The sequence below is a fragment of the Pseudomonas sp. H9 genome (assembly GCF_004353925.1).
Lineage (GTDB): Bacteria > Pseudomonadota > Gammaproteobacteria > Pseudomonadales > Pseudomonadaceae > Aquipseudomonas.
The window spans coordinates 1-168,361 of sequence record NZ_SMOK01000008.1; the positions used below are offsets into that span (position 1 = coordinate 1).

A 168,361-nucleotide genomic window follows, 5' to 3' on the forward strand; every position below is an offset into this window, starting at 1 on the left:
CGGTGGGAGCGGGCTTGCCCCGCGAAGCGATTTAGCCTGCAAAACCCAATCGCGGGGCAAGCCCGCTCCCACGGTTAGGGCCGGATGCAGGAGCGAGCGGTTTTGGTTCCTTTTGCCAAGACAAAAGAGACCCGCCGTAAGGGCGGAAGAGGCCAGCCCAGCCACCACAGCAACTGGATAAGCCCACAACACAACACAACATACCACTGTCATCTTCACGTCATGGTTCCAATGCAAGATCACCGCCACGGATGAATCTGCAAGGAACACACGATGAAAGGCGACACCTCCCTGTTTGCGGCGATTGACCTGGGATCTAATGCGTTTCGCATGATGATCGGCCAACCAGTCAAACGGAACCGCCAATGGGTAGTCGAGGAAGTCAAATCCTTACGCGAACCCGTGCGACTTGCAGAAGGCCTACACGGTGGTGCCCTTGATGAACTGGCGCTGGACCGAGGCTGGCAAGCACTGGCCCGCTTCGGCAAAAAACTGCGCGGCTTCGAGCCCGGCCGCGTCCGCGCAGTCGCCACCAGTGCCGTGCGTGAAGCGGCCAACGCCAGACTGTTTCTGAACGATGCCCAGCGCCACCTGGGCTTTCCCATCGAGATCATCTCCGGCGAAGAAGAAGCCAAGCTGGTCTACACCGGTGTCAGCCATCGCATCCCGGCCAGCGACACCATGCGCCTGGTGGTGGACATCGGCGGCGGCTCCACCGAACTGATCCTTGGCCGCGGTGAACAAGCCCTGCTGACCGAAAGCCTCACCATTGGCAGCGGCACCTGGAGCACCCGCTTTTTCCCCGGTGGCCGGGTCTGCGCCCAAGCCCTGCTGGACGCTGAACGCACCGCCACCTTGCAATTCGAGAAAGTCGCCCGCCGCTACCGCCATTTAGGCTGGCAGCAAGCTATCGGCTCTTCCGGTACCGCACGCATGCTGGCCAAAGTGCTCAGGGCCAACGCCTTGAACGACTGCGGCGAAGGCGGCATCACCTACCGCGGCCTGTTGCGCCTGTCTGTGCGCCTGCAAGAGGCCGGTCACGTTGACTACGCCCGCCTGACGGGGCTGCAACCTCATCGCCACAGCGTTTTACCCGCTGGCCTGGCCATTACGCTGGCAGCCTTCAAAGCGTTTGGCGTTACCGAGATGATGCCGTCGGAGCCAGGTTTACGGTTTGGGGTGTTGCATGACTTGATGCTCAAGCGTTGATCCCTATGAGCACTTATCAAAGTCAACGCAAACAAACATAAAAGCCAATATAAATTACGCATTGCGCAAACGTAAAAGCCATTAATATTTACATGCGCAATAAACACCCTTAGGATCGACGCAATAATAGCCACAAAAAGCGCCGAGCCTGTCATGCAATCCCAAACCCAGCACCTCTCCCCGCAGCACCTTGAGCAACACCTGCTCAAGGTCTCGATCCTGGTCACCGCCTTGATGGCCGCCAGCGGCATTGGCTTTGGCCTGTATTGCCGCTCGCAGTCGATTGTGTTCGACGGCCTGTTCAACGCCATCGACTCCAGCATGGCGTTCCTCTCCTTGCTGGTTGCACGCTTGCTGGCCAAAGGCGTGGGCCGACGCTTCCAGACCGGCTACTGGCATATCGAACCCTTGGTACTGACCCTGAACGGCAGTGTGTTGTTGATGCTCTGTGTGTACGCCTTTGCCAATGCCGTCAGCGCGTTGATGCATGGCGGTCATGAACTGGTGTTCGACAGTGCGATAGCCTACTCGGCGGTCACTGCGGCCATCTGCGCCGTGATGCATCGCTATACCTTGCGGGGCAACCGCACCGTGAATTCCGAGCTGCTCGCCCTGGACGTGGAGAGTTGGTGGATGTCGTTCTCCATCACCGCATCGCTGCTGGCTGCCTTCCTGATCGGCTACGCCTTGCAAGGCAGCGACTACGCCTACCTCACGCCCTACATCGACCCCGGTATTCTCGCCGTGCTATCAGTCGCCCTGATCCCCGGCCCCGCCAAAGCAGTTATCAAGGCCTTGGCACAGGTGTTGAAGATCACCCCCAGTGAACTGGATCAGCAGGTCAGCGCCTTGATGGCGCGCATGAGCCAACGCTACGGCTTCGAAGCCTTCACCCATTCAGTGGTGCAAATTGGCCGTGGGCTGTTCGTCGAGATCCATATTCAGATTCCCGAACGCATGAACAGCTGGACGGTCACTGAGCTGGATGAAGTACGCCATGAGATCGCCGGCGGCATCGGTCGCGAAGGGCCTGATCGCTGGATCACTATCGGCTTCACCCGCGATAGCCGCTGGCTGTAATTCCTTTCCTACACCGTTGCAGCGGCGCGCAGGGCAACGAATTGCATCATCCACTGCGCGATCAATGCACCGTCGTGACCACTGGCCAGGCTCGCCTGAGCGCTTTCATACAACGTGGGCTCATGCTGGTCGCGACGCAGGGTCATCAGCGTGCCGGCGTAGTCCTCGACAAACTCCGGATGGCCCTGAAAGCACAACACTTGATCGCCCAGGCAATACGCCGCCAGCGGGCAGAATGCACTGCTGGCCAGCAGCTGTGCGCCTGGCGGCAATTGGCTCACCTGGTCCTGATGCGACACCAGCAGACGGAAAGTATCCACGCCTGGGGTCATCCACGGTTGCGGTGCAGTCAGCGTATAGCGATGCACACCCAGCCCCCATCCTTGTGGCGCGCGCCCACAACGGCCACCGAGCAATAACGCCAACAATTGGTGACCGAAACAAATGCCCAGCAACGTGTCACCGGCCTGGTAACGCGCCAACAGGTAGGTACGTAACTGCACGATCCAGGGGGCGTCACCGAAGGCATCGGCTTTGCTGCCGGTGACCAGGTAGGCATCAAACTGTTGTGCAGGGGCCGGATAGTGGCCCTCCACGACGTTGAAGACTTCAAAGCGGGCAGGCACTGGTTGATGCTCGAAGAGTCGCTTGAACATCTCGCCGTAGCCATCAAAGTCGGCTACCAGCTCGGGGCGCAAATGGTCGGTTTCGAGAATGCAGATCGAGAGCATAGAGACAGAAACTCCTCATGCCAGGAAAGATGGTTTATGGAGAGATTGGGGTTGATGTGGGAGCGGGCTTGATGTGGGAGCGGGCTTGCCCCGCGATACGGTGTGACAGACAAACCGCAATCGCGGGGCAAGCCCGCTCCTACCTGGGAAAGTTACAAGTCGAGCACCAGCCTTGCGCTTTTGCCTCGGGAAACACACACCATCATGACGTTGTTGCAAGCCTGTTCAGACGCGGTGAGCAGCATGTCGCGATGGTCAACCTCACCTTCCAGCACCCGTGTCTCGCACATACCGCACACACCCTGCTCGCAGGACGACGGTACAGCGACGCCGTTGGCGCGCAGTGCATTCATGATCGAGCAGTCTGGCGCTACCGACACCTCCCGGCCACTGCGGGCCAGCACCACGGTAAGCTCCCCGGCTTCGCTATTCACCGGGATAGGCGCCGCACTGAAGCGTTCCAAATGTAGCCGTGCCCCCAGCTCCTGCGCCTGAAACACCTCGGTCAAAGCGTCAAGCAACACGCCCGGGCCGCAGCTGTAGGTCTCGGCACCCGCCGCTGCCCGCTCGGCGATGCGTTGCAGATCGAGCAGGCCGAACTCATCGGCCGGCAGGATCTGCACGTGTTCGCCGGCATACGGCAGCAGCTGTTCGAGAAACGCCATGGAACGCCGCGACCGACCGCCATACACCAGATGCCAGGGCTTCCCGGCGCGCTGCGCCGCCAGGATCATCGGCAGGATCGGGGTAATGCCGATCCCCCCGGCGACAAACTGGTAAGCGGCCGCTTGCGCCAACGGGAAGGCATTGCGCGGTGTGCTGATACGGATCGACAGGCCCACGCGCAGGCTGTCGTGCACTTCCCGTGAACCACCACGGCCCTTGTCTTCGCGCAATACCGCAATTCGCAGGGACTGGGTATCCTGGGGATCGCTACACAAGGAATACTGACGCACCGTGCCCGAAGGCAAGTGCACATCGATATGTGCACCCGCCTCCCAGGTCGGCAACGGTTGCCCGTCGTCGGCTCGCAGTTCCAGCGACATCACGCCCTCAGCCTCCAGGCGCATGGCGCTGATCAGCACGCTGCGTTGTTCTACCCCGCAGCTCATGCCGGGCTCCGTTGCCCGACCGGGCCTTGCGTACCTTCAGGAACGGCCAGGTCCATGAAGGCGCGGAAGGCGCGGCGGTAGTTCAAGGTGAACAGGTCAGCCGGCACCGAGTGCTCGACAAAGATGCCGTCCCAGTCGATTTCACGCGGGAAGATCCCGGCGGCAATCGGCATGTCTTCCAGGTACACCATTTCTTCGATGCGCAAGTTTTCCGCAAGGTCAGCGCCCTTGAACTCGCGATGGTTGGCCACACCCCAGAAGATCTTCACATCGTCATAGGCCACCGGCGAAGGGAAGCCGGCCACAATACGCTTGCCCAGGCGCTCATAGTCGTAGGTAATGCTGGAGAAGCCCGGCGCAGCGCAGTGGTAGTACATCAGGCAATCGCCATCGTTGGCCCACTCGCCTTCACCGGCATGCAGCGGGCGCTGCATGATGATGTCCAGGCCTTCACGGCTGACTTTGAGTGGCTCGACCACGTGCGGTGTCGGGCCCATCGACACTTCATGCACGAACGGAAAATGCGCCACGTCACGGAAGTTTTCCACCGCCACCGCGACACCGGTAGGTGACAGCAATGGTTCGGCCGCCAGCCATTCGAACTCCAGGCCTTGCCATTGCACCGGGTCGTACATCGGCTGGATCGGGTCTTCCAGGGCAGTCCAGATATGGGCAAAGCGCTCGACTACAGGATAAGTCTTGATCGACGCCTGGGGCGGAATCTTGCACTGGTCTTCCAACGATGGAATATGGCTGCACTTGCCGTCTTCGGCAGCGAAGCGCCAGCCGTGGTACGGGCAGGCGATGCTTTCACCATGAACCTTGCCCAGGGCAAAGTCCGCACCCCGGTGCGGGCAGCGCGCATCCTGCACGACTGCCTGGCCGGACTCGGTGCGGTACACCACCAGACGCTGGCCGAGCAGGGTTGCCGATTGCGGGGTTGCCAGGTCGACACTGCGTGCCACCGGGAACCATTGGCGACGCATGGCCGCTTCGGCACGTTCACGTTGAGTCATTTTGTTGGTCATTATTATGTCCTCACCAAAGCCGTTAACTTAAATACCCACCACCAGCGCACCACCATTGACGGCCAGCACCTGGCCGCTGATGAAGGCCGCTTCGTCGCTGGCCAGAAAGGCCACCGATGCCGCAATTTCTTCCGGGTGCACCAAACGCCCCAAGGGGATGTTGGCTTTCTCGCCCTCGACGTATTCCTCCGGCACCATGCGGGTGAGAATCGCGCCTGGGGTAATGGCGTTGACCAGAATCCCTTCGCCGACAAACTCCTTGGCCAAGGTTTTCATCAACCCCAACTGCGCAGTTTTCGACACCATGTAGGCATAGGAATGGCCGTCGGGCACCTGGCCCCACTGCGAGTTGATAAAGATCACCCGCGGCGCTTTGCTCTTGCGCAGCGCGGGCAGCGCCGCGCGGGTCAGGTACAGCGGCGCATGCACATTGATCGCCAGCAACTGGTTGAAGTTGTCGTCGTCGGTGGCTTCCAGGCCGGTCAGCGAGTAGATCATCCCGGCGTTGTGCACCAGGATGTCGAGCTGGCCCAGTTGCGCCACGGCCTGACTAATCAGCGACTCGGCCGCCGCCTTCTGGGTGATGTCCGCCGCCAGGGCAATGGCCTTGCCACCGGCTTCGCAGATGTCCGCTGCGGTGGCACGGGCAACGTCTTCGTCGATGTCATTGACCACCACCGTGGCCCCACGCGCAGCCAGCAACCGGGCATGGGCGCGACCGGCACCGCGACCGGCGCCGGTGATCAAGGCCACGCGGCCGGTAAATTTCTGCGCCGCGTCGGCCAGGTCGAGTACCGCCTGCGGCGCTTGTTTGGCGTGTTCAGCAGAAACACTCATGATCGTGCTCCCCTTCAAACGCCGACTTTGTGCGGTTCGGTGACGTACAGCATGTTGCCTTGCGGGTCGAACATCGGACGGTAGCGGTAGTGCGTGCCGTTGGGGTGCTGCCATTCGATGGGCTTGTCGGTGACCCACTGCACTTTGCCGTCGAGGTAGGCGATGGCCTCGTCCAGGTTCTCGACTTCAAAGGCAAAAGAATCGAAGCCCGGCGCATCTTCGAGGTTGACCGCAGTGCGGCGCTCGACCTGGCCCTGGTGCTCGGTGTGGAAGATGTACAGGGTCAGGTTGCCGCAATCGATGGCGGCCCAACGCTCTTGCGCCACATAGGGCAGGAAGAAGCCCAGGCCGAGGATGCCGTGATAGAAATCCACCAGTTCCTGCACGTTGTTGGTGAGGATGTCCGTGTTGTCGACGCGTTTGAGTTTCAGCATGACGAGCTCCTGATTCGGGTTTGGATGGGTTGCTTCATTGCGCCTTGAGGTGGGCGCAGGGGCCACCGGCCAAGGCGTTGAGGGTGCCGGCCGCAACGTCGATCGAGACGGTGACCAGGGTTTGATACTGATCGGCCTGCACGGCCGGATCCGGGTGACAGCACAGCGCGCCGGTACTGCCCAGGTGGCTGTTCATGGCCGTGAACAACTGCTCGACACTCAGGCCGCTGCGTTTGCCCAGGCGACGCTTGAGCACCTGATGGCGCACCAGGGTGTCGGGGTAAACGCCCCACTCGGTGTCGCCCTGAGCGGCTTTAGGGTCGAGAAAATGATTGGTGTGCAACAGCAGGCCGTATTCGTCGGGGAACACAAAGGCCGGGCCTTCGGGGTAGATCTCCACCGAAACCGCAGCCGCCTCCCCCGCCTCCCCCGCCTTCGAGGCCAGCACGGTGAGCGAGGTGGACGCCGAAAAGTCGGCAGCCGCCAGCAACTGCAAGGCGTCATTGAAGTCAGCTGTGCTGTCGAGCAACCAGCGCGAAGCCACATGCACTGGCACACCGATGCGTGCACCATCGCTGAGGTGATGAAGGATGTTGAAATGCACACCGAGGCCATGTTTGTTCACGCCGATCTTGCCGACGATGCCAAACTCGGTGACGGTGGTGGTGACACGGCCATCGCCATGGGGGATTTCCCACACCAGCCACTGACCCGCGAACTGCGAATACCAGTCCCAGGTTTGCAAGGTCACCGGTGCGGCGGCAGCCGGATCGACATAAGCAATCGTCGAACACTCACCGCGCAGGTTGTCACCGCCGGTGTTGCGCTGGCGGCTCAGGTACGCCAGCACTTCGGTACGGGCGTTGATCGCGCCGATCTCACGCACGTCCACCCCGCTACCTTCGGCCATACCGCAGATTTCTTCGTGCAGCGGCGGTGCAAAGGCGGCGATCTGCTGCAGGGCTTCATCACCCAGCGCCAGCAGGTCGACGGCAGTGCCCGCAGTGCGTTCGAACAGGCCACGATAGGCCTCTACCGAAGCACGAATGTGTGCGCTGTGGCACTCGCCGAACTCCCGGCCACGACCAAAGGGATCAGTCAGGGTCGAGCGAAATTGATAGCTCATCGTTGTTGCTCCAAGTGTGGCGCCACATGCCGGGCGACTTCATCCAAACGGGCGAACCAAACATCGCCGTCGCTCACCAGGCGTTCGACAAAACGCTCCAGTTGCGCAAAGCGCGCGGCGCGGCCAATGACTTCCGGGTGCATGGTGAAACTGGTATGGCGACCATCGCGACGGGCGGACTCGTACTCGGCCAGCCACACCTCGCTGAGGGTGCGTGGGTGAGTGAAGTTGCCGCCGTTGTCGATGCTCCAGCCGAACATCGGCCAGTCATCCAGTGACCAGTGCACCGGCAGCTCAATGATCGAACGGCCGTTGAAGGTCTCGACGTACGGACGGTCATCACCCATGCAGCTGGAGTCGTAGGTAAAGCCGTTGTCGATCACCAGGTCGAAGGTTTCCGGGGTCAGTTCCCAGGATGAAGAGCGGTAACCGGCAGGTTTCGGCGCACCGGCACGGGCCAGCGCTTCCAGGCCCAGGTGCATTTCATCCACTTGCTGCTGGGCTGAAGCCTTGTCGCTGCGCAGGTGCATATGGCCGTGATGACCGACTTCATGGCCGTCTTTAAGCAGTGTCTCGATCAGTCCCGGGTGCTGCTGAGCGGTGTAGCCCGGCACGAAAAACGACGCCTTGATCTGGTGCCGTGCCAGCATTTCAAGAATCCGTGGCACGCCGCGGGTCACGCTGAAACGGCCTTCGGACAAACTGGTCAGGCGCTTGGCAAAGGTCGGGCTGTCACCGAGAAAGCCGGCTTCAGCGTCGACGTCGAAGGTCAGCGAAACCGCTACTGGGCTGTTTTTTGGCCAAGCGATGCCGTATGAGCTGGAATGACTCATGGGAGGGTCCTTCTATATAAAGTGAGGTCGTGCGTTGTCGGGTTTACAACGTCGATCAGGTGTACTGACTGCCGAGTGCCAGAGGCTCGGCGCGGTCCTGGTGCTGGCGCCAGCGGTACATCAGCTGGGAGATGGCCAGCACCGCAATCGCGATGCCCACTTCCTTGTATCCGCCGTAGCCGGTGACCGACGCGCTGGTGATACCCACCAGCAGAATCAGGCCATCGAACAGCGCCAGAGCGGCCGCGATACCGATCCATTTACGTGACAGGCGGATGGGCCGTGCGGCGTGCGGGCGGTGCTTGCGCAGCATGACGAAGCCGCTGACCGCCAGCATGTGGGCGATGACGTAGCCAACGTTGCCCGCCACGATCACTGCCAGCGCGTTGCCAACAAACAGCACCAAGGCGATGTTGACGGCCAGTTGCAAGGTCACTGCCCGGGCCGGCACGCCGCGCTTGTTGAGCACCCCGAACTGGCGCACGGTCAGCCCGTCCCTGGCACTCTGATACAGCGCACGCGCAGCATCGGCGGTGCCCATGATCGCCAGCACCATGACCCCGGCGATCAGCAACACGGTGATCACTGCTGCTCCGCCGCCTAGCAATACATTCGCAGCGGTTTGCAGGAAGCCATTGGGTTGGTCGATCAGGGTTTGCTCACCCAGCAGGCCGACCAGGCCCAGCGGTGCCAGGGTGAACACCAGCAGCAGGATCAACGCCGAGACGCGTAGCGCCTTGCGGGTATCGCTGACAGTGTTGCGGTATTCAGGAATAAAGGACGCAGCAGCCTCGACCGAATACGCCGACCAGGCCATCACAAACAACCAGGCCAGGGCATTGCGCAGCCCTTCGGCCCCACTGCCCAGGTGCCAACTGAACGACGCACTGCTCCATTGCGCAGCGAAGAACGAAGCGCTGCCGAAGATCACCACGGGGATCATCAACAGCACGCCGGCCAGGGTAATCAGGATCATGGTGAAACGCAGTTCGATCATGCTCAGAGCCCAGGAAACCAGGGCTACACCGAGGGCAATCAGTTGCGGCAGGTCGAGCTGCAGCAGGCCCAGATCGAGGGTGAATCGCGCTTCGGGCCAGAATTGCTCGGTGAGAATCTGCGAGATCGCCAGGCCCCAGATGGCCGGCGCGGTGGCCCAGGCAAACCAGTAGGCGTAGGTGGCCAGCGGGCCCAGCGATGGAAAACGCTGGCTCCAGGCTTCGTTGGCGTAGAGGGCAATGCCGCCCGACTTGTGGCTGAACATCGCGCCCATTTCCGAGTACACCCAGTTGTGCAGCGCGGCGACGACGGCGATCAGCACCCACAGGGCCATGGCGGCCCAGGCACCGATCGCACCGATGGAGTAGCCCAGGCCGACAAACAGTGCGGCGGGCAAGCTGAGGGTAATGGCGACACCATCCCACCAGCGAATGGATTTCTCGAACTCAACCTGCGGCTCACCGCCAGTAGGGCACTGTTGCATGGCAAACACCTCATCCGCTTTATTTTTATAACTGCTTGCGACGAGTCAATATTAACCACGAACATTGCGCAAAATCATCATTTTTTTACAATTAAAATTGTATTGCGCATACTTAAAGCGAATTAAATACGCAATAACGCAATTGAAACCGCGCACAGTAGAGGCTTTTGCGTAGGAAAAACGCATCAGAATCGCGGGTTTGCGCAGCGCACGGTAAAGCCTGACGCGCCTGGGCTGGGCGTCAAAGACATGGTTGTTAATTGATTGCTGGGAGAGGGGTGGCTTTGCGGGCTGTGAGCTTATCCATTTGGTGTGGTGGCTCCACTGGCCCCTTCCGCCCTTACGGCGGGTCCCTTTTGTCTTGGCAAAAGGAACCAAAACCGTTCGCTCCTGCATCCGGCCCTACGCTGCGCTTCGGGTTCCCTCCTTCCGGCATTGCTCCCGCGAGGACCGCGCTAACGGGCCATCCATGGCCCGAAGCGCTTGACGGGCTCCTGCCCGTCACCTCACTACGCAATACCTCCACTCGGCCTTCTGAAGTCGCAGACTGCGGCGTCAGAACTAGCGCGTACGCAGAAGCTTGTAGCTTGTAGCTTGTAGCTTGTAGCTATCGAAGATACTCCCGCCCAGACGCCGCCCGTAACTTGGCGACTTCAGGAGGCCGAGTGGAGGTGACTGGAGGGCTTATCTCGGTGGGAGCGGGCTTGCCCCGCGAAGCGATTTAGCCTGCAAAACCCAATCGCGGGGCAAGCCCGCTCCCACGGTTAGGGCCGGATGCAGGAGCCAGCGGTTTTGGTTCCTTTTGCCAAGACAAAAGGAACCCGCCGTAAGGGCGGAAGGGGCCAGTGGAGCCACCACACCAAATGGATAAGCTCACATCACTAAAGCCCGAATGCGGTGTGTCAGGCACATTGCATCGCGGGGCAAGCCCGCTCCCACAGCAAGCCCGCTCCTACCAGCGACCGTTAGAGGTCGATCTCGCCACCGGGGATGGTGAAACGGATCTTGTGGACTTTGACTTCCTGCATCATGCGTACTTCCTCGGTACCCGGCAGCGAACGAATACGCTGCTTCAAGCGCCACAGGCTGTCGTTGTCGCTGCACAGCACCTGCACGCAGATATCGGCGGTGCCCATGGTGGTCGACAGGTAACTGACTTCAGGCCAGCGCCCAAGTGTATCGACCACCCGCTCATGATCCTGCGGGTTGACGTTGACGAACATCAACGCAAGCTTGGCCTCACCGAGCTTGGCCGGGTTAGTGAACGCCAGGATCTGCAGAATGCCTTGGTCCTGCAGGCGCTTGACCCGGGTACGGACCGTGGCTTCCGGAACCGACAGGTTGCGAGCCACTTCGCGAAACGCGCGACGACCGTCTTCTTGCAGCTCGCGGACAATGTCCATGTCCAGAGGGTCGAGGGAGGTAATTGGCATAGGGATTCTCGATGGCAGTGCCCGACGGGAAACTTCGCCGCGCAAAAAACCAAGGCTAACAGATAAGCGTCAGCGCAAAAATACCGCCCTTACCCTCTCCTCGATGGCCTGTAGCGGGATCTACCGAGGCAGCCCACTCCCCAGTTTTTCCCGGCTCTGGTGCAGCATGTCCTGGATTTCCTGAGTGGCATCGCGTGTACGCCGGGCCAGTTGTTTGACCTCGTCGGCAACCACCGAGAACCCCCTGCCCTGTTCACCGGCCCGTGCAGCTTCGATTGCAGCATTCAAGGCCAACAGGTTGGTCTGGTCGGCAATGCTTTTGATCACCCCGACCAGTTGAGCGATCTGCCCGTAGGTGGCCTGGATCGATGCCTGTTCACGCGCACGCGCCGCTTCAGCATTTTTTTCATCGGCAATGCAGCGTACAGCGCCAACAATGCGCAACAACCGTCCTTGCTTATCGCGCAAACAACGGGTGCGCTCCCGAAACCAGAGCATGCCGTGCATTTTGTGTTGCATGCGATACTCCACCACATACCCGGCGTGTGGGTCAGTGCTGGTAACCAGTGCATTGAATGACTGCATCACCCGCGGCATATCCTGCGGGTGAGTGACCCGTGTATAGCTGTCCCAGCCATCGGTAAACTCTGTGCGGCTGTAGCCCAACAAACTGCAGAACGGGTCGCTCCAGCGCATCTGATTGCGCGGATGGCGCGGGTCGCCATTGACCACTTCCAGTTCCCAGGTGCCTTCCGTCAGGGTCAGCAGCAGCGTCTGCCACACCTGCTTTTCCAGCTGCCAGGCAGCCAGCAACCGACCAACCTCATCGTCTGTTTGCTGCACCTTGCGTTCAAGCCCCATCACTACGACTCCCATTGGTTACTCGGATGCCCGGAATACCGAAACACCCCGGGCTGGCTGAGCCAAAAACAAGGCACAAGAAAGTACGCACGGCGCGCGTTAGCTGCGTCATGGGGGGTGTTCCTTTTCGCGAGAGGTTTTAGTCAGTCAGGGTGCTTTATGAGCCGCGCAGGTTTGGCTGGCGTTGCGGTCTTGCACTCGCCGTAGCCAGAACAGCGCTTGCGAAATGGCCAGCACCGCGACGGCGATCAGCACTTCCTTGAGGCCGCCGTACCCGGTAATCGCCGCGCTGGTCATACCCACCAGCAGAATCAAGCCATCGAACAGCGCCAGGGCAACGGCAATGCCGACCCAGCGTCGAGACAGGCGAATCGGCCGTGCAGCGTCCGGGCGATCGCGCCGCAGCACCACATAACCAGACACGGCCAGCAAATGCGCAAGGATGTAGCCCACGTTGCCTGCCACGATCACCGCCAATGGGTTGCCCACCAGCAGCACCAGCAACACGTTGATCAGCAATTGCACGGTGACCGCTCGCGCCGGAACACCTGCACGGTTGAGGGTGCCGAACTGGCGCACGGTCAAACCATCCCGCGAACTCTGGTACAGCGCCCTGCCCGCGTCCGCTGTGCCCATCACCGAGAGCACCAGAATGCCGGCGATCAGCACCAGGGTAATCAGCGCCGCACCGCCACCAAACAACACCTGCGCACCGGCCTGGAGAAAGCCGTAAGGTTTGTCGATCAGCACCTGCTCACCCAGCAGGCCAGCCAGCCCCAGCGGTGTCAGGGTGAACACCAACAGCAGAATCAGTGCCGCAATGCGCAACGCTTTACGGGTGTCGCTGACGGTGTCACGAAATTCGGGGATGAACGAGGCCGAGGCCTCTACCGCGTAAGCTGACCAGGCCATGATGAACAGCCACGCCAGTACGGTGCGCACACCGGTGATGCCCTCGCCGGTACGCCAGGTGAAACTGCTGGTAGACCAGGCCTCGGCGCTGAAGAAACTGGTGCCAAAGATCAGCACGGGAATCATCAGCAGCACCCCGGCCACGGTGAGGATCACCATGGTGAAACGCAGCTGGATCATGCTCAACGCCCAGGACAGCAGCGCCACGCCCAAGGCAATGAACTGGGGCAAGCCCAGCGAAACAAAGCCCAGATCGTAACTGAAGGTGACATCCGGCCAGAACTGCTCGGAAAGAATCTGTGCCACGGCCAGCCCCCAGATGGCCGGCGCCGTCGCCCAGGCAAACCAGTAGGCATAGGTGGCCAGTGGGCCGAAGCTGGGCACGCGCTTGCTCCAGGCCTCGTTGGCGTAAAGGGCGATACCGCCGGACTTCTCGGCGAACATCGCGCCCATCTCCGAGTACAGCCAGTTATGCAAGACCGCCACCCCGGCAATCACGCCCCATAAGACGATTGCGGCCCAGGCGCCAATCGCGCCAATCGAGTACCCGAGCCCTACAAACAAGGCCGCCGGCAAGCTCAGGGTGATTGCCACCCCGTCCCACCAGCGAATCGTTTTTGCCAGCACGGCATGTGGCTGTGCGCCTGTGGAAACCTGGTCCATCTTCATCGCCCTCGTGTTGTGTTTTTTATAGGCAGGAATGAGCAAATCCTAAGACAGATTTTTGCGCATGTGTAGCTATTTTATTTTTTTAACGTTGCATTGCGCAGAATCTGTCAAATTTATATGCTGAATCAGCAGCGTAACGCCAGCACATTCTGCGCAAAACAAAAAACACAGGAACCTTCTATGTCCTTGCAACTGCATGATTGGATCGCCCGCGCCGACGCGCTCAACCCCGAGACACGCGCCTTTATCAACGGTGAGTACTGCGCTGCGTGCTCCGGCGCCAGCACCGAACGCATCAGTCCGATCGACGGGCGCCTGCTTGGGCTCATCGCCCAATGCGATGCACAAGATGCGCAAATCGCCGTCAACGCTGCACGCCAGGCGTTCGACTCAGGTGTCTGGTCGCGTCGCGCGCCGGTGGAACGCAAACGCGTCATGCTCAAATTCGCCGAGCTGATCGAGCGCGATATCGAGCATCTGGCGCTGCTGGAAACCCTCGACATGGGCAAGCCGATCAGCGACTCGCTGACGGTCGATGTGCCCGGCGCCGCGCGGGCAATTCGTTGGAATGGCGAGGCCATCGACAAGATCTACGATGAGGTGGCCAATACCGCACACGACGAACTTGGCCTGATTACCCGCGAACCGATTGGCGTGGTTGCCGCCATCGTGCCGTGGAATTTTCCGCTGATCATGACCTGCTGGAAGCTCGGCCCTGCCCTGGCGGCCGGCAACTCGGTAATCCTCAAGCCTTCCGACAAATCGCCGCTGACCGCCATCCGCCTGGCAAAGTTGGCGCTGGACGCTGGCATCCCTGCCGGGGTGTTCAACGTATTGCCGGGGCGTGGCCAGGTCGTCGGTAAAGCCCTGGCCACCCACATGGACATCGATGCCCTGGTGTTCACTGGCTCCACCGGCGTGGCCAAGCAACTGATGATTTTTGCTGGCGAATCGAACATGAAACGGGTCTGGCTGGAAGCCGGCGGCAAAAGCCCTAACATCGTTTTTGCCGACGCTCCTGACCTGCAGGCAGCCGCCGAGGCCGCGGCCAGCGCGATTGCCTTCAACCAGGGCGAAGTTTGTACCGCAGGTTCACGCCTACTGGTGGAGGAATCGATCAAAGAGCGCTTTACCGCCATGGTCGTTACTGCCCTGGACAACTGGAAGCCCGGCCATCCGTTGGACCCAGCCACCAAGGTCGGCGCCCTGGTCGACACCCAACACCTGCGCAGCGTGCTCAAGTACATCCAGATCGGCGAAGAAGAAGGTGCAACCCGCGCCTGCGGTGGCCGTCAGGTACTGGAAGAAACCGGTGGCAACTACCTGGAGCCAACGGTGTTCACCGACGTCACCAACGACATGCGTATCGCCCAGGAAGAAATTTTTGGCCCTGTGCTGGCGGTGATCAGCTTCAAGGACTGCGAAGACGCGATCCGCATCGCCAATGACACCCCCTATGGCCTGGCCGCCGGTGTCTGGACGGCAGACCTCAGCAAAGCGCACCGCACGGCCAAGGCCCTGCGTGCGGGCAGTGTCTGGGTCAATCAGTACGACGGTGGCGACATGACCGCGCCGTTCGGCGGCTTCAAACAGTCGGGCAATGGCCGTGACAAGTCACTGCATGCGTTCGACAAATACACCGAACTCAAAGCCACCTGGATCAAACTCTGAGAGCCCTGTGATGCTGATAAAAGACATTGCTGACTTCGTCTACAACGCGCCTGCCGAGCGCTACCTGCCCCGGCCTGAACGCCTGATCAGCGGCCACCCCGAGCAATCGGCACACAATCAATTCTGCAGTGCCAACGGCCAGTTCAATGCCGGTGTCTGGGAGAGCGAACCCGGTCGCTGGCAGGTGGTGTACACCGAAGATGAATACTGCGAAATCCTCAGTGGCCAGTCACTGATCCACGACCAGAATGGCCACGTGAAAGTGGTGCAGGCCGGTGACCGCTTCGTCATCCCCGCCGGATTCACCGGCATCTGGGAAGTGGTGACCACCTGCAAGAAGGTCTACGTCACCTTCCAGGCCTGAATCAGGCCTGCTGTTGAACTGGGCTCTTTGTGGGAGCGGGCTTGCCCCGCGATGACGATGTAACTGGCACACCGCAATCGCGGGGCAAGCCCGCTCCCACAGGTAGGGCTGCCCCGCTATCAGCTGCTGAGCTGCTGCAACAACACTTCCAGCGGATGACGCAAGGTCCGATCAGCCTGGCGCTTGACCTGGCTGCGGCACGAATAGCCAGTCGCCAGCGCTTCGCCTTCTTTGTCCAGCTTGGTCGCCCAGGACTGTTCGAAGATGGTCTTCGAGGTTTCCTGATTACGAGCCTCGTGACCATAAGTACCGGACATTCCGCAGCAACCGGTGGCTTCGGTGGAGAGTTTCAGGCCCAGGCGGGCAAACACCTGCTCCCACTGTCGCGTACTGGCCGGCACGTTGGTTTTCTCGGTGCAGTGCGCCATCAAGCGGTAGGTGGTGGTTGTCCGGGTTGGCTGCTCGGGCAGCACATCCATCAGCCACTCCTGCGGCAACAGCACTTTCGGGCATGCCCCCAGACCTGGAACCTTCTGGTACTCCTGGCGATAAACCAGGGTCATGGCCGGGTCCAGGCCCACCAGCGGCACACCGCACTCCGCCAAAGCACTGAGCTCACGGGCATTGCGAATCGCCGCCTTGTTGAAGGCACCGAGGAAGCCTTGAACGTGCAATGGCTTGCCGTTTGCACTGTACGGCGCCAGATAAATACGATGCCCCAGGCGATACGCAAGGTCGATGAAAGCCGCCAGCACCGGGGTTTCGAAGTAGCGGGTGAAGGCATCCTGAACCAGCACGATGCTGCGCTCGCGCTGGGCCGGGGTCAGTTCGCGCAGGGCCGGGATGCTGGCCACACGCACGTTGCAACGCGTCAGGGTAGCCTGGAAGTTGTAGCGACTGATCAGCGGGCTGTCGAGCATACCGACATGGCGCTCAAGCAGGTTGCTTACCCACTTCGAGCCCATCACCGCGTTGTACAGGCCGGGAGCATAAGCCAGGTACGGAATAGTGAACTCCAGCGAGCCGATCAGGTAGTCGCGCAGCGGCCGCTGATAACGCCCGTGGTACAGCTCCAGAAAACGCGAGCGGAACTCCGGTACGTTGACCTTGATCGGGCACTGGCCCGCGCACGACTTACAGGCCAGGCAGCCGGCCATGGCGTCGTACACCTCGTGGGAGAAGTCTGCCTCACCCTTGTTGCGTGCCAGGTTGTTACGCAGACGTGCCGGCAGACCTTTGAGCCAGTTGAGCTTGCCTTGGGCAGTCGCCAGCACGTCGATGTTGGCAGCGCCTTGCAAGCGCAGCCATTCGCGGATCAGCGACGCACGGCCTTTGGGTGAATGTTGACGTTCGCGGGTGGCTTTCCACGACGGGCACATGGCGTCGTTGGGGTCGTAGTTGTAGCAGGCACCGTTGCCGTTACAGTGCACGGCGCTGCCGAAGCTTTGCCACACGCGCTCGTCGATCTGGCGGTCGAAGTCGCCGCGCATCGGTGCCTCGTTGACCTTGATCAGGCCCTGGGCGCTGTCCGGCGGGGTGCAGATTTTGCCGGGGTTGAGCTGGTTGTGCGGGTCGAACGCGCCTTTGAGCGCCTGCAGCGACGGGTACAATTCACCGAAGTATTCCGGCACGTATTCCGAACGCAGGCCTTTGCCATGTTCACCCCAGAGCAGGCCGCCATAGCGCAGGGTCAGGGCGGCCACGGCATCGGAAATCGGTTTGACCAGCGCGGCCTGGGCCGGGTCTTTCATGTCCAGCGCCGGGCGAACGTGGAGTACGCCGGCATCGACGTGGCCGAACATGCCGTAGGCCAGGCCATAGCCATCGAGTAAGGCTCTGAAGTCGGCAATGTAGTCCGCCAGTTGTTCCGGTGGCACGGCGGTGTCTTCAACGAACGGCTGCGGGCGCACTTCGCCCTCGACGTTGCCGAGCAGGCCCACCGAACGCTTACGCATGGTGTAGACCCGGGTCACCGCCTCGGCACCTTCGGCCAGGGTGTGGCCCAGGCGCTCGACGCCTTTGTCGGCCTGCAGGTGAGCGACAAAGGCCTGCACCCGCGCATTCACTTCAGCCGGGTCATCACCACAGAACTCAACGAGGTTGATACCCAAGGTCGGGCGCTCGGCATCCGCCGGGAAATACTCGGCGACGCTGTGCCAGACAATGTCTTTCATCGCCAGCATCAACACTTTGGAGTCGACAGTTTCAATCGACAGCGGCTTGTGCGCCATCAGCGCATTGGCGTCGCGCAGGGCATCCATGAAGCTGGTGTAGCGCACGTTGACCAGCACCGCGTATTTAGGGATCGGCAGCACATTGAGCTTGGCCTCGACCACATACCCCAGCGAACCCTCGGCACCGCACAGCACACTGTTGAGGTTGAAGCGGCCCTGCTCATCGCGCAGGTGCGCCAGGTCGTAACCGGTCAGGCAACGGTTGAGCTTGGGAAAGGTCTGCTCGATCAGCTCGGCCTGGGTTTCCTGGATCTGCCGAGCGGTGCGGTACACCTCACCGGCACGACCCGGCTCGGCGCAGGCCTGCTCCAGTTCATCGTCGCTCAACGGTCGGGTGTGCAAGCGCTGCCCCCCGAGCAATACGCTGTGCAGTTCAAGCACGTGGTCGCGGGTTTTACCGTAGGTGCAGCTGCCCTGGCCGCTGGCGTCGGTGTTGATCATGCCGCCGACGGTGGCGCGGTTGGAGGTCGACAGCTCTGGCGCGAAGAACAAGCCATGGGGCTTGAGCGCGGCATTGAGCTGGTCTTTGACCACACCGGCCTGAACCCGCACCCAACGCTCTTCGACGTTGATTTCAAGGATGCTGTTCATGTGCCGCGACAGGTCAACGACGATGCCGTCGGTCAGCGACTGGCCATTGGTGCCGGTGCCACCGCCGCGTGGCGTGAGTTTGACCGCTTTGAAGCGCGGCTCGGCCATCAGCGTCGCAATGCACGCGACGTCGTCGGCATCCTGGGGGAACACCGCCGCCTGCGGCAGGCGCTGGTAGATGGAGTTGTCGGTGGCCAGCACCGTGCGGGTGGCGTAGTCGGCACTGAGCTGGCCACGGAAACCGGCAGCGCGCAGGGCATCGAGGAAATCAGGGTACAGCGTGGCCGGTGCAGTGCCGGTCAATCGGGCGATCATCGGGGGATGGCCTCATTTATGTCAGGCTAATCATGAATACGTGCTGAAACGGTATGGTCAGTACACGGTCAGGTAGTGGATGATGCCAATGATCCCGCAGCCTTGAGCCAGGCACAAACGGATTATCCCGCAGCCTTTGATGACTTTTACGAATGAATTACCGCAACCTCACCCCGTCCATGTCCTTGCTGCTGGCATTTGAAGCCGCCGCACGCCATGAAAGCTACACCCGCGCCGCCGTGGAACTGGCCCTGACCCAAAGCGCCGTCAGCCGTCAGGTGCAGGCGCTGGAGCAGCAATTGGGGGTGACTTTATTCCGCCGCGAAGGCCGCACCGTCAAGCTCACCGAAGTTGGTCGCCTGTATCAACGCGAAATCAGCGAAGCCCTGGGCCGCGTGCGCAGCGCCACCCTGCACGCTATTGCCCATCAGGCCGGCGGCGGCAGTTTGCGCTTGGCCACCCTGCCAACCTTTGGTTCGAAATGGTTGTTGCCACGCCTGCATGAGTTCTACCGCAGCCATCCTGAAGTGCTGGTGCACATCAATTCACGGATTGAACCGGTCGACTTCGACACCAGCGGCATAGACGCCGCGATTGTCGTTGCCACCCATGAGTTGCCGGGGCTGATCTGCCATCGTCTGCACGCGGAAGAATTGATGGTGATTCTGTCACCGACACTGGCGGCCACCCTGCCCGCCTGGGACGCCAAAGCCATCAGCCAGCAAGTGCTCCTGAGTGTCGCCAACAACGCCAATGCCTGGGGTGAATGGTTCACCCACCACGGCCTCGCGCATCAGGCAATGCGCCTGGGGCCGAGTTTCGAATTGACCTCGCACCTGATCCAAGCCGTGCGTGCCGACATCGGCATTGGCCTGGTGCCACGCATTCTGATCAGTGATGAGTTGGCCAGCGGCGAGCTGAGCAGCCCTACCTCGCCCTTTGCCAGCGTCCGCAGTTACTACCTGGTGTACCCACCGCGAAATCAGGCGCTGCCTGCGCTGCAGGCGTTTCGCAGTTGGCTGCTGGACAAGGCCGGAATGGAGCTTAAAGGTTGAGCGCGACGCGGTAACGTCGCGCTCGTGCTCACTCAATGCGGTGCGCGCGGGATGGTTTTCAGCAGGTCTTCCGGGCTGATGTGCCCCACCACCGGTTGGCTACCCGGTTGCGGCAGGTCGAAGATGTGGCCCTTCATCTTGCCGATGATGTGCATCTCGCACGGCTTGCAGTCGAACTTCAGGGTCAGCACTTCATCACCGTGAATCAACTGCATCGGCGCCACCTTGGTACGCACACCGGTGACGCCCTTGGCCTGTTTCGGGCACAGGTTGAAGGAGAACCGCAGGCAGTGCTTGGTGATCATCACCGGCACCTCGCCTTTCTCTTCATGGGCTTCGAACGCTGCGTCGATCAGTTTCACGCCATGACGGTGATAGAAATCACGCGCCTTCTGGTTGTAGACGTTGGCCAGGAACGACAGGTGCGACTCCGGGTACACCGGCGGTGGGTTGCTTTCAGCCTTGCGGCTGCCCCGTGGGTGAGCCTCGACGCGGGCGGCGGTGAGGGCTTCGATCACTTCACGGCGCAGTGCCTTGAGCTGTGAGTTGGGAATGAAGTACGCCTGCGGTGCATCCAGCTTGATGTCGATGGCGTGATATTGCGTGGTGCCCAGTTGGCCGAGCAGATCCTGCAGTTGTTCCAGCGCCTGCTCTGGCTTATTGGCCACACCGAACGGACCGTCGAGGCTGACACTGGCACTGACGCCCTCTTCACTGGTGGCGGTCAGTTGCAGGCGCTCTTCACGCAGGCAGGCCGACCACTTCAGGCCAATGCGGCGCTCGGCGGAAGTCTTCTGCAGCGCTTGCTGCCAGTTGTGGTCGAGGTTCCGGCTCAGCGGGTGGTTAGGCCGTAGCTGATGCAGCCCTTTTGGCATCTCGTTCGGCTCGACGCGATAGCGGTAGCGCTTTTCGCCCTCTTCATCGAACTCGCCCTTAGGCTCGGCGATGTTGGCGCGAAAGCCGACGACTTCGCGCTTGACCAGCACATTGAGGCCGTCGCCGTTGGACAGTGGCTCATGGGTGACAACTTGCAGGTCGCGCTTGCCAACTTTCTCCACCACGCCCACCGCCAGGCCGGTGAAAGTCGGCGAGTCGAAGGCGCCGATATCGATTTTGCGTTCGCTGACGAAGTAATCGGTGCTGCCGCGGTGGAAGGTTTTGTCCGGGTCCGGCACGAAGAAGTGTGCAGTACGGCCGCTGGAGGCGCGGGCCAGGTCAGGACGGTCTTCAAGGACTTCGTCCAGGCGCTGGCGGTAATAGGCGGTGATGTTCTTCACATAGCCCATGTCCTTGTAGCGCCCTTCGATTTTGAACGAGCGCACACCGGCTTCGACCAGGGCGCGGATGTTGGCGCTCTGGTTGTTGTCTTTCATCGACAGCAGGTGTTTTTCGTAGGCGATCACCCCACCCTTTTCATCTTTGAGGGTGTACGGCAGGCGGCAAGCCTGGGAGCAGTCACCGCGGTTGGCACTGCGGCCAGTCTGGGCGTGGGAAATGTTGCACTGGCCGGAGAACGCCACGCACAACGCACCATGAATGAAGAACTCGATGGCGGCGTCGGTTTCATCGGCGATGGCGCGGATTTCCTTGAGGTTCAGCTCACGCGCCAACACCAGCTGCGAGAAACCGGCCTGATCGAGGAACTTGGCCCGCGCCAGGGTGCGGATGTCAGTTTGGGTACTGGCATGCAGCTCGATTGGCGGGATATCCAGCTCCATCACGCCCAGATCCTGGACGATCAGCGCGTCGACACCGGCGTCGTACAGCTGGTGGATCAGCTTGCGCGCTGGCTCCAGCTCGTTGTCGTGCAGGATGGTGTTGATGGTGGTGAACACCCGGGCATGGTAGCGACGGGCAAACTCCACCAACTGAGCGATATCGCTCACCTCGTTGCAGGCGTTGTGGCGGGCGCCAAAGCTTGGGCCACCGATATAGACGGCGTCGGCGCCATGCAGAATGGCCTCGCGGGCGATGGCAACATCGCGGGCAGGGCTGAGCAGTTCCAGGTGATGCTTGGGTAAGGACATGTTTTTTTAGTCAGGCTTGTCACGATCAAGGCGCGCATTGTAGCGCGAAACGCGTGACGAGCACCCCCGCCCTGCCCGATGGCGGCACCTCACCTGTAGGAGCGGCGGTGCGGCGACCCGACTTGCCCCGCGATGCGATGTGACAGACAGATCGCTATCGCGGGGCAAGCCCGCTCCCACCGTACCTCAGGCTTTGGCGGCCATTGCGGTGACTTCGACACGCATGCCTTCAACCGCCAGCGAGGCCACGCCAACCGCAGCGCGTACAGGCCAGGGTTTGCTGAAGAAACGCTGGTAAACCTCGTTGAAGGCAGCGCGGTCGGCCATGTCAGTGAGGTAAATGGTCAGGTGCAGCACCCGATCCATCGAGCTGCCGGCGCGCTCCAGTGCAACCTTCAGCGCTTGCAGGGTGCATTCGCTCTGCACGGTGATGTCGCCCAGCTCCAGGCTGCCATCGGCACGGGTAGGAATCTGGGTAGAGACCAGCACGCCGCCGAAGCCGGCGACATCGCTGGAGATGGACTCCGGGTCAGGATCTGGGATGTAGGTAATGTCGTGGTTGGCCATGAAAAATGTCCTGCTGAATGGAAAAACACTATGATGCCTGAGTGGCCGCAACAGTAACCGGCTGTTTTAAAAACAAATTATGTGATTTGGCTCTTCCCAGGCGGCAGAAAAGTTGGTAAATTTCCGCACATTCCTGCAACGGCAGTGAATAACCTCTCTTCAAACGAGTGTTCAGCACTCGTCGCAGTAGCTACAGGGGCGTCGCCAAGCGGTAAGGCAGCAGGTTTTGATCCTGCCATGCGTTGGTTCGAATCCAGCCGCCCCTGCCATTTTTCTTCTTCTCATCCAAGTTCAGTTCACGACAGTATCGTCGCAAGCACTCGCGCACCTCACACATCTTGCTCGGCCTATAACAGGCAGGGTTGGCGCTGTGTCGCGCCAACCCTGACCGCTATTTACTTCGCTACCAGTGGCGGCGTACGCGGTGGCACCAAGCGCTTGGAGCCGGTCGATTCGAACGCCGACGCCAGACGCAGCAGCGACGAGTCGTCATAGGCGCGACCAGCAAAGGTCAAGCCGACCGGCATGCCAATATCGGCCATCACACCCATCGGCACGGTGACTGTGGGCACACCCAGATGACGAATGGCCAGGTTGCCATTGGCCACCCACACACCGTTGCTCCAGGCGATATCCGCCGACGCCGGGTCGACATCCGCATTGGCCGGTGCAACGTCAGCGACGGTCGGGAACAGCACGGCATCCAGCCCCAGGCCATCCATCCACTCTTCCAGGTCGATACGCCGGGTTTTCTCCAGGCCACGCAGACCGTCTGGCACAGTACTGATCTGATCCCATGGAGTGATGCCACGTTCGGCCATGCGCACGTATTCGTCCATGCCCGCAGCCAGATCCCCTTCCCGGTTTGGCAGCGTGCCAGGGTCGTGAGGGAAAATCTTCGGCCCGTCGACATCGACCAGGCGGTTCAGTTTGGGGTCGCCGTTGGCCTGAAGGAAGTCATCGAAGGCCCAGGCAGTCAGGTCCCACAACTCGTGGTGCAGGAACTCTTTGGAGATCAGGCCACGGTTGAACACGGTTGGCGCACCAGGGCGATCACCTTCGCAGTTGGAAACCAGCGGGAAGTCCACATCGATAACTTCTGCGCCAGCAGCTTCCAGTGCTTTGCGAGCTGCTTCCCACAGGGCAATCACCGTCGGCCGGGTGTTGATGCGCTGGCCGGTCGGGCCGCCGATTCCCGGCGCTTCGCTAGTGCCTGCCTCGGGGTCAGCATTGATGTACATGCGCGGAATACCCAGGCGCTTGCCTGCCAGCGCTTCGGCGCTGACCGCCAGTTCCAGATACGATGCCGGGCGTACCGAGGCAACGCTCGGGATCGGTACCCAAGGTTGCATCCGCCACAGATCGCCACGGGTATCAGGGTCTTCGGCGACCACTACATCGAGCACTTCAAGCAGGTCGGCCATGGTCCGGGCGAAGGGCACGACCACGTCCATGGTCGGCGTCAGCGGCCAGTTGCCACGCACCGAGATCACTCCACGCGACGGCGTGTAGGCACACAGGCCATTGTTCGACGCAGGTCCGCGCCCGCTCGACCAGGTTTCTTCGGCCAGACCGAACGCCGAGAAGCTGGCGGCAGTGGCAGTGCCTGCACCATTGGAAGAACCCGAGGCAAACGGCGCAGTGAGGTACTCGGCGTTATACGGGCTCTCAGCCCGACCATACACCCCACGCTGCATGCCACCGTTGGCCATTGGTGGCATGTTGGTTTTACCCAGGCAGATCGCACCGGCAGCACGCAAGCGCTCGATGGTGAAGGCATCACGGTAGGCAACCAGCTCGGCAAACGCCGGGCTGCCGGAGGCGGCGGTGAGCCCCTTGACCAGGTAGCTGTCCTTGGCCGTGTAAGGAATGCCATCCAGCGGGCCCAGGGTTTCGCCCTTCGCCCGACGGGCATCGGAGGCTTGGGCCTCGGCCAGCGCCTCGGGATTGCGCACCACTACTGCATTGAGCGCGGTGGCTGTGGCCGGGCCGTCATAGGCATCAATGCGCGCCAGGTAAGCTTGCACCAGCTCGACCGCCGTGGTCTGGCCAGACTCAAGCGCCGCCCGCAACTGGGCAATGGAAACTTCGGTGACTTCGATCATGCGCTCACCACCGACGGCTGAAGGTTGATGCGGGGCATACTCAGAACAGGCACATCACATCGCTTAAAACGGGTTTTCATATCGAGTCTCATTGCACGCTATTACGCGAAACCGCGCATTGGCCACCATGAAACCCTGACACTGCGTTGAAAGCAACTGCACCGGGGACAACAGCGCTGTGCAGTGCTGCAAGTAGGAGCGGGCTTGCCCCGCGATACGGTGTGGCTGACAGATCGCAATCGTGGGGCAAGCCCGCTCCTACCGGACGGTTACCCTCCTGAGCCACAACGGACAGCCCCCACCCAGCATGCACCTCGCCCCGCCATCCCGGTTCTGCGCATTTTGTTCGGCCGATAAAGCCAAGGAGTTCTATCTGGCCTGGAAACACCGCGACGGTTTGATCTTGCACCTGAGCGAGCATCATGGCGATGCCACGCTGGGTTCGACGGTGTTTGCCCGGATCGAGGACATCATCGCCCTGCAGAACGAACTGGTCGCCAAACGCTATGGCTATTCGCGGCCAGAAGCCGTCAGCGTTGGCTGGGGATTGCAGATGGAGATCGCTGACCCGTTCGGCAACCGACTGCGTTTTTGTCAGCAGATCGAAGGCTGAGTTTCCGGAGCCAGAATAGACAAGGCCCCGTCCATTGCTGGGCGGGGCCTTGTTTTACCTACTGCCTAAGGGTGAATCATCGGTACCCGCCCCGCGATTGGCGGTGGTCGTGGTACGCATCGAGGTCAGCAGGCAAATCGTGTTGAATTCATACTGCGCCGAGGTATCAGGCAGGTCAATGCCGTTCCTATACCGTTGGTCAGTACGTGTATTTCAGGCTGGCCATGAAATTGCGCGGCGCGCCGTACACGCTCCAGCTGTCGGCAAAGCTGTAGTACTCCCGGTCGAACAGGTTGTTGACGTTCAACGAAGCACTCAGGTGCTCATCGATCTGGTAACGCGCCATCAGGTTGGTCAGCGCATAGCTGCCCTGGGTGTGGGTGTGCAGGTCCTGACCGGTCTTGCTTTGCCAGTTCACCCCGCCACCGACGGTGAGCCGATCCCAGGCGCCAGGCAGGCGGTAGCTGGTGAAGGTCTTCAGACCATGACGCGGTATCTGCGTCACGATGCGGTTGTCGTCACTGTCGGTACTGACGCTGTAGGCATAGCCAGCCGACGCCTGCCAGCCTTCACTCAACTCACCGCTGAGTTCCATTTCAACGCCTTTGGTGGTGGTGCCTTGCTCAGCCTTGTAATAGTTGTCCTGCACATAGACGGCCAGGTTGTCCTGATCGAGCTTGAACAGTGCCAGGCTGGCATTGAGCCGGTCTTCATTGAAGCTGCCCTTGACCCCCACTTCGTAGCCGGTACCTTCCTGTGGATCCAGCGGTTTGCCGTTGACGTCCTCGATCCCGTAATACTGTGGGTTGAAGATTTTCGTGTAGCTGGCATAGGCCGACCACTGATCGGTCAGGTCGTAGACCAGGCCGGTATACGGCAGGAATACACCGTTGCGGGTTTCTTCATCTTTGCTGTCACTGGCTGGGTCGGCGTAGGTGCGTACATCGTTGGTACGCTTCCAGTCAGTCACTCGCCCACCGACAATCAGGTGAGTGGCGTCGGTCAGGTTAAAGCGCCCGGTCATGTAGGCGGCGTACTGCTTCTCTTCGATGTAGGTTTTGCCAATCGGCGTGGTATCAGGCCGAGGGCCGCTGCCATCCCAGGTAAAGATGTTGTCGATGGTGCCGTCATAGCCGGTCCAGGGGCCGAACCAGCCACCATGGTTGGGGGTGTTCTCGCGGTAGCGCGACAACGTCAGGCCGGTGATCAGCTCATGCTCGCGACCGAACAGGCTGAACGGCCCGGTCAGGTAAGCATCGACGTTGTCCTGGCGCGGTTTGCCTGACCAGCGGTTGGGATACAGGAAAGCGCCGCTACCGGTTTCGCGGTCGATAGAGCCGTTCATGTAGTTGATCAGTTCGTCGAATTCGTTCTGCGAATGGCCGACTTCCAGCTTGGCGCTCCAACCGTTGTCGAACTGCTGCTCGATCGAAGCGAACAGGTTGGTCAGCGCCCGGTCGTTATAGGCCCACTCCGGCGCACTGTTGGCTGAACGGCTGAAATCGGTACGGCTGCCGTCACTGAAAAAAGTCTGGAAACCGGTGCGCAGCGGGCGTTCGACGTTGTTCTTCACGTAGCTGAAACCCAAAGTCAGCAAGGTCGACTCGCTCAGATCGAACTCACTGATGCCGTATACCAATTGCCCTTCGCTTTTCAGATGATCGATCCAAGAGGCCTGATCCTTGTAATCGAGCACCAAGCGGCCGCGCACATTACCACTCTCGGTCAAGCGCCCGGAGACATCCATACCCACGCCATAGCGATCCCAGCTACCGGCCTCGGAGGTGAAGCTCAGCTGCGGTTCATCAGTCGGACGCTTACGAATCAAGTTGACGGTGGCCGACGGGGTGCCAGAGCCACTGATCAAGCCTGTTGCCCCGCGTACGACTTCGACCCGGTCATACATGGCCGTGTTCTGCGTGGTCACGTCCAGGCGTGAGGCGGTGGGTACGCCGTCGATCTCGAAGTTGTTGATCTGAAAGCCGCGCGACCAGTAGGTGTCATTCTCTGCACCAACGCCGACCCGGGTCACAGTAATTCCCGTGGTGGCTTCCATCACTTCTGTCAGGTCGTTCAGCTTCTGGTCATCCAGCCGCTGGCGGGTGATCACACTCAGCGATTGCGGGGTTTCTTTGGGGGTGAGGTTGAGGCGCGTCGAACTGCTTGACGAATAGGTGGTGTACAACCCGGTGCCTTCGGTGGTCGAACCCGGCGCCTTGCCGGAGATGCTGATCGCGCCCAGCTCCATTGCCTGGCCGTCGCCACTGACCAACAGCGAGTAGCTGCCATCCACATTGCGCACCGCCACCAGGCCATTGCCACCGAGCAACAGAGCGAATCCCTGATCGACACTGTAGTTGCCGACCAGGCCTGGGCTCTGACGGCCCGCCGTAAGGCTGCTGTCAAACGACAACACCACGCCCGCGTCACCGGCAAAGCGGCTGAGCACTTCACCCAACGCCCCGGCTGCGATCTCGTAATGGCGCTGCTGTTCGGCAGCACTCGCCTGCCCGCTGCTGCTAAGCAAGGGCTGGAGCATACCGCCATACGCCAGAAGCGCAGCGCCAAGCAACGCCACGACCAATGGCTTTTTCACGAATGCCTGTTGCGGCCGGGTGGCCGGGGGATGAGTGACGCGGGACATGCTGACTCCTGTTTCGAACTATGAACGAGAATTAATCTTGTTCATGGGAGTCGTACCAACTGTGTGAAATCGACAATGCCCGTGCAATTTTTTTCATGTCCCTCAAGCGCGAGGCATCACACGTGTCCAGAAGCGTGTGTGCTGGCGGATGTCGACGGGCACAGCACGGGCGATAGCCGCAAGTGCCTGATCAGTGTTATCCAGCGGGAAGCTGCCCGAAAGTTGCAGGTGCGCCACCTCTTCAGCACAGCCCAGATAGCCCGGTCGATAGCGGCCCAACTCTGCCAACAGACGATCCAGGCGCCAACCGTCAATCAGCAGGTGCCCCTTGACCCATTCACCCTCACCGCTCTGCAACGCACGCCGCGCAACGATGCCCGCGCTGTCGAAACGCACGCCTTGCCCGGCTTCGATGCGCTGCGCTGGATGAGCATTGTGGATACTGACCGCCACGGCATGTTCAAGCACCGCCAGATCCGTACTGCCCTCGTATTGGCGCACAATGAACCGGGTACCCAAGGCCTGCATCTGGCCTTGGGCACTGACCACATAGAAGGGTCGGGCATCCTTGGCGGTTTCGATCAGCACTTCGCCCAGGAGCAGTACAACGCGGCGCGCCTGGGCATCAAACTGCACATCGACGGCACTTGAGGTATTGAGGGTCAATTGACTGCCATCGGCCAAATTCAGGGTTCGCCGTTGACCGCGCTCGGTACGGACATCGGCCAGCCACACCGGCGCCTGCCGATAGCCACTTAATCCCAGCGCGCTTACCCCCAGGCCCAGCAGCAGGCAGCGCAGCAATGTGCGCCGATCAAGCGGCATACGTGTGGCACGGGCCAATACCTTGCCGGCCATCGCACCATCGACGCCGGCCAGTTGTGCCTGCAACAGCTCCACCCGCTGCCAGGCCCAGGCATTGACTTCGCTGCGTTGCTTCCAGTGCTGCCACTGCTGTTGCAGTTGCGCGCTATGACTTGGCTGCCGGGCATACCAGTCGGCCGCTTCACTCAAAGCCTGACGCTGCTCGGCACTGATCACAAGCCATGCTCCAGCGCATACAACAAGCAGTGCTCGGTGGCCCGAGCGACGTACTTGGTCACCGAACTGACCGACACCCCCAGCTCGCTGGCGATGGACTTGTAATCCATACCTTGCAGCTGCGACAGCAAAAACGCGCGTTTGGTGCGGGCACCCAAGCCATCGAGCATGGCATCGATGGCCTGCAGCGCCTGTATCAGCATCAACTGATCTTCCGGCGAAGGCACCAAGGCTTCCGGCTGCTCGGCCAGCGTCTGCAAATAGGCCTGCTCCACCGCACGCCGGCGAAAGCTGTCGACCATAACGCGGCGGGCCACCGTGACCAGAAAATGCCTCGGTTCCTGCAGTGGCGCCTGCAGGCGTTGAGCGCGATCGGCCACCAGCAGGCGAACAAACGTGTCCTGCGCCAAATCTGCCGCCTGCTGAGAGCAGCCCAGGCGCGAACGCAGCCAGCCCACCAACCAACGATGATGGTCACTGTACAAGGCGCCAATGGTTAACCTCGGCAAAGGGGCAGCACTGGGAGCGGACATAGCAATAAATACGCGACTGAGAATTAATCGCAATTTAAACGAGCCATGCGTCAACAGCAATCATCGCACTGCAAATCTTGCACAAATCGCGGCCCAGGGCACTGCGCTGCCATCAACGCAAAGATTTTGCCTGCAACTAAGGTCCAATCTATGACTGGGCGTTCCCGATCCGCACGGGATGTATTATCGTGGCTGCGTGCGCAATAACACACGCCTGAGCGTTCAGGCATATGCAAACCGATTCGAGGGTGCCATGAGTAACGAAAGCATTAACTGGGACAAGCTGGGCTTCGACTACATCAAGACCGACAAGCGCTACCTGTCCTACTTCCGCAACGGCGAGTGGGACCAGGGCACCCTGACTGAAGACAACGTACTGCACATCAGCGAAGGCTCGACTGCCCTGCACTACGGCCAGCAATGCTTCGAAGGCCTGAAGGCTTACCGTTGCAAGGATGGCTCGATCAACCTGTTCCGCCCTGACCAGAACGCCCTGCGCATGCAGCGCAGCTGTGCTCGCCTGCTGATGCCGCAAGTGTCGACCGAAGCTTTCGTCGAGGCCTGCAAGCAAGTGGTCAAGGCCAACGAGCGTTTCGTACCGCCGCACGGCAAAGGCGCCCTGTACCTGCGTCCGTTCGTGATTGGCGTGGGTGACAACATTGGCGTGCGCACCGCGCCGGAGTTCATCTTCTCGATCTTCGCCATTCCGGTCGGCTCGTACTTCAAGGGCGGCATGAAGCCGCACAACTTCCAGATCTCCAGCTTCGACCGCGCCGCCCCACAAGGCACAGGTGCGGCCAAGGTCGGTGGCAACTATGCCGCCAGCCTGCAGCCGGGTGCCGAAGCGAAGAAGGCCCATTTCGCCGACGCCATCTACCTCGATCCGCTGACTCACACCAAGATCGAGGAAGTCGGTTCGGCCAACTTCTTCGGGATCACCGCGGACAACAAATTCATCACCCCGAAATCGCCGTCGGTACTGCCGGGTATCACCCGTCTGTCGCTGATGGAGCTGGCGCAATCGCGTCTGGGCCTGGAAGTGATCGAAGGTGACGTACTGATCGACAAGATCGGCCAGTTCAGCGAAGCCGGTGCGTGCGGTACTGCAGCCGTGATTACGCCGATCGGCGGTATCGAGTACCAAGGCAAGCTGCACGTGTTCTACAGCGAAACTGAAGTCGGCCCGGTTACCCAGAAGCTCTACAACGAGCTGACCGGTATTCAGAGTGGCGACATCGAAGGCCCAGCGGGCTGGATCGTCAAAGTCGCCTGAACCGTTATCAAGCGATGAATGGAGGGCATGCCAGTGATGGCATGCCCTTTTTTATGGCCATGGCTTTGTGAGTTGTGAGCTTATCCATTGGGTGTGGTGGCTCCACTGGCCCCTTCCGCCCTTACGGCGGCCTACTTTTTTCTTGGAAAAAGTAGGCAAAACCGCTCGCTCCTGCATCCGGCCCTACGCTGCGCTCCGGGTCCCCTCCCTCCGGCATTGCTCCCGCGAGGACCGCGCTAACGGGCCATCCATGGCCCGAAGCGCTTGACGGGCTCCTGCCCGTCACCTCACTCCGCAATACCTCCACTCAGCCTCCTGAAGTCGCAGACTGCGGCGCCTGGACTTGCGCGCACGCAGAAGCTTGTAGCTTGTAGCTTGTAGCTATCGGAGATACTCCCGCCCAGACGCCGCCCGTAACTTAGCGACTTCAGGAGGCCGAGTGGAGGTGCCTGGAGGGCCAGGTGCGTCAGCACCCTTCGGCTATGCCGAAGGCGCGAGATGTAGACTTGGCGAAGCAAGTCGTAGGCCGCGCGGGCCTGGAAGGTGCCGGAGCGAGGGGACCCGGAGCGCAGCGTAGGGCCGGATGCAGGAGCCAGCGGTTTTGGTTCCTTTTGCCAAGACAAAAGGGACCCGCCGTAAGGGCGGAAGGGGCCACCACAGCCACCACACCAAACGGATAAGCCCACAATACCAAGCGCCCCTACCAAGCCAACAACGCCCACAACAAACATGAATTTTTCTTTAACCCGGCCACCGCCTATTCTTTGGCACAATCAAGTCTCTACTCGCCCCCAGGTATTAGCATGCCCCGCGTACTGACTATCGAAGACGACGCTGTGACCGCTCAGGAGATCGTCGCCGAGCTTTCCAGCCACGGCCTGGAAGTGGATTGGGCCGACAACGGCCGTGAAGGCCTGGCCAAGGCCATTGCCGGAGGCTACGACCTCATCACCCTGGACCGTATGCTTCCCGAGCTCGATGGCCTGACCATCGTCACCACCCTGCGCAACCTGAAAATCGCCACACCGATCCTGATGATCAGCGCGCTGTCGGATGTCGACGAACGGGTGCGCGGCCTGCGCGCTGGCGGCGACGATTACCTGACCAAACCGTTCGCCTCCGACGAAATGGCGGCCCGTGTGGAAGTGCTGCTGCGCCGCAACAGTGTGCCCATGGCCCAGACCCGCCTGCAGGTCGCCGACCTGGAGCTGGACCTGATCAGCCATGAAGCCAAACGCGGCGAGCAATCACTGAACCTACTCCCCACCGAATACAAGCTGCTGGAATACCTCATGCGCCACGCCGGTCAGGTGATCACGCGGATGATGATTTTCGAGGAAGTCTGGGGCTATCACTTCGACCCAGGCACCAACCTGATCGACGTGCATATCGGGCGCTTGCGCAAGAAAATCGATGCTGCTGGCCAAACCCCGCTGATTCGGACCGTGCGGGGCTCGGGCTATGCCATTGCCGAACCCGTCTAAAGGCTGGAGTTCATCGACCAGCCGCCTGCTGGCGCTGTACAGTTTTTTGTTTGTAGCCTGGAGCAGCATTCTCATGGGAGTGCTGTACTTCGAAGTCTCCGGTTATTTGAATAAACTCACCCGCCACTCACTGCTGCAGCGCCAGCACCTGTTCGGGCACATGAGTGGCAAGCAGCTGGACGACGCTTTGATTGCCAGCCAGGCCTTTGAAGAACGCAGCTTCGATGCCTACGGCCTGTTCGACGCTCAGTTCAATCCGCTGGGCGGGCAGATTCGTCAGGTACCCACCGATCTGGGCCTGGACGGCAAGATCCATGAACTGGGCCGTTGCCTGGATGCCGACGACCCGCACCTGCCGCGCGATAGCTGCGACGCCGTAGCCATCAAGGTGCGCGATGGCCGCTGGCTGGTGCTGGTGCGCGACAATGGCTCGCTGTTTGTGGTCACCCGTATCATTCTGCATGCCCTGCTCTGGGGCTTGTCGCTGACTATCATCCCCGGCATCGCTGGCTGGTATTTGCTGCGTCGCCGCCCACTCAAACGCATTCGCGCCATCCAGGCCACCGCTGAGCAGATCGTTGCAGGTGACCTGACCCAGCGCTTGCCGCTGTCGCAGCGACGCGACGAGTTGGACATGCTTGCGGCCATCGTCAATGCCATGCTCGACCGTATCGAACGTTTGATGCATGAGGTCAAAGGTGTCTGCGACAACATCGCCCACGACCTGCGCACGCCACTGACCCGCCTGCGCGCCCAGCTGTACCGCATCCGCCAGCAGGCCGGGGATGACTCACCCCAGGCTCAGGCACTGGAGCAGGCCATTGGTGAAACGGACACCTTGATGGCGCGTTTTCGCGGGTTGCTACGCATCAGTGAACTGGAAGACCGCCAGCGCCGTGCCGGGTTCGTCGAACTGGACCCACACGCCCTGTTGGTGGAATTGCACGATTTCTACCTACCGCTGGCTGAAGATGGCGACATTCGCCTGGACCTTGATCTGCCGACGCAAGTGCCCGCACTCAACGGCGACCGCGAGCTGCTGTTCGAAGCGTTGTCGAACCTCCTGAGCAATGCCATCAAGTTCACCCCGGCGGGTGGTCTGGTGCGCATGGTTGCCAACAGTGAAGTTGGTGAGCTGAAAATTGCCGTGGAAGACAGCGGACCGGGGATTCCCGAGGCAGAGCGTGAGGCAGTGCTGAAGCGCTTTTACCGTAGCGATGAAGGCCACCGGCATTCAGGGTTCGGGCTGGGGCTGTCGATCGTTGCGGCGATCGCTGACTTGCATGGATTTGTGCTGGAAGTGGGCGCCAGTGAGCTGGGCGGGGCGAAGCTGGTGTTGCACTGCAGGACTGGGGGCGCTGGTTAGGAAAAATCGCGGGGCAAGCCCGCCCCCACAGAGGCCTTGTGGGAGCGGGCTTGCCCCGCGATCAGTCAGTCAGCCAGACGCCAGGTAGTAGCACCCTTGCTGTCTTCGAGCACCACACCCATGGCGGTGATCTGGTCGCGGATACGGTCCGACTCTGCCCAGTTCTTGTCAGCGCGCGCTTGCAAGCGCGCCTGGATCAAGGCTTCGACTTCAGCCGCATCAACCTTGCCTTCGGCACCGGCACGCAGGAAGTCATCGGCTTCCAGTTGCAGTACACCGAGCAAACCTGCCAGTTCACGCAGACGCCCGGCCAGGCCGGCAGCGACTTCAGGCTCAGCCTCACGCAGGCGGTTGATTTCACGCACCAGGTCGAACAACACCGCGCACGCTTCCGGGGTACCGAAGTCATCGTTCATCGCCACGGTGAAGCGCTCGACGTACGCCTCGCCCCCTTTGGCCTCGACTCGCGGCAAACCACGCAGGGCATGGTAGAAGCGCTCCAGCGCGCCCTTGGACTCGCGCAGGCTGTCTTCGGAGTAGTTGATCGAGCTGCGGTAGTGGCTCGACACCAGCAGGTAACGCACCACTTCCGGGTGATACTTGTCGAGCACGTCGCGAATGGTGAAGAAGTTGTTCAAGGACTTGGACATCTTCTCGCCATTGATGCGGATCATGCCGCAGTGCATCCACGAGTTGGCGTACTGCTTGCCGGTGGCCGCTTCGCTCTGGGCGATTTCGTTCTCGTGGTGCGGGAACTCCAGGTCGTTGCCGCCACCATGAATGTCGAAGCTCTCACCCAGGCAGCAGGTGGACATCACCGAGCACTCGATGTGCCAGCCCGGACGGCCCGGACCCCATGGCGACTCCCAACTCGGCTCACCCGGTTTAACGCCCTTCCAGAGGACGAAATCGAGTGGGTCCTGTTTGGCTTCGTCAACTTCGATGCGCGCACCGATGCGCAGGTCTTCGATTTTCTTGCGCGACAGCTTGCCGTAACCGACGAACTTGCCGACGCGGTAGTACACATCGCCATTACCAGGGGCATAGGCATAACCCTTGTCGATCAGGGTCTGGATCATTGCGTGCATGCCAGCGATATGGTCGGTGGCACGCGGTTCCAGATCCGGCGGCAGGATGTTCAGGCGGCGCTCGTCTTCGTGCATCGCGTCGATCATGCGGGCGGTCAGCGCGTCGAACGACTCGCCGTTTTCATTGGCCCGGTTGATGATCTTGTCATCGATGTCGGTGATGTTGCGCACATAGGTCAGGTCGTAGCCGCTGTAGCGCAGCCAACGGGTGACCAGGTCGAAGGCGACCATGCTGCGGCCGTGGCCCAGGTGGCAGAAGTCGTACACGGTCATACCGCAGACGTACATCCGTACCTTGTTGCCTTCCAGCGGCTTGAAAACTTCTTTGGTCTTGCTAAGCGTGTTGTAAATGGTAAGCACGAGCGTTCCTCAGCTGCCCCACGAATCGCGCAGGGTCACAGTCCGGTTGAATACCGGGCGACCCGGCTGGGAGTCTTTCAGGTCGGCGCAGAAGTAGCCTTCGCGCTCGAACTGGAAGCGGTCTTCTGGCTGGGCCTGGCCCAACGAAGGTTCCGCACGACAACCGGTAAGCACCTGCAGCGAATCGGGATTGATGTTGTCGAGGAAGCTGCCGCCGTCTTCGGTCTTCTCGGGGTTGGCCGAGCGGAACAGGCGGTCGTACAGACGTACTTCACACTCGACGCTGGCGTCAGCCGGCACCCAGTGGATCACACCCTTGACCTTGCGGCCTTCCGGGTTCTTGCCCAAGGTGTCCGGGTCGTAGGAGCAGCGCAGCTCGACGATGTTGCCGTCAGCGTCTTTGATCGCCTCGTCGGCGCGGATCACATAGCTGCCACGCAGGCGCACTTCACCGGCCGGCTCCAGGCGCTTGTAGCCTTTTGGCGGCTCTTCCATGAAGTCATCACGGTCGATGTAGATTTCACGGGCGAACGGCAGCGCACGCACGCCCATGTCTTCTTTAGGGTGGCAAGGCAGTTCGAGGTTCTCGACCTGACCTTCCGGATAGTTGGTGATGACCACTTTCAGCGGGCGCAGCACGCACATGGCGCGCGGCGCGGTACGGTCAAGGTCGTCACGGATGCTGAATTCGAGCATCGACATGTCGACCACACCGTCAGAACGGTTGGTGCCGATCATTTCGCAGAAGTTACGGATCGAGGCCGGGGTGTAACCGCGACGACGGAAGCCCGACAGAGTCGACATACGTGGGTCGTCCCAGCCGTTGACATGCTGCTCATCGACCAGTTGCTTGAGCTTGCGCTTGCTGGTGATGGTGTAGTTCAGGTTCAGGCGGCTGAACTCGTACTGGCGCGGCTTGGCCGGCACCGGCAGGTGCTCCAGGAACCACTCGTACAGCGGACGATGGCCTTCGAACTCCAGGGTGCAGATGGAGTGGGTGATGCCTTCGATGGCGTCCGACTGACCATGGGTGAAGTCGTAGTTCGGGTAGATGCACCACTTGTCACCGGTCTGGTGGTGGTGAGCATGACGGATGCGATAAAGGATCGGATCGCGCATGTTCATGTTCGGCGAGGCCATGTCGATCTTGGCCCGCAGCACACGCTCACCGTCCTTGAATTCGCCAGCCTTCATGCGCGCAAACAGGTCCAGGTTCTCTTCGACGCTGCGCTCGCGGAACGGGCTGTTCTTGCCAGGCTCGGTCAGGTTGCCACGGTATTCCTTGGCCTGTTCCGGGGTCAGGTCGCAGACGTAGGCATTGCCCGACTTGATCAGGTCCACTGCCCAGTCATGCAACTGGTCGAAGTATTCAGAGGCATAACGCACTGGACCGGTCCACTGGAAGCCCAGCCACTGCACATCGCTCTGGATGGCGTCGATGTACTCCTGGTCCTCTTTGGCCGGGTTGGTGTCATCGAAACGCAGGTGACAGGCTCCGCCGAATTCCTGGGCCAGGCCGAAGTTCACACAGATCGACTTGGCATGGCCGATGTGCAGGTATCCATTCGGCTCTGGCGGGAAACGGGTGACGATGCTGCTGTGCTTGCCCGAGTCCAGGTCAGCCTGCACGATCGGACGCAGGAAGTTCGCAGGGACGGCGGGAGCGCCTTTGGCAGCGGCGTTGGGAGCGGTGTCGGCAGTGGGCTTGCTCATAGGATCCTTGAATACGGGTACACGGCCTGAGTAGGCCGACTGAATCAAAGCGCTTATCATAGCCGAAGCAGTCGAGCTGCCGACAGCGTCGGGCCGACAAACTGGCGCGATATTCGGCAAGCAACGCGAAAAAACTGCCGCGAATAACGTATCGCGGGCTGTAGACTGTGCGTCAGGTGTGTATCGCGAACCTGCGCGACCCCTTTTTCGAATGCCTTGAAAGAGCGAATTCCAGCATGTCCAAAGTTAAACTGAGCACCAATCACGGCGACATCGTTATCGAACTGAACGCCGAAAAAGCCCCGATCACCGTGGCTAACTTCATCGAATACGTGAAAGCTGGCCACTACAGCAACACCGTATTCCACCGCGTCATCGGTAACTTCATGATCCAGGGTGGCGGCTTCGAACCTGGCATGAAAGAAAAGAAAGACAAGCGCCCAAGCATTCAGAACGAAGCTGACAACGGCCTGAGCAACGACAAGTACACCATTGCCATGGCCCGTACCATGGAGCCGCATTCGGCGTCGGCGCAGTTCTTCATCAACGTCACCGACAACACCTTCCTCAACCACTCCGGCAAGAACGTGCAGGGCTGGGGTTACGCTGTATTCGGTAAAGTCACCGAAGGCACCGACGTGGTCGACAACATCAAGAAAGTCGCCACCGGTTCCAAAGCCGGCCACCAGGACGTGCCGGTTGAAGACGTGATCATCGAGAAAGCCGAGATCATTGAGTGATACTGCTGATCTCTGATCTGCACCTGCAAGAAGAACGCCCGGACATTACCCGGGCGTTTCTTGATCTGCTCGACGGGCGGGCACGTCATGCCGAAGCGCTGTACATCCTCGGGGACTTCTTCGAGGCCTGGATCGGCGATGACGCGATGACGCCCTTCCAAAGCGAAATCTGCCAGGCCCTGCGCGCCTTGAGCGACAGCGGCACGCAGGTCTACCTGATGCACGGCAACCGTGATTTTCTGATCGGCGACGCCTTCTGCAAGGCGGCAGGCGCCACCCTGCTGGCTGACCCCAGCGTGGTACGCCTGGGCGGCGAGTCGGTGCTGCTGATGCACGGCGACAGCCTGTGTACGCTGGACGTCGGCTATATGAAGATGCGCCGCTACCTGCGCAACCCGGTCAGTTTATGGATACTCCGGCATCTGCCACTGAGCACCCGACAGAAACTGGCACGCAAGCTGCGCAGTGAAAGCCGGGCGCAGGTGCGCATGAAAGCCAACGACATTGTCGACGTTACGCCGGATGAAGTGCCACGGATCATGGCCGAATATGGCGTGCGTACTTTGGTGCACGGGCATACCCATCGCCCGGCGATTCACAAGTTGATGGTCGATGATCAACCGGCGCGGCGTATCGTGCTGGGTGACTGGGACCGTCAGGGCTGGGCGCTGCAGGTGGATGAGCAAGGGTTTCAACTGCAGCCTTTTGCTTTCCCCTGAAACCTGTAGGAGCGGGCTGGCCCCGCGATGCAATCTCACTGATGCACCGCATCGCGGGGCAAGCCCGCTCCTACAACTTAATGCCCGGCCGACGCGGGCCCTGCCTTGGCGGTAAACGGTGGCTTAGCCAGCCACACCAGTAGAACCAATCCCGCAAACAGCCAGCCCATCAGGGTGAAGAAGTCCACTGTCGACATCATATAGGCCTGACTGTTGAGCATATGTTCCAGCTGTGCGTATGACTGCGCATTGGCCCCGCCCAGATGATTGAGCGCATCGCGGGTAGCCGGTTCATAGGTGCTGATGCTTTCACTCAGGTAGGCATGATGCTGATCAGCCCGACGGATCCAGAGCCAGGTGGCCAGTGAAGCCGCGAAGCTCCCGCCCAACGTACGCAGAAAGGTCGCAAGCCCCGAACCATCGGCGATCTGCTGCGGTGGCAGGTCGGAAAGCAGAATGCTCAAGGTCGGCATGAAGAACAGCGCCACGCCGATACCCATGAACAACTGCACCAGGGCAATGTGTTGGTAATCCACTTCACTGGTAAACCCGGCACGCATGAAGCAACTACCGCCGATGGCCAGAAATGCCAATCCGGACAGCAAGCGCAGGTCGAAATTGTGCGCGTACTTGCCGACAAACGGCGACATCAGCACCGGCAACAAGCCAATCGGCGCCACCGCCAGCCCGGACCACGTGGCGGTGTAACCCATCTGCGTCTGCAGCCACTGCGGCATGATCAGGTTGATGCCGAAAAACCCGGCATACCCCAACACCATCACGAGAGTGCCAATGCGAAAGTTGCGATGCACGAACAAGCGCAGGTTGACTACCGGGTGCTTGTCGGTCAGTTCCCAGATCACGAAGATGGCCAGAAACACCACCGACACCAGGCTGCCCATCACGATGAAGTTCGACTCGAACCAATCCAGGTCATTGCCTTTGTCGAGCACGATCTGCAAGGCCCCTACCCCGATGATCAGGGTCAGCAGGCCAATGTAGTCCATGGGCTGGCGCACGGTGCTGACCGGCCGGGCGCGCATCTGCTGGCGCACGATTGCAGCGGCAAACAGGCCGATGGGAACGTTGATGAAGAAAATCCACGGCCAACTGTAACTGTCGGTGATCCAGCCACCCAGAATCGGCCCGGCGATCGGCGCCACCACGGTCACCATCGCCAGCAACGCCAGGGCCATGCCACGCTTGGCCGGCGGATACACGGCAATCAACAAGGTCTGGGTCATCGGGTACAGCGGCCCGGCAACAACGCCCTGCAGCACCCGGAAGCCCACCAACTCGGGCATCGACCGTGCAATGCCACACAGAAATGAAGCCAGCACGAACAGCAGCGTGGCCCAGATAAACAGCTTCACCTCGCCAAAGCGCCGGCTCAGCCAACCGGTCAGCGGCAGTGCGATAGCGTTGCTGACCGCGAACGAGGTGATGACCCAAGTCCCCTGCTCCACGCTCACCCCAAGGTTGCCGGAGATAGTCGGCAAGGCGACGTTGGCAATGGTCGTGTCGAGCACCTGCATGAAGGTTGCCAACGACAGGCCGACAGTGGTCAGCACCAGGCTCGGCGGGTTGAAAGACGCGTTATTGCTCATCGCTGCGCCGTCTTGCTGGTCCCTTGACTGTTGTCATGGATCAGCCGCGCGATCATCGCATCGGCCTCGACCAACTGACGGTCATACACTTGGGTGGCAAATGATGCTTGCTGTGGCGGCATCTGCGCGAGCACCGGGCCACTTTGATCATGCAGATCGACCGTCACCTGGGTCGAAAGGCCGATGCGCAAGGGATGCGTCGCCAACTGTTCGGCATTGATATGAATGCGCACCGGCACGCGCTGGACGATCTTGATCCAGTTACCCGTGGCGTTCTGGGCTGGCAACAAGGCAAACGCACTGCCGGTGCCGGCGCCCAGGCTGTCGATGGTGCCGCTGTATTTGACTTCACTGCCGTACAGATCGGCGACGATGTCTACCGATTGGCCGATCCGCATGTTACGCAGCTGCGTTTCCTTGAAGTTGGCATCGATCCACAGCTGATCCAGCGGGATCACCGCCATGGTCGTCGTGCCCGGTTCCAGCCGCTGCCCCAGTTGTACAGTGCGCTTGGCCACATAACCGGTTACCGGCGCTACCAGCGTGGTGCGTGCAACGGCCAGGTACGCCTGGCGCAACTCGGCCGCAGCAGCCATGACTTGCGGATGGGACGAGACTACCGTGTCATCGACCAGCGCGGTGGTGGTATTGAGCTGCTGCTTGGCGCTGATCAACGCGTTCTGTGCTGTCGACAGGTCATCACGGGCATGAGACAGCTCTTCCAGCGAAATCGCCCCGCCAGCAGCCAGGGTTTTGCGCCGGTTATAGTTTTCCTGGGCTTTGGTCTGTTCGGCCTGCCGCGCTGCAACCTGAGCCCTCATGCCATCGACATTGCTGTACAGGCCGCGAACCTGGCGCACCGCACGCGCCAGTTGGGCCTGGGCTGCCTGCAAACCGACTTCGGCATCGCTGGGGTCGAAGGCGATCAATACCTGGCCAGCCTGCACCAAATCGCCGTCATCCGCGCCGATGCTGACCACGGTGCCGGTCACCAATGGCGTGATTTCCACCACATTACCGTTGACGTAGGCGTCATCGGTTTCTTCACTCCAACGCCCGTACAGCTCGTGCCAGGCCCACGCCCCGCCGCCACCGAGCGCGACCAACAGCGCCAGGCCGAGCAACCAGGTTTTGCGCTTGCGGCCGTTGTTGAGGTCTTGCGCCGTGCTGGCGTTTTCGTTCGTCGCGCTCATTTCGCACCTACCCTCAAGGCTGTCAGGCTGTCGCCTGCCGTCAGCAGCACTTTGGTCAACAGGCGCTCAAGGGTCGCCAGCTCATCCGCAGCGAGTACACCCACCAACTCGTTCATGGCGGCCGCGCCGATCTGTGGCAACTGATCGGCGAGCTTCTGCCCGTCCTCGCTCAAGCCCAGGCGCACCTGACGACGGTCATCAGCGCAGCGGCGCCGTACGATCAGGTCTTTTTGCTCAAGGCGGTCCAGCATCCGCGTCATTGAGCCGCTGTCCAGCGCCAGGTATCGGCACAGCTCGGCAGGCGTATCGACCCCGTACTGGGCGACGATGATCAACACCTTGAACTGTGCGGCCGTCACACCGAACGCTTGCAGGTGGCTGTCGAGGATGCGGTCTTTGACCAGCGCCGCACGGCCAAGCAGCATGCCGATGGTGCAGGTCTGGAAATTTTCGGGGGTGAAGTGCGGCATGAGCGAAGATACCTGCTTAGGCAGTAAGTAACATTATGTTACTGCTTAGGCAGCCAACGTCAAAGCATTTATTAGCTTGCTTTGTATTTGGGTGATGGATGCCACGGACGGCATGCACTTTCGGAAGCGTCTGACATATTTACTAATTAAACCCGGGTAGTTTTTCCGGGTTGATTTTCTACCCGCTTAAGGAAAAACAAGCCTATGTCCACCTCGGCCAACTGCGCGCGTTTTGCGTTAACAATCCCCGCCGTGCGCAACGACTTCAGGTAGGAGCGGGCTTGCCCCGCGATTCGGTGTGACTGACAGATCGCTATCGCGGGGCAAGCCCGCTCCCACAAATTGGCAGATGTGGGCGCACTTTCGGAAGCGTCTGACATATTTCCTAATGAAACCTAGGTAGCTTTTCCGGGGTTTTTCTACCCGTTTAAGGAAAAACAAGCCTATGTCGACCTCTGCCCACTGCGCACGTTTTACGTTAACAATCCCCACCGTGCGCAACGACTTCAAAGTCTTCGCCTTCCACGGCACGGAAACCATCAGTTCCCTGTACGCGATTCAAGTGGAGCTGGTCAGCGAATACCCCGACTTTGCTATCGAAAGCCTGCTCGGTCAACCCGCTTTCCTGCAATTCGGCCACAACGGCGAAGGCCTCCACGGGCGGATCGAAAACGCCCAAGTCGGTGAGCCCGGCAGGCGCCTGACCCGCTATCAAATCACCCTGGTCCCGGCCCTGCATTACCTGCAGTTCAGCCACAACCAGCGGATTTTCCAGCACATGACCGTGCCGCAGATCATTGCCCAGGTGCTGCAGGAACATGGCATTCAGGCCGATGCCTTTACCTTCCATGTCAGCCCCAGCCCGGAGCGCGACTACTGCACGCAATACGGTGATGCCTCCGACTTCAGCTTCATCCAGCGCTTGTGCAGTGAAGAAGGCATTGCCTGGCACCACCAGCACAGCGCCGATGGCCACCACCTGGTGTTCACCGACCATCAGAGCTTCTTCCCCAAACTGGAGGCAACACCCTATCGACAAGGTGCTGGCATGGTCGCCGATCACCCAGTGGTCAACCAGTTCTCCCAGCGCTTCAGCACCCGCACCAGCCGCGTCACTCACCGCGACTATGACCTCAAACGCCCGAGCCGCTTGCTCGAAAGCCGCCAGCGCGTCGACTTCACCCCCGCCCTTGAAGATTACCGCTACCCAATACCCTTCGACACTGAAGAGCGCAGCAAGCAGTTGGCCCGCCAGGCCCTGGAACGCCACCGTCTCGACTACCATCTGGCCGAAGGTGAAAGCGATCAACCCGCGCTGCGCAGTGGTCACTTCTTCGGCCTCTCCGAACACCCGCGCAACGCCTGCAACGACCTGTGGTTACTGCTCAGCGTGAGCCACGAAGGCAAGCAGCCACAGGTGGTTGAGGAAGCGGCCAGCAGCGTCGGGCAAGCCGCAGACGGCTTCAACCAAGGCTACCGCAACAGTTTCAGCGCCATTCCCTGGGACGTGTTCTACCGGCCGCCGCTGGTCACCCGTGAGGCGCTGCCAGTCAGCCAGACCGCCCGCGTCACCGGGCCCGAGGGCGAAGAAATCTATTGCGATGAGCATGGTCGGGTCAAAGTCGAATTCCACTGGGACCGCGCCGAACTGAACAGCGACAACAGCAGTTGCTGGCTGAGGGTCGCGTCCAACTGGGCGGGTGCGGGTTTTGGTGCAGTGACCATCCCGCGCATCGGCATGGAAGTGCTGGTGACGTTTCTGGAAGGCAACCCCGACCAGCCGCTGATTACCGGTTGCGTATCGAACATCCGCACCGCGCCACCGTATCCCTTACCGGCGAACAAGACCAAGACCGTACTGCGCAGCCGCAGTACGCCCGACAGCAGCGGTTACAACGAACTGTCGATCGAGGACCGCAGTGGCCAGGAACTGATCTACCTGCGCGCCCAGCGCGATCTGGAGCAAAAAATCGAACACGACAGCCGCCTGCAGGTGGGCAACGAGCGCCATGAAACCATCAAGGGCAACAGCATTGCGGTGCTTGAAGCCGAAGAGCAACGCACGGTGACCGCCGACCGCAAAGTCGAACTCAAGGCCAACGACTACCTGCAGGTCGCCAACAGCAGCCATACCCGGGTTGGGCAAACGCTGGTGGTTGAGGCCGGTCAGCAGCTGCACCTGAAAGCAGGCGTCCAAGTGGTTCTCGATGCCGACGCCAGCATCACCCTGAAAGCAGGCGGTCAGCACATCGTCATCGGGCCTGGCGGCATTTTCAGCAGTACCGAGATTCAAATCGGCGGAGCACCGATGGCCGGCCTTGCCTGCAAGCAAGCACGGCCTACTGAACTGGCACAGCAACAAGCGCCGTTGCTGCCCCAAACGCAGTACCTGGCCTTGCTGGAAAAAAAGCCGATCTGTGCGGTGTGTGATGCAGCACAAGCGCAACGGGGGCCAACCGATGCATGAGTTACCCCCACTACCGGAAGATCTACCCTGGGTGACACCCGCCTACTTGTTACTGGACGGCGTCAGCCTGCCGGATCTGCTGCAGCGCATACACCCTTGGGGCAATCCCATCTATAGCCTGTACCTGCAGACGCGCTGGCACGAGCTATCTGCCATCTCACCCTGCCTGGTTGCGCTCAACGGCCGCGACGACCCGTTACTGGCCTACTTTCAGGAACACGCCGCCCGAGAATGGGGCTATCTGCTGTTCAGCAATGCCGATGCCTATGACCTCTGCAGGCATTGGCGCCATGTGCTCAGTGTGCAACAAGCCGATGGCGTGGAAGTGATGCCGCGCATTGCTGATCCGGCAGTCATGCATCCGTTGTTCAACCTTGCGGTACAGGATTGCAGCGCCCGCTGGTTCGGCCCGGTCACGCATGTTTGCTTGCCGGATAGCGTGCACGCCTGCTGGTGGCAACACGCACGGGCAGACCAGGCCGGTGATGAGCCCGCAACTTACCGGTTGACCGACCAGGAACTCACCGCACTGGGGGCCGTCGAGTTTCGCAATGCCGTCTCTGACATGACTGAACACTTGCACAAGCACTTCCCGCGCTTCATGGCGTCGCTGGCTCCAGCTACGCGCCGCCAGTATGTGCAAACCCTGATGGAACAAGCCTACCAGCAAGGCTTTTCCTCGGCCCAGGAACTGACCCTCTACGCCAACGTACTGGGTTATCTGGACGGCCAACCGCTGACTGAGCACCCAGACATCAGCCTATTGCTGATTAAACCAACGCAGGACGCCCCATTGAACCGCGTGAAACGCGCTGCCGAAATCGCCGAACTCCGCGCCACTGACCGACAAGGAGGCCCGCTGTGACCGCCCAACAACCCCCAAGAGTCAGCGCCAACACCGCCGCCATGGCCAAAAGCAACAAGGACGTTCACTCGCCCCTCGCAGCCTGCCCCTTGATGAACAAGCGCCTGCAATTGCTGCCATTACGTTACGGCCTGGTTGAACACCTCGACCCTGCTGCCGAGCTCCCGCTGCCGTTCAAACTTGACAGTCAGCCCTTGGGCATTCGCCTGCTGCGTGATGGTTACCTGTATATCGTCGACGGCACGACCGGTTATCTGCACGAATACCACATTGAAAACGGCCAGATCAGCAAACTGCTGTGGCAGAGCAATGAAGTGACTGCCGACACCCGTACCGCCTCGGTGGGCGAACCGTATTTGCTGTTCGACCGCCAACACACCCTGTACGCCTGCTACTCCGAGATTCAGTGGACGGCCTTCAAATGTGCGCAAGTGCTCAAGTCCAAAAATGACCGCCAACACTTCATGCAACGTGTCGACCTGCAAAGCGCCTGCCCGCGCTTCGGCGGCGCCAACCTGTTGAGCAAACCCCAGGCCGCTAAATGGCTGGCGGAGGCGGCAGAAAACGCCCAGGTGCCCGATGCCGCGGGCGTCACACAACTGCCTCCATCCAAAGCCTTCCCCGACGGCGCCCACCCCGAGGAGAAACAGCCGTATCACTGGGAAGACCAACCGCTGTTCCACACCACGGAAATTGAAGCGCTGACCAGCAAGGTACTCGGCGCCTACCAGGACGATTACCTGTTTCTGGTGCTGCGTGACGACATTGGCGTGATGCGCGATCTGGCCGCCGCCCAGCTGAAAGTGGCGGACTGGATCGAACAGTGGAGCGCTGATGACACCCGCCAGACCAAGTACCTCAGTGGCTCGTACATCCATTCCTTGTACGACGTCAACGACGCGCGCCTGCAGGCCGTGAGTAAAACGGATCCTGACGTCCAGGCGCTGAAGAACGACACCGACGAGCAGCAACAAGCGAGCATCTACAAGTATCTGCAGGTGCGCCGCGCCCATAAGGACCCGGGCATCTTCGGCCCCGATCGGGACTGGCGCCGCGCGGCCGAGGTCAACGTTTACGCCCGGGCCTTCATCGACATGAAGGATGCACTGGGTGAGCCGCTTTATGACAAACACCGCAGCACCCTCAACAAACTTAGCACGCAGAGTTGGCAAACCCTGCACGGTACTGAGATTGGCCAGCGTGGCATCGACGATCTGGTCAACCGCAGCGAAATGGAAGCCTTCGTCATCGCCGAGCAGAACCTGCTGAGCCACTGGCATGCACGCCTGCAGAACGTCCGCGCAGACCGCCTCAAGCTGTTCACCGCCGGCCTCTTTCATCGGGCGGCCTGGTATTACGACTTCACCCTCGACGCCCAGATCAAGCACCGCCTGGAAACAGAGTTCGTGTGCGTGGCAGCCATGTGCGCGGATCAAGACGCCACGGAAAAGCTCGCCACTTACCTGGAGAACAACCTGCTGGTGGTCGTTCCGGGGCTCGACACCCTGACCCTGGCCGACCAAGCCGACATCGCCAAGAAGTTGGCCGAACTGAGCCAGTTCACCATCAATATGGTGTCAGCCCCAGAAAACCTGGACGGCATCAATGTGCTGACCAATCAATTCCACGCGCTGATGGCCAGGCGCCTGCCCAACTACACCCGGCTCAACACCCAGTTCTTGGGTTTACAAAGCATGCTGGAGGGGGCGTACATACCGGCGCATCAGTTGAAGGTTGCAGATCGGCTAGAACGGGCTTACGACACCTTCAAACAGGCGCAAAACATCGACCCCAATGGCTACATTCGCCACATCGGGGTGCCGGCGCGATTGCAACTACTGCGCGAGTTCTCCCGCAGAGGCCTGACCTTGCGCGCAGCCTCGGTAGGAGAAATGACGGCGTTCAATGAGGCCCGCGAACAGGCGATGAATCTGCGCAGCCAGCTCAAGGAAACCTACCGGTTGCGCAACTACGAGTTGACGCGCCAATCCATAGGCACCGCCATGCCGGACAGTGAAGTGCCCTATAACCAACGAATCAAGCTGTTAAAAGCGGCGCTAGCTCCCCTGGAAGAAAGGCTTGCAGGCGCCTTGACCGTCGGCGGAAACAGCCCGGCGCAAATTGGTACGGTGCTTGACGGTCTGGATGCGCAATTGCGGGCAGAAATGACCAATACAGCACGCGACTTCCGGGCTACCAGAACCTTCAACAAGCCGATGGTGGCGGTAGTAAAGTCAAAAGGTGACGGGATCGCGTTGACATTGTTTGTGATTCAGGGGCTGAAGTTTATTGAGGCTGTAAACGCTCTGCTCAAATCTGATCGCTCTTTAGCAGCCTTTGGTGCGGCCGGGGAATCCTTTATAGGTATGTCGGCGGCAGGATTTGCAGCAGTACAAGGATTGCTGGTGACGCTTTTCCTGGCTCATCTAGAACAAATGGAAAGTGCTGCCGGTAAGTTAAACACCATGAGCCGCTTGGGAAAGTGGAGCGGCATCTATGGACTTGGAGCATTCGGCTTTGGCGGTATTGCCGCATCAATCGACCTAGGCAAACACTCTCTGCAATGGGGTAGAGCCTTGACCAAAGGCAATTATAAGGCGCTGAGTGCCAGTACATTGCAGATCACCGGCGACGGGATCTTGGTTGGCACTAATACCTGGGCAGCCAAGCACACCGGCTCCATCATTAAGAACGTCCTGAAAACACCGAGCGAACTGCGTGCCCTGGCGTGGGCCGAGGCCAGCCCACGGCTGTTGGCCATAAGCGCCCGCGCCAACCTGATAGGCCTGGTCGCTACCGCCCTGCAACTGCTGGGCGAAGGTTTGTACAACTACTTCAATCTGGACGATCTGCAAGAGTGGGCCGAAGCCAGCGCCTGGGGCCATAAATCCAAACAGCGCACACTGCAAGACGAATGGAGCGAACTGGCGAAGGTGGTGCAAAAACCGACCTGTGAGCTGATCCGCGATGACAAGAAAACCTACTTGAAACTGGTGTTGCCCGGTGTCAGTACTGCAGAAATGGACCAGCGCAAATTACAGCTACAGGCTTACGAACAGGGCCGTGAGAATTCCATCTACCGGCATTACAGCCCTGGCCTGCCACCGCTGCGCTGGAAAGAAAGTTCCGCCAACTGGGCCACACGCTTTGTCGTCGTCAGCGCAGGATCAGAGGCACTGACCCTTCACTTACCGATCTTTGATTTCTTGCACACCACAAGCTTTGCCCTGGCCTTCACCATTGCCTACCAGCTGGAGGCGGAACGCGAAGTGTTCCATCACACCACTTTCGTGCTGCGTAACCTGTACATCACCCAAGCCCGTGGCGTGCAGATCAAGAGCAAAGGTACCTATCCACTCAAATCGGTAGAGCACATGCCGCCCGGAACGGGCAAGGCCCCGTTCTGGCCGTTCAAAAAAGAAGACTTGGTGGCTGGCGGTGCTTAAAAAACTGTTCAAACGACAAAGCCAAACCACTGCCACTGAACCGGCCCCGGACCTTCGCAGCCAGCGGCCCAATGCCGGCGAAATCCGGGTCAGGGGTTTGAATGAAACTCTGTTCCTGGCACCCCTGCCGGTCTATACCGGGCAAGTGCCATCATCGCGTCGTAACTTTTCGCAGATGAACGATATCTATCTGGAACTAGGTGGCAGTAACCAAGGAATGGTACAGCAAGGCAAGATATTAGCCGCAGGGATCTGGATGCTTTTATTTTCTGCATTTATTGCGCCTACGCTTATTATCACGTATGGGGTTACTTTCTACCCAGAGAACTTCCCTACTCCGCTTACTGATTTAGTAACAGCCATCCAAGTGTTCTCTGGGTATACGCTTTTAGGCATTATTCCATTCGGCGCCTATTTATACGGAATGATCTCCAGCGTCTACGAAACCGCCAAAACCTACCCCGTCCGCTTCAACCGCCAACGCCGTGAAGTCTGTTACGTCGATGCCAATACCCACCGCGTCCTGATCGTACCCTGGGAAAGGGTGGTTGCCTGGGTCGCCAATACCCAAGGCGTCACCAGCTATGGCGCCACGCGCCAGTACACCCTGGGCATGGGCCTGGAGGATGAGGAACAGGACAAAGTGCAGTTCCTCCTGATGGCCCAACCCAGCGACGCCCATTCCCTGGGGATGTGGGCAGCGATCCGCAACTACATGGAAGACGGGCAACAGGTGGATGCGCCGAATCCTTTAATGACCTTGCTTGGGCTGACACCAAGCGAAGACCGGCTCAAGCTTTACGAAGGGCTGCACACCTTCGATGTCGAACGCGAAGACGCTCGCGCTCTAGGCGGTTTAGATGAGGGTGGGGAGCATCTAACTGCCGCCCAACGCGAACGCTACGGCTATACCAAGCGATCCCGGTGGCCCTTGCGCTTCTGGTACATCCGCCGAGTACTGTTGTTCTGGAAAATGCCCTACCTGTTCGCCGAATGGGGCCATCGCAAAGGCCGCCCGACGCTACCAGAGCAGGTGCAGGCATGGTCGCAGCCACTGCCACCAGAGCAATGGGCAACGCCAAGCCCGGCCTTGGTGAACGCCAATCAGATCGTCAAAGACGCCATGGACAAGAAAGGCGCGAGTTTCGTTGAGGCATGCAAGATGGCGGGGTTGCACTGACGGGTTTATTTGAGGAATTCAGAACAGGATCACGGGGCAAGCCCGCTCCCACAGAGCCTGCAAATCTAAGTGGGAGCGGGCTTGCCCCGCGATCAGTCAGGCAGGAATACCACTGTGGAAGCGAAATTCTTCATCCGGGGTGCTGATCAATTCGGCCTCGACCGCCCTGACCTTCTCTACCACTCGCTCGATATCCGCCGCATCACCGTACTGATGAGCCAACTTCAGGTAACCCTGATAATGCCGTGCCTCACTCTTGAGCAGGCCGTGATAGAACTTGCCCAGCTCTTCATCCAGGTGCGGCACCAAGGCGGCAAAACGCTCACAGCTGCGCGCTTCAATGAAAGCACCGACCACCAGGGTATCAACCAACTTCACCGGCTCGTGGGAACGCACTACGCGACGCAAGCCCGAGGCGTAGCGCCCGGCTGAAAGCGGACGCAGGGCGATTTTGCGGCGTTTCATCAGGCGCAGCACCTGTTCGTGGTGCACCAGTTCTTCGCGCGCCAGGCGCGACATCATGTTGATCAAGTCCAGGTGGGTGCTGTACTTGGCCATCAGACTCAGCGCCGTGCTGGCGGCCTTGAACTCGCAATTCTTGTGGTCGATCAGCAGGGTTTCCTGATCGGCTAGCGCCGCCTGGACCCAGGCATCAGGAGTGGGGCAACCAAGGAACGCGTCAATTTCGGGAATAGGGTGCATAGGCTCACAAACAGGCAGGGCAAACGGCAAGACCGGCGATTATACCGGCAGCGGCGGCGATCACCAGTGAACTATGCTTGATACATATCAACGCCCATTGCACGTAGCGCCGACTATAGTCAGTCATCGGTCGCTATTTCTGAAGGGAGTTCACGCTCATGCAAGCCGTCCGCAGCATCCTGGTGGTACTTGACCCCGAACACGCCCACAGCCGCGCGCTGACCCGGGCCAAACTGATCGCCGGCACCACCGGCGCACGCCTTCACTTGCTGATGCCCGACAAAAACCACGACCACAGTGCCCTGCTCAGCCTGCTAAGCAGCCAACTGCACGACGACGGGTTCGACAATGTCACCCATGAAGAGGCCTGGCACGGCAGTTTGCACGAGTCGATCATCGCCGTGCAGCAAGCCGAAGGCTGCGAGCTGGTGATCAAGGAACACCGTCCGGACAATCCACTGAAAAAGGCCCTGCTCACCCCGAGCGACTGGAAATTGTTGCGCCAGTGCCCGTGCGCCGTACTGATGGTCAAGAGCGAACGCCCCTGGACCGGCGGCGTTATTCTGGCGGCGGTGGATGTCGGCAACCACGACGCAGCCCACCGCTTGCTGCACAAGAGCATCATTGATCACGGCTATGAAATCGCCAACCTGGCCAAGGGCAACCTACACGTGATCAGCGCCCATCCTTCACCAATGCTGTCGGCCGCCGACCCGGTCTATCAGTTGAAGGAAACCATCGAACAGCGTTACCGCGAGGAGTGTGCGGCGTTTCAGGCTGAGTTCGATATCAAGGATGATCGCCTGCACGTCGCCGAAGGCCCGGCTGATGTACTGATTCCTTACACCGCCAATAAATACGATGCCGTAGTGACGGTGATCGGCACTGTGGCCCGTACCGGGATTTCCGGGGCCTTGATCGGCAATACCGCTGAGGTAGTGCTCGATTCGCTGGAATGCGATGTGCTGGTACTCAAGACTGAAGAAGTGAAGGTGCACCTGACTGAGCTGGCGCAGGGTTGAGGATTTGATCGCGGGGCAAGCCCGCTCCCACTGGCCTGTGGGAGCGGGCCTGCCCCGCGATAATTTCAGCCCAGGGCATCCTTGAGAAACCCCGGCGCGATGTAGCGCTGGTAGTGCGCTTCGGACAGCAAGAAAAATTCCCGATCAATGGCATCACGCAACTGCGGCAATTCCCAGTCGCGAAATTCCGGCAGCAACACCATGCCGTAGGCTTCAAGGTCACGGATCACCCGGGCTCCGCGGGCGATCAACTGGTACGCCCAGCAGTACTCAGACTGATGCGGCACAAAGCGAATGGTGCGCTGCTCCAACTGCTGACGCAGGCGCGCGGCGTCAAAGACCTCAAGTTTGGCCACCATGACCTGCACCAGCAATTGCTCAAGGCGCAGCCACACTGCACGTTTTTCGTCTTCGTTGTAGCCGTTCCAATTGATCACTTCATGGTGAAAACGCTTGCAGCCACGGCATACCAAGTCCCCGTAAACCGTGGAGCAGAGGCCGACACAAGGCGTTTTAATTGACTGATTGGACATGAAAAAATCAACAACCGGGCGGTGGAACAGGTTGCCATGTTAGCCCTTTGTCTAACGAGGGTCACCCGCTAAAGTCATCAGCCCCGCCTTACCTTTATCCAGTTTTTCCCGTAGAATCATCCGGCCTTTTTAAGGCGCCAATGTCCGTTAGAAGCTGTTTTCAAAGCGTCACGAGCACAGTTCATCCGGTAGAACGGCGTTGGCCCGGGAGATTCGCCCGTCGCATGTCCCGCGCCAGCCCTCATCAGCCTCCGTTCTACAGGCGTAAAACTTTGAAAGCAGCTTCTGTAAGGATTTCCTGTAACCCTGGCTACGCGGCCCAAAAAGCCGTATTGCGCATGGGTGCCGGAATTTCTGGATGAGCGTCCCGGACACCCATTTGGGACCACTGATGAGGGTAATAACTGTGCTTGAAGCCTACCGCAAACACATCGAAGAGCGTGCCGCCCTGGGCATCGTGCCCCAGCCGCTTAACGCCGAACAAACCGCAGGCCTGGTCGAGCTGCTGAAAAACCCGCCCGCTGGCGAAGAAGCCGTCCTCGTCGACCTGATCACCAACCGCGTTCCACCAGGAGTGGACGAAGCTGCCTACGTCAAGGCCGGCTTCCTGTCTGCCGTCGCCAAGGGCGAAGCCAAATCGCCTCTGATCGACCGCAAGCGCGCCACCGAATTGCTGGGCACCATGCAGGGCGGCTACAACATCGCCACCCTGGTCGAGCTGCTGGACGATGCCGAACTGGGCGCCGTCGCCGCTGAACAACTGAAGCATACCCTGCTGATGTTCGACGCCTTCCACGACGTGGCTGAAAAAGCCAAGGCCGGCAATGTTCACGCCAAGGCCGTGCTGGAATCCTGGGCTGCTGGCGAGTGGTTCACCGCCCGTCCGGCCATCGAGCAGAAGTACACCCTGACCGTTTTCAAGGTGCCAGGCGAAACCAACACCGACGACCTGTCCCCTGCCCCGGACGCCTGGTCGCGCCCTGACATCCCGCTGCACGCCCTGGCCATGCTGAAAATGGCCCGTGACGGTATCAACCCTGAGCAACCAGGCTCGGTTGGCCCGCTCAAGCAGATCGAAGAAGTCAAAGCCAAAGGCTTCCCGGTTGCCTACGTCGGTGACGTTGTCGGTACCGGTTCTTCGCGTAAATCCGCAACCAACTCGGTACTGTGGTTCTTCGGCGACGACATCCCTTACGTACCGAACAAGCGCGGCGGTGGTTTCTGCTTCGGCACCAAGATCGCCCCGATCTTCTACAACACCATGGAAGACGCCGGCGCCCTGCCGATCGAATTCGACTGCACCGACCTGGCCATGGGCGACGTCATCGACGTTTACCCGTACAAGGGTGAAGTGCGCCGTCACGGCAGCGACGACCTGGTTACCAGCTTCCAGCTGAAAACCGAAGTTCTGCTCGACGAAGTCCGCGCTGGCGGCCGTATCCCGCTGATCGTCGGCCGTGGCCTGACCGAAAAAGCCCGCGCTGAACTGGGCCTGGGCCCAACCGATCTGTTCAAGCTGCCTGAAGCCCCGGTCGACACCGGCAAGGGCTACAGCCTGGCACAGAAAATGGTTGGTAAAGCGTGCGGCCTGCCAGAAGGCAAAGGCGTGCGTCCTGGCACCTACTGCGAACCGAAGATGACCACCGTCGGCTCTCAGGACACCACCGGTCCAATGACCCGTGACGAACTGAAAGACCTGGCGTGCCTGGGCTTCTCTGCTGACCTGGTCATGCAGTCGTTCTGCCACACCGCTGCTTATCCGAAGCCAATCGACGTCAACACCCACCACACCCTGCCGGATTTCATCCGCACCCGTGGCGGCGTGTCCCTGCGTCCAGGCGACGGCATCATCCACAGCTGGCTGAACCGCATGCTGCTGCCGGACACCGTTGGTACTGGTGGTGACTCGCACACCCGCTTCCCGATCGGCATCTCCTTCCCGGCCGGTTCCGGCCTGGTCGCCTTCGCCGCAGCCACTGGCGTTATGCCGCTGGACATGCCGGAGTCGGTACTGGTGCGCTTCAAGGGCAAACTGCAACCAGGCATCACCCTGCGTGACCTGGTCCACGCCATCCCTTACTACGCCATCCAGAAAGGCCTGCTGACCGTTGAGAAGAAAGGCAAGATCAACGCCTTCTCCGGCCGCATCCTGGAAATCGAAGGCCTGGACGAACTGACCGTCGAGCAAGCGTTCGAACTGTCTGACGCCTCGGCTGAACGTTCTGCCGCCGGTTGCTCGATCAAGCTGCCAGAGAAGGCTATCGCCGAGTACCTGCAGTCGAACATCACCCTGCTGCGCTGGATGATCAGCGAAGGCTACGGCGACCCACGCACCCTGGAGCGTCGTGCTCAGGCGATGGAAGCCTGGTTGGCCAACCCAGTACTGCTGGAAGCCGACAAGGACGCCGAATACGCCGAGATCATCGAAATCGACCTGGCCGACGTCAAAGAGCCTGTGCTCTGCGCGCCGAACGACCCGGACGACGCACGCCTGCTGTCGACCGTACAGGGCGAGAAGATCGACGAAGTGTTCATCGGTTCGTGCATGACCAACATCGGTCACTTCCGCGCTGCCGGTAAGCTGCTGGACAAGGTCAAAGGTGGCATCCCTACCCGTCTGTGGCTGGCTCCGCCAACCAAGATGGACGCTCACCAACTGACCGAAGAAGGCTACTACGGCATCTACGGCAAGGCTGGCGCGCGCATGGAAATGCCAGGCTGCTCGCTGTGCATGGGTAACCAGGCACGTGTGCAGACCGGTTCGACCGTGGTCTCCACTTCGACCCGTAACTTCCCGAACCGCCTGGGTGACGCCACCAACGTCTACCTGGCCTCTGCCGAGCTGGCGGCTGTTGCCTCGATCCTGGGCAAACTGCCAACCGTCGAAGAGTACATGGAATACGCGAAGAACATCGACAGCATGGCTGCCGACGTTTACCGCTACCTGAGCTTCGACCAGATCGCCGAGTTCCGTGAAGCTGCTGCGAACGCCAAGATCCCGGTTGTTCAAGCCTAAGCTGACTTAGCGTAAAAAAACCCCGCCAATTGGCGGGGTTTTTTTTAGCTCTTGTGGGAGCGGGCTAGCCCCGCGAAGCGATTTTGCAGATAAACCGCAATCGCGGGGCAAGCCCGCTCCTACCGGTCAGAACGCGTCGCCAGGCACCCGCACCCATCCTTCCATCAGCACGCGTGCACTGCGGCTCATGATCGCCTTGGTGACAGTCCACTCACCGTTCACCTGACGTGCTTCAGCCCCCACGCGCAGCGTGCCCGAAGGGTGACCGAAGCGCACGGCGCTGCGCTCACCACCACCGGCCGCCAGGTTCACCAGCGTGCCCGGCACCGCAGCGGCAGTACCGATGGCCACAGCCGCAGTCCCCATCATGGCGTGGTGCAGTTTGCCCATCGACAACGCCCGCACCAGCAGGTCGACGTCACCGGCCGCTACGGTCTTACCGCTGGACGACTGGTAAGTGGTCGGCGGCGCGACAAAGGCCACCTTCGGGGTGTGTTGACGCTTGGCAGCTTCATCGACGTGAGCGATCAAGCCCATACGCACGGCACCATGGGCACGAATGGTCTCGAAACGAGCCAGGGCTTCAGGGTCACCATTGATGGCTTCCTGCAGCTCGGTGCCGGTGTAGCCAATGGCCTCGGCCTGAATGAAGATGGTCGGAATACCGGCATTGATCAGGGTGGCCTTGAGGGTACCGACACCCGGCACCTCAAGGTCATCAATCAGGTTGCCGGTCGGGAACATCGAACCGCCGTCACCGTCTTCATCGGCAGCCGGATCCATGAATTCGAGCTGCACTTCGGCAGCCGGGAAAGTCACGCCATCCAGTTCGAAATCGCCGGTTTCCTGAACTTCACCGTCAGTGATCGGCACGTGGGCAATGATGGTCTTGCCGATGTTGGCTTGCCAGATGCGCACGGTGCAGATGCCGTTTTGCGGTACTCGACTGGCGTCTACCAGGCCTGCGCTGATGGCAAACGAACCGACTGCTGCCGAGAGGTTGCCACAGTTGCCGCTCCAGTCGACGAACGCCTTGTCGATCGACACCTGACCAAACAGGTAATCAACGTCGTGCTCAGCCTTGGTGCTACGCGAAAGGATCACGGTTTTGCTGGTGCTGGAGGTAGCACCGCCCATACCGTCAATCTGTTTGCCATAAGGATCGGGGCTGCCGATCACTCGCAGCAACAGCGCATCACGGGCCGAGCCTGGAACCTGAGCGCGTTCGGGCAGGTCTTGCAGACGAAAGAACACACCTTTGCTGGTACCACCCCGAATGTAGGTGGCGGGAATCTTTACTTGAGGTACATGTGCCATGGTTGGATTCCTGATCGTTCTCTTGAGGGGATCGCGGGGCAAGCCCGCTCCCACCAGGCCGGTGGGAGCCGGTTTGCCCCGCGATATGCCCTACCTCAAACTGCCGCCGATTCCAGGAAGTCCTGGGCAAAGCGCTGTAGCACGCCACCCGCTTCATAGATCGACACTTCTTCTGCGGTATCCAGGCGGCAGGTCACCGGCACTTCGACACGCTCACCGGTGTGGCGGGTGATGACCAACGTCAACGTGGCGCGCGGGGTACGCTCACCCACCACATCGAAGGTCTCGGTGCCGTCGATTTCCAGTGTTTTGCGGTTCACGCCCGGTTTGAACTCCAGCGGCAGTACACCCATACCCACCAGGTTGGTGCGGTGAATACGCTCGAAACCTTCAGCAACAATGGCTTCGACACCCGCCAGGCGCACGCCTTTGGCCGCCCAGTCACGGGACGAGCCCTGACCGTAGTCGGCACCGGCAACGATGATCAGCGGCTGCTTGCGATCCATGTAGGTCTCAATCGCTTCCCACATGCGCGTGACCTTGCCTTCCGGCTCGATCCGCGCCAGCGAACCTTGCTTGACCTTGCCGCCTTCCTGAACCATTTCGTTGAACAGTTTCGGGTTGGCGAAGGTCGCGCGCTGAGCCGTCAGGTGATCACCACGGTGGGTAGCGTAGGAGTTGAAGTCTTCCTCCGGCAGGCCCATTTTCGCCAGGTATTCGCCAGCAGCACTGTCGAGCATGATGGCGTTCGACGGCGACAGGTGGTCGGTGGTGATGTTGTCAGGCAGCACCGCCAATGGGCGCATGCCCTTGAGGGTACGCTCACCGGCCAGGGCGCCTTCCCAGTACGGCGGACGACGGATGTAGGTGCTCATTTCACGCCAGTCGTACAGCGGATCAACTTTAGGACCGGTGTCTTCTTCAATGGCAAACATCGGAATGTAAACCTGGCGGAACTGCTCCGGTTTAACCGATTTTTTGACCACTGCGTCGATCTCTTCGTCGCTCGGCCAGATGTCTTTGAGGCGGATTTCCTTGCCATCAACCACCGCCAGTACATCTTTCTCGATGTCGAAACGGATGGTACCGGCAATCGCGTAAGCCACTACCAGCGGCGGCGAAGCCAGGAACGCCTGCTTGGCATACGGGTGGATACGCCCGTCAAAGTTGCGGTTACCCGACAACACGGCAGTGGCGTACAGGTCGCGGTCGATGATTTCCTGTTGAATGACCGGATCCAGCGCGCCCGACATGCCGTTGCAGGTGGTGCAAGCAAAGGCGACGATGCCGAAACCGAGCTGTTCCAACTCTTGATCAAGGCCGGCCTCTTTCAGGTACAGGGCAACCGTCTTGGAACCCGGCGCCAGCGACGACTTGACCCAAGGCTTGCGGATGAGGCCGAGCTTGTTGGCATTACGCGCCAGCAGGCCAGCCGCGATCACGTTACGCGGGTTACTGGTGTTGGTGCAGCTGGTGATGGCGGCGATGATCACTGCGCCGTCCGGCATTTGCCCCGGCACTTCTTCCCACTGACCGGCGATGCCCTTGCTGGACAGGTCGCTGGTGGCCACGCGCGCGTGCGGGTTGGATGGGCCGGCCATGTTACGCACAACACTGGACAGATCGAAGCGCAGCACGCGCTCGTACTCGGCGTTGGCCAGGCTGTCGGACCACAGGCCGGCTACCTTGGCGTAGGTTTCGACCAGCTTGACTTGCTCATCGTCGCGACCGGTGAGGCGCAGGTAGTCGATGGTCTGCTGATCGATGGAGAACATCGCCGCCGTGGCACCGTATTCCGGGGCCATGTTGGAAATGGTGGCGCGGTCGCCGAGGGTCAGGGCACGGGCACCTTCACCGTAGAACTCAAGGTAGGCACCGACGACTTTTTCCTTACGCAGGAATTCGGTCAGGGCCAGCACCACGTCAGTGGCGGTGATACCTGGCTGCGGCTTGCCAGACAGCTCGACGCCGACGATTTCCGGCAGGCGCATCCACGAGGCACGACCGAGCATAACGTTCTCGGCTTCCAGGCCGCCGACACCAATCGCGATCACCCCCAGGGCATCGACGTGCGGTGTGTGGCTGTCGGTGCCGACACAGGTATCAGGGTAAGCCACGCCACGGTCGGCATGGATAACCGGCGACATCTTCTCCAGGTTGATCTGGTGCATGATGCCGTTGCCGGGCTGGATCACATCGACGTTCTTGAACGCCTTCTTGGTCCAGTTAATAAAGTGGAAACGGTCTTCGTTACGACGGTCTTCGATGGCACGGTTCTTCTCGAACGCCTGCGGGTCGAAACCACCGCACTCCACCGCCAGCGAGTGGTCAACGATCAGTTGCACCGGCACCACCGGGTTGACCTGGGCCGGGTCACCGCCCTTGTCGGCGATGGCGTCACGCAGACCGGCGAGGTCGACCAGCGCGGTCTGGCCAAGAATGTCATGGCAGACGACGCGCGCAGGGAACCAGGGGAAGTCGAGGTCGCGCTTGCGTTCGATCAGCTGGCTCAACGAAGCGTTGAGGGTGGCCGGATCGCAGCGGCGTACCAGGTTTTCGGCCAGTACGCGCGAAGTGTAGGGAAGCTGGTCATAGGCGCCGGGCTTGATCGCATCAACGGCCGCACGGGCGTCGAAATAATCCAGGCCAGTGCCCGGCAGGTTCTTGCGAAATTCAGTATTCATGGCACAGGACTCAATCACGGTAAGGTCGGTGGCGACTGCCCTTCCTGCCCCTGTGGGAGCGGGCTTGCCCCGCGATGCGATATTGCAGACAGATCGCAATCGCGGGGCAAGCCCGCTCCCACATGACGGGGGGACGCGGGCCTAACGCCAGGCTCAGCGCTGTTCGATTGGCACGAACTTACGCTGCTCAACGCCGGTGTACTCGGCGCTTGGACGGATGATGCGGTTGTTGGCACGCTGTTCGAACACGTGGGCTGCCCAGCCGGTCAGGCGCGAGCAGACGAAGATCGGGGTGAACAGCTTGGTCGGAATACCCATGAAGTGGTACGCCGAGGCATGGTAGAAGTCAGCGTTCGGGAACAGTTTCTTCTGCTCCCACATGGTCTTGTCGATCGCCTCGGACACTGGGTACAGCACAGTGTCACCGACTTCGTCGGCCAGCTGCTTGGACCAGCCCTTGATCACCTCGTTACGCGGGTCGGACTCTTTGTAGATCGCGTGGCCGAAGCCCATGATCTTGTCTTTGCGCTCGAGCATTTGCAGCAGTTCGGCCACAGCATCCTGCGGGCTCTGGAAGCGTTCGATCAGCTCCATGGCCGCTTCGTTGGCGCCGCCGTGCAGCGGGCCGCGCAGCGAGCCGATGGCGGCAGTGATGCAGGAATACAGGTCCGACAGGGTCGAAGCGCAGACGCGAGCGGTGAAGGTCGAAGCGTTGAACTCGTGCTCGGCGTAAAGAATCAGCGAGACGTTCATCACTTTGACGTGCAGCTCGCTTGGCTTCTTGCCATGCAGCAGGTGCAGGAAGTGGCCGCCAATGGTGTCTTCATCGCTGGTGCAGTCAATGCGCACACCCTGATGGGTGAAGCGGTACCAGTAGCACATCACTGCCGGGAACAGTGCCAGCAGACGATCAGTCTTGTCGCGCTGCTGCTCGAAGGTCAGCTCCGGCTCCAGGGTACCGAGTACCGAGCAACCGGTACGCATGACATCCATTGGGTGAGCATCGGCAGGAATGCGCTCCAGCACTTCCTTCAGCGCCTGCGGCAGGTCGCGCAGGGTCTTGAGCTTGCCTTTGTATTCAGCCAGCTGGGCGGCGCTCGGCAGCTCTCCGTAGAGCAGCAGGTAGGCCACTTCTTCGAACTCGGCGCCAGCGGCCAGGTCACGAACATCATAACCGCGGTAGGTCAGGCCGGCTCCGGCCTGGCCTACGGTCGACAGTGCGGTTTGCCCGGCCACTTGACCACGCAGGCCGGCACCACTGAGTACTTTTGCTTCGGCCATGTCTTTCTCCACTCTTGAATTTGTTATGGAATCTTCAGGCTAATGCTGCAGTCGCGGGGCAAGCCCGCTCCTACATCAGGCTTTTTTCTGGGCGAACAACGCGTCGAGGCTCTGCTCGAAGGCGTGGTAGTTGATGGCATCGTACAGTTCCATGCGGGTCTGCATGGTGTCGATGACGTTCTTCTGGGTACCGTCGCGACGCAGTGCGGTGTAGACATTCTCGGCCGCCTTGTTCATGGCGCGGAACGCCGACAGCGGGTACAGCACCAGCGAGACGTCAACCGAGGCCAGCTCTTCGGTGGTGTACAGCGGAGTAGCACCGAATTCAGTGATGTTGGCCAGAATCGGCGCTTTGACGCGATCGGCGAAGGTCTTGTACATCGACAGTTCAGTGATCGCTTCCGGGAAGATCATGTCGGCACCAGCCTCGATGCAGGCGGCGGCACGGTCCAGGGCTGCGTTCAGGCCTTCAACTGCCAGTGCATCGGTACGAGCCATGATCACGAAGCTGTCATCGGTACGCGCGTCGACGGCGGCCTTGATGCGGTCAACCATTTCCTGCTGGGAAACGATCTCCTTGTTCGGGCGGTGGCCGCAACGCTTGGCACCGACCTGGTCTTCGATATGAATCGCGGCAGCGCCGAACTTGATCATCGACTTGACGGTACGGGCAACGTTGAATGCCGAGGAGCCAAAGCCGGTGTCTACGTCTACCAGCAGCGGCAGGTCGCACACGTCGGTGATACGCCGCACATCGGTGAGCACGTCATCCAGGCCGCTGATGCCCAGGTCTGGCAGGCCCAGGGAGCCGGCTGCTACACCGCCACCCGACAGGTAGATGGCCTTGAAACCGGCACGCTTGGCCAGCAACGCATGGTTGGCGTTGATCGCACCGACGACCTGCAACGGGTGCTCGGCGGCGACGGCATCACGAAAACGCTGGCCGGGACTGCTTTTCTGACTCATGACTCACCTCGTGGGCTGTTGGCGTCCAGGTAGTGACGCTCGATATTGCGTTTGGAAGCGCCGATGTGACGACGCATCAAGAGCTCGGCCAATTCACCGTCACGGTCGGCGATGGCATCGAGAATCCGGTGGTGTTCAGCGAACGCCTGATGGGGACGGTTGGGCGTGGCAGAAAACTGAATGCGGTACATGCGCACCAGTTGATACAGCTCGCCGCAGAGCATCTGCACCAGCGTGCGGTTGCCGCTGCCTTGAATAATGCGGTAGTGAAAGTCGTAATCGCCTTCTTGCTGGTAGTAACCCAACCCCGCCTGGAACGTTGCGTCGCGCTCATGGGTGTCGAGCACCCGGCGCAGCTCGTCGATCTCGGCTACGCTCATACGCTCGGCAGCCAGACGGCAGGCCATGCCTTCCAGGGATTCACGGATTTCATACAGCTCGATCAATTCGGCATGGCTCAACGACACTACGCGGGCGCCGACATGCGGCACGCGCACCAGCAGACGTTGGCCTTCCAGGCGGTGAATGGCTTCGCGCAGGGGCCCGCGGCTGATGCCGTAGGTGCGTGCCAACTCAGGCTCCGAGATTTTGCTACCCGGTGCGATCTCACCCTTGACGATAGCCGCCTGGATGCGCCGGAAGACGTTTTCCGAAAGGGTTTCGGAATCTTCAGCAATTGCGCCAGGCGCTTGGGCTGTGTCCAGCATATTGTCGACACCTCACAAATCAATGAAGCCAAAACTAGCCAAATTGGCGAGAGGAGTCAAAGACAAAATGAATATTGTCGACAATCGTCTAAGAACGAACTTCACCACGCTCGCTGTTGTCAGAGTGCAGCCGCTGGCGCCATGACACCAGCGTGATAGAATGCCGCGCCTCACACAGGGCATGAACAGTGTGATTGTCATCACTTTGTGCTGATGACAACTAAACGAGGAAGCTTGCGCAGCATTGCCAGTGGCCTTGACCCGAACATCGCACAGCACCGCGCCAGGATTTATGAGACTTACGCCCCTTCTACTGTTGCTCAGCCTGCTTCTGCTACCTGCCCTGAGCCAGGCCTCGGAAAAGACCGTATACGGTCTTAATGAATACGCCCGCCTTGCCGATATCGACCTGGAGGTTGCCGCCAAGCTCGATACCGGGGCCAAAACCGCCTCACTCAGCGCCCGCGACATCAAACGCTTCAAGCGCAATGGCGAATCCTGGGTGCGCTTTTACCTGGCAATTGACGCCGCCCATGCGCATCCGATAGAACGACCCCTGGCCCGTGTCAGCAAGATCAAGCGACGCGCCGGCGATTACAACCCGGACGAAGGCAAAGCCTATACCGCTCGCCCGGTGATCGAATTGAACATCTGCATGGGGACGGCCCAACGTGTGATCGAAGTGAACCTGACCGACCGTAGCGCCTTCCAGTTCCCGCTGCTGATCGGCTCCGAGGCGCTCAAGCACTTTGATGCGCTGGTCGACCCAAGCCTTAAATACGCGGCCGGCAAACCTGCCTGCGCCCCTGACGCACCCACCGCAGAGTAATCCCGATGCGCTCTCTTACCCTTCATCTGAAAGTCCTGATCACCGTGCTGGTGCTACTGGGCATCATTGTCACGGCCTACCAGATCTTCTTTCTCGGCATCCCGGTGACCGAAGACGAGACCGACGACCTGTGGAATATCGACGCCAAGGTCGAGTTCGTCGCCAACCCGAAAGACCCGGTCAAGGTACAGATGTTCGTGCCTCCGTTGAACCGCGACTATGTCAGCCTCAACGAAAGCTTCATCTCCAACAACTATGGTGTCAGCGTCAACCGCGTCGATGGCAACCGCAAGGTAACCTGGTCGGCCCGTCGCGCCAGCGGCAACCAGACCCTGTACTACCGCCTGGTCCTGACCAAGCGCTACAGCACCGAAAAAACCAAGATCAAGGGCCCGACCTTCCGTGACAGCCTGGCCGTGGAAGGCCCGGAAAAAATCGCTGCCGAAGCCCTGATGGCACCGATCCGCCAGCATTCGGCCGACGTCGAGACCTTTGTCGGCGAAACCATCAAGCGAGTCAACAACCTCAACGACGACAACGTCAAGCTGCTGCTGGCTGGCGACACCTCGTCGCTGAACAAGGCCAAGGTCATCGACCTGCTGCTGTCGATTGCCCACGTACCGGTGGAAAAGGTCCACACTATCCGCCTGGTTGCTGACCAACCACAAACCCCTGAACTGTGGCTGCGCAGCTTCAACGGCACCGACTGGCTGTACTTCAACCCGGATACCGGTGAACAAGGCCTGCCGAGCGACCGCCTGCTGTGGTGGACCGGCGACGACAGCCTGATCACCGTCGACGGTGGCAAAAAAGCCAATGTCAGCTTCAGCCTGAACAACAGCGAGATGAACGCCATCCGCCTGGCCAAGCTGACCGACGAGAATACCGACGCCGATTTCCTTGAGTACTCGCTGTACGGCCTGCCGCTGCAAACCCAGCAAACCTTCATGATCATGGTAATGATCCCGATTGGCGTGCTGGTCATCCTCGTGCTGCGTAACCTGGTCGGCCTGCAGACCCTCGGTACCTTTACCCCGGTACTGATCGCCCTGGCCTTCCGCGAAACCCAACTGGGCTTCGGCATCATCCTGTTTACGGTGATCACCGCGCTGGGCCTGTCACTACGCTCCTACCTTGAACACCTGAAGCTGCAGATGCTGCCGCGCCTGTCGGTGGTTCTGACGTTCGTGGTGGTGCTGATCGCCGCCATCAGCCTGTTCAGCCATAAACTCGGCCTGGAACGCGGCCTGTCGGTAGCGCTGTTTCCGATGGTAATTCTGACCATGACCATCGAACGCCTGTCGATCACCTGGGAAGAACGTGGTGGTGGCCATGCGATGAAAGTCGCCATCGGCACCCTGTTCGCAGCCTCCCTGGCGCACCTGCTGATGAGCGTGCCGGAGCTGGTGTACTTCGTCTTCACCTTCCCGGCAGTACTGCTGATTCTGGTGGGCTTCATGCTGGCGATGGGTCGCTACCGCGGCTACCGCCTGACGGAGCTGGTGCGTTTCAAAGCTTTCGTGAAGGCTGACGCTTGATGTTTGGTCTCTGGAAAACCTGGAAAGCCCTGGAGGCCCGGGGCATCATGGGTATCAACCGGCGCAATGCGGACTACGTCCTCAAGTACAACAAGCGCCACCTGTACCCGATCGTCGATGACAAGATCATCACCAAAGAGCGTGCGATCCAGGCCGGCATCCATGTGCCGGAGATGTACGGGATCATCTCGACCGAAAAAGAGATCGACAAGCTGTCCGAGATTATCGGCGGGCGCAACGACTTCGTCGTCAAGCCCGCCCAGGGTGCCGGCGGTGACGGCATCCTGGTGGTTGCCGACCGCTTCGAAGACCGCTACCGCACGGTCTCGGGCAAGATCATCAGCCACGAGGAAATCGAGCACCAGATCTCCAGCATCCTCACCGGCCTGTACTCCCTGGGTGGTCACCGCGACCGTGCCCTGATCGAGTACCGGGTGACGCCTGACCAGATCTTCAAAAGCATCAGCTATGAAGGCGTGCCAGACATCCGCATCATTGTGCTGATGGGCTACCCGGTCATGGCCATGCTGCGCCTGCCCACCCGCCAGTCGGGCGGCAAGGCCAACCTGCACCAAGGTGCTATCGGTGTCGGTGTCGACCTGGCCACTGGCGTGACCCTGCGCGGCACCTGGCTGAACAACATCATCAGCAAGCACCCGGACACCACCAACGCGGTGGACGGCGTGCAACTGCCGAACTGGGACGGCTTCATGAAGCTTGCCGCCGGCTGCTATGAGCTGTGCGGCCTGGGCTACATCGGTGTCGACATGGTACTGGACCAGGACAAGGGGCCGTTGATCCTCGAACTCAACGCCCGCCCCGGCCTGAACATCCAGATCGCCAACGACTGCGGCCTGACCAAACGCACCCACGCCATCGAAGCCCACCTGGAACAGCTGGCCAAAGACGGCATCCAGGAAACGGCGGAACAACGTGTTCGCTTCGCCCAGGAGCTGTTCGGCCACGTACCGTCCAACGCCTGATTACACGCCCTTTACCCACGTCAGCCAGCACGGCTGGCGTGGGTTCCGTAGCCAAGGTCGTCCTCAGCGCTAGGCGCTTTTCCTACACAGGACTACAATCGCCTCCCCCGCATTCATAGCTGTTACTTGCATGCCGACTTGTACGCTTCACGCCCTGCCCTACCTGGCCGACCCTGCGGCCTATTTCGAACGCATTCGCCAGGCACCCGGCGCCGTGTTGCTTGACAGCGCCCGCCCCAGCGCCGAGCGCGGACGTTTCGACCTGCTCAGCGCCTGGCCACTGCAAACCCTTACGCCAGACACCTGCGAAACAGGTGATGCTTTCCTGCAGCGCCTGCGCGCCGGCCTTGCGCAATTAGGGGCCGCGCAACTGCCAGACGGCATCGAGCTGCCCTTTGCCGGCGGTTTGATCGGTTACCTCAGCTATGACTTCGGTCGTCGCCTTGAGCATCTGCCAACACTGGCGGTAGACGATCTCGGCCTGGCCGACGCCAGCCTCGGGCTGTATGCCTGGGCATTGATCAGCGATCACCAGCTTCAGCGCAGCCAGTTGCTATTCCACCCAAGCCTGGCCGACGCCGAGCGACAGCGCCTGATCACCCTGTTTGAAACCCCGGCAACGACCAGCGCGACACGCTTTTCACTGCTGGCGCCTATGCAGGGAGATATCAGCCGCGAGACCTACCACCGCGCCTTCGACCAGGTTCAGGCCTATATCCACGCTGGCGACTGCTACCAGATCAACCTCACCCAGCGCTTTCGTGCCCCCTGCGAAGGTGATCCGTGGCACGCCTACCAGGCCGTGCGCGAGGCCTGCCCTACACCGTTTTCCGGCTTCCAGACGCTGGCCGACGGCAGCTGCCTGCTGAGTTTTTCGCCGGAACGCTTTATTCAAGTCAGCAATGGCCGGGTCGAAACCCGCCCCATCAAAGGCACGCGTCCTCGCAGCGCCGACGCCGAGCAAGACGCCCGTAACGGCGCCGAACTGCTGGCCAGTCGCAAGGACCGCGCGGAAAACCTGATGATCGTCGACTTGCTGCGCAACGACCTGGGGCGCACCTGCGAAATTGGCTCGGTCAAGGTGCCAGAACTGTTCAGCCTGGAAAGCTACCCCAACGTGCATCACCTGGTAAGTAGCGTCACTGGCCAACTGGCTGCCGACAAAGACGCCCTGGACCTGATCGCCGGTAGCTTTCCCGGCGGTTCGATCACTGGCGCCCCGAAGATCCGCGCCATGCAAATCATCGACGAGCTGGAGCCCAGCCGTCGGGCGCTGTACTGCGGCTCGTTGTTGTATGTCGATGTACGTGGCGAGATGGACAGTTCCATCGCCATCCGCAGCTTGTTGGTCAAAGACGGTCAGGTGAGCTGCTGGGGCGGTGGCGCGGTGGTAGCCGACTCGGATTGGCAGGCCGAGTATGAGGAGTCGATCACCAAAGTCAGGGTGTTGCTGGAGACCTTGCAGGGGCTTTGAAACGCATCGCGGGGCAAGCCCGCTCCCACCGACCAGGTTGGAGCGGGCTTGCCCCGCGACAGCGACCTTACAGGCTCAGCGAACGACTGGAAGCCTTGATGAACTCTTTCTTCAGGGCCTCAAAGTCATGCACCGCCGGGAACTGCGGGAACTCGCGAATCACGTTCTCTGGCGCATGGAACAGAATACCGGCATCGGCCTCACCCAGCATGGTGGTGTCGTTGTACGAGTCACCGGCAGCAATCACGCGGTAGTACAAACTCTTGAAGGCCAGCACCGATTGGCGCTTGGGATCTTTCTGGCGCAATTGATAGCCGGTCACCCGGTCCGTCTCGTCAGTGATCAGGCGGTGGCACAGCAAGGTCGGGAAGCCCAACTGACGCATCAGTGGCTGCGAGAATTCGTAGAAGGTGTCGGACAGGATCACCACCTGAAAACGCTCGCGCAACCAGTCAACGAACTCGATGGCGCCGTCCAGCGGCTTGAGTGTGGCGATCACCGCCTGGATATCGGAAAGCTTCAGCCCATGCTCATCGAGAATGCGCAGGCGCTGTTTCATCAGCACATCGTAATCAGGAATATCGCGCGTGGTGGCCCGCAGCGATTCGATTCCGGTTTTTTCCGCAAAGGCGATCCAGATTTCCGGGACCAGTACGCCTTCCAGGTCGAGACAGGCAATTTCCACAGCACACTCCTCGAACAACAGCAAAATTGGGAAGCCGCACTCTACATGCGCGGCATCCAGCCCGGCAATTTTTGTTAAGATCGCGGTATTACGAGCGCCAAGCGCCATTCAATGACCGGAAGCCGCCTGATGAGCCAACCCTTCGACGTCGCCGCCCTGGCCGCGACCTATGCCAACAAGTCCCCGCAAGACATCCTCAAACTCGCGTTCGAACACTTTGGCGACGACCTGTGGATTTCCTTCAGCGGCGCCGAAGACGTGGTGCTGGTGGACATGGCCTGGAAGCTGAACAAGAACGTCAAGGTTTTCAGCCTCGACACCGGTCGCCTGCACCCGGAAACCTATCGCTTCATCGATCAAGTGCGTGAGCAGTACAACCTGCCGATCGAAATCCTCTCTCCAGACCGCAACAAGCTCGACCCTTTCGTCAAAGAAAAAGGCCTGTTCAGTTTCTACAAAGATGGCCACGGCGAATGCTGCGGCATCCGCAAGATCGAACCCCTGCGCCGCAAGCTGGCCACCGTCAGCGCCTGGGCCACAGGCCAGCGCCGTGACCAGAGCCCAGGTACTCGCAGCCAGGTAGCCGCCCTGGAAATTGACAGCGCGTTCTCGACCCCAGAACGCACGCTGTACAAATTCAACCCGTTGGCGCAGATGAGCAGCGAAGAAGTCTGGGGCTACATCCGCATGCTTGAGTTGCCTTACAACAGCCTGCACGAACGTGGCTTCATCAGCATCGGCTGCGAGCCTTGCACCCGCCCGGTGCTGCCGAACCAGCACGAACGTGAAGGCCGCTGGTGGTGGGAAGAGTCGACCCAGAAGGAATGCGGCCTGCATGCCGGCAACCTGATTACCAAGGGCTGACTGCCCAACCGAGGCCGATCCCAGGCATGAAAAAACCGGCTCGATGGCCGGTTTTTTCATGCTCACTGCGGGTATCAATGCACCGGCAGCTCAACGCCTTCAAACAGCTCTTCCAGCTCTTGCTTGTTATGGCACTGGATAGCCTTGGCCATGACTTCGCGAGTCAGGTGAGGGGCGAACTTCTCGATGAAGTCGCACATGAACCCACGCAGGAAGGTGCCACGACGGAAGCCGATTTTGGTCACGCTGGATTCGAACAGCTCACTGGCATCCAACACCACCAGGTCGCTGTCGAGCTTGGTATCAACTGCCATCTTGGCGACGATACCCACGCCCAGCCCCAGGCGCACATAAGTCTTGATGACGTCGGCGTCAGCGGCGGTGAACACCACTTTTGGGGTCAGGCCGCGATGGTTGAACGCTTCGTCGAGCTTGGAGCGACCGGTAAAGCCAAACACGTAGGTGACAATCGGATACTCAGCCAGCGCTTCTAAGGTGAGCTTGGGCAGCTTGGTCAATGGATGGCCTTGCGGCACCACCACGCAGCGGTTCCAGCGATAGCACGGCATCATCACCAGATCACCGAACAGCTCCAGGGCCTCGGTGGCAATGGCAAAATCCACGGTGCCGTCGGCGGCCATTTCGGCGATTTGCATCGGCGAACCCTGATGCATGTGCAGGGCCACTTCCGGGTACTGCTTGATAAAATTGCTGATCACCGGCGGCAGCGCATATCGCGCCTGGGTGTGCGTGGTGGCAATCGACAAGGTGCCCTTTTTCTCGTTGGAGAATTCCTGGGCAATCTGCTTGATGCTTTCGACCTTGCGCAGGATTTCGCCTGCGGTGGTGATGATGCGCTCACCCGCTGGCGTCACGCGGGTCAGGTGCTTGCCGCTGCGGGCGAACACTTCAACGCCCAGCTCGTCCTCAAGCAAGCGGATCTGCTTACTGATGCCCGGTTGGGACGTATACAGACTCTGCGCTGTCGCGGAGACGTTGAGGTCGTGGTGCGCCACTTCCCAGATGTAGCGCAATTGTTGAAGCTTCATAGGTATCCCTCAAATCAGCTGGGCGTCACCGGCAGCAGCGACGATTTATAACTATATTAGTGGTTTGAAGAATAAATCTAGAACTATTTTGGCAGTCTAGCGGGAATCCACCGACAATGCCTTGTCAGGCCTTGCGCCGCCCCAGGTGCTGAGCCAACGGCACCATGTATACCGGTACCGGCGACAGCTGCAGCAGGCGCACTGCGGTGCGACCTATTGGAATATCAACGCCCGCCCCCTGGCTGTGGCTACCGAAGATCAGTAAGTCGACACTCAGGCGCTGTGCCTGCTCAAGAATCACTTGCGCCGGATCGCCCTGACGCACCCGAACAGCCTTGATCAGCGCCAGGTCCGCTTCTTCACCTAATTCATCTCGAAAGTTGTCAAGCACCCGCTGCTCGATGTTGGCCATCACGTTGTTGACACCCTGGCTGTGCAGTTGGTCCAGCGTGCGCTCGTCCAGATAGCTTTGCAGCAACGACTCGGCAAATTGCCCCATGGGTTCGACGGCGTGAATCACATACAGCTCAGCATTGAAGGTACGCGCCAATGCCAGCGCGTGTTGCATGACAAAAGGCGCGTATACACCGAGGTCAGTGGCATACAGCATGGAACGGATCATTCGACCTCCTTGACTGCCGCGTGGGCAGAGCAAGTTTCAGCTTAGCAGCGTGCTGATGGCCTGCCGTTCCGTCTGGCGCCCGGCTGCAGCGGCCTATCCGAGGGTCGGTTCGTTGCTGATGCCGTGTGGTACATGCCCGGTTGCGACCACACTGCGCGCCCGCTCGCAATGCCCGGCCTGGTCATCGAAGAACACATCGGCGGCGAACGCTTCCAGAAACGCTGACTTATCCAGGCCACCCAGAAACAACGATTCATCCAGGCGAACATCCCATTCACGCAGTGTGCGAATCACCCGCTCATGCGCCGGTGCCGAGCGTGCGGTGACCAGCGCCGTGCGGATCGGGCAGGTGCCTTCAGGGAACTCCTTCTGCAACACATTCAACGCGGCGAGAAATGGCTTGAATGGCCCACCCCGCAAAGGCTCACGCGCAGACTGACGCTCACTGGCCTGAAATGCCTCCAGGCCACCCAGCTGATACACCCGCTCTGACTCATCAGAGAACAGCACTGCATCGCCGTCGAAGGCGATACGCAGTTCATCACTGGCGGCTCGCTGCGCCCCACCGGATAGAATGGTCGCCGCCGCAAATCCAGCATCCAGTGCGCTGCGTACATCGTCGGCATCGGTGGACAGGAACAGATGGCAACCAAAAGCCGACAGATAGGGATATGGGCTACGCCCACCGACAAAGGCTGCGCGCAAGATTTCCAAGCCATGATGCTCAATCGAATTGAACACCCGCAGGCCGGTGTCGGCACTGTTGCGCGACACCAGGACCACCTCGACCCGGGGCTTGCCGAGGTGGGCATTGAGGCCCAGCAGTTTTTGCACCAACGGGAACGCATCACCCGGTGCCAGCACTTCGTCCTCGTGCTCGATCTGATACTGGCGGTAGGCCTCGACCCCCTGCGCCAGATAAATCCGATGACTCTCGCTAAGGTCAAACAACGCCCGCGAAGAAATCGCAACGACCAACTTATCCCCAAGACTCTTGCTCATTACGTGCTCCTGTAGGAGCGGGCTTGCCCCGCGCTGCCTCACTGGCGATTATGCAGATCAATAAACGTCAACGCCTGATACAACATCTCGATGCGCGGCAAACTGCACCCTGCTCGTCGTGCCTGCGCCAATGGCTCAGCGTAGATCGCCGCCAGCTCCAGTGGGCGCTGGTGCGTGAAGTCGTGGTACATGCTCGGCCAGTAATCCGGCATTTTTTCCGTCACCGCGAACAGGTGCTCTGCATAGCCTTCGGGTAGCTCATGACCACAACTGCGCGCGCCCTCAACCACTTCAGCCATCAGCGCCTGAATCAGGTCCCGGCTATGTGTATCGGCCATCAGCGGCGTTGTGCTGGCCCTGAGCAGCACCGACAAACCGTTATACGGCACATTCCACACCAGCTTTTGCCAGCGCGCCTGCTCCAGGTTATTCATGGCCTGCGCCTCTATACCCGCGGTGCGGAACAATTGCGCACCTGCTTCGGTAATGTGCTGACGCCCGGCGGCATCCAGCGCCGGGCCGCTGTCGTAACCCAGGTTCACGGCGCCCAACGCCTGATGCTGGATCACCCCCGGCGCCTCGCGGTTGACACAGATAAAGCACAGACCACCGAGCAGATGCAGATGATCGTCCAGTAGCGGCCGCAGTTGCTGCTCAACACCCAGTCCGTTTTGCAGCAACACCACCTTGCAACCGCGGGCTGCAGCCTGATTGATCACCGGCGCCAGGTCGATATTGCTGGTGGTCTTGGCACCCACCAGCAACCAGTCGCAGCGTGGCATGTCGGCAACATCGGCGTAGGCCTGCACCGGCATCTGCAGAGTGCCGTGCAAGGCACTTTCAACCCGCACACCGTGACGGCTTACCGCCTCGAACTCACTGCGCAAGAGAAAATGCACGTCGAACCCTGCCCGGGCCAGCATCAGACCGTAGAAGCCGCCAATGGCGCCGGTTCCGATGATGCCAATACGTGGATTGCTGGTGCTCATCTGTTCTCCTGAAGCCTTCACTTTTTTTACTCAAATTTTTTATACGTAAAACAACCGTTTTGCGCAGCCTCACTATACTGAGGCGAACAAGGTCAAAAAATCGACACGGAGTCGATCATGCGTGGTTACTTGCCTCACCCGGACGATATCCCGGTCGAACTGGCCCTACGCCCGTCGCCCAGCTTGTTCCGTCAGCGTTTGCACACTATCAGCCTGGGCGGAATCGCCTGCAACCACCCCCGTGCCTACCGCCGCGGCATGGCCGTCGAAATGATCATCCCCTCCCTTGGCGAGTCGGCGCGTTACCCCGGTTACATCGCCTGGTGCCAGAAACAACAGCAAGGATACCGGGTCGGCATCGCCTTCATTGATGAGCAGGCGCTGTTTGGCGCCAGAATGTGTGAGCAGATTTGCCAGATCCAGCACCTCTACCAGCAACAGACACTGGATGAAGCCACCCCGCCTGACCTCGATGCCCTCGCCCGGCAATGGGTCAGCCTGCATGCCGGCGAGTTCTCTGAAGCCAACCTTGAAGCTACCCATACCCGACAGATTCTCATTTAGGGCTAAAAACCTTGCACAGATGGGCTTTCACCCGCAGGAAAGCGGGCGCTACCCATTGTCGAACAACGGTGTAACGCGCTAAGGTTCCGCTCCCCGCTGCGTTCAATCTTGCTGCTCCGCCGCACGGGGATCGCTGGCGGCCGGCACCCGTGACCTGACGAGTAACACGATGGCTGATTTACCGATCGATGACCTAAACGTTGCCTCCAACGAGACCTTGATCACCCCCGATCAGCTCAAGAAGGAAATCCCCCTGAGCGCCACTGCGCTCAAGACCGTGACAGCGGGCCGTGAAGTGGTGCGCAATATCCTCGACGGCAAGGATCATCGCCTGTTCGTGGTGATCGGTCCCTGCTCGATCCATGACATCAAAGCCGCCCATGAGTACGCCGAGCGTCTCAAGACCCTGGCCGTCGAAGTATCCGACACCCTGTACCTGGTCATGCGCGTGTACTTCGAGAAGCCACGCACCACGGTCGGCTGGAAAGGCCTGATCAACGACCCGTACCTCGACGACTCGTTCAAGATTCAAGACGGCTTGCACATTGGTCGCCAACTGCTGCTGGACCTGGCGGAAATGGGCCTGCCAACGGCGACCGAAGCCCTCGACCCGATTTCGCCGCAATACCTGCAAGACCTGATCAGCTGGTCGGCGATCGGCGCACGGACCACCGAATCCCAGACTCACCGTGAAATGGCCTCTGGCCTGTCTTCGGCAGTAGGCTTCAAGAACGGTACCGATGGCGGCCTGACAGTCGCGATCAACGCCCTGCAGTCGGTTTCCAGCCCGCATCGTTTCCTCGGGATCAACCAGGAAGGCGGCGTATCGATCGTCACCACCAAAGGCAACGCCTACGGTCACGTTGTACTGCGCGGTGGTAATGGCAAACCGAACTACGATTCCGTCAGTGTTGCTCTGTGTGAACAGGCGCTGACCAAGGCCAAGATCAAACCGAACATCATGGTCGACTGCAGCCACGCCAACTCCAACAAGGATCCGGCCCTGCAGCCATTGGTGATGGAAAACGTTGCCAACCAGATCCTCGAAGGCAACCAGTCGATCATCGGCCTGATGGTGGAAAGTCACCTGAACTGGGGCTGCCAGGCAATTCCGAAAGACCTCAACGACCTGCAGTACGGTGTATCGATCACCGACGCCTGCATTGACTGGGATGCTACCGAGAAGACCCTGCGCAGCATGCACGCCAAGCTCAAGGACGTACTGCCCAAGCGCAATCGCGCCTAACTGGAAGATAGATGGGGCAGGTTCGCTGTAGGAGCGGGCTTGCCCCGCAATGCGACGTTACTGATAAAGATCAGATCGCAGGACAAGCCCGCCCCTACCAGAAATCGCGATTCTCAGGCCTTGGTGGAGTGCCGCTGCTGGCGCTCCATGTAACGTTCCACGTACGAGCATGACGGAATCACGGTGTAGCCCATGTCTTCTGCGTACTGCAACGCCTTTTCGGTCAATGCCGCAGCAATACCCCGGCCCCGCAACGCATTGGGAACAAATGTGCGGTAGATATCCAGGGTTTGCTTACCCAGGTCCATGTAGGTCAGGTAAGCACGATGACCGTCCACACTGGTCTCGAATTGATGACCAGCCTGGTCATGGTGGATGGACAACGCCTCGCTCATCACTACTCCTCGCGGGTCTTTTGATCTGACCCCTACCTTACCGATGTTTGTCCGGCGAAGGAACCTCTACGCCACCCCGTGCCCGTTTGGACAGCAAGAACAGCTTGGTCGTTCTCTGGCTAAAGAGCACGTACAAATAGTAGGCGCCCAGTGCCCGGATGCTCAAGGTGTCTGGTCGCAAATTTCCCGCACTTTCAGCCAGCGATCCAGGCTGCGCGCGGCGGCCTGAACAGTTGCCGGATGTTGTAGTGCTATGACGTTGGATGACACTTTAAGTCACCGTTAGTTCAACAAAAAAACACACTTGCTACACTTGAATACAGCCGCCGCGGCGGCGCCTTCCACAGTTTTTTTACAAAGGCTGTGTAGGTCCCGGGACAGGCGTATTTTTTTGCAGTTCTTGCGCTCTGTCAGTTTACTTACTACAAGTAATGGGTACTATGTACACCGGCTAGTTTCTCTTTGCTGAGAGATGGCTATTTAATAGAAAGTCCTTGAAGGGGAACACGATGAACAACGTTCTGAAATTTTCTGCTCTGGCTCTGGCCGCAGTTCTGGCTACCGGTTGCAGCAGCGTCTCCAAAGAAACCGAAGCTCGTCTGACCGCTACTGAAGACGCAGCTGCTCGTGCACAAGCTCGCGCTGACGAAGCCTACCGCAAAGCTGACGACGCTCTGGCTGCTGCTCAAAAAGCACAACAGACCGCTGACGAAGCTAACGAGCGCGCTCTGCGTATGCTGGACAAAGCCAGCCGTAAGTAATTATCCCTCGGGATTTTTATTTGGAGCCGACCCACTTGTGGGTCGGCTTTTTTATGCGCGCTTTACGGGGTTTCGGAAGTATTGACTGTGGTTCTGACGCTGTGAACTGTGAGTTTATCCATTTGATGTAGTGCCTGTGCCGGCCCCTTCCACCCTTACGGCATTGCTCCCATGAGGACCGCGCTAACGAGCCCTCCATGGCCCGAAGCGCTTGCAAAGCAAAGCAACAGACCGCCGTAATTATGGCTATCAAAGATAACGCCAGTGCAGGCGCTGCCCGTAACTTTGCGACTTTAGGAGGCCGCGCGGGCCTGGAAGGCGCCGGAGCCGAGGGGACCCGGAGCGAAGCGCAGGGTCGAATGAAGGGGCCAGCACAGCCACTACATCAAATGGATAAGCTCACTTCGTTACCCACAAGAAAGTAACCCACAGAAACGACAAGGCCTGCACAATGGCAGGCCTCGACTACATCAATCCAGCGAAAGCCGACTACAGATCCAGCGGTACGCTTGAAACCATAGGTTGCTGCTGACCTGTGGTCGGCACGGCGATTTCTACCGGCATACCGTCTTCAGCGGCCACCACATCACGCACCATGTCCCAGTTCATACGCAGGTTGTTCGCCAGGTCTTCACGCTTGAGCAACGCGTTGATCACTGCGGTGTGCTTGTCGACTACCGATGGGTCGCCTTTGTCGTCCAGCGGCGTGTGCGCCTCAAGATAGACCTTGCCAGCACTCAAGCCAAACTTGTAAGGCTCGTTGATGATGCGCACCGAAACACCGACCGGGGCCATCTTGGCCAGTTCCAGTACGTTGTTGTTGAACATACGGAAGCAACCATGGCTGGTACGCATGCCAATGCCGAACTTTTTGTTCGAACCATGAATCAGGTAACCCGGTACACCCAAGGTGAACTTGAACGGGCCCAGTGGGTTATCGGGACCTGCAGGTACCACGGTGGGCAGGATGTCACCGTCCGCAGCGTGCTCCTTGCGGATCGAGGCTGGCGGCGTCCAGGTCGGGTTTGGCGTTTTAGCTGTCACCTTGGTATTGGCAATCGGCGACCCCCAACCTTCACGACCGATACCCAGCGGATAGGTATGAACCACGTTCTGCCCTTTCGGGTAGTAGTACATACGGTACTCGGCCAGGTTGATGACGATACCTTCACGCGGGCCTGGCGGCAGGATGAAACGGGTCGGCAGAATGATCTCGGTACCAGCACCCGGCAACCAGGGATCGACACCCGGGTTGGCGGCGATCATTTCCAGGTAGCCCAGGTCATTGGCCGTGCCGATGTCGGCGAAGGTGTCTTCGTACTTGGCCTTGATCACCTGGACCTGGCCAATGACGTCTTCGCCAGGCGGTGGCAGGGGAAACTCCAACGCAGCAGCAGGACCTGCCGCCAGCAGGGCGGCCAGGGACAGGCAACGGGTGACGGCGGGAAAGCGCGGCAACATCCGGGAAATCCTTCGCTAATTCAGTGAGGTCAAGACGACGATTGTACACCGCCCCCAGCACAATCGGGAGTGATCCGGGCGGTTCAAGGCAGGGTAAAGGATGAAAGGCTATTTCCAGCTGTTACAGCTCGGGCCAAACCGGCCGTGTTCCACGGCGCTGGGCATCGAGAATCGCCCGGCACAGCGAACACAGGCGCCGATCACGGTAGATAGCGCGCTCGACGGCTGACCAGCGCGGTTGCGCAGGCAATAGCGTGCCACACAAGGTACGGTCAGCCGAGCCCCCCAGTTCTAACTGGCGGGCGACAAGATGGACGCGGATCTCCTGGCAGGCGAACAGGTCAAGCTGTTCGTCAGGCTCGATCAATTGATAGGCAAACAGGGACCAGGCGGGACGCGGCATCGGGGGCTCCAAATCGGGGGCGCCACATTAGCCGAAAGCCGGTCAGTATAAAAGCGTCAGAGTAGCGGTTTTAGCTGCGGCCAGGCATTTTCCAGCAATCGCGGCTGGGCACTCGGCCGTGGATGGATGCCATCGGCCTGCATCAGCTCGGGCACCCCGCCCACCCCCTCAAGGAAAAACGGCACCAGCGGCACCTGTTTATCACGTTGCAGATCGGAATAGACCTGAGCGAACGCATCGGTGTAACGCTTGCCGTAGTTAGGCGGCAAACGCATGCCCAGCAACAGCACCTTGGCCCCGGCTGCGCGGGACGCGTCGATCATCGAAGCAAGATTTTGTTGCAATTGCTTGGGCGCCTGCCCGCGCAGGCCATCATTGCCACCCAATTCGAGCACCACCAGGGCCGGCTTGTACTCTGAAAGCAGCGCCGGTAGCCGCGCCTGGCCCCCTGCGCTGGTGTCGCCATTGATCGAGGCATTGACCACTTTGGCGTCTATGCCCTCGGTTTCAAGCCGCTGCTCCAGCAAGGCAACCCAACCCGCTTGGCTATCCATGCCGAAACCGGCGCTGATACTATCGCCGACAACCAGCACGGTACCTGCTACTGCACTTTGCGCCAGGCCGATCAAGACCAGGCCAGCACTCAATAACCCTACTCGCATCGGATTCTCCATGGGCCCCAGCATTCTTACTGCGTGCAACCTTAGCAAAGTGGTTCCCAGCGCGGAAGGCGACCTGACCATCCTGCACGAGCTCTCGCTGGAATTGAAACAGGGTGACAGCCTGGCGATTGTCGGTGCTTCAGGGTCGGGAAAATCGACATTGCTCGGCCTGCTGGCCGGCCTGGACCTGCCCAGTGCAGGAACAGTGACCCTGGCCGGGCATGACCTCGGCCCCCTGGACGAAGACCAACGCGCCCGGGTGCGCGCCGAGCATGTGGGGTTCGTGTTCCAGTCTTTTCAACTGCTCGACAGCCTCAATGCCCTGGAAAACGTCATGCTGCCACTGGAGCTGGACGGTCGCCGTGACGCCCGTGAACACGCCCGCAGCCTGCTGGAACGGGTTGGTCTCGGCCAGCGCCTGAGTCACTCACCCAGGCAATTGTCCGGTGGCGAGCAGCAACGCGTTGCCATCGCCCGGGCATTTGCCGCTGAACCGGCCGTGCTGTTCGCTGACGAGCCGACCGGCAACCTCGACAGCCATACCGGCGAGCGCATCAGCGACCTGTTGTTCGAGCTGAACAAGGAACGCGGCACCACCCTGGTGCTGGTGACCCATGACGAACGCCTGGCCCAACGCTGCCGTCGTCTGATCCGCCTGGATGCCGGCCACTTGGTCGCGCCATTGGAGCCCTGATGGCCCGCCTGCCGTTTTTACGCCTGTTCGCCCTGGCGCTACGCCAGCTGCTACGCGACGCCCGTGCCGGTGAGTTGCGAGTGCTGTTTTTTGCCCTGCTGGTCGCGGTGGCTACCAGCACCGCCATCGGCTACTTTGGGGCCCGCCTCAATGGCGCCATGCTGCTGCGGGCAACCGAGTTCCTCGGCGCTGACCTGGTACTGCAAGGCAGCTCCCCTGCCCGCCCCGAGCAAGTGGTCAGTGGCCAATCCGCTGGACTGCAGCATGCCCAGGTCGTCGAATTCTCCAGCGTGATTGCCACCGACAACGGCATCCAGCTCTCCAGTGTCAAAGCCGCCGACAACGCTTATCCGCTGCGTGGCGAGTTGCGCAGCGCCGCTGAACCCTATGCCAGCGAAACCCCCGGAGGCGGTCCGGCACCAGGCGAGGCCTGGGTCGAGCCGCGACTACTGGCGGCCCTGGGCCTGAAGATTGGCGACAGCATCGATGTAGGCATGAAAACCCTGCGCATGAGCCGGGTACTGACCTACGAGCCTGACCGCGCCGGCAATTTCTACAGCCTGACCCCACGCGTATTGATCAACCTGGCCGACCTCGACGCCACCGGCGTGGTACAACCGGGCAGCCGGGTTACCTATCGCGAGCTGTGGCGGGGTGAGCCCGAAGCGTTGGCGCGCTACCGCGACAGCGTCAGCAAAGATCTGGCACCGAACCAGCGCCTGCAAGACTCAAAAGACGGCAACCGGCAGATCGGCGGCGCCCTGGGCAAAGCCGAGCGTTACCTGAACATGGCAAGCCTGGTGGCCGTGCTGCTGGCCGGTGTGGCCGTCGCCCTGTCGGCCAGTCGCTTTGCTGTCCGGCGATTCGACGCCAGTGCCCTGTTACGCTGCCTGGGCCTGTCGCGTCGCCAGGCGCTGAGCCTGTTCTGCCTGCAACTGGCAATCCTCGGCAGCCTGGCCGCCGTCAGTGGTGCCCTGCTCGGCTGGCTGGCACAGCTGGGCCTGTTCAAATTGCTCCAAGGCCTGATGCCTGCCCAGATTCCTCCGGGCGGGCTGGCACCAGCACTGGCCGGGGTTGCCACCGGGCTGGTGGCCCTGGCCGGCTTCGCCCTGCCACCTTTGGCAGCTTTGGGGCGCGTACCCCCTTTGCGGGTACTGCGCCGCGATCTGCTGCCCGTACCACCGAGCAGCTGGCTGGTGTACGGCGCGGCCCTGCTTGCCCTGGGGCTGATCATGTGGCGTTTGAGCCTGGATTTGCTGCTGACCTTTGCCCTGCTCGGCGGCGGTCTGGTGGCGGCGGTGCTACTCGGCGGTCTGCTGTTGCTCGGTTTGCGCAGCCTGCGGCGCCTGTTGGCCGGCTCCCCCCTGGCCTGGCGCCTGGGCCTCGGACAACTGCTGCGCCACCCATTGGCCGCAGCCGGACAGTCCCTGGCCTTTGGCCTGATTCTGTTGGCCATGGCCCTAATTGCCCTGCTGCGCGCTGAACTGCTCGACACCTGGCAGAACCAGCTGCCTAAAGACGCGCCGAACTACTTCGCCCTGAATATCCTGCCCGACGACAAAAACACCTTCGCGCAACGCCTGAACGAATTCTCCGCCGAAGCCGCGCCACTCTATCCAGTCATTCCCGGACGCCTGACGGACATCAACGATCAGCCCGTCAAGCAAATCGTCAGCAAGGAGTCCACGGGCGATCGCGCGGTACAACGCGACCTGAGCCTGACCTGGGCAGCCGAACTGCCTCAGGGTAACGCCCTGAGTGAAGGCGCGTGGTGGCAGGCCAGCCCTGAAGCCAGCAGCGCACTGCCGGGCGTGTCGGTAGAGTCCGAACTGGCGCAAAGCCTCAAGCTCAAACTCGGCGACCGCCTCACTTTCAACATCGGCGGCCAGCAGCGCCAGGCCGTGGTCACCAGCTTGCGCACCGTCAACTGGGACAGCTTCCAGCCCAACTTCTACATGATCTTCCAGCCGGGCACCCTGCAAGACCTGCCCACCACCTACCTGACCAGCTTCTTCCTCGCCCCCGGCCACGATCAGCAAGTAGTAGCCCTGTCACGGGCCTTTCCGGCCGTGACCATCCTCCAGGTCGATGCCTTGCTGGAGCAACTGCGCAGCATCCTCGCCCAGGTCACCCTGGCCGTGGAGTATGTACTGTTGTTTGTGCTGGCTGCGGGCCTGGCCGTGCTGTTCGCCGGTCTGCAGGCCACACTGGACGAGCGTATTCGCCAAGGCGCACTGCTCCGGGCGCTCGGCGCCGGGCGTGCCCTGCTGATCAAGGCACGGCGCATCGAATTCGGGTTGCTGGGCGCCGCCAGCGGCCTGTTGGCAGCCATCGGTTGCGAACTGATCACCCTGCTGTTGTACCGTTACGCCTTCGACCTGAGCTGGAGCCCGCATCCGTGGCTATTGTTGCTGCCGGTGATCGGTGCGCTACTGGTGGGTGGAGCCGGAGTCTATGGCACCCGCCGGGCGCTCAATGCCAGCCCGCTGAAGGTGCTGCGCGAAGGTTGATCGCCAGCGTGTAGTGGTTATGCGGTATCGTTAGACGCCTGAACACTGCTCGCCATACCTGACCAATGAAGGACGACGCTTGGCTACAAACATCATCACCCGAGAAGGTTACGAAGCGCTGAAAAGCGAGCTGGATCATCTCTGGCGCACCTACCGCCCGGAAATTACTGCCAAAGTTGCCTGGGCAGCGTCGCTGGGTGATCGCAGTGAAAACGCCGACTACCAGTACAACAAGAAACTGCTGCGGGAAATCGACAGGCGCGTACGCTACCTGCGTAAACGCCTGGAAGACGCCAAAGTCGTCGACTATTCGCCCGAGCAGGAAGGCAAGGTGTTCTTCGGCGCCTGGGTTGAGGTCGAGAACGACGAAGGCGAAGTGAAGACCTTCAGGATCGTTGGTTACGACGAAATCTATGGGCGCAACGACTACATTTCCATCGACTCACCGATGGCCCGGGCACTGCTGAAGAAAGGCAAGGATGACGAGGTCGTCGTACAAACGCCTAGCGGGGAAACCACTTGGTACATCAACAGTGTCAGCTACAAGCCTGCGGACTCAGCTCAAGCGTGAGCAAACCCCGGCTCAACCGCGGGTGATCAACCCTTGGCGCGCAACGCGGGTCAGGTGACCGATCACCTCAGCGGCGTTTTCGGCGCTGGGGGCCTGGATCACGGCCAGGTCAAAGCGGTCGCTGGCAAACTGGTCGAGGGCGTCGCGGGTGTCAGCGAACTGGATCAGAAAGGCGGTTGCACTGCCCTTGCGCCGAGGCCAGCCGTCAAGGTATCGCAGGAGTGTGGGTTGGTGGCTGCCGCCCAGCAGAATACGCGGCACGCGAGTGGCCTGGCTGGCAGGCAGAGGGGTCAGGCAGACACTGGTACGTGGACAACTCATGGAGTATTTCTCCGCCTCGCAGATCCCGCTGGGCTGCGGTGGGAGGCGTCACCGAACCAGCGTTTTAGCGGTATTCGGTGAACCCCTTCGGGTTCTCCTGCGCCCCGCAAGTAGCTGTTTAAATCGGCGCAAGTCAGCATCCTAGAGAAGCGGCGGGCGGGCTGTCAACTGTGGGAATCTGTAGGAACGGTGTGTTTGACAGATTTTGTTCGTGGGGCTAGCCCGCTCCTACGGACGTTCCAGCGATGCGCGGGCGCGGTCGAAGGCGAGGAAGTATTTGTTGACGCTGTTGACGTAGCTGACCGGGCCCATGCCGACCTGCTCCATGGCAATGCGCTCGGTCTGGAAGAACCACTGGTTGCCATTCAAGCCGCGCCGCCTGGCCTCTGCACGCATGGCCTGCACCCGCTCAGGCCCCAGGTTGTAAGCGGCCAGGGTAAAAGCCATGCGCTCACGCTCATTGAGCTGGTTGCTGGAGAAGAATTTGCGACGGATCAACGCCATGTAACGCGCACTGGCCCGGACATTGCCGTCGACATTACTGATGTTGCTCACTCCCACCCGCTGGGCCGCACTGGAGGTGATCTGCATCAGCCCATGGGTTCCCCCGGCACCTCGGGCCGCAGGATTGAGCGAAGACTCTTTGAAGGCCACGGCAGCCAGGTTCAACCAATCGATATTCTGTTCACTGGCATGACGTTGCAAAACGGGACGCAACGCTTCCAGGCGCTTACGGTCAGTGCGCGCCAATGGATTGTGTACCCGGTACAAGCGCCGATAGATACGCTCGAAGGCGGCGTCCTGGTTTTCCGGCGGTTTGTAGCCCTGCAAAAAACGGTCAACACTGGCGTGCAGCATCACCGCTTCACGACGCACGTACCAGCGCATCGCATCAGGTGCAGCCACTTGCACCTTGCGATCGACACGCAGTTTGGGCATGACCCTGGCCCAACGCTCGGCAATCGGCTGTTCGACCACTGTCAGGTGAAAAATGCCGGCTTGGACCATTTCCAGCACATCTTCCACGGCCAGGGTCGGATCCACCCACTCGACTTTGATCGGGGGCAGTTTGCGCAGCGCCAGCTGCTGATTGATTTCATGCAGGGTGTCACCCGCCGCACTGGCGCTGGTCAGTGCCAGGGTACGCCCGGATAATTGCTCGACGCGCTGGAAACTGCGCTCCCCTTTACGCCCCACCAAGACCATCGGCACGTTGTCCACGACCGGGTCGCTGGCCACCAGGCCACGGGTAGAGGTGGGATCAAGCAGTTCGCCGGGCGCGACCAGATCAGCTTCACCTCGCTGCAAGGCAGCCAGGAGCTGGTCCTTGGCCCGGGGGATAATTTTCAGACGGATTTCCTCGCCGTCGCGAGCCCTGCCGTTGAGGTAATGCTCGAACGCTCGCAAGCGATGGTATTCCACCCCCACCGGCTCGCCCTTGACCTCACCAGAGCTGTTGCGGCTCTGATTGACCAGCACCTTGAGTACCCGGCTGCTACGGATTTGCGCCAGATCGCGGACTTGGGTCTTGCTCACCGTCTGCTGTGGCCCGGGCAGGCGCGCGCTGGCCGGGCCTGCCTGAAGCAGCCCAAGGCTCAGCACGATCAACAAAAACAGCGCTCGGGTCATCCGTACAAAGGTCCGTGCGTGTGTGGTGGGCGCCATAGTGTGCGGTCGTTCCATGACAATTGACCGCAAAAGACCACGACAACTCATTGAAGTTCTTCGATTTATCGAAATTTCCCGAGCTTTGCTATGCTGGCCGGCCACCGGCCTGAGGTAGCACCATGCAACTCATCGACATCGGCGTCAATCTGACCAACCCAAGTTTTGCCGATAAACACCACGCGATTCTGGAGCGTGCCGAGGCGGCCGGTGTACGGCAAATGATGGTCACGGGCACCAGCCTTGAGGGCAGTGAGCAAGCGCTGGAGCTGTGCCTGGCGCTGGATGAGGACGGCCAGAAGTTGTTCAGCACCGCTGGCGTTCACCCCCACGACGCCAGTCAGTGGAGCAGCGATAGTACCCGCCAGCTGCGTGCCCTGCTGGAGCAACCGCGAGTGCGCGCAGTGGGCGAATGCGGGCTGGACTTCAACCGCGACTTTTCGCCTCGCCCGCAACAGGAAAAAGCCCTGGAGGAACAACTGGCGCTAGCAGTCGAATTGCAGATGCCGGTGTTTCTTCACGAACGTGACGCCAGCGAACGCCTGCTGGCGATTCTCAAGGACCACCGCGACCGCCTGCCGGCCGCAGTCGTGCACTGTTTTACCGGCGAGCGCACCGCGCTGTTCGGTTATCTGGACCTGGACCTGCACATTGGCATCACCGGCTGGATCTGCGACGAACGCCGCGGTACCCATCTGCACCCGCTGGTGAGCAGTATTCCTCAGGGCCGCCTGATGCTGGAAAGTGACGCCCCTTACCTGTTGCCACGCAGCCTGCGCCCCAAACCCAAGAACGGCCGCAACGAACCCGCATTCCTCACTGAGGTACTGCGCGAGGTTGCCCTGCACCGTGGCGAGAGCGTTGAGCAACTGGCAGCCCACACCACCGCCTGCGCGCGGGCGTTCTTTAGTCTGCCCGCGATTATTTGACGCATATCAACGCGCATTCACGCTAAGCTCGGCACAATGATGGCACCTTGCCAACAATGTTTCCGCTCAATCAGAGAAGACCTTCCATGGGTGCCTGGCTTAGCAATATCTCCCTGAAATACAAGTTCTGGGCCGTCAACGCGGTGGCCTTTGTCACGACGCTGTTCCTGGTGCTGTATGCCGTACACCTGGAGCAACAAGCCCGGGCTGAGGCGGCTCAGGTCAAAGCCCAGTCCGAAGCGCAATTGTTGAACGCCTGGCCCGCCGACCAGGCCTTGCCCGACAATCCGCTGTGGTTGCAGTACGCCCCGGGTCAAGTGCCGTCTTACGCCAATGAAGACTTCCAGGCCCTGGCCAACGCTCAGGGCTGGGTCGAGCTGCATGGTCTGGCCTTGACTGGCAGCCATCCCGTCAGCGGCGCCCAGGTGATCAGCCGCGACGGTCAACAGATTGCCGTGCTCGCCCCCTCCCCCAGCCTGCTCCAGGTGTTCACCGACCGTTTCACCAACTATGCGGTCTGCGTGCTGATCCTGATGCTGGCGATGCTTTGTGCTTCGCAGTTGTTGATCCGTTTCCTGCTCAGTCAGCTCAACACCCTCAAGGATGTGATGCTGCATGTGGAAAAGACCGGCGACCTCTCGGCCCGGGTGCCGTTGTCGTGTGGTGATGAGGTCGGTCAGATGGCCAGCGCTTTCAACGCCATGCAAACCACCTATCACCGCGTGGTCAACACCGTGGCACGCACCGCCGCGCAACTTGACTCCGGTGCTGCGCGCCTGGCCGCCAGCATGAACGACGTGCGCCACGGCATGCTCGGCCAACAGAGCGAAACCGACCAGGCGGCCACCGCCATCAACGAGATGTCGGCCACCGTCTATCACATTGCCCAACATGCCGGGGCTACACGCGATCTGTCACAAACCGCCGATACCTTGGCGGGCAGCGGCCAGGAAGTGGTCAGCCGCGTACAAACCTCGATTTCCGGGCTGTCCAGTGGTGTGCAGCAAACGGCTGAGATGATTCGCCAACTGGCTGAAGACAGCCAGAAGATCAACGGTGTAGTCGGTGTGATTCACAGCATCGCCGAACAGACCAACCTGCTGGCACTCAACGCCGCAATCGAAGCCGCCCGCGCCGGCGATCTGGGGCGTGGCTTTGCCGTGGTTGCCGATGAAGTACGCAACCTGGCCAAACGTGTGCAGGCCTCCACCGACGAGATCACCACCATGGTCTCGGCACTGCAGGCGGGCACCCGCGATGCCGTGGACTTCATGCAGGAAAGCTCGTTCAAGGCCGATGATTGTGTACAGCAGGCACAGGAAGCCGGCGCCGCACTGGCCGAGATCACCAGCGCGGTGGCACAGATGCGCGAAAGCAACACCCAGATTGCCGTCGCCGCCGAGCAGCAAAGCCAGGTGGCCGAAGAAATGAACCGCGCTGTGGTGAGCATTCGCGACGTGACCGAAGAGACGGTGCAGCAAACCGTTGACTCGGCCACCACCAGCAACGAGCTTGCTACTCTGGCTGGTGAATTGAACAAGGTGATCGGCCAGCTCAAGCTATAGGCACGATAGCCGCCGCTCATTGGCCCCCTGACGGGGGCCGCACTATTCTTCAAACAGCACCCTGAGGAATAGCCCCATGAACAAACGCCTGCCCAACCTGCACGCCTGGCAATGGCGTAGCTACCACCACAACCACCGCAACCCGACCAACCTGGTGTTGCACCTGATCGCCGTCCCGCTGTTCATCCTTGGCGCGCTGCTGGTGCTGTCCGGGCTGTTCTCACTGGACCTTGGGCAACTGGCGGTGGGCATCATTGCCCTGATCGCCGGCCTGGGCATGCAACGTCAGGGGCACCGACTCGAAGCCGAACAACCGGAACCGTTCAGCGATCGCAAAGATGCCGTCGGCCGGTTGCTCGTCGAACAGTTCGTCACCTTTCCTCGTTTCGTGCTGAGCGGCGCCTGGTGGCGTGCCTGGCGCAACCGCCATCGTCATTAGGCAAACACAGTCACCGTCTGGCGGCTGATGGCCAACAACTCGCCTTGAACCGTCCACAGGGCCGCCGATGCATGCCCATAGCCATCACGGGCATGCTCGGTGTGCACACAGTACTTGCACCAGTCCAGAGTGGTCAGGCTCGGCACCGGCTGGGGGAACTCGATGGTCCAGGTCAGGGTGCTGCCAGCCGCCGGTTTGTTCAGGAACGGCATCAACGATGGCGGCCAGGCATCAACCAAGGCCAGCAGGTGCGCTTCACTCAAGGTTTCGTCACCGCCCTCGTCCCGCAGCCGGACATAACCGCCCATGGTGCGTGATTGGTTGTTGCTGAACGGCAGCCCGCCGACGGCCCAACGCAGGGCGAAATGCTGCATGAACTCTGGCGTTACGCCTGGGATGTGGGGAAGTTCGCTGGCGGCCGCTCCCAGCTCGGGCATTTCCACGGCGGGCAAAGCCGGAACATCGACCATTGATGTGCGCCCGCCGCCGAAGCTGCCCTGCATCAACGTGACAACCTGGCCATTTTGTATCGCACGGCCCAATAGCGAACTGACCGCCTTGCCTTCACGCAACAACTCCACTTCGAAGCTGATCGGCACTTCAGGCTCAGCCGGCCCCACAAAGGTAATCGCCAGAGAACGCACCGGGCGACCGGGCGAGGTTTTCGACAGCATAGTTTCATAAAGCAAGGCGGCCATCAGGCCACCAAAACAGGCCCGCCCCTGCGCCCAACTGGCAGGAATCGACACCGACTGAGGGTGCAGGTGCGCCGCTTTGAGCAGTTTCGAAAAATTCATGCCGGTCTCATCCGTGGGAAAACGCCGATCTTAACCAGCGCAGGTCACACGGACAGCCCGCATTTCGGCCATATCAGCGGCTTATCGCTGCGCAAGTACTGCTTGCAAGCGCTCCAGCGTCTCATCGGCACGCTGTTCGGCTTCCTGCAGTTGCGTTTGCCACAGGGCAACACAGGGCTGCAAGTCGTGCTGCTGCTCGGCCTGCAGCAACCACTGCAAGCGGTCGTGCCAGTCGCCGAGGTCGCCTTGGGCGCACTTGAGCGTGCGCTGCAAACGCCGCCCTGCATGCTCCAGCTGCGGATAGGCTTCTGCCGCATAGCGCACCCGTTTGATCAGCAAACGCAAGCGATGGCGGTCGTGAGCAGGGTCCTGCAGTGCTTGGCGCAATTTTTTCCACTGCTTTTCCAGGCGTTGGTCAAGGCGCTTGTGCAAGCGCCGGATCAAACCCTCTCGCTCAGCAGCGCGCAAGAAGATCGGAAAGGCATCGGTAATCGCCAACAAGCGCTGCAGCTCAGCGCTTTCGGCAACGCTGGCATACGTCTGGCGGCGATGGGCCAACCTGGCCTGCGCCGCCGAGATCTGATTGCACTCAAGCAATTGCGCCGCCAGCACTTCGCGATCCCGCAACGGTGTGGTCAGGTTACCCAGTGCTTGCCCTGCGGCGTCCAAGTGATCGACGCCCGGCAAGTCGTGCAGCGGCCGCAGCAAGCTGCGCAAGCGGCGCGTGGCAATACGCAGATCATGCAATGCTTCGCTGTCGGTATCCGCCGCCAGCCGCGCCTGGCAACCGAGCAAGCGAACCTGCAGGGCCAGTACGTTGGCAATCACGTGGTCAAGCATTACCGCCATGGTTTCCTCCTGTGTCAGCGCCCGGCGCGCGATTCACGAATGTAGAAACGCGCTTTCTCAGCTTTGTTGCTGCACCCTTCGAACGCCTCGAATTGCTGTTGGGTCTTGGCTCCGGTCAACAACGACAGGGCCTTGGAGTAACTGACGGTGCCGGCAAAGCCTTCCGCCTTGGCCAGATCAAGCTCTTTCCAGGCCGCGTCCAACTGATTGGCACAGCTGTCGCGATAGGCTGTTTTACCCGCACAACCAGTCAGAACCAGAGCAATCAGAGGCAGGCAAATCCAGGCTTTCATCGGTGATCCCTCAAAAGAAATATTCAACGTGGCGTGTTCGACGACTACAAAGAAGAAAAGTGCCCTGCAAAGCGTAGCGCAGCGCGCATGACGATTGAAGCACAGACGCAAATGGGCGCATTGTTAGACCATCGACGCACGACAACCGGGAGCCATTATGAGTAAACGCGTGGCATTGGTGCTGGGCTCGGGCGGAGCCCGTGGGTATGCGCACATTGGCGTGATCGAAGAATTGGAACGACGTGGCTATGACATCGCCTGTGTCGCCGGTTGTTCCATGGGCGCGGTCATTGGTGGCATCTATGCTGCGGGCAAACTTGAGGAGTACCGCAATTGGATTGAAAGCCTCGACTACCTGGATGTGTTGCGCCTGGTGGATGTGAGCTTTCGCCTGGGGGCGATCCGTGGCGAGAAAGTGTTCGGGCAGATTCGTAAAATCGTCGGCGAAGTGAACATCGAGGAACTGCGCATCCCCTACACAGCCGTGGCTGCCGACCTGACCAACCAGCAGGAAATCTGGTTCCAGGAAGGTTGCCTGCACCAGGCCATGCGCGCCTCAGCGGCCATCCCCAGCCTGTTCACCCCAGTGGTACAGGGCAACCGTATGCTGGTCGATGGCGGCATTCTCAACCCGTTGCCGATCATTCCGGTGGTGTCCAGCCATTGCGACCTGATCATTGCCGTGAACCTCAACTCGACCAACCAGAAGCAGTACCAGTTGCCGGTGATCGAGCGCCCAGCGGCCTTCAAGCTGCGCTTTGACAACCTGATCAGTTCCTTGGGGTCGCACTTGCCGTTCCGGCGTAAGCAGGCTGAACAACTGTTACGCATTGAGCAAGATCTGCAACCGCGAGCCGCGCAAATTCCCAACCCTTGGCTCAGCGATGCTGCCGACCCTGAAGCCCAGCAACCGGCAGCGGCCCCGGAAACCGATGGGGCACCGAAGTCAGCGGCGGGTTCGTTCATCATCGACAACGTCGGGCCAGCTTCATTGCTGGACCTGATCAACCAGAGTTTCGAGGTGATGCAAACCTCATTGGCCCAATACAAGATTGCCGGCTACCCGCCAGATATCCTGATCAACGTGCCCAAGCGGGTGTGCCGCTTCTTCGAGTTCTACAAGGCACCGGAACTGATCGCCCTGGGCCGGGAGATTGCCCGCGATACCTTGGAAAACTATGAGGCTGAACGCCGGTAGGAGCGGGCTTGCTGTAGGAGCGGGCTTGCCCCGCGATTGCGGTTTGTCGGTCATATCGAATCGCGGGGCAAGCCCGCTCCTACAGCAAGCCTGCTCCTACCAGGCCCTATGGGCCTACCAGGCGATAGCCTACGCCAGGTTCGGTGACAATAAAGCGCGGCGCCGTCGGGTCATCACCGAGTTTCTGGCGCACATGGGCGACGACGATGCGCAGGTAGTGGGTGTCGTCGACATGGGTCGGCCCCCAGATGTCCTTGAGCAGTTGCTGCTGGGTAATCACCCGCCCCGGATGAGTCGCCAGTTGGGCCAGTAGTGCGTACTCCTTGCGGGTCAGGGCTACCTCGACGCCGTCCAGCGTCACCTTGCGAAACGCCAGATCAACCGTCAAAGGCCCGAAGCTCGGTGCGACTTCCGTTGCCGTGGCTTGCGGCACCTGGCGCAACAACGCGCGCACCCGTGCAAGAAATTCCTGAATGCCAAAAGGTTTGGTCACGTAATCGTTGGCACCGTTATCCAGCGCCTCGACCTTCTGAGTTTCGCTGGCCCGCACCGACAGCACCAGCACTGGCACCGGGCTCCATTCACGCAGTTCGCGCAGTACCTGCTGCCCGTCCATGTCGGGCAAGCCCAGGTCCAGCACCACCAAGTCCGGCTTGGCCAATGCGGCCTGGGTCAGGCCTTCGGCACCAGTGGCCGCTTCCAGCACTTTGTAACCCTGGGAGCTCAGGCTGATGCGCAGGAACTTGCGGATCTGTGGTTCATCATCGATGACCAGAAGGGTTGCGATCTGGCTCATGGGGCTTCGCTTTCAGGCTCGGGTTGGGTCGGAAGCGGCAAGCATAGTGTGATGCAGGTGCCGTGACCATCAATACCCTCCCCCACCAGAATTTGCCCGCCGTGGGCGCCGATCATGCCCTGACAGATGGCTAGCCCCAAGCCTGTGCCCTGCCCGCCACGATCGCCGCGCGCAGCGGTGTAGAACATGTCGAAGATCTTTTCACGATCAGCCGGAGGAATACCCGGGCCTTCGTCGCTGACGGCGAAGCTCAACTGTTCATCATCTGCCGTGACTTGCAGTTGCAAGCGGCCGTTGACGGGAGAGAAACGCGCAGCGTTCTCCAAGACATTGACCAGTGCCTGCTCGATCAAGGCGGCATGGACAAATAGCAGCGGCAAGCCGTCAGGCACCTGGGTCGTGACCTGCAGGGGCGCGAGGACGACGCGCAGGCGGTTGAGTGCACTGCCGACAATATCTGTGGGCGCCACCCAGTCTCGTGCCAGCTTCAAACCACCATGCCCGAGGCGAGTCATGTCCAGCAGGTTCTGGATATAACGATCCAGACGTTCAGCCTCATTGCGCGTGCCTTCCAATAGTTCCTGGCGGTCGGCCGGTGGTATCGCCTCACCCAACGCCAACAGGCTATCGATACTGCCGCGCATGGCGGTCAACGGTGTACGCAGGTCATGGGACACCGAGGCCAACAAGGCGCTGCGCAACTGTTCGGTTTCACCGTGCAGGCGAGCCGCTTCCAGTTGCTCGGCCAGCCGAGCCCTGGCCAGGGCCTGGGCCAAGGGTTGGCTCAACGCCTTGAGCAAGCGTCGGCGTTGCGCAGTAAGGTTCTGGCCCTGACGTGGACGCACGCCGAGCAGCGCCAGCGGTTGCTCTTCCACCGACAATGGCCACCACCACCAGCGACCATTGGGCAACGTATCACTGCCCAGCCCTGCGGCCTGATCATGCTGCCAGGCCCAGTCGGCGGCCGCGCGCTCGTTGTCGTTGAGCTGCACAGTGCCGGCACTGGCCACTTGTAGACGGCCTTCCACATCCCGCTCCAGTAAGCACACCTGCAAATCGTTCCAACCATCCAGATGCTGCCCGGCGGCAGTGAACACGGCCTGGCGGTCGGTGGCAGCCGTCAGCTTGCGCGACAGCTCAAGCAACTGATTGGTCTGCCCTTGAGTTTCGCGCAGTGCTTGCAATTGGCGGCGCTGCCGCGCCGCCAGATTGCCGGTGAGCCCGGCCATCAACAGAAAGAACAACGACGTCAGCACGTCCTCTTCACGCTGGATGCTGAACGAGAAGTTCGGAGGAATGAACAAAAAGTCATAGGTCAGAAACGACATCACCGCACAGGCCAGGGCCGGCCCGAGACTACTGCGCACCGCCACCAACAGTACGGCCGCCAGAAACACCAGCGAAATATTGGGCAGCGGCAGTACGGTGGAAACACCCCAGGCAATACCTGTGGCCAGCACGGTGGCAACCAGCGCCAACAGATAATGCCGCCAAACCCAGACCTTCTTCACCGCCGCACTCGGTGGTTCAGGACGTTCATCCCGATCCAGCACGTTGACTTCCAGGCCATGGGCTTCACGCAGTAAACGCGTGGCCACCCCGGCGCCGAACAGGCGTCGGCGCAGCCGATCACGCGACTGGCCGACCAACACCAGGTTGGCACGGCGCTCAAGCGCATGCTGAATCAGGGTTTTGGCCACTTCGCCCGCCCGCAGCAGCACCACTTCGCCGCCCAGACGCTCGGCCAATTGTTGCGCCGCCTGCAAACGCTGGCGGGCGGTTTCGTCGCGCAACCTGCCGTTGTCGACATGTACCAGGCTCCACGGCAAGTGGCGGCGCTGAGCCACCCGACTGGCATGACGCACCAGGCGCTCGGCCTGGGCGTCGCCATCGACACCCACCAACAAACGACCGCGCAGCGACGGCGCGTCCTGGCCAAGCTGACGGTAGCCATGCGCCAAATCGGCATCGACCTGGGCTGCTGCGGTCTGCATTGCCAGTTCACGCAAGGCGGTGAGGTTGGTCTGGCTGAAGAAGGCATCGATGGCTGCCCTCGCCTGCTCGGGGACATACACCTTGCCTTCGCGCAAACGCTCCAGCAGCTCACGCGGCGGCAGGTCGATCAGCACCAGCTCAAAGGCTTCTTGCAGCACCCAGTCCGGCAGGGTTTCGCGCACCTGTACGCCAGTGATGCCACGTACCTGGTCATTGAGGCTTTCCAGATGCTGGACGTTAACCGTGGTGTAGACATCAATGCCGGCCGCCAGCAGCTCCTGCACATCTTGCCAGCGCTTTGCATGACGGCTACCCGGCGCATTGGTATGCGCCAGCTCATCCACCAGCGCCAGTTGTGGCGCCGCCTTGAGCAGGCCATCGAGGTCCATTTCCTCCAGTTGCACACCACGGTACTGCGTGCGCACCAACGGCTGCTGTGCCAAGCCGGCGAGCAAAGATTCGGTTTCGGCACGACCATGGGTTTCAACCACCGCCGCCAGCACCTGCACGCCCTGGCGCACCTGAGCATGGGCGGCCTGGAGCATGGCGTAGGTCTTGCCTACGCCCGGTGCCGCACCGAGGAACACCTTGAGCCTGCCGCGCCCTGCGCGCGGCAGCCCCGCCAATAGCGCATCAGCGCGTTCGGAATTGCTATCGCTCACTGCCTGTCCTTACTTCGAGGCCGGGGCCAACCGTTCGAGGGCGGCGTTCAAGGTCAGTACATTGACCACCGGCGGGCCAATCAATGGCTGCAGGGTGGACTGCTCGACCAAGGCTTGCAAGGCCTGTGCACTGACTTGTCGCGCAGCGGCCACACGCGGTAGCTGATAAGCGACGGCCGCCGGTGACAAGTGCGGGTCCAAGCCGCTGCCAGAGGTGGTCAACAGGTCCAGTGGCACCGGCCCCTGTGCCTCGTTGTACTGCTGTGCCGCGCTGTCGTTGATGCGCTGAGCCAGGGCCGGATTACTCGGTGCCAGGTTGCTGGCACCGCTGGCGACGGTGGCGTAGTCGGCCGCCGAAGGCCGTGAGTGGAACCAGGCATCACCCTTGAAATTCTGGGCAATCAACCGCGAACCGCGGACCTGGCCTTGATCATCGCGAAGCAGGCTACCGTTGGCCTGTTCCGGGAACGCCACCTGAGCCACTCCGGTGACCACCAACGGGTAAGCCACACCGGTGATCAGGGTCATCAGCATGATCAGGCTAACGGCCGGGCGAATGTAAGTTGTCATGTTCATCTCCTTGGCATCAAACCAGATGCAACGCAGTCAGCAGCATGTCGATCAGCTTGATCCCGGCGAACGGTACGATCAGGCCACCCAGGCCGTAGATCAGCAGGTTACGACGCAGCAGGTGCACAGCACTGTCGGCCTGTACCCGTACCCCGCGCAGGGCCAGCGGAATCAGCACGACAATGATCAGCGCGTTGAAAACAATGGCCGAGAGAATCGCACTCTGCGGGCTGCTCAGGTGCATGAGGTTGAGCACGCCCAGTTGCGGGTAGATGGCAGCGAACAGCGCGGGCAGGATGGCGAAATACTTGGCCACGTCGTTGGCAATCGAAAAGGTGGTCAACGCGCCGCGGGTAACCAACAGCTCCTTGCCGACCTGAACCACGTCCAGCAGCTTGGTCGGGTCGCTGTCCAGGTCGACCATGTTGGCGGCCTCGCGGGCGGCCTGGGTGCCGTCGTTCATGGCCATGCCGACATCGGCCTGGGCCAGCGCCGGGGCATCGTTGGCGCCGTCGCCGCACATGGCAACCAATCGCCCGTCGTTCTGCTCCTGGCGGATACGCGCCAGTTTTTTCTCCGGTGTAGCTTCGGCCAGCACGTCGTCAACACCCGCTTCGGCGGCAATGGCGGCGGCTGTCAGCGGGTTGTCACCGGTCACCATCACGGTGCGAATGCCCAGCTTGCGCAGTTCGGCAAAGCGCTCGCGAATCCCGGGCTTCACCACGTCTTTGAGGTGAATCACACCCAGCAGGCGCTTGTCGGCACACACCAGCAGCGGGGTACCGCCGCTCTGAGCGATCTTGTCCACTTCGCGGGCCAGCGAGGCCGGCATTTCCAGACGCTGCATACCGACAAACGCCAGCACTGAATCCACGGCGCCTTTGCGCAGCTGGCGCTGCTGATAGTCCACGCCAGACAACCGCGTCTCAGCACTGAACGCCACGGGCGTGAGTTGATCGGCAGATGGCTCTTTGAAGTCGTGCAGCTGACGCAGGTACTCGACAATCGATTTGCCTTCGGCAGTATCGTCGGCCAGCGACGCCAGCAACGCGCCCTCGCCCAGCTCTTTGGAGCTGACACCGGGCGCGGCATGCAAGGCACTGCAACGACGGTTGCCGAAGGTGATGGTGCCGGTCTTGTCGAGCATCAGCACATGCACATCACCCGCCGCTTCCACCGCGCGGCCCGAGCGGGCAATTACGTTCAAACGCACCAGGCGATCCATGCCAGCAATGCCGATGGCCGACAGCAGGCCGCCGATGGTAGTAGGAATCAAGGTCACCAACAGCGCCACCAGGAACACCAGCGGGATACTACCGCCGGCAAAATGGGCGAACGGTTGCAAGGTCACCACGACCACCAGGAAGATCATGGTCAGGCCGATCAGCAGGATGTCCAGAGCGATTTCGTTCGGGGTCTTCTGACGCTTGGCACCTTCGACCAAGGCGATCATGCGGTCCAGGGTCGACTCACCGGGGTTGCTGGTGATACGGATCAACAGCCAGTCAGAGACCAGGCGTGTATTACCCGTCACCGCCGAACGGTCACCACCGGACTCGCGGATCACCGGGGCCGATTCGCCTGTGATCGCAGACTCGTTGACCGCAGCAATCCCTTCGAGCACTTCGCCATCGCCAGGGATCATCTCGCCAGCAACCACCTTGACCACATCATCTTTGCGCAGGCTGGTGGCAGGCACCACCTCGAAACCGCCCGAGGCGTTACGACGCCGGGCGCTGAGGCCCTGACTACCGGCCTTGAGGCTGTCAGCACGGGCCTTGCCACGGCCTTCCGCCAAAGCCTCGGCAAAGTTGGCGAACAACACGGTGAACCACAACCACAAGGCGATTTGCACCGCCACGGCAGTGGCTACACCGCTGTCGGGTACCAGGCACAACACGGTAGTGAAAATGGCCGTCAGCTCTACCACCAACATCACCGGTGAACGTTTCAACTGACGCGGATCAAGCTTGATAAAAGCCTGAACCAACGCCGGGCGCCACAACGCGGCAAAGCTGGTGCGTGCCGCCGGAGTCGGGGCCGCTTTCACTTCAGGAATCGGCATGTTCATGATTCGCTCCTTAGAAACCCAGGCTCAAGTGTTCAGTGATCGGGCCAAGGGCCAGGGCCGGCAGGAACGTCAGGCCACCGATCAACAGGATGGTTACCACCAGCAAGGTGGCGAACAGCGGGCCGTGAGTCGGGAAGCTGTTCTCGCCGATGGGCGCGGTTTTCTTCAGGGCCAGACTGCCTGCCAGGGCCAGCACCGGCAGGATGTAACCAAAGCGGCCGATCAACATGCCCACGCCCAGCATCAGGTTGTGGAAGGTGGTGTTGGCACCGAACCCGGCAAACGCCGAACCGTTGTTGGCACTGGCCGATGTATAGGCGTAAAGCACCTGGCTGAAGCCGTGGGCACCGGGGTTGGTCACCGACGCCACAGGGCCAGGCAAGCTTGCCGCCAGGGCGCCGAGCACCAGCACACCGACCGGCATCACCAACAGGGTTGCCACCAGCAGTTGAACCTCGCGCGCCTGGAGTTTCTTGCCCAGGTACTCCGGCGTGCGGCCAATCATCAGACCGGCCAGGAACACCGCGATCAGCACGTTGAGCAACATGCCGTAGAGCCCGGCACCCACGCCGCCGAAGATCACCTCGCCAACCATCATGTTGACCATTGCGACCATGCCGCTGATGGGGTTGAGGCTGTCATGCATGTTGTTGACCGAGCCGTTCGAAGCGGCAGTGGTCGTCACCGTCCAGAGCACGCTGGCGGTGGTACCGAGACGGTTCTCTTTACCTTCCAGCGGTGCGCTCTGGGCAACCTGAGGGTTGTTCAGGCTCGGGTTGGCCTGGTACTCGGCATACAGTGCAGTACCGCCGCCGATCAGGAACAGGGCCAACATGCAGGCGATGATTGCCCGGCTCTGGCGCAGGTCTTTGACGTAATGGCCGAACGTGAACACCAGCGCCGCCGGGATCAGAATGATCGAGGCCATCTCGAACAGGTTGCTCCAGGCCGTCGGGTTCTCGAACGGGTGCGCCGAGTTGACACCGAAGAAGCCGCCGCCGTTTGTGCCCAGTTGCTTGATTGCGATTTGGCTGGCTGCCGGGCCGAGCGGGATGGTCTGCTCGGTGCCTTGCAGGGTCAACGCCTGGACGTAATCGCTGAACGTCTGCGGTACGCCCTGCCAGACCAGAAACAAGGCCAGCAGCACGCACAGTGGCAGCAAGCCGTACAGGGTGGCACGTGTCATGTCGACCCAGAAGTTACCCAGGGTGTTGGCCGAGCGCCGGGCAATACCGCGACACAGCGCGACCAGTACGGCCAGGCCGGTGGCGGCACTGACAAAGTTCTGCACGGTCAGGCCGATCATCTGGCTCAGGTAGCTGACCGACGCTTCGCCGCTGTAGGCCTGCCAGTTGGTATTGGTGACGAAACTCACCGCGGTATTGAACGCCAGCGACCACTCCTGACCCGGCAGCTTCTGCGGGTTGAGTGGCAGGTAGCCTTGCAACAGCAGCACCGCGAACACCAGCACAAAGCCCGCCAGGTTGAAGGTCAGCAAGGCCAGGGTGTACTGCTTCCAGCTTTGCTCGGCGTCGGCATTAACCCCGGAAAGCCTGTAGCAGCCCCGCTCCACCGGCCCGAGGACCGGCGACAGCCAGGTGCGCTGACCTTCCATGACCTTGTAATAGAAGCGTCCCAGCCAAGGTGCCGGGAGCAACACCAGCGCGAAGAACGCCAGCAGCACTGCGTAATCGTAACTGTGCATGGCCGCTCCTAACCCCGGTCTGCGCGCAGCAGCGCGACCATCAGGTAGATCATCAACGCCACTGCCAACAGCAGTGACACCCCGTCCAGAATGCTCATCGAAACTCTCCGTCCTTACGGCACTTGCCGCTGACGGTTATTGTCGGTAGAGCCCCTGTAAAGGTGCGAGATCAGGAGGCGGGCCAGGTCATAAAGAATACGTAAAGAAGCCGCTCAGTCAGCGCTCGGCGCCCTCCACTGGAGCGGCTGAACGTACCCGGCGACCCAGTCGATCACCGCTTGAGGTGGCATTGGTCGGGCAATGCCATAACCTTGGGCGATGTCGCAGCCCAGGCCCATCAACACCTGGCCGTGCTCGACGGTTTCCAGGCCTTCGGCGATCACCTGACGCCCGAACGCCGTGGCCAGGCTGATCACCGCCTGGGTCAAGGCCAGGTCATCCTGGTCGTGAAGAATGTCGCGAACGAACGACTTGTCGATTTTGATCGTGCGCGTGCGCAAGCGTTTGAGGTAACTCAGGGAGGAGTAACCGGTACCGAAGTCATCCAGAGAGAATTGCACACCCAATTGTTGGCACGCTTCCAGGCACTGGCTGACCCGCTGGATATTTTCGATGGCAACCGACTCGACAATTTCCAGGTCAAGCATGTGCGCCGGTACCGATGCATGGCGCTCCAGCAAACGTTCCAGCCGCTCGACAAAATCGCCGCGGTGAAAATGCCGGGCGGCAATATTCACGCTCACTGGCCAGGCATGGCCGGCCTCCTGCCAGCGTTGCATCTGGGCCATCGCCTGTTCGATCACCCATTCTCCGATCTCGACGATCAGGTCGGTCTGCTCCACCAACGGCAAGAAATCGCCCGGCGTCACCACCCCCTTGAGCGGGTGGCGCCAACGTAGCAAGGCTTCAAAACCGAGGATCTGACCACTGCGCATGTTGACCTTGGGCTGGTAATGCAGGCACAGCTCGCCCTTGCTCAACGCCTGGCGTACGCGGGCCACCGTTTGGTGGGTGGCTTTAACCTCACGGTCCAGCGACACATCAAACAGGTGATAGCGGTTGCGCCCACGTTGCTTGGCAACATACAGCGCCTGATCGGCATGGCGCACCAGGGTGTCGGCGTCTTCATTGTCGAGCGGGAACAACGTCACCCCGATACTGGCGCTGACGCTGACCTCTCGATCGCGAATCGTGTACGGCGCGGCAATTGCCTTGAGCACCCGCTCCAGCGCCAGTTGCAACTGCGCGGCATCGGGCACATCGCGCAGAATCAGCACGAACTCGTCCCCGGATAGCCGTGCCACCGCATCACCACCGCGCAGGATACCCTTGAGCCGCGTGGCCACTTCCACCAGCAGCAAGTCGCCGCAGGCATGGCCGTAGCCGTCATTGACGGCCTTGAAACCGTCCAGGTCGAGCATGCACACGGCCAGGGCAATGCCTTCCTTGCGCGAAAACTCCAGGGCCTGATTGAGCAGGTCGGACAAGTAGGCACGGTTGGGCAGGCCGGTCAGCACGTCGTGCCCTACCCGCCACTGCAGGGTGTGCAAAAGCTGGCGCTTTTCGGTGACATCAAACCGGATCGACACGTACTTGCGCACCCGGCCACTGGTCGGATCGATCAGCGGCACCATGGTGCTGTCGACCCAATACAACGAACCGTCCTTGGCCCGGTTGCAGATTTCACCCTTCCAGACCTTGCCAGCCACCAGAGCACGCCACATGCCATCGAAAAACGCGGGCTCGTGCAGGCCGGAATTGAGAATACGGTGATTGGCCCCCAACAGCTCCTCGCGGCCATAGCCGGAGATGCTGCAGAACTGTTCGTTGACGTAAGTGATCCGACCACTGAGGTCGGTTTCAGAAAAGATCGCCGCCGCATCAACGGCTGCGCGGTAATTGTCGTCCATGAAAGCCTCGTACCTGGAAAGTCAGCGTGTAAAGCGCTCGACCAGGGCACGCAGCCCAAATATATGTATTTCCACTTCGCTACACGCGGTATGACATTTGGTTCAAATAACCCTACAAATTACATCACATTTTTGTGACAACAGGTGACGGTTTTTCTGCTACCAAATGGCTATTGATTCACATAACTGGTTGTTTTTTAATAAAATTAAGTTGACCAAAAAGTCAGAATGAAAACTCCGCTCCCCCGCCTTCTAAGCCTGCACCTACAGCCCTGCCTTATTACCTTCTGATGCATCCTGCATTCCCCTGCCACCTATACTGAAATCATCGAGGCATCCATCCTGCAAAGCATCCCGTCACAAGGGGGTAGTGCTGGTGACCCCTTGTTCCCCTCTCCTGTTGGTGTTCATTGTGCTACTCGCACTGGGTGGTTGCGCCTCGCGCCAACCGCCTGTCGAGCCGCCGCCTGTGCAACTGAGCCCCGCCACCTGGGAGCAAATCGACCGGGAGATCATCGACGCTTCACTGGCCAGTACCAGCTCGGTCAATGACTATGCACGACGCTCCATGCGGGTGTGGAAGGACCGCGTGCAGCAATTCACTGAAAGTGACTTCATTCCCTGGTTCACCGGTTACTGGACCCAGCAATGGCTGACCATGAAAGTGGCCTGGTACCGGATGAACAGTGGCGAGGGCAAGGAGCCGCCGGAGAAACGCCTGGCGTTGTACCTGCAGGAGCAGTATCACCAGCGGGTGCTCGACCAGGTATCCAAAGAGATCGACCCGGAAGGCATTCGTGATCGTGCCATGGAGCTGTACATCCAGTTGCTTGGCCAACAGGTACAGCAGATTGCCAAGCGCTACCGCGCGCCACCTGAGCAACTCAACCTGCGCCTGACGCGCATCCAGGCCATCAACCTCGGACCGCCTGCAGCACGCAATGCCTCGCTCTACCAGTTGCTGTACAGCAAACCGCTGGCCGAGCAGCCGGCCTATGCGGCGTTGGTCGGGCATATGCACAGCGCCGTGCGAGCCGGTACCCAGCGCTCGGATGTCGGCCTTTCATCGGTAGCGCAGCAGGCCAGTGAAAAGCTCGGGGCAACCCTGGCGCCGCGCGGTATCGCCAGTGCGGTGGCCAGTGCGGTGGGCCGCGTGGCGGGGGCTCTCATCTCGGTGGCAGCGACCGGTTACGGTGTCATCACCCACAACCAGGAGCAGCCGCAGATGATCGAGCAACTGCGGGTCATCCTCAATGTAGCGCTCAACGAGGAATGGCGTGAACTGATGGAAAACCGCAAGACCGGCGCCATGGCCGGGGTGTACTACTTGTCTGGTGAGATCGAAGAAAACCTGCTCGGTGCCCGGCAACTGCAGAACGATAGCGAGCAGGGGTCGTTACGCATCGTCCTGCCCGCGCAGTAGCTCGCGTCAGGCGGCCACAGGGTTGTCGTCGCGCGCCTGGGCCGAAGTCGGCAGGCCAAACAGGCGATCGAACAACCAGTTGAAGAGGAAGGTATAGCAAGGGATCAGGATGATGAACGCCAGATCCACCAGGAAGGCTTCGATCAGGCTCATGTCCAGCCACCAGGCAATCAGCGGAATCAGGTAAACCACCAAGGTCAGCTGAAAGCCAATGGCATGCACCACCCGCCGGGTGACGCTGCGCCCACGCTTGACCTGACGGCTTTCCCAGTACTCGAACAGGGTGTTGTAGATAAAGTTCCAGGCCATGGCGATGGTGGTGATCATCACTGCCAAGGGCCCTGTATTGCTGGGCGCCGTGTCTGACAAGTACGCCAACCCCAGGGTCGACATGCACAGGCCAATGGCTTCGTAGGCGGTCACGTAGACCAGTTTGCGTTTTACACCTTGCACCGTAATACCTCGATTGCAGCTTCAAACACCACCCTTCAGGGCGGCAGCGGTGCGCAAGATTGCATCAGTATTATTGACAGAAAAAGTTAACAGCTATCAACTTTACTGAAAGGAGATAGCCGACTTGAATTTTTCCAGCGATAACATCGAACTGTTTCTTGCCGTGCTTGATCACGGTTCGTTCTCGGCCGCCGCTCGCGCCTTGGGGCGTGTACCTTCGGCAGTGAGCATGGCCGTTGGGCACCTTGAAGCCGAGTTGGGTTACAGCCTGTTCGAGCGCACCCACCGGGAGACCCGGCCCACCGCCGAGGCCTTGGCCCTGGAACCCCATGCCCGGATGATTGCCGCGCAACTAGGGCAGTTACAGGTGCATGCCCTGGAGTTGTCCCAAGGGTTGGAGAGCACCCTGGCAATCAGTGTGGTGCCCGACATCGATCACCGCCCATTACTGGCGGCCATCAAAGCCCTCAGCGAGTGCTATCCGTTACTGGAGGTCGAGGTACTGAGCGCCCCTCAGGAAGAGGCGCTGCAGTTGCTGCGCAGTGGCCGGGTCAATCTGTGCCTGGCCTTCGCCGGCTTGGCCGTCAACCCGCAACAGCGCTTCCAGAACATCGGCATGGAGTCGTTGGTGGCAATCATCTCGCCACAGCACCCTGCCCTGCAGCGCCAACCCCGGCAGATTGCCTACCTCGAAGACCTGGTCAATGTCCGACAGATTCTGGTGGCCAGTCGCGACCTGCCCATTACCGACACCCGCGCCCTGATCGGCAAAGCCCATTGGCGCACCGACAGCCTGAGCATGGCGCTGGAAATGGTCGAAACAGGTTTGGGCTGGGGGGATTTTCCGCTATCGCGGGTTGCACCGCTGCTGGAGAGCGGGCGTTTGTTGCGCCTGGACTTCAAGAACACCCGTAACGAGCTGCAGTTGCCCGTGCATGCATTCTGGCGTCACAACCAGCCTTTGCAGAAAGCCGCTCAGGAACTGGTCAGGCACCTCACGCGTTTAACGTCACGGGCTGCCGGCTAGCAAAAACCTGTCACACCCTGCGGCAATTTGCCTTTTAATTTTCCGCAACCGAGGCCGATAGCGCTCTGGATAGTTACGAGCACTGGCCAAAAGCACCGCTCGGCACTCCTCTTTACTGGCACAAGGTCTCGGAACATGAACCTGAAATTTCGCCACAAGATCCTGCTGTGCGCCTGCGGCGTCGTGGTTCTGGCATTTGCTTTATTCACCCTCTACAACGACTACCTACAACGCAACAGCATCCGACACAACATCGAGTCAAGGGTCAAGCAAGCCGGTGCGCAGGCGGCCAGTAGTGTGCAGAATTGGATGAGCGGTCGCATCCTGGTGTTGGAGAGCCTCGCTCAGAACGTCGCCCACCAGGGTGCCAACGGCGACTTCCCCGGCTTGGTCGATCAGCCTGCATTCACCAACAACTTCCAGTTCACCTACGTCGGCCAGGCCAACGGTGTGTTCACCCAGCGCCCCGACGCGAAGATGCCTGACGGCTACGACCCGCGCCAACGCCCGTGGTACACCGCTGCCGTCGCTGCCAATCAGACCATGCTGACCCCGCCTTACATGGCCGCCGTCGGTGGCCTGGTGGTGACCATTGCCATGCCGGTGAAGGGCAAAGCCAACGGCGAACTGCTCGGTGTGGTGGGTGGCGACCTGAGCCTGGCTACTCTGGTCGATATCATCAACGCCGTGGATTTCGGCGGCATCGGCCATGCCTTCCTGGTGGACGGTAATGGCCAGGTGATCGTCAGCCCGAACAAAGACTATGTCATGAAAAAACTCAAGGACATCTACCCGGGCAGCTCCGTACAAGTAGCACCGGGCATTCATGACGTGACCTTGGGCGGCAAAGAGCAAATCATTTCTTTCGCACCGGTGAGCGGCCTGCCTTCGGCCGACTGGTACATCGGCCTGTCCATCGACAAAGACAAAGCCTACGCTGCCATCGGCAAATTCCGCACATCAGCCATCATCGCCATGCTCATCGCGGTGGCTGCCATTGCCGGTTTGCTGAGCCTGCTGATTCCGGTGCTGATGCGTCCGCTGACCACGATGGGCCGCGCCATGCAGAACATCGCGCAAGGCGAAGGCGACCTGACTCGCCGCCTGGTCGTCGAGAACAAAGACGAGTTCGGCGAACTGGCCGGCGCCTTCAACCAGTTTGTCGAGCGCATTCACGCCTCGATTGCCGAAGTGTCTTCAGCCACCCGCCAGGTTCATGACTTGTCCGAACGGGTGATGAGCGCGTCCAACGCCTCGATCATCGGCTCTGAAGAGCAGAGCATGCGCACCAACAGCGTGGCGGCAGCGATCAATGAGTTGGGCGCTGCGACCCAGGAAATCGCCCGCAACGCTGCCGATGCTTCGCAGCACGCCAGCGGTGCCAGTGAGCAAGCCAACGATGGCCGTCAGGTGGTGGAAGCAACCATTTCGGCGATGACTTCGCTGTCGCAGAAGATCAGCGAATCGTGCCAGCAGATCGAAACGCTCAACGCCAGCACCGACGATATCGGGCAGATTCTCGATGTGATCAAAGGTATCTCCCAACAAACCAACCTGCTGGCCCTGAACGCTGCCATTGAGGCCGCTCGTGCCGGAGAAGCCGGTCGCGGTTTTGCGGTGGTGGCCGATGAAGTACGCAACCTGGCACACCGCACTCAGGAGTCGGCCGAGGAGATCCACAAGATGATCACCACGCTGCAGGTCGGCTCGCGCGAGGCGGTACACAACATGAACGCCAGCCAGGTGTCGAGCGAAGAAAGCGTGACGGTTGCCAATCAGGCCGGTGAACGCCTGAGCAGCGTGACCCAGCGTATTGGGGAAATCGACGGTATGAACCAGTCGGTCGCGGCGGCTACCGAGGAGCAAACCGCGGTGGTCGAGAGCCTGAACCTGGACATTACCCAGATCAACGTGCTGAACCAGCAAGGCGTGGCCAACCTCAATGACACCCTGCGTCATTGCGACGCCCTGGCCCAACAGGCCGGGCGTCTGAAACAATTGGTCGACAGCTTCAAAATCTGAGCCCACGCAAGGCGAGGGTCATAGGCCCCTCGCCTTGCGCTGTTCACTGCGCCACGACTGCGCGCTTGATGTTGCCCATACGCAGCCAGCCCACCAGCACCGCGAGCATCACCACAAAACCCAGGTAACCAAACACCGGATAGACCTGGCCGACCAGGCTGATGAAGCCAATCAAGCTACACACAAACGCTGCCACGCCCGCCCCGACAGCCCCGAGACGGAAACGACGGGTGCCTGCCGGCAACAGCCGGGCGAGAAACGAATAGAACATGCCCACGGCGGTGTTAACGATCATGCCGAAGATGATGATGCACATGATCACACCCAGTGCCGGGGAGATCTCAGTGGCAATCGACAACATCGGCATTGGCAAATCCGCCACGGTATCCAAACGCGACAGCAAACCGGCACTCATCACCAGCATCAAGCCGCCCAGCCCCAGCCCCCCGAGAATGCCACCCCAGATGGCGGTCTTTTCCAGGCGCGCCGAGCCTCCGAGAATCGCCAGCATCGGTGCACCGGCCACTACGTTGTACGACACATACACCAAGGCCCCCAGCAACCAGTGACTGGCGCCCGCCTCCTGCTGGCTGGCAATCTGGTCCAGAGCGGTAAAGCTCAGGTCGCGGGTGAACACTGCATACATCGCAATCGCCACGGCAGCCAGGATCAGGAACGGTGTGACGGCGCCAATCAGCACGATAACCTTCTGCACATCGAGGCACACCACCGCCACCACCACCAAGGTCACCAGCACGCTACCGACCAGCGCCGGAATGCCGAACTGCTGCTCAAGCAATGCACCGCCGCCTGCCAGCATCACTACCGTAACGCCGAACATGAAGAAGGTGATCAACAGGTCGACGAACAAGCCCAGGTAGCGCCCGCAAATGGCATACACCACATCTTTGTGCGACGCTGCCTGCAGCCGGTTGCCGAGCCCTGCCAGGGCCATGCCGAGAAAGGTGAACAGCGCAGCGCTGATCAGCGTACCGAGCAGCCCCCACAGGCCGAAGTTGACGAAAAACAGCAACAGTTCCCGCCCTGAGGCAAAACCTGCACCCACGATCACGCCAATGAAGGCGCCTGCAATTTTAAGCTGTTCTTTCATCTCGAACCCTCTGGCATCTATGGCCCTGCTCGGACCTTGTTGTTTTTACCCAGCACCACGCAGGCAGAAGGTCTTAGTCGTGACCGATCCAAGCCTGTACTTCGATCTCCACATCCACGCCCAGCGCCAGCCCCGCGCTCACGGTGGAACGCACGGGATATCCTTCGCCGAAGAAAGTTTTGTAGACCTCGTTGAAACCGGCGAAGTGGGCCATGTCAGACAACCACACCGTGGCCTTGACCACCTGCCCGAAGCCGACACCGCACTCGGCCAGGGTTTCGCCGATGCGCTCCAGGGTGGCCTGGGTCTGGGTCTGGATGTCGCCACGTACCACTTCACCGCTGGCGGTCATCGGCACCTGACCGGAAAGAAAGACAAAGCCGCCAACCTTGATGGCCTTGGAAAACGGAAACGGCAGGTGGCTGGGAATACGTTCAATGGTCGAGCTCATGGAAAAGTCCTTCTGGGTAATTAACGAAAACGCGCTGGCGACAAGCGTTGCGGCTCGACACCTTCGCGGTGCAATGAAGCGGGAAGCGGCTGGTCCAGCAGCAACGTACAGGCCAACTGCGACACCCCGGCCGCCGACTGGATGCCATAGCCGCCCTGGGCTGCCAGCCAGAAAAACGCAGGGTTTTGCGGGTCGCGGCCAATGACCAGGTCACCATCGGCGACGAAGGAGCGCAGCCCGGCCCAGGTATGGCTGGGCCGACGGATCGTCAACGTGGTCAGGGCTTCGATGTTGTAGATGCCGATGGCTACGTCGAGCTCTTCTGGCATTACGTCCTGTGGCGCAACCGGGTCGGCATTGGCTGGCGAGCCGAGCAACTGGCCAGCGTCGGGTTTGAAATAGAAACTCTCGTCCACGCCAATGACCGCTGGCCACTGGGCAAACGCCTGATCGTGCGGCCCGTCGAACGTGAACGCACTACGCCGGCACGGCTGCAAGCCCACCGGCGGCACACCGCAGAGTGAAGCGACTTGATCGGCCCAGGCGCCAGCAGCGTTGATCAACTGACGTGCCTGCACCACGCTGCCATCGGCCAGGTGCAGATGCCACAGGCCATCGGCAAAACAGCCCTCGACCAGTTCAGCATTGCAGCGCAGCTCACCACCAGCCTGACGGAAGCCACGCAGAAAGCCCTGGTGCAAGGCATGTACATCAAGGTCCATCGCGCCCGGCTCATGGTAGGCGCCGACAATGGCCTCACCCCGCAGGCTCGGCACCATCGCCACCGCAGCCTCAGAGTCGAGCAGATGCACTTCGGTGCCATTGGCCAGGTTCTGCGCGTAACTGCTGGCGAGCAGCTCCTGTTGCTCAAGGTTGGCAACGTACAGACAGCCGCGTGGTTCAAGCAGCCGGTGCTCACAGAAACCTTCCGGAGGCGACTCGTAGAAAGCCCGGCTGGCGCGGGTCAACGCCTGAATCTGCGCCGTGCCATAGGCCTCCATGAACATCGCTGCCGAACGCCCGGTGGAGTGGTAGCCGGCTTGCGATTCACGCTCGAGCAACAGCACCTTTTGCTGGTCTGCCAGCCGGTACCCCAGGGACGCACCCGCAATACCGGCACCAATGATCACGCTGTCAAATGTCTGCGTCATAACCTTGCCAATGCCTGAAAGAAAATTGAAATTATCACTTATGAGAATTCTAATATATGAGAATTTACGATTAGGCAAGCGCCCACGGTAAGATGCCCTTCCGAAATGCCTGACCGAGACCCTTGATGAGTGACCGCTCCCCTGCCGCCGACCGCGCTGGTTCACATTCCCCGATCGACCGCAGTGAAGTCGGTGCCCGCCTGCGCACCGTGCGCAAAAGTCAGCAACTGACCCTCAAGCAATTGTCGGAACGCTCCGGCGTGCCGGTATCGACCTTGTCGAAAATGGAGTTGGCGCAGGTGTCGGTGAGCTACGAGAAACTCGCCGCAGCAGCACGGGCGCTGAATGTCGACATCGCCCAACTGTTTCGTTCAGCGGAGATGGGCGAAGTGCCGGCGTCGACCACCGTAGTGGTTCATCCACTGCCTTCAGGCCCGGGCTACAGCACCGGAACTTACGAATATCAGCTGATTGCCGGGGAGTTTCCCGAGCGCCTGATGACGCCGATGTACGCCCGCATCATTGCCCGTGAGCGGCAACAGTTCGACGAATTCATCCGCCACCCCGGGCAGGAATTTGCCCTGGTGTTAAATGGCCGGGTACGGATTGTGTTCGAGACGGGGGAGTCTGTGAGCATTGGCGAGCAAGAGACTGCGTACTTCAACAGCAACGTCGGGCATATCTACCTGTCGGAGAGTGAAGACGGCAGCGATGCCCAAGTCATGGTGGTGATGACTGACCGGTAGGAGCGGGCTTGCCCCGCGATGCAATGCTACAGACACACCGCAATCGCGGGGCAAGCCCGCTCCTACAGCAGGAGTTCGGTTATAACCTAATAACGAACTAGTCTATTTCGCTATAAAAAAACCTTTATGCTGGCTGGCATCCGATCACGGGCACGTTGGGCGTTTAGGTAGATTATGGATGTAGGTTCGTTTGGCTTCACCATTGCTGGCCTTATCGTAGGTTTCATCGTCGGCATGACCGGCGTTGGCGGCGGTTCTCTGATGACTCCGATCCTGCTGTGGTTCGGCATCAGCCCGGCCACCGCCGTGGGCACTGACCTGTTGTATGCCGCAATCACCAAAGCCAGCGGCGTCTGGGTGCACAGCAAGCAGAAAAACATCGACTGGAAAATCACCGGTTGGCTGACCCTGGGCAGCGTCCCGGCCGCCGCCGCAACCCTGTGGTTCCTTAGCACCCTGGATGCCGACACCCAGGCTGCCAACGCCGTGATCAAGCAAGGCCTGGCCGTTGTACTGGTGCTCACCGCCCTGGCCATTCTGTTCAAAAGCAAACTGCAGGCCTTCGCCAGTAAACACGCAGGCGATCGTTATCACTTGAGCGGCACCAGCCTCAACCTGTTGACCGTGGTCACCGGTATCATCCTCGGTGTCATGGTCTCGCTGACGTCCATCGGCGCTGGCGCGCTGGGTACGGTAGCGCTGTTTCTGCTCTACCCGTTTCTGGTCACCCGCCGCCTGGTCGGCACCGAAATCGCTCACGCGGTGCCGTTGACCCTGGTTGCAGGCCTGGGCCACGCCAGCATGGGCAACATGGATTGGTCATTGCTGGGTTATCTGCTGCTCGGCTCACTACCAGGTATCTACCTGGGCAGCCACCTGACCGGGCGTATTTCCGACAGCGTCCTGCGCCCTTGCCTGGCGGGTATGCTGCTGATGATCGGATACAAACTGGCGTTCTAAGTGCACGCCATCTGACACAGAGGTCCTGTTGACGCCCCTGCCCTCCAGACTCATCTTCCTCCCCGGCGCCTCGGGTAACACCGACTTCTGGCGCCCGGCGGCCCAACACCTTGCCCATCGCGCTCAACAGTTGCACATGGGCTGGCCTGGCTTTGGCTCCACGCCCGCAGATCCAGATGTACACGGCATGGATGATCTGGTATCCCGCTTACTCCCTCATATCGACCAACCCACTGCGCTGGTCGCGCAATCGATGGGGGGCATCGTGGCGGTGCGTGCGGCGCTGGAAAAGCCCGAACACATCACACATCTGGTGCTTAGCGTGACGTCCGGCGGAGTGAACATGCCAGCCTTCGGTGCCCGAGACTGGCGTTCGGCGTTCACCGCGGAGTTTCCGAGTTTGCCGCGCTGGTTCATCGATGATCACAGCGACCTCAGTGACCGCATGGCCGAGCTACAGATGCCGGTTCTGTTGCTTTGGGGTGATAACGACCCGATCAGCCCGGTCAACGTGGGAGAACACCTTGCCCGACTATTGCCGAAGGCGGCGCTGCATGTGCTGCCAAACGCGGGACATGACCTCGGGTTGAGCCATGCCGCGCAGGTAGCCGGGCTGATAGACGAACATCTCCTGCTCACCACCTAACGATTGAACCTGTCGACCAACGCGTACATCTCGTGCGCGGTATGCTCCAGCTCCAGCCCCAACGTAGCGGAGCTGGCGGCGATATCGACGTTCTGCTCCGAGACCTGAGCGATGGTCGTGATCTGCCGGCTGATGTCTTCGGCCACATGGGCTTGCTGCTCGGAGGCAGCCGCCATTTGTTCCGTCATCTGATGGATGCGCTCCACGGCGACACTGATTCCGTCGAGGGCATTTTGCGTGGCGATCACCTGATCCACCCCGGCGTGAGCTTCATCACTGCCTTGGCGGGCAATCTCCACCGCCTGGTTGGCCGCACCGTGCAACGACTGAATAATGCTTTGAATGGTTTCAGTCGATTCCTGGGTCTTGAAGGCCAACGCTCGCACCTCATCGGCAACCACCGCAAATCCACGTCCCTGTTCCCCGGCACGCGCAGCTTCAATCGCGGCGTTGAGCGCCAGCAGGTTGGTCTGATCGGCGATCTGCCGGATCATGTTCGAGGCGATCTGAATCGACTGGGTTTCATCCGCGAAATGCTCCACCGACTGACTGATCTGATTCACCGTCTGCTGCAACGTCTCAATCACAACGCGCGTCTTGCCCGCTTCCTCGGAGCCCACCTGGGTCAGCTGGTTAACGCCCTCGGCTTCTCGGGCGGTGTCATGAATGTGACTGGACACCTCGGCAATCGACGCCGCCATCTGCGTCATGGCGGTGGCGGCCATGTCAGTTTCATCACGTTGGCGTTGCAGTGACAACTCCGATGCCTGCGCCAGCTTCCCGCTTTCAGTGGCCATGGACTCGGTCTGGCTGGCGTAGTCACCCGAACGGCTCAGCGCGGTACGCAACTTGGCCTGCTCGCTGATCAGCGCCATCATCAGTTGCGCAACCGGGCCCTGCTCGTCGGTGTAGGTACGGGCGATCAACTCGCTGTCAAAACTGTCTGGTGTCACGCGTCTGGCCTCGGCGAAGCGGCGTTGCAGGCGCCACTGGGCCGCAACCTGCATGCCGATGAAACCACAGGCCACAGCTGCAATGGCCGGCCAGCTATCCAGATAAATCACGGCGGCCACAACAGGAATGCCCAGTACTACCGGTGCAAGCCCGTGCTCGATCACAGAACCCATCAAGCGCTTGATATCGCCGCTACGCTTGCCCGTACGCATGCGCTCATACACTGCCGAAGCACGCTCGATGTCGGCCCGCTGCGGCTTGACCCTGACCGACTCGTAACCCACAACCGTATTGCCTTCCAGCACTGGCGTGATATAGGCACTGACCCAATAGTGATCGCCATTGCGACACCGATTCTTGACGATACCCATCCAGCTTTTGCCTGCCTTCAAGTACGACCACATATGGGCAAAGACTGCTTCCGGCATATCGGGGTGGCGCACGATGTTGTGCGCACTGCCCATTAGCTCCTCACGGCTGAAACCGCTGATTGCCACCAGCTCGTCATTGCAGTAGGTCAGATTGCCCTGCAGGTCGGTGGCCGATATCAGCCGCTGCTCGTTCTGGAAGATGACTTCCTGCTGGGTGACCGGCAGATTGGTTTTCATAATCGGGTATCCGTGAGTGCGTAAATCAATTCAGTACAGATACCCTTATTTTATGCATGGCAATTAGCCACAACCCATCAATAGAGTGAGCGTGGCTATAGCGATAAGGAATAGCTGATCAATCAGCTGCGGCGTCATCCGCCGGAGACTGAGTGGCCAGCGTCAAACACTCTCGGAACAACCGTGCAGCCGGATCGAGTGTTCGGCTGGCCGAGTAAAAGCATCCAATGCTGCCGAAACGCATAGGCTTGCCTAGATCAAACGCCTTGAGCTTGCCCCCAAGGGCCAGTTGTTGAGCGGTTTGAACCGAGAAAAAGCCGACGGTGCGTTGATCTTGCATCAGTTCATAGTTGGTCAGTGCCGCGACCGACTCGATCACGTTCACAGGCGGCTCAAGGCCCTGCTCTTCAAACAGGCTATCGACGGTGCGACGAAGCAAGCCACTGCGTGGGGGCAGTATCCAAGGGAAGTTATGCAATGCCGCCAGGCTCACAGGTTGGCTGCACACATGCAGTGGATGGTTGGCGCCGGCGACGATGCACAGCCCTTCTTCGCACAGCACATCGACGTTCAGCCGTGGCTCATATTCGTGCCAGCGCCAATCATCGGGGATCCGTCCGACCACTATATCCAGCTCACCGGCCAGCAAACTGGAGAACAACTGATCCATATGACCAACGCGCACCGTTACCAGGACGCCTGGTGCGCTTTCCTTGAGCAGGCGTAATGTGTGCGGCACCAGTAACGCTGAAGTAGAGGTCAGGGAACCGACCATCACCTGGCCGGTGGTGCCGCTATGGTAGGCATTGACCTCATCGGTCAGGCTGCGCAGCTCGGTCAACATGGCATGAACCCGGCGCTCCACAACCTTGCCCAGGTCCGTGGCATGTACTCCACGGTTACCTCGTACCAATAGGTCTGCGCCGAGGAAGGTTTCCATCTCACGAATGATCTTGGTCACCGCTGGTTGGGTCAGGTTCAGTGCCTGGGCAGCCCCCACCAGTGAACCACTACGCAGCACTTGGTCGAAGACCACCAACTGATAAAGCTTGAGTTTGCGGGCAACGGAAACCACGGTTGACTTCATGCATAACACCTGGGAACCATCGAGTGTCGCCACCGTTTAACGATGCCTACTCGAAAGACGAACACGTCCCTACTTTTTATTAACTTTCACACCAGAACGTCAGCGCACAGGCGAGGAGTTATTCATTCCCTTAAAGCCAATATAGAATTCGTGCAGATAATAAAATTGATACAGATCATTAATTCAGAAGTGCAATTAGCGTAAAGGCGCCGGATGACAGACTGTTAAATTCAACTCTTGGACGCCTGAATGCTTCAGCGCCATCAAATACCCCCACGCTTACCGGTTCTAAAAACAGAACGCTGCATCTCAGTCATCCCCTCACTGCCAGCACGTTTCCACGGGCAAAATACTCGCTGAGTAATGAAGAGGTTTACCCGATGAAAACACCACCACTAAGTAAGATGGCATTAGCCTCCGGCCTGCTGACAGCCGTGCTTTCGCTCAACGTCGCTCAGGCTCAGGAATACCGGGCCAGTGACGCCGAAAAGGCGATCAAGATTGTAAACATCGGTGCCCTCGAAGCTGAAGTCAAAGCCAGCATGGACAAAGGTGCATTTGGTTACATCCGCGGCGGCGCCGAAGATGAAAACAATATGCGCAGTAATACCGAGCACTTTGACAAGAAATACATCATGCCCCGCATCATGCAGGGTATCGAGCGCACTGACATCGACCTGTCCACTGAACTGCTTGGCATCAAACTGAAGACGCCAATCATTCAGGCGCCTATGGCCGCCCAGGGCCTGGCCCATAAAGAAGGTGAAATCGCTACAGCCCGAGGCATGGCCAAAGCAGGCTCGATATTTTCTCTGAGCACCTACGGAAACAAGACCATCGAAGAGGTTGCAACCGCCTCCAAAAACAACCCTTTCTTCTTCCAGCTCTATATGAGCAAGAACGAGAAGTTCAATGAGTTCACACTGAAAAAAGCCAGGCAATTCGGTGCCAAGGCCATCATTCTGACCGTTGACTCTCCGGTGGGCGGCCACCGCGAAGATGACATCCGTAACAACTTCCAGTTCCCACTGGGCTTTGCCAACCTGGAACTGTTCGCCAAGCAGAACAGCGACGGCTCGAAAACTGGCAAGGGTTCCGGTATCAGTGAAATCTATGCGCAAGCGAAGCAGGCATTCACGCCAGCAGATATTGCCTATGTACAGAAACTGTCGGGCCTGCCTGTGATTGTGAAAGGTGTGCAGTCTCCTGAAGACGCCGACATGGCCATCAAAGCGGGAGCCGCAGCGATCTGGGTATCCAACCACGGCGGTCGCCAACTGGACAGCGGCCCTTCGTCCTTCGATGTGCTGCCAGGGATTGCCAAGGTCGTGAACAAGCGCGTGCCGATTATCTTCGACAGTGGCGTACGCCGTGGCTCGCATGTCTTCAAAGCATTGGCCAGTGGTGCTGACATCGTTGCCGTAGGCCGCCCGATTCTCTACGGCCTTCACCTTGGCGGCTCGGAAGGTGTGAACTCGGTGATTGAACACCTGAACAAGGAGCTGAGCATTAACATGATGCTCGGGGGTGCGAAAAACATCGAAGCGGTGAAGAGCACCAAGCTTTACACCGACAAAGATTTTGAAGGCTAAGGCCTTCGAGCTGAACTGAAACACGGGAAACGCCCGCTCGCTGTCGAGCGGGCGTTTCTCATTGCGGGCGGATGTCCGGCAGTATTGGTAGACTATGGCATCGTTGTTACAGGTACACACCGCTAGACAAAGCTGGCTGTACCACTCAAACGCCCCTGAATGGCTACAAACGCGTCGTAGAACATGCCCCTAGAATCCGCTGAAACCCCTGTAAACCCAAGGTCTGAACCGTCTCGCCGCTTCTCCGTTGCGCCGATGATGGACTGGACAGACCGTCATTGCCGCTTCTTCCTGCGCCTGCTATCGAGCAACGCCCTGCTCTACACCGAAATGGTTACCACGGGCGCCTTGCTGCATGGTGATGCCGAACGCTTCCTGCGTCATGACGAAGCCGAGCATCCCTTGGCTTTGCAATTGGGTGGCAGTGTGCCGGCCGATCTGGCCGCTTGTGCGAAGCTGGCACAGGACGCGGGCTACGATGAGGTGAACCTCAACGTCGGCTGTCCAAGCGACCGGGTGCAAAACAACATGATCGGCGCATGCCTGATGGCGCATCCAGCGTTGGTAAGTGATTGCGTCAAAGCCATGCAGGATGCGGTGCAGATCCCGGTGACGGTCAAGCACCGCATTGGTATCAATGGCCGTGACAGCTACGCCGAATTGTGCGATTTCGTCGGGCAAGTGCGTGATGCCGGGTGCCGCAGTTTTACCGTGCATGCTCGCATTGCCATTCTTGAAGGCCTGTCTCCGAAGGAAAACCGCGAAATCCCACCGCTGCGCTATGACGTGGCCGCACAATTGAAAGCGGACTTCCCCGACCTGGAAATCATCCTCAACGGCGGCATCAAGACCCTGGACGAATGTCAGGCGCACTTGCAAACGTTCGACGGGGTGATGCTCGGACGCGAGGCGTACCACAATCCATACCTGCTGGCCGAAGTCGACCAACAGTTGTTCGCCAGCCCGGCGCCAGTGATCAGTCGCAGTGAAGCGCTAGCCAAACTACGCCCTTACATCGCCAGGCACCTGGCCAGCGGCGGCGCCATGCACCATGTAACCCGGCATATTCTGGGCCTCGGCCAAGGCTTCCCGGGGGCACGCAAGTTCCGCCAGTTGCTCTCGGTAGACATCCATAAGAGCAAAGATCCACTGGCCCTGCTCGACCAGGCCGGCGAGTTGCTGCAAGGTCGCTGACGCCGGAACCTGTGCGCCGTTGGACACTCGAAGGCTTATCCCTTCGCCCGCATGCCAGCCAGCCCTTGAGCGGCTGGCAGCGCTCGGGTAATGTCGATCCATTGCACAGGACAGAGCACGCCCATGACCTCCAAGCTGGAACAACTCAAGCAGTTCACCACTGTGGTTGCCGACACTGGTGATATCGATGCCATCAGCCGCCTGAAACCGGTCGATGCCACTACCAACCCCTCCCTGCTGCTCAAGGCGGCTGCCATGCCCGGTTACGCCGAGCTGCTCAAGCAGTCGATCGAGCGCAGCAAAGGTGATGTCGGCCTGGCGTGCGACGCATTTGCCGTGGCAGTGGGCGCTGGCATTCTCAAGGTGATTCCGGGACGTATCTCCACCGAGGTGGATGCACGCCTGTCGTTCGACCAGCCAGCGCTGCTGGCCAAGGCCCGCCAACTGATCGAGCTGTACGAGCAGACTGGTATCGGTCGTGATCGTGTACTGATCAAGCTGGCTTCGACCTGGGAAGGTATTCGCGCCGCCGAAGTGTTGGAAAAGGAAGGCATCCAGACCAACTTGACCTTGTTGTTCTCCTTCGCTCAGGCCCAGGCCTGTGCCGATGCCGGTGTGTTCCTGATCTCTCCGTTCGTTGGCCGTATCTATGACTGGTACAAGAAGGCTAACGGCACAGACTACACCGGCGCCGAAGACCCGGGGGTGCAGTCGGTTACGCGCATCTACAACTACTACAAGAGCAACGGTTTCAACACTGTGGTCATGGGTGCGAGCTTCCGCAATATCGGCCAGATCGAACAACTGGCCGGCTGCGACCGCTTGACCATCAGCCCCGAGTTGCTGCAACAGCTGAGCGATGATCAGGGCGAACTGCCGCGCATTCTCAAGCCTGGCAACCCAGGGGAACCTCGTCAGCAACTGAGCGAAGCGCAGTTCCGCTGGGCATCCAATGAAGATGCCATGGCCACCGAGAAGCTGGCTGAAGGTATTCGCCAGTTCGCCCGCGACCAGGAAAAACTTGAGGCCTTGTTGGCGGCAAAAGCTTGATACAAAGCGAGATTTGCCAGTTCGCTGAAGAATGCTGAGTATCCTTTGCTTTTTTCGCGGGGCAAGCCCGCTCCTACCGGTGATGCTGGTGGGGGCAGGCTTGCCCCGCGATGCGTTCGATTGTGCTTTCCGAGATGCTGATGCCTGACTCTTCCACATTGCCTGCTGTATTGGCCGGCCCTGTGCTGCGCCGCCTCGAACCCACCCGCCTGGTGTTCTGGCTAGTGGGCTCACAAGCGCTGCAACCGACCTTGTCACTGAGCTGCACAGGCATCAACCCAACGGTTGATTGCCAGGTCGTCGCCATCGGCCAGCAGGCCTTCGTTCACCTGATCGACATTCACCTCGACAGCCCGCTACCCAGCGACGTGCAGATCGACTATGACCTGCTCCTGCCCACCGCCGAGGGCCCGCAAGGTATCGGCCACTGGGCCCCGCACCTGCTCTACAACGGCGCTCGTCAGCCCAGCTTCGTGCTGCATTCACGCATTGAGCAACTGCTGCATGGTTCGTGCCGCAAGCCCCACCATCCCGCCGCCGACGGCTTGCTGTGTGCCGACCGCCTGTTGATGGCATGCCCTGAGCCCAGCGCTCGCCCTGCCCTGCTGCTGATGAGCGGCGATCAGGTGTACGCCGACGATGTCGCCGGGCCAATGCTACGGGCGATACATGCGCTGATCGAACGCCTGGGGCTGTTTGACGAGACGCTGCAAGGTGCGCTGGTCGATGACAGTGCCGCGCTGTACCGACACCCTGCCAGCTACTACCACCGTGCCGACCTGTTGCCGGCACTGGAAAGCAATGAAACCTTGCGTGAACGCTTCTTTGGCGGTGCGCGCAAGCCGATCTTCACCAGCAGCAATGCCGACAATCACCTGGTGACTTTCGCCGAGGTAATGGCCATGTACCTGCTGGTCTGGTCACCGGTACCCTGGACGCTGATCGAACCGCACATGCCGTCTGGGCTTACACCCAAGCGCCAAGACCGCTACCGCCAGGAACAACAGCTGATCCAGGTGTTCGTCAGTGGCCTGGGCGGTGTCGCCCGGGTATTGGCACACCTTCCCAGCCTGATGATCTTCGATGACCACGACATCACCGATGACTGGAATCTGTCGGCGCAGTGGGAAGAGACCGCCTACGGCCACCCATTTTCCAAGCGCATCATTGGTAACGCCCTGTTGGCTTACCTACTGTGCCAAGGCTGGGGCAATGATCCCGACAGCTGCCGGGAGCTGGTGCACAAATGCCAGGAATTGAGCCACAGTGCCGCGACCGACCACCACCTGGACGCGCCCCTGCAAGACGCGCTGATCGATGAAGTGCTGCGCTTTCAAGGCTGGCAATTCGTCCTGCCCAGCAACCCGCCACTGTTGGTGCTCGACACCCGCACCCGCCGTTGGCGCAGCGAGAGCAACTTCAGCAAACCCTCGGGCCTGCTCGACTGGGAAGCCTTGAGCGAGCTACAGCAGGCCCTGCTCGATCACCCTTCGGCAATTATCGTGTCGCCTGCACCGATCTTCGGCGTCAAGCTGATCGAAACGGTACAACGGGTGTTCAGTTGGCTGGGCTACCCCTTGCTGGTCGACGCTGAGAACTGGATGGCCCATCAAGGCGCAGCGCAGGTGATCCTGAACATCTTCCGTCACTCACGCACGCCTGGGCACTACGTGATTCTCTCTGGCGATGTGCACTACTCATTCGTCTACGAAGTGCTGATCCGTCATCGCCAACGCAGCCCGCACCTCTGGCAAATCACCAGCAGCGGTATCAAGAACGAATTCCCGCGACGCCTGCTGGACACCTTCGACCGCCTCAATCGCTGGCTTTACGCGCCACGCTCCCCCCTCAACTGGTTCACTAAACGCCGCAAGATGGAGGTGATTCCGCGCACGCCCAGCCACAGCAAAGCCGGCGAGCGCCTATGGAACAGCGCAGGCCTTGGCCAGGTGTTTTTCAATGAGCAAGGGCAACCGCAACGCATCTTCCAGCTCAACGCCGATGGCGCCGTGCCAACCGAGTTTGCGGCCAAGGTATCGGAGCAATAACAGCAGGCGCCTTGCAGCGCCTGAGTGGCAGGTCAGGTGCGCTCGAGCGCGTTGACCAGGTCGTGGAAGGCTTCGCGGTTGGAGTCGTTCAGGCCCATGAGAATCTTGTGCGCCTCCAGCACCTTGGAGCGCACCACATCTTCGTTCTGGTCCTGGGAAGGCAGATCGGTCAGGCACTCCGGGCATGGAATCGGCCGATCAACGATGTTGAACACCTGATCGAAGCCCATCGACTGCAGCAGCCGGGAGATGTCCGGGTTGGTGGTGACCACCGTCGGCAACAGGCCGACCTTCTGGCGCGACAGGATCGAGAGCTTGGCCAGCAAGCCCAGGGTGGTGCTGTCGATGCTTTCGGTTTCAGTCAGATCAATGACGATCGCCGAGAAATTCAGCGCCGTGAAGATCTTTTCGATAGTCGCATCCAACGCCGAACACAAGGTCAGGCGCACTTCGCCGACAAACTTCAGAACGAACGTGCCGCTCTGCTCAGCGAACTGGATTCTTCCGGTACTCATGAAAGGTTCCTGCTCAACACCAATAGGGCGATATCATCCGGCATCTCCCCAAGCGTAGCCAATCCGAATCGTTGGCGCAGCCCATCCAGGCTACCACCCGCAGCCTTGACGATTTCAGGCAAGGCCGCCTCTTTATCTTTGAGCGTTTCCCCAGGCAAAAGGTCCAGAATGCCATCGGAGAGTAAGGTCAGGCTGAATTGCGGCGGCAACTCCAGGATATGGTCCTGGTAGGTGGCCTCTTCAAATAGCCCGACTGGCAATCCGCGACCTTCCAGGTAACGGCTCTGGCCTGGGGTATACAGCACTGGCAACGGCAAGTGGCCACCAATGCTGTAGGTCATCAGCCCGGTGTCTTCGTCGATCACACCACCGACCATGGTCACATGCTTGCCCAGCTTGCAGTTGATCAGGCCACGGTTGATGTGCCCGAGCACTTCCGACGGTTTGAAATCGCGCAACCTGGAGTTGCGCTTGAATTCAAACAGCAAGCGGGTAGTCATGAACTTCAACAGTACGGTGACGAACGCCGAAGAGGCGCCGTGACCGGAAACATCTGCCAGGTAGAACGCAATGCGTCGCTCATCGACCCGGAAATAATCGGCAAAGTCGCCCGACAAGTACAACGACGGAATGATCTGGTGCTCGAACGACAGCTCATCCGCCACCCAAGGGCTTTCTGGCAGCATGTTCATCTGCACCTGGCGCCCGGCGGTCTGATCTTCCTGCAGCAGGTGCAGGCTGGCTTCCAGTTCGCGGTTGGCGGTTTCGAGCTTTTCGCGGTAACGCTGGTTTTCCAGCACCAGGCGCGCGCGGTCCAGTGCGCGGCGTACCGAATGCTCCAGCACCGCGAGGTCTTCCAGGGGCTTGATCAGGTAATCCGCAGCGCCCAGACGCAACGCTTCTACCGCATCGTTCATCACTCCGGCACCGGACACAACAATCACCGGCAGTTCAGGCGCGCGCTCGGTCACCTGCCGAATCAGCTCAAGACCGCCCATTTGCGGCATGCGCAGATCGCAGATCACTAGATCAGGCTGTTCCTGTTCGAAGACCTGCAGGCCCTGCTGGCCATTACCTGCTTGCAGGACACTGAAACCACTGTCTTCAAGGTAGGCGGCAAGACTTGCACGGACGACGTCGTCGTCATCGATTATCAGCAGCGTCGCACTGGTTTTCTGCATGTGGGCAAACGGCGCCAGAATTAGGTTGGCGTAGGTGGCTCGACAAGGCATGAGCACACGTACTGGATTTTCTTCTAGCCACTCTTATTAGAGTTGTAGGACAGGTCAGGCTGTCCGGCAACTAGCAGAGGTGCCCTGTAAGGCGCAGACGGTACTCCCATCCGCTGGGGGTTTCAAGGGTGGGCCGATGCTCGCGGCTGCACTTTAGCTCGGTAAATCACCAGGAGTTATTAGAGTGCTGTTTTCGGTTACTAGCGGGCATATTACTTCAGCGCTACAAATGCAATTAATTAGTATTTACAGGCTGTCAGCACGGCGACCACGGGACCGGCCCAAAGTAAGCAAAGCCGCTGGTTCCTTTTGCCAAGATGTATAGACCCGACAATCCGTGAGGCACCATAAAAAAGGCGACCCGGAGGTCGCCTTGATTTTCGCGCAATGATCAGAAGTCGTCTTTGACTTCGCCGTCCTTGACCTTGAACTCGCGGTTCTGCAGGTAGGCGTTGCGGATGAACACGTACTTGTCGCCGCTGATCAGCTTCTCAGCCGACAACAGGCTTGCACGGGTATCGACGACATCCACGGCAAGGGCGCTGTTGCGGGTCGGTACGTGATCAATGTAGCGGTACGGTTCGGTGTAGGTGTCTGGGTATTTACCGAAGGCATCACGCACGGTGCTTGGGCCGAGCAACGGCAGCATCACGTAAGGACCGCTGCTGACACCCCAGTAGCCGAGGGTCTGGCCGAAATCTTCATCGTTACGTTGCAGGCCCATTTTGGTGCCCACATCGAAAAAGCCTGCCAGACCGAAGGTGGTGTTGAGGATCAGGCGCGCGGTGTCGACACCGGCAGCATGCGGCTTGAGCTGGAGGATGTTGTTGGCCAGGTTGGTGACGTCCCCGATGTTGAGGAACATGTTGTGAATGCCATCTTCCAGGAACTGCGGGGTGACTGCCTGGTAACCCTTGGCCAGCGGCTTGAGCGCGTAGGTGTCAACAGTATCGTTGAAGGTGAAGATCGGCCGGTTGACGCTCTCCCATGGATCTTCCTCGGTTGCCGCATAGGCTGCACCCAACGGTGCCAGCAGCAGGCTGGCACAGACACAGGCCTGGGTCATCCGATTGATCACGCCTGTACCGATCCTACGCATAGAGTTACTCCTCGACAGTCACTGCGCCAGGTACTAAGCACCCGGCGGCAAAAAGGAAACAAGTATAAAGGGTCTTCCGCTGATAAACAGCCTGACACAAATGAGGTCACGATTTTGTGAACAACTGTGTTTGCCACCGTCACCAAGGTGTAACAGCCCGAGTGTAGCCTGCAGGCTATTTTCAGGGACGTTGCCATGCCTGACTCTCCCGCAATCACCGCTTTGCTGTTCGGCCTGCGCGGCTGCCTGGTTGAAGCTGCCAGCAGTCAGCCCCCACAACCTGCGCCCGGAGCGCTACAAACCCTAGACTGGCTGAATCGGCTACAAGTGCCCTGTGCCTGGGTAGACGAATTGAGTAGCAGCGACGCTGAACACCTGGCCAGCCCATTGCCGACCTGGCTGAAAGCGCAACACTGCGCGCAAGCGCCCTGGCCGGCACCCGACGCCTGCTGGCAAGCATTGATGACCCTCAAAACGCATACCCTCGAAGGCTGTGTGCTGATCAGCAGTGAGCCGCGCCTGCTGCAATCGGGGCTCAACGCCGGGCTGTGGACCATCGGCCTTGCCCGTTACGGTTTGCATGCTGCCAGCCTCTCACAGCAGCACCAGGAACGCCTGCGTGCCAAGGCAACCCTGCAACTGTTCGCCCTGGGCGTACACTCGGTGATTGATCATTTCGATGCGCTGGACGACTGCCTGACTGATATCGGCCAACGTCGCCTGAAGGGCGAAAAACCCTGACACAGGGCCGTTGATCAGGGTCATGCAAAGCAGCAGACAGTGGATTACTCTAGTAGGCAGGTATGGACCTTTCACCCGCTTTCAAGGTCCATGACTATGCCTATTGATAGAGGGAGATACCCATGCCTGCCCGCGAACTGCAAGAGCAACTCAACGCCCTGCGCGAGCAACTGGAGCAAAATCCGCCGCTCTCGCTGGAAGAGCGCGAACACTTGCAAGAATTGATGCAGCAGATCGAAGCCGAGATCAAACTCGAGGCCGTAACCCCAGACAACAACCTGGTTGACGGCGTCAACCTGGCCGTGGAGCGCTTTGAAGTCGACCATCCGGGCCTCACCGCGACCCTGCGCAATATTGTCCAAAGCCTGCAAAGCATGGGCATCTGAAAAACCATCGCGGGGCACGCCCCGCGATTATCACCCTCGTTACTGGCGAACCAGGCGCAGGTTCGGCAGGGTCACCACGTCGGTACTGCGATACGGGTTGATGTCCAACCCACCACGGCGCACGTACCGGGCATACACCGTCAAGAACTCCGGGTTGAGCAGGCGCTTGAGGTCAAGGTAGATGCGCTCCACACACTGCTCATGGAAATCGGCGTGCTGGCGGAAGCTGATCAGGTAGGTCAGCAGGCTGCTGTGGTCAAGCGCCGCACCCCGATAATGCACCGTAACGCTGCCCCAGTCCGGCTGACCGGTCACCGGACAGTTGGATTTGAGCAGGTGGCTGTGCAGTTGCTCTTCAACGATGCGACTGCTGTCACAGCGCAGCAATTCCGGTTGCGGTTGCTCGTAGTTGCTGATGCTGACGTCCAGGTCATCAATGCATACGCCCGGCAAGGCAACGACGCCCTGCCCTTCGACTTCGGCCAAGCTACGAATCTGCACAGCCACCGGCTTGCCGGCAGCGTCCGAAAGGTCTTTGACCAGGCATGCGTGCACAGCAGCAGCGGACTCGAACACGGTCTGGTTCAGTGAGTTCAGGTACAGCTTGAACGACTTGGACTCAATGATATTCGGCGAGTCGGCGGGAATGGCGAATTCGCCGATGGCCACCACCGGTTTGCCTGATGGCAGCAACCAGGACAGTTCGAAGCAATTCCAGAAGTCGACGCCCTGCCAAGGCAGCGTCTGGGCGCTGACACCCAGCTCTGCCCATTTGGCAGCACGCGGGATCGGGAACAGCAGTGAAGGGGTGTACGTGGCGATGTATTCGCTGGACTTGCCCAGCGGGGAATGTTCGGCGGCGGGATGCATGGCTCAAACCTGAAGGACGAAATGCGCCTAGTTTATCGGGTTTGCGCCATGCATTGGGGAATCGCCTGTTATTGGCCGATAGTCAGCTTGCCAACCATGCCAGCCTGATAGTGCCCCGGCACGTTGCAGGCGAATTCGATCGGGGTGGACTGGCTGAAGGTCCAGGTCAATTCACCCTGCTTGCCAGGCTCAACCATCACGGTGTTGGGGTCAGCATGCATCATGCTCGCGCCATGATTCATGGCGCCATGGTTCATACTGCCGTGGCCCATCGCGGCGTGGTCCATCTGGCCCATCATGGCGGCCATTTGCTTTTGATGCTTGGCATGCATGACCGCATCGCCCAGGCTGAACTCATGCACGACCGCACCTTTGTTGATCAGCACGAAGCGCACGGTTTCTCCGGCCTTGACTTGCAAGCTGCGAGGCTCGTAGTACATATCACCCATGACGATTTCGACGGTACGATCAGCCTTGGCCGCAGGGGCCGGTGCGCCAAAGGCATACGAATTTGCTGGCGACGCCAATGCAGGAAGGCTGGACAGCGCCAAGGTGGCGGCGAAAAAAAGGTGTTTCATGTCAGGCCTACTCCAGGGTTGCGACGAATCAGGCTTCACTGTAGAAAACCGGCGCTGGCAGCTACCTGACAAAAAGATTACAACTTTGTCAGCTTAGCCACCTACCCTACCCGACGCGGTATAACCACCCGGCAATCCATGTCCAAGAGCCATCACGATGAAACTGCTAATCGTCGAAGACCAGACCAAGACCGGCCACTACCTGTGCCAAGGCTTAAGTGAAGCAGGTTTTGCCACCGAGCTGGCCAGTGACGGTAACACCGGGCAACACCTGGCCCTGACGGGCGATTACGATCTGTTGATCCTCGATGTCATGCTACCGGGCCGCGATGGCTGGCAAATTCTTCAGGCTGTACGCGCCTCCGGCAGTGAAGTCCCGGTGCTGTTCCTCACGGCCCGCGATGCCGTGGAAGACCGCGTGCACGGCCTGGAGCTGGGCGCCGATGACTACCTGGTCAAGCCCTTTGCCTTCTCCGAGCTGCTGGCCCGGGTGCGCAGCCTGCTGCGCCGTGGCAGCAGCCCGGCGCAAGAAACCAGCCTGGGGCTTGCTGACCTGCGCCTGGACCTGATCCGCCGCCGAGTCGAACGCAATGGTCAACGCATCGACCTGACCGCCAAGGAATTTGCTCTGCTCGAACTGCTGCTTCGGCGACAAGGCGAAGTGCTGCCCAAGTCGTTGATTGCCTCCCAGGTCTGGGATATGAATTTCGACAGTGACACCAACGTCATTGAAGTGGCGATTCGTCGCCTGCGCCTGAAAATCGACGACGCTCACGAACACAAACTGATCCACACCGTGCGCGGCATGGGTTACGTGCTTGAAGAGCGGGCGGCCTGATGCGTCGATTGTCCCTGGGCGGCCGCCTGGCACTGTTGTTTGCTGCATGCACCGCCGCAGTGTCACTGACCGCTGGTGTGCTGTTCAGCAACGCCAGCGAACGCCATTTCATCGAGCTCGATCAGCAACTGCTGGAAAGCCGTCTGTCGCTGTTACGGCAAATGCTCGATGGCGTTCATGATCCAGCCAGCCTCGCCCTGCGCCTGCCAGCGCTACAAACCGAGCTGAGCCACCAGGCCGACCTTGCCGTGAGGATCCGCGGCAGTGATGGCCAGTTGTGGTTCGACAGCCAGGCCAATTTGCCTGACTCGCCCCAGGTGCCCGGACTGAGCACCGTTCATAGCAGCAGCGCTGACTACCGTAGCCTGTGCGTCATTCTTGACCATGACGACCCGCGCTCGGCGCAACTAACCCTGTTTCTTGACATCACCCACCACCAGCACTTCTTGCAGCGCATGCAGCAACTGATCTGGCTGACGGTCGGCCTTTCGGCGTTGGCCACCGCGCTGCTGGGTGCCTGGGCTGCACGCAGTGGGCTGCGCCCGTTACGGCAGATGGGTGAAGTGGCGTCGAAAGTCTCGGCACGCTCGTTGACCACACGCCTACCAGCGGGGCAAATGCCGGTGGAACTGGCCGAGCTGGCGCAAACCGTGAACGCCATGCTGGAACGGCTCGATGATGCCTTTCAGCGCTTGTCAGCGTTCTCGGCCGACATCGCCCACGAACTGCGCACCCCCCTGTCGAACCTGCTGACCCACACCCAAGTCACCCTCACCCGCCCCCGTGAGCTGGAGGAATACCGCGAAGCCTTGCACAGCAACCTTGAAGAGCTGCAGTGGATGGCGCAGTTGGTCAACGACATGCTCTACCTGGCCAAGGCCGATCATGGTCTATTGATGCCCAGCCGCCAGCACTTGAGGCTCGATGAAGAGGCTGACGCCTTGCTGGAGTATTACGCGCCGCTGGCTGAAGAAGCGGGTGTCGCGTTGCGACGAGAAGGAAAGGCCAAGTTGGAAGGTGACCGCCACATGCTGCGTCGGGCGTTGTCCAACCTGTTGGACAACGCCTTGCGCTTCACCCCGGCACAGGGCGAGATACGTCTCAGCATCGAGGTACTCGGTGAGCAGGTACGCTTGCAAGTTGCCAATACCGGCGAACCCATTGACCCGACCTTGCTGCCGCGGTTGTTCGACCGCTTTTATCGGGCCGATCCGGCGCGACGTGAAGGCAGTAGTGAGCATGCTGGGCTGGGGTTGGCCATCACACGCTCGATTATCCAAGCCCACGGTGGGCGTATTCGCGCCGAGTCAGCGGGGGGATGGACGCGCTTTGTGATTGACTTGCCGGCAGCGTGAAGCATTATCGCGGGGCAAGCCCGCTCCCACAGCGGCCGGTGGGAGCGGGCTTGCCCCGCGCTAGTTTTTACTCGTAACGCAGCGCGTAAGCCGGCTCCACCTGCGAAGCCCGATAGGCCGGGTACAGGGTCGCCAGGAAGCTCATCACCAAACCAGCGCTGCAGATCAGCGCCACATCGCCCCATTGCAGTTCCGATGGCAGGCTGCTGATGAAGTACACGTCAGAGGTAAAGATGTGTTGCCCGCTGACTCGCTCCAGCCAACCGACAATCTGACTGACATTGAGCGCAGCAATCACGCCGAGCACGCCACCAATCAAGGTACCGACAATACCGATCAAGGTGCCCTGCACCATGAAGGTACCCATGATCTGCGCAGGCGTCGCACCAATGGTGCGCAGGATGGCGATGTCCGCTCCCTTGTCATTGACCACCATGATCAGCGTGGCAATGATGTTGAACGCTGCCACGGCGATGATCATCAGCAGCAACAGGCCGATCATGGTCTTTTCCATTTTCATGGCACTGAACAGGCTGCCCTGGGTGTGCGACCAGTCGTCTGCGCGGTACTGTCCGCCCAGGTCTGCCGCGATGGCTTTGGACACCTGCGGCGCGCTGTACAGATCCTGGAGTTTCAGTCGCACGCCCTGCACCTGGCCGGGCTGCCAGCGCTGCATTTGCGCTGCGTCGGCCATATGGATGTAGGCCATCGAGCCGTCCAGCTCGGCGCCCACCTTGAACACGCCCGCCACCGTCAAGCGCTGCATGCGTGGCGTGATACCGCCTGGTGCGCTGCTCACTTCCGGCACAATCAGGGTCAGCTTGTCACCGACGTTCAAGCGAAAACGCCGGGCGCTGATCTCGCCGATCACCACGCCGAACTCCCCAGGTTTTAACGCCTGCAGGCTGCCCTGGACAATGTGCTGGGCAACGATCGAAACCTTGCCCTCCTCCACCGGGTCGATACCACTGACCTGAATCGGCTGCATCGCCCCCTTGTAAGACAGCATGCCTTCCATTTCGGTAAGCGGCGCCACTGCCAGCACTTGCGGGTTTTTCAGGGCCGCATCCGCTGCCGGACGCCAATCATCCAAGGGCTTCACACCGAGAATACTGGCATGCGGCACCATGCCGAGAATTCGCGCGCTCATCTCGCGCTGGAAACCGTTCATCACCGACAACACCACGATCATCGCCAGCACGCCCAGCGACAGGCCGATCATCGAGGTCATGGAGATGAACGAGATGAAATGGTTGCGGCGCTTGGCGCGCGTGTAGCGTGCGCCGATGAAAATTGACAAGGGTCTGAACATGAACGAAAGCACCCAGGTAAAAAAAAGGAACACGGGGCCCGCCATTGCTGACGGGCACGCGGCTCAGTCAGGTCAGATCGGCACCAGGTGCCCGTCATCCAAGCGCAACACACGGTCCATCTGACGTGCCAGGTTGAGGTCATGGGTGACCACCAGGAACGCAGTTTGCGAGGACTGGCTCAGCTCCTGCATCAGGTCCTGGATGCCTTGAGCGGTGTGATGGTCAAGGTTGCCGGTAGGCTCATCGAGCATCACCAGCCCCGGACGATTGACCAAGGCCCGGGCAATTGCCACACGCTGACGCTCGCCACCGGACAGCTCAGCCGGTTTGTGATTCAGACGATGGCTCAAACCTACGCGTTTGAGCAGCGCTTCGGCACGCTCACGGGCCTCGGGGATCGGGGTACGACCGATCAACAACGGCATGCACACGTTTTCCAGCGCGGTGAACTCTGGCAACAAGTGATGAAACTGGTAAACGAAGCCCAATGCACGGTTGCGCAGCAAACCGCGGGCGCGTTCGCCGAGGGCCGACAGCTCCTCGCCGGCCAGCCAGACACTGCCCTCGGTCGGCGTGTCGAGACCGCCAAGCAGGTTGAGCAAAGTACTTTTACCCGACCCCGAACTGCCGACAATAGCCACCCGCTCACCCGGGTGCAGCTCCAACTGCAGACCGGACAACACTTGTACCGACTCCGGGCCTTCCTCGTAGGATTTGCCCAGGTTGCGGCAACTCAGCACTGCTTGATTACTCATGCCCAACTCACTCATAACGTAGCGCCTCCGCAGGCTGGGTGCGTGCCGCACGCCAGGCCGGATACAGGGTGGCGAGGAAACTCAGGACCAATGCCGCACCGCATACCATCCACACATCCTCGGCCATGACCTGGGACGGCAGGTAGTCGATGAAGTAGACGTCGGCATTGAGGAACTTGTGGCCGATCAGGCGCTCGAGCCCGGCGATGGCAGCGCTGACGTTCAGCGCTGCGGCAATACCGACAACGCCGCCGATCAAGGTACCGACCACACCGATTACGGTGCCCTGGACCATGAAAATCGCCATGATCTGCCCTGGAGTCGCCCCCAGGGTACGCAAGATGGCAATGTCGCCCTTCTTGTCGTTGACCACCATCACCAGGGTGGAAATGATGTTGAAGGCCGCCACCGCCACAATCAGCAGCAACAGCAGGCCGATCATGGCCTTCTCCATGCGGATCGCCTGGTAGAGGTTGCCGTGGGTACGGGTCCAGTCGCGGGCGTAGAACTCTTGTTCACCCAGCTTCTGGGCGATATCCCAGGCCACGCGTGGCGCCTGGAACAGGTCGTCGAACTTCAGGCGCAGGCCCTGAACCTGATCAGCTTTCCAGCGGTGCAGGCGCGACAGGTCGGAGAGGTTGGTGAGGCCCAGGTAGCCGTCGATTTCACCGGCACCGACGTGAAAGATGCCAACCACGGTAAATCGCTTCATGCGTGGGAACATCCCCGCCGGGGTGACGGTGACCTCTGGAGCCACGAAGGTGAGTTTGTCGCCGATACCCACACCCAGCTTGGCTGCGGCCTTGTCACCGATCATGATGCCGAACTCGCCCGGCGCCAGCGCATCGAGCTGACCTTCGCGGATGAAGTTGTCGATGATCGAGACTTGCCGTTCCTGGGCCGGATCGATGCCGTTGAGCAGCACCTTCTGCACCTTGCCCTCATGGGTCAGCAGCCCCTGCATCTGGGTAAACGGCGCCACCGCCACAACCCGGGGGTTCTGCTTTACTTGATTGGCAAGGGCTGGCCAGTCGTTGATCGGCTGGCCGCTTTCCAGTGTGGCATGGGGCACCATGCCCAATACCCGGGTACGCATTTCATGATCGAAACCGTTCATGACCGACAACACCACGATCATCACCACCACGCCCAGGGCGAGGCCGATCATCGAAGTCAGGGAAATGAACGAGACAAAGTGGTTACGGCGCTTGGCACGGGTGTAACGCGTACCGATGAATACGAAGAGAGGTCTGAACATGTCGGGGCTTGTTCGGATGAAAGAGGAACGTCCTTGTGGCGGGGCTTGAATAGCAGCTTTACACTCAGACCACCGCCGCTACCATGGGTTCGCCATGTCGACATTAGATGAAGAAGATCGCCGCGAATACTACCGTATCGAGGACCGGATCGCACTGGAAATTCGCCCGCTGAGTACTGCTGCAGCCCTTGGCCCAGACTTGTTGCAAGATGATTCACCACTTTTCAACCTCCTGAGCGAGCTGCACCTGAGTGAGTTCGAGTCTCAGCACCTGCTGCGCCAGCTCAGCGACAAAGATCGCACCCTCGCCGCTTTCCTCAAGGCTCAGAACAAACGCATCGACCTGCTGAGCGCTGTAGTCGCACAAACCCTGCTCGGGCAGATCAGCGCCCCACAAGCGGTGGTGTTGTCCGAAGGCGGTATCGAGTTCAATCAAGCCGAGCCGCTGGCCGCAGACGCGCGAGTGGCGGTGAAGATGGTGTTGATGCCACAAGCGCTTGGCCTGTTGCTGCGTGCCAGAGTCACCCATTGCGACCGCCAGCCTGATGGCCTGTACGAAATCGGCACTGAGTTCATCGACATGACCGACGCCCAGCGTCAGTTGCTGGCGCGCTATATCCTGCAACGCCAGGCGCAGCAACGGCGCCAGGCGCTGGAGCAGAACACCCCGAGCGCATCTTGAGTCTCCCTATTTTTTGAAGGAACAACCGTGACCCAGATTTACGGCCACCGTGGCGCCAAGGGCGAAGCCCCCGAAAATACCCTGACCAGCTTCCAGCAGTGTCTCAAGCACGGCGTGCGCCGTTGCGAGTTGGACCTGCACCTGTCAGCCGACAACGAGCTGATGGTTATCCACGACCCTACCCTCAAACGCACCACCGGCCGACGCGGCAAAGTGGCCGAGCACATGGCGGCCGACCTGGTCACTTACGATGCACGCAAGGGTGGCCCGGGCTGGGTATCGCACAGCCCCATTCCTCGCCTTGAAGAGCTGTTCCAGAAATGCGATTTCGATCACTGGCAGCTTGAGGTCAAAAGCGCCTCACGTACCCGTGCTGTCACCACAGTGCTGGCGATTCGCGAGATGGCCCAGCAATTCGGCCTGCTCGATAAGATCACCATCACCTCCAGCTCGCGGGAAGTGCTGGGCGCAGCCCTTGAGCTGACACCGGATATTTCTCGGGGACTGGTTGCCGAATACGCTTGGCTCGACCCACTGAAGGTCGCCCAGAACTATGGCTGCAATCTGCTGGCGTTGAACTGGACACTGTGCACCCCTGAGCGCCTGATCAAGGCCCAGCGTCAGGGTTTGCACGTGTCGGTGTGGACGGTCAACGAACCGGCGCTGATGCGCAGGCTCGCTGACTTCGGCGTAGACAGCCTGATTACAGACTTTCCCGGTTTGGCCAGCGCCACCCTCGAGAATCGCTGAAATCGGTCTCCCCGGCCGGCTCAGGCCACCGGCCGGAGCCGCTCAAAAAAGCCGGTTGAGGCCGTCGTAGGCCGCTACCCGATAGGCTTCAGCCATGGTCGGGTAGTTGAAGGTGGTGTTGACGAAATACTTCAGGGAATTGCGCTCACCCGGCTGATCCATGATCGCCTGGCCGATGTGAACAATCTCCGAAGCCTGGTAGCCGAAACAATGTACGCCGAGGATTTCCAGGGTTTCACGGTGGAACAGAATCTTCAGCATGCCCTGCGGCTCGCCGGCAATTTGCGCACGCGCCATACCTTTGAAGAAGGCCTTGCCAACCTCGTAAGGCACCTTGGCCTGGGTCAGCTCCTGCTCGTTCTTGCCGATCGAGCTGATCTCCGGAATGGTGTAGATACCGGTCGGTACGTCATTGACGAAGCGCCAGCTACCGTTGTCGACAATGCTGCCAGCCGCCGAACGACCTTGGTCGTGAGCCGCACTGGCCAGGCTTGGCCAGCCGATCACATCACCGGCGCCATAGATGTTCGGCACCTGGGTACGGTAGTTTTCGTCGACTTCGATCTGGCCACGGCTGTTGACCTTGATGCCGATGTTTTCCAGGCCCAGCTTGTCGGTGTTGCCAGTACGGCCGTTACACCAGAGCAAGGCGTCGGCCTTGATCTTCTTGCCCGACTTCAGGTGCAGGATCACGCCGTTATCCAGACCCTCAACCCGCTCGTACTCTTCGTTATGGCGAACGGTGATGTTGTTGTTGCTGAAGTGGTAGCTCAACGCCTGGGAAATTTCCGAGTCGAGGAAACTCAGCAACTGGCCACGGTTATCGACCAATTCGACCAGCACACCCAGACCACTGAAGATCGAGGCGTATTCGCAGCCGATCACGCCTGCGCCGTAAACGATCAGTTTGCGCGGGGTGTGGCCGAGGCTGAGGATGGTGTCGCTATCGTAGATCCGCGGATGGTGGAAATCGATATCGGCCGGGCGGTACGGGCGTGAACCCGTGGCGATGATGATGTGCTTGGCAACCAGTTTCTCGACCACACCATTGGCGCAGACCACTTCAACGGTCTGCTCGTCGGCGAAGCTGCCAGTACCGAAGAATACATCGACGCGGTTGCGCGCGTAGTAACCGGTGCGCGAAGCCACTTGCTTGGCAATGACTTTCTCGGCGCTTTTAAGCACGTCAGGGAACGAGAACCAGCGCGGTTCACCAATGGCCCGGAACATCGGGTTGGTGTTGAACTGCATGATCTGGCGTACCGAGTGACGCAGGGCCTTGGACGGGATGGTGCCCAGGTGGGTGCAGTTACCGCCGACCTGACGACGGCTATCGACCATCGCTACCTTGCGTCCTGCTTTGGCAGCATTCATTGCCGCCCCTTCTCCTGCGGGGCCGGAACCCAGCACCACTACGTCGTAGTTGTAGACAGCCATGCGTACTCCTTTAGAACAGGCCCGGTCGCCACATTGGCGAGCGGGGCTAGATCATGTCGCCAGCGGCGCCATGAAAAAATTCGGGTGCAGTCTAATCAAGCTTGAACGCCGCGCACATTAACCCTTGGTCGCGTCGTAGGCTAATTTTCTCTGCACTACATGTATTTATCGCGGGGCAAGCCCGCTCCCACCGGTCTGTGTAGGAGCGGGCTTGCCCCGCGAAGCCTTTTCACTCCACCACCTGAGCAAACGCCGGCGTGCTCCGAGAAGCGAAACCATCCGCGACCCGGGTCACAAACACTGCGGCGATCCCATGCTGCAGAGCAAAGTCCCAGCCCTGCTCCGGCCCAAGGATCAACAACAAGGTGGAGTACCCATCCGCCATCAGCGTTGATCGATCAAACACTGTGACTGCCGCCAGGTTGTGCTTCACCGGTCGCCCCAGGCGCGCATCAAAGGTGTGCGAATAGCGCTGGCCATTCTCCTCGAAATAATTGCGATAGTCACCGGAGGTCGAAACGCCGAAGCCATCGACAACCACCATTTGCTGGACAATCTGGCGATCATCGCGGGGTAATTCCAAGGCGACTTTCCAACCGTGGCCATCGGGCTTGCGCCCCACTGCCTTCAGCTCACCAGTGACGTCGACCAGTAAATCCGCGATGCCCAGGGCTTTAAGCCGCTCAACCAGCACGTCCACTGCGTACCCGGCAGCAATGCTGTTGAAGTCCACAGCCACCGGCGCATCCTTGCACAGCTGCTCACCGGCTATGCGCAAATGCCCATGCCCGACACGCAGCCGCGCCCTGGCCAGCGCCTGCGCATCGGGCACTTTTTCCAGCCGCGACTGCGGACCGAACCCCCACAGGTCCAGCAACGGCTCCACGGTCAGGTCAAAAGCACCGGCGCTTTCCTGTGACAACTGCTCACCCACGCGCACCAGTTCCAATACATCGGCAGACATGCGCTGACAGCTGTTGGCGGGCAATCGGTTGAAGGTCTCTATCTGCGAGTCACCGCGATAGGTGGAGAAGTGTTTGTCGATACCTTCAAGCACAGCCTCCACTTCACGCTTGACCTGCTCTGGCGCAGGCCCTTGAGGTGTACGCACGTACTGCACGGTGTAGCTGCTGCCCATGGTCGGGCCACTGATGCGCTCCAGCGATGCACCCTGATCACAGCCCAGCAGACTCGCCAACACAGCTACCAGCAACGCATTGCGCATCCTTCCTCCTGGAATGTTCAGGCAAAAAAAACGGGAACCCTGAGGTTCCCGTTTTTCACAACCAAGACAAGCTTAGCGTGGGAAAGCTGGCGGGTTTACACCGGCCATGTCTTCCATCACGCGCACTACCTGGCAGCTGTAACCGAATTCGTTGTCGTACCAAACGTACAGGACAACGCGGTTATCGTTGCAGATGGTGGCTTCGGCATCGACCACACCGGCGTGGCGCGAACCGACGAAGTCAGTGGAGACCACTTCCTGGGAGCTCACGTAGTCGATCTGCTTGTGCAGATCCGAGTGCATGGCCATCTGGCGCAGGTACTCGTTGATCTCGTCGCGAGAGGTGGCTTTTTCCAGGTTCAGGTTCAGGATGGCCATCGACACGTTCGGCGTAGGAACACGAATCGCGTTACCGGTCAGCTTGCCCTTGAGCACTGGCAGCGCCTTGGCGGCTGCGGTGGCAGCACCGGTTTCGGTGATAACCATGTTCAGCGGCGCGGCACGGCCACGACGGCTGCCCTTGTGGAAGTTGTCGATCAGGTTCTGGTCGTTGGTGAACGAGTGAACGGTTTCAACGTGACCGTTGACGATGCCGAACTTGTCGTTCACAGCCTTGAGCACCGGCACAATGGCGTTGGTGGTGCACGAAGCGGCCGAGATGATCTTGTCGTCAGCGCTGATGTCGCCGTGGTTGATACCGTGAACGATGTTCTTCAGCGCGCCTTTGCCAGGAGCGGTGAGGATCACGCGAGCGGCGCCCGGGCAGGCCAGGTGCTGACCCAGACCGTCGGCATCACGCCATACACCAGTGTTATCGACGACCAGAGCGTTTTCAATGCCGTACTGGGTGTAGTCGACTTCGCTTGGGTTCTTGGCGTAGATAACCTGGATCAGGTTGCCGTTGGCGGTGATGGTGTTGTTGGCTTCGTCGATGGTGATGGTGCCATCGAACGGGCCGTGAACCGAGTCACGACGCAGCAGGCTGGCACGCTTGACCAGATCGTTCTCGGCGCCTTTGCGCACAACGATGGCACGCAGACGCAGGCCGTCGCCACCACCGGTTTTCTCGATCAGGATGCGCGCCAGCAGGCGGCCGATACGACCAAAACCGTAGAGAACAACGTCGGTGCCTTTACGCGCCGAAGCGTTCTGCTGACCAACCACTTCAGCCATTTCTTCACGCACGAACTGCTCGGCGCTACGACCGTTGCCTTCTTGCTTGAATTTGTTGGCCAGCTTGCCCAGGTCGACCGAAGCGGCGCCCAGCTTCAGCTCGCTCATCGCTTTGAGCAGCGGGAATGTCTCGTGGACAGAGAGTTCGGTTTCGTCGGTTTGGCGATGACGAGCAAAGCGGTGTGCTTTGAGGATCGAGATCACCGAGCGGTTGATCAGGCTGCGGCCATAGATCGAGCTCACCACATTGTTATTGCGGTAGAGCTGACCGATAAGCGGGATCATCGCTTCTGCAAGTGCTTCACGATCAATCCACTCACCAAGACACTGGTCGGGCTTCTGAGTCACGGGAACCTTCCACATGTAGGGACAGAAAAAAGGGGCTACATTATGACGCCCCGCAGCCCATCGAGCAATGAGCGCCTGTCGCCACTCTGTCACTACATGCAAATAGGCAGCGCAAACCTGACAGCACGGGCCTCTGCCCGGTACAATTGGCGTCTTTGTCGCAACGCTTGGAGCTCGACCTCCCGTGCCTGTTCTGCGTCTACCGCACCTGCCGGCCACTGCCGGCAAACAAACCTGGGGCAACCTGCCGGGCGCTGCCCTGAGCCTGGCCATTGCCGAAGCCGCCAGCGCCGCCAAGCGCTTTACCCTGCTGCTGACCGCCGACAGCCAGAGCGCTGACCGGCTGGAGCAGGAACTGCGCTTTTTCGCACCTGACCTGCCGGTACTGCCGTTCCCCGACTGGGAAACCCTGCCCTATGACCTGTTCTCGCCGCACCAGGACATTATCTCGCAGCGGATCGCCAGCCTGTACCGGCTGCCAGAGCTTGATCACGGCATTCTTGTGGTGCCGATTACCACCGCCCTGCATCGACTGGCACCTACTCGTTTCCTGCTGGGCAGCAGCCTGGTGCTGGACATCGGCCAGAAGCTTGACGTCGAGCAGATGCGCCTGCGCCTGGAAGCCAGTGGCTACCGCTGCGTCGACACGGTGTACGAACACGGCGAATTCGCTGTGCGCGGCGCGCTGATCGACCTGTTCCCCATGGGCAGCAAACTGCCCTACCGGATCGACCTGTTCGACGACGAAATCGAAACCCTGCGCACCTTCGACCCGGAAACCCAGCGCTCGATCGACAAGGTCGACTCCGTGCGGCTGCTGCCGGCCCGCGAGTTTCCGCTGCAGAAAGAAGCGGTCACGCAGTTCAAGGCACGTTTTCGCGAACGTTTTGACGTCGACTTCCGTCGCTGCTCAATCTTCCAGGACCTGTCGAGCGGTATTACGCCCGCCGGCATCGAGTATTACCTGCCACTGTTCTTTGAAGACACCTCGACCCTGTTCGACTACCTGCCACAAGACACCCAGGTATTTTCGCTGCCGGGTGTCGAGCAGGCAGCCGAACACTTCTGGAACGATGTACGCAATCGCTATGAAGAGCGGCGCATTGACCTGTCGCGCCCGATACTGCCTCCCGCCGAACTGTTCCTGCCGGTGGAAGACTGCTTTGCCCGCCTTAAAAGCTGGCCGCGGGTGGTCGTCAGCCAGGACGATGTCGACAGCGGCGTCGGCCGTGAACGCTTCCCCGCTCAGCCACTGCCAAGCCTGGCCATCGAAGCCAAAGCCAATCAGCCGCTGGCGGCCCTCTCGGGTTTTCTCGACCAATTCCCGGGGCGCGTACTGTTCACTGCCGAGTCGGCAGGCCGGCGTGAAGTCCTGCTGGAATTGCTCGAACGCCTGAAGCTACGACCACAAACCGTCGACAGCTGGAGCGCTTTCGTTGCTGGCAAGGAGCGCCTGGCGATCACCATCGCGCCGCTCGATGAAGGCCTTCTGCTGGACGACCCGGCCATTGCCCTGGTCGCCGAAAGCCCGCTGTTCGGGCAACGGGTCATGCAGCGCCGCCGTCGCGACAAGCGCAGCGATGCCAACAACGATGCCGTGATCAAGAACCTCACCGAGCTGCGCGAAGGCGCGCCGGTGGTGCATATCGACCACGGCGTAGGCCGCTACCTGGGCCTGGCGACCCTGGAAATCGACAACCAGGCAGCTGAGTTCCTGACTCTGGAATACGCCGAAGGCGCCAAACTCTACGTGCCGGTGGCCAACCTGCACTTGATCGCCCGTTACACCGGCAGCGATGACGCCCTGGCACCGCTGCACCGGCTCGGCTCCGAAGCCTGGCAAAAAGCCAAGCGCAAAGCCGCCGAACAGGTACGCGACGTGGCCGCCGAGCTGCTCGACATCTATGCCCGGCGCGCCGCTCGCAAAGGTTATGCCTTTGCCGACCCGGCGGTGGACTACGCCACCTTCAGCGCCGGCTTCCCGTTCGAAGAAACGCCCGACCAGCAAAGCGCCATCGAAGTAGTGCGCGAAGACATGCTGGCCGCCAAGCCAATGGACCGCCTGGTGTGTGGCGACGTCGGCTTCGGCAAAACGGAAGTGGCCATGCGTGCGGCCTTCATTGCCGTGCATGGCGGTCGTCAGGTGGCCATTCTGGTTCCGACCACCCTGCTCGCCCAGCAACACTACAACAGCTTCCGCGACCGCTTCGCCGACTGGCCGGTGACCGTAGAAGTGATGAGCCGCTTCAAGTCGCCCAAGGAAGTGGCTGCAGCTGTCGCCGACCTGGCCGAGGGCAAGATCGATATCGTCATCGGGACCCACAAGCTGCTACAGGACGACGTCAAGATCAAAGACCTTGGTCTGGTGATTATCGACGAAGAACACCGCTTTGGCGTGCGTCAGAAAGAACAGCTCAAGGCTCTGCGCAGTGAGGTGGACATCCTCACCCTGACCGCCACCCCGATTCCGCGCACCCTGAACATGGCCGTGGCGGGCATGCGTGATCTGTCGATCATCGCCACTCCGCCCGCCCGCCGCCTGTCGGTGCGCACCTTCGTCATGGAACAGAACAAGAGCACGGTCAAAGAAGCACTGTTGCGTGAACTGCTGCGTGGCGGCCAGGTGTATTACCTGCACAACGACGTGAAGAGCATCGAAAAATGCGCTGCCGACCTTGCCGAACTGGTGCCTGAGGCGCGTATCGGCATCGGCCACGGGCAGATGCGCGAACGCGAGCTCGAACAGGTAATGAGCGACTTCTACCACAAGCGTTTTAACGTGCTGATCGCCTCGACCATCATCGAAACCGGTATCGACGTACCCAGCGCCAACACCATCATCATCGAGCGTGCCGACAAGTTCGGTCTGGCCCAGTTGCACCAGTTGCGCGGTCGTGTCGGGCGCAGTCACCACCAGGCGTACGCTTACCTGCTCACACCGCCCCGCCAGCAAATTACCCCGGATGCTGAAAAGCGCCTGGAAGCGATTGCCAATACCCAAGACCTGGGCGCCGGCTTCGTACTGGCCACCAACGACCTGGAAATCCGTGGTGCCGGCGAACTGCTCGGCGAAGGTCAGAGCGGCCAGATCCAGGCAGTTGGCTTTACCCTGTACATGGAAATGCTTGAGCGTGCGGTCAAGGCCATCCGCAAAGGCACTCAGCCGAACCTCGATCAGCCGCTGGGCGGCGGCCCAGAGATCAATCTGCGCCTGCCTGCGTTGATTCCCGAAGATTACCTGCCGGATGTGCATGCGCGCCTGATCCTGTACAAGCGCATCGCCTCAGCGGTAGACGAAGACGGCCTCAAAGACCTGCAAGTGGAAATGATCGACCGCTTTGGGCTGCTGCCGGAACCAACCAAAAACCTGGTGCGCTTGACCTTGCTCAAGCTGCAAGCGGAAAAGCTTGGCATCAAGAAAGTCGATGCTGGCCCCAACGGCGGCAAGATCGAGTTCGAGGCCGAGACCCCAGTCGATCCACTGGTGCTGATCAAACTGATCCAGGGTCAGCCCAAGCGCTACAAATTCGAAGGCGCCACCCAGTTCAAATTCATGGTGCCGATGGAGCGCCCGGAAGAACGCTTCAATAACCTCGAGGCGCTGTTCGAGCGCCTGACCCCACAATCTGCGTGAAGGAAAACCCATGCGTGCCATTCGCTGCCTGACCCTGCTGCTGGCGTTGTTCACTCCAGCGGCGTTTGCCGAAGGCGTTTACCAGGTCGAAATGTTGCTGGTACGGCAGAACGCCGTACCCGCGATCACCAGCCAGTTTGCCCCGGAAGACTGGAGCAACGGCGCCCCGGCCATTGCCAAAGGCGACCTGCGCCAACCGGCAATGACCGATGAGGCAGCCAAGCTGAGCGCCGACAGCCAGTACACCGTGCTGCTGCACAAAGCCTGGAAACAGGATGCCGGCAGCGTTGCCATCAGTGACGGTAAAGAGCAGTTCGGGCACTTCCCCATCGAGGGCAACCTGAACCTGAAAGAAGAGCGTTTTATCAGCGTCGAGGCCAACGTCTGGGTCAACCAGTTCGATGGCAACGGTGCCGTCACCCAAAGCGAACAGCTCAAGCAGAGCAACAGCACGGTAAAAAATGGAGAACTGACCTTCCTTGACGGCGGCCACCTGGCCCTGCTGCTCAAGGTCAGCAAGCCCTGAAAATGCCCGAGCAACTGATTGACACCCTCCAGCCACAACCGCGGTTGTGGCTGGGCAGCATCGAATTCAGCGCCTTCGAACCGCGCAACGGGCGCATGCAGCGCCACATCCAGCACCGGGCAGCTCTGGCCTTCGGTTACGCCGGCGAGTACGTCTGCGGCACCAAGAACATTGCCATCATCAAACATGAAGCCGAACAAACGCTACGCATCCAGCGCCAGCCCGCCGCCGAGCGCAGCCTGCGCGACACGCTGCTGCGCCTGGGCTTCAAAATTGCTACACGCCAAAGCAAGGCACTGCCAGAAAGCGCCGGCGATCCGTTCGAGCTACCCAACGACAGTGCCTGGCTGCGCTTCGTCCTGAGCGAACTGCCGGCCCTGCGTGAACAAGGCTGGCAGATTGAGTTTGCCGATGACTTCGCCTTCGATCTGACCCCGGTAGACGACTGGTATGCGCAAATCCAGGAAGCACCGGAGCGTGACTGGTTCGACCTTGAGCTGGGTATTGTGGTCGATGGCGAGCGCCTGAGCCTGCTACCGATCCTGCTGAACTTGTTACGCACGCATCCTGAATTGCTCAACACCGCGCAATTGGCCAAGCGCCGCGAAGATGAGCAATTGCTGGTAACAATACCCGGCCACACCGGCGGCCGCCGCTCACTGCAAGTCGCCCTGCCTTATGGGCGACTGAAACCGGTGCTGGCCACCTTGGGGGATTTCTATCAACGCGAGCCGGGCGAAACCAGCCTGCGCCTGGCCACCCCTGACGCCACTCGCCTCAACGCCCTGCAGGAACTGCCGCTGAGCTGGCAAGGTGGCGACCGGGTGCGCAACCTGGCTGAACGCCTGCGCGACATCCGCCTACAACCGGCACACACCCCTGACGGCCTCAACGCTACCCTACGCAGCTATCAGCTCGAAGGCCTGAGCTGGATGCAGGCCCTGCGCGAGCTGGACGTTGGCGGCATCCTTGCCGATGACATGGGTTTGGGCAAAACCCTGCAAACCCTCGCCCACCTGCTCACCGAAAAAAATGCCGGGCGCCTGACTCGCCCCGCCATGGTGGTAATGCCCACCAGCCTGATCCCCAACTGGCAGGATGAGGCTGCGCGCTTTGCCCCCGGCTTGAAGGTGCTCGCCCTACAAGGCATTGGTCGGCGCAAGCACTTTGAGCAGTTGCAGGACTATGACCTGCTGCTGACCACCTATGCCCTGCTTCCCAAAGACCTCGAGCACTTCAAGGACTTGGTGTTCCACGTACTAATTCTCGACGAAGCGCAGTACATCAAGAGCCCAAGCAGCAAAGCCGCTCAGGCCGCCCGCCAGCTTGAAGCGCGCCAACGCCTGTGCCTGAGCGGCACGCCGCTGGAAAATCATCTGGGCGAACTGTGGTCGTTGTTTCATTTCCTGCTGCCGGGCTGGCTCGGCGATGCCAAGGCGTTCAACCGCGACTACCGGGTGCCCATCGAACGCCAGGGCAACGATGAGCGCTTGCAGCACCTCAATGCGCGAATCAAACCTTTCCTGCTCAGACGCACCAAAGAGCAGGTCGCCACCGAGCTGCCCGCCAAAACCGAGATGATCCACTGGGTCGAGCTCAGCGACGCCCAACGCGATGTCTACGAGACCATGCGCCTGGCCATGGATCAGAAAGTACGCGCCGAAATCACTCGCAAAGGTGTGGCCCGCAGCCAGATCATCATCCTTGAAGCCTTGCTCAAGCTGCGCCAGGTCTGCTGCGATTTGCGCCTGGTCAACAGCCAGGCCTCAACGGCCCGCAGCGCCCATTCCGGCAAGCTCGCCAGCCTGATGGAAATGCTTGAAGAGCTGCTCGCCGAAGGACGTCGCGTCTTGCTGTTTTCGCAATTCACCAGCATGTTGCGACTGATTGAGGCCGAGCTGCAGCAACGCGCCATTGCCTATGCACTGCTGACCGGTGAGACCCGTGATCGCCGGGCACCGGTGCAAGACTTCCAGAGCGGACGCTTACAGATCTTCCTCATCAGCCTCAAAGCCGGTGGAGTTGGCCTGAACCTGACCGCCGCCGACACGGTGATCCACTTCGACCCTTGGTGGAACCCAGCCGCGGAAAACCAGGCCACCGACCGCGCGTATCGCATCGGCCAGGAAAAGCCAGTGTTCGTTTACAAGCTGATTACCCGTGGCACGGTGGAGGAAAAGATTCAGCAACTGCAGCAGGAGAAGTCGGCATTGGCTGCTGGAGTGCTGGATGGCAGACAAGCAGGAGACTGGCGGTTGGCGGCAGAGGATATCGATGCCTTGTTTGCGCCGTTGCCTGGGAAGCGCAAAGCGTCGAAAACAGGTTGAAAGCGTCGCGGGGCAAGCCCGCTCCCACCGACCTCCGTGGGAGCAGGCTTGCCCCGCGAACTCAATCGACCAACTGCGCTTCTTTCAACGCGCCCAGTGCTTCCAACCAGCGCGGCTGCTGACGGTAATCGGTACGCGCAAAGCCCTGCCCGCGCATGCGAGCAATACGTGGCGACGGCTTGACCTTCAAGCGTTGCGCTGCGGTCAACGCCAGCTCAGCTGATGCGCGGTCGTTGCACACCAGCCCCATGTCACAACCGGCACTCAATGCCGCTTCGATACGGTTGGCAGCATCACCCACCACATGAGCACCGGCCATCGACAGGTCATCGCTGAAAATTACGCCGTCAAAGCCCAACTCACCGCGCAGGATGTCTTGCAGCCAGCGACGCGAGAAACCTGCCGGCTGGTTGTCGATTTGTGGATAAATCACATGCGCCGGCATCACCGCAGCCAATTGGCCACTCAGGCGTGTAAAAGGCACCAGGTCGGCAGCGCGTATCTGCTCCAGGCTGCGCTCGTCGGTCGGGATTGCAACGTGAGAGTCCGCTTCAGCCCAACCATGCCCTGGGAAGTGTTTGCCGCACGCGGCCATACCAGCGGCGTTCATGCCACGAATAAACGCACCGGCCAATGCAGTGGCCCGCTGCGGATCACCCTCAAAGGCTCGGCTACCAACCACCGCACTGCGCTGGTGATCCAGGTCCAGAACCGGGGCAAAACTCAGGTCCAGGCCCACCGCCAACACTTCTGTGGCCATCAGCCAACCGCACTGCTCGGCCAGGTACTCGGCGTTGTCGTTGTCGGCAATCGCGCGCATCGCCGGCAGGCGCACAAAGCCCTGACGCAGACGCTGGACCCGACCACCCTCCTGATCCACTGCCAGGATCAGGTCAGGGCGGATGGCGCGGATCGAGGCAGTCAGCTCTCGTACCTGACGCGGGCATTCGATGTTGCGAGCAAAAATGATCAGTCCGGCCACTTCGGGCTGGCGCAACAGCTGGCGATCTTCAGCGGTCAGCCAGGTACCGGCGACATCCACCATCAACGAGCCTTGCAGGCTGGCACTCATATTTGATCCTTCAGTTCAGGGGCGTATTGGCCCATTGAGGGCACGCGGCATGTTCGATCCGCACCTGACAATGCAGCGGCACCCGATCAAACAGGTGCAACAGGTCAGCATTGCGCAGGCGCACGCAGCCATGGGACAACGGAACGCCCATAGGTTCGCAATCGGGCGTACCGTGCAGATAAATGTAACGACGGAAAGTGTCGACCTCCCCCATGCGATTCACACCGAGCTCGCAACCACTGAGCCAAAGGATACGGCTGAGGATCCAGTCGCGACCGGGGTACTGCAGATGCAGGGAAGGCGTCCAGATTTCGCCCGTCCAACGCCGGCCACGCAGCACGGCACCTTGCGGCAGATCGCCGCCGATCTTCGCTCGCACCTGATGCAAGCCGCGAGGCGTACAGCCGGAGCCATTACGCTCTCCCGCTCCCTTCACAGCAGTGGACACCGGCAGGCGCAGGCACAGCTGCCCCTGGGCAAATCCATAGAGGCATTGATCGGCAAGGGAAATGTGCAGCAGATCCAGACTGGGCATAGGCGCTAGCTTAGCCGATGCGGCCCGCCGCGCCCAGCCATGACCTCACGCCTTGGCAGCGGCCGTTGTACTCGACGATTTACTGCGCGGGCGCAGCTGCGCTGCGGCCATGGCTTCATCGGTGACACCGCTGTCGGCGCGCATGCCCGCAGCGAGGAATGGCACCATCAGGCGCATGACCTGCTCGATCGAGGTATTGACGCCGAAATCGGTCTCGGCAATGGCCCGCAAGGCCTTGATACCGGACATGCTGAACGCCGCAGCACCGAGCATGAAATGCACACGCCAGAACAGTTCAATGGGCGGAATACGGGGAGCGGCTTCGTTGACCAGCAACATATAACGACGGAACACCTTGCCGTACATGTCTTCCAGGTAACGACGCAAATGCCCCTGGCTCTGGCTGAACGCCAGGCCCAACAGACGCATGAAGATGGACAAGTCGTTGCCGCTACGAGGCTGTACCGCCAACGCCTGCTCGACCAGGATTTCCAATAGCTCTTCAAGGCTAGGCTTGTGCTCAGGGCGCGCCTGACGACGCTCCAGCTCGCGCTCGAGGCTTGTGCAGAACGGGCCGAGGAAGCGTGAGAAGACCGCCTGGATCAGCGCCTTCTTGGAACCGAAATGGTAATTCACCGCCGCCAGGTTGACGCCGGCCTTGCTGGTGATCAGCCGCAATGAGGTTTCGGCAAAACCTTTTTCCGCGAACAACTGCTCGGCAGCATCGAGAATGCGTTCAACGGTTTCCGACTGCGCCATGACTACTCCGCCTGACAAACACGTGTTTGAAACATACGTTTTAAAGTAGTGATTTGTCAAGCCTGCACAGCCGTTTTGCGTCCGGGCAGTCAGCTATTAAAACACAGCCACAGGCCGCAAGCTGCAAGCACTTCACACCTGGCACCACTCTTTCTTGCCGCTAGACGCTTGCAGCTTGCCATCTACTGTATATAATTCCAGTCACTGTATAAAAAGACAGAGCGATCGACATGCTAAAACTGACGCCACGCCAAGCTGAGATTCTGGCTTTTATCAAACGCTGCCTGGAAGACAACGGCTTCCCGCCTACCCGTGCGGAAATTGCCCAGGAGCTGGGCTTCAAGTCGCCCAACGCCGCCGAAGAACACCTCAAGGCCCTCGCGCGCAAGGGCGCCATCGAGATGACCCCTGGCGCCTCGCGCGGCATTCGCATCCCAGGCCTTGAAGCCAAGGCTGAAGAAAGCGGCCTGCCGATCATTGGCCGCGTTGCGGCCGGTGCTCCGATCCTTGCCCAGCAGCACATCGAAGAGTCCTGCAACATCAACCCGGCCTTCTTTCACCCCCGGGCCGACTACCTGCTACGCGTTAACGGCATGAGCATGAAAGACGTCGGCATTGTCGATGGCGACCTGCTCGCCGTCCATACCTGCCGCGAAGCCCGTAATGGCCAGATCGTCGTCGCCCGCCTGGGTGACGAGGTGACGGTCAAGCGCTTCAAGCGAGAAGGCAGCAAGGTCTGGCTGATTGCTGAAAACCCCGAGTTCGCCCCCATCGAAGTCAACCTGAAAGAACAGGAGCTGGTGATCGAGGGCTTGAGTGTCGGCGTTATTCGTCGATAAAAGGAGGCGTCATGCAGTTCCCCCATGCACCACAGCAAGCACAATTGCCCCTGTTCGAAGCGTTCCTGGCCCAGCCTGTGCTGCCCGGACTGAAAACCAGCAAACCTGCACCGCACCCTGGCGCAGCTCAGGTTTTCAGCGAACTGTCCTTGCGTGGCGCGTTGGGCAGCTGCCAGAGCCTGCTGGCCCCCATGCTGCGCGAACTGAGTGAATTGAGCGAAGAGCAGGACGAGCGCTGGCTAACGCTGATCGCCCCGCCGGCCAGCCTGACTCAGGCATGGTTACGTGATGCCGGCCTTAACCGCGAACGCATCCTGCTGCTGCATCCACGCGGCAACCAGAGCGCACTGCAATTGGCCTGTGAAGCCTTACGCCTGGGCCGCAGCCATACTGTGGTCAGCTGGTTGAATACGGTCAACAGCAGCACCCGCCAGCAATTGAGCAATGCGGCACGCGCGGGAGATGCACAAAGCCTGAACATCCGCCTTGGCTGATATCCAGGATCGCTATCGGTAGGTTTTGTCAGGCTTCCTCAGGACGAGGAAGCCACGCAGCACGATCAATGCAGAACGCGCGGCCCGTCGTCTCGCTCGATTTCACCTTCCACCAGCTTGCCAGCCATCTGCACACCAACACTGAGCATGGCCTTGGCCACCTCAACATGTTGACCCTGCAGAAAGGCCTTGGCGTCCTCGGAGAAATCCAGGGTTACCAGGGAGCCTTCGTCCTCGGCACGGCGCAACTCGATCCGGCCATCAGGCAACTCGACAATTTCTAAAAAGGACGTTGGCATAAGGGGCTGCTCTCCACGAAAGGCGGCTATTGTACCAGCGAGTGCCTCAATCAGCACTCACTCAGGCCTTCACGAAAACGAACCGTCAAACCTTTAAGGTTCTGCCGCCAGCTCTCCAGCTCTTCCCGCGAAAGCGGCTGCGCTTCAGCCTCATCAAGGCTTACCGCCTGAATCAACGGCTGGGTGACGTCAGTTTTCGGTGCCTTTTTCGCGACCGGCGGTCGGAATAAATCGGCATAAGCTCCGAGCAGTTGCGCCAACCAGGTCTCACGCTGCTCAGCCAGCTCAACCAATTCGGCCATTTCTGGAATGGCAACTGCGTCCAGCACTTCCCGGGTCAGCAACAGTTCTGCGCGCGGCGCCCCTGCCTGCGGCAAGCGGTAGAAACCGGCTATTTCGTGACAAAGCCCCAGCAATGCACCGTAGAGGTGAAACAGCGCCGATTCACGCTCGGCCTGGATCAGCGCCTGAGCATTCATGGCCCGACTCTCTTGTGCCTTGCCCATGGCGTCAAGCGCCAGGCCTGCGAAGTAAATCTTCTGGTTGGTACGGGTGTAGAGTTCCTGGGCCATCTGGGTGCCCTCCGAAAGGCTGCAAGGCGGTCTGTGAATTTACACCATTGCGGGCGTTAAAAGCATCGCGGGGCAAGCCCGCTCCTACAGGTAGGAGCGGGCTTGCCCCGCGATTACATCAATACAGCGCTATCAACGCTTGTCTTCAACCTTCCAGGCATTGCCGTCGTAGAAGGCGCGCCAGCCCGTCGGCTTACCCTCAACCTCGGTCTGCACGTACTGCTCCTTGGTTTTGCGGCTGTAGCGAATCACCGCCGGGCGACCTTCCGGATCCTTCTTCGGCGCTTCACAGAGGAAGTGATACTTCGGATCGATTTCGTCCTTGTGCGGAATAATCTCGATCACCAACGGTGCGCGGGTTTCACGGTTTTTCGGGAACTGGCTGGCGGCCAGGAACAACCCCGAAGCACCATCACGCAGCACGTAGGTGTCATTGACCTTCTCGCACTTGAGCTCCGGCATCTTCACCGCGTCCATCTTCGGTGGTGCTGCCTCACCGCTTTTCAGCAGCTTGCGGGTGTTCTTGCATTCAGCGTTGGTGCAGCCGAAGAACTTACCGAAACGACCGGTTTTAAGCTGCATTTCACTACCGCACTTGTCGCACTCCAGGCTCGGCCCTTCGTAACCCTTGATGCGGTAGCTGCCCTCTTCGATTTCATAGCCGGTGCAATCCGGGTTGTTACCACAGATATGCAGCTTGTGTTTTTCGTCGAGCAAGTACGCATCCATTGCCGTGGAGCAAATCGGGCAGCGGTGCTTGTTGAGCAGCACGCGCGATTCCGACTCACCTTCGTCATCGGCGGCAATTTCGTCACCCGGCACCAGGTTTACCGTGGCCTTGCAGCGCTCTTTGGGTGGCAGGCTGTACCCCGAGCAACCGAGGAACACACCGGTGGAAGCGGTACGAATCATCATCGGCCGCCCGCAATCCTTGCACGGAATGTTGGTGAGGGTCGGCTGGTTGGCACGCATGCCCTTCTCGCCGTCTTCAGCAAGCTTGAGCTTGCTGCTGAAGTCGCCGTAGAACTCGTCGAGCACGTTCTTCCAGTCGCGTTCACCTTGGGCGACATCGTCGAGGTTCTCTTCCATGCCGGCGGTGAAGCCGTAGTCCATCAGGTTGGAGAAGCTTTCGGACAGGCGCTCAGTGACGATATCGCCCATCTTTTCCGAATAGAACCGACGGTTGTGCAAGGTCACGTAGCCGCGATCCTGGATCGTCGAAATAATCGCTGCGTACGTGGAAGGCCGACCGATACCACGCTTTTCCATTTCCTTGACCAGGCTAGCCTCGGAGTAACGCGCAGGCGGCTTGGTAAAGTGCTGGCTTGGGTCGAGCGCGATCAGCTTGAGCACTTCACCCTGGTTCATTTCCGGCAAAACGTCGTCATCACCCGGCTTGCTCTGCTGTGGCAGTACACGGGTGTAACCATCGAACTTGAGGATACGACCCTTGGCACGCAGCTCGAAATCGCCCGCAGTGACGCTGACGGTGGTCGACAGGTACTGTGCGGGTGGCATCTGGCAAGCGAGGAACTGACGCCAGATCAGCTCGTACAGGCGCTCGGCATCGCGCTCCATACCACTGAGCTTGGTCGGGTGAGTGTTGACGTCGGAAGGACGAATCGCTTCGTGCGCCTCCTGAGCACCCTCCTTGCTGCCGTAGACAATCGGCGATTCTGGCAGGTACTTCTTGCCAAACTCGCTCTCAATGTAGCTACGGGCCATTTCCACGGCGTCTGCCGACAGGTTGGTCGAGTCGGTACGCATATAGGTGATGTAGCCCGCTTCGTACAGACGCTGAGCCATCATCATGGTCTTCTTTACCCCGAAGCCCAGGCGATTGCTCGCCGCCTGCTGCAAGGTAGAGGTAATGAACGGTGCCGACGGCTTGCTGCTGGTCGGGCGGTCTTCACGCTTGGCAACGGTGAAGCTGGAAGACTTGAGCTTCTCCAGCGCGGCCATGGCCTGCGCTTCGTTGAGCGGCTTGAAGGCGTCGCCCTTCTCCCGGGACACTTCGAAGCGTACTTTGGCGTCCTTGGCAGTGCCCAGGTCGGCGTGCACTTCCCAGTACTCTTCCGGGATGAACGCGCGAATCTCACGCTCACGCTCAACCACCAGCTTCACCGCAACCGATTGCACACGACCGGCAGACAAGCCACGGGCGATTTTGGCCCACAGCAGCGGCGAGACCATGTAGCCCACTACTCGGTCGAGGAAGCGACGGGCCTGCTGGGCATTGACCCGATCAATGTCCAGTTCACCCGGCTGAGAAAAGGCCTCCTGGATGGCCTTCTTGGTAATTTCGTTGAACACCACACGCTTGTAGCGGCTGTCGTCACCACCAATGGCCTCGCGCAGGTGCCAGGCGATGGCTTCCCCCTCGCGATCCAAGTCGGTTGCGAGATAGATGGTGTCGGCATCTTTGGCCAGACGACGCAGTTCTTCGATGACCTTTTCCTTGCCTGGAAGGATCTCGTACTTGGCTTTCCAGCCGTGGTCCGGATCAACCCCCATGCGCGCAACCAGTTGCTTGCGGGCCTTTTCTTTGGGCGACAGGGCTGGTGCCTCGCCTGCAGCGGCTTTTCCGCGCTTGGCAGCAGGTTCCTTGCTGGCACTGGCCGAACCGCTGGTGGGCAGGTCGCGGATATGGCCGATACTCGACTTCACCACGTACTGGCTGCCCAGGTACTTGTTGATGGTCTTGGCCTTAGCCGGGGATTCCACAATGACCAGCGATTTGCCCATGGATCGGAAAATTCCTGAATACTGAAAATAAAAACACGGCAGGTACCTGACGCGGCACCGCTATATATAGTGGCAACAGAGTGAGGTCAAGCTTGACGCAATAGCTGCTCAGGCGCCGGAGGAGGAAACTGCTCGGCCTCGGGCGTGATCAAAGCAAAGCGCGGTACGCACTTTCCGTCAACCTCAACCGACTCGGTAAACATCGTCAGCGGACGCAACCAGCAGCTGAAATCGCCATAAAGCGTCTGGTAAACCACCATCCACTCCTCGGTTTCAGAATGACGCGCTGTACCGAACACACGATACTCAGGCCCCTTGTAATGCCGGTATACGCCTGGCTGTATCTGCATGTTGCTCACCCTCTTGAAAAAAAATTTTGCAAAAACAAAAACCGGGGCACCAGGCCCCGGTTTCCATCCGCGAAACGCTTAAACGCGTTCGAAGACGGTGGTGATACCTTGGCCCAGGCCGACGCACATGGTCGAAACGCCAAAGGTCCCGCCATTCTGCTTCATAACGTTGAGCAGCGTGCCGGAAATCCGAGCACCCGAGCAACCGAACGGATGGCCCAGAGCAATGGCGCCACCGTGCAGGTTAACCTTCTCATCCATCTTGTCGAGCACTTTCAAATCCTTCAGCACTGGCAAGGCTTGTGCGGCGAAGGCTTCGTTGAGCTCGATGAAGTCGATGTCGGCCATGGTCAGGCCAGCACGCTTGAGCGCTTTCTGAGTTGCCGGAACCGGGCCATAGCCCATGATCGCCGGGTCGACGCCGGCCACCGCCATGGAGCGGATCACCGCCAGCGGCTGAATGCCCAGGTCCTGCGCGCGCTGGGCCGACATCACGATCATGCACGAAGCACCGTCGGTAATCTGCGAAGACGTACCCGCCGTTACCGTACCACCTTTAGGGTTGAACGCTGGCTTCAACGCCGCCAGGCTTTCCAGGGTAGTGTCCGGGCGAATGGTTTCATCGTAGTCGAAGACCTTGAGGAAACCGTTCTCGTCGTAGCCCTGCATCGGGATGATTTCATCCTTGAACTTACCCTCGACCGTCGCCTTGTGGGCGAGCTGGTGCGAGCGCAGGCCGAACAGGTCTTGCTGCTCACGGCTGATGCCGTGCATCTTGCCGAGCATTTCAGCGGTCAGGCCCATCATGCCCGAGGCCTTGGCGGCGTACAGCGACATGTGCGGGTTCGGATCGACGCCGTGCATCATGCTGACGTGGCCCATGTGCTCCACGCCGCCGACGACGAAGACGTCACCGTTACCGGTCATGATCGCCTGCGCCGCAGTGTGCAGGGCGCTCATGGACGAACCACACAGGCGGCTGACAGTCTGGCCGGCTGCAGTGTGCGGAATCTGAGTCATCAACGACGCCATGCGGGCGATGTTCCAGCCCTGCTCCAGGGTCTGGTTGACGCAACCCCAGATAACGTCTTCAACTTCGCTGGGATCGACCTTGGTATTGCGCTCCAGCACCTTGCTGATCAGGTGCGCGGACATGTCTTCGGCACGGGTGTTGCGGTGCATGCCACCCTTGGAGCGGCCCATTGGCGTGCGACCGAAGTCGACAATCACCACGTCTCTTGGATTCAGGCTCATATATTCTCTCGCTCTTTATCGTTGGGCGCTTAACCGAAGAAGCTCTGGCCGTTTTTGGCCATCTCACGCAGCTTCGCGGTGGGGTGATACAGCGGACCCAGATCGGCGTACTTGTCTGCCAGGGCTACGAATTCAGCAACACCGATCGAGTCGATGTAGCGCAGCGCGCCGCCACGGAACGGAGGGAAACCAATGCCGTAGACCAGGCCCATATCGGCTTCTGCGGCGGTTTCAACGATGCCGTCTTCCAGGCAACGAACGGTTTCCAGGCACAGTGGGACCATCATCCAGTTGATGATGTCTTCGTCAGTGACTTCACGTTGCTCGTAAACGACGGGCTTGAGCACTTCGAGGACAGCAGCGTCAGCGACTTTCTTCGGCTTGCCGCGCTTATCGGTTTCGTAGGCGTAGAAACCCTTGCCATTCTTCTGACCCAGACGGTTGGCTTCGTACAGGGCGTCGACAGCTGAACGGCGGTCGTCCTTCATGCGGTCCGGGAAACCTTCAGCCATGACGTCACGGCCGTGGTGACCGGTGTCGATACCGACCACGTCCATCAGGTAGGCAGGGCCCATTGGCCAGCCGAACTTTTCCATGACTTTGTCGATGCGCACGAAGTCGACACCGGCGCTGACCAGTTTGGCGAAACCACCGAAGTACGGGAACAGTACACGGTTGACCAAAAAGCCCGGGCAGTCGTTGACCACGATCGGGTTCTTGCCCATTTTCTTGGCGTAGGCAACGGTGGTGGCAACAGCCACATCGCTGGACTTCTCACCACGAATGACTTCAACCAACGGCATCATGTGCACAGGGTTGAAGAAGTGCATACCAACAAAGTTTTCCGGGCGCTTGAGCGCCTTGGCCAGCAGGTTGATGGAGATGGTCGAGGTGTTGGAAGCCAGAATGGCGTCTTCCTTCACCTGGCCTTCCACTTCAGCCAGCACAGCCTGCTTGACCTTCGGGTTCTCGACCACAGCTTCAACAACGATGTCGACGTTGGCGAAATCGCCGTACGACAGGGTCGGGCGAATCGCGTTCAGCGCTTCGGCCATTTTTGCCGGGGTCAGGCGACCTTTCTCAACGCGCTTGCCCAACAGCTTGGAAGCTTCGTTCAAGCCCAGCTGGATAGCACCTTCGTTGATGTCTTTCATCAGGATCGGGGTGCCCTTGACCGCCGACTGGTAGGCGATACCGCCACCCATGATGCCTGCGCCGAGCACTGCAGCCTGTTTGACGTCACGTGCGATTTCGTCGTGGGCCTTGGCCTTGCGCTTGAGTTCCTGGTCGTTGAGGAACAGACCGATCAGGCTCTCGGCAACCGAGGTCTTGGCCAGCTTGACGAAGCCAGCCGCTTCAACTTCCAGCGCTTTGTCACGACCGAAGTTGGCTGCTTTCTGGATACTCTTGATCGCTTCAACGGGTGCCGGGTAGTTCGGGCCCGCCTGGCCGGCAACGAAACCTTTGGCGGTTTCGAAGGACATCATCTGCTCGATGGCGTTGAGCTTGAGCTTCTCGAGCTTAGGCTGACGCTTGGCCTTGTGATCGAACTCGCCGCTGATGGCGCGCTTGATCAGGTCCAGTGCAGCGGCCTGCAGCAACTCAGGCGCAACCACCGCATCGACCGCACCGACTTTCAGCGCGTCTTCAGCGCGGTTTTCCTTGCCGGCGGCAATCCACTCGATGGCGTTGTCAGCACCGATGATACGCGGCAGGCGCACGGTACCACCGAAGCCCGGGTAGATACCCAGCTTGACTTCCGGCAGGCCGATCTTGGCGCTGCTGGACATCACGCGGTAGTCGGCAGCCAGACACATTTCCAGACCGCCGCCCAGAGCGATGCCATTGATCGCAGCTACGGTAGGAACGGCCAGGTCTTCAAAGTCACTGAAAATCCGGTTGGCTTCCAGGTTGCCGGCGACCAGTTCGGCCTCGGGCAGCTTGAAGTTGTCGACAAACTCGGTGATATCCGCGCCGACGATGAAGACGTCCTTGCCACTGCTGACAATCACGCCCTTGATCGATGCGTCGGCCTTGATGGTGTCTACAGCCTGACGCAATTCGTTCAGGGTAAGACGGTTGAACTTGTTGACGGACTCACCCTTGAGGTCGAACTTCAGTTCGACGATGCCGCTTTCAAGAGCCTTAACCGTGATGGCTTTACCTTCGTAAATCATCAACTGATCTCCACGATATGGAAGCTGAACTGTACACGCCAATCGCTGGTGAAAGACCCGGCTGGCCGCTGGCCATGTGTTGCCGAATCTTTGCGCCAGGCACACCCGTCAGCGCGATAGTCGGGATTCTGTAAGAGCCTTCTGACATACAAACGCTCAATTCATACGCCCGTTTGATTTGGGTATGCACACATTCAACGAAAAGATCGCCGTTGTCAAATGCCCGAAAGCAGCCTGAAAACGCGACTTTGCGGTCATTTTCTGCCGAGCACGGGCAAACACCGGTATCGGTGATCGAACCGTATTCATGGCAACGATAGTCGTCAGCGAGGTACACACCCAAACGCCGGATCAACGCACGTCAGGAGTAAATAAAAAGACACGAAAAAATGCGGATAGCGGCGAGACCGCTACACTGGAAGGGAGAATCATGATCAATACCGGCCTGCCTGGCCCGCCTGCCCGATGCGTATATCGGGCTTTTTATTGGCTCATCCGCCTCTGGTAGGAGCGGGCTTGCCCCGCGATTGCGGCGTGACATGTAAACCGCAATCGCGGGGCAAGCCCGCTCCCACTGAGCAACACCTATTGCCCGAGGTCATGCCAACGCTTTCAACACTGCGGCAATATCCTGCAATACAGCCGGTTCACCGCGCTCCCCCCAGTACAGAGCAACCATCTGCGGGCCAGCTTCGACCTTGTAAACGCTGTCGGGCAAACGCGCGAGCTGTTCTGCATGCACAGGATCAGCACAAGGCTCACGCCACTGATTGAGCCAGGTACCCGGCGTGGTTTGCCAGTAGCTCCAGGTGTCTGCCCTGCCCTGACGCCGCGGCCGTACGTACTGAGCACAGGGGCTTGGCGGCTCTTTGGGCAACCAGTGCGGCCACTCCTGAGGCGCCAGTTGCATCGTCAGCCCCATGCGTCGGGCTTCCATACGCAGGGCCATTCGACCACTCTGATTGCGTGAAGGACGCAGCCAGGCCAAAGGACTGAGAATCAGCGCAAGGATTGACACCACTACCCAGACCGTCATATCTGTTATTCCCATAAAGCGTTTTAAATGAGCTGGTTAGCCGAGGTACCCAGCGATCAGCCTGAAACCGACCATACTTGAACTATCGCGACTGTCAGGAGAGCCTCTCATGCCCTACGAACACATTCTGGTTGCCGTCGACCTGACCGAAGAATGCGACCCGGTCATCAAACGCGCCATGACGCTGGCCGCGCCTACCCAGGCCAAAGTTTCGCTGGTACACATCGTCGAGCCGATGGCCATGGCCTTTGGTGGCGACGTGCCGATGGACCTGTCACAGCTGCAACAACAACAGTTCGACCAAGCCAAAGAGCGCATGGACCGCCTGTTCGTCAAATACCCTGATATCAAGCGTGGTGATTCACACCTGACCTACGGCCAACCCCGTCAGGAAATCCATCAACTGGCCAAGGAAAATGGCTGCGACCTGATCGTGGTCGGCAGCCATGGTCGCCACGGCCTGGCACTGCTGCTGGGCTCCACTGCCAACGACGTACTGCACGGCGCACCCTGTGATGTGCTGGCTGTACGCCTGTTGAAAACTTCGTAAGCCAAGCGACGGTGGGAGATACCGTCTTGCTGATTCTGGTGGGAGCGGGCTTGCCCCGCGATTGCGGTGTGTCAGTGACATCGTAATCGCGGGGCAGGCCCGCTCCCACACGCCCTTCCTTAGCTGTCGAGTTCGGCCCAGCGCTCCACCAGCACATCCAGCTCGGCCTGCATCTGTTCCAGGCGCGCCAGCACAGCGGAGGTTTGCTCAATGGGGCGCTGATAGAACGCCGGATCGGAAATCTCTTCCTGCACCGCAGCCATCTGCTGCTCCAGCTCGTCGATCTGGCCCGGTAACGCTTCCAGCTCACGCTGAAGCTTGTAGCTGAGCTTTTTCTTCGGTGTCTCAGCCGCCGGTGCAGCAGCGACGACTGGCGCCGGCGCTACGGTCTCAACAACGGCCGTATTGAGCTCGGACTTGCCCGACTTGCTCTCGGTGACGCCGAGCAACTTCGGCGATCCGCCCTGACGAATCCAGTCCTGATAACCACCGACGTATTCGCGTACCTTGCCCTCGCCCTCGAACACCAGGGTGCTGGTGACCACGTTGTCGAGGAAGGCCCGGTCGTGGCTGACCATCAACACAGTGCCCTTGAACGCCGACAGCACCTCTTCAAGCAGTTCGAGCGTCTCAACGTCGAGGTCGTTGGTCGGTTCGTCGAGTACCAGCAGGTTCGCCGGCTTGCTGAACAACTTGGCCAACAGCAAACGTGCGCGCTCACCACCCGACAGCGCCTTGACCGGCGTACGAGCACGCTGGGGGCTGAACAGGAAGTCGCCCAGGTAGCTGAGGACATGACGGTTCTGCCCGTCGATCTCGATGAAGTCGCGACCTTCGGACAGGTTGTCGATCACGGTCTTTTCCAGGTCCAGCTGATGGCGCAGCTGATCGAAATAGGCTACTTCCAGACGCGTGCCGGACTCGACCTTACCGCTGGTAGGCTCAAGGTCGCCCAACATCAGTTTGAGCAATGTGGTCTTGCCTGTGCCGTTGGCGCCGAGCAGACCGATGCGGTCCTCGCGCTGCAGGACCATGGAAAAATCCTTGACCAGTTGCGGGCCACCGGGGTGATTGAAGCTGACATTTTCCAGCACCATCACCTGTTTGCCGGATTTCTCCGCCACGTCGAGCTGAATGTTCGCCTTGCCCTGACGTTCGCGGCGTTCACTACGCTCAACGCGCAACGCCTTGAGCGCACGAACGCGGCCTTCGTTACGGGTGCGTCGGGCCTTGATGCCCTGACGAATCCAGACTTCTTCCTGAGCCAGCTTTTTGTCAAACAGCGCGTTAGCGGTTTCTTCCGCCGCCAGCATCGCTTCCTTGTGTACCAGGAAGCTGGCGTAGTCGCCGTTCCAGTCGATCAGGCCGCCACGGTCCAGCTCAAGGATGCGCGTGGCCAGGTTTTGCAGGAACGAACGGTCGTGGGTGATGAACAGCACCGCGCCGCCGAAGCCGCTGAGGGCTTCTTCCAGCCAGGCAATGGCGCCGATATCCAGGTGGTTGGTCGGTTCGTCGAGCAGCAGCAGATCAGGCTCGGACACCAGCGCCTGAGCCAGCAGCACGCGACGGCGCCAGCCACCGGATAGCTCGGCCAGGGTCTTGTCAGCCGGCAGTTGTAAGCGGCTGAGGGTGCTGTCGACCAGTTGCTGCAGACGCCAGCCATCCCGCGATTCCAGCTCGTGCTGGACATGCATGAGCTTGTCCAGGTCGGCGTCGCTGTGGATGTTCTGACTCAGGTGGTGGTACTCGGCCAGCAAGGCACCGACGCCATCGAGACCTTCGGCAACCACGTCGAACACCGTGCGCTCGTCAGCCACCGGTAGCTCCTGCGGCAGCTCGCCGATTTTCAACCCGGGTGCGCGCCAGACATCGCCGTCGTCGGGCTTCTGGTCACCTTTGACCAGGCGCAGCATGCTCGATTTGCCCGTACCATTACGGCCGATAATGCACACCCGCTCGCCACGGGCGATCTGCCAGGACACCTTGTCCAACAACGGCATGGCGCCGAACGCAAGGGACACATCGCTTAATTTGAGCAGGGTCATGATCTTCTCCAAAAACCGGGCGCGCATTCTACCCGACTTGGCCTCGCTTCACATTAAGCAGACACACGTACGGTCAGATCCGACGACAGGCCGTGCGATTACAACTAGATACAAGCACAATGCTTTCATCCGCCTACGGCAAACGGCTAAGCTTAAGCTTTGTTACCCCAACAGTGCTGGCTTCGCCGTCACTTTTCATGGTCAAACTGCCCGGAAGTCTCATGCGCAGCCGCCTGTTCAACCTCATTTCCTGCCTGCTTCTTTCGGCCTCTGCGGCCAACGTCGCCCAGGCCACCGACATCACTGTGCAGCGCCAGTACTACGACGAGGCCAAACGCGCCTTGGCCAAGGGCGATAAAGGTCCGTACCTGCGCTACGCCCAAGCGTTGAGCGATTACCCGTTGACGCCTTATCTGGCCTACGACGAACTGACCGCACGCCTGAAAACCGCCAGTAATGCGGAAATCGAGAAATTTCTCGCTGCCCATGGCGACTTGCCCCAGGCCAACTGGATGAAGTTGCGCTGGTTGCGCTGGCTGGCCGAGCGCGGCGAATGGGAAACCTTCAGCCGCTATTACGATCCGAAGCTGAACTTCACCGAGCTCGACTGCCTCAACGGTCAGCGCCAGCTGATCCAGGGCCAGCGTGCCGAAGGCTATGCCTCAGCAGAAAAACTGTGGCTGGTGGGCAAGTCGCAGCCTGCGGCCTGCGATGCCTTGTTCGACCGCTGGGCAGCCGAAGGCCAGCTCACGGAGCAAAAACGCTGGGAACGCACCAAACTTGCAGCCCAAGCCCGCAACTTTGGCTTGGCCAACAGCCTGACCAAATCCCTCACCACATTGGCGCCACAAGGTCGCCTGCTGGTTGAAGTTGCGCAAAAGCCGCAGTTGCTGAATAACCCCGGGCGTTTTGTGCCAGTCAATGAAGCCATGTCTGACGTCGTCAGCCTCGGCCTGCGCCGCCTGGCGCGGCAAGACCCGGAACGGGCCATGAGCCTGCTGGACGACTACGCCAACCGCATGCATTTCTCCCGCGACGAAAAAGTCGCGATCGCCCGGGAAATCGGCCTGACCCTGGCACGTCGCTATGATCCACGCGCGCTAGACCTGATGACGCGCTACGATCCCGAACTGCGCGACAACACCGTGACCGAATGGCGCCTGCGCCTGCTGCTGCGCCTGGGCCGCTGGGAAGATGCCTACAACCTGACCAAGCGCCTGCCGCAAGATCTGGCCAGCAGCAACCGCTGGCGTTACTGGCAAGCGCGCAGCCTTGAACTGGCTCAACCACAGAACCCGCAAGTGCCACTGCTGTATAAAACCGTTGCCCGCGAGCGTGACTTCTATGGCTTCCTGGCGGCCGACCGGGCGAAAACGCCCTACCAGTTGAACAATAAGCCGCTGGTGTTGAGCCAGGCCTTGATGAACAAGGTACGCAACACGCCGGGTATCCGCCGCGCCCTTGAGTTCCACGCCCGCGGCCAGATCGTCGATGGTCGCCGCGAGTGGTACCACGTCAGCCGTCACTTCAGCCGCGATGAAATGGTCGCTCAGGCGCGCCTGGCCTATGACATGCGCTGGTACTTCCCGGCAATCCGTACCATCAGCCAGGCCCAATACTGGGACGATCTGGATATCCGCTTCCCAATGGCCCACCGCGACACCCTGGTACGTGAAGCCAAGGTGCGTGGCCTGCACTCAAGCTGGGTGTTCGCCATTACCCGTCAGGAAAGCGCCTTTATGGAAGACGCCCGCTCCAGCGTCGGCGCCAGCGGCCTGATGCAACTGATGCCCGCCACTGCCAAGGAAACCGCACGCAAATTCAGCATCCCACTGGCTTCTCCGGCCCAGGTGTTCAACCCGGACAAGAACATTCAGCTGGGCGCAGCCTACCTGAGCCAGGTGCACAGCCAGTTCAATGGCAACCGTGTACTGGCCTCAGCCGCCTACAACGCCGGCCCCGGCCGCGTACGGCAATGGCTGCGTGGCGCCGATCATCTGAGTTTCGATGTGTGGGTAGAATCGATTCCGTTTGACGAAACCCGCCAGTACGTACAGAACGTGCTGTCTTACTCGGTGATCTACGGGCAAAAGCTCAACTCACCGCAGCCGCTGGTGGACTGGCATGAGCGGTATTTTGATGATCAGTGATTGAAACAGATTGCGGGGCAAGCCCGCTCCCACAACACCTGTGGGGGCGGGCTTGCCCCGCGATAAAAACATTATTCCAGCACTGTCACCGGCATCCCCACCTCAAGCACTCCGCTGCCATCAGCCACCAGGTTCTGCCCAAACAGCACGTCACCCTCCTTCTGCCGATAGGTCTTGAGCGTGGTCAACGGCTCACGGTCTGCGCTGCGTTCACCGGTCTGCGGATCAATGGTGGTGAGGATGCAACGCTCGCATGGTTTAAGCACCCGAAACTCCATGTCACCAATGCGGATTCGCTTCCAGCCGTCTTCGGCAAACGGCGCGGCGCCTTCCACGACCAGGTTTGGTCGGAAACGCAACATCTCCAGCGGCCGCCCGACCTTATGCACAAGATCATCCAGCGAAGACTGACCAATCAGTAACAACGGGAAACCGTCGGCGAACGCCACTCGGTCACTGTTCAGGCCATAGCCACCAGGCAAGAAACGGGTGCGCTGCTCCGGCACATGCACCAGACGCACCTCCTTGCCTATGAATTCGCTGAGCCACTGCGCGGCCACATCACCGGCATCCGGAACACGAAAGGTATCGCGCCAAATCGTGACACCACGCAGGTCCTCATCAGGCGCTGGCACGGCCACACTCAACGCCGGGCGCCCAGGGGCCTGCAAGGTCAGGCCACCGTCAGCCTCATGCAACGCCGTCAACTGACTCATCTGCGGGTAGGCCCGCTGGGTCAGAAAACGGCCGTTATCGCGCTCCACAAGCATCCAGCGACGATCGCCATCCAGGCCCAACAGGCCCAGCGAAGAGGACTGCAACGCCTGGCCGCGCGCGGATTTGAGCGGATATCGATACAGCGCACTCAATTGCATGTGTGACCTTCCCTATGCCGGTTCAAAGCCCTAGCTTATAACGACTCAAGCGGTCACTTCATCCAGCATCAAGCGCTGACGCACCACATCGACCAGCTTGTCGGGCTGGAACTTGGAAAGGAAGTTGTCACAGCCGACCTTTTTCACCATCGACTCGTTGAAGCTGCCCGACAGCGAGGTGTGCAGCACCACATGCAGCCCTCGCAAGCGCGCATCGCTGCGGATCTCAGTGGTCAGGCGGTAGCCATCCATTTCCGGCATCTCTGCGTCGGTAAAAACCATCAGCAGCTTTTCACACAAGTCTTCGCCAGCGTCAGCCCAGGCTTTGAGCATGCGCAGCGCCTTGAGCCCATCACTGGCGACGTGCATCTTCACCCCCAGCTGCGACAAGGTATCGCGCAGCTGTGCCAAGGCAACAGTGGAATCGTCCACCAACAGCACTTCACGGCCACGGGCACGCGCCAGCACCGGGTCTTCAAGTTTGTCGCGCGAGACTTTGGCGCTGTAAGGCACGATTTCCGCCAGCACCTTCTCAACGTCGATGATTTCCACCAATTGCTCATCAACCTTGCTGATCGCTGTCAGGTAATGCTGGCGACCAGCACTGCTGGGAGGCGGCATGATGGCTTCCCAGTTCATGTTGACGATGCGATCTACCCCGCCGACGAGAAACGCCTGCACCGACCGGTTATATTCGGTAACAATAATGGTGCTGCCAGGCCCTGGTGTCAGCGGACGCATGCCGATCGCCTGAGACAGGTCGATCACTGGCAATGTTTGCCCGCGCAAGTTGACCACGCCACAGACAAACGCATGGCGCTGCGGCATCAAGGTGAGCTTGGGCATTTGCAGCACTTCTTGAACCTTGAACACGTTGATCGCGAACAACTGCCGACCTGCCAGGCGGAACATCAGGATTTCCAGGCGGTTCTCACCCACCAGCTGCGTTCTTTGGTCTACCGTGTCGAGAATGCCAGCCATCTAAAGAACCCCCAGGCTTGTTCCAAGAAATGAATCCATTGGCCTTGTATCGGCCAGATCAGGCACAGCTTGACCCCCTGAAGAAAATGCTCAGACAGCCATTGATGTCACTTTAACATCATGCTTAACTGCACCCATCCCCCTTCTGTCGCTTACGCCACCAAAGCGTCGCAAACCACCCATCGCATCAGGGAAACCCCTAGCAGCAATCGGGCGAGACCTGATGTTCGCGATATCCATTAGCCATTAATGTGACGCCATTCTCATTGCATGAACGGAGTCAGGCTTTTGTCAGCCATCGCCTCATTATGGCCAGCCCCTGCTCCAGCTCTCTGCGCTGGAGCCCAATGATGGCTAACGAATCACTGAACAGCAGCCTGGTCCAGGAGTTCCTGGTGGACGCCCAAGTCTTGCTGACCCAGGCCGAAGAGTGCTTGCAGCATCTGGAACTGATCGATAACGATCCGGATGCCTGTCACTGCCTCAACGACACCCTGGCAACCCTGGTCACACGCGCCGAGTCATTGGGGCTGGTAGAAGTGGCCAGCTACAGCAAACAATTGCAGCATTTACTGGATACCGCCGAGCACCCATCACGCTTGCCCGGCAGCGCGCTGCCGGCGCTGGAAGAGTGCCTGACACTATTGGCCTGGCAACTGGAGCTGGTGGACCCGCGCACCGGTCGCCTGGGCCTGGACACAGACGAACAAGCCACACTGCTGGACAACCTGGCAGCGGCCCTGAACCCGGCGTCCCCGTGCGCCTCCTGCAGTTCGAGCATGATGCCCTGTGAACACCCACAGCACACCCCGCACAACGCAACTGGACGCTTTGACGCAGGCAACTAAAGGGTAATAGACAAAGAGCCAGTCCACGGCATACAGAGCATTCTGCGCTCTGCACTAAACGCCAACTTCCTTCATTTGCCAATCACTTCTGCAGTCGTTTGTACAACTGCAGATTTAATTCATTTTTGGGAAGCACTAACCCTTTTACGGCAGTGGCAAAGTGCTACATTTTTACGCACGACGCCTGCGGCATCAGCCTGTAAAATCTGGCGTTTCAGATGGTTATAAGAGTTCGCCCCGCCCGAGACTTGAAGTGATACCATGCGCGCAATTAAAGGTACGTCGGACTTCGACAGGTCATGCTCCTGAGGACTTTCTCTCGTGATGCAAGTATTCATCGCAGCGTCCACCCTTCACATTTAATTATTAGTGAAGGCAATACGGCAACGCCTCTAGTTTGACCTTTTCAAGGCTTTCTTCAGCGATATTTCAGTGGCTTCATTTCTTATGCTCTTACGCCTTAACAGACTCACGCTTTGGCGCCCCGGAGCCGCTCTACTACGCGGGCTAACCGCCCTGCTGTGCCTGGCCTCGATCATCGCCAACCTGGTGCTGTACGCCTACGCGCTGCCAATGCCGGGCGAGGTGTTGATCCTGCATGTCGTCGCCATGCTGAGCATCGGCTGGCATCTGCGCCGCTGGGCACGCTCGATTGCCATGCGCCCGGCAGAACTGGCCGATCGCCTGCTCAAGGTTCAGGAAAATGAGCGCCAGCGCTTGAGCCGAGAACTGCACGACGACATCGGCCAATTGCTGACAGCAGCCAAACTCCAGGCTGACTGGCTGCAGCGTCGTGTACCCACTGAACTTCAGGAACACTGCAGCACCCTGCGCAGCACCCTGGACGACACCCTGACCAACGTTCGTGATGTCTCTGCCATCCTTAACCCGCGCCAGCTCTCAAGCCTTGGGTTGGAAGCCAGCCTGCGCGCACACCTGGTACGCACCCTGGAAAACACCAACGTGCACTGGAGCCTGGAGTGCCGCCAGCGATTGGGCGGAATCTCGGAAGACATGGCCATTGCCGCCTTCCGCATTACCCAGGAAGCCGTCACCAACATGCTGCGCCATGCCGATGCCCACAACCTGGTGGTGAGCATTCAGCGCCAACCCGCTGGCCTGGCCCTGTCTGTCAGTGATGACGGCAAAGGTTTCGTACCCGCCAGCAACCCGGCCGATCAAGGGCAACGCGGCATGGCCGGCATGCTCGAACGTGCTTCGCTGCTGGGTGGCAGCCTGTCCGTCAGCAGCCAGCCCGGCAAGGGCACACGCATCAATGCACTGTTCCCCTGGCCACCACGCACCCTTGAACGCGCCCAGACAAGTAACGTCCATGACCTGTAAATTGCTGCTGGTAGATGACCATTCACTGATTCGGGCCGGTGTTCGAGCCCTGGTGTCAGACATTCCCGGCTACACCGTGGTGGGTGAAGGTAACGACGGCAGCCAGTTGACTGAGCTGGTCCTGCAACTGGACCCGGACATTGTCCTGCTGGACATCTCAATGCGTTCGACCAGCGGCCTTGACGCACTGACCCAGCTACGCGCCAGCGGCTGCCTGTGCAAAGTGCTGATCCTGTCGATGCACACTGACCCCGAACTGATCATGCAAGCCCTGGAAAGCGGCGCCCATGGCTATCTGCTCAAAGACACAACAGCCACCGAACTGGAACAGGCCCTGGCGGCACTGTGTGGCAACGAGCGCTACCTGAGCCCGGCGATTGCTCACACCGTGATCAACCAGGCTCTGCTGCGCGCCCAGACCGTCAAGCCGCAGGCTTCGGAGAACCACAACCTGACAGCCCGACAGCTGGAAATCCTGCGTTTGATTGTTCGCGGCAAATCCACCCGGGAAATTGCCCACGGGCTGGGGTTGAGCATCAAGACCGTGGAAACTCACCGTTCTCAGATCATGAAACGCCTGCAGATCTACGACGTTGCCGGCCTGGTGCTGTTTGCCGTGCGCGAACAAATCATCAGCCTCGACGACTGAGCAGTGGCGAATCCTCAGGCAGATGCACGTTCAAGGCCGACGCCATCACTTCAAAGCGCAAGCTGTCGCCTTGCAGTGGCTCGCCATCCAGGTTGATGTCCAACCCTTGCGAACACTTGATTTCGACCCACGGCAGACGCGCCCGCACAAACAGGTTTTCAAGGCCTAGCCCGTCGCTGAGCAGGCTTCGCAAGGTACCCACCACTTCTTGAGGGGCAGGTAAAATGCTGACCTCCAACAAGCCATCATCAACCTGTGCCTGTGGACACAGTACATGCCCGCCTCCCGCTTGTCGGCCGTTGCCGATCCCCAGTGCCAGCAAGTCTCCTTGCCAATGGAAATCCGGGCCATGCAAGTTCACCGAGGCGGCACTGAGTTCACTGAAGCGCGACAGCCCCGTGAACAGGTATGCCGCCGCGCCCAGCACTTTTTTCAGCTCTTCGGAGGTGTTGGCGGTCACCTGGCTACCAAACCCACCCGTGGCCATATTGAGAAACAGTTGATCGCCCACTCGCCCCAGGTCAATGACCTGGGCAGCGCTGTCCAACAGCTCGAGCGCTTGCTCAGGCTCCAGTGGCACACCTGCAGCCCGGGCAAAATCATTGGCCGTGCCTAGCGGCAGGAGCACCAGACTTGCCTCAGTACCCGCCTGCGCCATGGCTTCTGCGACATCACGCAAGGTGCCATCACCACCACCGGCCACTACATGTGAATACCCCGCTGCCACGGCCTCCCTTACCAGGCGGGCCGCGTCGCCAGCCTCCCAGGTCAGGCGTACATCCAACTGCCAGCCACGCTGACGCTGGGCGCCGACAGCCGCTCGCACTTGCTCGTTCATGGCCTGCTTGCCATGCAGTATCAACAGCGCTTTTTGCTGCGTCATGTGGCACCCCCAAAAAAAGATTCAACCCGCATCTGGACCGCCACAGCCGGGCATTTGCTCCCTGCGCGCGGGCTGCAAGACGAAGAAAATTGCCTTGTATTCACACAAATATCATTGAAAGGGAGCACGCCTGGGTGCATCATTCGACAAATATTTGGCCTTCACGGACGATGCCGATGGAAAAAGTCATTTTATTGACTCATGACGCAAACGCCTGCCAGGTTTCGATTTCCCTTTACCGCACTGTAGTCTCAGTGCCCTGACTCAAGGCTGTGAAATGAGCGTTTTGATTCCCTGCATTATCGCCGGCGGAGCCGGCACTCGCCTTTGGCCGGTTTCCCGTGAAACCATGCCTAAACCTTTCATGCGCCTGCCCGACGGTCAGAGCCTGCTACAAAAGACCTTCGAACGCGCCCGTGCACTGCCCGGGGTCGAACGCGTGGTCACGGTCACCAACCGTGAAGTGTATTTCCGCACGCTGGACGAGTACCGCCAGATGAACCAGGCCACCACGGCACTGGACTTCATCCTCGAACCCTTCGGCCGCAATACCGCCCCGGCCATTGCCGCTGCCGCCCTGCATTGTGCCAACCTGTACGGTGACGACGCTCAGCTCCTGGTACTGCCCGCCGATCACCTGATCAGCGACCTGCCTGCCTTTGAACACGCAGTCGAGCAAGCCCGTGAACTGGCGCAGGCTGGCTGGCTCACTACCTTTGGCCTGGTGCCCAGCCATGCCGAAACTGGCTTTGGCTACATTGAAAAGGGCCAGGCGCTGAACACCCAAGGCTACAAAGTGCAGTGTTTTGTCGAAAAACCCGACGCCGACACCGCCCAAGGTTACCTGGACGGCGGCCAACACCTGTGGAATGCCGGCATGTTCTGTATGCGTGTCGACGCGATTCTGGCCGAGCTGGATCGGCATGTGCCTGACCTGCTCGCCAGCGTCCAGCACTGTCTGCAACACAGCTCGCAGAAACAGGGCGAGCGCGAACTGCTGCTGGAACTCGACCCACAGACCTTCGAACGCGTACCGGACATCTCCATCGACTACGCCGTCATGGAATCCTCCAAGCAGGTGGCCGTGCTGCCCGCCGATCTGGGCTGGAGCGATATTGGCTGCTGGGAAGCGGTTCGCGGCTTGAAAGAGGCCGACCACAACGGTAACCACTGCAATGGTGAGACCGTGCTGCACGACGTCTCCAACTGCTACATCGACTCGCCACGCCGCCTGGTGGGTGCCGTGGGCCTGGACAACCTGATCATCATCGACACCCCTGACGCACTGCTGATTGCCGACGCAGCGCGCAGCCAGGAGGTCAAGGTGATTGCCCAGCAACTCAAACATCAGGGCCATGACGCCTATCGCCTGCACCGCACGGTGAACCGCCCGTGGGGCATGTACACCGTGCTGGAAGAAGGCCCGCGCTTCAAAATCAAACGCATTGTGGTGCGCCCGCAAGCGTCGCTGTCGCTGCAAATGCATCACCACCGCAGCGAACACTGGATCGTGGTCAGTGGCATGGCCTGTGTGACCAACGGTGATGACGAATTCTTGCTCGACACCAACGAATCGACCTTTATCAAACCGGGGCGGGTACACCGCCTGACCAACCCCGGGGTGATCGACCTGGTCATGATCGAAGTACAAAGTGGCGAATATATGGGCGAGGACGACATCGTGCGCTTTACTGATATCTATGGACGCGCCCCGGAGCCAGCGAGCAACTGACACCCAGGCGCGTCCATTCATATCGGCATGCCGTTACCCGCCTGGTAATAGAGGAAAGGGGTCATGCGCGTACTCTGGACACTGCCTTACCTGCCCTGGCCAACCACCAGCGGCGGCAAAACCCGGCAATACCACCTGCTGCGCAACTTGGCGCAGCGGGGCCATCGAATCACCTTGCTGGTGCAATCGAAAGTACCGCCCAGCGAGGCGGCACGCCAGGCGCTCGAGCCCCTGCTTGAACGCCTGATAGTGCTACCCAGACGCCCCCTGCACAGCCCCTTGAACCTGCTCGCGGCGGTCTACGCTGGCTACCCGATGCGCGCCAGCGTGAACGGCCTGGCGCCGCACCTGCGCCATTGCTTCGAACAGCTGCTGGAAGAACGTTGGGACGTGATTCATATCGAGCACAGCTACAGCTTTCAGCCGTTCGAAAAGGCCCTGCAAGCCCGTCGCCTACCGTTTCTGCTCAGTGAACACACCATCGAATCGGTGTCTGGCGCCGCTCGCCACGACCGCCTGCCGTTGTGGCTGCGGCCATTCAATGCGTTTGACCGTTGGCGCTATCGGCGCTGGGAAAACCGCGTGCTGAGCCAGGCCGAAGAAGTGGTTGCAGTCAGCCACAGGGATGTCGAGCACATCAGCCGCATGACCGGCTACCCTGCCTCACTGGTGGTCAATGGCGTGGATTGCGCGCACTACCAGGACATCCAGCCATCACCACGCAGCCAGCGCCTGTTGTTTGTCGGCAACTTCGAGTACAGCGCCAGCCTCGAAGCCATCGAGTGGGCACTGGAAGACATACTTCCGCAAGTCTGGCAGAGCAATCCCGCTGTGCGCCTGGCCGTGGTCGGACATGCCTTGCCGGAAAGCTGGAAAGCGCGCTGGAGCGACCCACGCATCGAATGGGTCGGCTACTTACCGGATTTGCGCGAGCTGCAACGTCATTCGGCGATTTTTTTCGCACCATTGCGTTATGGCGGCGGTTCGAAGATCAAGATCCTGGAGGCGATGGCCGCAGGGTTACCGGTAGTGACCACACTCAAGGGCGCCTCCGGGTTGCAGCTAACCCATGGCGAACATTACTTGGGCAGCGATGACGCCGACCAACTGGCACTGATGATCACCCAGTTGCTTAACCAGCCTTGGCGCATGTGTCAGTTGTCGCAGGCGGCGCGTCAGTTCGTTAACGACCGGCATGACTGGAGCATTGCTGCCGCCCAGCTGGAAAGCGTGCATGCGCGCCTGAGTCAGCGCGCACCACTACCTGTCCAACTGAACGACAATAGCTTGCTCGGCCGTTCAGCCGAGTAACTCACTCAAGGGAATGAACTGCACAGTGTCGCCCTTGGCAGGCGTCGTGCCTTCGCGCACCTCCACCAGGCCTTCGGCCCAGGCGGCGCTGCGTAACACCCCAGAACTCTGGTTCTTGTAAATCAGCGCATGGCCCTGCTCCAGACGGGCACGCAGGTATTCGCGTCGATTGCCGGCTTTGGGCCAGTCGAAACCGGCAGGGACCGGAAAATGCAACGGCGTGACATCTTGCACCCCTTGGCGGCGCAGCAAGTACGGACGCGTCAACAAGCCAAAGGTAACCAGTGTCGACGCCGGGTTACCCGGCAGGCCAATCACCGGTACACCATTGAAGTGACCGAAAGTCAGCGGCTTGCCCGGTTTGATTGCCAACTTCCACAGCGCCAGCTCACCCGCTTCGCGCAAAGCCAGGCCTAAATAGTCAGCCTCGCCTACCGACACGCCGCCGGTCGAGAGTATCAGGTCAACCTGCCCCAGCCCCTTCAGGCAATCACGGGTCTTGTGCAGGTCATCAGCAAGGATGCCCGCATCCACCACTTCACACCCCAGGCGCTGCAACCAACTGACCAACAGCCGTCGGTTACTGTTGTAGATTTGCCCGGGGCCCAACGGTAAACCTGGCTCAACCAGCTCGTCACCAGTGGACAGCACCGCCACCTTGACCTTGCGCACCACCTTGAGCATGGCACAGCCGAGTGTCGCGGCCAGCCCCAACTCAATTGGCCCCAGACGGGTCCCGGCCGCCAGCACTGACTCTCCGGCACGGGTTTCCTGGCCTTGCGGGCGAATGTTCTGGCCAATGTGCAGCACCTCAGTGAAGTGCACACGCTGGTCGTCCAGCACCTCGGCGTTTTCCTGCATTTCGACGCAATCGGCACCCGGCGGCAACGGCGCCCCGGTGAAGATCCGTGCACAGGTGCCGACCTGCAGTGGCTCAGGAGCGTGACCAGCGAAAATGCGCTGGCTAACCGGCAACGCTTCGCCCTGCCAGTCCGCCAGCCGCAAGGCGTAGCCGTCCATGGCGCTGTTCGACCAAGGCGGCAGGTCCAGGCTTGCGATCAACTCTTCTGCCAGTACCCGCCCCTCAGCCTGCGCCAAAGTGACCTGCTCAGTCTCGACAATCGGTGCCGACTCAGCCAGTGCCAGCAAGCGTGCCAGTGCCTCTTCGACCGGCATCAGCCCAGTGTTCACAGGCTCAACCACGGCTAACGCAGGGCTCGGCCTGCTTGAGATGGGTGACGAAGTTGCAGGGACGATGACGGGCATCGAGCTGGTCGGCAAGAATCCCGTCCCAACCGGTGCGCACCGCGTTGGTCGAGCCAGGCAAGCAGCAGACCAGGGTGCCGTTGGCCAACCCGGCCAACGCGCGGGATTGAACGGTGGAGGTGCCGATATCGGCCAGGGAAATGTGGCGGAACAGCTCACCGAAGCCATCGACTTGTTTGTCCAGCAGGCAGGCAACTGCTTCAGGCGTGCTGTCACGACCGGTAAAGCCGGTGCCACCAGTGATCAACACCACTTGCACCTGCTCATCGGCAATCCAGGTGGCGACCTGGGCGCGAATCTTGTACAGATCGTCCTTGAGCAACACCCGCGCCGCAAGGCCGTGGCCGGCTTCGGTCAGACGATCGACAAACACCTGGCCAGAGGTGTCGGTTTCCAGCGTGCGGGTATCACTGACCGTCAACACCGCAATATTCAGCGGCACAAAGGGTACATCTGCCTTGGCTTTCATGGGACCTTGATCCTTTGGAGAGTATGGCCGGTGTTATATCACAGCCCTGCCCGCCTCGTGCTCGACAACGCGCTGTTGCAAGGCGGGCAATCGTGTACGCACTGTCTATGCTGCTATGTACAGGGAACTTGCACCGTCACCATACGTCTCAAGGACATAACGCCCATCCTTTACTGGAGAAACAAAATGATTCAACGGACTCTTCCCGCATTCTTGCTCGCACTGGGCCTGGGTACACTGGCCGGCTGCGCCTCGCCCACCGTCATCACCTTGAACGACGGTCGAGAGATCCAGGCAGTAGACACACCGCAGTACGATGATGAAACGGGCTTCTATGAGTTCGAGCAGCTCGACGGCAAGCTCACGCGCATCAACAAAGATCAGGTCCGTACCGTCAAGGATCTTTGATCGCGGCGACCACCCGGAAGGGCTTGTCGAGGAGAACGAATTGAGTAATATTTTCTCCATCGGAGTGTAGCGCAGCCAGGTAGCGCGTCTCGTTCGGGACGAGAAGGCCGCAGGTTCGAATCCTGTCTCTCCGACCAACTTACTCAGCAAAAAGCCCGCCCTTGTGCGGGCTTTTTGTTTTGGGATGTCCCGTCCTGAATAAGGTTTACACCTCCCATCCCGAATTTCCGGAGAGTCAGATGGAGCAAGGTGTAAAGCGCACACAGCGAGATTACTCGCTGTCTTTTAAATTGGCCGTCGTTGATCAGATCGAAAAAGGCGAACTGACCTACAAACAGGCCCAGGTGCGGTATGGCATCCAGGGTCGGTCGACGGTTCTGGT

The 168,361-nt window shown here is 60.1% G+C and carries 144 protein-coding genes, 2 tRNA genes and 4 pseudogenes; 65 read left to right on the forward strand and 85 right to left on the reverse strand.

The window, feature by feature from the left end:
* Nucleotides 1-273 precede the first annotated feature (273 nt).
* Together E1573_RS06230 and E1573_RS06235 are read left to right on the forward strand one after the other, a co-directional pair.
* Entirely contained in the window at nucleotides 274-1,209 is a 936-nt protein-coding gene (locus tag E1573_RS06230; protein ID WP_133211694.1) for a Ppx/GppA family phosphatase, read from the forward strand.
* A gap of 153 nt (nucleotides 1,210-1,362) precedes the next feature.
* Entirely contained in the window at nucleotides 1,363-2,289 is a 927-nt protein-coding gene (locus E1573_RS06235; RefSeq protein ID WP_133211696.1) for a cation diffusion facilitator family transporter, read from the forward strand.
* Between the two features lie 8 nt (nucleotides 2,290-2,297).
* On the opposite strand, the gene E1573_RS06240 is transcribed toward E1573_RS06235, so the two are convergent.
* The 12 genes and pseudogenes from E1573_RS06240 to E1573_RS06285 form a co-directional block, all read right to left on the reverse strand.
* Nucleotides 2,298-3,020, reverse strand: coding sequence for an amidotransferase (locus tag E1573_RS06240; RefSeq protein WP_133211698.1), 723 nt, complete (start codon nucleotides 3,018-3,020; stop codon nucleotides 2,298-2,300).
* A gap of 152 nt (nucleotides 3,021-3,172) precedes the next feature.
* Complete coding sequence (locus tag E1573_RS06245) at nucleotides 3,173-4,132, reverse strand: PDR/VanB family oxidoreductase (RefSeq protein ID WP_218568362.1); 960 nt, start codon at nucleotides 4,130-4,132, stop codon at nucleotides 3,173-3,175.
* Complete coding sequence (locus E1573_RS06250) at nucleotides 4,129-5,160, reverse strand: Rieske 2Fe-2S domain-containing protein (protein WP_133211700.1); 1,032 nt, start codon at nucleotides 5,158-5,160, stop codon at nucleotides 4,129-4,131. Before E1573_RS06250 ends, E1573_RS06245 begins: the two co-directional genes overlap by 4 nt.
* Nucleotides 5,161-5,187: 27 nt before the next feature.
* Complete coding sequence (locus tag E1573_RS06255) at nucleotides 5,188-5,997, reverse strand: SDR family NAD(P)-dependent oxidoreductase (protein ID WP_133211702.1); 810 nt, start codon at nucleotides 5,995-5,997, stop codon at nucleotides 5,188-5,190.
* A 14-nt stretch (nucleotides 5,998-6,011) separates the two neighbouring features.
* Nucleotides 6,012-6,431: a VOC family protein gene (locus tag E1573_RS26870; protein WP_218568363.1), complete on the reverse strand. Its 420-nt coding sequence runs from the start codon at nucleotides 6,429-6,431 to the stop codon at nucleotides 6,012-6,014.
* A gap of 34 nt (nucleotides 6,432-6,465) precedes the next feature.
* Nucleotides 6,466-7,557, reverse strand: a complete 1,092-nt coding sequence (locus E1573_RS06260) for a C45 family peptidase (RefSeq protein ID WP_218568364.1) — start codon at nucleotides 7,555-7,557, stop codon at nucleotides 6,466-6,468.
* Nucleotides 7,554-8,390 (reverse strand): polysaccharide deacetylase, encoded by an 837-nt coding sequence (locus tag E1573_RS06265; protein WP_133211704.1) that lies wholly within the window; start codon nucleotides 8,388-8,390, stop codon nucleotides 7,554-7,556. The genes E1573_RS06260 and E1573_RS06265 overlap by 4 nt, the downstream gene beginning before the upstream one ends.
* Nucleotides 8,391-8,445: 55 nt before the next feature.
* Complete coding sequence (locus tag E1573_RS06270; RefSeq protein WP_133211706.1) at nucleotides 8,446-9,870, reverse strand: APC family permease; 1,425 nt, start codon at nucleotides 9,868-9,870, stop codon at nucleotides 8,446-8,448.
* Nucleotides 9,871-10,835: 965 nt separating this feature from the next.
* Entirely contained in the window at nucleotides 10,836-11,303 is a 468-nt protein-coding gene (locus tag E1573_RS06275; RefSeq protein ID WP_133211708.1) for an Lrp/AsnC family transcriptional regulator, read from the reverse strand.
* A gap of 162 nt (nucleotides 11,304-11,465) precedes the next feature.
* Nucleotides 11,466-11,672, reverse strand: a pseudogene (locus E1573_RS27190) (methyl-accepting chemotaxis protein); the annotation flags it as partial.
* Nucleotides 11,673-11,741: 69 nt separating this feature from the next.
* Nucleotides 11,742-12,179, reverse strand: a pseudogene (locus E1573_RS27195) (PAS domain-containing protein); the annotation flags it as partial.
* A 132-nt stretch (nucleotides 12,180-12,311) separates the two neighbouring features.
* A complete protein-coding gene (locus E1573_RS06285; protein WP_256659481.1) occupies nucleotides 12,312-13,739 on the reverse strand; it encodes an APC family permease in 1,428 nt (475 codons plus the stop codon).
* A 186-nt stretch (nucleotides 13,740-13,925) separates the two neighbouring features.
* On the opposite strand from E1573_RS06285, the gene E1573_RS06290 reads away from it, so the two are divergent.
* Both E1573_RS06290 and E1573_RS06295 read left to right on the forward strand, forming a co-directional pair.
* A complete protein-coding gene (locus tag E1573_RS06290; protein WP_133211714.1) occupies nucleotides 13,926-15,416 on the forward strand; it encodes an aldehyde dehydrogenase in 1,491 nt (496 codons plus the stop codon).
* 10 nt (nucleotides 15,417-15,426) lie between these two features.
* Nucleotides 15,427-15,780, forward strand: coding sequence for a cupin domain-containing protein (locus tag E1573_RS06295; RefSeq protein WP_133211716.1), 354 nt, complete (start codon nucleotides 15,427-15,429; stop codon nucleotides 15,778-15,780).
* Between the two features lie 119 nt (nucleotides 15,781-15,899).
* Here E1573_RS06295 and E1573_RS06300 read toward each other — a convergent pair whose 3' ends face one another.
* Entirely contained in the window at nucleotides 15,900-18,920 is a 3,021-nt protein-coding gene (locus E1573_RS06300) for an FAD-binding and (Fe-S)-binding domain-containing protein (RefSeq protein ID WP_133211718.1), read from the reverse strand.
* A 152-nt stretch (nucleotides 18,921-19,072) separates the two neighbouring features.
* Between E1573_RS06300 and E1573_RS06305 the strand changes: the two genes are divergently transcribed.
* A complete protein-coding gene (locus E1573_RS06305) occupies nucleotides 19,073-19,975 on the forward strand; it encodes a LysR substrate-binding domain-containing protein (protein WP_133211720.1) in 903 nt (300 codons plus the stop codon).
* Nucleotides 19,976-20,007: 32 nt separating this feature from the next.
* Here E1573_RS06305 and E1573_RS06310 read toward each other — a convergent pair whose 3' ends face one another.
* A complete protein-coding gene (locus tag E1573_RS06310) occupies nucleotides 20,008-22,002 on the reverse strand; it encodes a U32 family peptidase (protein WP_133211722.1) in 1,995 nt (664 codons plus the stop codon).
* 186 nt (nucleotides 22,003-22,188) lie between these two features.
* A complete protein-coding gene (locus E1573_RS06315) occupies nucleotides 22,189-22,569 on the reverse strand; it encodes a RidA family protein (protein ID WP_133211724.1) in 381 nt (126 codons plus the stop codon).
* Nucleotides 22,570-22,763: 194 nt separating this feature from the next.
* Between E1573_RS06315 and E1573_RS06320 the strand changes: the two genes are divergently transcribed.
* Nucleotides 22,764-22,838, forward strand: a tRNA-Gln gene (locus E1573_RS06320).
* Nucleotides 22,839-22,964: 126 nt separating this feature from the next.
* On the opposite strand, the gene E1573_RS06325 is transcribed toward E1573_RS06320, so the two are convergent.
* Nucleotides 22,965-24,674, reverse strand: coding sequence for an amidase (locus E1573_RS06325; RefSeq protein ID WP_133211726.1), 1,710 nt, complete (start codon nucleotides 24,672-24,674; stop codon nucleotides 22,965-22,967).
* A gap of 307 nt (nucleotides 24,675-24,981) precedes the next feature.
* Between E1573_RS06325 and E1573_RS06330 the strand changes: the two genes are divergently transcribed.
* Complete coding sequence (locus tag E1573_RS06330; protein ID WP_256659482.1) at nucleotides 24,982-25,287, forward strand: glyoxalase superfamily protein; 306 nt, start codon at nucleotides 24,982-24,984, stop codon at nucleotides 25,285-25,287.
* 199 nt (nucleotides 25,288-25,486) lie between these two features.
* Here E1573_RS06330 and E1573_RS06335 read toward each other — a convergent pair whose 3' ends face one another.
* The 3 genes from E1573_RS06335 to E1573_RS06345 form a co-directional block, all read right to left on the reverse strand.
* Nucleotides 25,487-27,826, reverse strand: a complete 2,340-nt coding sequence (locus E1573_RS06335; RefSeq protein ID WP_133211954.1) for a TonB-dependent receptor — start codon at nucleotides 27,824-27,826, stop codon at nucleotides 25,487-25,489.
* Nucleotides 27,827-28,033: 207 nt separating this feature from the next.
* Nucleotides 28,034-28,972: a FecR domain-containing protein gene (locus tag E1573_RS06340; protein WP_133211728.1), complete on the reverse strand. Its 939-nt coding sequence runs from the start codon at nucleotides 28,970-28,972 to the stop codon at nucleotides 28,034-28,036.
* Nucleotides 28,969-29,505 carry a sigma-70 family RNA polymerase sigma factor gene (locus E1573_RS06345; protein WP_133211730.1) on the reverse strand — a complete coding sequence of 179 codons (537 nt, stop codon included), beginning with the start codon at nucleotides 29,503-29,505 and terminating at the stop codon, nucleotides 28,969-28,971. Before E1573_RS06345 ends, E1573_RS06340 begins: the two co-directional genes overlap by 4 nt.
* A gap of 253 nt (nucleotides 29,506-29,758) precedes the next feature.
* Here E1573_RS06345 and E1573_RS06350 point away from each other — a divergent pair, with 253 nt between their 5' ends.
* From E1573_RS06350 to E1573_RS06360, 3 genes are all read left to right on the forward strand, one after another.
* On the forward strand, nucleotides 29,759-30,778 hold the full coding sequence (locus tag E1573_RS06350) for a branched-chain amino acid aminotransferase (RefSeq protein WP_133211732.1): 1,020 nt from the start codon (nucleotides 29,759-29,761) through the stop codon (nucleotides 30,776-30,778).
* A gap of 803 nt (nucleotides 30,779-31,581) precedes the next feature.
* Nucleotides 31,582-32,262 carry a response regulator transcription factor gene (locus tag E1573_RS06355; protein WP_133211734.1) on the forward strand — a complete coding sequence of 227 codons (681 nt, stop codon included), beginning with the start codon at nucleotides 31,582-31,584 and terminating at the stop codon, nucleotides 32,260-32,262.
* Nucleotides 32,240-33,628: a HAMP domain-containing sensor histidine kinase gene (locus E1573_RS06360; RefSeq protein WP_133211736.1), complete on the forward strand. Its 1,389-nt coding sequence runs from the start codon at nucleotides 32,240-32,242 to the stop codon at nucleotides 33,626-33,628. The genes E1573_RS06355 and E1573_RS06360 overlap by 23 nt, the downstream gene beginning before the upstream one ends.
* Before the next feature lie 65 nt (nucleotides 33,629-33,693).
* On the opposite strand, the gene cysS is transcribed toward E1573_RS06360, so the two are convergent.
* Entirely contained in the window at nucleotides 33,694-35,076 is a 1,383-nt protein-coding gene (gene cysS / locus E1573_RS06365) for a cysteine--tRNA ligase (protein WP_133211738.1), read from the reverse strand.
* Nucleotides 35,077-35,085: 9 nt separating this feature from the next.
* A complete protein-coding gene (locus E1573_RS06370; RefSeq protein WP_133211740.1) occupies nucleotides 35,086-36,789 on the reverse strand; it encodes a glutamine--tRNA ligase/YqeY domain fusion protein in 1,704 nt (567 codons plus the stop codon).
* A gap of 236 nt (nucleotides 36,790-37,025) precedes the next feature.
* On the opposite strand from E1573_RS06370, the gene E1573_RS06375 reads away from it, so the two are divergent.
* Complete coding sequence (locus E1573_RS06375; protein WP_133211742.1) at nucleotides 37,026-37,529, forward strand: peptidylprolyl isomerase; 504 nt, start codon at nucleotides 37,026-37,028, stop codon at nucleotides 37,527-37,529.
* Nucleotides 37,526-38,248 (forward strand): UDP-2,3-diacylglucosamine diphosphatase, encoded by a 723-nt coding sequence (locus E1573_RS06380; protein WP_133211744.1) that lies wholly within the window; start codon nucleotides 37,526-37,528, stop codon nucleotides 38,246-38,248. The genes E1573_RS06375 and E1573_RS06380 overlap by 4 nt, the downstream gene beginning before the upstream one ends.
* 77 nt (nucleotides 38,249-38,325) lie before the next feature.
* On the opposite strand, the gene E1573_RS06385 is transcribed toward E1573_RS06380, so the two are convergent.
* The 3 genes from E1573_RS06385 to E1573_RS06395 are packed head-to-tail and all read right to left on the reverse strand — an operon-like array spanning nucleotide 38,326 to nucleotide 41,518.
* On the reverse strand, nucleotides 38,326-39,855 hold the full coding sequence (locus tag E1573_RS06385; RefSeq protein WP_133211746.1) for a DHA2 family efflux MFS transporter permease subunit: 1,530 nt from the start codon (nucleotides 39,853-39,855) through the stop codon (nucleotides 38,326-38,328).
* The gene (locus tag E1573_RS06390) at nucleotides 39,852-41,048 is read right to left on the reverse strand and encodes an HlyD family efflux transporter periplasmic adaptor subunit (protein WP_133211748.1); all 1,197 of its coding nucleotides are present in this window, start codon (nucleotides 41,046-41,048) and stop codon (nucleotides 39,852-39,854) included. The genes E1573_RS06385 and E1573_RS06390 overlap by 4 nt, the downstream gene beginning before the upstream one ends.
* On the reverse strand, nucleotides 41,045-41,518 hold the full coding sequence (locus E1573_RS06395; RefSeq protein WP_133211750.1) for a MarR family winged helix-turn-helix transcriptional regulator: 474 nt from the start codon (nucleotides 41,516-41,518) through the stop codon (nucleotides 41,045-41,047). The genes E1573_RS06390 and E1573_RS06395 overlap by 4 nt, the downstream gene beginning before the upstream one ends.
* A gap of 445 nt (nucleotides 41,519-41,963) precedes the next feature.
* On the opposite strand from E1573_RS06395, the gene E1573_RS06400 reads away from it, so the two are divergent.
* Genes E1573_RS06400 through E1573_RS06415 form a run of 4 tightly spaced genes read left to right on the forward strand, consistent with a single transcriptional unit; the run spans nucleotide 41,964 to nucleotide 49,476 of the window.
* The gene (locus E1573_RS06400) at nucleotides 41,964-43,985 is read left to right on the forward strand and encodes a type VI secretion system tip protein VgrG (protein ID WP_133211752.1); all 2,022 of its coding nucleotides are present in this window, start codon (nucleotides 41,964-41,966) and stop codon (nucleotides 43,983-43,985) included.
* Complete coding sequence (locus E1573_RS06405) at nucleotides 43,978-44,850, forward strand: DUF4123 domain-containing protein (protein WP_165957298.1); 873 nt, start codon at nucleotides 43,978-43,980, stop codon at nucleotides 44,848-44,850. The genes E1573_RS06400 and E1573_RS06405 overlap by 8 nt, the downstream gene beginning before the upstream one ends.
* On the forward strand, nucleotides 44,847-48,296 hold the full coding sequence (locus E1573_RS26945; RefSeq protein ID WP_256659484.1) for a toxin VasX: 3,450 nt from the start codon (nucleotides 44,847-44,849) through the stop codon (nucleotides 48,294-48,296). Before E1573_RS06405 ends, E1573_RS26945 begins: the two co-directional genes overlap by 4 nt.
* The gene (locus tag E1573_RS06415) at nucleotides 48,289-49,476 is read left to right on the forward strand and encodes a DUF6708 domain-containing protein (RefSeq protein ID WP_256659485.1); all 1,188 of its coding nucleotides are present in this window, start codon (nucleotides 48,289-48,291) and stop codon (nucleotides 49,474-49,476) included. Before E1573_RS26945 ends, E1573_RS06415 begins: the two co-directional genes overlap by 8 nt.
* A 96-nt stretch (nucleotides 49,477-49,572) precedes the next feature.
* Here E1573_RS06415 and E1573_RS06420 read toward each other — a convergent pair whose 3' ends face one another.
* Complete coding sequence (locus tag E1573_RS06420; protein WP_133211756.1) at nucleotides 49,573-50,178, reverse strand: tRNA-(ms[2]io[6]A)-hydroxylase; 606 nt, start codon at nucleotides 50,176-50,178, stop codon at nucleotides 49,573-49,575.
* Between the two features lie 158 nt (nucleotides 50,179-50,336).
* Here E1573_RS06420 and E1573_RS06425 point away from each other — a divergent pair, with 158 nt between their 5' ends.
* Nucleotides 50,337-51,200, forward strand: a complete 864-nt coding sequence (locus E1573_RS06425; RefSeq protein ID WP_133211758.1) for a universal stress protein — start codon at nucleotides 50,337-50,339, stop codon at nucleotides 51,198-51,200.
* Nucleotides 51,201-51,265: 65 nt separating this feature from the next.
* Here the strand turns inward: E1573_RS06425 and E1573_RS06430 are convergent, their stop codons facing one another.
* Complete coding sequence (locus tag E1573_RS06430; protein WP_133211760.1) at nucleotides 51,266-51,733, reverse strand: DUF1289 domain-containing protein; 468 nt, start codon at nucleotides 51,731-51,733, stop codon at nucleotides 51,266-51,268.
* Nucleotides 51,734-52,139: 406 nt separating this feature from the next.
* Between E1573_RS06430 and acnB the strand changes: the two genes are divergently transcribed.
* Nucleotides 52,140-54,749 (forward strand): bifunctional aconitate hydratase 2/2-methylisocitrate dehydratase, encoded by a 2,610-nt coding sequence (acnB, locus tag E1573_RS06435; protein ID WP_133211960.1) that lies wholly within the window; start codon nucleotides 52,140-52,142, stop codon nucleotides 54,747-54,749.
* A gap of 126 nt (nucleotides 54,750-54,875) precedes the next feature.
* On the opposite strand, the gene prpF is transcribed toward acnB, so the two are convergent.
* The 5 genes from prpF to E1573_RS06460 form a co-directional block, all read right to left on the reverse strand.
* The gene (gene prpF / locus E1573_RS06440) at nucleotides 54,876-56,066 is read right to left on the reverse strand and encodes a 2-methylaconitate cis-trans isomerase PrpF (RefSeq protein WP_133211762.1); all 1,191 of its coding nucleotides are present in this window, start codon (nucleotides 56,064-56,066) and stop codon (nucleotides 54,876-54,878) included.
* A 95-nt stretch (nucleotides 56,067-56,161) separates the two neighbouring features.
* Nucleotides 56,162-58,750 (reverse strand): Fe/S-dependent 2-methylisocitrate dehydratase AcnD, encoded by a 2,589-nt coding sequence (gene acnD / locus E1573_RS06445; protein WP_133211764.1) that lies wholly within the window; start codon nucleotides 58,748-58,750, stop codon nucleotides 56,162-56,164.
* 153 nt (nucleotides 58,751-58,903) lie between these two features.
* Nucleotides 58,904-60,031: a 2-methylcitrate synthase gene (gene prpC, locus E1573_RS06450; RefSeq protein WP_133211766.1), complete on the reverse strand. Its 1,128-nt coding sequence runs from the start codon at nucleotides 60,029-60,031 to the stop codon at nucleotides 58,904-58,906.
* A 75-nt stretch (nucleotides 60,032-60,106) separates the two neighbouring features.
* A complete protein-coding gene (gene prpB, locus E1573_RS06455) occupies nucleotides 60,107-60,997 on the reverse strand; it encodes a methylisocitrate lyase (RefSeq protein WP_133211768.1) in 891 nt (296 codons plus the stop codon).
* Nucleotides 60,994-61,704 carry a GntR family transcriptional regulator gene (locus E1573_RS06460; RefSeq protein ID WP_133211770.1) on the reverse strand — a complete coding sequence of 237 codons (711 nt, stop codon included), beginning with the start codon at nucleotides 61,702-61,704 and terminating at the stop codon, nucleotides 60,994-60,996. Before E1573_RS06460 ends, prpB begins: the two co-directional genes overlap by 4 nt.
* A gap of 292 nt (nucleotides 61,705-61,996) precedes the next feature.
* Here E1573_RS06460 and E1573_RS06465 point away from each other — a divergent pair, with 292 nt between their 5' ends.
* The 4 genes from E1573_RS06465 to pabB all read left to right on the forward strand — a co-directional run bounded on the left by E1573_RS06465 (nucleotide 61,997) and on the right by pabB (nucleotide 66,528).
* Nucleotides 61,997-62,533 carry an ATP-dependent zinc protease gene (locus tag E1573_RS06465; protein WP_133211772.1) on the forward strand — a complete coding sequence of 179 codons (537 nt, stop codon included), beginning with the start codon at nucleotides 61,997-61,999 and terminating at the stop codon, nucleotides 62,531-62,533.
* Between the two features lie 5 nt (nucleotides 62,534-62,538).
* Nucleotides 62,539-64,071: an inactive transglutaminase family protein gene (locus E1573_RS06470; protein WP_133211774.1), complete on the forward strand. Its 1,533-nt coding sequence runs from the start codon at nucleotides 62,539-62,541 to the stop codon at nucleotides 64,069-64,071.
* Nucleotides 64,071-65,054 (forward strand): alpha-L-glutamate ligase-like protein, encoded by a 984-nt coding sequence (locus E1573_RS06475; protein WP_133211776.1) that lies wholly within the window; start codon nucleotides 64,071-64,073, stop codon nucleotides 65,052-65,054. Before E1573_RS06470 ends, E1573_RS06475 begins: the two co-directional genes overlap by 1 nt.
* Nucleotides 65,055-65,184: 130 nt before the next feature.
* Nucleotides 65,185-66,528 carry an aminodeoxychorismate synthase component I gene (gene pabB / locus E1573_RS06480; RefSeq protein WP_133211778.1) on the forward strand — a complete coding sequence of 448 codons (1,344 nt, stop codon included), beginning with the start codon at nucleotides 65,185-65,187 and terminating at the stop codon, nucleotides 66,526-66,528.
* Nucleotides 66,529-66,595: 67 nt separating this feature from the next.
* Here the strand turns inward: pabB and thrH are convergent, their stop codons facing one another.
* Nucleotides 66,596-67,213, reverse strand: coding sequence for a bifunctional phosphoserine phosphatase/homoserine phosphotransferase ThrH (thrH, locus tag E1573_RS06485; protein WP_133211780.1), 618 nt, complete (start codon nucleotides 67,211-67,213; stop codon nucleotides 66,596-66,598).
* Nucleotides 67,214-67,342: 129 nt separating this feature from the next.
* Between thrH and E1573_RS06490 the strand changes: the two genes are divergently transcribed.
* Nucleotides 67,343-68,077: a phosphoadenylyl-sulfate reductase gene (locus tag E1573_RS06490; protein ID WP_133211782.1), complete on the forward strand. Its 735-nt coding sequence runs from the start codon at nucleotides 67,343-67,345 to the stop codon at nucleotides 68,075-68,077.
* A 74-nt stretch (nucleotides 68,078-68,151) separates the two neighbouring features.
* Here the strand turns inward: E1573_RS06490 and cysB are convergent, their stop codons facing one another.
* From cysB to E1573_RS06510, 4 genes are all read right to left on the reverse strand, one after another.
* The gene (cysB, locus tag E1573_RS06495) at nucleotides 68,152-69,126 is read right to left on the reverse strand and encodes an HTH-type transcriptional regulator CysB (RefSeq protein ID WP_133211784.1); all 975 of its coding nucleotides are present in this window, start codon (nucleotides 69,124-69,126) and stop codon (nucleotides 68,152-68,154) included.
* Between the two features lie 124 nt (nucleotides 69,127-69,250).
* The gene (locus tag E1573_RS06500; protein WP_133211786.1) at nucleotides 69,251-69,748 is read right to left on the reverse strand and encodes a universal stress protein; all 498 of its coding nucleotides are present in this window, start codon (nucleotides 69,746-69,748) and stop codon (nucleotides 69,251-69,253) included.
* A gap of 93 nt (nucleotides 69,749-69,841) precedes the next feature.
* A complete protein-coding gene (locus E1573_RS06505; protein ID WP_133211788.1) occupies nucleotides 69,842-70,750 on the reverse strand; it encodes a 5'-nucleotidase in 909 nt (302 codons plus the stop codon).
* Nucleotides 70,751-70,788: 38 nt separating this feature from the next.
* The gene (locus E1573_RS06510) at nucleotides 70,789-71,739 is read right to left on the reverse strand and encodes a putative 2-dehydropantoate 2-reductase (protein WP_133211790.1); all 951 of its coding nucleotides are present in this window, start codon (nucleotides 71,737-71,739) and stop codon (nucleotides 70,789-70,791) included.
* A gap of 117 nt (nucleotides 71,740-71,856) precedes the next feature.
* Between E1573_RS06510 and E1573_RS06515 the strand changes: the two genes are divergently transcribed.
* Together E1573_RS06515 and E1573_RS06520 are read left to right on the forward strand one after the other, a co-directional pair.
* Nucleotides 71,857-72,303: a PilZ domain-containing protein gene (locus E1573_RS06515; protein ID WP_133211792.1), complete on the forward strand. Its 447-nt coding sequence runs from the start codon at nucleotides 71,857-71,859 to the stop codon at nucleotides 72,301-72,303.
* Between the two features lie 169 nt (nucleotides 72,304-72,472).
* Complete coding sequence (locus tag E1573_RS06520) at nucleotides 72,473-73,549, forward strand: 3-deoxy-7-phosphoheptulonate synthase (RefSeq protein ID WP_133211794.1); 1,077 nt, start codon at nucleotides 72,473-72,475, stop codon at nucleotides 73,547-73,549.
* Nucleotides 73,550-73,662: 113 nt separating this feature from the next.
* On the opposite strand, the gene E1573_RS06525 is transcribed toward E1573_RS06520, so the two are convergent.
* Nucleotides 73,663-73,944: a GNAT family N-acetyltransferase gene (locus E1573_RS06525; RefSeq protein WP_028941432.1), complete on the reverse strand. Its 282-nt coding sequence runs from the start codon at nucleotides 73,942-73,944 to the stop codon at nucleotides 73,663-73,665.
* Nucleotides 73,945-74,453: 509 nt separating this feature from the next.
* Between E1573_RS06525 and oprI the strand changes: the two genes are divergently transcribed.
* The gene (oprI, locus tag E1573_RS06530) at nucleotides 74,454-74,705 is read left to right on the forward strand and encodes an outer membrane lipoprotei OprI (protein WP_003259780.1); all 252 of its coding nucleotides are present in this window, start codon (nucleotides 74,454-74,456) and stop codon (nucleotides 74,703-74,705) included.
* Between the two features lie 489 nt (nucleotides 74,706-75,194).
* Here oprI and E1573_RS06535 read toward each other — a convergent pair whose 3' ends face one another.
* The 3 genes from E1573_RS06535 to E1573_RS06545 all read right to left on the reverse strand — a co-directional run bounded on the left by E1573_RS06535 (nucleotide 75,195) and on the right by E1573_RS06545 (nucleotide 77,231).
* The gene (locus E1573_RS06535; protein WP_133211796.1) at nucleotides 75,195-76,166 is read right to left on the reverse strand and encodes a L,D-transpeptidase family protein; all 972 of its coding nucleotides are present in this window, start codon (nucleotides 76,164-76,166) and stop codon (nucleotides 75,195-75,197) included.
* A gap of 121 nt (nucleotides 76,167-76,287) precedes the next feature.
* A complete protein-coding gene (locus E1573_RS06540; protein ID WP_133211798.1) occupies nucleotides 76,288-76,569 on the reverse strand; it encodes a hypothetical protein in 282 nt (93 codons plus the stop codon).
* Nucleotides 76,570-76,625: 56 nt separating this feature from the next.
* Complete coding sequence (locus tag E1573_RS06545) at nucleotides 76,626-77,231, reverse strand: arylesterase (protein WP_165957299.1); 606 nt, start codon at nucleotides 77,229-77,231, stop codon at nucleotides 76,626-76,628.
* Between the two features lie 10 nt (nucleotides 77,232-77,241).
* Here E1573_RS06545 and E1573_RS06550 point away from each other — a divergent pair, with 10 nt between their 5' ends.
* The 3 genes from E1573_RS06550 to greB all read left to right on the forward strand — a co-directional run bounded on the left by E1573_RS06550 (nucleotide 77,242) and on the right by greB (nucleotide 81,006).
* Complete coding sequence (locus E1573_RS06550; protein WP_133211802.1) at nucleotides 77,242-77,925, forward strand: ABC transporter ATP-binding protein; 684 nt, start codon at nucleotides 77,242-77,244, stop codon at nucleotides 77,923-77,925.
* Nucleotides 77,925-80,435, forward strand: coding sequence for an ABC transporter permease (locus E1573_RS06555; protein WP_133211804.1), 2,511 nt, complete (start codon nucleotides 77,925-77,927; stop codon nucleotides 80,433-80,435). Before E1573_RS06550 ends, E1573_RS06555 begins: the two co-directional genes overlap by 1 nt.
* A gap of 79 nt (nucleotides 80,436-80,514) precedes the next feature.
* Entirely contained in the window at nucleotides 80,515-81,006 is a 492-nt protein-coding gene (greB, locus tag E1573_RS06560; protein ID WP_133211806.1) for a transcription elongation factor GreB, read from the forward strand.
* Nucleotides 81,007-81,018: 12 nt separating this feature from the next.
* Here the strand turns inward: greB and E1573_RS06565 are convergent, their stop codons facing one another.
* On the reverse strand, nucleotides 81,019-81,327 hold the full coding sequence (locus tag E1573_RS06565) for a hypothetical protein (protein ID WP_133211808.1): 309 nt from the start codon (nucleotides 81,325-81,327) through the stop codon (nucleotides 81,019-81,021).
* A gap of 228 nt (nucleotides 81,328-81,555) precedes the next feature.
* A complete protein-coding gene (locus E1573_RS06570; protein WP_133211962.1) occupies nucleotides 81,556-82,956 on the reverse strand; it encodes a transglycosylase SLT domain-containing protein in 1,401 nt (466 codons plus the stop codon).
* Nucleotides 82,957-83,114: 158 nt separating this feature from the next.
* Between E1573_RS06570 and E1573_RS06575 the strand changes: the two genes are divergently transcribed.
* From E1573_RS06575 to E1573_RS06585, 3 genes are all read left to right on the forward strand, one after another.
* Nucleotides 83,115-83,921, forward strand: coding sequence for a TatD family hydrolase (locus E1573_RS06575; protein WP_133211810.1), 807 nt, complete (start codon nucleotides 83,115-83,117; stop codon nucleotides 83,919-83,921).
* Nucleotides 83,922-84,007: 86 nt separating this feature from the next.
* Nucleotides 84,008-85,486 carry a methyl-accepting chemotaxis protein gene (locus E1573_RS06580; RefSeq protein WP_133211812.1) on the forward strand — a complete coding sequence of 493 codons (1,479 nt, stop codon included), beginning with the start codon at nucleotides 84,008-84,010 and terminating at the stop codon, nucleotides 85,484-85,486.
* A 76-nt stretch (nucleotides 85,487-85,562) separates the two neighbouring features.
* Entirely contained in the window at nucleotides 85,563-85,925 is a 363-nt protein-coding gene (locus E1573_RS06585; protein ID WP_133211814.1) for an Mpo1-like protein, read from the forward strand.
* On the opposite strand, the gene E1573_RS06590 is transcribed toward E1573_RS06585, so the two are convergent.
* From E1573_RS06590 to E1573_RS06600, 3 genes are all read right to left on the reverse strand, one after another.
* Nucleotides 85,922-86,722: an acyl-CoA thioesterase II gene (locus E1573_RS06590; protein WP_133211816.1), complete on the reverse strand. Its 801-nt coding sequence runs from the start codon at nucleotides 86,720-86,722 to the stop codon at nucleotides 85,922-85,924. The genes E1573_RS06585 and E1573_RS06590 overlap by 4 nt on opposite strands.
* 81 nt (nucleotides 86,723-86,803) lie before the next feature.
* Entirely contained in the window at nucleotides 86,804-87,571 is a 768-nt protein-coding gene (locus tag E1573_RS06595; protein WP_133211818.1) for a CHAD domain-containing protein, read from the reverse strand.
* 14 nt (nucleotides 87,572-87,585) lie between these two features.
* On the reverse strand, nucleotides 87,586-87,864 hold the full coding sequence (locus E1573_RS06600; protein ID WP_133211820.1) for a hypothetical protein: 279 nt from the start codon (nucleotides 87,862-87,864) through the stop codon (nucleotides 87,586-87,588).
* 157 nt (nucleotides 87,865-88,021) lie between these two features.
* Between E1573_RS06600 and E1573_RS06605 the strand changes: the two genes are divergently transcribed.
* Entirely contained in the window at nucleotides 88,022-89,062 is a 1,041-nt protein-coding gene (locus E1573_RS06605; protein WP_133211822.1) for a patatin-like phospholipase family protein, read from the forward strand.
* 106 nt (nucleotides 89,063-89,168) lie between these two features.
* Here the strand turns inward: E1573_RS06605 and E1573_RS06610 are convergent, their stop codons facing one another.
* The 7 genes from E1573_RS06610 to E1573_RS06640 all read right to left on the reverse strand — a co-directional run bounded on the left by E1573_RS06610 (nucleotide 89,169) and on the right by E1573_RS06640 (nucleotide 98,771).
* The gene (locus E1573_RS06610; RefSeq protein WP_133211824.1) at nucleotides 89,169-89,858 is read right to left on the reverse strand and encodes a response regulator; all 690 of its coding nucleotides are present in this window, start codon (nucleotides 89,856-89,858) and stop codon (nucleotides 89,169-89,171) included.
* On the reverse strand, nucleotides 89,855-92,515 hold the full coding sequence (locus E1573_RS06615) for a sensor histidine kinase KdpD (protein ID WP_133211826.1): 2,661 nt from the start codon (nucleotides 92,513-92,515) through the stop codon (nucleotides 89,855-89,857). The genes E1573_RS06610 and E1573_RS06615 overlap by 4 nt, the downstream gene beginning before the upstream one ends.
* Nucleotides 92,516-92,524: 9 nt before the next feature.
* Nucleotides 92,525-93,085 carry a potassium-transporting ATPase subunit KdpC gene (gene kdpC / locus E1573_RS06620; RefSeq protein WP_133211828.1) on the reverse strand — a complete coding sequence of 187 codons (561 nt, stop codon included), beginning with the start codon at nucleotides 93,083-93,085 and terminating at the stop codon, nucleotides 92,525-92,527.
* 16 nt (nucleotides 93,086-93,101) lie between these two features.
* Nucleotides 93,102-95,156: a potassium-transporting ATPase subunit KdpB gene (gene kdpB / locus E1573_RS06625; RefSeq protein WP_133211830.1), complete on the reverse strand. Its 2,055-nt coding sequence runs from the start codon at nucleotides 95,154-95,156 to the stop codon at nucleotides 93,102-93,104.
* Nucleotides 95,157-95,166: 10 nt separating this feature from the next.
* Nucleotides 95,167-96,861, reverse strand: coding sequence for a potassium-transporting ATPase subunit KdpA (gene kdpA, locus E1573_RS06630; protein WP_133211832.1), 1,695 nt, complete (start codon nucleotides 96,859-96,861; stop codon nucleotides 95,167-95,169).
* 8 nt (nucleotides 96,862-96,869) lie between these two features.
* Complete coding sequence (gene kdpF, locus E1573_RS06635; protein ID WP_105642480.1) at nucleotides 96,870-96,959, reverse strand: K(+)-transporting ATPase subunit F; 90 nt, start codon at nucleotides 96,957-96,959, stop codon at nucleotides 96,870-96,872.
* A gap of 114 nt (nucleotides 96,960-97,073) precedes the next feature.
* On the reverse strand, nucleotides 97,074-98,771 hold the full coding sequence (locus tag E1573_RS06640; protein ID WP_133211834.1) for a bifunctional diguanylate cyclase/phosphodiesterase: 1,698 nt from the start codon (nucleotides 98,769-98,771) through the stop codon (nucleotides 97,074-97,076).
* A gap of 376 nt (nucleotides 98,772-99,147) precedes the next feature.
* On the opposite strand from E1573_RS06640, the gene E1573_RS06645 reads away from it, so the two are divergent.
* Entirely contained in the window at nucleotides 99,148-100,194 is a 1,047-nt protein-coding gene (locus E1573_RS06645; protein WP_133211836.1) for a hypothetical protein, read from the forward strand.
* A 6-nt stretch (nucleotides 100,195-100,200) separates the two neighbouring features.
* Here E1573_RS06645 and E1573_RS06650 read toward each other — a convergent pair whose 3' ends face one another.
* Entirely contained in the window at nucleotides 100,201-100,647 is a 447-nt protein-coding gene (locus tag E1573_RS06650; RefSeq protein ID WP_133211838.1) for a PACE efflux transporter, read from the reverse strand.
* A gap of 124 nt (nucleotides 100,648-100,771) precedes the next feature.
* Here E1573_RS06650 and E1573_RS06655 point away from each other — a divergent pair, with 124 nt between their 5' ends.
* From E1573_RS06655 to E1573_RS27205, 3 genes and pseudogenes are all read left to right on the forward strand, one after another.
* The gene (locus E1573_RS06655) at nucleotides 100,772-101,674 is read left to right on the forward strand and encodes a LysR family transcriptional regulator (RefSeq protein ID WP_133211840.1); all 903 of its coding nucleotides are present in this window, start codon (nucleotides 100,772-100,774) and stop codon (nucleotides 101,672-101,674) included.
* Between the two features lie 135 nt (nucleotides 101,675-101,809).
* Nucleotides 101,810-102,841 (forward strand): annotated as a pseudogene (locus E1573_RS27200) (cache domain-containing protein); the annotation flags it as partial.
* Between the two features lie 114 nt (nucleotides 102,842-102,955).
* Nucleotides 102,956-103,696: a methyl-accepting chemotaxis protein gene (locus tag E1573_RS27205; protein WP_371925137.1), complete on the forward strand. Its 741-nt coding sequence runs from the start codon at nucleotides 102,956-102,958 to the stop codon at nucleotides 103,694-103,696.
* Between the two features lie 43 nt (nucleotides 103,697-103,739).
* On the opposite strand, the gene E1573_RS06665 is transcribed toward E1573_RS27205, so the two are convergent.
* The 3 genes from E1573_RS06665 to E1573_RS06675 all read right to left on the reverse strand — a co-directional run bounded on the left by E1573_RS06665 (nucleotide 103,740) and on the right by E1573_RS06675 (nucleotide 106,409).
* Nucleotides 103,740-104,807, reverse strand: coding sequence for a hypothetical protein (locus E1573_RS06665; RefSeq protein ID WP_133211844.1), 1,068 nt, complete (start codon nucleotides 104,805-104,807; stop codon nucleotides 103,740-103,742).
* 73 nt (nucleotides 104,808-104,880) lie between these two features.
* The gene (locus E1573_RS06670) at nucleotides 104,881-105,258 is read right to left on the reverse strand and encodes a RidA family protein (protein ID WP_133211846.1); all 378 of its coding nucleotides are present in this window, start codon (nucleotides 105,256-105,258) and stop codon (nucleotides 104,881-104,883) included.
* Between the two features lie 20 nt (nucleotides 105,259-105,278).
* The gene (locus E1573_RS06675) at nucleotides 105,279-106,409 is read right to left on the reverse strand and encodes an FAD-binding oxidoreductase (RefSeq protein ID WP_133211848.1); all 1,131 of its coding nucleotides are present in this window, start codon (nucleotides 106,407-106,409) and stop codon (nucleotides 105,279-105,281) included.
* 125 nt (nucleotides 106,410-106,534) lie between these two features.
* Between E1573_RS06675 and E1573_RS06680 the strand changes: the two genes are divergently transcribed.
* The 3 genes from E1573_RS06680 (at nucleotide 106,535) to E1573_RS06690 (ending at nucleotide 108,761) form a co-directional block, all read left to right on the forward strand.
* Nucleotides 106,535-107,155 carry a helix-turn-helix domain-containing protein gene (locus E1573_RS06680; protein WP_133211850.1) on the forward strand — a complete coding sequence of 207 codons (621 nt, stop codon included), beginning with the start codon at nucleotides 106,535-106,537 and terminating at the stop codon, nucleotides 107,153-107,155.
* 174 nt (nucleotides 107,156-107,329) lie between these two features.
* Complete coding sequence (locus E1573_RS06685; protein WP_133211852.1) at nucleotides 107,330-108,115, forward strand: sulfite exporter TauE/SafE family protein; 786 nt, start codon at nucleotides 107,330-107,332, stop codon at nucleotides 108,113-108,115.
* 28 nt (nucleotides 108,116-108,143) lie between these two features.
* On the forward strand, nucleotides 108,144-108,761 hold the full coding sequence (locus E1573_RS06690; RefSeq protein ID WP_133211854.1) for an alpha/beta fold hydrolase: 618 nt from the start codon (nucleotides 108,144-108,146) through the stop codon (nucleotides 108,759-108,761).
* On the opposite strand, the gene E1573_RS06695 is transcribed toward E1573_RS06690, so the two are convergent.
* Both E1573_RS06695 and E1573_RS06700 read right to left on the reverse strand, forming a co-directional pair.
* Nucleotides 108,758-110,323 (reverse strand): PAS domain-containing methyl-accepting chemotaxis protein, encoded by a 1,566-nt coding sequence (locus tag E1573_RS06695; protein WP_133211856.1) that lies wholly within the window; start codon nucleotides 110,321-110,323, stop codon nucleotides 108,758-108,760. The two genes, E1573_RS06690 and E1573_RS06695, sit on opposite strands and share 4 nt — an antisense overlap.
* A 118-nt stretch (nucleotides 110,324-110,441) precedes the next feature.
* The gene (locus E1573_RS06700; protein WP_133211858.1) at nucleotides 110,442-111,410 is read right to left on the reverse strand and encodes a LysR family transcriptional regulator; all 969 of its coding nucleotides are present in this window, start codon (nucleotides 111,408-111,410) and stop codon (nucleotides 110,442-110,444) included.
* Between the two features lie 380 nt (nucleotides 111,411-111,790).
* Between E1573_RS06700 and E1573_RS06705 the strand changes: the two genes are divergently transcribed.
* The 4 genes from E1573_RS06705 (at nucleotide 111,791) to E1573_RS06720 (ending at nucleotide 117,294) form a co-directional block, all read left to right on the forward strand.
* Nucleotides 111,791-113,002, forward strand: coding sequence for a lactate oxidase (locus E1573_RS06705; protein WP_133211860.1), 1,212 nt, complete (start codon nucleotides 111,791-111,793; stop codon nucleotides 113,000-113,002).
* A 183-nt stretch (nucleotides 113,003-113,185) separates the two neighbouring features.
* On the forward strand, nucleotides 113,186-114,196 hold the full coding sequence (gene dusA, locus E1573_RS06710) for a tRNA dihydrouridine(20/20a) synthase DusA (RefSeq protein ID WP_133211862.1): 1,011 nt from the start codon (nucleotides 113,186-113,188) through the stop codon (nucleotides 114,194-114,196).
* A 123-nt stretch (nucleotides 114,197-114,319) separates the two neighbouring features.
* On the forward strand, nucleotides 114,320-115,246 hold the full coding sequence (gene tal, locus E1573_RS06715; RefSeq protein ID WP_133211864.1) for a transaldolase: 927 nt from the start codon (nucleotides 114,320-114,322) through the stop codon (nucleotides 115,244-115,246).
* Nucleotides 115,247-115,386: 140 nt separating this feature from the next.
* The gene (locus E1573_RS06720; RefSeq protein ID WP_133211866.1) at nucleotides 115,387-117,294 is read left to right on the forward strand and encodes an alkaline phosphatase D family protein; all 1,908 of its coding nucleotides are present in this window, start codon (nucleotides 115,387-115,389) and stop codon (nucleotides 117,292-117,294) included.
* A 32-nt stretch (nucleotides 117,295-117,326) separates the two neighbouring features.
* Here E1573_RS06720 and rssC read toward each other — a convergent pair whose 3' ends face one another.
* The 3 genes from rssC to E1573_RS06735 form a co-directional block, all read right to left on the reverse strand.
* Nucleotides 117,327-117,809: an anti-sigma factor antagonist RssC gene (rssC, locus tag E1573_RS06725; protein WP_013971741.1), complete on the reverse strand. Its 483-nt coding sequence runs from the start codon at nucleotides 117,807-117,809 to the stop codon at nucleotides 117,327-117,329.
* A complete protein-coding gene (rssB, locus tag E1573_RS06730; protein WP_133211964.1) occupies nucleotides 117,806-118,990 on the reverse strand; it encodes a two-component system response regulator RssB in 1,185 nt (394 codons plus the stop codon). The genes rssC and rssB overlap by 4 nt, the downstream gene beginning before the upstream one ends.
* Before the next feature lie 442 nt (nucleotides 118,991-119,432).
* Nucleotides 119,433-120,140 carry a VacJ family lipoprotein gene (locus E1573_RS06735; protein WP_133211868.1) on the reverse strand — a complete coding sequence of 236 codons (708 nt, stop codon included), beginning with the start codon at nucleotides 120,138-120,140 and terminating at the stop codon, nucleotides 119,433-119,435.
* Nucleotides 120,141-120,335: 195 nt separating this feature from the next.
* Between E1573_RS06735 and E1573_RS06740 the strand changes: the two genes are divergently transcribed.
* Together E1573_RS06740 and E1573_RS06745 are read left to right on the forward strand one after the other, a co-directional pair.
* Nucleotides 120,336-120,881 (forward strand): phosphonoacetaldehyde phosphonohydrolase-related protein, encoded by a 546-nt coding sequence (locus tag E1573_RS06740; RefSeq protein WP_133211870.1) that lies wholly within the window; start codon nucleotides 120,336-120,338, stop codon nucleotides 120,879-120,881.
* A 122-nt stretch (nucleotides 120,882-121,003) separates the two neighbouring features.
* On the forward strand, nucleotides 121,004-121,267 hold the full coding sequence (locus E1573_RS06745; protein ID WP_133211872.1) for a DUF4404 family protein: 264 nt from the start codon (nucleotides 121,004-121,006) through the stop codon (nucleotides 121,265-121,267).
* 39 nt (nucleotides 121,268-121,306) lie between these two features.
* Here E1573_RS06745 and queF read toward each other — a convergent pair whose 3' ends face one another.
* Together queF and E1573_RS06755 are read right to left on the reverse strand one after the other, a co-directional pair.
* Nucleotides 121,307-122,137: an NADPH-dependent 7-cyano-7-deazaguanine reductase QueF gene (gene queF / locus E1573_RS06750; protein ID WP_133211874.1), complete on the reverse strand. Its 831-nt coding sequence runs from the start codon at nucleotides 122,135-122,137 to the stop codon at nucleotides 121,307-121,309.
* A gap of 68 nt (nucleotides 122,138-122,205) precedes the next feature.
* On the reverse strand, nucleotides 122,206-122,715 hold the full coding sequence (locus tag E1573_RS06755; protein ID WP_133211876.1) for a cupredoxin domain-containing protein: 510 nt from the start codon (nucleotides 122,713-122,715) through the stop codon (nucleotides 122,206-122,208).
* Nucleotides 122,716-122,872: 157 nt separating this feature from the next.
* Between E1573_RS06755 and E1573_RS06760 the strand changes: the two genes are divergently transcribed.
* Both E1573_RS06760 and E1573_RS06765 read left to right on the forward strand, forming a co-directional pair.
* A complete protein-coding gene (locus E1573_RS06760) occupies nucleotides 122,873-123,553 on the forward strand; it encodes a heavy metal response regulator transcription factor (protein WP_133211878.1) in 681 nt (226 codons plus the stop codon).
* Nucleotides 123,550-124,908, forward strand: coding sequence for a heavy metal sensor histidine kinase (locus tag E1573_RS06765; protein WP_133211880.1), 1,359 nt, complete (start codon nucleotides 123,550-123,552; stop codon nucleotides 124,906-124,908). The genes E1573_RS06760 and E1573_RS06765 overlap by 4 nt, the downstream gene beginning before the upstream one ends.
* A gap of 67 nt (nucleotides 124,909-124,975) precedes the next feature.
* On the opposite strand, the gene E1573_RS06770 is transcribed toward E1573_RS06765, so the two are convergent.
* The 3 genes from E1573_RS06770 to E1573_RS06780 all read right to left on the reverse strand — a co-directional run bounded on the left by E1573_RS06770 (nucleotide 124,976) and on the right by E1573_RS06780 (nucleotide 128,234).
* Entirely contained in the window at nucleotides 124,976-126,220 is a 1,245-nt protein-coding gene (locus E1573_RS06770; protein ID WP_133211882.1) for a lipoprotein-releasing ABC transporter permease subunit, read from the reverse strand.
* A gap of 72 nt (nucleotides 126,221-126,292) precedes the next feature.
* Nucleotides 126,293-126,976, reverse strand: coding sequence for a lipoprotein-releasing ABC transporter ATP-binding protein LolD (lolD, locus tag E1573_RS06775; protein WP_177494567.1), 684 nt, complete (start codon nucleotides 126,974-126,976; stop codon nucleotides 126,293-126,295).
* A 7-nt stretch (nucleotides 126,977-126,983) separates the two neighbouring features.
* Nucleotides 126,984-128,234 carry a lipoprotein-releasing ABC transporter permease subunit gene (locus E1573_RS06780; RefSeq protein ID WP_133211886.1) on the reverse strand — a complete coding sequence of 417 codons (1,251 nt, stop codon included), beginning with the start codon at nucleotides 128,232-128,234 and terminating at the stop codon, nucleotides 126,984-126,986.
* A 94-nt stretch (nucleotides 128,235-128,328) separates the two neighbouring features.
* Between E1573_RS06780 and E1573_RS06785 the strand changes: the two genes are divergently transcribed.
* On the forward strand, nucleotides 128,329-128,916 hold the full coding sequence (locus E1573_RS06785) for a PilZ domain-containing protein (RefSeq protein ID WP_133211888.1): 588 nt from the start codon (nucleotides 128,329-128,331) through the stop codon (nucleotides 128,914-128,916).
* Between the two features lie 27 nt (nucleotides 128,917-128,943).
* Entirely contained in the window at nucleotides 128,944-129,666 is a 723-nt protein-coding gene (locus E1573_RS06790) for a glycerophosphodiester phosphodiesterase (protein ID WP_133211890.1), read from the forward strand.
* Between the two features lie 42 nt (nucleotides 129,667-129,708).
* Here E1573_RS06790 and sthA read toward each other — a convergent pair whose 3' ends face one another.
* From sthA to E1573_RS06805, 3 genes are all read right to left on the reverse strand, one after another.
* Nucleotides 129,709-131,103: a Si-specific NAD(P)(+) transhydrogenase gene (gene sthA / locus E1573_RS06795; RefSeq protein WP_133211892.1), complete on the reverse strand. Its 1,395-nt coding sequence runs from the start codon at nucleotides 131,101-131,103 to the stop codon at nucleotides 129,709-129,711.
* 229 nt (nucleotides 131,104-131,332) lie between these two features.
* Complete coding sequence (locus E1573_RS06800) at nucleotides 131,333-132,328, reverse strand: FAD:protein FMN transferase (protein WP_133211894.1); 996 nt, start codon at nucleotides 132,326-132,328, stop codon at nucleotides 131,333-131,335.
* 72 nt (nucleotides 132,329-132,400) lie between these two features.
* The gene (locus tag E1573_RS06805) at nucleotides 132,401-133,864 is read right to left on the reverse strand and encodes a glyceraldehyde-3-phosphate dehydrogenase (RefSeq protein ID WP_133211896.1); all 1,464 of its coding nucleotides are present in this window, start codon (nucleotides 133,862-133,864) and stop codon (nucleotides 132,401-132,403) included.
* Between the two features lie 169 nt (nucleotides 133,865-134,033).
* Between E1573_RS06805 and mfd the strand changes: the two genes are divergently transcribed.
* From mfd to E1573_RS06820, 3 genes are read left to right on the forward strand one after another with little or no spacing between them, the layout of a single operon-like run.
* Nucleotides 134,034-137,483 carry a transcription-repair coupling factor gene (gene mfd / locus E1573_RS06810; RefSeq protein WP_133211898.1) on the forward strand — a complete coding sequence of 1,150 codons (3,450 nt, stop codon included), beginning with the start codon at nucleotides 134,034-134,036 and terminating at the stop codon, nucleotides 137,481-137,483.
* A gap of 10 nt (nucleotides 137,484-137,493) precedes the next feature.
* On the forward strand, nucleotides 137,494-138,009 hold the full coding sequence (locus E1573_RS06815; RefSeq protein ID WP_133211900.1) for a CsiV family protein: 516 nt from the start codon (nucleotides 137,494-137,496) through the stop codon (nucleotides 138,007-138,009).
* Nucleotides 138,010-138,011: 2 nt separating this feature from the next.
* Nucleotides 138,012-140,336 carry a DEAD/DEAH box helicase gene (locus E1573_RS06820; RefSeq protein WP_133211902.1) on the forward strand — a complete coding sequence of 775 codons (2,325 nt, stop codon included), beginning with the start codon at nucleotides 138,012-138,014 and terminating at the stop codon, nucleotides 140,334-140,336.
* 61 nt (nucleotides 140,337-140,397) lie between these two features.
* Here E1573_RS06820 and nagZ read toward each other — a convergent pair whose 3' ends face one another.
* Genes nagZ through E1573_RS06835 form a run of 3 tightly spaced genes read right to left on the reverse strand, consistent with a single transcriptional unit; the run spans nucleotide 140,398 to nucleotide 142,702 of the window.
* Nucleotides 140,398-141,396, reverse strand: coding sequence for a beta-N-acetylhexosaminidase (gene nagZ, locus E1573_RS06825; RefSeq protein ID WP_177494569.1), 999 nt, complete (start codon nucleotides 141,394-141,396; stop codon nucleotides 140,398-140,400).
* A 22-nt stretch (nucleotides 141,397-141,418) separates the two neighbouring features.
* Nucleotides 141,419-141,943, reverse strand: coding sequence for a L,D-transpeptidase (locus E1573_RS06830; RefSeq protein ID WP_133211906.1), 525 nt, complete (start codon nucleotides 141,941-141,943; stop codon nucleotides 141,419-141,421).
* A gap of 45 nt (nucleotides 141,944-141,988) precedes the next feature.
* A complete protein-coding gene (locus tag E1573_RS06835; RefSeq protein WP_133211908.1) occupies nucleotides 141,989-142,702 on the reverse strand; it encodes a TetR/AcrR family transcriptional regulator in 714 nt (237 codons plus the stop codon).
* A 230-nt stretch (nucleotides 142,703-142,932) separates the two neighbouring features.
* Here E1573_RS06835 and lexA point away from each other — a divergent pair, with 230 nt between their 5' ends.
* Nucleotides 142,933-143,541: a transcriptional repressor LexA gene (gene lexA, locus E1573_RS06840; RefSeq protein ID WP_133211910.1), complete on the forward strand. Its 609-nt coding sequence runs from the start codon at nucleotides 142,933-142,935 to the stop codon at nucleotides 143,539-143,541.
* Nucleotides 143,542-143,552: 11 nt separating this feature from the next.
* Nucleotides 143,553-144,035: an SOS-induced cell division inhibitor SulA gene (sulA, locus tag E1573_RS06845; RefSeq protein WP_133211912.1), complete on the forward strand. Its 483-nt coding sequence runs from the start codon at nucleotides 143,553-143,555 to the stop codon at nucleotides 144,033-144,035.
* A 65-nt stretch (nucleotides 144,036-144,100) separates the two neighbouring features.
* Here the strand turns inward: sulA and E1573_RS06850 are convergent, their stop codons facing one another.
* The 7 genes from E1573_RS06850 to E1573_RS06880 form a co-directional block, all read right to left on the reverse strand.
* Nucleotides 144,101-144,334: a hypothetical protein gene (locus E1573_RS06850; RefSeq protein WP_045194907.1), complete on the reverse strand. Its 234-nt coding sequence runs from the start codon at nucleotides 144,332-144,334 to the stop codon at nucleotides 144,101-144,103.
* Between the two features lie 50 nt (nucleotides 144,335-144,384).
* Nucleotides 144,385-144,906, reverse strand: coding sequence for a DUF6586 family protein (locus tag E1573_RS06855; protein ID WP_133211914.1), 522 nt, complete (start codon nucleotides 144,904-144,906; stop codon nucleotides 144,385-144,387).
* A 132-nt stretch (nucleotides 144,907-145,038) separates the two neighbouring features.
* Nucleotides 145,039-147,651, reverse strand: coding sequence for a type I DNA topoisomerase (topA, locus tag E1573_RS06860; protein WP_133211916.1), 2,613 nt, complete (start codon nucleotides 147,649-147,651; stop codon nucleotides 145,039-145,041).
* Nucleotides 147,652-147,737: 86 nt separating this feature from the next.
* Nucleotides 147,738-148,001, reverse strand: coding sequence for a DUF1653 domain-containing protein (locus tag E1573_RS06865; protein WP_133211918.1), 264 nt, complete (start codon nucleotides 147,999-148,001; stop codon nucleotides 147,738-147,740).
* A 78-nt stretch (nucleotides 148,002-148,079) separates the two neighbouring features.
* On the reverse strand, nucleotides 148,080-149,255 hold the full coding sequence (gene fadA / locus E1573_RS06870) for an acetyl-CoA C-acyltransferase FadA (protein WP_133211920.1): 1,176 nt from the start codon (nucleotides 149,253-149,255) through the stop codon (nucleotides 148,080-148,082).
* 29 nt (nucleotides 149,256-149,284) lie between these two features.
* A complete protein-coding gene (gene fadB / locus E1573_RS06875) occupies nucleotides 149,285-151,432 on the reverse strand; it encodes a fatty acid oxidation complex subunit alpha FadB (protein WP_133211922.1) in 2,148 nt (715 codons plus the stop codon).
* 598 nt (nucleotides 151,433-152,030) lie between these two features.
* The gene (locus E1573_RS06880) at nucleotides 152,031-152,468 is read right to left on the reverse strand and encodes a hypothetical protein (protein ID WP_133211924.1); all 438 of its coding nucleotides are present in this window, start codon (nucleotides 152,466-152,468) and stop codon (nucleotides 152,031-152,033) included.
* Nucleotides 152,469-152,577: 109 nt separating this feature from the next.
* Between E1573_RS06880 and E1573_RS06885 the strand changes: the two genes are divergently transcribed.
* Nucleotides 152,578-153,018, forward strand: coding sequence for a universal stress protein (locus E1573_RS06885; RefSeq protein ID WP_133211926.1), 441 nt, complete (start codon nucleotides 152,578-152,580; stop codon nucleotides 153,016-153,018).
* A gap of 119 nt (nucleotides 153,019-153,137) precedes the next feature.
* Here E1573_RS06885 and E1573_RS06890 read toward each other — a convergent pair whose 3' ends face one another.
* Nucleotides 153,138-155,063: an ATP-binding cassette domain-containing protein gene (locus E1573_RS06890; protein ID WP_133211928.1), complete on the reverse strand. Its 1,926-nt coding sequence runs from the start codon at nucleotides 155,061-155,063 to the stop codon at nucleotides 153,138-153,140.
* Between the two features lie 221 nt (nucleotides 155,064-155,284).
* Between E1573_RS06890 and E1573_RS06895 the strand changes: the two genes are divergently transcribed.
* Nucleotides 155,285-157,213: a transglycosylase SLT domain-containing protein gene (locus E1573_RS06895; protein WP_133211930.1), complete on the forward strand. Its 1,929-nt coding sequence runs from the start codon at nucleotides 155,285-155,287 to the stop codon at nucleotides 157,211-157,213.
* A 71-nt stretch (nucleotides 157,214-157,284) separates the two neighbouring features.
* On the opposite strand, the gene E1573_RS06900 is transcribed toward E1573_RS06895, so the two are convergent.
* Both E1573_RS06900 and E1573_RS06905 read right to left on the reverse strand, forming a co-directional pair.
* The gene (locus tag E1573_RS06900) at nucleotides 157,285-158,088 is read right to left on the reverse strand and encodes an MOSC domain-containing protein (RefSeq protein ID WP_133211932.1); all 804 of its coding nucleotides are present in this window, start codon (nucleotides 158,086-158,088) and stop codon (nucleotides 157,285-157,287) included.
* 45 nt (nucleotides 158,089-158,133) lie between these two features.
* Entirely contained in the window at nucleotides 158,134-159,069 is a 936-nt protein-coding gene (locus E1573_RS06905; RefSeq protein WP_133211934.1) for a chemotaxis protein CheV, read from the reverse strand.
* Between the two features lie 350 nt (nucleotides 159,070-159,419).
* Here E1573_RS06905 and E1573_RS06910 point away from each other — a divergent pair, with 350 nt between their 5' ends.
* From E1573_RS06910 to E1573_RS06920, 3 genes are all read left to right on the forward strand, one after another.
* Nucleotides 159,420-159,917 (forward strand): histidine kinase, encoded by a 498-nt coding sequence (locus tag E1573_RS06910; protein ID WP_133211936.1) that lies wholly within the window; start codon nucleotides 159,420-159,422, stop codon nucleotides 159,915-159,917.
* A 447-nt stretch (nucleotides 159,918-160,364) separates the two neighbouring features.
* On the forward strand, nucleotides 160,365-161,261 hold the full coding sequence (locus E1573_RS06915; RefSeq protein ID WP_133211938.1) for a sensor histidine kinase: 897 nt from the start codon (nucleotides 160,365-160,367) through the stop codon (nucleotides 161,259-161,261).
* A complete protein-coding gene (locus E1573_RS06920) occupies nucleotides 161,251-161,910 on the forward strand; it encodes a response regulator transcription factor (protein WP_133211940.1) in 660 nt (219 codons plus the stop codon). The genes E1573_RS06915 and E1573_RS06920 overlap by 11 nt, the downstream gene beginning before the upstream one ends.
* Here E1573_RS06920 and yegS read toward each other — a convergent pair.
* Nucleotides 161,894-162,793, reverse strand: a complete 900-nt coding sequence (gene yegS / locus E1573_RS06925) for a lipid kinase YegS (RefSeq protein WP_133211942.1) — start codon at nucleotides 162,791-162,793, stop codon at nucleotides 161,894-161,896. The two genes, E1573_RS06920 and yegS, sit on opposite strands and share 17 nt — an antisense overlap.
* Nucleotides 162,794-163,070: 277 nt before the next feature.
* On the opposite strand from yegS, the gene E1573_RS06930 reads away from it, so the two are divergent.
* Nucleotides 163,071-164,525 carry a mannose-1-phosphate guanylyltransferase/mannose-6-phosphate isomerase gene (locus tag E1573_RS06930; protein WP_133211944.1) on the forward strand — a complete coding sequence of 485 codons (1,455 nt, stop codon included), beginning with the start codon at nucleotides 163,071-163,073 and terminating at the stop codon, nucleotides 164,523-164,525.
* A gap of 63 nt (nucleotides 164,526-164,588) precedes the next feature.
* Nucleotides 164,589-165,836 (forward strand): glycosyltransferase family 4 protein, encoded by a 1,248-nt coding sequence (locus E1573_RS06935; protein WP_133211946.1) that lies wholly within the window; start codon nucleotides 164,589-164,591, stop codon nucleotides 165,834-165,836.
* On the opposite strand, the gene glp is transcribed toward E1573_RS06935, so the two are convergent.
* Complete coding sequence (glp, locus tag E1573_RS06940; RefSeq protein ID WP_133211966.1) at nucleotides 165,825-167,012, reverse strand: gephyrin-like molybdotransferase Glp; 1,188 nt, start codon at nucleotides 167,010-167,012, stop codon at nucleotides 165,825-165,827. The two genes, E1573_RS06935 and glp, sit on opposite strands and share 12 nt — an antisense overlap.
* A gap of 19 nt (nucleotides 167,013-167,031) precedes the next feature.
* Nucleotides 167,032-167,571 carry a molybdenum cofactor biosynthesis protein B gene (gene moaB / locus E1573_RS06945; RefSeq protein ID WP_133211948.1) on the reverse strand — a complete coding sequence of 180 codons (540 nt, stop codon included), beginning with the start codon at nucleotides 167,569-167,571 and terminating at the stop codon, nucleotides 167,032-167,034.
* A gap of 186 nt (nucleotides 167,572-167,757) precedes the next feature.
* Here moaB and E1573_RS06950 point away from each other — a divergent pair, with 186 nt between their 5' ends.
* The 3 genes and pseudogenes from E1573_RS06950 to E1573_RS06960 form a co-directional block, all read left to right on the forward strand.
* Nucleotides 167,758-167,979 (forward strand): YgdI/YgdR family lipoprotein, encoded by a 222-nt coding sequence (locus E1573_RS06950; RefSeq protein WP_133211950.1) that lies wholly within the window; start codon nucleotides 167,758-167,760, stop codon nucleotides 167,977-167,979.
* Between the two features lie 60 nt (nucleotides 167,980-168,039).
* A tRNA-Pro gene (locus tag E1573_RS06955) sits at nucleotides 168,040-168,116 on the forward strand.
* Nucleotides 168,117-168,218: 102 nt separating this feature from the next.
* A pseudogene (locus E1573_RS06960) lies at nucleotides 168,219-168,361 on the forward strand (IS3 family transposase); the annotation flags it as partial.

Excerpts from the sequence above, each read along its gene's own strand:
- E1573_RS06835 (WP_133211908.1), bottom strand. The coding sequence starts at position 142,702 with ATGGCGCAGTCGGAAACCGTTGAACGCATTCTCGATGCTGCCGAGCAG.
- E1573_RS06780 (WP_133211886.1), bottom strand. The coding sequence starts at position 128,234 with ATGTTCAGACCTCTCTTCGTATTCATCGGTACGCGTTACACCCGTGCC.
- E1573_RS06385 (WP_133211746.1), bottom strand. The coding sequence starts at position 39,855 with ATGAGCAATAACGCGTCTTTCAACCCGCCGAGCCTGGTGCTGACCACT.
- E1573_RS06285 (WP_256659481.1), bottom strand. The coding sequence starts at position 13,739 with ATGGACCAGGTTTCCACAGGCGCACAGCCACATGCCGTGCTGGCAAAA.
- E1573_RS06245 (WP_218568362.1), bottom strand. The coding sequence starts at position 4,132 with ATGAGCTGCGGGGTAGAACAACGCAGCGTGCTGATCAGCGCCATGCGC.
- E1573_RS06305 (WP_133211720.1), top strand. The coding sequence starts at position 19,073 with ATGAATTACCGCAACCTCACCCCGTCCATGTCCTTGCTGCTGGCATTT.
- E1573_RS06950 (WP_133211950.1), top strand. The coding sequence starts at position 167,758 with ATGATTCAACGGACTCTTCCCGCATTCTTGCTCGCACTGGGCCTGGGT.
- E1573_RS06475 (WP_133211776.1), top strand. The coding sequence starts at position 64,071 with ATGTTTGGTCTCTGGAAAACCTGGAAAGCCCTGGAGGCCCGGGGCATC.
- E1573_RS06360 (WP_133211736.1), top strand. The coding sequence starts at position 32,240 with ATGCCATTGCCGAACCCGTCTAAAGGCTGGAGTTCATCGACCAGCCGC.
- E1573_RS06525 (WP_028941432.1), bottom strand. The coding sequence starts at position 73,944 with ATGAGCGAGGCGTTGTCCATCCACCATGACCAGGCTGGTCATCAATTC.
- E1573_RS06735 (WP_133211868.1), bottom strand. The coding sequence starts at position 120,140 with ATGCGTAGGATCGGTACAGGCGTGATCAATCGGATGACCCAGGCCTGT.
- E1573_RS06235 (WP_133211696.1), top strand. The coding sequence starts at position 1,363 with ATGCAATCCCAAACCCAGCACCTCTCCCCGCAGCACCTTGAGCAACAC.
- E1573_RS27205 (WP_371925137.1), top strand. The coding sequence starts at position 102,956 with ATGCGCACCAACAGCGTGGCGGCAGCGATCAATGAGTTGGGCGCTGCG.
- prpC (WP_133211766.1), bottom strand. The coding sequence starts at position 60,031 with ATGGCCGAAGCAAAAGTACTCAGTGGTGCCGGCCTGCGTGGTCAAGTG.
- E1573_RS06585 (WP_133211814.1), top strand. The coding sequence starts at position 85,563 with ATGAACAAACGCCTGCCCAACCTGCACGCCTGGCAATGGCGTAGCTAC.
- E1573_RS06265 (WP_133211704.1), bottom strand. The coding sequence starts at position 8,390 with ATGAGTCATTCCAGCTCATACGGCATCGCTTGGCCAAAAAACAGCCCA.
- E1573_RS06460 (WP_133211770.1), bottom strand. The coding sequence starts at position 61,704 with ATGCTGGACACAGCCCAAGCGCCTGGCGCAATTGCTGAAGATTCCGAA.
- E1573_RS06920 (WP_133211940.1), top strand. The coding sequence starts at position 161,251 with ATGACCTGTAAATTGCTGCTGGTAGATGACCATTCACTGATTCGGGCC.
- lolD (WP_177494567.1), bottom strand. The coding sequence starts at position 126,976 with ATGAGTAATCAAGCAGTGCTGAGTTGCCGCAACCTGGGCAAATCCTAC.
- E1573_RS06670 (WP_133211846.1), bottom strand. The coding sequence starts at position 105,258 with ATGAGCTCGACCATTGAACGTATTCCCAGCCACCTGCCGTTTCCGTTT.
- E1573_RS06375 (WP_133211742.1), top strand. The coding sequence starts at position 37,026 with ATGTCCAAAGTTAAACTGAGCACCAATCACGGCGACATCGTTATCGAA.
- E1573_RS06680 (WP_133211850.1), top strand. The coding sequence starts at position 106,535 with ATGAGTGACCGCTCCCCTGCCGCCGACCGCGCTGGTTCACATTCCCCG.
- rssB (WP_133211964.1), bottom strand. The coding sequence starts at position 118,990 with ATGCAGAAAACCAGTGCGACGCTGCTGATAATCGATGACGACGACGTC.
- E1573_RS06850 (WP_045194907.1), bottom strand. The coding sequence starts at position 144,334 with ATGCCAACGTCCTTTTTAGAAATTGTCGAGTTGCCTGATGGCCGGATC.
- fadB (WP_133211922.1), bottom strand. The coding sequence starts at position 151,432 with ATGATTTACGAAGGTAAAGCCATCACGGTTAAGGCTCTTGAAAGCGGC.
- E1573_RS06325 (WP_133211726.1), bottom strand. The coding sequence starts at position 24,674 with ATGATCGAAGTCACCGAAGTTTCCATTGCCCAGTTGCGGGCGGCGCTT.
- prpF (WP_133211762.1), bottom strand. The coding sequence starts at position 56,066 with ATGGCACATGTACCTCAAGTAAAGATTCCCGCCACCTACATTCGGGGT.
- E1573_RS06935 (WP_133211946.1), top strand. The coding sequence starts at position 164,589 with ATGCGCGTACTCTGGACACTGCCTTACCTGCCCTGGCCAACCACCAGC.
- E1573_RS06315 (WP_133211724.1), bottom strand. The coding sequence starts at position 22,569 with ATGGCCAACCACGACATTACCTACATCCCAGATCCTGACCCGGAGTCC.
- E1573_RS06545 (WP_165957299.1), bottom strand. The coding sequence starts at position 77,231 with ATGCGAGTAGGGTTATTGAGTGCTGGCCTGGTCTTGATCGGCCTGGCG.
- prpB (WP_133211768.1), bottom strand. The coding sequence starts at position 60,997 with ATGAGTCAGAAAAGCAGTCCCGGCCAGCGTTTTCGTGATGCCGTCGCC.
- kdpB (WP_133211830.1), bottom strand. The coding sequence starts at position 95,156 with ATGAACATGCCGATTCCTGAAGTGAAAGCGGCCCCGACTCCGGCGGCA.
- E1573_RS06330 (WP_256659482.1), top strand. The coding sequence starts at position 24,982 with ATGCACCTCGCCCCGCCATCCCGGTTCTGCGCATTTTGTTCGGCCGAT.
- kdpA (WP_133211832.1), bottom strand. The coding sequence starts at position 96,861 with ATGCACAGTTACGATTACGCAGTGCTGCTGGCGTTCTTCGCGCTGGTG.
- rssC (WP_013971741.1), bottom strand. The coding sequence starts at position 117,809 with ATGAGTACCGGAAGAATCCAGTTCGCTGAGCAGAGCGGCACGTTCGTT.
- E1573_RS06930 (WP_133211944.1), top strand. The coding sequence starts at position 163,071 with ATGAGCGTTTTGATTCCCTGCATTATCGCCGGCGGAGCCGGCACTCGC.
- cysB (WP_133211784.1), bottom strand. The coding sequence starts at position 69,126 with ATGAAGCTTCAACAATTGCGCTACATCTGGGAAGTGGCGCACCACGAC.
- glp (WP_133211966.1), bottom strand. The coding sequence starts at position 167,012 with ATGCCGGTCGAAGAGGCACTGGCACGCTTGCTGGCACTGGCTGAGTCG.
- E1573_RS06900 (WP_133211932.1), bottom strand. The coding sequence starts at position 158,088 with ATGCAATTGAGTGCGCTGTATCGATATCCGCTCAAATCCGCGCGCGGC.
- E1573_RS06395 (WP_133211750.1), bottom strand. The coding sequence starts at position 41,518 with ATGCCGCACTTCACCCCCGAAAATTTCCAGACCTGCACCATCGGCATG.
- E1573_RS06290 (WP_133211714.1), top strand. The coding sequence starts at position 13,926 with ATGTCCTTGCAACTGCATGATTGGATCGCCCGCGCCGACGCGCTCAAC.
- E1573_RS26870 (WP_218568363.1), bottom strand. The coding sequence starts at position 6,431 with ATGCTGAAACTCAAACGCGTCGACAACACGGACATCCTCACCAACAAC.
- E1573_RS06490 (WP_133211782.1), top strand. The coding sequence starts at position 67,343 with ATGAGCCAACCCTTCGACGTCGCCGCCCTGGCCGCGACCTATGCCAAC.
- dusA (WP_133211862.1), top strand. The coding sequence starts at position 113,186 with ATGCCCCTAGAATCCGCTGAAACCCCTGTAAACCCAAGGTCTGAACCG.
- E1573_RS06260 (WP_218568364.1), bottom strand. The coding sequence starts at position 7,557 with ATGAGCTATCAATTTCGCTCGACCCTGACTGATCCCTTTGGTCGTGGC.
- E1573_RS06590 (WP_133211816.1), bottom strand. The coding sequence starts at position 86,722 with ATGAATTTTTCGAAACTGCTCAAAGCGGCGCACCTGCACCCTCAGTCG.
- E1573_RS06345 (WP_133211730.1), bottom strand. The coding sequence starts at position 29,505 with ATGTCCGCTCCCAGTGCTGCCCCTTTGCCGAGGTTAACCATTGGCGCC.
- E1573_RS06830 (WP_133211906.1), bottom strand. The coding sequence starts at position 141,943 with ATGCCCAGTCTGGATCTGCTGCACATTTCCCTTGCCGATCAATGCCTC.
- E1573_RS06240 (WP_133211698.1), bottom strand. The coding sequence starts at position 3,020 with ATGCTCTCGATCTGCATTCTCGAAACCGACCATTTGCGCCCCGAGCTG.
- E1573_RS06805 (WP_133211896.1), bottom strand. The coding sequence starts at position 133,864 with ATGTGGAAGGTTCCCGTGACTCAGAAGCCCGACCAGTGTCTTGGTGAG.
- E1573_RS06705 (WP_133211860.1), top strand. The coding sequence starts at position 111,791 with ATGAAAACACCACCACTAAGTAAGATGGCATTAGCCTCCGGCCTGCTG.
- E1573_RS06755 (WP_133211876.1), bottom strand. The coding sequence starts at position 122,715 with ATGAAACACCTTTTTTTCGCCGCCACCTTGGCGCTGTCCAGCCTTCCT.
- queF (WP_133211874.1), bottom strand. The coding sequence starts at position 122,137 with ATGCATCCCGCCGCCGAACATTCCCCGCTGGGCAAGTCCAGCGAATAC.
- E1573_RS06760 (WP_133211878.1), top strand. The coding sequence starts at position 122,873 with ATGAAACTGCTAATCGTCGAAGACCAGACCAAGACCGGCCACTACCTG.
- E1573_RS06685 (WP_133211852.1), top strand. The coding sequence starts at position 107,330 with ATGGATGTAGGTTCGTTTGGCTTCACCATTGCTGGCCTTATCGTAGGT.
- E1573_RS06800 (WP_133211894.1), bottom strand. The coding sequence starts at position 132,328 with ATGCGCAATGCGTTGCTGGTAGCTGTGTTGGCGAGTCTGCTGGGCTGT.
- E1573_RS06510 (WP_133211790.1), bottom strand. The coding sequence starts at position 71,739 with ATGAGCACCAGCAATCCACGTATTGGCATCATCGGAACCGGCGCCATT.
- E1573_RS06610 (WP_133211824.1), bottom strand. The coding sequence starts at position 89,858 with ATGAGCCAGATCGCAACCCTTCTGGTCATCGATGATGAACCACAGATC.
- yegS (WP_133211942.1), bottom strand. The coding sequence starts at position 162,793 with ATGACGCAGCAAAAAGCGCTGTTGATACTGCATGGCAAGCAGGCCATG.
- moaB (WP_133211948.1), bottom strand. The coding sequence starts at position 167,571 with ATGAAAGCCAAGGCAGATGTACCCTTTGTGCCGCTGAATATTGCGGTG.
- E1573_RS06500 (WP_133211786.1), bottom strand. The coding sequence starts at position 69,748 with ATGATCCGTTCCATGCTGTATGCCACTGACCTCGGTGTATACGCGCCT.
- E1573_RS06520 (WP_133211794.1), top strand. The coding sequence starts at position 72,473 with ATGGCTGATTTACCGATCGATGACCTAAACGTTGCCTCCAACGAGACC.
- E1573_RS06785 (WP_133211888.1), top strand. The coding sequence starts at position 128,329 with ATGTCGACATTAGATGAAGAAGATCGCCGCGAATACTACCGTATCGAG.
- sulA (WP_133211912.1), top strand. The coding sequence starts at position 143,553 with ATGCAGTTCCCCCATGCACCACAGCAAGCACAATTGCCCCTGTTCGAA.
- kdpC (WP_133211828.1), bottom strand. The coding sequence starts at position 93,085 with ATGACAACTTACATTCGCCCGGCCGTTAGCCTGATCATGCTGATGACC.
- E1573_RS06910 (WP_133211936.1), top strand. The coding sequence starts at position 159,420 with ATGGCTAACGAATCACTGAACAGCAGCCTGGTCCAGGAGTTCCTGGTG.
- oprI (WP_003259780.1), top strand. The coding sequence starts at position 74,454 with ATGAACAACGTTCTGAAATTTTCTGCTCTGGCTCTGGCCGCAGTTCTG.
- E1573_RS06405 (WP_165957298.1), top strand. The coding sequence starts at position 43,978 with ATGCATGAGTTACCCCCACTACCGGAAGATCTACCCTGGGTGACACCC.
- E1573_RS06370 (WP_133211740.1), bottom strand. The coding sequence starts at position 36,789 with ATGAGCAAGCCCACTGCCGACACCGCTCCCAACGCCGCTGCCAAAGGC.
- E1573_RS06665 (WP_133211844.1), bottom strand. The coding sequence starts at position 104,807 with ATGAAAGAACAGCTTAAAATTGCAGGCGCCTTCATTGGCGTGATCGTG.
- E1573_RS06565 (WP_133211808.1), bottom strand. The coding sequence starts at position 81,327 with ATGAGTTGTCCACGTACCAGTGTCTGCCTGACCCCTCTGCCTGCCAGC.
- E1573_RS06465 (WP_133211772.1), top strand. The coding sequence starts at position 61,997 with ATGAGACTTACGCCCCTTCTACTGTTGCTCAGCCTGCTTCTGCTACCT.
- E1573_RS06815 (WP_133211900.1), top strand. The coding sequence starts at position 137,494 with ATGCGTGCCATTCGCTGCCTGACCCTGCTGCTGGCGTTGTTCACTCCA.
- E1573_RS06515 (WP_133211792.1), top strand. The coding sequence starts at position 71,857 with ATGCGTGGTTACTTGCCTCACCCGGACGATATCCCGGTCGAACTGGCC.
- E1573_RS06390 (WP_133211748.1), bottom strand. The coding sequence starts at position 41,048 with ATGAGCGCGACGAACGAAAACGCCAGCACGGCGCAAGACCTCAACAAC.
- E1573_RS06865 (WP_133211918.1), bottom strand. The coding sequence starts at position 148,001 with ATGCAGATACAGCCAGGCGTATACCGGCATTACAAGGGGCCTGAGTAT.
- E1573_RS06275 (WP_133211708.1), bottom strand. The coding sequence starts at position 11,303 with ATGCCAATTACCTCCCTCGACCCTCTGGACATGGACATTGTCCGCGAG.
- E1573_RS06720 (WP_133211866.1), top strand. The coding sequence starts at position 115,387 with ATGCCTGACTCTTCCACATTGCCTGCTGTATTGGCCGGCCCTGTGCTG.
- E1573_RS06295 (WP_133211716.1), top strand. The coding sequence starts at position 15,427 with ATGCTGATAAAAGACATTGCTGACTTCGTCTACAACGCGCCTGCCGAG.
- E1573_RS06595 (WP_133211818.1), bottom strand. The coding sequence starts at position 87,571 with ATGGCGGTAATGCTTGACCACGTGATTGCCAACGTACTGGCCCTGCAG.
- E1573_RS06605 (WP_133211822.1), top strand. The coding sequence starts at position 88,022 with ATGAGTAAACGCGTGGCATTGGTGCTGGGCTCGGGCGGAGCCCGTGGG.
- E1573_RS06550 (WP_133211802.1), top strand. The coding sequence starts at position 77,242 with ATGGGCCCCAGCATTCTTACTGCGTGCAACCTTAGCAAAGTGGTTCCC.
- E1573_RS06430 (WP_133211760.1), bottom strand. The coding sequence starts at position 51,733 with ATGTCCAATCAGTCAATTAAAACGCCTTGTGTCGGCCTCTGCTCCACG.
- E1573_RS06350 (WP_133211732.1), top strand. The coding sequence starts at position 29,759 with ATGAGTAACGAAAGCATTAACTGGGACAAGCTGGGCTTCGACTACATC.
- E1573_RS06895 (WP_133211930.1), top strand. The coding sequence starts at position 155,285 with ATGCGCAGCCGCCTGTTCAACCTCATTTCCTGCCTGCTTCTTTCGGCC.
- E1573_RS06300 (WP_133211718.1), bottom strand. The coding sequence starts at position 18,920 with ATGATCGCCCGATTGACCGGCACTGCACCGGCCACGCTGTACCCTGAT.
- E1573_RS06740 (WP_133211870.1), top strand. The coding sequence starts at position 120,336 with ATGCCTGACTCTCCCGCAATCACCGCTTTGCTGTTCGGCCTGCGCGGC.
- E1573_RS06570 (WP_133211962.1), bottom strand. The coding sequence starts at position 82,956 with ATGACCCGAGCGCTGTTTTTGTTGATCGTGCTGAGCCTTGGGCTGCTT.
- E1573_RS06700 (WP_133211858.1), bottom strand. The coding sequence starts at position 111,410 with ATGAAGTCAACCGTGGTTTCCGTTGCCCGCAAACTCAAGCTTTATCAG.
- E1573_RS06420 (WP_133211756.1), bottom strand. The coding sequence starts at position 50,178 with ATGCACCCTATTCCCGAAATTGACGCGTTCCTTGGTTGCCCCACTCCT.
- E1573_RS06695 (WP_133211856.1), bottom strand. The coding sequence starts at position 110,323 with ATGAAAACCAATCTGCCGGTCACCCAGCAGGAAGTCATCTTCCAGAAC.
- E1573_RS06270 (WP_133211706.1), bottom strand. The coding sequence starts at position 9,870 with ATGCAACAGTGCCCTACTGGCGGTGAGCCGCAGGTTGAGTTCGAGAAA.
- E1573_RS06915 (WP_133211938.1), top strand. The coding sequence starts at position 160,365 with ATGCTCTTACGCCTTAACAGACTCACGCTTTGGCGCCCCGGAGCCGCT.
- E1573_RS06540 (WP_133211798.1), bottom strand. The coding sequence starts at position 76,569 with ATGCCGCGTCCCGCCTGGTCCCTGTTTGCCTATCAATTGATCGAGCCT.
- E1573_RS06820 (WP_133211902.1), top strand. The coding sequence starts at position 138,012 with ATGCCCGAGCAACTGATTGACACCCTCCAGCCACAACCGCGGTTGTGG.
- tal (WP_133211864.1), top strand. The coding sequence starts at position 114,320 with ATGACCTCCAAGCTGGAACAACTCAAGCAGTTCACCACTGTGGTTGCC.
- E1573_RS06255 (WP_133211702.1), bottom strand. The coding sequence starts at position 5,997 with ATGAGTGTTTCTGCTGAACACGCCAAACAAGCGCCGCAGGCGGTACTC.
- E1573_RS06555 (WP_133211804.1), top strand. The coding sequence starts at position 77,925 with ATGGCCCGCCTGCCGTTTTTACGCCTGTTCGCCCTGGCGCTACGCCAG.
- E1573_RS06535 (WP_133211796.1), bottom strand. The coding sequence starts at position 76,166 with ATGTTGCCGCGCTTTCCCGCCGTCACCCGTTGCCTGTCCCTGGCCGCC.
- topA (WP_133211916.1), bottom strand. The coding sequence starts at position 147,651 with ATGGGCAAATCGCTGGTCATTGTGGAATCCCCGGCTAAGGCCAAGACC.
- E1573_RS06355 (WP_133211734.1), top strand. The coding sequence starts at position 31,582 with ATGCCCCGCGTACTGACTATCGAAGACGACGCTGTGACCGCTCAGGAG.
- E1573_RS06250 (WP_133211700.1), bottom strand. The coding sequence starts at position 5,160 with ATGACCAACAAAATGACTCAACGTGAACGTGCCGAAGCGGCCATGCGT.
- E1573_RS06425 (WP_133211758.1), top strand. The coding sequence starts at position 50,337 with ATGCAAGCCGTCCGCAGCATCCTGGTGGTACTTGACCCCGAACACGCC.
- E1573_RS06400 (WP_133211752.1), top strand. The coding sequence starts at position 41,964 with ATGTCGACCTCTGCCCACTGCGCACGTTTTACGTTAACAATCCCCACC.
- E1573_RS06575 (WP_133211810.1), top strand. The coding sequence starts at position 83,115 with ATGCAACTCATCGACATCGGCGTCAATCTGACCAACCCAAGTTTTGCC.
- E1573_RS06675 (WP_133211848.1), bottom strand. The coding sequence starts at position 106,409 with ATGACGCAGACATTTGACAGCGTGATCATTGGTGCCGGTATTGCGGGT.
- E1573_RS06855 (WP_133211914.1), bottom strand. The coding sequence starts at position 144,906 with ATGGCCCAGGAACTCTACACCCGTACCAACCAGAAGATTTACTTCGCA.
- E1573_RS06600 (WP_133211820.1), bottom strand. The coding sequence starts at position 87,864 with ATGAAAGCCTGGATTTGCCTGCCTCTGATTGCTCTGGTTCTGACTGGT.
- E1573_RS06770 (WP_133211882.1), bottom strand. The coding sequence starts at position 126,220 with ATGTTCAGACCCTTGTCAATTTTCATCGGCGCACGCTACACGCGCGCC.
- E1573_RS06580 (WP_133211812.1), top strand. The coding sequence starts at position 84,008 with ATGGGTGCCTGGCTTAGCAATATCTCCCTGAAATACAAGTTCTGGGCC.
- E1573_RS06880 (WP_133211924.1), bottom strand. The coding sequence starts at position 152,468 with ATGACGGTCTGGGTAGTGGTGTCAATCCTTGCGCTGATTCTCAGTCCT.
- E1573_RS06310 (WP_133211722.1), bottom strand. The coding sequence starts at position 22,002 with ATGTCCTTACCCAAGCATCACCTGGAACTGCTCAGCCCTGCCCGCGAT.
- E1573_RS06885 (WP_133211926.1), top strand. The coding sequence starts at position 152,578 with ATGCCCTACGAACACATTCTGGTTGCCGTCGACCTGACCGAAGAATGC.
- sthA (WP_133211892.1), bottom strand. The coding sequence starts at position 131,103 with ATGGCTGTCTACAACTACGACGTAGTGGTGCTGGGTTCCGGCCCCGCA.
- E1573_RS06470 (WP_133211774.1), top strand. The coding sequence starts at position 62,539 with ATGCGCTCTCTTACCCTTCATCTGAAAGTCCTGATCACCGTGCTGGTG.
- fadA (WP_133211920.1), bottom strand. The coding sequence starts at position 149,255 with ATGAGCCTGAATCCAAGAGACGTGGTGATTGTCGACTTCGGTCGCACG.
- E1573_RS06890 (WP_133211928.1), bottom strand. The coding sequence starts at position 155,063 with ATGACCCTGCTCAAATTAAGCGATGTGTCCCTTGCGTTCGGCGCCATG.
- E1573_RS06745 (WP_133211872.1), top strand. The coding sequence starts at position 121,004 with ATGCCTGCCCGCGAACTGCAAGAGCAACTCAACGCCCTGCGCGAGCAA.
- kdpF (WP_105642480.1), bottom strand. The coding sequence starts at position 96,959 with ATGAGCATTCTGGACGGGGTGTCACTGCTGTTGGCAGTGGCGTTGATG.
- pabB (WP_133211778.1), top strand. The coding sequence starts at position 65,185 with ATGCCGACTTGTACGCTTCACGCCCTGCCCTACCTGGCCGACCCTGCG.
- lexA (WP_133211910.1), top strand. The coding sequence starts at position 142,933 with ATGCTAAAACTGACGCCACGCCAAGCTGAGATTCTGGCTTTTATCAAA.
- E1573_RS06505 (WP_133211788.1), bottom strand. The coding sequence starts at position 70,750 with ATGAGCAAGAGTCTTGGGGATAAGTTGGTCGTTGCGATTTCTTCGCGG.
- E1573_RS06905 (WP_133211934.1), bottom strand. The coding sequence starts at position 159,069 with ATGGCTGGCATTCTCGACACGGTAGACCAAAGAACGCAGCTGGTGGGT.
- E1573_RS06230 (WP_133211694.1), top strand. The coding sequence starts at position 274 with ATGAAAGGCGACACCTCCCTGTTTGCGGCGATTGACCTGGGATCTAAT.
- acnD (WP_133211764.1), bottom strand. The coding sequence starts at position 58,750 with ATGAATACTGAATTTCGCAAGAACCTGCCGGGCACTGGCCTGGATTAT.
- E1573_RS06335 (WP_133211954.1), bottom strand. The coding sequence starts at position 27,826 with ATGCTCCAGCCCTTGCTTAGCAGCAGCGGGCAGGCGAGTGCTGCCGAA.
- E1573_RS06640 (WP_133211834.1), bottom strand. The coding sequence starts at position 98,771 with ATGGACGACAATTACCGCGCAGCCGTTGATGCGGCGGCGATCTTTTCT.